At 65.5% G+C, this 223,842-nt stretch carries 219 protein-coding genes, 1 tRNA gene, 5 pseudogenes and 1 other annotated feature (2 of these 226 running past the window's edge); of the genes and pseudogenes, 81 read left to right on the forward strand and 144 right to left on the reverse strand.

The genetic code is table 11. The features are described 5' to 3' along the window. Window positions 1–303 carry the start of an orotidine-5'-phosphate decarboxylase gene (gene pyrF, locus C8D03_RS03845; RefSeq protein ID WP_108045080.1) on the reverse strand. Its footprint begins 402 nt before the window's first position, so the window shows 303 of its 705 coding nt (coding positions 1–303); the start codon lies at window positions 301–303; the stop codon falls past the left edge of the window. A 184-nt stretch (window positions 304–487) separates the two neighbouring features. Between pyrF and C8D03_RS26370 the strand changes: the two genes are divergently transcribed. Beyond that, entirely contained in the window at window positions 488–862 is a 375-nt protein-coding gene (locus tag C8D03_RS26370; RefSeq protein WP_181300646.1) for a type VI secretion system tube protein Hcp, read from the forward strand. 10 nt (window positions 863–872) lie between these two features. Here the strand turns inward: C8D03_RS26370 and C8D03_RS03855 are convergent, their stop codons facing one another. The 3 genes from C8D03_RS03855 to epmA are packed head-to-tail and all read right to left on the reverse strand — an operon-like array spanning window position 873 to window position 3,680. Continuing rightward, window positions 873–1,517, reverse strand: coding sequence for a DsbA family oxidoreductase (locus C8D03_RS03855; RefSeq protein WP_181300648.1), 645 nt, complete (start codon window positions 1,515–1,517; stop codon window positions 873–875). 34 nt (window positions 1,518–1,551) lie between these two features. Then, complete coding sequence (locus tag C8D03_RS03860; protein ID WP_108045083.1) at window positions 1,552–2,619, reverse strand: lysine-2,3-aminomutase-like protein; 1,068 nt, start codon at window positions 2,617–2,619, stop codon at window positions 1,552–1,554. After that, a complete protein-coding gene (gene epmA, locus C8D03_RS03865) occupies window positions 2,616–3,680 on the reverse strand; it encodes an EF-P lysine aminoacylase EpmA (RefSeq protein WP_108045084.1) in 1,065 nt (354 codons plus the stop codon). The genes C8D03_RS03860 and epmA overlap by 4 nt, the downstream gene beginning before the upstream one ends. 114 nt (window positions 3,681–3,794) lie before the next feature. Between epmA and efp the strand changes: the two genes are divergently transcribed. Continuing rightward, window positions 3,795–4,364 carry an elongation factor P gene (gene efp / locus C8D03_RS03870; RefSeq protein WP_108045085.1) on the forward strand — a complete coding sequence of 190 codons (570 nt, stop codon included), beginning with the start codon at window positions 3,795–3,797 and terminating at the stop codon, window positions 4,362–4,364. Window positions 4,365–4,458: 94 nt separating this feature from the next. Beyond that, window positions 4,459–4,974 carry a DUF1993 domain-containing protein gene (locus C8D03_RS03875; protein WP_108045086.1) on the forward strand — a complete coding sequence of 172 codons (516 nt, stop codon included), beginning with the start codon at window positions 4,459–4,461 and terminating at the stop codon, window positions 4,972–4,974. A gap of 276 nt (window positions 4,975–5,250) precedes the next feature. On the opposite strand, the gene C8D03_RS03880 is transcribed toward C8D03_RS03875, so the two are convergent. The 10 genes from C8D03_RS03880 to C8D03_RS03925 all read right to left on the reverse strand — a co-directional run bounded on the left by C8D03_RS03880 (window position 5,251) and on the right by C8D03_RS03925 (window position 14,426). Beyond that, window positions 5,251–5,907 (reverse strand): MBL fold metallo-hydrolase, encoded by a 657-nt coding sequence (locus C8D03_RS03880; protein ID WP_108045087.1) that lies wholly within the window; start codon window positions 5,905–5,907, stop codon window positions 5,251–5,253. A gap of 78 nt (window positions 5,908–5,985) precedes the next feature. Beyond that, entirely contained in the window at window positions 5,986–6,318 is a 333-nt protein-coding gene (locus C8D03_RS03885) for a hypothetical protein (RefSeq protein ID WP_108045088.1), read from the reverse strand. Next, entirely contained in the window at window positions 6,315–7,931 is a 1,617-nt protein-coding gene (locus C8D03_RS03890; RefSeq protein ID WP_108045089.1) for a fumarate hydratase, read from the reverse strand. Before C8D03_RS03890 ends, C8D03_RS03885 begins: the two co-directional genes overlap by 4 nt. Window positions 7,932–8,151: 220 nt before the next feature. Then, window positions 8,152–8,613 (reverse strand): PTS IIA-like nitrogen regulatory protein PtsN, encoded by a 462-nt coding sequence (gene ptsN, locus C8D03_RS03895; protein WP_108051177.1) that lies wholly within the window; start codon window positions 8,611–8,613, stop codon window positions 8,152–8,154. Window positions 8,614–8,698: 85 nt separating this feature from the next. Then, window positions 8,699–9,286 carry a ribosome hibernation-promoting factor, HPF/YfiA family gene (gene hpf / locus C8D03_RS03900; RefSeq protein WP_108045090.1) on the reverse strand — a complete coding sequence of 196 codons (588 nt, stop codon included), beginning with the start codon at window positions 9,284–9,286 and terminating at the stop codon, window positions 8,699–8,701. Between the two features lie 119 nt (window positions 9,287–9,405). Beyond that, complete coding sequence (gene rpoN / locus C8D03_RS03905; protein ID WP_181300651.1) at window positions 9,406–10,935, reverse strand: RNA polymerase factor sigma-54; 1,530 nt, start codon at window positions 10,933–10,935, stop codon at window positions 9,406–9,408. A 268-nt stretch (window positions 10,936–11,203) separates the two neighbouring features. After that, window positions 11,204–12,073, reverse strand: a complete 870-nt coding sequence (lptB, locus tag C8D03_RS03910; protein WP_108051179.1) for an LPS export ABC transporter ATP-binding protein — start codon at window positions 12,071–12,073, stop codon at window positions 11,204–11,206. Between the two features lie 93 nt (window positions 12,074–12,166). Then, window positions 12,167–12,895 (reverse strand): LptA/OstA family protein, encoded by a 729-nt coding sequence (locus tag C8D03_RS03915; RefSeq protein ID WP_108045092.1) that lies wholly within the window; start codon window positions 12,893–12,895, stop codon window positions 12,167–12,169. Window positions 12,896–12,897: 2 nt separating this feature from the next. Then, window positions 12,898–13,635 (reverse strand): LPS export ABC transporter periplasmic protein LptC, encoded by a 738-nt coding sequence (gene lptC, locus C8D03_RS03920; protein ID WP_181300653.1) that lies wholly within the window; start codon window positions 13,633–13,635, stop codon window positions 12,898–12,900. A 176-nt stretch (window positions 13,636–13,811) separates the two neighbouring features. Further along, entirely contained in the window at window positions 13,812–14,426 is a 615-nt protein-coding gene (locus C8D03_RS03925; RefSeq protein WP_108045094.1) for a ribonuclease D, read from the reverse strand. A gap of 237 nt (window positions 14,427–14,663) precedes the next feature. Between C8D03_RS03925 and C8D03_RS03930 the strand changes: the two genes are divergently transcribed. The 3 genes from C8D03_RS03930 to C8D03_RS03940 are packed head-to-tail and all read left to right on the forward strand — an operon-like array spanning window position 14,664 to window position 16,933. Continuing rightward, window positions 14,664–15,143: a DUF805 domain-containing protein gene (locus C8D03_RS03930; protein ID WP_108045095.1), complete on the forward strand. Its 480-nt coding sequence runs from the start codon at window positions 14,664–14,666 to the stop codon at window positions 15,141–15,143. After that, window positions 15,086–16,288, forward strand: a complete 1,203-nt coding sequence (dapE, locus tag C8D03_RS03935; protein WP_108045096.1) for a succinyl-diaminopimelate desuccinylase — start codon at window positions 15,086–15,088, stop codon at window positions 16,286–16,288. The genes C8D03_RS03930 and dapE overlap by 58 nt, the downstream gene beginning before the upstream one ends. A 57-nt stretch (window positions 16,289–16,345) precedes the next feature. Next, window positions 16,346–16,933 carry a hypothetical protein gene (locus C8D03_RS03940; protein WP_146170074.1) on the forward strand — a complete coding sequence of 196 codons (588 nt, stop codon included), beginning with the start codon at window positions 16,346–16,348 and terminating at the stop codon, window positions 16,931–16,933. A 43-nt stretch (window positions 16,934–16,976) separates the two neighbouring features. On the opposite strand, the gene truA is transcribed toward C8D03_RS03940, so the two are convergent. From truA to def, 3 genes are all read right to left on the reverse strand, one after another. Further along, window positions 16,977–17,714, reverse strand: a complete 738-nt coding sequence (gene truA, locus C8D03_RS03945; protein WP_108045098.1) for a tRNA pseudouridine(38-40) synthase TruA — start codon at window positions 17,712–17,714, stop codon at window positions 16,977–16,979. A gap of 53 nt (window positions 17,715–17,767) precedes the next feature. Further along, window positions 17,768–18,697: a methionyl-tRNA formyltransferase gene (gene fmt, locus C8D03_RS03950; RefSeq protein ID WP_108045099.1), complete on the reverse strand. Its 930-nt coding sequence runs from the start codon at window positions 18,695–18,697 to the stop codon at window positions 17,768–17,770. 95 nt (window positions 18,698–18,792) lie between these two features. Next, the gene (def, locus tag C8D03_RS03955) at window positions 18,793–19,371 is read right to left on the reverse strand and encodes a peptide deformylase (protein ID WP_108045100.1); all 579 of its coding nucleotides are present in this window, start codon (window positions 19,369–19,371) and stop codon (window positions 18,793–18,795) included. 118 nt (window positions 19,372–19,489) lie between these two features. On the opposite strand from def, the gene C8D03_RS03960 reads away from it, so the two are divergent. Continuing rightward, a complete protein-coding gene (locus C8D03_RS03960) occupies window positions 19,490–20,674 on the forward strand; it encodes a DNA recombination protein RmuC (protein WP_108045101.1) in 1,185 nt (394 codons plus the stop codon). Here C8D03_RS03960 and C8D03_RS03965 read toward each other — a convergent pair whose 3' ends face one another. The 4 genes from C8D03_RS03965 to C8D03_RS03980 all read right to left on the reverse strand — a co-directional run bounded on the left by C8D03_RS03965 (window position 20,675) and on the right by C8D03_RS03980 (window position 23,906). Beyond that, window positions 20,675–21,184 carry an OsmC family protein gene (locus C8D03_RS03965; protein WP_108045102.1) on the reverse strand — a complete coding sequence of 170 codons (510 nt, stop codon included), beginning with the start codon at window positions 21,182–21,184 and terminating at the stop codon, window positions 20,675–20,677. 93 nt (window positions 21,185–21,277) lie between these two features. Beyond that, window positions 21,278–22,060, reverse strand: coding sequence for an ABC transporter ATP-binding protein (locus C8D03_RS03970; protein ID WP_108045103.1), 783 nt, complete (start codon window positions 22,058–22,060; stop codon window positions 21,278–21,280). Between the two features lie 30 nt (window positions 22,061–22,090). Next, a complete protein-coding gene (locus C8D03_RS03975) occupies window positions 22,091–22,924 on the reverse strand; it encodes an ABC transporter permease (protein ID WP_108045104.1) in 834 nt (277 codons plus the stop codon). 16 nt (window positions 22,925–22,940) lie between these two features. After that, window positions 22,941–23,906, reverse strand: a complete 966-nt coding sequence (locus C8D03_RS03980) for an aliphatic sulfonate ABC transporter substrate-binding protein (protein ID WP_108045105.1) — start codon at window positions 23,904–23,906, stop codon at window positions 22,941–22,943. Between the two features lie 285 nt (window positions 23,907–24,191). On the opposite strand from C8D03_RS03980, the gene C8D03_RS03985 reads away from it, so the two are divergent. From C8D03_RS03985 to C8D03_RS03995, 3 genes are all read left to right on the forward strand, one after another. After that, on the forward strand, window positions 24,192–27,002 hold the full coding sequence (locus tag C8D03_RS03985) for a [protein-PII] uridylyltransferase (protein ID WP_282568553.1): 2,811 nt from the start codon (window positions 24,192–24,194) through the stop codon (window positions 27,000–27,002). Window positions 27,003–27,153: 151 nt separating this feature from the next. Beyond that, entirely contained in the window at window positions 27,154–27,759 is a 606-nt protein-coding gene (gene grpE, locus C8D03_RS03990; protein ID WP_108051181.1) for a nucleotide exchange factor GrpE, read from the forward strand. Window positions 27,760–27,762: 3 nt separating this feature from the next. Then, window positions 27,763–28,383, forward strand: a complete 621-nt coding sequence (locus tag C8D03_RS03995) for a trimeric intracellular cation channel family protein (protein ID WP_210203886.1) — start codon at window positions 27,763–27,765, stop codon at window positions 28,381–28,383. 12 nt (window positions 28,384–28,395) lie between these two features. On the opposite strand, the gene C8D03_RS04000 is transcribed toward C8D03_RS03995, so the two are convergent. From C8D03_RS04000 to C8D03_RS04010, 3 genes are all read right to left on the reverse strand, one after another. After that, window positions 28,396–29,019, reverse strand: a complete 624-nt coding sequence (locus tag C8D03_RS04000) for an alpha-ketoglutarate-dependent dioxygenase AlkB family protein (protein ID WP_108045107.1) — start codon at window positions 29,017–29,019, stop codon at window positions 28,396–28,398. A gap of 9 nt (window positions 29,020–29,028) precedes the next feature. After that, a complete protein-coding gene (gene dapB / locus C8D03_RS04005; RefSeq protein WP_108051183.1) occupies window positions 29,029–29,835 on the reverse strand; it encodes a 4-hydroxy-tetrahydrodipicolinate reductase in 807 nt (268 codons plus the stop codon). Between the two features lie 192 nt (window positions 29,836–30,027). Beyond that, a complete protein-coding gene (locus C8D03_RS04010; protein ID WP_108045108.1) occupies window positions 30,028–31,011 on the reverse strand; it encodes a Tim44 domain-containing protein in 984 nt (327 codons plus the stop codon). Between the two features lie 280 nt (window positions 31,012–31,291). Here C8D03_RS04010 and C8D03_RS04015 point away from each other — a divergent pair, with 280 nt between their 5' ends. Next, a complete protein-coding gene (locus C8D03_RS04015; RefSeq protein ID WP_108045109.1) occupies window positions 31,292–31,546 on the forward strand; it encodes a hypothetical protein in 255 nt (84 codons plus the stop codon). A gap of 362 nt (window positions 31,547–31,908) precedes the next feature. On the opposite strand, the gene C8D03_RS04020 is transcribed toward C8D03_RS04015, so the two are convergent. After that, on the reverse strand, window positions 31,909–33,153 hold the full coding sequence (locus C8D03_RS04020; RefSeq protein WP_108045110.1) for an amidase: 1,245 nt from the start codon (window positions 33,151–33,153) through the stop codon (window positions 31,909–31,911). A 1-nt stretch (window position 33,154) separates the two neighbouring features. Further along, window positions 33,155–33,382: a DUF2798 domain-containing protein gene (locus tag C8D03_RS04025; protein WP_108045111.1), complete on the reverse strand. Its 228-nt coding sequence runs from the start codon at window positions 33,380–33,382 to the stop codon at window positions 33,155–33,157. 192 nt (window positions 33,383–33,574) lie between these two features. On the opposite strand from C8D03_RS04025, the gene C8D03_RS26585 reads away from it, so the two are divergent. Then, window positions 33,575–34,729, forward strand: coding sequence for an extensin-like domain-containing protein (locus C8D03_RS26585; RefSeq protein WP_210203887.1), 1,155 nt, complete (start codon window positions 33,575–33,577; stop codon window positions 34,727–34,729). A 14-nt stretch (window positions 34,730–34,743) separates the two neighbouring features. Here C8D03_RS26585 and mepA read toward each other — a convergent pair whose 3' ends face one another. After that, entirely contained in the window at window positions 34,744–35,694 is a 951-nt protein-coding gene (gene mepA, locus C8D03_RS04035) for a penicillin-insensitive murein endopeptidase (RefSeq protein ID WP_108045112.1), read from the reverse strand. Between the two features lie 143 nt (window positions 35,695–35,837). On the opposite strand from mepA, the gene C8D03_RS04040 reads away from it, so the two are divergent. Beyond that, window positions 35,838–36,821 carry a Bug family tripartite tricarboxylate transporter substrate binding protein gene (locus tag C8D03_RS04040; protein WP_108045113.1) on the forward strand — a complete coding sequence of 328 codons (984 nt, stop codon included), beginning with the start codon at window positions 35,838–35,840 and terminating at the stop codon, window positions 36,819–36,821. Window positions 36,822–36,939: 118 nt separating this feature from the next. Continuing rightward, complete coding sequence (locus C8D03_RS04045) at window positions 36,940–37,113, forward strand: DUF3309 family protein (protein ID WP_108045114.1); 174 nt, start codon at window positions 36,940–36,942, stop codon at window positions 37,111–37,113. Window positions 37,114–37,170: 57 nt separating this feature from the next. Here the strand turns inward: C8D03_RS04045 and lhpI are convergent, their stop codons facing one another. From lhpI to rpsA, 6 genes are all read right to left on the reverse strand, one after another. Next, window positions 37,171–38,121, reverse strand: coding sequence for a bifunctional Delta(1)-pyrroline-2-carboxylate/Delta(1)-piperideine-2-carboxylate reductase (gene lhpI / locus C8D03_RS04050; RefSeq protein ID WP_108045115.1), 951 nt, complete (start codon window positions 38,119–38,121; stop codon window positions 37,171–37,173). Then, window positions 38,121–38,459, reverse strand: a complete 339-nt coding sequence (locus tag C8D03_RS04055) for a LapA family protein (RefSeq protein WP_108045116.1) — start codon at window positions 38,457–38,459, stop codon at window positions 38,121–38,123. Before C8D03_RS04055 ends, lhpI begins: the two co-directional genes overlap by 1 nt. A gap of 157 nt (window positions 38,460–38,616) precedes the next feature. Beyond that, entirely contained in the window at window positions 38,617–38,901 is a 285-nt protein-coding gene (ihfB, locus tag C8D03_RS04060) for an integration host factor subunit beta (RefSeq protein ID WP_108045117.1), read from the reverse strand. A 28-nt stretch (window positions 38,902–38,929) separates the two neighbouring features. After that, on the reverse strand, window positions 38,930–39,898 hold the full coding sequence (sppA, locus tag C8D03_RS04065) for a signal peptide peptidase SppA (protein ID WP_108045118.1): 969 nt from the start codon (window positions 39,896–39,898) through the stop codon (window positions 38,930–38,932). A 130-nt stretch (window positions 39,899–40,028) separates the two neighbouring features. Next, complete coding sequence (locus tag C8D03_RS04070) at window positions 40,029–41,318, reverse strand: Hsp70 family protein (RefSeq protein WP_108045119.1); 1,290 nt, start codon at window positions 41,316–41,318, stop codon at window positions 40,029–40,031. 235 nt (window positions 41,319–41,553) lie between these two features. After that, the gene (gene rpsA / locus C8D03_RS04075; RefSeq protein WP_108045120.1) at window positions 41,554–43,257 is read right to left on the reverse strand and encodes a 30S ribosomal protein S1; all 1,704 of its coding nucleotides are present in this window, start codon (window positions 43,255–43,257) and stop codon (window positions 41,554–41,556) included. A gap of 403 nt (window positions 43,258–43,660) precedes the next feature. On the opposite strand from rpsA, the gene C8D03_RS04080 reads away from it, so the two are divergent. Then, complete coding sequence (locus C8D03_RS04080) at window positions 43,661–44,326, forward strand: sulfite oxidase-like oxidoreductase (protein WP_108051185.1); 666 nt, start codon at window positions 43,661–43,663, stop codon at window positions 44,324–44,326. Between the two features lie 89 nt (window positions 44,327–44,415). Here C8D03_RS04080 and C8D03_RS04085 read toward each other — a convergent pair whose 3' ends face one another. Then, on the reverse strand, window positions 44,416–46,107 hold the full coding sequence (locus C8D03_RS04085; protein WP_108045121.1) for a methyl-accepting chemotaxis protein: 1,692 nt from the start codon (window positions 46,105–46,107) through the stop codon (window positions 44,416–44,418). A gap of 57 nt (window positions 46,108–46,164) precedes the next feature. On the opposite strand from C8D03_RS04085, the gene C8D03_RS04090 reads away from it, so the two are divergent. From C8D03_RS04090 to C8D03_RS04100, 3 genes are all read left to right on the forward strand, one after another. After that, a complete protein-coding gene (locus C8D03_RS04090) occupies window positions 46,165–46,722 on the forward strand; it encodes a LemA family protein (RefSeq protein WP_108045122.1) in 558 nt (185 codons plus the stop codon). A 34-nt stretch (window positions 46,723–46,756) separates the two neighbouring features. Then, on the forward strand, window positions 46,757–47,854 hold the full coding sequence (locus C8D03_RS04095; protein ID WP_108045123.1) for a M48 family metallopeptidase: 1,098 nt from the start codon (window positions 46,757–46,759) through the stop codon (window positions 47,852–47,854). 72 nt (window positions 47,855–47,926) lie between these two features. Further along, window positions 47,927–48,193 (forward strand): hypothetical protein, encoded by a 267-nt coding sequence (locus C8D03_RS04100; protein ID WP_108045124.1) that lies wholly within the window; start codon window positions 47,927–47,929, stop codon window positions 48,191–48,193. Window positions 48,194–48,229: 36 nt separating this feature from the next. Here C8D03_RS04100 and C8D03_RS04105 read toward each other — a convergent pair whose 3' ends face one another. Then, the gene (locus C8D03_RS04105) at window positions 48,230–48,838 is read right to left on the reverse strand and encodes a 2-hydroxychromene-2-carboxylate isomerase (protein WP_108045125.1); all 609 of its coding nucleotides are present in this window, start codon (window positions 48,836–48,838) and stop codon (window positions 48,230–48,232) included. Between the two features lie 253 nt (window positions 48,839–49,091). Here C8D03_RS04105 and C8D03_RS04110 point away from each other — a divergent pair, with 253 nt between their 5' ends. After that, complete coding sequence (locus C8D03_RS04110; RefSeq protein WP_108045126.1) at window positions 49,092–50,324, forward strand: argininosuccinate synthase; 1,233 nt, start codon at window positions 49,092–49,094, stop codon at window positions 50,322–50,324. Window positions 50,325–50,553: 229 nt separating this feature from the next. Continuing rightward, on the forward strand, window positions 50,554–50,919 hold the full coding sequence (locus C8D03_RS04115) for a hypothetical protein (RefSeq protein ID WP_108051187.1): 366 nt from the start codon (window positions 50,554–50,556) through the stop codon (window positions 50,917–50,919). Window positions 50,920–50,941: 22 nt separating this feature from the next. Here the strand turns inward: C8D03_RS04115 and C8D03_RS04120 are convergent, their stop codons facing one another. The 9 genes from C8D03_RS04120 to C8D03_RS04160 form a co-directional block, all read right to left on the reverse strand. Next, the gene (locus C8D03_RS04120) at window positions 50,942–51,187 is read right to left on the reverse strand and encodes a DUF2188 domain-containing protein (RefSeq protein WP_108045127.1); all 246 of its coding nucleotides are present in this window, start codon (window positions 51,185–51,187) and stop codon (window positions 50,942–50,944) included. A gap of 68 nt (window positions 51,188–51,255) precedes the next feature. Then, window positions 51,256–52,089: an enoyl-ACP reductase FabI gene (fabI, locus tag C8D03_RS04125; RefSeq protein WP_108051189.1), complete on the reverse strand. Its 834-nt coding sequence runs from the start codon at window positions 52,087–52,089 to the stop codon at window positions 51,256–51,258. A 16-nt stretch (window positions 52,090–52,105) separates the two neighbouring features. Then, window positions 52,106–52,516, reverse strand: a complete 411-nt coding sequence (locus C8D03_RS04130) for a type II toxin-antitoxin system VapC family toxin (protein ID WP_248308338.1) — start codon at window positions 52,514–52,516, stop codon at window positions 52,106–52,108. Then, a complete protein-coding gene (locus tag C8D03_RS04135) occupies window positions 52,513–52,770 on the reverse strand; it encodes a type II toxin-antitoxin system VapB family antitoxin (RefSeq protein WP_108045128.1) in 258 nt (85 codons plus the stop codon). Before C8D03_RS04135 ends, C8D03_RS04130 begins: the two co-directional genes overlap by 4 nt. Window positions 52,771–52,825: 55 nt before the next feature. Beyond that, entirely contained in the window at window positions 52,826–53,098 is a 273-nt protein-coding gene (locus C8D03_RS04140; RefSeq protein ID WP_108045129.1) for a DUF3303 domain-containing protein, read from the reverse strand. Between the two features lie 10 nt (window positions 53,099–53,108). Then, complete coding sequence (gene fabB / locus C8D03_RS04145; protein ID WP_108045130.1) at window positions 53,109–54,335, reverse strand: beta-ketoacyl-ACP synthase I; 1,227 nt, start codon at window positions 54,333–54,335, stop codon at window positions 53,109–53,111. 234 nt (window positions 54,336–54,569) lie between these two features. Then, entirely contained in the window at window positions 54,570–55,082 is a 513-nt protein-coding gene (gene fabA / locus C8D03_RS04150) for a 3-hydroxyacyl-[acyl-carrier-protein] dehydratase FabA (RefSeq protein ID WP_054144085.1), read from the reverse strand. Window positions 55,083–55,292: 210 nt separating this feature from the next. Continuing rightward, a complete protein-coding gene (locus tag C8D03_RS04155) occupies window positions 55,293–55,595 on the reverse strand; it encodes a hypothetical protein (RefSeq protein WP_108045131.1) in 303 nt (100 codons plus the stop codon). 11 nt (window positions 55,596–55,606) lie between these two features. Next, complete coding sequence (locus C8D03_RS04160) at window positions 55,607–56,725, reverse strand: hypothetical protein (RefSeq protein WP_108045132.1); 1,119 nt, start codon at window positions 56,723–56,725, stop codon at window positions 55,607–55,609. Between the two features lie 202 nt (window positions 56,726–56,927). Here C8D03_RS04160 and irr point away from each other — a divergent pair, with 202 nt between their 5' ends. Continuing rightward, the gene (irr, locus tag C8D03_RS04165) at window positions 56,928–57,404 is read left to right on the forward strand and encodes a Fur family transcriptional regulator Irr (protein WP_108045133.1); all 477 of its coding nucleotides are present in this window, start codon (window positions 56,928–56,930) and stop codon (window positions 57,402–57,404) included. Between the two features lie 61 nt (window positions 57,405–57,465). On the opposite strand, the gene C8D03_RS04170 is transcribed toward irr, so the two are convergent. Further along, a complete protein-coding gene (locus tag C8D03_RS04170; protein ID WP_108051193.1) occupies window positions 57,466–58,002 on the reverse strand; it encodes an SH3 domain-containing protein in 537 nt (178 codons plus the stop codon). Window positions 58,003–58,201: 199 nt separating this feature from the next. Here C8D03_RS04170 and C8D03_RS04175 point away from each other — a divergent pair, with 199 nt between their 5' ends. After that, the gene (locus C8D03_RS04175; protein WP_108051195.1) at window positions 58,202–59,197 is read left to right on the forward strand and encodes a 2-hydroxyacid dehydrogenase; all 996 of its coding nucleotides are present in this window, start codon (window positions 58,202–58,204) and stop codon (window positions 59,195–59,197) included. 23 nt (window positions 59,198–59,220) lie between these two features. On the opposite strand, the gene C8D03_RS04180 is transcribed toward C8D03_RS04175, so the two are convergent. Then, window positions 59,221–59,886 carry an HAD family hydrolase gene (locus tag C8D03_RS04180; protein ID WP_108045134.1) on the reverse strand — a complete coding sequence of 222 codons (666 nt, stop codon included), beginning with the start codon at window positions 59,884–59,886 and terminating at the stop codon, window positions 59,221–59,223. Between the two features lie 44 nt (window positions 59,887–59,930). Beyond that, window positions 59,931–60,941, reverse strand: coding sequence for a complex I NDUFA9 subunit family protein (locus C8D03_RS04185; RefSeq protein ID WP_108045135.1), 1,011 nt, complete (start codon window positions 60,939–60,941; stop codon window positions 59,931–59,933). A 290-nt stretch (window positions 60,942–61,231) separates the two neighbouring features. On the opposite strand from C8D03_RS04185, the gene C8D03_RS04190 reads away from it, so the two are divergent. The 6 genes from C8D03_RS04190 (at window position 61,232) to C8D03_RS04215 (ending at window position 68,301) form a co-directional block, all read left to right on the forward strand. Continuing rightward, window positions 61,232–63,190, forward strand: a complete 1,959-nt coding sequence (locus tag C8D03_RS04190; protein WP_108045136.1) for a methyl-accepting chemotaxis protein — start codon at window positions 61,232–61,234, stop codon at window positions 63,188–63,190. Between the two features lie 128 nt (window positions 63,191–63,318). Next, window positions 63,319–63,405: transfer RNA gene (locus C8D03_RS04195), tRNA-Leu, on the forward strand. 94 nt (window positions 63,406–63,499) lie between these two features. Beyond that, window positions 63,500–65,227: a tyrosine-type recombinase/integrase gene (locus C8D03_RS04200; protein WP_181300655.1), complete on the forward strand. Its 1,728-nt coding sequence runs from the start codon at window positions 63,500–63,502 to the stop codon at window positions 65,225–65,227. Between the two features lie 163 nt (window positions 65,228–65,390). Further along, a complete protein-coding gene (locus C8D03_RS04205; protein ID WP_108045138.1) occupies window positions 65,391–66,299 on the forward strand; it encodes an ABC-three component system protein in 909 nt (302 codons plus the stop codon). After that, on the forward strand, window positions 66,296–66,541 hold the full coding sequence (locus C8D03_RS04210) for an ABC-three component system middle component 6 (RefSeq protein ID WP_069053949.1): 246 nt from the start codon (window positions 66,296–66,298) through the stop codon (window positions 66,539–66,541). Before C8D03_RS04205 ends, C8D03_RS04210 begins: the two co-directional genes overlap by 4 nt. Beyond that, complete coding sequence (locus C8D03_RS04215) at window positions 66,538–68,301, forward strand: ABC-three component system protein (RefSeq protein WP_108045139.1); 1,764 nt, start codon at window positions 66,538–66,540, stop codon at window positions 68,299–68,301. The genes C8D03_RS04210 and C8D03_RS04215 overlap by 4 nt, the downstream gene beginning before the upstream one ends. Window positions 68,302–68,500: 199 nt before the next feature. Here the strand turns inward: C8D03_RS04215 and C8D03_RS04220 are convergent, their stop codons facing one another. The 10 genes from C8D03_RS04220 to C8D03_RS04265 form a co-directional block, all read right to left on the reverse strand. Next, window positions 68,501–69,442: a hypothetical protein gene (locus tag C8D03_RS04220; RefSeq protein ID WP_108045140.1), complete on the reverse strand. Its 942-nt coding sequence runs from the start codon at window positions 69,440–69,442 to the stop codon at window positions 68,501–68,503. Between the two features lie 113 nt (window positions 69,443–69,555). Beyond that, entirely contained in the window at window positions 69,556–70,464 is a 909-nt protein-coding gene (locus C8D03_RS04225) for a hypothetical protein (RefSeq protein ID WP_108045141.1), read from the reverse strand. Window positions 70,465–70,536: 72 nt separating this feature from the next. Continuing rightward, complete coding sequence (locus tag C8D03_RS04230) at window positions 70,537–71,391, reverse strand: hypothetical protein (protein ID WP_108045142.1); 855 nt, start codon at window positions 71,389–71,391, stop codon at window positions 70,537–70,539. A 164-nt stretch (window positions 71,392–71,555) separates the two neighbouring features. Further along, the gene (locus C8D03_RS04235; RefSeq protein WP_108045143.1) at window positions 71,556–72,761 is read right to left on the reverse strand and encodes an AAA family ATPase; all 1,206 of its coding nucleotides are present in this window, start codon (window positions 72,759–72,761) and stop codon (window positions 71,556–71,558) included. Window positions 72,762–73,349: 588 nt separating this feature from the next. Beyond that, entirely contained in the window at window positions 73,350–74,246 is an 897-nt protein-coding gene (locus tag C8D03_RS04240) for a hypothetical protein (RefSeq protein ID WP_108045144.1), read from the reverse strand. A gap of 165 nt (window positions 74,247–74,411) precedes the next feature. Then, window positions 74,412–75,833, reverse strand: a complete 1,422-nt coding sequence (locus C8D03_RS04245; protein ID WP_108045145.1) for an exonuclease domain-containing protein — start codon at window positions 75,831–75,833, stop codon at window positions 74,412–74,414. 5 nt (window positions 75,834–75,838) lie between these two features. Continuing rightward, the gene (locus C8D03_RS04250) at window positions 75,839–76,276 is read right to left on the reverse strand and encodes a hypothetical protein (RefSeq protein WP_146170075.1); all 438 of its coding nucleotides are present in this window, start codon (window positions 76,274–76,276) and stop codon (window positions 75,839–75,841) included. 245 nt (window positions 76,277–76,521) lie between these two features. Beyond that, on the reverse strand, window positions 76,522–77,355 hold the full coding sequence (locus tag C8D03_RS04255) for a GIY-YIG nuclease family protein (protein ID WP_108045147.1): 834 nt from the start codon (window positions 77,353–77,355) through the stop codon (window positions 76,522–76,524). Continuing rightward, complete coding sequence (locus tag C8D03_RS04260; RefSeq protein ID WP_108045148.1) at window positions 77,355–78,188, reverse strand: GIY-YIG nuclease family protein; 834 nt, start codon at window positions 78,186–78,188, stop codon at window positions 77,355–77,357. The genes C8D03_RS04255 and C8D03_RS04260 overlap by 1 nt, the downstream gene beginning before the upstream one ends. An 81-nt stretch (window positions 78,189–78,269) precedes the next feature. Continuing rightward, window positions 78,270–80,759, reverse strand: a complete 2,490-nt coding sequence (locus tag C8D03_RS04265) for a MobA/MobL family protein (RefSeq protein ID WP_181300657.1) — start codon at window positions 80,757–80,759, stop codon at window positions 78,270–78,272. 1,448 nt (window positions 80,760–82,207) lie between these two features. Between C8D03_RS04265 and C8D03_RS26725 the strand changes: the two genes are divergently transcribed. From C8D03_RS26725 to C8D03_RS04285, 5 genes are all read left to right on the forward strand, one after another. Beyond that, window positions 82,208–83,056 (forward strand): hypothetical protein, encoded by an 849-nt coding sequence (locus C8D03_RS26725; RefSeq protein WP_248308339.1) that lies wholly within the window; start codon window positions 82,208–82,210, stop codon window positions 83,054–83,056. Then, on the forward strand, window positions 83,014–84,033 hold the full coding sequence (locus tag C8D03_RS26730) for an AAA family ATPase (protein ID WP_248308340.1): 1,020 nt from the start codon (window positions 83,014–83,016) through the stop codon (window positions 84,031–84,033). The genes C8D03_RS26725 and C8D03_RS26730 overlap by 43 nt, the downstream gene beginning before the upstream one ends. Continuing rightward, on the forward strand, window positions 84,030–84,674 hold the full coding sequence (locus tag C8D03_RS04275; protein ID WP_108045150.1) for a 4Fe-4S single cluster domain-containing protein: 645 nt from the start codon (window positions 84,030–84,032) through the stop codon (window positions 84,672–84,674). Before C8D03_RS26730 ends, C8D03_RS04275 begins: the two co-directional genes overlap by 4 nt. 374 nt (window positions 84,675–85,048) lie before the next feature. After that, entirely contained in the window at window positions 85,049–90,931 is a 5,883-nt protein-coding gene (locus C8D03_RS04280) for a protein kinase domain-containing protein (protein ID WP_248308341.1), read from the forward strand. Next, window positions 90,928–92,256 (forward strand): hypothetical protein, encoded by a 1,329-nt coding sequence (locus tag C8D03_RS04285; RefSeq protein WP_108045152.1) that lies wholly within the window; start codon window positions 90,928–90,930, stop codon window positions 92,254–92,256. Before C8D03_RS04280 ends, C8D03_RS04285 begins: the two co-directional genes overlap by 4 nt. 52 nt (window positions 92,257–92,308) lie before the next feature. Here C8D03_RS04285 and C8D03_RS25995 read toward each other — a convergent pair whose 3' ends face one another. Further along, the gene (locus C8D03_RS25995) at window positions 92,309–93,058 is read right to left on the reverse strand and encodes a hypothetical protein (protein ID WP_146170076.1); all 750 of its coding nucleotides are present in this window, start codon (window positions 93,056–93,058) and stop codon (window positions 92,309–92,311) included. 561 nt (window positions 93,059–93,619) lie between these two features. Between C8D03_RS25995 and C8D03_RS04295 the strand changes: the two genes are divergently transcribed. From C8D03_RS04295 to C8D03_RS04305, 3 genes are read left to right on the forward strand one after another with little or no spacing between them, the layout of a single operon-like run. Next, window positions 93,620–93,937, forward strand: a complete 318-nt coding sequence (locus C8D03_RS04295; RefSeq protein ID WP_108045154.1) for an ArsR/SmtB family transcription factor — start codon at window positions 93,620–93,622, stop codon at window positions 93,935–93,937. A 44-nt stretch (window positions 93,938–93,981) separates the two neighbouring features. Then, window positions 93,982–95,388, forward strand: a complete 1,407-nt coding sequence (locus tag C8D03_RS04300) for an NAD(P)-binding domain-containing protein (RefSeq protein ID WP_108045155.1) — start codon at window positions 93,982–93,984, stop codon at window positions 95,386–95,388. Window positions 95,389–95,420: 32 nt separating this feature from the next. Then, window positions 95,421–96,569, forward strand: coding sequence for an MFS transporter (locus C8D03_RS04305; protein ID WP_248308342.1), 1,149 nt, complete (start codon window positions 95,421–95,423; stop codon window positions 96,567–96,569). Between the two features lie 111 nt (window positions 96,570–96,680). Here C8D03_RS04305 and C8D03_RS04310 read toward each other — a convergent pair whose 3' ends face one another. The 7 genes from C8D03_RS04310 to C8D03_RS04340 form a co-directional block, all read right to left on the reverse strand. Then, window positions 96,681–97,733 (reverse strand): ArsO family NAD(P)H-dependent flavin-containing monooxygenase, encoded by a 1,053-nt coding sequence (locus C8D03_RS04310; protein WP_108045157.1) that lies wholly within the window; start codon window positions 97,731–97,733, stop codon window positions 96,681–96,683. A gap of 55 nt (window positions 97,734–97,788) precedes the next feature. Further along, window positions 97,789–99,093, reverse strand: a complete 1,305-nt coding sequence (locus C8D03_RS04315; RefSeq protein WP_108045158.1) for an arsenic transporter — start codon at window positions 99,091–99,093, stop codon at window positions 97,789–97,791. A gap of 73 nt (window positions 99,094–99,166) precedes the next feature. After that, window positions 99,167–99,898, reverse strand: coding sequence for an arsenical resistance protein ArsH (gene arsH / locus C8D03_RS04320; protein ID WP_181300659.1), 732 nt, complete (start codon window positions 99,896–99,898; stop codon window positions 99,167–99,169). After that, window positions 99,895–100,308, reverse strand: a complete 414-nt coding sequence (gene arsC, locus C8D03_RS04325) for an arsenate reductase (glutaredoxin) (protein WP_108045160.1) — start codon at window positions 100,306–100,308, stop codon at window positions 99,895–99,897. Before arsC ends, arsH begins: the two co-directional genes overlap by 4 nt. Window positions 100,309–100,411: 103 nt before the next feature. Then, window positions 100,412–100,759 (reverse strand): ArsR/SmtB family transcription factor, encoded by a 348-nt coding sequence (locus C8D03_RS04330; protein WP_108045161.1) that lies wholly within the window; start codon window positions 100,757–100,759, stop codon window positions 100,412–100,414. Window positions 100,760–100,836: 77 nt separating this feature from the next. Next, window positions 100,837–101,733, reverse strand: a complete 897-nt coding sequence (locus tag C8D03_RS04335; RefSeq protein WP_248308343.1) for an arsenate reductase/protein-tyrosine-phosphatase family protein — start codon at window positions 101,731–101,733, stop codon at window positions 100,837–100,839. Continuing rightward, the gene (locus tag C8D03_RS04340; protein WP_108045162.1) at window positions 101,730–102,248 is read right to left on the reverse strand and encodes an arsenate reductase ArsC; all 519 of its coding nucleotides are present in this window, start codon (window positions 102,246–102,248) and stop codon (window positions 101,730–101,732) included. Before C8D03_RS04340 ends, C8D03_RS04335 begins: the two co-directional genes overlap by 4 nt. Before the next feature lie 134 nt (window positions 102,249–102,382). Between C8D03_RS04340 and C8D03_RS04345 the strand changes: the two genes are divergently transcribed. Both C8D03_RS04345 and arsJ read left to right on the forward strand, forming a co-directional pair. Continuing rightward, complete coding sequence (locus C8D03_RS04345; RefSeq protein ID WP_108045163.1) at window positions 102,383–103,426, forward strand: ArsJ-associated glyceraldehyde-3-phosphate dehydrogenase; 1,044 nt, start codon at window positions 102,383–102,385, stop codon at window positions 103,424–103,426. A gap of 5 nt (window positions 103,427–103,431) precedes the next feature. After that, window positions 103,432–104,682 (forward strand): organoarsenical effux MFS transporter ArsJ, encoded by a 1,251-nt coding sequence (gene arsJ, locus C8D03_RS04350; RefSeq protein ID WP_108045164.1) that lies wholly within the window; start codon window positions 103,432–103,434, stop codon window positions 104,680–104,682. A 132-nt stretch (window positions 104,683–104,814) separates the two neighbouring features. Here the strand turns inward: arsJ and C8D03_RS04355 are convergent, their stop codons facing one another. Then, on the reverse strand, window positions 104,815–105,417 hold the full coding sequence (locus C8D03_RS04355) for a Crp/Fnr family transcriptional regulator (RefSeq protein WP_146170077.1): 603 nt from the start codon (window positions 105,415–105,417) through the stop codon (window positions 104,815–104,817). A gap of 14 nt (window positions 105,418–105,431) precedes the next feature. Here C8D03_RS04355 and C8D03_RS04360 point away from each other — a divergent pair, with 14 nt between their 5' ends. The 6 genes from C8D03_RS04360 (at window position 105,432) to C8D03_RS04385 (ending at window position 110,760) form a co-directional block, all read left to right on the forward strand. Further along, a complete protein-coding gene (locus tag C8D03_RS04360; RefSeq protein ID WP_146170078.1) occupies window positions 105,432–106,013 on the forward strand; it encodes a hypothetical protein in 582 nt (193 codons plus the stop codon). A gap of 122 nt (window positions 106,014–106,135) precedes the next feature. Then, complete coding sequence (locus C8D03_RS04365; RefSeq protein WP_108051197.1) at window positions 106,136–106,462, forward strand: ArsR/SmtB family transcription factor; 327 nt, start codon at window positions 106,136–106,138, stop codon at window positions 106,460–106,462. Next, on the forward strand, window positions 106,459–107,523 hold the full coding sequence (locus C8D03_RS04370) for a permease (RefSeq protein ID WP_108045167.1): 1,065 nt from the start codon (window positions 106,459–106,461) through the stop codon (window positions 107,521–107,523). The genes C8D03_RS04365 and C8D03_RS04370 overlap by 4 nt, the downstream gene beginning before the upstream one ends. Window positions 107,524–107,539: 16 nt before the next feature. Further along, a complete protein-coding gene (locus C8D03_RS04375) occupies window positions 107,540–107,776 on the forward strand; it encodes a thioredoxin family protein (protein ID WP_108045168.1) in 237 nt (78 codons plus the stop codon). Continuing rightward, window positions 107,761–108,183 carry an OsmC family protein gene (locus tag C8D03_RS04380; protein ID WP_068178557.1) on the forward strand — a complete coding sequence of 141 codons (423 nt, stop codon included), beginning with the start codon at window positions 107,761–107,763 and terminating at the stop codon, window positions 108,181–108,183. The genes C8D03_RS04375 and C8D03_RS04380 overlap by 16 nt, the downstream gene beginning before the upstream one ends. A gap of 102 nt (window positions 108,184–108,285) precedes the next feature. Beyond that, entirely contained in the window at window positions 108,286–110,760 is a 2,475-nt protein-coding gene (locus C8D03_RS04385) for a heavy metal translocating P-type ATPase (RefSeq protein ID WP_108051199.1), read from the forward strand. Between the two features lie 17 nt (window positions 110,761–110,777). On the opposite strand, the gene C8D03_RS04390 is transcribed toward C8D03_RS04385, so the two are convergent. The 8 genes from C8D03_RS04390 to C8D03_RS04425 form a co-directional block, all read right to left on the reverse strand. Continuing rightward, window positions 110,778–111,596 carry a class II glutamine amidotransferase gene (locus C8D03_RS04390; protein WP_108045169.1) on the reverse strand — a complete coding sequence of 273 codons (819 nt, stop codon included), beginning with the start codon at window positions 111,594–111,596 and terminating at the stop codon, window positions 110,778–110,780. Window positions 111,597–111,768: 172 nt separating this feature from the next. Further along, the gene (locus tag C8D03_RS04395) at window positions 111,769–112,155 is read right to left on the reverse strand and encodes a c-type cytochrome (protein ID WP_108045170.1); all 387 of its coding nucleotides are present in this window, start codon (window positions 112,153–112,155) and stop codon (window positions 111,769–111,771) included. Between the two features lie 27 nt (window positions 112,156–112,182). Next, window positions 112,183–113,448 carry a molybdopterin molybdotransferase MoeA gene (locus C8D03_RS04400; RefSeq protein WP_248308344.1) on the reverse strand — a complete coding sequence of 422 codons (1,266 nt, stop codon included), beginning with the start codon at window positions 113,446–113,448 and terminating at the stop codon, window positions 112,183–112,185. A gap of 74 nt (window positions 113,449–113,522) precedes the next feature. Continuing rightward, window positions 113,523–115,985 carry an arsenate reductase (azurin) large subunit gene (locus C8D03_RS04405; RefSeq protein ID WP_108045171.1) on the reverse strand — a complete coding sequence of 821 codons (2,463 nt, stop codon included), beginning with the start codon at window positions 115,983–115,985 and terminating at the stop codon, window positions 113,523–113,525. A 14-nt stretch (window positions 115,986–115,999) separates the two neighbouring features. Beyond that, complete coding sequence (locus C8D03_RS04410; protein WP_108045172.1) at window positions 116,000–116,521, reverse strand: arsenate reductase (azurin) small subunit; 522 nt, start codon at window positions 116,519–116,521, stop codon at window positions 116,000–116,002. 166 nt (window positions 116,522–116,687) lie between these two features. Continuing rightward, on the reverse strand, window positions 116,688–118,007 hold the full coding sequence (locus C8D03_RS04415; protein ID WP_108045173.1) for a sigma-54-dependent transcriptional regulator: 1,320 nt from the start codon (window positions 118,005–118,007) through the stop codon (window positions 116,688–116,690). Next, window positions 117,997–119,451, reverse strand: coding sequence for a sensor histidine kinase (locus C8D03_RS04420; protein ID WP_108045174.1), 1,455 nt, complete (start codon window positions 119,449–119,451; stop codon window positions 117,997–117,999). Before C8D03_RS04420 ends, C8D03_RS04415 begins: the two co-directional genes overlap by 11 nt. Beyond that, entirely contained in the window at window positions 119,448–120,272 is an 825-nt protein-coding gene (locus C8D03_RS04425) for a substrate-binding domain-containing protein (RefSeq protein ID WP_108051203.1), read from the reverse strand. The genes C8D03_RS04420 and C8D03_RS04425 overlap by 4 nt, the downstream gene beginning before the upstream one ends. Window positions 120,273–120,673: 401 nt before the next feature. Here C8D03_RS04425 and C8D03_RS04430 point away from each other — a divergent pair, with 401 nt between their 5' ends. After that, the gene (locus tag C8D03_RS04430; RefSeq protein ID WP_108045175.1) at window positions 120,674–122,170 is read left to right on the forward strand and encodes a hypothetical protein; all 1,497 of its coding nucleotides are present in this window, start codon (window positions 120,674–120,676) and stop codon (window positions 122,168–122,170) included. Between the two features lie 67 nt (window positions 122,171–122,237). On the opposite strand, the gene C8D03_RS04435 is transcribed toward C8D03_RS04430, so the two are convergent. Both C8D03_RS04435 and C8D03_RS04440 read right to left on the reverse strand, forming a co-directional pair. Next, window positions 122,238–123,518: a Y-family DNA polymerase gene (locus C8D03_RS04435; protein WP_108045176.1), complete on the reverse strand. Its 1,281-nt coding sequence runs from the start codon at window positions 123,516–123,518 to the stop codon at window positions 122,238–122,240. Next, window positions 123,515–123,931 (reverse strand): LexA family protein, encoded by a 417-nt coding sequence (locus C8D03_RS04440; protein ID WP_348981688.1) that lies wholly within the window; start codon window positions 123,929–123,931, stop codon window positions 123,515–123,517. Before C8D03_RS04440 ends, C8D03_RS04435 begins: the two co-directional genes overlap by 4 nt. A 121-nt stretch (window positions 123,932–124,052) precedes the next feature. Here C8D03_RS04440 and C8D03_RS04445 point away from each other — a divergent pair, with 121 nt between their 5' ends. The 3 genes from C8D03_RS04445 to C8D03_RS04455 are packed head-to-tail and all read left to right on the forward strand — an operon-like array spanning window position 124,053 to window position 125,642. Next, window positions 124,053–124,742, forward strand: coding sequence for a hypothetical protein (locus C8D03_RS04445; RefSeq protein WP_108045178.1), 690 nt, complete (start codon window positions 124,053–124,055; stop codon window positions 124,740–124,742). A 2-nt stretch (window positions 124,743–124,744) separates the two neighbouring features. After that, the gene (locus C8D03_RS04450; protein WP_108045179.1) at window positions 124,745–125,302 is read left to right on the forward strand and encodes a hypothetical protein; all 558 of its coding nucleotides are present in this window, start codon (window positions 124,745–124,747) and stop codon (window positions 125,300–125,302) included. 55 nt (window positions 125,303–125,357) lie between these two features. Next, entirely contained in the window at window positions 125,358–125,642 is a 285-nt protein-coding gene (locus C8D03_RS04455) for a hypothetical protein (RefSeq protein WP_108045180.1), read from the forward strand. Between the two features lie 106 nt (window positions 125,643–125,748). On the opposite strand, the gene C8D03_RS04460 is transcribed toward C8D03_RS04455, so the two are convergent. The 6 genes from C8D03_RS04460 to C8D03_RS04485 all read right to left on the reverse strand — a co-directional run bounded on the left by C8D03_RS04460 (window position 125,749) and on the right by C8D03_RS04485 (window position 134,409). Beyond that, on the reverse strand, window positions 125,749–128,106 hold the full coding sequence (locus C8D03_RS04460; RefSeq protein ID WP_108045181.1) for a heavy metal translocating P-type ATPase: 2,358 nt from the start codon (window positions 128,104–128,106) through the stop codon (window positions 125,749–125,751). Window positions 128,107–128,231: 125 nt separating this feature from the next. Next, window positions 128,232–128,681 carry a CopM family metallochaperone gene (gene copM, locus C8D03_RS04465; protein WP_108045182.1) on the reverse strand — a complete coding sequence of 150 codons (450 nt, stop codon included), beginning with the start codon at window positions 128,679–128,681 and terminating at the stop codon, window positions 128,232–128,234. 22 nt (window positions 128,682–128,703) lie between these two features. After that, on the reverse strand, window positions 128,704–129,078 hold the full coding sequence (locus C8D03_RS04470; RefSeq protein WP_108045183.1) for a hypothetical protein: 375 nt from the start codon (window positions 129,076–129,078) through the stop codon (window positions 128,704–128,706). A gap of 19 nt (window positions 129,079–129,097) precedes the next feature. Continuing rightward, the gene (locus C8D03_RS04475; protein WP_108045184.1) at window positions 129,098–132,223 is read right to left on the reverse strand and encodes an efflux RND transporter permease subunit; all 3,126 of its coding nucleotides are present in this window, start codon (window positions 132,221–132,223) and stop codon (window positions 129,098–129,100) included. An 11-nt stretch (window positions 132,224–132,234) separates the two neighbouring features. After that, complete coding sequence (locus C8D03_RS04480) at window positions 132,235–133,923, reverse strand: efflux RND transporter periplasmic adaptor subunit (protein WP_108045185.1); 1,689 nt, start codon at window positions 133,921–133,923, stop codon at window positions 132,235–132,237. 63 nt (window positions 133,924–133,986) lie between these two features. Then, window positions 133,987–134,409, reverse strand: a complete 423-nt coding sequence (locus C8D03_RS04485) for a hypothetical protein (protein WP_146170079.1) — start codon at window positions 134,407–134,409, stop codon at window positions 133,987–133,989. A 173-nt stretch (window positions 134,410–134,582) separates the two neighbouring features. Here C8D03_RS04485 and C8D03_RS04490 point away from each other — a divergent pair, with 173 nt between their 5' ends. Further along, window positions 134,583–136,391: a chloride channel protein gene (locus C8D03_RS04490; RefSeq protein ID WP_108045187.1), complete on the forward strand. Its 1,809-nt coding sequence runs from the start codon at window positions 134,583–134,585 to the stop codon at window positions 136,389–136,391. Between the two features lie 74 nt (window positions 136,392–136,465). Here the strand turns inward: C8D03_RS04490 and C8D03_RS04495 are convergent, their stop codons facing one another. The 5 genes from C8D03_RS04495 to C8D03_RS04515 all read right to left on the reverse strand — a co-directional run bounded on the left by C8D03_RS04495 (window position 136,466) and on the right by C8D03_RS04515 (window position 139,844). Then, a complete protein-coding gene (locus C8D03_RS04495) occupies window positions 136,466–137,260 on the reverse strand; it encodes a nucleoside phosphorylase (protein ID WP_108045188.1) in 795 nt (264 codons plus the stop codon). Further along, a complete protein-coding gene (locus tag C8D03_RS04500) occupies window positions 137,257–137,901 on the reverse strand; it encodes a class I SAM-dependent methyltransferase (RefSeq protein ID WP_108045189.1) in 645 nt (214 codons plus the stop codon). The genes C8D03_RS04495 and C8D03_RS04500 overlap by 4 nt, the downstream gene beginning before the upstream one ends. Before the next feature lie 79 nt (window positions 137,902–137,980). Further along, a complete protein-coding gene (locus C8D03_RS04505) occupies window positions 137,981–138,661 on the reverse strand; it encodes a transmembrane anchor protein (RefSeq protein ID WP_108045190.1) in 681 nt (226 codons plus the stop codon). 14 nt (window positions 138,662–138,675) lie between these two features. Continuing rightward, window positions 138,676–139,404: a HupE/UreJ family protein gene (locus C8D03_RS04510; protein WP_108045191.1), complete on the reverse strand. Its 729-nt coding sequence runs from the start codon at window positions 139,402–139,404 to the stop codon at window positions 138,676–138,678. Between the two features lie 50 nt (window positions 139,405–139,454). Next, on the reverse strand, window positions 139,455–139,844 hold the full coding sequence (locus C8D03_RS04515) for a hypothetical protein (protein ID WP_108045192.1): 390 nt from the start codon (window positions 139,842–139,844) through the stop codon (window positions 139,455–139,457). Between the two features lie 108 nt (window positions 139,845–139,952). On the opposite strand from C8D03_RS04515, the gene C8D03_RS04520 reads away from it, so the two are divergent. Both C8D03_RS04520 and C8D03_RS04525 read left to right on the forward strand, forming a co-directional pair. Beyond that, window positions 139,953–140,231: a metal-sensing transcriptional repressor gene (locus C8D03_RS04520; RefSeq protein WP_108045193.1), complete on the forward strand. Its 279-nt coding sequence runs from the start codon at window positions 139,953–139,955 to the stop codon at window positions 140,229–140,231. A gap of 10 nt (window positions 140,232–140,241) precedes the next feature. Beyond that, a complete protein-coding gene (locus C8D03_RS04525) occupies window positions 140,242–141,558 on the forward strand; it encodes an MFS transporter (RefSeq protein ID WP_108045194.1) in 1,317 nt (438 codons plus the stop codon). A gap of 126 nt (window positions 141,559–141,684) precedes the next feature. Here C8D03_RS04525 and C8D03_RS04530 read toward each other — a convergent pair whose 3' ends face one another. Genes C8D03_RS04530 through C8D03_RS04540 form a run of 3 tightly spaced genes read right to left on the reverse strand, consistent with a single transcriptional unit; the run spans window position 141,685 to window position 143,282 of the window. After that, window positions 141,685–142,380 carry a VIT1/CCC1 transporter family protein gene (locus C8D03_RS04530; RefSeq protein WP_108045195.1) on the reverse strand — a complete coding sequence of 232 codons (696 nt, stop codon included), beginning with the start codon at window positions 142,378–142,380 and terminating at the stop codon, window positions 141,685–141,687. 30 nt (window positions 142,381–142,410) lie between these two features. Beyond that, window positions 142,411–142,968, reverse strand: coding sequence for a cytochrome b (locus tag C8D03_RS04535; protein ID WP_108045196.1), 558 nt, complete (start codon window positions 142,966–142,968; stop codon window positions 142,411–142,413). A gap of 38 nt (window positions 142,969–143,006) precedes the next feature. Beyond that, entirely contained in the window at window positions 143,007–143,282 is a 276-nt protein-coding gene (locus C8D03_RS04540) for a PepSY domain-containing protein (RefSeq protein ID WP_108045197.1), read from the reverse strand. Window positions 143,283–143,425: 143 nt separating this feature from the next. On the opposite strand from C8D03_RS04540, the gene C8D03_RS04545 reads away from it, so the two are divergent. The 5 genes from C8D03_RS04545 to C8D03_RS04565 all read left to right on the forward strand — a co-directional run bounded on the left by C8D03_RS04545 (window position 143,426) and on the right by C8D03_RS04565 (window position 149,200). Beyond that, complete coding sequence (locus tag C8D03_RS04545; protein WP_108045198.1) at window positions 143,426–144,115, forward strand: response regulator; 690 nt, start codon at window positions 143,426–143,428, stop codon at window positions 144,113–144,115. After that, window positions 144,115–145,470, forward strand: coding sequence for an ATP-binding protein (locus tag C8D03_RS04550; protein ID WP_108045199.1), 1,356 nt, complete (start codon window positions 144,115–144,117; stop codon window positions 145,468–145,470). Before C8D03_RS04545 ends, C8D03_RS04550 begins: the two co-directional genes overlap by 1 nt. 98 nt (window positions 145,471–145,568) lie before the next feature. Further along, complete coding sequence (locus tag C8D03_RS04555; protein ID WP_108051205.1) at window positions 145,569–146,048, forward strand: DUF2271 domain-containing protein; 480 nt, start codon at window positions 145,569–145,571, stop codon at window positions 146,046–146,048. A gap of 19 nt (window positions 146,049–146,067) precedes the next feature. After that, complete coding sequence (locus tag C8D03_RS04560) at window positions 146,068–148,281, forward strand: PepSY domain-containing protein (protein ID WP_108045200.1); 2,214 nt, start codon at window positions 146,068–146,070, stop codon at window positions 148,279–148,281. Continuing rightward, window positions 148,271–149,200, forward strand: coding sequence for an FAD:protein FMN transferase (locus tag C8D03_RS04565; protein WP_108045201.1), 930 nt, complete (start codon window positions 148,271–148,273; stop codon window positions 149,198–149,200). Before C8D03_RS04560 ends, C8D03_RS04565 begins: the two co-directional genes overlap by 11 nt. A 26-nt stretch (window positions 149,201–149,226) precedes the next feature. Here C8D03_RS04565 and C8D03_RS04570 read toward each other — a convergent pair whose 3' ends face one another. The 9 genes and pseudogenes from C8D03_RS04570 to C8D03_RS04610 all read right to left on the reverse strand — a co-directional run bounded on the left by C8D03_RS04570 (window position 149,227) and on the right by C8D03_RS04610 (window position 157,754). After that, entirely contained in the window at window positions 149,227–150,474 is a 1,248-nt protein-coding gene (locus tag C8D03_RS04570; RefSeq protein ID WP_248308345.1) for an APC family permease, read from the reverse strand. 185 nt (window positions 150,475–150,659) lie between these two features. After that, entirely contained in the window at window positions 150,660–152,711 is a 2,052-nt protein-coding gene (locus C8D03_RS04575) for a heavy metal translocating P-type ATPase (protein WP_108045203.1), read from the reverse strand. A gap of 128 nt (window positions 152,712–152,839) precedes the next feature. Continuing rightward, entirely contained in the window at window positions 152,840–153,622 is a 783-nt protein-coding gene (locus C8D03_RS04580; protein WP_108045204.1) for a sulfite exporter TauE/SafE family protein, read from the reverse strand. Next, window positions 153,619–154,074 carry a YeeE/YedE family protein gene (locus C8D03_RS04585; protein WP_108045205.1) on the reverse strand — a complete coding sequence of 152 codons (456 nt, stop codon included), beginning with the start codon at window positions 154,072–154,074 and terminating at the stop codon, window positions 153,619–153,621. The genes C8D03_RS04580 and C8D03_RS04585 overlap by 4 nt, the downstream gene beginning before the upstream one ends. Continuing rightward, entirely contained in the window at window positions 154,071–154,481 is a 411-nt protein-coding gene (locus C8D03_RS04590; protein WP_108045206.1) for a YeeE/YedE family protein, read from the reverse strand. Before C8D03_RS04590 ends, C8D03_RS04585 begins: the two co-directional genes overlap by 4 nt. Continuing rightward, window positions 154,478–154,810, reverse strand: a complete 333-nt coding sequence (gene bigR, locus C8D03_RS04595) for a sulfite-sensing transcriptional repressor BigR (RefSeq protein WP_181300664.1) — start codon at window positions 154,808–154,810, stop codon at window positions 154,478–154,480. The genes C8D03_RS04590 and bigR overlap by 4 nt, the downstream gene beginning before the upstream one ends. Next, a complete protein-coding gene (blh, locus tag C8D03_RS04600; RefSeq protein WP_108045208.1) occupies window positions 154,807–156,114 on the reverse strand; it encodes a bifunctional sulfur transferase/dioxygenase Blh in 1,308 nt (435 codons plus the stop codon). Before blh ends, bigR begins: the two co-directional genes overlap by 4 nt. A gap of 339 nt (window positions 156,115–156,453) precedes the next feature. Further along, window positions 156,454–157,107: pseudogene (locus C8D03_RS04605) on the reverse strand (L,D-transpeptidase); the annotation flags it as partial. A 26-nt stretch (window positions 157,108–157,133) separates the two neighbouring features. After that, on the reverse strand, window positions 157,134–157,754 hold the full coding sequence (locus tag C8D03_RS04610; protein ID WP_108045209.1) for a DsbA family protein: 621 nt from the start codon (window positions 157,752–157,754) through the stop codon (window positions 157,134–157,136). Between the two features lie 122 nt (window positions 157,755–157,876). On the opposite strand from C8D03_RS04610, the gene C8D03_RS04615 reads away from it, so the two are divergent. The 4 genes from C8D03_RS04615 (at window position 157,877) to C8D03_RS26000 (ending at window position 163,537) form a co-directional block, all read left to right on the forward strand. Next, window positions 157,877–158,539 carry a response regulator gene (locus tag C8D03_RS04615; RefSeq protein ID WP_108045210.1) on the forward strand — a complete coding sequence of 221 codons (663 nt, stop codon included), beginning with the start codon at window positions 157,877–157,879 and terminating at the stop codon, window positions 158,537–158,539. Then, complete coding sequence (locus C8D03_RS04620; protein ID WP_108045211.1) at window positions 158,536–159,876, forward strand: histidine kinase dimerization/phospho-acceptor domain-containing protein; 1,341 nt, start codon at window positions 158,536–158,538, stop codon at window positions 159,874–159,876. The genes C8D03_RS04615 and C8D03_RS04620 overlap by 4 nt, the downstream gene beginning before the upstream one ends. A gap of 249 nt (window positions 159,877–160,125) precedes the next feature. Beyond that, window positions 160,126–161,844 (forward strand): tyrosine-type recombinase/integrase, encoded by a 1,719-nt coding sequence (locus C8D03_RS04625; protein WP_181300666.1) that lies wholly within the window; start codon window positions 160,126–160,128, stop codon window positions 161,842–161,844. 175 nt (window positions 161,845–162,019) lie between these two features. After that, window positions 162,020–163,537 (forward strand): hypothetical protein, encoded by a 1,518-nt coding sequence (locus C8D03_RS26000; RefSeq protein WP_146170080.1) that lies wholly within the window; start codon window positions 162,020–162,022, stop codon window positions 163,535–163,537. A 439-nt stretch (window positions 163,538–163,976) separates the two neighbouring features. Here the strand turns inward: C8D03_RS26000 and C8D03_RS04635 are convergent, their stop codons facing one another. The 7 genes from C8D03_RS04635 to C8D03_RS04665 all read right to left on the reverse strand — a co-directional run bounded on the left by C8D03_RS04635 (window position 163,977) and on the right by C8D03_RS04665 (window position 171,765). Continuing rightward, on the reverse strand, window positions 163,977–164,918 hold the full coding sequence (locus C8D03_RS04635; RefSeq protein WP_108045214.1) for a hypothetical protein: 942 nt from the start codon (window positions 164,916–164,918) through the stop codon (window positions 163,977–163,979). A gap of 111 nt (window positions 164,919–165,029) precedes the next feature. Next, window positions 165,030–165,935: a hypothetical protein gene (locus C8D03_RS04640; RefSeq protein ID WP_108045215.1), complete on the reverse strand. Its 906-nt coding sequence runs from the start codon at window positions 165,933–165,935 to the stop codon at window positions 165,030–165,032. A 95-nt stretch (window positions 165,936–166,030) separates the two neighbouring features. Then, window positions 166,031–166,891 (reverse strand): hypothetical protein, encoded by an 861-nt coding sequence (locus tag C8D03_RS04645; RefSeq protein ID WP_146170081.1) that lies wholly within the window; start codon window positions 166,889–166,891, stop codon window positions 166,031–166,033. A 156-nt stretch (window positions 166,892–167,047) separates the two neighbouring features. Continuing rightward, window positions 167,048–168,436, reverse strand: coding sequence for an AAA family ATPase (locus tag C8D03_RS04650; RefSeq protein WP_108045217.1), 1,389 nt, complete (start codon window positions 168,434–168,436; stop codon window positions 167,048–167,050). Window positions 168,437–168,840: 404 nt separating this feature from the next. Beyond that, window positions 168,841–169,737 carry a hypothetical protein gene (locus C8D03_RS04655; protein WP_108045218.1) on the reverse strand — a complete coding sequence of 299 codons (897 nt, stop codon included), beginning with the start codon at window positions 169,735–169,737 and terminating at the stop codon, window positions 168,841–168,843. Window positions 169,738–169,900: 163 nt separating this feature from the next. Continuing rightward, window positions 169,901–171,322, reverse strand: coding sequence for an exonuclease domain-containing protein (locus C8D03_RS04660; protein ID WP_108045219.1), 1,422 nt, complete (start codon window positions 171,320–171,322; stop codon window positions 169,901–169,903). A 5-nt stretch (window positions 171,323–171,327) separates the two neighbouring features. Then, complete coding sequence (locus C8D03_RS04665) at window positions 171,328–171,765, reverse strand: hypothetical protein (RefSeq protein WP_146170082.1); 438 nt, start codon at window positions 171,763–171,765, stop codon at window positions 171,328–171,330. A 301-nt stretch (window positions 171,766–172,066) separates the two neighbouring features. On the opposite strand from C8D03_RS04665, the gene C8D03_RS04670 reads away from it, so the two are divergent. Next, window positions 172,067–172,399, forward strand: a complete 333-nt coding sequence (locus C8D03_RS04670) for a hypothetical protein (RefSeq protein ID WP_146170083.1) — start codon at window positions 172,067–172,069, stop codon at window positions 172,397–172,399. Window positions 172,400–172,427: 28 nt separating this feature from the next. After that, complete coding sequence (locus C8D03_RS04675) at window positions 172,428–173,621, forward strand: M14 family metallopeptidase (protein ID WP_108045222.1); 1,194 nt, start codon at window positions 172,428–172,430, stop codon at window positions 173,619–173,621. Window positions 173,622–174,008: 387 nt separating this feature from the next. Here C8D03_RS04675 and treY read toward each other — a convergent pair whose 3' ends face one another. The 4 genes from treY to C8D03_RS04690 form a co-directional block, all read right to left on the reverse strand. After that, window positions 174,009–176,618, reverse strand: a complete 2,610-nt coding sequence (treY, locus tag C8D03_RS04680; RefSeq protein ID WP_108045223.1) for a malto-oligosyltrehalose synthase — start codon at window positions 176,616–176,618, stop codon at window positions 174,009–174,011. Between the two features lie 7 nt (window positions 176,619–176,625). Next, complete coding sequence (locus C8D03_RS04685; RefSeq protein ID WP_108045224.1) at window positions 176,626–176,952, reverse strand: hypothetical protein; 327 nt, start codon at window positions 176,950–176,952, stop codon at window positions 176,626–176,628. Between the two features lie 210 nt (window positions 176,953–177,162). Then, window positions 177,163–177,666, reverse strand: a complete 504-nt coding sequence (locus C8D03_RS26005) for a hypothetical protein (protein ID WP_146170084.1) — start codon at window positions 177,664–177,666, stop codon at window positions 177,163–177,165. A gap of 91 nt (window positions 177,667–177,757) precedes the next feature. Beyond that, entirely contained in the window at window positions 177,758–178,021 is a 264-nt protein-coding gene (locus tag C8D03_RS04690; protein WP_146170085.1) for a hypothetical protein, read from the reverse strand. Between the two features lie 100 nt (window positions 178,022–178,121). On the opposite strand from C8D03_RS04690, the gene C8D03_RS04695 reads away from it, so the two are divergent. Then, entirely contained in the window at window positions 178,122–178,376 is a 255-nt protein-coding gene (locus C8D03_RS04695) for a hypothetical protein (RefSeq protein ID WP_108045226.1), read from the forward strand. Window positions 178,377–178,713: 337 nt separating this feature from the next. After that, entirely contained in the window at window positions 178,714–178,878 is a 165-nt protein-coding gene (locus tag C8D03_RS26375; protein WP_181300668.1) for a hypothetical protein, read from the forward strand. Between the two features lie 381 nt (window positions 178,879–179,259). On the opposite strand, the gene C8D03_RS26010 is transcribed toward C8D03_RS26375, so the two are convergent. Next, window positions 179,260–179,475 carry a hypothetical protein gene (locus C8D03_RS26010; protein WP_146170086.1) on the reverse strand — a complete coding sequence of 72 codons (216 nt, stop codon included), beginning with the start codon at window positions 179,473–179,475 and terminating at the stop codon, window positions 179,260–179,262. On the opposite strand from C8D03_RS26010, the gene C8D03_RS04710 reads away from it, so the two are divergent. The 3 genes from C8D03_RS04710 to C8D03_RS04720 all read left to right on the forward strand — a co-directional run bounded on the left by C8D03_RS04710 (window position 179,474) and on the right by C8D03_RS04720 (window position 181,814). Then, a complete protein-coding gene (locus tag C8D03_RS04710) occupies window positions 179,474–180,676 on the forward strand; it encodes an alpha/beta hydrolase family protein (protein ID WP_108045229.1) in 1,203 nt (400 codons plus the stop codon). The two genes, C8D03_RS26010 and C8D03_RS04710, sit on opposite strands and share 2 nt — an antisense overlap. Before the next feature lie 120 nt (window positions 180,677–180,796). Next, window positions 180,797–181,027 carry a hypothetical protein gene (locus C8D03_RS04715; protein ID WP_108045230.1) on the forward strand — a complete coding sequence of 77 codons (231 nt, stop codon included), beginning with the start codon at window positions 180,797–180,799 and terminating at the stop codon, window positions 181,025–181,027. A 481-nt stretch (window positions 181,028–181,508) separates the two neighbouring features. Next, window positions 181,509–181,814: a DUF982 domain-containing protein gene (locus C8D03_RS04720; RefSeq protein WP_108045231.1), complete on the forward strand. Its 306-nt coding sequence runs from the start codon at window positions 181,509–181,511 to the stop codon at window positions 181,812–181,814. A 589-nt stretch (window positions 181,815–182,403) separates the two neighbouring features. On the opposite strand, the gene C8D03_RS26015 is transcribed toward C8D03_RS04720, so the two are convergent. Together C8D03_RS26015 and C8D03_RS26020 are read right to left on the reverse strand one after the other, a co-directional pair. Then, window positions 182,404–182,625 (reverse strand): hypothetical protein, encoded by a 222-nt coding sequence (locus C8D03_RS26015; protein ID WP_146170087.1) that lies wholly within the window; start codon window positions 182,623–182,625, stop codon window positions 182,404–182,406. 42 nt (window positions 182,626–182,667) lie between these two features. Beyond that, complete coding sequence (locus tag C8D03_RS26020; protein ID WP_146170088.1) at window positions 182,668–182,901, reverse strand: hypothetical protein; 234 nt, start codon at window positions 182,899–182,901, stop codon at window positions 182,668–182,670. Window positions 182,902–183,159: 258 nt separating this feature from the next. Here C8D03_RS26020 and C8D03_RS04730 point away from each other — a divergent pair. Further along, window positions 183,160–184,288, forward strand: a pseudogene (locus C8D03_RS04730) (IS3 family transposase). A 365-nt stretch (window positions 184,289–184,653) separates the two neighbouring features. On the opposite strand, the gene C8D03_RS27085 reads toward C8D03_RS04730, so the two are convergent. From C8D03_RS27085 to C8D03_RS04765, 5 genes and pseudogenes are all read right to left on the reverse strand, one after another. Then, window positions 184,654–184,896 carry a DUF6894 family protein gene (locus C8D03_RS27085; protein ID WP_465246426.1) on the reverse strand — a complete coding sequence of 81 codons (243 nt, stop codon included), beginning with the start codon at window positions 184,894–184,896 and terminating at the stop codon, window positions 184,654–184,656. A gap of 420 nt (window positions 184,897–185,316) precedes the next feature. Further along, window positions 185,317–185,811 carry a hypothetical protein gene (locus tag C8D03_RS04750; RefSeq protein WP_108045235.1) on the reverse strand — a complete coding sequence of 165 codons (495 nt, stop codon included), beginning with the start codon at window positions 185,809–185,811 and terminating at the stop codon, window positions 185,317–185,319. Further along, a pseudogene (locus C8D03_RS04755) lies at window positions 185,808–186,537 on the reverse strand (SOS response-associated peptidase). Before C8D03_RS04755 ends, C8D03_RS04750 begins: the two are co-directional and overlap by 4 nt. Before the next feature lie 437 nt (window positions 186,538–186,974). Next, window positions 186,975–187,229 carry a hypothetical protein gene (locus C8D03_RS04760; protein ID WP_108045236.1) on the reverse strand — a complete coding sequence of 85 codons (255 nt, stop codon included), beginning with the start codon at window positions 187,227–187,229 and terminating at the stop codon, window positions 186,975–186,977. Continuing rightward, window positions 187,229–187,441, reverse strand: coding sequence for a hypothetical protein (locus C8D03_RS04765; RefSeq protein ID WP_108045237.1), 213 nt, complete (start codon window positions 187,439–187,441; stop codon window positions 187,229–187,231). The genes C8D03_RS04760 and C8D03_RS04765 overlap by 1 nt, the downstream gene beginning before the upstream one ends. Window positions 187,442–187,620: 179 nt before the next feature. Here C8D03_RS04765 and C8D03_RS04770 point away from each other — a divergent pair, with 179 nt between their 5' ends. Both C8D03_RS04770 and C8D03_RS04775 read left to right on the forward strand, forming a co-directional pair. Then, window positions 187,621–187,821 (forward strand): transcriptional regulator, encoded by a 201-nt coding sequence (locus tag C8D03_RS04770; protein ID WP_108045238.1) that lies wholly within the window; start codon window positions 187,621–187,623, stop codon window positions 187,819–187,821. A 36-nt stretch (window positions 187,822–187,857) separates the two neighbouring features. Further along, on the forward strand, window positions 187,858–188,127 hold the full coding sequence (locus C8D03_RS04775) for a DUF7696 family protein (protein WP_108045239.1): 270 nt from the start codon (window positions 187,858–187,860) through the stop codon (window positions 188,125–188,127). A 216-nt stretch (window positions 188,128–188,343) separates the two neighbouring features. Here the strand turns inward: C8D03_RS04775 and C8D03_RS04780 are convergent, their stop codons facing one another. After that, entirely contained in the window at window positions 188,344–188,640 is a 297-nt protein-coding gene (locus C8D03_RS04780; protein ID WP_146170089.1) for a hypothetical protein, read from the reverse strand. 231 nt (window positions 188,641–188,871) lie between these two features. Here C8D03_RS04780 and C8D03_RS27090 point away from each other — a divergent pair, with 231 nt between their 5' ends. Continuing rightward, window positions 188,872–189,150, forward strand: coding sequence for a DUF7696 family protein (locus C8D03_RS27090; protein ID WP_465246463.1), 279 nt, complete (start codon window positions 188,872–188,874; stop codon window positions 189,148–189,150). After that, window positions 189,147–189,296 carry a hypothetical protein gene (locus tag C8D03_RS26380; RefSeq protein ID WP_181300670.1) on the forward strand — a complete coding sequence of 50 codons (150 nt, stop codon included), beginning with the start codon at window positions 189,147–189,149 and terminating at the stop codon, window positions 189,294–189,296. Before C8D03_RS27090 ends, C8D03_RS26380 begins: the two co-directional genes overlap by 4 nt. Window positions 189,297–189,602: 306 nt before the next feature. Here C8D03_RS26380 and C8D03_RS04785 read toward each other — a convergent pair whose 3' ends face one another. Further along, window positions 189,603–189,926 (reverse strand): hypothetical protein, encoded by a 324-nt coding sequence (locus tag C8D03_RS04785; protein WP_108045241.1) that lies wholly within the window; start codon window positions 189,924–189,926, stop codon window positions 189,603–189,605. Between the two features lie 358 nt (window positions 189,927–190,284). Here C8D03_RS04785 and C8D03_RS04790 point away from each other — a divergent pair, with 358 nt between their 5' ends. Next, on the forward strand, window positions 190,285–190,767 hold the full coding sequence (locus C8D03_RS04790) for a hypothetical protein (RefSeq protein ID WP_108045242.1): 483 nt from the start codon (window positions 190,285–190,287) through the stop codon (window positions 190,765–190,767). 3 nt (window positions 190,768–190,770) lie between these two features. Here the strand turns inward: C8D03_RS04790 and C8D03_RS04795 are convergent, their stop codons facing one another. The 7 genes and pseudogenes from C8D03_RS04795 to C8D03_RS04820 all read right to left on the reverse strand — a co-directional run bounded on the left by C8D03_RS04795 (window position 190,771) and on the right by C8D03_RS04820 (window position 198,052). After that, entirely contained in the window at window positions 190,771–192,534 is a 1,764-nt protein-coding gene (locus C8D03_RS04795) for a caspase family protein (protein ID WP_181300672.1), read from the reverse strand. A gap of 664 nt (window positions 192,535–193,198) precedes the next feature. Further along, window positions 193,199–193,764: pseudogene (locus tag C8D03_RS04800) on the reverse strand (transposase); the annotation flags it as partial. Further along, window positions 193,364–193,480, reverse strand: a sequence feature (AL1L pseudoknot). Its footprint overlaps the pseudogene before it by 117 nt. 47 nt (window positions 193,765–193,811) lie before the next feature. After that, window positions 193,812–193,988, reverse strand: a complete 177-nt coding sequence (locus tag C8D03_RS26385) for a hypothetical protein (protein WP_181300674.1) — start codon at window positions 193,986–193,988, stop codon at window positions 193,812–193,814. Between the two features lie 34 nt (window positions 193,989–194,022). Next, on the reverse strand, window positions 194,023–194,829 hold the full coding sequence (locus tag C8D03_RS04805; RefSeq protein ID WP_108045244.1) for an oxidoreductase: 807 nt from the start codon (window positions 194,827–194,829) through the stop codon (window positions 194,023–194,025). A 46-nt stretch (window positions 194,830–194,875) separates the two neighbouring features. Continuing rightward, window positions 194,876–196,150, reverse strand: coding sequence for a beta-ketoacyl-ACP synthase II (gene fabF, locus C8D03_RS04810; protein WP_108045245.1), 1,275 nt, complete (start codon window positions 196,148–196,150; stop codon window positions 194,876–194,878). Beyond that, window positions 196,143–197,447, reverse strand: a complete 1,305-nt coding sequence (locus C8D03_RS04815) for a multidrug effflux MFS transporter (protein WP_108045246.1) — start codon at window positions 197,445–197,447, stop codon at window positions 196,143–196,145. Before C8D03_RS04815 ends, fabF begins: the two co-directional genes overlap by 8 nt. Beyond that, window positions 197,444–198,052 (reverse strand): TetR/AcrR family transcriptional regulator, encoded by a 609-nt coding sequence (locus tag C8D03_RS04820; protein WP_108045247.1) that lies wholly within the window; start codon window positions 198,050–198,052, stop codon window positions 197,444–197,446. The genes C8D03_RS04815 and C8D03_RS04820 overlap by 4 nt, the downstream gene beginning before the upstream one ends. Before the next feature lie 78 nt (window positions 198,053–198,130). Here C8D03_RS04820 and C8D03_RS04825 point away from each other — a divergent pair, with 78 nt between their 5' ends. Genes C8D03_RS04825 through C8D03_RS04835 form a run of 3 tightly spaced genes read left to right on the forward strand, consistent with a single transcriptional unit; the run spans window position 198,131 to window position 203,073 of the window. Beyond that, window positions 198,131–199,255, forward strand: coding sequence for an efflux RND transporter periplasmic adaptor subunit (locus C8D03_RS04825; RefSeq protein ID WP_248308346.1), 1,125 nt, complete (start codon window positions 198,131–198,133; stop codon window positions 199,253–199,255). After that, window positions 199,252–202,434: an efflux RND transporter permease subunit gene (locus C8D03_RS04830; protein WP_108045248.1), complete on the forward strand. Its 3,183-nt coding sequence runs from the start codon at window positions 199,252–199,254 to the stop codon at window positions 202,432–202,434. The genes C8D03_RS04825 and C8D03_RS04830 overlap by 4 nt, the downstream gene beginning before the upstream one ends. Window positions 202,435–202,446: 12 nt before the next feature. Next, complete coding sequence (locus C8D03_RS04835; RefSeq protein ID WP_108045249.1) at window positions 202,447–203,073, forward strand: tyrosine-type recombinase/integrase; 627 nt, start codon at window positions 202,447–202,449, stop codon at window positions 203,071–203,073. A 187-nt stretch (window positions 203,074–203,260) separates the two neighbouring features. Here C8D03_RS04835 and C8D03_RS04840 read toward each other — a convergent pair whose 3' ends face one another. The 5 genes from C8D03_RS04840 to C8D03_RS04860 form a co-directional block, all read right to left on the reverse strand. After that, entirely contained in the window at window positions 203,261–204,472 is a 1,212-nt protein-coding gene (locus tag C8D03_RS04840; protein WP_108045250.1) for a Gfo/Idh/MocA family protein, read from the reverse strand. 67 nt (window positions 204,473–204,539) lie between these two features. After that, window positions 204,540–205,505 (reverse strand): substrate-binding domain-containing protein, encoded by a 966-nt coding sequence (locus C8D03_RS04845; protein ID WP_181300676.1) that lies wholly within the window; start codon window positions 205,503–205,505, stop codon window positions 204,540–204,542. A gap of 24 nt (window positions 205,506–205,529) precedes the next feature. Beyond that, on the reverse strand, window positions 205,530–206,546 hold the full coding sequence (locus C8D03_RS04850; RefSeq protein WP_108045252.1) for an ABC transporter permease: 1,017 nt from the start codon (window positions 206,544–206,546) through the stop codon (window positions 205,530–205,532). Further along, a complete protein-coding gene (locus tag C8D03_RS04855) occupies window positions 206,533–208,044 on the reverse strand; it encodes a sugar ABC transporter ATP-binding protein (RefSeq protein WP_108045253.1) in 1,512 nt (503 codons plus the stop codon). The genes C8D03_RS04850 and C8D03_RS04855 overlap by 14 nt, the downstream gene beginning before the upstream one ends. Next, complete coding sequence (locus tag C8D03_RS04860; protein ID WP_108045254.1) at window positions 208,041–209,282, reverse strand: ROK family protein; 1,242 nt, start codon at window positions 209,280–209,282, stop codon at window positions 208,041–208,043. Before C8D03_RS04860 ends, C8D03_RS04855 begins: the two co-directional genes overlap by 4 nt. A gap of 208 nt (window positions 209,283–209,490) precedes the next feature. On the opposite strand from C8D03_RS04860, the gene C8D03_RS04865 reads away from it, so the two are divergent. Next, entirely contained in the window at window positions 209,491–210,549 is a 1,059-nt protein-coding gene (locus C8D03_RS04865; protein ID WP_108045255.1) for a sugar phosphate isomerase/epimerase family protein, read from the forward strand. 168 nt (window positions 210,550–210,717) lie between these two features. Further along, window positions 210,718–211,191 (forward strand): annotated as a pseudogene (locus tag C8D03_RS04870) (VOC family protein). Window positions 211,192–211,676: 485 nt separating this feature from the next. Here the strand turns inward: C8D03_RS04870 and C8D03_RS04875 are convergent. Together C8D03_RS04875 and C8D03_RS04880 are read right to left on the reverse strand one after the other, a co-directional pair. Continuing rightward, complete coding sequence (locus tag C8D03_RS04875) at window positions 211,677–212,672, reverse strand: aldo/keto reductase (RefSeq protein WP_108051211.1); 996 nt, start codon at window positions 212,670–212,672, stop codon at window positions 211,677–211,679. A 54-nt stretch (window positions 212,673–212,726) separates the two neighbouring features. Continuing rightward, a complete protein-coding gene (locus C8D03_RS04880) occupies window positions 212,727–213,317 on the reverse strand; it encodes a flavodoxin (RefSeq protein ID WP_181300677.1) in 591 nt (196 codons plus the stop codon). Window positions 213,318–213,424: 107 nt separating this feature from the next. Between C8D03_RS04880 and C8D03_RS04885 the strand changes: the two genes are divergently transcribed. Next, on the forward strand, window positions 213,425–214,318 hold the full coding sequence (locus C8D03_RS04885) for a LysR family transcriptional regulator (RefSeq protein ID WP_108045256.1): 894 nt from the start codon (window positions 213,425–213,427) through the stop codon (window positions 214,316–214,318). Here C8D03_RS04885 and C8D03_RS26735 read toward each other — a convergent pair. Then, complete coding sequence (locus C8D03_RS26735; protein ID WP_248308347.1) at window positions 214,306–214,833, reverse strand: alpha/beta hydrolase; 528 nt, start codon at window positions 214,831–214,833, stop codon at window positions 214,306–214,308. The two genes, C8D03_RS04885 and C8D03_RS26735, sit on opposite strands and share 13 nt — an antisense overlap. Here C8D03_RS26735 and C8D03_RS26740 point away from each other — a divergent pair. Continuing rightward, entirely contained in the window at window positions 214,828–215,139 is a 312-nt protein-coding gene (locus C8D03_RS26740) for a hypothetical protein (RefSeq protein ID WP_248308348.1), read from the forward strand. The two genes, C8D03_RS26735 and C8D03_RS26740, sit on opposite strands and share 6 nt — an antisense overlap. 181 nt (window positions 215,140–215,320) lie before the next feature. Here C8D03_RS26740 and C8D03_RS04895 read toward each other — a convergent pair whose 3' ends face one another. From C8D03_RS04895 to C8D03_RS04920, 6 genes are all read right to left on the reverse strand, one after another. Continuing rightward, complete coding sequence (locus tag C8D03_RS04895; RefSeq protein ID WP_108045257.1) at window positions 215,321–216,061, reverse strand: DUF4405 domain-containing protein; 741 nt, start codon at window positions 216,059–216,061, stop codon at window positions 215,321–215,323. Window positions 216,062–216,078: 17 nt separating this feature from the next. Next, window positions 216,079–216,561 carry a cytochrome P460 family protein gene (locus C8D03_RS04900; RefSeq protein ID WP_108045258.1) on the reverse strand — a complete coding sequence of 161 codons (483 nt, stop codon included), beginning with the start codon at window positions 216,559–216,561 and terminating at the stop codon, window positions 216,079–216,081. A 13-nt stretch (window positions 216,562–216,574) separates the two neighbouring features. After that, window positions 216,575–217,009, reverse strand: a complete 435-nt coding sequence (locus C8D03_RS04905; protein ID WP_465246464.1) for a (R)-mandelonitrile lyase — start codon at window positions 217,007–217,009, stop codon at window positions 216,575–216,577. A gap of 44 nt (window positions 217,010–217,053) precedes the next feature. Continuing rightward, on the reverse strand, window positions 217,054–217,422 hold the full coding sequence (locus C8D03_RS04910) for a carboxymuconolactone decarboxylase family protein (protein WP_248308349.1): 369 nt from the start codon (window positions 217,420–217,422) through the stop codon (window positions 217,054–217,056). 87 nt (window positions 217,423–217,509) lie between these two features. After that, window positions 217,510–218,583: an alpha/beta hydrolase gene (locus tag C8D03_RS04915; protein WP_108045260.1), complete on the reverse strand. Its 1,074-nt coding sequence runs from the start codon at window positions 218,581–218,583 to the stop codon at window positions 217,510–217,512. Between the two features lie 54 nt (window positions 218,584–218,637). After that, window positions 218,638–219,672 carry an alpha/beta hydrolase gene (locus C8D03_RS04920; protein ID WP_108045261.1) on the reverse strand — a complete coding sequence of 345 codons (1,035 nt, stop codon included), beginning with the start codon at window positions 219,670–219,672 and terminating at the stop codon, window positions 218,638–218,640. A 293-nt stretch (window positions 219,673–219,965) separates the two neighbouring features. On the opposite strand from C8D03_RS04920, the gene C8D03_RS04925 reads away from it, so the two are divergent. Further along, window positions 219,966–221,351, forward strand: a complete 1,386-nt coding sequence (locus C8D03_RS04925; protein WP_108045262.1) for an IS1182 family transposase — start codon at window positions 219,966–219,968, stop codon at window positions 221,349–221,351. Between the two features lie 142 nt (window positions 221,352–221,493). On the opposite strand, the gene C8D03_RS04930 is transcribed toward C8D03_RS04925, so the two are convergent. The 3 genes in view from C8D03_RS04930 to C8D03_RS04940 are tightly spaced (at most 26 nt apart) and all read right to left on the reverse strand, a layout consistent with a single transcriptional unit that may run on beyond the window. Further along, window positions 221,494–222,171, reverse strand: coding sequence for an RraA family protein (locus tag C8D03_RS04930; RefSeq protein WP_210203890.1), 678 nt, complete (start codon window positions 222,169–222,171; stop codon window positions 221,494–221,496). 21 nt (window positions 222,172–222,192) lie between these two features. After that, a complete protein-coding gene (locus tag C8D03_RS04935; RefSeq protein ID WP_108045263.1) occupies window positions 222,193–223,215 on the reverse strand; it encodes a C-terminal binding protein in 1,023 nt (340 codons plus the stop codon). Window positions 223,216–223,241: 26 nt separating this feature from the next. Then, window positions 223,242–223,842, reverse strand: the 3' portion of a protein-coding gene (locus C8D03_RS04940) for an amino acid ABC transporter ATP-binding protein (RefSeq protein ID WP_108045264.1). 155 nt of this gene lie beyond the right edge of the window; only the last 601 of its 756 coding nucleotides appear in the window; its start codon lies beyond the right edge, outside the window — the gene reads right to left on this strand; the stop codon is at window positions 223,242–223,244.

The following is a 223,842-nucleotide window of genomic DNA, read 5'->3' on the forward strand; positions in this document are numbered from 1 at the left end:
ACCGCGCATGGTCTGGGGATAGGCATGAACGGTCAGGAAGGTGACGCCGAGCTTGGTCAGCGACTCGACGCCCTCGGTCACGGTGTTGCCGATGTCGTGCAGCTTCAGATCGAGGAAGACCTTCTTGCCCTCGGCGACGAGCTGGCGGGCGAGATCGAGTCCGCCGGCGAAGGCCAGACGGTAGCCGATCTTGTAGAAGGTCGCGCCGTCACCGAGCGTCGAGACGATCGTGTAGGCGTCCCAGATCGTCGGCACATCCAGCGCGACGATCAGGCGGTCGCGTATGTCGTTGATCTTCTGCATCCTCGCAGCCTTCCTCGCCTGGTCCGGACTGCGGCGAGGAAGGGCCACGATTCGGACCCGGATGCAAGTTCGCGGACCATCCATGGCAGCGTCCGGCGTTCCCCCATGTTGGCGCGCGTCCGCTTGTCAGGAAGAACGTTTGCACTATCGTCAGGCCTGTCGCCGCCGATGGTGGAGTCTCGCCATGTCGATCTGGATCGAATTCAGCAGCCCCATCGGCAAATGGTGCGAAGCGGAGTCGGTTTCAACCGGCATGTCGTCCCGGGCCGCGGCGGGCGGCCCGCCGCGCAAGGCTCAGTCCAGCGACGTTTCGGTGTCGAAGGCGACCGACGATTTGTCGAGCACATTGTGGCTTCACGCCGCCAAGGGAACCCTGTTCGCGCTGGTGACCATCGAATTCTACAAGACGCAGAGCGACATCCTCTATCTCTCCTATGCGCTGAAGGATGTCCTGATCACCTCGATGTCCAGCAGCGGTGGCGGACGCAGCCGCCCCATGGAGAGCCTGAGCCTGTCGGCAGGGGCCATCTCCTGGCAGTATTTCAAGAGCGACGACTGACAGCAGTCCTTCAGGCCGAGTCCTGCAAGACCTGCGCGAAGACCTCGGCCCAGACATCGGGCGTCTGCGCGCCGGAGACCGCGAGCTTGCCGTCGACGATGAAGAACGGCACGCCGGTGACGCCGACCTGCTGGGCATGGGCTTCGAGCCCGATGATGGTCTCGCGCAGCTCGCCATTGGCGAGTTCGTCGCGAGCCGCCTGCTCGTCGAAGCCCTGCTCCACCGCGATCTGGACCAGGGTCTCGACATCGCCGATGTCGCGGCCATCCTGCCAATAAGCCTTGAACAGCGCCGCCTTCATGTCGCCACCGCGCTGGACGGTCGAGGCGGCTGCGACCAGCATGTGGGCCATGCGCGTGTTGACGCTCTTCGTGACGCGGGCCCAGTTGAAGGTGACGCCGCTTTCGAGCGCTGCCTCCGACAAGCGCAGTTCGATTTCACGGCGCTTGCCGGCACCGAATTTCGCGTCGAGATACTGCGTGCGATCCATGCCCTCGGCCGGCATGTCCGGGTTGAGCTCGTAGGGCAGCCAGGTGACGGCGACGCGCTCGGTCAGGCCATGGCGGGCGAGCGCGGTCTCGAACCTGGCCTTGCCGATGAAGCACCAGGGGCAGGCGAGATCGGAGACGATCGCGATCGGCAGTTTCTCTTGCATGGTCATGTCCTTCGGAGTTCGCCGACAGCCGCGTTCAACCGGGCGGATAGCGGTGCTGCTCGCCATGGCGGTCTTCGGCGAAGGCCTCGGCGCCCGGAGCCCCGCAGGCCGACAGGAAGGCGGGTCCGACGGGAATCTTTCCCGCCCCCCCGGGAATGTCGAGGATATAGGTCGGCTGGCACAGGCCGGAAAGATGACCTCGCAGGCTTTTGACGAGGGCCTGCCCCTCCTCCAGCGAGAGGCGGAACCGCGCGGTGCCAGGCGCGAGATCGGGATGATGCAGGTAATAGGGCTTCACCCGGTTCTCGACGAAGGCGCGCATCAGTGCGGACAGCGTCGCGACATCGGCATTGACGCCCTTGAGGAGCACGCTCTGGCTGATCAGGACATGGCCGGCATCGGCCAGTCGTGCCAGGGCCGCCCGGGCCTCGTCGGTGAACTCGCGCGGATGGTTGGCATGGATCGCGATGTAGCTCGCCTTGCCCGGCACACGCAGCGCCCGGGCATAGTCGACGGTGATCCGGCCGGGGTCGACGATCGGCACGCGCGTATGCCAGCGCGCGACCTTGATATGCGGGATCGCGGCGAGGCGCCTCGCGATCTCGTGCACGCGGCGCGCCGAGAGGATCAGCGGGTCGCCACCCGTCATGATGACCTCCCAGATCTCCTTGTGCTCCGCGAGATAGGCCAGCGCCGCGTCGAGCCTGTCGCCGGTCAATGCCTCGCCACCGGGACCGACCATTTCGCGCCGGAAGCAGAAGCGGCAATAGACCGGGCAGGCATGGACCAGCTTGAGCAAGGCGCGGTCCGGGTAGCGATGGACCACGCCCTCGACCGGCGAATGCGCCTCGTCGCCGATCGGATCGGCGATCTCCTGCGGCAGGGTGACGAGCTCGGCGGGATCGGGGATGAACTGGCGTGCGATCGGATCGGCCGCATTGGCCGGGTCGATCAGCGCGGCCATGGCCGGAGTCACCGAAACCGCATAGCGCCCGGCAACGGCCTCGAGCGACGCGCGCCGCTCAGGTGCGACGACGCCGGCGTCAATGAGCGCGCTGACGCTGCGCAGCGGCTGGCCTCCGGGGGGCTGGTGGACTGTCATGCCCCTCCCCTGCCCGGTTCCGCGACCGGCGTCCAGAGCACGTCCTCGATCCGGCGGGCGCCGGTGCAGAGCATGACCAGCCGGTCGAAACCGAGCGCGATGCCGCTTGCCTGCGGCATCGCGGCGAGAGCGGTAAGGAAATCCTCGTCGATCGGATAGCGCTCGCCATAGATGCGCGCCTTCTCGTCCATGTCGGCCTCGAAGCGGCGGCGCTGCTCGGCCGGGTCGGTCAGTTCGCCGAAGGCGTTGGCGAGTTCGACACCGCAGGCATACAGCTCGAAACGTTCGGCCACGCGCGGGTCGCCGGGCTTCGGGCGCGCCAGCGCGGCCTCCGAGATCGGGTATTCGCAGAGGATGGTGGCGTGGCCCCGGCCCAGATGCGGCTCGATCTTCTCGGACAGCACGCGACTAAAGATGTCAGACCAGGTATCATCGTCGGCAACGCGGATGCCGGCTTCCAACGCATCGGCGGCGAGCCCGCCCCGGTCGACATCGTGGTCGGCCGTCACGGTCCGGAGCAGATCGATGCCGGCATGTCGCTTGAAAGCCTCCTGCAGGGTCAGGCGCTCGGGCTCGGCCAAAGGATCGGCCTCGATGCCGCGCCAGCGCAGCATGGTCGCACCGGCGGCCCGCGCCGCCTCCGCCAGAAGGGCCGCACTGTCTGCCATCAGCGTCTCGTAGTCCTCCCCGGCGCGATACCATTCCAGCATCGTGAATTCGGGGTGATGCAAAGCGGTGCGCTCGCGATTGCGGAAGACACGGGCGAAGTCGAAGATGCGCGCCTCGCCGGCCGCCAGCAGCTTCTTGGCAGCGAATTCGGGCGAGGTGTGCAGGTAATAGGGATGGCTTTGGCCGGCATCGTCGATCAGCGTCGTGCCGAAGCCGTGCAGATGCGTCTCGTTGCCGGGCGAAAGTTGCAGGATCGCCGCCTCGACCTCGACGAAGTCGCGCGCCTCGAACCAGCGCCGGAACGCCGCCTTGATGCGGCCCCGCGCCAGCAGCGCCGGGCGACGGTCGGCGTGGATGTCGGGCCGCCAGAAGGGCGGCATGTCATTTTTCATCGTCTCAAGGTCGGAACGTCTGCAAGCTTCCGTTTCGCCTGCGAATGCGGTAGTTGCGCGGCAACGAATTCGCACAAGGCGCGCAGGCGCAGCGCAAGCTTAAGGACAAGCCACGTGGTCAAGGTCATCGCATCCTCCGTTCGCAAGGGCAATGTGCTCGAGCTCGACGGTCATCTCTGCTCGGTTCTCTCGGCCGAAAGCTTCTTCCCCGGCAAGGGCACACCGACGACGCAGATCGACATGCGCCGCATCCATGACGGCACCAAGATGACGCAGCGCTACAAGACGACCGAACAGGTCGAGCGCGCCTATGTCGAGGATCGCGACTTCACCTATCTCTACCAGGACGGCGAGCAGTACATCTTCATGAACCCCGAGACCTTCGACCAGATCAATGTCGACGGCGACGTGGTTGGCAACATGTCTCCCTATCTGCAGGAAGGCATGAAGGTCTCCCTCTCGGTGTTCGAGGACAAGGCCGTAGCGATCGAGCTGCCGCAGCGCGTCGTCTGCGAGGTCGCCGAGACCGAGCCGGTGACCAAGGGCCAGACCGCCTCTTCGTCCTACAAGCCGGCGATCCTGACCAATGGCGTGCGCACCGCAGTGCCGCCGCATATCGGGCCTGGCGTGCGCATCGTCGTGATGACGGAAGACGGCTCCTATGTGGAGCGCGCCAAGGATTGACGGCCGGCCGCTGGTGTAAACGCCGGCGGGGCTTGTTATATGCGCGACGCGACGGGCCCTTTCCGGGCCCGTTTTCGTTTCGAGGACAAGCCCCATGACACTCACCACCCGCGCCGTTCTCTCCGGTGTCACGCAGACGCTTCAGGCGCTCGACGCCATTCTGGACAAGGCCGTCGAGCAAGCCACGGAACGCAAGATCGACCCGGCCGTGCTTTTGTCCTCGCGGCTGGCGCCGGACATGCTGCCATTCACCCGGCAGATTCAGCTCGCCTGCGACTTCGCCAAGAACGCGGTCGCCCGCGTCGGCGGCGGCGAGAATCCGAAATTCCCCGATGAGGAAACCACCGTCCCCGAACTCAAGGCGCGCATCGCCAAGGTGCTGGCCTTCGTCGCGGCGGCCGATGACGCAGCGCTCGATGCCGGCCTCGCCAAGGACGTGACCTTCCCGCGCGGCGCCTCGGCCACGGTGACGATGACGGGGCTGAATTACCTGACCCGCTTTGCCCTGCCGAACTTCTATTTCCACGCGGCGACCGCCCACGGCATCCTGCGCGAGAACGGTATCCAGATCGGCAAGGGCGATTTCCTCAAGGGCGTTTTCGACATCTGAGCGGGTCGCCCTTGAAACCGCCGCATTGCTCCCCCATATGAGCGGCATGGCGATGTCGAGGGCGTTCCACTGTCCTCCAGCGCCGCAGAAGACGGCCATGAGCCGAACGTTTGACGCCGGATGTACGCGCACCCGTTCAGGACATGGCCGTTGGTTCTTCCAGGGCCCGTAGCGGATTTCCGCTGCGGGTCTTTTCGTATCCGCCTCGCAAGGCGTGGATGCTCGGCACAAAGCTGACCATAGCGGGACGCGTTGTGCGTTCGGGCCGTCCGATGCTCAGGCCGTCAGGAACGGATTGTTCAGCCGTTCCTCGCCAAGCGTACCGGCCGGGCCGTGGCCGGGCAGGAACTGCACATCGTCGCCGAGCGGCAACAGCTTGGCCTTGATGCCCGCGATCAGCGTCTCATGGCTACCATAGGGAAAATCGCTCCGGCCGACCGAGCTGGCGAAGACCGTGTCGCCGGCGAGCAGGAAACGCAGGTCCCTCTGGAAGAAAGTGACGTGGCCCGGCGTATGGCCCGGCACATGCAGCACCGAGAAGCCGACATCGCCGATGGCGACCTCGTCGCCCTCAGCGAGCCAGCGCGTCGGCGTGACCGCGCGCATGTCGCGGATGTCGAAGCGCAGCCCCGCCGTCGGCAGATCGTCGAGCAGGAATTTGTCCGCTTCATGTGGTCCGATGATCGGGATCGACAGCGCCTCGGCAAGTTCGGTCGCCCCGCCGGCATGGTCGAGATGGCCGTGGGTCAGCCAGATCGCGGCCGGCGTGACGCCGATCTCCGTCAGCGCGCCCCGGATCAGCGGCACGTCGCCGCCGGGATCGACGATCGCGGCCTGCTTCGTCCTCGTGCACCAGATGATCGAGCAATTCTGCTGGAAGGGCGTCACCGGCACGATGGCGACGCCGAGAGGGGACTGGGGCTGTTCGGTCATGGCGTCTGTCTTTCTCTCGTGGATTCCGGCCGCGTGTTGCCACGCTTGCAATGAAGGCTTCTGCCCTCGGCGCTTGCCTCAGCGCTTGCCGCAGCGGCTGGCGAGCAGTGTGCGGTAATCCGCCAGTTCGGAATCCATCATGGCGACGTTCTGCTCGCGCTGTGCGCCGCTCTGGCAGGTCGCGAAGACGGACCGCGAACTCTGCAGGAAGCCGACATGCTCGCGCCAGGTCCGGCACTGCGTCGCCAGATCGGCATTGGCGGCAGCGGTAAGGCGTGTCTGCTGGCGACGCAACGCCCCCTCGTTCTGGAAGAGGTCGCGGGAGCAGGTCGCGGGCCGGCCCTGGGCCGGCGCCGGCTGCGGCGTCGCGAGCAGCACCAGTGCGAGACCGGCGAGGGCAAGCGTCCTCATCCGAGGTTCAACTCCTTGAAGAAGTCGTTGCCCTTGTCGTCGATGACGATGAAGGCCGGGAAATCCTCGACCTCGATGCGCCAGACCGCTTCCATGCCGAGTTCGGGATATTCCAGCACCTCGACTTTCCTGATGCAGTCCTGTGCCAGCCGCGCCGCCGGGCCGCCGATCGAGCCGAGATAGAAGCCACCATGCCTTTTGCACGCTTCCCTTACACTTGCAGAACGGTTGCCCTTGGCGAGCATCACCATCGAGCCCCCGAAGGACTGGAACTGGTCGACGAAGGAATCCATGCGCCCGGCCGTGGTCGGGCCGAAGGAGCCCGAGGCCATGCCGTCGGGCGTCTTGGCGGGGCCGGCATAATAGACCGGGTGGTTCTTGAGATAGTCGGGCATGCCCTGCTGGCTTTCGAGGCGCTCGCGGATCTTGGCATGGGCGGAATCGCGGGCGACGATGATGGTGCCGGTCAGCGAAAGCCGCGTCTTGACCGGATATTTCGTCAGCGTCGCGAGAATCTCGCTCATCGGCCGGTTGAGATCGACCTTGACGACATCGCCGCCGAGCGAGGCATCCTCGACCTCGGGCAGGTATTTCGACGGGTCCGTCTCCAGCGCCTCGAGGAAGATGCCGTCCTTGGTGATCTTGCCCTTGGCCTGTCGGTCGGCCGAGCAGGAGACGCCCAGCCCGATCGGCAGCGAGGCGCCATGGCGCGGCAGGCGGACGACGCGCACGTCATGGCAGAAATACTTGCCGCCGAACTGCGCACCGACGCCGAGCGCCTGCGTCATTCTGTGGACCTCCTCCTCCATCTCGATATCGCGGAAGGCATGGCCGGAGGCCGAGCCCTCGGTCGGCAGCGCGTCGAGATATTTCGTCGAAGCGAGCTTGACCGTCTTCAGGTTCTGCTCGGCCGAGGTGCCGCCGATGACGATGGCGAGGTGATAGGGCGGGCAGGCGGCGGTGCCCAGCGTCAGTATCTTCTCCTTCAGGAAGGCCATCATGCGATCCTTCGTCAGCAGCGAAGGCGTCGCCTGGAACAGGAAGGTCTTGTTGGCTGAGCCGCCGCCCTTGGCGACGAAGAGAAATTTGTAGGCATCCTCCCCCTCGGCATAGATGTCGATCTGCGCCGGGAGGTTGGTCGCGGTGTTCTTCTCCTCGAACATCGAGAGCGGTGCGACCTGCGAATAGCGCAGGTTGCGCTTGAAATAGGCGTCCGCGACGCCCTCGCCCAAGGCCTGCTCATCCTGCCCTTCGGTCCAGACCATGCGGCCCTTCTTGCCCATGATGATGGCGGTGCCGGTGTCCTGGCACATGGGCAGCACGCCGCCGGCGGCGATATTGGCGTTCTTGAGCAGGTCGTAGGCGACGAACTTGTCGTTCGATGTCGCCTCGGGGTCGTCGAGGATCTTCGAGAGCTGGGCGAGATGGCCGGGCCGCAGCAGATGGTTGATGTCGATGAAGGCCTGTTCGCTGAGGCGGCGGATCGCCTCGCGGGAGACGCTCAGGACCTCGCGATCGCCCAGCTTCTCGACCGAGACACCTTCGCTCCCGAGCTTGCGATAGGGCGTGTTGTCCTCACCGAGGGGAAAGAGATCGACATGGGTATAGGCCATCGGCGGCACTCCGGCATTGAACGGCCTCCTCCGGACCGGCGGGAAGAAGGATCGCCGGATCGAATAGACGATGTTGCGATCTGGTCAAATGCGAGAGATGGCCGCGGAGACCCGACCTCCATCACAGAGCCGGCAGTGCCTTGCGATGGATTGCGGGTCGGCGTGGCCCCGTCGCTCATCCCGGATGACGGCGCCGATGCGGGACGCCCCCCCGCGAGGCCTAGGCCGCCTTTGCCGCCGATTCCGCCAGGACGGCGTAGATTGCGGCCGGGTCTCGGATGCTGCGGACCTGTTCGAGCACGGCCTGATTGCGCAGCACGCGGGCGACGCGCGCCAGCGCCTTGAGATGGTCGGCGCCAGCACCTTCGGGCGCGATCAAAACGAAGATGATGTCGACCGGTTGCCCGTCGAGCGCATCGAAATCGATGGGCTTGTCGGCCCGGGCGAAAAGCCCGACGAGACGGTCGATGCCCGGCATACGGCCATGCGGAATCGCGATGCCGTCGCCGATGCCGGTCGAGCCCAGGCGTTCACGCTGGAGCAGCGACTCGTAGAGATCGCGCTCGGGCAGGCCGGTGACCTGGGCCGCGTGCTGGGCCAGTTCGTGCAGCGCCTGCTTCTTGCCATGGGCCCGCAGCGGGGAGATCACCGCTGCGGGGGTCAGGAGATCGATCAGCGTCATGCGCCAGTCCATGCATGTCCCATGCCGCTCTCGAAGAGCCTTGCGGCAGGGGCAGGTTCGGGGGCCGCGCGGTCGCCCGCCAGACCTACGACAATGCGGACGGCGGATCGATCCAGCCGATATTGCCGTCGCGGCGGCGGTATACGACGTTCGTCCGGCCATTGCCAGCATGGCGGAAGATCACCACCGGCGCTCCCGTCAGGTCGAGCTCCGCCACCGCGTCGCCAACCGTCATCACATGCAGGGATTTGGTCGATTCGGCGACGATCACCGGGTTGTCGCCGGCCCCTTCGAGCTCGAACTCCTCGATTTCCTCATCGGGAGCGGCAATCACATAGCTGGGGATTTCGACCGGCGGTTCGCGGCCGTTCGCAGAGGCCGAGCGGTCCTTGAGACGGCGCTTGTAGCGGCGCAGCCGCTTTTCGATGCGCTCCGCCATCTTGTCGAGGCTGGCATAGGCGTCATGCGCCGTTCCCGAGGCCTCGAGCGTGATTCCGGACGACAGATGCAGCACGCCATCCGTCTTGAAGGCCGTTCCGTCCTTTCCGACGGTGACATGACCCTGATAGCCGCCCTCGTAATATTTGCCGAGAGCGGCGGCGACCCGTGCCTCGGCCTGGCCGCGCAGGGCCTCGCCGACATCGAGATTCTTGCCGGAGATTCGCAAGCTCATGGAGTGCTTCCCCTTCTTTTAGCCATGGCCAGGAGATCGGCCATCCATAGGAGCTAAGAACTGGCTACCGGGTATGTCAATGACATGGGCCAAAGCTTCATGGCTGCCGTGCGCCAGGCTCAGCGACTGCCCATCGCCATGGCGACCTTCTCGCGCCGGCGCTCCATGGAGGATGGAATCCGCAGGGATTCCCGGTATTTCGCCACGGTACGGCGGGCGATATCGATGCCGCCGGCCTTGAGCCGCGCGACGATCGCATCGTCGGAGAGGACATCGGCCGGGGCCTCGTCATCGATCATCTGCCTGATGCGGAAGCGCACCGCCTCGGCCGAGTGCGCCTCGCCATAGCCCGTGGCGGCGATCGCGGCCGAGAAGAAGTACTTCATCTCGAAGACGCCGCGAGAGCAGATCAGGTACTTGTTCGAGGTCACGCGCGAGACGGTCGATTCATGCATGCCGATCGCATCCGCCACGGTCTTCAGGTTCAGCGGGCGCAGATGCTCGACGCCATGGGCGAAGAAGCCGTCCTGCTGGCGGACGATTTCGCTCGCCACCTTCAGGATGGTGCGGGCGCGCTGCTCCAGCGAGCGCGTCAGCCAGTTCGCCGTCTGCAGGCATTCGGCGATGAAGGCCTTGTCCTCGTCGTTGCGCGCCGCCTTGGAGACGCGGGCATGATAGGTCTGGTTGATCAGCACGCGCGGCAGCGTGTCGGGGTTGAGGTCGACCAGCCAGGAGCCATCCGGTGCGGCGCGGATGAAGACGTCCGGCACCACGGTCTCGGCGGTCGAGCCGCCGAAGCCGCGGCCGGGCTTCGGATCGAGCCGCCGGATCTCGGCGACCATGTCGGCGATATCCTCGTCATCGACGCCGCAGAGCCGCTTCAGCGCGACGAAATCGCGCTTGGCGACCAGGTGAAGATTGGCGACGAGCGCCTGCATCGCCGGGTCGAAACGGTCGCGATCGCGAAGCTGGATCGACAGGCATTCGCAGACGTCGCGCGCCGCCACGCCGGAGGGGTCGAAGCCCTGGACGATGCGGAGCACGCCCTCGACCCGGGCGACCGGGACGCCGAGCCGCTCCGCGATGCCGGAAATGGGCTCGCCGAGATAACCGGAATCGTCGACCGCATCGATGAGGTGGCGGCCGATCAGGCGGTCGGCCGGCTCATGGACCGCGAGGTCGAGCTGCGTGCTGAGATGGTCGTGCAGCGAGGCTTCCACCGTCAGGCTGCTCTCGAAGCCCTCCGGCCCCTCCTCGAAGGAGCCGCCCGAACCGCCATAGGCGCCGCCGATGATCGGCAGGCTGTCGGCGCCGCGCGTATCGAGCCGCGCCACGCTCGGCTGCTCGCCCTGGAAGACGTTGTCGAGCCCGGTGCCGAGGCGGGTCTCCATGCCCTCCTGGCTGTTCAGACTCTCGGCGCGGGCATAGGTCTCGGGGTCGGCGGCATGGGCATCGTCGCCGCCATTGGCTTGAAACGGGCCGTCCGAGGCGTCGTCGCGCTCCAGCAGCGGGTTGCGCTCAAGTTCGCCCTCGACGAAATTCTGCAATTCGAGATGCGACAATTGCAGAAGCTTGATCGCCTGCAGCAGCTGCGGCGTCATCACCAGGGACTGGCCCTGGCGCAGCTCCATGCGTGGCATCATCGCCATTGCGGCATCGATCCTTTCATGTCAGCGCGCCATTTCGGCACACTTCTTGCTTGGACGACAGACTAGCGCCGTCCGACGGGCGCGTCAAAGCCTTGCCTCATCATTGTGCAGGGAAATTAATGCACCGCAACATGAGCAGGATGCAGGCAGCCGGATTTCGGCGCCGGCAGCGGCGCATGCGGGCTTTCCATGAGGATCCGGCCAGGACGCCACGCGGCGAAGAGCCGCGCCTGCGGGCGTGGCTCCGGAGAGCCGCGAAATTCCGACGCTAAAGCCGGAAATCCTCGCCGAGATAGACGCGGCGGACATCGGCATTGGCGATGATCTCGGCCGGGGAGCCCTCGGTCAGCACGCGGCCCGAATGGATGATATAGGCGCGGTCGACGAGCCCGAGCGTCTCGCGGACATTGTGGTCCGTGATCAGAACGCCGATGCCGCGATCGGTGAGCTGGCGCACCAGTGCCTGGATGTCACCCACGGCGATGGGGTCGATGCCCGCGAAGGGCTCGTCGAGCAGGATGAAGGAGGGCTTACCGGCGAGCGCCCGCGCGATCTCGCAGCGGCGCCGCTCGCCGCCCGAAAGGGCGATCGAGGGCGCCTTGCGCAAGCGGGCGATGTTGAATTCCTCGAGCAGGGTGTCGAGCTGGCGCTCGCGGCTCTTGCGATTGGGCTCCACCACCTCGAGCACCGCACGGATATTGTCCTCGACGCTGAGACCGCGAAAGATCGAGGCCTCCTGCGGCAGGTAGCCGATGCCGAGGCGGGCGCGCTGGTACATCGGCAACTGCGTGATGTCGTTGCCCTCGAGCGAGATCGTGCCGAGATCGGCCGCGACCAGGCCGGTGATCATGTAGAAGATCGTGGTCTTGCCGGCGCCGTTGGGGCCAAGCAGCCCGACGGCCTCGCCCTGGCGAAGATAGAGGCTCGCATCGGTGACGACCGTGCGGTCGCCATAGCTCTTGCGCAGGCCCCTGACGGCCAGGACGCCGGGGCCGCCGATCGCAGCGGCTTCCGAGGCGCTGGACGCATCGCTGCTGTCGCCGCCACCGAAACGGCCGAACAGGCGGGCGAACGCGCCTGCGCCGCGCTGCTGGGTCGGCGCCGGCGCGCGGCTGGGCTCCGTGTCGGATTGCGGCATGTCGGAGATCGTCACTGCGGTGAACTGCGCCTGGTCTGGAGTTGCTGTCGGCCGTCGCCGTGAACCGCGCCGGAGAGACGCGACCCGGGCCGGCTAGTTGGTCGGCGTCGCCGGCTTGGCAGGTGTGGCGCCCGCGGCGGGCTTCGCCCCCGGCTTGTTGGCGTCGGCGGAGTTCGGCACGAAGAAGCCCTGGACGCGACCGCCCTTGTTGGTCTCGACATTGGCGATGCCGGTGACGGTGTTGTAGGTCAGCTTCTCGCCGCGCGTGATGTTGGGGCCGTCGTTCAGCGCGACATTGCCCGTCATGATCACCTGATTATTGGCGCGGTCGAAGACGGCATTGTCAGAGGTCGCGGCCTGCGTCTTTGAGACGACGGTGACCGGCCCCTTGCATTCGATGCGCTTGATCGAGCTGTCGTTCGACTGGCCGGGCGCCGCCGCGGCAGCCGGCGCGGCCGGCGCAGCGGCCGCGGGCTTTGCTCCCGCGCCGGTCTGCCCGCCGCGTCCTTCGTAGAACACGGTCATGATCGAGCAGCGGACCGTGGTCTCGCCCTGGACGGCAACGACATTGCCGCTGAACACGGCGCGGTTGTCCTTGTCGAGCACGTCGAGCTTGTCCGCGTCGATCTTGATCGGCTCCTTGCTGTCGCCGCCGAGGCCTCCGAGCGGGGAGTTCGCGCCACCGCCACGGCCACGCCCCTGCGCGAAGCCATCCTGCGGCAGAAAGACTAGCAGGGCGGCCGCGACGGCCGCTAGCGCGGCGGCCTGCCGGGAGACGGCGCCGAAACGCGCGAGGCTCAAAGGGCGAATGGCTGGCTGCATTGTCACTCTATGACCCCGTTCGGCTGGCTGCCCGTCGACGACGCCTCGCCGGATAGCGGAGAGCGCCCAGGCGCGAGCAGTTCTGGCGCAGGCGTACTGCCTTCACGCTCCGGGCCTGCGATCACGCCGGCGGGCGCATTCGGAATATAGGCGCGGACACGGCCCTGGAAAACGATCAGTGCGCCATTGTCCTTCACGTCGAGCGAGTCGGCATCGACCGTGGTGGTACCGAGGATGACCTTCACCGGCTCCTTCGAGACCACCGTCCCGCCCTTGAAATCGACGTCGGCGGTCCGCATGCGAATATCGTAGCCGCCTTCGGTCTTGACCCGGACATCGTCGACGAGACGCAGCTTCTCCTTCTGCGTGTCGAAGAGGCCTGTCTTGGCGTTCACCGTGACCCAGCCCTCGCGCTCCATCTGCAGCCGGGCCGTCAGCGTCTGCAGTTCGATCTGCGTCGGATTTCGGATCTCCTGAAGCGCCGCCTCGGCGGTGACCTCATAGGGACGGTTGTCCTTGCGGTAGCCCGAGAGGCGCGGCGTATCCATCTTCACCTTGCCGCCGGAGATGCCGACAGCGCCGAGCGACAGGTTGGCGACGCCGCGCAGCGGATTGAGGAAGGGCGCCACGATCAGCACAAGCACCGCAACGGCGGCACTGATCGGGATCGCGCGACGCAGAAAGCGCACCAGCATCGTGTGCCGGCGCGCGGAACCGAAGGCCGCCTGCCGGCGTGCCATGGGCCCATCGGGGCGGGCGGCCCAGTCATTCGATGTCATCGCCACAGTCATGTCCCGCGCAATGGCAGTCGCTAACGGTTTTTTCGTGTCTTCCGACGCGCGCCCCCGCGCCGGCTACCCACCGTCAGACCGACGCAAGAAGGCCTGCTGACAGACGCAAGAAGGCCTGGAATTTGTCAAGTGTGAGCAAAAATGTCGTTCTCGGGCCAGCCTGCCAGATCGAGCTCGGCGCGGAAGGGCAGGAAGTCGAAACAGGCCCTGGCGAGATCGGTGCGGCCCTCGCGGGTGAGCATCATCTCGAGCCGTGCATGCAACGCGTGCAGGTGCAGCACATCCGATGCCGCATAGGTGAGCTGGGCATCGCTCAGTGCGTCGGCGCCCCAATCGGAGGATTGCTGCTGCTTCGAGAGCTCGATGCCGAGCAGTTCGCGTACCAGATCCTTGAGCCCATGCCGGTCGGTATAGGTGCGGGTCAGCTTCGACGCGATCTTGGTGCAGTAGACCGGGCCGGTGACGACACCGAAGGCCTTGCGCAGCACCGCAATATCGAATCGCGCGAAATGGAACAGCTTGAGGACCGCCGGGTCTTCCAGAAGCCGGATCAGATTAGCCGGACGCTCGGCGCCCTTCGGGATCTGCACGACATCGGCTGTGCCGTCGCCGCGGGAAAGCTGAACCACGCAGAGGCGGTCCCGGTGCGGGTTGAGCCCGAGCGTCTCGGTGTCGATCGCGACGCTTGCGCCGGCGTCGAAGCCGTCGGGCAGGTCGCCGCGATGGAAACGGATGGTCATGTCGCAAACCTCGCTCGGGCGCTTGCACGCCCCTCAAACCGGATGCAGCCACGGCCGCACCACGTCTCAGACCCGTCTGCGGAATGCCGACATCTGCCGCCGCAGCTAGCGGCGCGGGCCGCGGCGTTCAAGCCTTTTCTGCGGCGCAAGGCGCCGGGTGCATGTTAACCCTTTATTCACCATATCCTTCCAGCGCCGGCCGCGGCATGCGAGACAAGGGACATCGGAGCCTGACCCATGTCCTTCATCCGCCTTTTTGCCGACTTCGACGGACGCATCGGCCTCGGCCGCTTCTGGCTGGGGAGCGCGACGGTGGCGCTCGCTTTGCTCGCAATCCAGCATGTCGCCCCGGCCCTGTTCTTCTTCCAGGCAGAGAAGGTCGTCGCCTTCGCCAGCGCTTTCGCTCTGTTTCCCTGGGCGGCCCTCGCGGCCAAGCGCGCCACGGATCGCGGCAGCGCGCCGCTCTACGGCATTGTCCTGATCTGCGCGATCGTCCTGCCCGACCAGGTCAAGCCCTGGCTGCCCTACGCCTGGGCGCCCTCGCTCGACACAGTCTCGCTGATCGCCTGGCTGTTCGCGCTGGTCGATCTCGGCCTGATGCCTTCGGCGCGCGGCCTGCAGCCGCTTGCGGCGGACGGCACCGATGCTAAAGCGGACGCATGGACACAGCCTCGCTCCCACGCCCCGACCTCGATCCCCTCGACCCCGTCGCCCTGACGCAGGCACTGATCCGCTGCCCCTCGGTAACGCCGCATGATGGCGGCGCGCTGGCCCTGCTCGGCGCCGTGCTTTCGCGCGAAGGCTACAGCGTCGAGCGGCCCGTCTTCAGCGCGCCCGGCATGCCCGACATCGAAAACCTCTATGCGCGCATCGGCACGGAAGGCCCGGTCTTCGTCATAGCAGGTCATACCGATGTCGTGCCGGTCGGCGATGCGGCGGCCTGGACGCGTGACCCCTTCGGCGGAGCCGTCGCCGACGGCATGCTCCATGGGCGCGGCGCCTGCGACATGAAGGGCGGGCTCGCCGCGATGATGGCGGCCGCCCTGCGCTTCCGCCGCGAGAACCCGGACGCACCCGGCTCGATCGCCTTCCTCGTCACCGGCGATGAGGAAGGCCCCGCCGTGAACGGCACGGTCAAGCTGCTCGACTGGGCGCATGAACGCGGCGAACGCTTCGATCATTGCCTGCTCGGCGAGCCGACCAACCCGGCCTCGATGAGCGACATGATCAAGATCGGCCGGCGCGGTTCGCTGACCGGCCGCCTGACCGTCAACGGCAAGCAGGGCCATGTCGGCTATCCCCATCTCGCCGACAATCCGATCCGCGGCATGGTCCGCTTGCTGGCGGCGCTGGACGCGACGCCGCTCGACCGGGGTACCGCCCATTTCGACCCGAGCAATCTCGAGGTCACGACGCTCGATGTCGGCAATCCGGCGACGAATGTCGTGCCCGCCCAGGCCAAGGCGGTGTTCAACATCCGCTTCAACGATGTCTGGACACCCGACACGCTCGCGGCCGAGATCGAGCGGCGGCTGCACGAGGCCGCGGGGAATTTCGTGCGTTACGAAATCAGCGTCGACCCGACCAATTCGGTCGCCTTCCTGACCCAGCCCGGCCCCTTCGTCGCGATGGTCGCCGATGCGGTCGAGGCCGAGACGGGCAAGCGGCCGGCGCTCTCGACCACCGGCGGCACCTCGGATGCGCGCTTCATCAAGAGCTACTGTCCGGTGGTCGAATACGGCGTCGTCGGCCAGACCATGCATCAGGTGAACGAATGCGTCGCGGTGGCGGATCTGCTGACGCTGGAGCGGATTACGCATCGGCTGTTGCGCAGTTATTTTGCAGTGCAGCATAGCCCTTGACGCCCGCGCCTGACGGGCCGATAGTCGCCTTAGACGAAAGTCTAAGGAGCTTGGCTCATGAGGCTTGCCGCTGAGGATGTGACGCGATCGTTGCGCGGGGCATGGCGCCTGATGACGCGCGGCTCCGAAGCACTGCAGGAACTCGACCTGTCGCGCGACGGCTTCTGGCGCTCTTTCCTCGCCTTCGCGCTGATGCTGCCGGCGACCGTCGCGATTCTGGCGGCCGTGCGCATCCTGGCCGGCCTGCCCAACACCGCGGGACTGTTCGCATCACCGCAACTGGTGATGGTGGTGATCGGCGCGGAATTTCTGGCTATTCTCGCGGTCCCTGCCCTGCTGATCGGGCTGGCTCCCGGCCTCGCCCACGCGCCGCGCTTCACCAGCTTCGTCATCGCCTGGAACTGGGCCGGCATCGTCTCGGCCAGCCTGATGGCCGTGCCGGCTGCCGTCTTCGCCATCGGCTGGTCGAATCCGGGCCTCGCCGGCGTTCAGGCACTGGCCTTCGGCCTGATCGTGCTCAGGCTGCGCTATTGCGTGGCCCGCGCCGCCTTCGGCGCGGAGAGCCGGATCGCCGCCCCGATCGTGCTCGCGAGCGTGGTCGCGGATTACGGCGTGGTGCGGCTCTTCGGGCTGCTGCCGCTCTGAAGCGTCCGCGTTCGCGCGACTGGTCTCACCCCGGACGCCTGCCTCAGTAATCCACCCCGGCCAGATACAGACCGCAGGGCGGCGCGAGCGCGGCACATTGCGAACGGTCGCGCGCGGCCAGAACCTTGCCCAGCCTGTTCTCCGGCCAGCGCCCCGCCCCGACCATCTTCAGGCAGCCGACGATCGAACGGACCTGATGATGGAGGAAGGAGCGGGCATGGACATAGACCACGATCTCGTCGCCCTCGCGGCGGACATCGAGCCGGTCCAGCGTCCGCATCGGGCTGTTGGCCTGGCATTCGGCCGCGCGGAAGGTGGTGAAGTCGTGATGGCCGAGCAAAGCCTTGGCCGAACGGTCCATCGCCTCGTGATCGAGTTTCACCGGAACGTGCCAGAGCCGGTCGCGATCGAGCGCCGGCTGCGCGCGCCGGTCGATGATGCGGTAGATGTAATAGCGCCGCTTTGCCGAGATGCGCGCGTCGAAATCGTCAGGCACCGCCTCGGCACTGACGACGGCCACCGGCAGGCGCTTGAGACGGGCGTTGCTGGCATCGCGCACCACATCGCTGCGCCACTCCTTGTCGAGATCGACATGGGCGACCTGATGCGTGGCATGGACGCCGGCATCGGTGCGCCCAGCGCAGTGCAGCCGCACGGCATGGCCGCAGAAGGCTTCAACCGCCTCCTCGACGCTCTGCTGCACGGAGGGCCCGTTGAGCTGGCGCTGCCAGCCCGAGAAGGGCGTACCGTCATATTCGATGACGAGCTTGTAGCGCGGCATCAGAGCCTGCCGCCGGAAAATGGGACGCGGTTTTCGGACAACGGCATGTTCCGCTAGAGCCTGCCGCCGGCGCCAAGCCTCGCACCGCGGAGGAACTCGGCCCCGCTGACCGGCCTGCCGCCAGCGCGCTGAACCTGGAGGAGCTTCACGGCGCCTTCGGCGCAGGCGACGGTGCCCTCGTCGTCGAGCAGCATGCCGGGTTCGGCCGCGCCGCCGGCAAGCGCCGTGCGCAGGATCTTGAGGCGCTCGGGACCCTTGCCCAGATCAACCTCGGCAAAGGCGCCCGGAAACGGGGCGAGCCCCCGCACCAGATCATGCACCTGCCTGGCCGGCCTGGCCCAGTTCAGCCTGGCCTCGGCATTGCCGATCTTGGCCGCATAAGTCACGCCCTCCTCCGGCTGCGGCGTGAAGCGCAAGGCCCCGCGCCCGAGCGCCGCCAGAGCGCGCACCATCAGATCAGCGCCAAGCGGGGCCAATTGGTCATGCAGGTCGCCCGCCGTCATGTCCGGGCCGATCTCCAGCCGCTCGACCATGGCGACGGGGCCAGTATCGAGCCCGGCTTCCATCTTCATGACGCAGACGCCGCTTTCGGCATCGCCCGCCATGACGGCGCGCTGGATCGGCGCCGCGCCGCGCCAGCGGGGCAGCAGCGAGGCATGCAGGTTGAGGCAGCCGAGTTCCGGCAGATCTAGGATCCCCTGGGGCAGGATCATGCCAAAGGCGACGACGACGGCGACGTCGGCCTCCTGGGAGGCGATCTGCGCGGCGACCTCGGCCGTCTTCAGCGTCGATGGCGTAAAGACCGGAATGCCGAAACGCTCGGCCGCCTTCTGCACCGGCGAGGGCTTGAGTTCCAGCCCGCGCCCGGCCTGGGCCGGCGCGCGCGTATAGCAGCTCACGACCTCGTAGCCCTGGCCGATGATCTCGGTGAGGGTCGGCACCGCGAAGTCGGGCGTACCCATGAAGATGACGCGCAAACTCATACGCTCGATGTTACCTCAAAATGCGTCGCCCCGGGCGACCGCAGGGAAACCCGGGCCCGCGTGCAAAAAGATGACCGCGCGCAAAACAGAAAAAGCTAGCCGTCGCGCCTGGCCTGTTTGGCGAAGCGCTTGGTGACGCGCTCGCGCTTGAGGCGCGAGAGATGGTCGATGAACAGCACGCCGTTGAGATGATCGATCTCGTGCTGCAGGCAGGTCGCGAGCAGCCCGTCGGCCGCGATCTCCTGCTGCTTGCCGTCGAGGTCGAGATAGCTGACCCTGACGGACGCCGGACGCTCGACCTCCTCGTAATATTCCGGAATCGAGAGGCAGCCTTCCTCGTAGATGCTGCGCTCCTCAGAGGACCAGGTGATCTGCGGGTTGATGAAAGCCATCGGATTGCGCGGCCGCGCATCGCGCTTCTCCTGGTCGGCCTCGACGCTCTCCTCGCCCTCGCTCTCCGCCTTGTCGCCCTCGGGAGCCTTGGCAACGTCGAGCGTCACCACGCGCCAGGGCACGCCGATCTGGATGGCCGCCAGGCCGATGCCCGGCGCGTCATACATCGTCTCGAACATGTCGGAGACGAGCGTGCGGATCTCGGGCGTGATCTCCTCGACCTGGGTCGAGACGAGGCGAAGCTGTGCATCGGGCAGGATGACGAGAGGGCGGATGGCCATGAAAGGGTTTCTGCGCAGGTTTTCGTGATGACCCGGCGACATAAGCCCTTGTGCGCAGCCGGTCAAACTGTTCCGCTTTCGTTCGAATTGATTCACCCGAATCGGTTAGGGTCTCGCCATGAAAGAGATCGCCTTCATCCTGCTCGACCGTCCGGTGACCTGGGCCGAGGCAGCCTTCGGCTTCGCGGGCCTCAGCGTCGCCCTGCTCATTCTTGTCGCCCTAAGTTCATGGCGCGGCAGCCGCAATCGCGCATTGGAGGCGGCGATCGCCGCCGAGCGGGCCCGCGAGATGGACGACAAGGTCGCCGAGATGAACCGGCTCCAGGCCGAGCTGACCGGGCGGATGCAGTCCATGGCCGAGATCCTCTCGACGCGGCAGGGCGACCTCGCGCGGCTGGTCGCCGACCGGATGGATGGCCTGCGCCAGCAGGTCGGCCAGGGTCTCGAACAGAATGTCCGCCAGACCTCCGAGAGCCTGGGCAAGCTGCAGGAGCGGCTGGCGGTGATCGATTCCGCCCAGAAGAACCTGACCAGCCTGACCTCGGAGGTCGTGACGCTTCGGGATGTGCTCTCCAACAAGCAGGCGCGCGGCGCCTATGGCCAGGGCCGGATGGAGGCGATCATCCGCGACGGGCTGCCGAGCGCGTTCTTTTCCTTCCAACCCCAGCTCTCCAATGGCAGGCGGCCCGACTGCATGGTGACCCTGCCCGGCGACGGGCGCGGCCTCGTGATCGACGCCAAGTTCCCGCTGGAGAGCTTCACGCAGCTTCGCGAGGCGCGAAGCGACGAGGCGCGCAAGGCTGCCGGGGCGCGCGTGCGCAATGATGTCGGCGTGCATGTGAAGGACATTGCCGAGCGCTATTTCCTGCCCGGCGAGACGCAGGACATGGCGCTGCTCTTCGTGCCCTCGGAATCGATCTATGCCGATCTGCACGAGCATTTCGACGACGTGATCCAGAAGGCGCACCGGGCCCGGATCATGATCGTCTCGCCCTCGCTGCTGGCGCTGGCGATCCAGCTCATGCAGTCGCTGGTGCGCGATGCCCGGATGCGCGAGGAGGCGCAGGTCATCCAGAGCGAGGTCGGCAAATTGCTGGCCGATGTCAGGCGGCTCGGCGAGCGGGCCGAGAAGCTCGAGCAGCATTTCCGCCAGGCGCAGGACGACGTCGCCGGCATCCGCACCTCTTCGGCCAAGATCGCCAGCCGCGGCGAGCGGATCGTGGCGCTCGACTTCGACGATGCGAAGGCCGAGCCGACACTGCCTTTCGCGCAGGGGCTGGCGTTGAAGAACGCAGCGGAGTGATCAGCCGACCGTGAGAGCCGCCGACAGCTCCGGCTTCACATTCAGCGTCTGGAAGACGACGCAGTAGCGCTCGGTGAGCTTCAGCAGGGTGTCGAGCTTCTCCTGCGGCGCGTCCGTCTCGACCTCGAAGGAGAGCCGGATCGCCTTGAAGCCTACGGCCGCATCCTTGGCGACGCCGAGCGTGCCGCGAAAATCGAGATCGCCCTCGGCGCGAACGATGCCCTTCTTCAGCTCGATCTCAAGCGCCGTCGCGACCGCCTTCAGGGTGACGCCGGCGCATGCGACCAGCGCCTCCAGCAGCATGTCGCCCGAGCACAGCTCGGCGCCGCTGCCGCCTGTCGCGGGATGCAGGCCGGCCAGCGCAATGGCGCGGCCGGTTTCGACCTTGCAGGCGATATGCTGGTCGTCCAGCTCGCCATGAGCCTTCAGCGTGACGATCGCCGCCTCGGGATCGGTGCGATAGGCATCCTTGAGGGGAGCCTGCAAGGCGCGGAGAGCTGTGACGTCCATGATCTTACCTCGATGTCGGATGGGCCGGTCAGGATCGCTGATAGAGCGTCGGGCGCCGGCAGGCCATCGCAAAGCGACGATAGCCTGCCGCCGTCACCACCACATGCCCGCCGTCTCGGCCGTCTTCTGCTGATGCGGGGCTTCGTCGCGCAGCGAACGGTCGAGGCTGCGCAGCACCTCGCGCTTGGCCGCCTCGAAGGCCGGCGAGAGCCGGTCGCGCGGGCGGGCCAGCGGGTTGTCGAACTCGTCGAAGATACGGCCGGGCTTGGGCTGCATCACCACGATGCGGTCGGCCAGCGTCACGGCCTCCTCGACGTCATGGGTGACCATCACCATGGTCGGCCGGCTTTCGGCCCAGAGCGCCAGCAGATGGCCGTGCAGGCTCGCGCGGGTCGTCGCATCCAGCGCCGAGAAGGGCTCGTCCATCAGGAGCAGCTTCGGCCGTGTCACCAGCGCACGCGCGATCGCGACGCGTTGCTGCTGACCACCGGAGAGTTCGCGCGGCCAGCGGCCCTGATGGCCGGCGAGACCGACGCGAACAAGCGCATTCGTCACCAGCCCCTCGCGCTCGAAGGCCGAGAGATGCGACAGGCCGAAACCGACATTCTCGGCAACCGAGAGCCAGGGAAACAGGCGTGGCTCCTGGAAGATGACGCCGACATCGGCGCGTGGCTCGGTGATCTGCTCACCGTTCAGCAGGATGCGCCCGGCACTCGGCCGGTCGAGCCCGGCGATCAACCGCAGCAAGGTCGTTTTGCCGCAGCCGGAGCCGCCGACCAGCGCCAGTATCTCGCCGGCGGCGACGTCGATGGTGACGGCCGACAGCGCCTGGGTGCCGTCGGCATAGGTTTTCGACAGGGTCTCGAAGCTCAGCATCGAGGGGGCTTTCTAAAGCGAGGGGACTTGCTAAAGCTTGTCGCGCGCCGTGTCCTGCCAGGCGAGAACCGGCCGCGTCAGAGCGACGAGCAGCCCGTCAGCCAGCTTGCCGAGCACGGCGAAGCTGATGATGGCCGCGATGATGGTGTCGGGGCGGCCGAGCTGCTGGCCGTCCACCAGGAGATAGCCGAGGCCTTCGCTCGCCCCCATGATCTCGGCCGCGACCACGAACATGAAGCCCAAGCCCAGCCCCGAGCGCAGCGCCGTGATCCAGGCCGGCAGGATCGCCGGCAGAAGCACGCGGCGCGCCATCGCCAGCCGGCGCAAACGAAAGACGCGGCCGACCTCGACGATCTTGCGGTCGATGCCCTGAATCGCGGCGGCGACGCCGAGATAGACGGGAAAGAACACGCCGACCGCGATGAGTGCGACCTTGGACGCCTCGAAGATCCCGAGCCAGAGGATGAAGAGCGGCACCCAGGCGATCGAGGGGATGGCGCGCAACGCCTGCAAGGTCGGGTCGAGGAGACCGCGCGCCCGAGGCAGGGCGCCGGTGACCGCACCGAGCAGCGTGCCTGCCGCGGCACCGAGACCAAAGCCGGCAGCGACCCGCCCGAGTGTCGCCGCTGCGTGGGTCAGCAGCTCGCCCGAGGCGGCAAGGCCCCAGAGGGTCTTGGCCACGACGCTGGGCGGCGGCATCAAGCGGCCATTGGCGAGGCCGGTCCTGACTGCGAACTCCCACAGGATCGCCAGGAAAACCGGCAAGGCGAAGCCGGCGAGCGCGAGGATCCGTCGGGGCGGTCGCGAGCGGGGGGGACCACCCTGCTCGCCGGCACCGGCCGTCTCGATGCCGAGCGCGCTCATCTCAGCCCTGCCGCCGTCAGTTGGTGGCGGCGAAGCGCCGGTCGAGCAGATCGTCAACGACGGCCTTCACATCCGTGGTCGCGGGCAGTACCCCGGCTTCCTTGAGGGCAAGGCCGGCGGCCAGGATCGTCTCGGCCTGGGCCTGGCCGATGGTCGAATGGGTCAGTTCCGTGCGGGTGAGCTGGCGCTCGATCACGGCGTCCGACAGCTTGGTGTAGGCGATCAGCGTCTTCTTCAGCTCGACCGGGTTGGCCAGCGAATAGGCCCGTGCCTCCTCATAGGCCGCCAGCACCTTGCGGACGAGGGCGGGATTGTCCTTGGCGAAGGCCTCGCGGACATTCAGCACGCCCCAGGTGTTGTCGGCCGCCTTGCGGTGGAACAGCCTGGCGCCGCTCTCGACTTCGGCGGCGGCCATCAGCGGGTCGAGCCCGGCCCAGGCCTCGACATCGCCGCGCTCCAGCGCGAGACGCCCATCGGCATGCTGCAGCAGGACGAGCTTGACGTCCTTCTCGGTCAGCTTGGCCTCGGCCAGCGCGCGGACGAGGAAGATATGCGGATCGGTGCCGCGGGTCACGGCGACGCGCTTGCCCTTGAGGTCGGCGACCTTGGTGATCTCGCTCTTGGCGCCGGTGACGAGCGCCGTCCATTCCGGCCGCGAATAGACGTAGATCGACTTGATCGGGTTGCCGTTGATCTTGCCGATCAGCGCCGCGGCACCCGCCGTCGAACCGAAATCGAGCGAGCCGGCATTGAGGAATTCGAGCGCCTTGTTCGACCCGGCGGACTGGACCCAGCGTACGGTGATGCCGTCCGCCGCCAGCGCCTTCTCCAGGATGCCGCTGTCCTTCAGCACGAGGCTGACGGGATTATAGGTCGCGTAATCGACCCGAATCTCCTTCGGAGCCTGGGCGAAGGCCTGCCCGGCGACAAAAGACAGCGAAGCGGCGAGGCTGGCGACGGCGAGGCGGCGGGAAATGGTCATCGTTGGTCCCTTTCGATGCGCGAAGGGACCCAGGCGACAGGCTGTCACCCATGCCCCACGCTTTAGCTGCACTTGTTTCGCGCCCGCAAGCTGGTGGCTCAAATCGGCGCGTATCCGCCTTGTAGGTCCATCCGTTCTGTATGTCAAACACTACGCCACAGAATGTTGAATTCATCATTTCACGCCTTCTGATGTTAAATGAAAGCGCTTTGCGAATCCCTCTCGCATGCTAACCAGCGACGATGGCGCCCGCGCCGAACGACACAGCAATCGAGGTCAGGCCTGGTGTCATCTGTTGCCGATCAGCCGGTGCTTCACCTCGCCTCCGTGCTGGAAAGCCCCCGGCACGCCGTGACCCATCTGCTCGAGAGCGCCCGCGCCGGCGGCAACGCCGATATCCGCAGCCTGCTCGTCGCCGGGCTGCGCGAGGTCCTCGACCAGGGCCATGAGTCCGCTCGCGAACTGCTGAAACGCCCTCGTCACGGCCTGGCCTGCGCACAGCATCTTTCGGCGGTGATGGATGCGGTGGTCGGCAGTCTCCATGTCGCGGCGACGGAGCATTTTTATCCAGCGCTCAACCCGTCCCAATCGGAACGCATCGCCGTGATCGCGGTCGGCGGCTATGGCCGCGGAACGCTGGCGCCGGGCTCGGATGTCGACCTGCTCTTCCTGTTCCCGCACAAGCAGACAGCCTGGGGCGAGAGCGTCGTCGAGGCCATGCTCTATCCGTTGTGGGATCTGAAGCTGAAGGTCGGCCATTCGGTGCGCTCGGTCGATGACTGCGTGCGCGAGGCGCGCGCCGACATGACGATCCGCACGGCGCTGCTGGAGGCCCGCTTCATCGCCGGCGACGTGCTTTTGTTCCACGACATGGTGCGCCGCTTCGGCGCCGAGGTGGTCGAGGGCACGGCACCGGCCTTCACCGAAGCCAAGCTGCAGGAGCGCGAGACCCGGGTTCGGCGCGCCGGCACGTCGCGCTATCTGGTCGAGCCCAACGTCAAGGATGGAAAGGGCGGCCTGCGCGATCTCAACACGCTGTTCTGGATCGCGAAATACGCCTATCGCGTCAACGATGTGCGCGAACTCGTCGCCGCCGGCCTGTTCGATCGCAAGGAACTGTTGATGTTCCAGCGCTCGGAGGAGTTCCTCTGGCGTGTGCGCTGCTGGCTGCATTTCATCACCGGACGGGCCGAGGAACGGCTCTCCTTCGATCTGCAAAGACAGGTGGCAGCCGCAATCGGCTATGCCGGGCGCAGCGGACAGGCGCCGGTCGAGCGCTTCATGAAGGCCTATTTCCTCGTGGCCAAGGATGTCGGGGACCTGACCGCGATCGTCTGCGCCGCGCTGGAAGCGCGTCAGCAGAAGCCGCGCGCCTCGCTCTCGCGGCTGCTCGGTTCCTTTGCCAAGCGCAAGCGCGTGCGAGCGCTCGGCCATCCCGACTTCACGCTGAAGAGCCAGCGGCTGAACGTCATCGATGCCGATGCGTTCCGGCGCGATCCGGTCAACCTGCTGCGGCTTTACGAGATCGCCAGCCGCGACGATCTCGCGATCCATCCCGATGCCAGCCGGCTGGTGACGCAGTCGCTGCGGCTGGTGACGCCGCAGCTGCGCAACGACCCCGACGCCAACCGGATCTTCCTCGAAATCCTGACAGCGCGGCGCTCGCCGGAGGCGGTGCTGCGGCGGATGAACGAGTCCGGGCTGCTCGGCAAGTTCGTGCCCGATTTCGGGCGCGTCGTCGCGATGATGCAGTTCAACATGTATCATCACTACACGGTGGACGAGCACCTGATCCGGGCCATCGGCGTGCTGGCCGAGATCGATGCCGGCGTGCTCGAAACCGAGCATCCGCTCGCCAACGAGATCATGCCGACGATCACCAATCGCCGCGCACTCTACGTCGCGCTGCTCCTGCACGACATCGCCAAGGGGCGGATCGAAGATCATTCGGTCGCGGGCGCCCGCATCGCACGCAAGCTCGCACCGCGGCTCGGCCTCACCGAAGGCCAGACCGAGACCGCAGCCTGGCTGGTCGAGCACCATCTCGACATGTCGACCGTCGCCCAGAGCCGCGATCTCGGCGACCCCAAGACGATCGAGAGCTTCGCCGCAACCGTGCAGACGCTGGAGCGGCTGAAGCTCCTGCTGGTTCTGACCGTCGCCGACATCAAGGCGGTCGGCCCCGGCGTCTGGAACGGCTGGAAGGGTCAGCTCCTGCGAACGCTCTATTACGAGACCGAGATCGTGCTCGCCGGCGGCCATTCGGTGATCGAGCGCAAGGCCCGGGTCGAGAAGAAGCAGGATGGCCTGAAGGCGCGCCTCGCCGATTGGGACGAGGCCGCCCGCGACGCCTATCTCTCCCGGCATTATCCAGCCTACTGGATCAAGGTGGACGTCGCCGAGCAGGAAAAGCATGCGCGCTTCCTGCGCCGGGCGGAAGCGGAGGGCCGCACCACGGCGACGCTGGTCGAGACCGACCAGTTTCGCGGCGTGACGGCTCTGACCATCCTCGCTCCCGACCATCCCCGCCTGCTCGCGATCATCACCGGCGCCTGCGCTGCGGCCGGCGGCAACATCGTCGATGCGCAGATCTTCACGACGACGGACGGGCTCGTGCTCGACACGATCTCGGTCTCGCGCGCCTTCGACCGCGACGACGATGAATTGCGCCGGGCCGAGCGGATCGCGGCCGCGATCGAGCGTGCGCTGAAGGGCGAGATCAAGATCGCCGATCTCGTCGCCCAGCGCCGTGCGCCGCCAGCGCGCGGCCAGACCTTCCAGGTCGCGCCCGAGGTCATCATCGATAATGTGCTGTCGGCCCGCCACACCGTTCTGGAGGTCGCCGGGCTCGACCGGCCGGGGTTGCTCTACGATCTCACCACCGCGATCGGAAAGCTCAACCTCAACATCGCCTCTGCGCATATCGCGACCTTCGGCGAGAAGGCGGTCGACGTGTTCTACGTCACTGACCTGACCAATGCGAAGATCGTCTCGACCGCGCGCCAGTTGACGATCCGCAAGGCCCTGCTCGACGTCTTCGGTCCCGATGCGGAGAAGACGCATGCACCCAAGGCCAAGGTCGCCGCGCGTGCTTGATTTAAGCCCGCATAAGCCCGATATCGGCCGGGAACGCGGTCGCGCGCCGATGTCGCGACCAGGTCTTTGATAGAAGCTGAGAGGCTTGCCTTTGGCGAAAGCGGGTCGACCCGTTTTCGCGCAAGACTCCCGATATGGATTGGATGATGCGATGACGCAGAAGCCTGCGACGGAAAACCCGAACGCCGAGCCCGCGGTCGACGAGGCCGCGCCCCAGTCCCCCGAAGAGATCATCCAGGCCAATTTCGCCAGGATCGAGGCCGAGCGTGACGACCTCAAGGACAAACTCCTGCGCACGCTCGCCGACATGGAAAACCTGCGCCGGCGCACCGAGCGCGAGATCGGCGACGCCAAGGCCTATGCCGTGACGAGCTTCGCCCGCGACATGCTGGGCTCGGCCGACAATCTGCGCCGGGCGCTGGAAAGCCTGCCCGAGAGCGCCCGTGCTGCCGAGGAGCCCGCGCTCAAGGCCCTGATCGAGGGCGTCGAGCTGACCGAGCGCGATCTGGTCAAGACGCTGGAGCGCCATGGCGTGCGGAAGATCGACCCTCAGGGCGAGAAATTCGACCCCAACATGCATCAGGCGATGTTCGAGGCACCCGATGCGGAGATCGGCAAGGGGCTCGTCTCCAAGGTCGTGCAGTCCGGCTACAAGATCGGCGAGCGCGTACTGCGTCCGGCTCTCGTCGGCGTTTCGGCCGGCGCGCCGAAGCCGCAGGCGGCTGACGGCGGAGACGCTGCCCCGAGCGGCCACTGAGCCGTGCTTGAGGCCGCCGGCGTCGCCATCTTCGCGCTGACCGGCGCCCTCGTCGCCGCGCGCAAGGGCATGGACCCGTTCGGGTTCATTCTGCTCGCGACCACAACCGGTACCGGGGGCGGCACCATGCGCGACCTGGCGCTGGGCCGGCCCGTCGGCTGGGTCGAAGCGCCTCTGAATGTCCTGATCTGCGCCAGCGTGGCGCTCGTCGCCTGGCTCATCGCCTATCTGCGGCCGGGCCAGCTCGAAGGCTGGAGCGCCAAGCGCGTGCTCCTCTGGGCGGATGCGTCGGGAATGGCGCTCTTTGCGGTCTCCGGCACGCAGATCGCACTGGCGGCCGACGTTCCGCTGCTTTCGGCGATCGCGCTCGGCGCCGTCACCGCCTCTTTCGGCGGGATCCTCCGTGACATCCTCGCCGGTGACCGCGCCATGGTGCTGTGGAGCCGCGATTTCTATGTCACCGCCGCCACCGCCGGCGCGAGCGCGACGGCGCTCCTGACCTATTTCGGCTTCGCCCCCGTCGTCGTCCTGCTCGGCGGCCTTGCGGCGGGCTTCGGGCTTCGGGCCGGCTCGATCCTGTTCGGCTGGTCGTTCCCGCATCTCCCTGGCAACGACCCGCGCTGAACGCGTTCCGGTTCAGGCGGCAGGCTTCGTCACGCGCCGCAAGGTCAGGTTGATCCGCCCGCCCTGCGGCAGCAGCGCCGAGGAGCCGGCGAGGATGCGGTCGATGCCGTGATAGGCCAGCCGCGCCTCGCCACCGAAGAGCAGTGCGTCGCCCGAGGCGAGCTTCAGCGAGACCGTCTTGCCGCCGCGCTGGGTGCCGCCGATCCTGAAGACCGCCGTATCACCGAGCGACAGCGACAGCACCGGCGCGTCGAACGCCTGCTCGTCGCGGTCCTGATGCAGCCCCATCTTCGCGCTCGCCTCATAGAAATTGACCAGGCAGGCCTCCGGAGGATGCGGATAGCCCGCAAGCTCCCGCCAGGCCTGCGACAGCACCGCAGGCATCGGCGGCCAGGGTTCGCCCGTCGCCGGATGCAGCGGCTGGTAACGGTAGCCGGCCTCGTCGGAGACCCAGCCGAGCGAACCGCAATTGGTCATCCGGACCGAGAAGGGCTTTCCGGTCCTGGGCATGCGCGGCTGGAAGAACGGCGCGAACCGCGCGACCTCGCGCAGATCGTCGACCAGCGCGGCCTGTGCCTGCGGCGCAAGATAGCCCGGCCAGTGGACGACGCCGGGCGCGACGACGAGCCGGGTCATGGCGTGACCCTACAGCGTATCGAGGCCGAGCACGTCGGCCATGGAATACAGGCCCGGCTTGCGCCCCCTGCCCCAGAGCGCCGCCTTGATCGCTCCTTGCGCGAAGAGGCTGCGATCCTCGGCGATATGGGAGAGTTCGAGCCGCTCGCCAGTGCCTGCGAAAATGACCTTGTGATCGCCGACGACCGTGCCGCCGCGGAGCGTCGCGAAGCCGATCGTACCCGGCACGCGCGCGCCGGTATGGCCGTCGCGCACGGCGACACGCTGCTTTGCCAGATCGACTGCCCGTCCCTCGGCCGCCGCCTCGCCCAGCAGGACGGCGGTGCCCGAAGGGGCATCGACCTTCATGCGGTGATGCATCTCAGCGATCTCGATGTCCCAGTCGGTGCCGAGCGTCGCCGCAACCTTGCGGACGAGCGCGGCCAGCAGATTGACGCCGAGGCTCATATTGCCGGAGCGGATGATGGCCGTTTCCTGCGCCGACCCTTCCAGCTTCGCCAGATGCTGCGGCTCCAGCCCGGTGGTGCCGACGATGTGGGCGATGCGCGCCCGGGCAGCGAGCGCGGCGAAGGCGACGGTCGAATCGGGCGTCGTGAAATCCAGCACGCCCTCGGCTGCGGCGAACGCCGCCGGCGCATCCTCGCCGACCAGCACGCCGCTCGCCGGCAGGCCGGCCAGCACGCCGGCATCCTGGCCCAGCATGGCCGAGCCGGGCCGCTCGATCGCAGCCGACAGGATACAGCCCGGAGCCTCGTGGATCGCCTTGATCAGCATCCGGCCCATGCGGCCGGCGGCACCGACGACGACGAGACGCATATCGGACATGAAAGCAGACTCCGGTGGTCGGGGACATGGGCGCGAGGTCGCGCCGTCCGCCCCTGCCGACAACGCGATATCCGCCTATAGGACGGATCGGGACGGCGTGACACCCGAAACCGCGCAACGAAAAACGGCCGGGTTGCCCCGGCCGTTCTCGATCGTTCCTGGATACGTCGCGCGGTCGCCGGATCAGGCGGCCTGCTGGATGCCCGAGAGCTTCCAGGCGCCGCCGCGCGGACGCAGGAAGGTCCAGTGCTCGGTGACCTCCTGCGGGACGGTCGCATTGCCATCGACGACCTTGCCGGTGGCGCGCTCATAGAGCGCGTTGATCAGGCTGAAGCGCATCGCAACGGTCGCGTAGTCGAGGTCGCCCTCGCGCCAGGCTTCCGACAGGTCGCCCTGCACCAGCTTGACGTCCGAGACCCGGTCGACCAGGCCCTTGCGGGCATTGCCCGAGAGATCCTCGTCGAAATAGCCGAACATCTCGGGCGTGACGCGGTCGCGCAGACCCTTCTCGTCCTCGTTCGAATAGGCCGTGTTGATCTCGCCGAGCAGGCGCTCGAAGGTGCTGAAATCCTCACCCGAAAGCTCGATCGGCGCGGTCTGCGGCGTGGCAGCCGGACGGCCCGCCCCACCACCCATGGCGCCCATGCGGGCGTCGGGCTGCGGCTGGTACATCTCGCGCGGCATCGGCGCACCGGCACCGGCCAGCTGCGGCTCGGCCCGGCGGCGGAAGAAGCGCAGCGCCAGCCAGATCGCGCCGCCGATGAGGGCGAGCTGCAGCAGGAAGCCGAACATGCCGGCCAGCGAGGCGAGCCCGCTGAAGAAACCGGCGCCCGAGAGCATACCGAACAGGCCAGCGCCCAGCAGACCCGCGCCGAGGCCCATCATCAGGTTGCGCGCCATCGACGGCCGCGCGGCCTGCGCGGCGGCGGCAGCGCCGGCAGCCGGAGCAGCCTGCGTCGGCGAAGGCGTCGCGCTGCGCTGGAAGGGCTGCGCGCCATTCGGGGCAGTATTGGTGCGGGCCGGCGCCGACTCGGTGCGCGAACCGCGGCTGCCGAACCCGCCCTTGCCGCCACCGGGCCTGGCCTCGGCGAGCACAGGGACGAGAAGCAGAGCGCCAGCGAGCACAGCGACGACACGACCACGGCGGGCGAGCGAAATCAGAGACATGGTTCCTCCCGGAGCCCCCCTTGGGCTCTCTTTGCAGCAATATGGCCCATGACAGCCCCCTTCGCAAGGTCACGCCAACTAAGCGTCTGCGATATAACAATAATCTGAAAATATAGCGACGCTGGGCGAATATGACGCCTTGTGCTAGACTGAAGACCTCGTCGCTGCACATGAGCTTTTGGCTGCGCGGGAGTGAGCCATGACCGCAAAAGCGCCCGGGCTTCGTGAGACAAGACGCAAGCGGCAGCGGCCTGCCCAAGCGTTACGGCGCGCCTTGTCGATGGCGTTGCTGGGCATCGCCCTGCTCACGTTCACCGCCGATGCGCATGCGGGCGAGGCCGCCGTCGCGCTGGAACCGCCCCGGCTGGCCCAGGCCCCCGAGCCGCTCTGCTTCTGCTGGAACGAGGGCCGCAAGATCGCCGAGGGCGCCGCCGCCTGCATCCGCACCTCGCAGGGCCGCCGTCTCGCGGAATGCGGGCGCGTCATCAACATGATGTCCTGGCAGGTCACCGAGACGCCCTGCCCGGAGAGTTGAGCCGGTCGGCGCCAGCGCGCCTCTGTCCGAACAGGCCGGGGCCGAATGCCGGAAAAGCAAACGCCGCCGGAATGATTTCCCGGCGGCGCCTTAAGGCTCCAGTGGTCCCTGCGACTCGAGACTGACGTCCGTCAGAACGCTCCCAGAACGATCAACATCATGAAAACGAATGCCGCACCCATGATCAATCGGTCGAGACGTAGCGTGAGGCTCATCACACCCTCCTTTGTCATTGACCTGGCACAACGCTAGCAGAACTGGCAGCGGCTGCAAGGGGGCAACAGCGTGGCGCGAACGCGGCGGAGCCAAGAGTATGCTTAAACATGAGTTAAAGCATTGAAGAGTTTTGGGGATAAGCTCGGCTAGGCGCCTGCCTCGACACGCTTTTCCAAGGCCTTCGCCACGGCGATGACATGTTCGTCGCTGCCGAACCCGGCAATGATCTGGACGGTCGCCGGAAGACCGCGCGGGCCGCGCGCCAGCGGCACCGTCACGCAGGGCACGCCGAGCAGGGTCCAGAGGCGGTTGAAGCGGGAATCGCCGGTGGATTCGAGCGTATCCGGCGCCTCGCCGGGAGCGGCGTAGCTCACCACGACATCGACCTCGCCGAAGAAGTCCCGAGCCGCATCGCGGCCTCGGCGCGAGAGCCGGCGCGCCTCGTCATATTGCTCGGGCGTGGTCGCGCGGGCAGCGTCGAGATAGGCGCGCAGCTTCGGCGGCAAGGCGTCGCGATGATGCGCGTATTCCCAGGCCAGCGCCTGCGTCGCCTCATAGTCCTGCAGCGGGCCGTGAGCGTGGAAAGCCTCGGCCAGCGCCGCCGGGCCGTCATGGGGGACGAGCACCGCGCCAGCGTCGGCGGCAAGCTCCCGGAAGCGCTGCAGCGCGGCCGCCGAGGCCGGCTCGGGTGCGCCGGCATAGGCCTGCTCGTGGATGCCGATGCGCAGCCCGGCCAGACTCGCGGCCGGGGCGTCGAGGCTTGGGCGGCCGGCGATCGCCGCCAGCGCGGCACCGACATCGTCTGCGCTCGCGGCCATCAGGCCCAGCGTATCGAGCGACCAGGAGAAGGGCTTCACCCCGACGGTCGGCAGCAGCGCATAGGAGGGCTTGATCGCGGCGACGCCGCAATAAGCGGCGGGCCGGATCACCGATCCGCCGGTCTGGGTGCCGATGGCGAGCGGGATCATGCCGGCAGCGACGGCGGCGGCCGAGCCGGCCGAAGACCCGCCGGGGCTCGCCGTCAGGTCGTGCGGGTTGCGGGTCGGTGCCGGATCGAGAAAGGCGAAGGCGGTCGTATGGGTCTTGCCCGCGACGGTCGCCCCCGCCGCCTTCAACGCCATGACGATCGGCGCATCGGCGCGCGGCTGCCAGCCGTCATAGATGGCTGAGCCCATTCGCGTCGGCAGATCGGCGATGTCGATAATATCCTTGACGCCACAGGCGATGCCGGCGAGCGGCCCTTCGCCGGGCAGGAGCGCGTCCGGGCGGCTGGCGAAGGCCTGGATCTGCGGTTCAAGCTCCGCGATGCGCGCGGCCGTGGCGGCAAGCGCATCGGCGGGTGTGGCCTCGCCGCGCTCGATGCGGCTCAGGATCTTGCGCAGGCTCTGCATCTCACTCTCCGATGACGCGGACGATCAGACCCGTCGCGCGGCGCGCGATCGGAATGGCGATGAAGGCCGTACCGGCGGCGCAGGGCCAGGCGACGGCAAAGGCCGCCAGCCAGTGCCGAACGAAATCGGGCGGCAGCCCGAGATTGAGCCAGGTCACCAGCGCGGTCATCAGGAAGGCCATGATGCCCGCCATCAGAACCGGAAAAATGAAGCGTGCCTTGCCCGTCATACCGTCATTCTCCTGAACACCCGACGCCTCTCTGGCATGGCCTGCCGGGCGCGAAAAGGCGGCCGGGCGGTTAACAGGGCTGCGCCACCATTAGCCTCGCATTAACCGCCGCGCCAAAGTTAATCACGCTGTGTCGTCGCGGGCTCACCCGGTTGAGAAACCGTTCACGAAACGGGTCCCATTTGATCGGTCATGCGACGCGTTCACCTCGCCCTCATCGCGCTCGGCTTGCTCGGCTCCGGCCTTGCCGGCTGCGGCAAATTCCAGAAACCGCAGCGCGCCGCCTGGCGCGACCAGGCGGAAGCCGCCTGCCTGTCCTCGCGCCAGGTGCAGCTCTCTTCCTATGTCAGCCTGCGCGACAAGCCGATCGACGGCCCCGGCACATGCGGCATGGAAAAGCCGCTGAAGGTCTCAGCCTTCGCCAATGGCGGTGTCGGCCTGACCAGCAGCGCCACCCTGTCATGCCCGGTGGTCGCGACCACCGACACATGGCTGGCGCAGGTGGTGCAGCCGGCCGCGCAGAACGTGCTCGGCGCCCAGGTCATCGAGATCAGGGCCGGCTCCTATTCCTGCCGGGCCATGAACAACGGCTCCGGCACCAGCCGGACCTCGGAGCACGCCTATGGCAATGCCGTCGACGTGTTCTCCTTCCGCCTGAACGACGGGCGCAACATCACCGTCAAGGATGGCTGGCGCGGCTCGCCCGAGGAGCAGAACTTCCTGCGCGAGGTCTTCGTCGGCGCCTGCGAGCACTTCTCGACCGTGCTCGGGCCCGGCGCGGACATGTTCCACTACGACCATTTCCACATCGACCTGGCGCGCCACTCGAAGGGCCGGCACATCTGCAAGCCAGTGATCAAGTACACGCCGAACTACAACCTGCCGCCGCCGGACCCGGCACGCCCCTATTCCATGGCACAGCCGAGATTGCGTGACAGCGCACCGGCGCTGGTGGCGGGCGGCGGCGGGCTGCTGCGCCAGCCGAGCGGCGGCATGCGTCCGCCGGGTGCGGTCGCGAACGCCGGAGCCTATCCGGTCGCGGCCCATGGCGGACAGGGGCTGGAGAGCCAGCGCCGCTTCCTCGAGGAGTATGACAACAAGCCGCTCAACCCGCCGCGCGCCAGCCGGCCCGCAGGCGGCTCCTACCAGCCGCAGGCACTGCCGAGCGAGCAGCGCGGGCCTTTGATGCTGCCGGGCTCCGTGCCGCCGACCGAGGAGATGATCCTCGGCGACGACGAGGGCACCGGCGTCATGGATCAGGAAGGCTACGACCAGGCCCAGCCCGCGATCAGCCCCGACCGGGACCCGTTCGCCTACAGTGCAGGGCGCGCTCCGCCACGGCGCTAACGACGGAAGGTCGGCTAGCGCGACACCAGCACCTGCCGGCATTCGGCCGGCAGCGCATCGAGCGACATCGGCGGCTTGGGCTTCGGCGGCGGCCCCGTGCGGGGCGGCTTCGGTGGGGCGAAGATCGCGGCGCGCTGACGCTCGATCCAGCCCGAAAGCTCCTCGCCGCAACCATCGCCGAAATTCGGCGGTTCCTGGCCGCTGCAGCTCGCCATCCCGGCCGGGCAGCTCATGCGGATATGGAAATGGTAGTTGTGGCCCCAGATCGGCCGGACCTTGTTCAGCCATGAGCGGTCCGCGCCAGCCTCGCGGCAGAGCGCGACCTTCAGGGCCGGATTGACGAAGATGCGCTCGACCCGGGGCTCGCTCGCCGCCGTCCTGATCAGCTTCGTATGGGCCGGCGTCCAGTTCTTCGGATCGACGTCGCGCCAGTCGGCGCGGGCCATGTTGACGGCCGGCATGTTCTCGCGGGCCTCGCCGTCGAGACGGGTGCGCGGCATCGGCGTCAGCCAGAGATCAGCGTCGAGGCCGATCTGGTGGGAGGCGTGGCCGGTCAGCATCGGCCCGCCGCGCGGCTGCGAGATGTCGCCGACGAGGAGGCCGGGCCAGCCATTGATCTTCGGCACGTCGCGGGCAAGGTCCTCGAGGTAGTCGATCAGGACTGGGTGCCCCCAGTTGCGGTTACGGGCGAGCCGCATCACCTGCCAGCTCGGCCCGTCGATGGGCAGCGCGGTCGCGCCGGCAAGGCAGCCGCGGGCATAGGAGCCGATGGCGCGCGCCTGCATGCCGGCCGGCGCCGTCTTCTGGCCGAAGAGGGCGCGGGCAGCCTCCGGAAAGGCCGCGATGTTGGCTGCGCGGCGCCTGGCCTCCTCATCGGCGGTCGATTGAGCCTGCCCCGTCACGGGCGCGAGCGCCGCGATCAGGAGCACGGAGGCGGCGAGGATTCGGCGATTCAGGGCGTGCATACCCAAGAATCGGCTCGATATGCGACAAAGGTCAAGCGCGGGACTGTCGATTTGGCGATGGACAAGGCACCTGCGAGGCGGCAGCCTCCGAAACGACAGCCGGACGATCAAGATCCGGACCGATCGGGGAAGGACAACGCAGCATGACGGATTTCAGGATCGACCGACGGGCCCTGCTCGGCGGCCTCGGCGCAACGATGGCCGTGCCGGCAACGGGCTTCGCGCAGGCGCCCTGGCCTCAGGGCCGCACACTCAAGCTGGTGGTGCCCTTCCCTCCCGCCGGGGCGACCGACGTGCTCGGCCGACTCGTGGCCGACAAACTCGGCCAGGCATGGGGCATCAACCTCGTCGTCGAGAACCGTGCCGGCGCGGGCGGCAATATCGGCACCGACGTCGTCGCCAAGGCCGAACCGAATGGTGAGACGCTGCTGATCGTCTCGGTCGGCATGGCCACCAACCAGTATCTCTACGCCAGGCTCAATTATGATCCGGTCAAGGATCTGGCGCCCGTCACCATGGTCGCACTCGTGCCGAACCTGCTCGTGGTCAATAAAGACCTTCCGTTCAATTCGGTCGCCGAGCTGGTCGCCTATGCCAAAGCGAACCCTGGCAAGCTGACCTACGGCTCGTCGGGTGTCGGCACCTCGGTGCATCTCTCCGGCGAGTATTTCCAGAAGCTGACCGGCACGAAGATGGTGCATGTGCCCTATCGCGGCACGGCACAGGCGACGCAGGACCTGATCGGCGGGCGCATCGACCTGATCTTCGACAACATCACACAGGCGCTGCCGCATGTGCGGGCGGGCTCGATCCGGGGCCTCGGCATCACCACGGCCAGGCGCTCCGCCACGGCGCCGGAATTCGCGCCGATCGCGGAGACGGTGCCGGGCTTCGACGTCTCGTCCTGGTTCGCGCTGTTTGCGCCCGCCAGGACGCCTCAGGCCATCATCGACAAGATCCAGGCCGACACCAAGGCCGGGCTTGCCGATCCGGGCCTGCGCGCCAAGATGGACCTGCTCGCGGCCGAGCCAGTGGGCGGCACACCGGCCGAACTCGGAGCCTTCCTGCAGACCGAGATGAAGAAATGGGGCGACCTGATCAAGGAGATCGGCGTGAAGGCGGAATAGCGCAGGGCCGGGCACCCGGCGTCATGGCCCGGAGACCGGAACCTGCCGCGCGTTCCCGGCGTTCCCTTCTGCATCCTGTCGCGTCGCACCGCGATGCAGAGTTCAAAGGGTTTCCGCCATGTCCACGCTCGTCATCGTCATCCTGCTCGTGCTGCTGCTCGGTGGCGGCGGCTATTACGGCCATCGCTCCTATGGCGCGACCGGCCTCGGCGGCGTGCTGGGGCTCGTCCTCGTCATCGTCCTGGTGCTGTGGCTGCTGGGTGCGATCGGTGGCGCGCCTGTCCGGATCTGAGCGCCATCAGAGCAACGACGCCGGACGTTTCCGCCCGGAGGGTCGCGACCGCCGCCCTCAGGCGCGGGCGCGGCTTTCCCAGACGGCAATCGCCGCTGCAAGATCCTCGAGCGAGACGCCCACGGATTTGAACAGCGTGATCTCGCCTTCCTCGGCACGGCCGACGATCCTGCCATGGCACAGGTCGGTCAGCGTCCCGGCGATCTTCTCGGCCGTGTAATTGCCCTCGTCGATGCCGATGGCAATGTCGCCGCCCTCGTCGATCGCCTTCTCGGAATCGACGACGACGCGGGCGCGCTCGAGCGCGTCGGCATCGGCCTCGCGCATCTGCATGGTGAAGGCGCCGACGAGATCGAGATGCGCGTCGCGCTTGAGCCAGCGGCCATGGATCAGCGGCTGCGTCGCATTGGTGGCGCAGGAGATGATGTCGGCGGTGCGCGCCTCTCCTTCCAGATCGACCACGGCCCTCGCCTCGATGCCATCCCGTGCCAGTTCGGCGACGACGGCTTCGGCCGCCTCCGGCCGGCGGGCCCAGATTGCGATGTCGGTCAGCGGCCGCACCGCGCGGTGCGCCTTGATCAGGAAGGGCGCGAGGCCGCCCGCACCGACCATCAGCATGCTGGAGGCTTCGGGGTTCGACAGGTAGCGCGAGGCCAGCGCCGATGCGGCTGCCGTGCGCCACAGCGTCAGGCGGTTTCCGTCCATCACGGCGAGGGGCTCGCCGGTGCGGCCGTTCATCAGCAGATAGGCGCCCATGACGCCCGGCAGGTTGCGTGTGCCGTTGGCGAAGAAGACCGAGACGATCTTGGTGCCGAGATAGGCAGTCTCACTGTCAGGCGCGCTCCAGGCCGGCATGATCAGGAGAACAGCCTCCTCGCCCGGTCGCGCGATCTGATGGTGCGTGCGGGGCGGAACCACCGCCTCGCCGCGAAAGGCCTCGGCGAGCGTATCGATCAGCCCGGGAAAGGTCAGTGCCGCATCGATCTCGTCAGGTCCGAAAAGCTTCATCAGCCACGTCCATTGGTGAGAGCCGGCAGGGCCGAGTCCGGCACGGCCGCGCGCAGCATCTGTGTCTCCGAGCGGAGGGTCTCCGCTTCGCGCCGGTTGCGGCGGGCCGCCCTGCGGTGCTTGCCCTGCGCCAGCCAGGAGGCGAGACCGCCGATCAGCACACCGACGGCGAGCGCCGCTAGGACGACGGCGAAGAGGGGCAGATCGAAGGCAAAGACCGGCGCGTCGCGGCTGATCGGATCGAAAGAGACGCGGACAGGTGCCCGGTTCGCGACCGAGAACAGCACGATCGCCAGCGCGATCGGCACCAGGACGAGGGCCTTGAAGAAGGATTTCATCGGGTTTCCTTTGCGCGATCGCTCGATCCGGGGCGGCACGGGGATGCTGCCACCACGCGATCTTTCAGGGCTTCGGCGTCATTCCGGAGAGACGGCGGCGCCATCGAGTCCCGAAATGACGGGCGCGTTTCCGGCGAAAGCCTCTTTCAGAACGTCGTCACGCCTTCCCGTTGAGCCGAAGCCTGAGCTCCTTGCCCGTCTTGAAGACGGGGACGAACTTCTCCTCGACCTCGACCGCATCGCCCGTACGGGGGTTGCGACCGACGCGGGCGGAGCGCGCCTTGCGCGAGAAGGCGCCGAAGCCCCGCAGCTCGACCCTGTCGCCGCGCGAGAGCGCCTTGACGACCTCGTCGAGGATCGCCGTGACGATATTCTCGATATCGCGCTGATAGAGATGGCCGTTACGTTCGGCGATGCGTTGAACGAGTTCTGATTTTATCATCGTTGCAATATAACCGCTTGTATCAACATCACTTTTCGACTGCAGGCTGCCAGAGCGCCAGAGGCGCGTCAAGCCGCAAACCGAGCGGTTGATCGGCCGCACGGGCCAGGATCGCGGCCAGCGTGTCGAGGCCCGCCGCGCGGGCCATCGCCTCGCCCGCGCTCCACAGCCCAAGCGACGAGGTTTCGCTCCGGCGGCGCCAGTCGCGGACGCGCAATCCCTTGGCGACCCCCTTCTCACGCTCCAGCCAGGCGATCGCTTCCGGTTCGCCACCGATCTCGTCGACCAGCTTCAGCGCGGCAGCCTGCCGGCCGGTGTGGACGCGCCCGTCGGAGACGACCGCGACCTCGGGCTCCGCCAACCGGCGACGCTCGCGGACCAGGCGCTTGAACCAGTCGTAATTGTCGTCGACGACGCGCTGGAGGGCCGCGCGCGCCTCCGGCGAAGTCGGCTCGAAGCCGCTGGGCGCGGCCTTGAGCGGGCTCGACTTGATGGACTCGACCTTGACACCGATGGTGTCCAGCAATTGCGCGACGTTCGGGAGCTGGAACAGAACGCCGATCGAGCCGACGAGCGAGGTCTGGCGCGCCACGATCCGGTCGGAGCCGATCGCCGCAATGTAGCCACCCGAGGCCGCGAGGCCGTCGACGACCGCGACCATCGGTTTCTTCGCCGCGAGCTGGCGCAGCGCATCATAGAGCGCCTCGGAGCCGCTGACCGTGCCGCCGGGGCTGTCGATCCTGACCAGAACGGCCGCGGCGCGGCTGTTCTCGAGCGACTTGACGAGCTCCAGCGTGCGCCTGTCGCCCGAGATGAAGCCCGAGATCGTGACTCGGGCGATATGAGCCTGGCTGAGCGAGCCGGGGGTCCGCCCCGTCCAGGCGAGGCCGGCAACGACGGCCGCGCCGAGAACGCCGACGACGGCGAGAAGGCGCCACAGCGTCACCTTGCGGCGCAGACTGCGACGGTCGGCGAGCAGATCAGCATCGGACGACATCAAGGCGCTCCTGTCGGCTCAGAGCCAAAGATCATGACGAGGCCCGAAAACGGTTCTCATTCTCGGCATTATGCTCTGGGGTCCGTGGTGTAGCCTCGCACCGGAGCGGGAGCAAGGCGAAGCACGAGCCTCAGGCTGCGACCGGCGCGCGCGTCCGGTCGAGCGCCAGCAAAGCGAGCCCGCTCGCGACCGAGCGGAAGGCATCGCCGACATGGATCCGCCCGGCGCCGAAGCGGCGGTCGAACAGCGCGCGCACGGCCGGCACATGCGAGGTGCCGCCGGTCATGAAGACGGCCTCGATCGCACCGGAGGCAACATTCGCCTCGGCCAGAGCCTTGTCGAGCGCAGCCTCGATCGCACCGACATCCGCGGCGATCCAGCCGTCGAAATCGGCGCGCGTGATGGTGCGCTCGATCGCGACGCCCATCTGTTCGAAGTGCAGCACGGTCTCATTCGCGGCCGAGAGCGCGATCTTGGCGGCCGAGACGGCGCGGTAGAGTTCGTAGCCGAGATCGTATTCGATCACGGTCAGCAAATCCTCGAGCTTGCCCGGCTCGACCGCATCGCGGATCAGCGCCTTGAGTTCGGCCATGGTCTCGCGGCTCTTCATCAGCGAAAGCCGATGCCATTGCGCGAAGGCGGCATGGTAATGCGCCGGGATCGGCAGCAGCTTCTCGAAAGAGCGATAGTCGCTGCCCTTGCCGAGGCGCGGCGAAACCGCATGCTCGATAATGCGGTAGTCGAAGGTGTCGCCGGCAACGCCGACGCCGGCATGGGAGAGCGGGATGGCATCTAGCCGCCCGGCCCCGCCGGGCTCGAAGCGCATCACCGAGAAATCGCTGGTGCCGCCGCCGAAATCGGCGACCAGCATGGTCTGCGGCTTCGCCAGATCACGGGCATACCAATAGGCGGCACCGAGCGGCTCATAGGCGAAGTCGACCTGCGGCATGCCGGCCTTGGCATAGGACGCCCTGAGCCGGCCGAGCGCGAGATCCTCATCCGGGCGCTCGCCAGCGAAGACGACGGGGCGGCCGGAGACCAGGGGCGTCTCGGCGACGCCGTCGAGGCCGGCCGAGAGATCCGACAGGAAGACGCCGATCAGATCCTCCAGCTTGAAGAGCTTGCCGAACAGCCGCGTCTCCTGAAAGGCGCGGCTGGAAAGATGGGTCTTTAGCGATTGCAGGAAGCGGTGCTCAGTCGTCATGCCCAACGCCATGTCGAGCGCGTCGGGCCCGCTGACATGGGCGATCGAGCTCTGCGGCGGGCGGCCCTCGCGCCAGAACATCAGGGCCGAACGGTAGGCATCGACCGCGCCCTGCTTCGTGGCGAAGGAGCGCGTCGTCACCGAGCCGTCGGCGCGAGCCAGGGCCACCACGCTGTTGGTGGTGCCGAAATCGATGCCGATGGCGGCGAGGGGCATGGTGCTCTCCTTGTCAGCAGGTACGGCGTCATCCCGGACAAGCGGCGCAGCCGCGCCGATCCGGGATCCACTCCGGAGCGCGGATCGGGGAGGCTCAGGAATGAATCCCGGGTCTCCGCTTCGCTACGCCCGGGATGACGGCGAGGATGTTCCCGCCGACAGCCGAAACAAAAGCCCGCGCGGATTTCTCCGCGCGGGCTGATCGAATGATCCGGCCGCCGAGGCGGCCGGAACCTCACTTCTTGTCGGTCGTCGCCTTCTTGAGGGCGGCGCCCAGGATGTCGCCGAGCGAGGCGCCGGAGTCGGCGGAGCCGTACTGCGCCATCGCCTCCTTCTCCTCGGCCATTTCCAGGGCCTTGATCGAGACCTGGATCTTGCGGGCCTTCTTGTCGAACAGGATGACGCGAGCGTCGACCTTTTCGCCAGCCGCGAAGCGCTCGGGGCGCTGCTCGGCGCGATCGCGGGCGATCTCGGCGCGCTTGATGAAGGTGGTCATGTCGGTGCCGGCGATCTTGACGTCGAGACCGGCTTCCTTGACCTCGATCACCTCACAGGTGACGACCTGGCCCTTCTTGAACTCGCCAGCATCCACGAAGGGATCGCCGCCGAGCTGCTTCAGGCCGAGCGAGATGCGCTCCTTCTCGACGTCCACATCGAGAACGACAGCCTGCAGCATGTCGCCCTTCTTGTATTCCTCGATGACCTGCTCGCCCGGACGGTTCCAGTCGAGATCGGAGAGATGGATCATGCCGTCGATATCGCCTTCGAGACCCAGGAACAGGCCGAATTCGGTCTTGTTCTTGACCTCGCCCTCGACCGTCGAACCGGCCGGATGCTGCTCGGCGAAGACCTCCCACGGATTGCGGAGGGTCTGCTTGAGACCGAGCGAGATGCGGCGCTTGACCTGATCGACCTCGAGGATCGCGACGTCGACTTCCTGAGAGGTCGAGACGATCTTGCCGGGGTGGACGTTCTTCTTGGTCCAGGACATCTCGGAGACGTGGATGAGGCCTTCGATGCCCGGCTCCACTTCGACGAAGGCGCCGTAGTCCGTGATGTTGGTGACGCGACCCTTGAGGCGCGCACCGACGGGGTAACGGGCTGCAATGCCATCCCACGGATCGGCAAGCAGCTGCTTGATGCCGAGCGAGATGCGGTGCGTGTCCTGGTTGATCTTGATGATCTTGACCTTGACCGTCTGGCCGATGGTCACGACCTCGGACGGATGGTTGACGCGACGCCAGGCCATGTCGGTGACATGGAGCAGGCCGTCGATGCCGCCGAGGTCAACGAACGCACCGTATTCGGTGATGTTCTTGACGACGCCGTCGATGACCTGGCCCTCTTCGAGTGAAGCCACAAGCTCGGAGCGAGCCTCGGCGCGGGTCTCTTCGAGGACGGTGCGGCGCGACACGACGATGTTGCCGCGGCGGCGATCCATCTTGAGGATCTCGAAGGGCTGCGGCTGGCCCATCAGCGGGCCGACGTCGCGGATCGGACGGATGTCGACCTGCGAACGCGGCAGGAAGGCGACAGCGCCGTCGAGGTCGACGGTGTAGCCGCCCTTGACGGTGTTGAAGATGACGCCCGAAACCTTCTCGCGAGCCTCGAAGGCCTTCTCGAGCTTGACCCAGCTCTCCTCGCGGCGAGCCTTGTCGCGCGAGATGACGGCTTCGCCGAGCGCGTTTTCGATCCGGTCCAGATAGACCTCGACCTCGTCGCCGACCTTGATGTCCTGGTCACGGCCGGGGCCGTTGAATTCCTTGAGCGCGACGCGCCCTTCCGTCTTCAAGCCGACATCGATGATCGCCATGTCCTTTTCGATGGCGACGACGATGCCCTTGATGACGGAACCTTCGAGGGCTTCGTTCTGACCGAAGGATTCCTCGAGAAGGGCGGCGAAATCCTCGCGGCCCGAAAAGCTTTCTACGGCTGACATGCATTCTCCTGACGCCGGCCGCGTATCCCGCGGATGTCCGGCAAGCGCCCGATTGGGTTGGTGTTGCAGGCCGGATGCTCCCGTCGGCGCCTCCTGAGAGGCTGGTCCACCGGCCCGCGCATCGCAGCGCCGGGACGAAGGACGGCGCAAGGCCGCCGGTTTTACATCCGCATCCGAACGATCCGTTCCAAACACCAAACGGGAGCCGGCCTCAAAGGCCGCCCCCGGCGGTGATCGATCACGGCCCTTCGGACAGGCGCGATGTAATGGAAAGCAGGGCAGAGGGCAAGCGGGACGGCGCAGATCAGAGTCTTGCGCGGCCGTGCGGTGACGGCGATCTTTCCATGACCTGATGGACTGCAGCGAGCAGCCTTGCGATGGTCCAGGTGGCATGGAGCGGATCATGACCGACGACCCCGAAACGCCGTCCGACAGCAAGCTCACCCGGACCAAGCAGGCTTGGGCGCAAGCCGGCAAGTTCCTAACCGGACGCATCGCCCGGCCGGAGAGCGAACGACTGCCGCCGGGGCAGCATCTGGTCAAGGACTGGCCGGTGCTCGATCTCGGCCTGCAGCCGGAGATTTCGCTGGCGAACTGGACGCTCGACATCGATGGCGCGGTCGAGAACCCGCAGCATTGGCGCTGGACGGATCTCCTCGCGCAGGAACAGGCGAGCGAAGTCTCCGACATCCACTGCGTCACAACCTGGTCGCGCTACGACAACCGCTGGGAGGGCGTTTCGACGCGCACGCTGCTCGACCTCGCCCGGCCGAGGCCGGAGGCGGGCTTCGTCGTGCTGCATGCCCAGGACGGCTACACCACCAATCTGACACTCGCGGATTTCGCCAGCGAGGACGCCATCCTGGCCCATTCCTGGGAGGGCCGGCCGCTGACCGCCGAGCATGGCGGACCGCTCCGGCTCGTGCTGCCGAAGCTGTATTTCTGGAAGAGCGCGAAATGGCTGAAGCGGGTCGAATTCACGACCGCCAACCAGCCCGGCTTCTGGGAGGTCCGCGGCTATCACGACCGCGGCGACCCGTGGACGGAGGAACGCTACAGCGGCGATTGAGGCGGTTCCCCTCGGAAACAGAGTTGCCCCTTCAGGCGCCGGGCCCGCATACCCGGCCGCCCTGCTTGGCTCCCCGGCAGCCGCCAGGCTCAGAATTCGGACCAGCCGCTCGCGGCCCCGCCGGCGGCGCGGCGCTGCAACGGCCGGGGCGCGAGGTGGGGCGCGACATGGGCCGCCCCGGCGCGGGCCGGCGGCAGATGCGGTGCGGCCTGCTTGAGTTCGGCGATGACGCTCGCCTCCAGACTGCGAACGGGGCTCCCCGCGATCTTGAAGTTCTCGACCATCTGCCGGAGCGAGCCCGTCGCACGCTGAAGCTCGCGCGCGACGCCGGCGCTCTGCTCGGCCATGGAGGAATTGCGCTGGGTCATGTCGTCCATATGGGCAACGACCTTGGCGACCTCCTCGATGCCGTTGGCCTGCTCGTTGGACGCGCTGGAGATGTCGGCGAGGGCGGCCGCGACGCTTGTCGAGGAACCGACGATCTCCGAAAGGGCGGTGCCGGCATCCTTGACCAGACGGACGCCGGTGGATACCTGCTGCGTCGAGTTCGAGATCAGTGTCTTGATGTCGTTGGCAGCCTCGCTGGAGCGCTGCGCCAGAGCGCGAACCTCCGAGGCGACGACAGCGAAGCCCTTGCCGGCATCGCCGGCACGGGCCGCCTCGACGGCGGCATTCAAAGCCAGCAGATTGGTCTGGAAGGCGATGTTGTCGATCACCGTGATGATCTCGGCAATGTCGGCCGAGGCCTTCTCGATCCGCTCCATGGCCAGCACCGCATCGCCGACGATGGTGCCGCCACGATTGGCGATGCCGTTGGCCGTATCGCCGAGGCTGGTCGCCTCGCGCGCACGCTCGGCGCTCTGCTTGACCGAAGCTGCAAGCTCCTCCGTCGTCGCCGCCGTCTCCTCGAGGCTGCTCGCCTGTTCTTCGGTCCGCTGGGCCAGATCGTGGCTGCCCTCGCCGATCCGGTCGGCGCCGGTGGTGATCTGCTGCGAGATCGTCGCGACCGTCCGGATCACCTCGGCGAAGGAATCGACCAGCTCGTTGACGCCCCCGCAAAGCTCGGCGATCTCGCCGCTCTTGCCCTGAATCGCGACGCGCTGGGTCAGATCCCGCGCCATGGCGGCGTTGACCACGCCGCGGGTGTCGGCGACGGCAGCGCGCAGCGCGTCCTGCGCAAGCTTGCTGGCGGTGATGTCGGTGGCGCATTTCACGACCTTGAAGGGCTTGCCCAGCGCATCGAAGATCGGATTGTAGCTGGCCTGCAGCCAGATCTCCTTGCCGCCCCTTCCGACCCGGCGATACTGGCCCTCGTCATACTCGCCGCGCCCGAGTTTCTCCCAGAACAGGCGGTAGGAGTCGGCGGCGTGCTCGGCGGGGTCGACGAACATGCGGTGATGCTTGCCCTTGATCTCCGCCAGGGTGTAGCCGACCGCCCCGAGGAACTTGTCGTTGGCGTCGAGGATGGTGCCGGACAGGTCAAATTCGATGACCGCCTGGGATTTGCGGATCGCGGCGATCTGGCCTTCGAGATTTGCCACGGCGTCCTTGTCGGCAGAAATGTCGGTGGCGAACTTGATAACCTTCACCGGCTTGCCGAAGGCATTGAGGATCGGCGTATAGGTCGCCTGCAGCCAGACCCGCTTGCCACCCTTGGCAATCCGCAGGAACTGCGCCTCAATCGCCTGGCCTTCGTTCAGGCGCGTCTTGACCAGCCCTACGCCGCGCGGGCCTGCACGCAGGTGTTGCCGCAGTAGCCGGCAACCGCGCCGCTTCCCCAACGTCGTCCTTCATGCGAGGTTGCAGGCCGGATTTCGCCTGCGCTTGAGGAGCATGCCATGGGCTGGGTTGTCTTGGGGCTGATCGCAGCGATCGCCGTCTACCTGATCATGACGTATAACGGCCTCGTCGCGATGCGGCAGCGGGTCAACCAGGCCTTCGCCGACATCGACGTGCAGCTCAAGCAGCGCCACGACCTCATTCCCAATTTGGTCGAGACGGTGAAGGGCTACGCGACCCATGAGAAGAGCACGCTCGATGCGGTGATCGCCGCGCGCAACGCCGCGCAGGGCGCCGGCAGCGTGCATGACAAGGCCGCCGCCGAACAGCAGCTCTCCGGCGCGGTCGGGCGCCTGCTGGCTCTCGGCGAGGCCTATCCCGACCTCAAGGCGAGCGCGAATTTCCAACAGCTCCAGGTCGATCTCGGCAATGTCGAGGACAAGCTCGCGGCGGCGCGCCGCTTCTTCAACAATGCGGTCAGCGAGTTCAACGCCGCGATCCAGGCCTTCCCGGCTGTACTGTTCGCGCCGCAGATGGGCTTCACCCAGCGCGAATTCTTCGATGTCGGCGAGACCGTGCGCGAACAGATCGAGGTCGCGCCGAGCGTGAAGTTCTGACAGCCGACGACAACCGGCGGACGGGGCGGCGGCGATGCTGGGCCAGGCCTTCGGGCTCTACAGCCATATGCGCAGCAACCGGATCAGGTCGGGTTTCCTGATCGCGGGACTGTTCGCACTGGTCTATCTGACGGTCTGGGGCCTGCTGCTCGTCGGCTACGGCTATGGCGGCGTGCCGCGAGGGCGCACCGTCTTCGGCGAGGCGGGACGACAGTTCTGGGCCTGGCTGCCTTTCACCACACTTGCCGCCGGCGCCTGGGTCTTCATCGGCTTTCGCATCAACGTCAGCCTGATCGGCGCCGTCTCCGGCGCGCAGGGGTTGTCGCGCGACGACAATCCCAAGCTCTACCGCATGCTGGAGAACCTCTGCATTTCGCGCGGCCTGACCGTGCCCAAGCTCGCCATCGTCGAGAGCGAGGCGCTCAACGCCTTCGCCAGCGGCGTCAACGACAAGCAGTTCACGGTGACGGTGACGAGCGGCCTGCTCGCGCAACTGAACGATGCCGAGGTCGAGGCCGTGCTCGCCCATGAACTGACCCATATCCGCAATGGCGATGTCCGCCTGATGATCATCGCGGTGGTCATCGCCGGCATCATCTCGCTGGTCGGCGAAATCTTGTTCCGGGGCATGGCGCGCAGCCGCATTCGCGTCTCGTCCGACGATTCGAAGAAGGGCAGCGGCGTCGCGATCCTGATCGGTTTCGCCGTGATCGCCGTGGCCTGGTTCCTGGCGGTCGTGATCCGGCTCTCGCTGTCACGCTCGCGCGAATATCTCGCCGATGCGGGCGCTGTCGAGCTGACCAAGAACCCGGACGCGATGATCTCGGCCCTGCTCAAGATCGCCGGCCGCGCCGACATCGAGGGCGTGCCGTCGGGCGTGATGGACATGTGCTTCGAGAACGACCCGGACGATTTCGCCGATCTGTTCTCGACCCACCCCTCCGTCACCAAGCGCGTGCAGGCGCTGGTCCAGACGGCGGGCGGCCGGATGCCGGCGATGCCGCCTCATCCGCCGCGCATCGCCGATCGGCAGGACCTGCAGACGATGGTCGAGGAATCGGCCGCGCATATCGACCCTGCCGCGCGCGGCCCCTGGGCGCGACCGCCGGGAGGCGGCGGCGCCAGCCCCTGAGCAGGCACGGCACATGGTGGACCAGGTCGCAACATCGCATTAACCTTCCCAAAGGGAAGAGGGAGGTTAGTCATGAAAACCGTGACCGCGCTCGTGCTTGGCTTCATCGTCCTTGCAGCCACGCTGCACCCCGCCACTGCGCAGGACGGTTGCAAGGCCGCGCAGAGTTCCTGCTCGCAGATAAACGCGAGTTGCGAACAGAAATGTCAGGCTGCCGGCAACAATCCGAGCGGCTGCATTGCCCGGCTGTGTTCGGCGACGTTCAGCACCTGCAAGGCCAACGGCGTATGGAAGGCGCCCGGCAGCGCCGGATGCTGGAAAACGAACAACCGGACCTGAAGCCCCGGACGCCAGGCTTCACGCTTTCGATACGGTTCAGCGGCCGTGTCGCGACCAGTCCAGCGCTTCCTCGAGCCGGTCGTCGCCCCAGAACAATTCGCCATCCTCGGTGACGAAGGTCGGTCCGCCGAAGATGCCGATCGACTTGGCATATTCGATCTCGGCGCGCAGCCGACCCTTGACCTCCTCGCTGCGCGAGGCGGGAAAGGCGACGCCGGGATCGGCGCCGGCCTGCTTCAGGGCCGCGCTCAGGACCGCCTCCTCGGCGATGTTGCGGCCCTCAGCAAAGGCGGACCGAAACAGCGCCTTCGAGAAGCTGGGCAGCCAGCCCGCCTCACGCCCCGCCAGAGCGAGCCGCGCCGCGATCAGCGAGTTCTGCGGGAAGGTCTCGGGCTTGACGAGGCCCAGGCCGTTGCGGCCGGCGCGGCGCTCGACGTCGCGCCACATATACCGCCCCTTGCTCGGATAGAGCGCAAAGGGCGAGGTCGACCAGCCCTGGGCTGCGAAGATCGGCCCCAGCAGAAAGGGCCGCCAGCGCAAATTGACCCCGGCAGCCTCGGCCAGCGGTTCGATCCTCAGCGCGCTCAGGAACGAATAGGGTGATGCGAACTCATACCAGAAGTCCAGAACAGGACGATTCGGCATTCAGCCTCCGAGTCGGTCGTCTAGGTTTCAAGTCGCGCATCCGGAGCCTGAGCCTCCCGAGGCGCGACCGCAAGGTGCGGAGGGTGTCCACGCGTCGTCAGACCGGCGTCATCAACACCGATCCATCACACGAAGACGCGGCATCGATCAGAAGGTTCCGATTGCGTCGCCCACGGGGCTGGGATAGTGCGCCATTGCGTTCGAAAAGCGGCCCGCGACGCCGGATTGGCGCAGCAGCAGGAAGATGATCAAGATGACCGACAAAACCGTGAAAAAGGTCGTGCTCGCCTATTCTGGCGGCCTGGATACCTCGATCATCCTGAAGTGGCTGCAGATCACCTATAACTGCGAGGTCGTGACCTTCACCGCCGATCTCGGCCAGGGCGAGGAACTCGGGCCGGCCCGCGACAAGGCCCTGCTGCTCGGCATCAAGCCGGAGAACATCTTCATCGAGGACCTGCGCGAGGAATTCGTGCGGGACTACGTCTTCCCGATGTTCCGCGCGAATGCCGCCTATGAGGGCGTCTACCTGCTCGGCACCTCGATCGCGCGGCCGCTGATCGGCAAGAAGCTGATCGAGATCGCGGAGCGGGTCGGCGCCGACGCCGTCTCCCATGGCGCGACCGGCAAGGGCAACGACCAGGTCCGCTTCGAGCTGACCGCCTATGCGCTCAAGCCCGACGTCGTGGTGATCGCGCCCTGGCGCGAATGGGATTTGCGCTCGCGCGAGCAGCTCATCGCCTTCGCCGAGCAGCACCAGATCCCGATCGCCAAGGACAAGCGCGGCGAGGCACCGTTCTCCGTCGACGCGAACCTGCTGCACGCCTCCTCCGAGGGCAAGGTGCTGGAAGACCCGGCGCAGGAGGTGCCGGACTACGTCTATTCACGCACGATCTCGCCCGAGGAGGCGCCCGACAAGCCGACCTACATCACGATCGATTTCGAGACCGGCGACGCGACCGCCATCGATGGCGTGAAGATGTCGCCCGCGACCCTGCTGGCGAAGCTCAACGATCTCGGCCGCGACAACGGCATCGGCCGGCTCGACCTCGTCGAGAACCGCTTCGTCGGCATGAAGTCGCGCGGCATGTACGAGACTCCCGGCGGCACGATCCTACACACCGCCCATCGCGCCATCGAGTCGATCACGCTCGACCGCGGCGCGGCCCATCTCAAGGACCAGATCATGCCGCAATATGCGGAGCTGATCTATAACGGCTTCTGGTTCTCGCCGGAGCGCGAGATGCTGCAGGCGCTGATCGACAAGAGCCAGGAGTTCGTCGCCGGCCAGGTCCGCCTCAAGCTCTACAAGGGCGGCGTGCATGTCGTCGGCCGCTCCAGCCCCTATTCGCTGTACGATCAGGATCTCGTGACATTCGAGGAAGGCGCCGTCGCCTATGATCACCGCGACGCCGCCGGCTTCATCAAGCTCAACGCGCTGCGCCTGCGCACGCTCGGCCAGCGGAAAAAGAAGCTGGGTCTCTGAAGCGGCTCTGGCCGGGAAGACCCGACTTTCCCGTCATGCCCGTCATGCTCACCCTTGTGGTGGGCATTGACGTCCTGAGCATGGCGCTCGACCGGCGCAGATTTGGATGGTCGGGTCGAACCCGACCATGACGGCAAGGTCCGATGCGCGCGCCGACGTGCATCGGGCGAGCGGCGGCAACCTTTGTTCGCGTGAAGCGTTCAGCACTCACCGCAATCCGAGTGCCACCATGTCCCGCTTCACCGGCCCTGCCCTGCTGATCGCAACCCTGCTCGCCGCCCCTGCCCTCGCGCAGACGGCCGGGCCGACCTCGGGCGCACCGTCTGAGAAGCCTGCCTCGCCAGAGATCGCCTCCTGCAAGACTGCCGCACTGCACACGATCTCGGCCCGCGAGCCGGAGATCAAGGATATCTATATCGACGAAGACGGGGCGACCGTCGCGGTCGCCGAGACCAAGGTCGAGGATACGCCGATCACGCGCATCGTCATGGGCGAGGCCTATCTGCGGACCGACCGCTCGGACAAGCCGCGGCGCTTTCTCTGCCTGATCGGCGAGAAGGGGAAAGTGCTGCTGACCTTCTTCACGGCCCGATAGACCGGAAACGGCATGGTCGCCGTCAGGGCTGGTCGATGACCCGCGTCGCCGGCCGGTCGCGGCCATCGGCCAGTTCCTCGTGCCACTGGCCCTTCTCGTCCTGATAGACGATGCCGTCCGTGGTGCCGGCGATCCTCTGGCGCGCCGCGGCGCTCGTCGCGGCCTTCAGAGCGGCGTCATGCGACCCGAACGTCTCCGAGAGGGCATCGCCGACCTTGTAGGCCCAGCCGCCATCGTGCTCGACGATTTCATACCTGACCGTGACCATATCCGTCTCCTTGCTGGAAGAAGGAAAACCCGCCGGCCCGAGCGTAGTTCCCTGGTCCGCGCTTGTCCCTAGTCCGCGCTTGCCTCGTCCGCCGCCCGCAGCCCGTCGAGCGCCGGCATCGAGGTAATGTGATAGCCGGCATCGACATGGTGGATATCGCCGGTGACGCCGCCCGACAGGTCGGAGAGGTAATACAACGCCGAGCCGCCGATCTCGTCCAGCGAAACCGACTTGCGCAGCGGCGAATTGGCGCGCTGCCAGGAATACATCGCGCGCGCATCCGAGATGCCGGCGCCGGCCAGCGTCCGCACCGGCCCGGGCGAGAGCGCGTTGACGCGGATGCCGCGCGGACCGTAGTCGCCGGCGAGATAACGCACGCTCGCCTCCAGCGCCGCCTTGGCGACGCCCATGACGTTGTAGTTCGGCATGATCCGGGTCGAGCCGCCATAGGTCAGCGTGATCATGCTGCCGCCCTTCGGCATGCGCTCGGCCGCGCGCTTCGCCGCCTCGGTGAAGGAGAAGCAGGATATCACCATGGTGCGAGAGAAGTTGTCGCGGCTGGTGTCGGCGTAGAGGCCCTTGAGCTCGTTCTTGTCGGAAAAGCCGATGGCATGAACGATGAAATCCAGCGTGTTGCGCTCAGGATCGCCGCCCCAGGCCTCGTCGATCGCAGCGAAGGCGGCATCGACCGTCGCGATGTCCTCGACATCGCAGGGCAGGACCAGCTTCGAGCCGATGCTTTCGGCGAGCGGCTTGACGCGCTTGCCGAGCGCGTCACCCTGATAGGTGAAGGCCATCTCGGCGCCATGGGCATGCAGCGTACGGGCAATGCCCCAGGCGATCGAGTTCTGGTTGGCGACGCCCATGACGAGGCCGCGCTTGTTGTGCATGAGGGAGAGCATGGGGACGGCCTTCAAGTCAGGGATTGGCGAGCGCGTCGCGAAGATCGGTTCGGCTGAAATCGTTGCCGACGAACAGGATCGCGGCATCGCGTGTCTTGGCGGAGGCATAAGCGAAACAATCGCCCATGTTCAATCCTGCAGGATGCCGGCCTTTGCCAAAGCGCGAGAAGGCGGCGAGCGCCTCGGCAGCCTGTGCATCGTCGACAGCCTCGATCATGATTCCCGCGCGTGCCAGGAAGTCGCGCACCTCGGTCAACGCCTCCGCGATCGAGTAGTTCGCGCTTCGTGCGACGGCAACTGCGGTTTCATAGACCGCAACGGGCGAAGTGAAAAAAATCGAGTCGCTCTCCAGGCAATCCAGGACACGATCGGACATCGGCTCGGCGCCGATGACGGCGGTCAACGCGGAGGCATCGACGAAGATCATTCGTCGCCGGAGAGCCAGTCGAAGAACGCCTTGTCGGCCTTCAAGCCCGTCTTGCCGCGGTCCGCAACGCGCTCCTGAATATCACGAATCTGCTCGCGCAAGGGCCGCTTGTCCGCGCGCTCCAGAACGCGTTCAACCCGCGCCAGCTTTTCCGCGGCGGCCTCTCGCACGGCGTCGGTGAGCGAGGCGCCCGTCTTTGACGCCAGCTCCCGCACGATGCGATCGGTTTCGGGGTCGCGAATATGGAACGCCATGCCCGCCTCCTTCGTCTAGACAACCCCTATACTCGTCTAGACGACACCCGTCACGCTACAAGTGCCGCTTCACAGCCGCGGCGGTGTCCTTGGACGAGGCTAGCGGCACGATTTCGAAGCGGGCGAGATCGCCCCAGGCCAGCACCCATTCCTGCAGCTTGGTGACGTCATCGCATTGCATCACCTGGAAGCAGCGGCCGAGATCGGCCGAAATCCAGCTGTCGAGATAGACCAGGCCCTCGGGCGCCATCCGGCCCTTCTCGTGGAAGCGGGCGTAGATCTCCTTCACCCGCGCCTGGTCGAAATGCTCGATCACCATGAACAGCATGTGCGCGCCCTCAGGCTTCGAGCTTCTTCATCACGATGGTGGCGTTGGTGCCGCCGAAGCCGAAGGAGTTGGAGAGCACGCAACCCAGCCCGGCATTGTCGATGCGCTTGCGCACGATCGGCATGTCGGCAAAGGCCGGATCGAGCTCGTCGATATGGGCGCTCTCGCAGATGAAGTCGTTGTTCAGCATCAGCAGCGAGTAGATCGCCTCCTGCACGCCGGTGGCGCCAAGCGAATGGCCGGTGAGCGACTTGGTCGCCGAGATCGGCGGGGCCTTGTCGCCGGCGCCGAAGACCTCGCGGATCGCCTCGATCTCCTTGGCGTCGCCGACCGGGGTCGAGGTGCCATGCGGGTTGATGTAGTCGACCTTCGCCTTGACGCCCTCCAGCGCCATCCTCATGCAGCGCACGGCACCCTCGCCGGAGGGGGCGACCATGTCGTAGCCATCGGAGGTCGCGCCGTAGCCGACGATCTCGCCGTAGATTCTGGCGCCGCGCGCCCTGGCGTGCTCGAGTTCCTCCAGCACGACGACGCCGGCGCCACCGGCGATGACGAAGCCGTCGCGGTTGACATCATAGGCGCGCGAGGCGCGGGCAGCGGTCTCGTTGTAGTCGGTCGACATCGCGCCCATCGCGTCGAACAGCACCGACAGCGTCCAGTCCAGCTCCTCGCAGCCACCGGCGAAGATCATGTCCTGCTTGCCCCACTGGATCAGCTCATAGGCGTTGCCGATGCAGTGGTTCGAGGTCGCGCAGGCCGAGGAGATCGAATAATTCACGCCCTTGATCTTGAACCAGGTCGCGAGGGTCGCCGAGGCCGTCGAGGACATGCCCTTGGGCACGGCGAAGGGGCCGACCTTCTTGGAGGAGCCGCTCTCGCGCGCCTTGTCGTAGGCGTCGATCAGGGCGCGCGTCGAGGGACCGCCGGAGCCCATGATGATGCCGGTGCGCTCATTGCTGATCTCGGCGGGTTCGAGGCCGGCATCGAGGATCGCCTGCTCCATCGCGACCTGGTTCCAGGCCGAGCCGCCGCCATGGAAGCGCATGGCGCGACGGTCCAGAACGGTCGACGGATCGAGGGTCGGAACGCCGGCGACGCGGCTGCGGAAACCGTGTTCGGCGAAATCGGGCATGAAGGAGATGCCGGATTTCGCCTCGTGCAGGGAGGACAGCACTTCCTGCGTATTGTTGCCGATGGATGAGACGATGCCCATCCCGGTGACCACCACGCGTCTCATGCATTTGACTCCGGCTGCTATTGGGCACCGGCGGACCTCTTACAGTTCCGGCGCCTCGATGTCGTTCCCGCGCAGATGGACCGAGCGGGCTACCGGCGCAAGGTCGCGCCTGCGCTTTTCCTAGAGCATCGCGCGGAAAAGTGGGACCCGGCTTTCCGCGGACGCGATGCTCCGATCTTCAAATCGTCGGTCTCGTTTTTTCGCATCGGGCGGGTTTTCCCGATGCGGCGTGACCTACGCCGCTTCGGGCTTGAACAGGCCGACGCGCATGTCGCTGACCGTATAGATGCGCTTACCGTCGGCCTCGAGCCAGCCATCGGCGATGCCCAGCACCAGCTTCGATTTGAAGACGCGCTTGAACTCGACGCCGTAGACGACCTGCTTGACGCTCGGCAGAACCTGGTCGGCGAACTTGACCTCGCCGACGCCAAGCGCCCGGCCACGGCCAGGCAGGCCGAGCCAGCCAAGGAAGAAGCCGGTGAGCTGCCAGAGCGCGTCGAGGCCGAGGCAGCCCGGCATCACCGGATCGCCCTTGAAGTGGCAATCGAAGAACCAGAGGTCCGGCTTGATATCGAATTCGGCGCGGACGAAGCCCTTGCCGTTCGGCCCACCATCTTCCGCGATCTCGCTGATGCGGTCGAACATCAGCATGGGCGGTAGCGGCAACTGTGCATTCCCCGGCCCGAACAGCTCCCCGCGGCCACAGGCGAGGATCTCCTCGTAGCTGAAAGACGATTGCCGCTGCATACCCACTCCGCTCCGTTCCGGCCGCCGGCCGGCGGCGATCTCCAGACAGTGCCTAACACGCTGCCACGGCGGAACGAAAGCCGCGGCGGAACAACTTCTCGATGCAGAATGGGGAATCAGGGAGCGGGAGACGACAGGACCGACGCAAAAAGCGGGCGCCGCTACCGATCAAGATGTATCTCTGCCGCGGGCGCGGTGCGCTTCTCGATATCAGTTCCGGCGTTGCAACTGCATCTCGGGGCGAAGGTCCTTGAGCAAATTCGGGCTGACACGTTGCGTGCCGATGCCGCCGGTCCCCCCGCCGGAGCCGATCCCGCCACCGCCTCCGCCTCCGCCGGGATTGCCGCACAGGAGGCTGCAGCGGGCATTGTCCCTGCAGTTGCAGGGGTCGGGACCGTCGCCCGACGCCGGATGCGGCGTGACGATGGACGGCGTCGCCGGCTGGGCATTGGCGGGCTGGACATGGGCGGCCTGGGCCCAATAGAACGCAGCCAGGACGGCGAACCGCCTCATCGTGCTTCTCCTCATCTGGCGACCTTCCAGCGGATTGTGCGGAAGCCGATCGCGACGGGGCGCTCCAGTGTCTCGATGATCGAAACGCTCGACGCATCGCCACGCTGAACCGTCGTCGAGATTCCGGGCCGATTTCCGGTCAGCGGCAGGGCCGCTGCAGCCAGGGCTCGTTCCTCGGCGGTCGCCCACCCTGCCGGAATTGCGGGCGGCGGTGCATCGGGATCGGCTTTTGGCGCCGCCGCCTGCGCGCCTGTCCCGTTCTCGGAGCTAGAGGAGTCGTCGTCGCCGATCTTCGCGGCGAAGCCACCCCGACGCTCGACGATGGTTTCGATCGACCGGATCAGAAAGACGCGGTTGACCAGTCCGAGTTCGACGCTGAAGCGTGGGCGCCTTGCACCGTCCGAACCGGGTGGCATTTCCTCGTAGATCTCCTGCCCCACCAGCATGGAGAGTTGCTTGCGCAGCCCCGAATCCGTGCAGACCGGCCGGGTGTCGGGCGCGGCACAGAAATCGGCGAGTTTCCATTCCGCGGGAAGGGCGGGGACACCATATGTCTCGGCTCCTTCCACCTTCACGCTCATCATAGAACTGCTGCCTGACCGCAGGCCGAGCCGCGTCGCGACGCCGGACAGGCCTCCGGACCCAAGATTCGCAGATTTAACGATGGCAACTGTGAAATTTGGCAGGAGGACGAGCGGCAACTCCTTTCGATGCTCCGGCTTCTCGAAGATTGCTCCCGTGGCGGCTGCGTGTCGCCACACCTGTCCGCGTGCCGGCCGATCCGTGGTGCTCGGAAAGCGGTAGATCGCGCGATAGGCGTCTTTGAGTTCTTCGGTGAGATCGATGTGAAAGAGCTTCAGAGCGCGGAGCGGGAGCGGGTCCGAGCTCACGTCGCGTTTCGCATCGCCGGAAATGAAGGCGAAGACATCGCCGACCGCGAGATCCTCCTGCGGCGGATAGGCCGCTTCGATGCCGAACTGGGAAATCGCCTCGATCCACTGCTGCGATACGGGCGCCGAGGGCCGGGCGTCGGGCGTGCTGGCCCACAGGGTCACGAAGACCACGGTCACTGCTGCGGCCGCGAGCGCGAGCGCCCGGTAAACCCATCCGCGCACATCAACCCATGTCATTGGCCGTGCCCCGTCGACGATGGGCGAGCCTATCGCAAGCAAGCCATATCCGTATAGGTGCATTAAACGACTTTATGCACGCTTTGCGTGCTTTCGGTCGATGAGCTTGCGGCGGGCAGATCGAAGCCTTACATCAAATCTAATCTGGCTCGGGCGCAGGTCGCCCGCGCAGTCACACCGAAGCGAGGACTGGCCGGAAGCGATGAGCGATCTGATTTCCCAGCATCAGGGCTTTGGATCGACCGCGCGGAAAGGCTGCCCGTTCCACGACATCCGCGAGCGGCTGCGTCGCGTCGGCCTGCGTCCGACGCGACAGCGCGTCTCGCTCGGCTGGGTGCTGTTCGCCCGGGGCGACCGGCACATCAGCGCCGAGATGCTCTACGAAGAGGCGATGAAGGAGAAGATCCCGGTCTCACTCGCCACGATCTACAACACGCTGCACCAGTTCACCCAGGCCGGTCTGCTGCGTGAACTCGCGATCGACGGCGCCAAGACCTTCTTCGACACCGACAGCAGCGAGCATCATCATTTCGTCGTCGATGGCGAGAACACGGTGATCGACATCCCCGCGGAAGCCGTTGACGTCGCGGCGCTGCCGGAGCCGCCCGAGGGCTACGAGATCGCGCGCGTCGATGTGGTGGTGCGGCTGCGCAAGATCGACGCCGCGCAGGCCGAGTGAACAGCCTGCAAAGACGTGAACAGCCTGCAAAGTCGCTCCCGCGCCGGCCCCTGACCTCGCCTCAATCGACCTTTTCGTTGGGATAGACACCCCAGAGCCGGTCCTGGCGGAGATAGCCTTCGGTATTGCCGACGCTGATCCGGCACCAGGAATTGGCGCAGGATGCGACGCTGGCGATGACGCCCGCCTGCAGCCTGGCCACCACGGCGGAGCCCTCCTCTGCCGCCTTGCGCAGCGTGAAGGTCTCATCCTTGACCTTGGACCAGGGCGCGATCAGCGCCGTGCGCCGTCCCGAGAGCAGGCTGTGCAGCACCCAGCCTTCGGAGCCGTCGGCATCGCGCACGCGCCGCCATGTCTCGAATTCGGCGACGATTTCGACCGGCAGACCGGCGCGCTGGTAGACCCAGCGGGTGCGGTGTTCCTTGGACGGCCCTTCGCGCAGGTTCACGCGGTCGGTCTTCAGGCTGACATAGCGCGGCACGGGCAGCCCGGTGACGGAGCCCGCCTGGAGGTCCTGAGCCTGTGCAGCCGGGCCGGCCGCCAGCGCCGCCATCAGCGCAAGCCCGCTCAGAACGCCACGCCTCGACAAACCTGCCATCCGTCCGATCTCCATTCCGCCACCGCCGCCACGCCGAGCCACCCCCGGCGAAGGGTCATGTTGTCATCCGCCGCCCCGCCACTTAGAGAACGGGCGAAGCCGAGCGATCATGCCGACCTCATTCCTGATGCCCTGCGGTTAATGGGGGGTTGAGGCCAAAAGGCGGCAGCCGCGACGGCCTGTGGAGGAGGAGCCGTCCATGTCGAAAAAGAAGCCGCTGGTCGTCGTCACGCGCAAGCTGCCCGCCGTGGTCGAGACGCGCATGCGCGAGCTGTTCGACGCCCGCCTCAACATCGACGACACGCCGATGAGCCAGGCCGCGCTGGTCGAGGCCGTGAAGACCGCCGATGTCCTCGTCCCGACGGTGACCGACCGGATCGACGCCGCCTTGATCGCCCAGGCCGGCGAGCAGTTGCGGCTGATCGCCAATTTCGGCAACGGCGTCGACAATATCGACGTCGCGAGCGCAGTGCAGCGCGGAATCACCGTGACCAACACACCCGGCGTGCTGACCGAAGACACCGCCGACATGACGATCGCGCTGATCCTCGCCGTGGCGCGGCGCATCGCCGAGGGCGCGCGCGTCATCCCCGACGACGAATGGGCCGGCTGGTCGCCGACCTGGATGCTCGGCCGCCGCATCACCGGCAAGAGGCTCGGCATCGTCGGCATGGGCCGCATCGGCCAGGCCGTGGCGCGCCGCGCCGCCGCCTTCGGCCTCTCGATCCACTACCACAACCGCCGCCGTCTCGATTCGCGGATCGAGGAGAAGCTCGACGCGACCTATTGGGATTCGCTCGACCAGATGCTGGCGCGGATGGACATCGTCTCGGTCAACTGCCCGCATACGCCCGCGACCTATCACCTGCTCTCGGCCCGCCGGCTGAAGCTGATGAAGCCCGACGCCATCCTGGTGAACACGGCGCGCGGCGAGGTCGTCGACGAGACGGCCCTGGCGCGGATGCTGGAAGCGGGCGAACTCGCGGGAGCCGGGCTCGACGTGTTCGAGAGCGAGCCCGCGGTCAATCCGCGCCTGCTCAAGCTCGCGCGCCAGCACAAGGTCGTGGTGCTGCCGCATATGGGCTCGGCCACGCATGAAGGCCGGGCCGATATGGGCGAGAAGGTCATCGTCAACATCAAGACCTTCATGGACGGCCACAAGCCGCCGGACCGGGTGCTGCCGAGCATGCTCTGACGGCAGCGGCGAGACGCCCGAACCTAGGCGCGCAGCCCCGCCACCAGCGCCGGCCACTGGCCGAAATCGTCGATGACCGCGAGCGCCCCGGCTTCCGTCAGGCGAACGGTGCTGCGCGACTTGTCATGCGAGACGCCGGTGAAGCCGACGACCGCCATGCCGGCCGCGCGCGCCGCCGGCACGCCCGGCACGGAATCCTCGATGACGAGGCAATCTCGCGGCTGCGCGCCCATCTCGGCGGCGGCGTGAAGGAAGACGTCGGGATGGGGTTTGCCGCGCGGGACCTGCGAGGCGGAGAAGATATGCGGATCGAAGAGATCGATCAGTCCGGTGATCGCGAGATTGCGGCGCAGCGGCGCCACGCTGGTCGATGAGGCGACGCAGCGACGGCCGCCGATGGCGTTGAGCGCCTCGCGCACCCCCGGCAGGGCGCGCAGTTCGGATTCGAGCCGGAGCGCCACCGCATCCTCGATCCGCTGCTCGAAATCCGCCGGCAGCGCGCGGCCATGAGCCGCCTCAATGATCTTGACGCCGTCGGACCAGGGGATGCCGACGATGCTGTCGACGTAGTGGTCGATGGTCCACTCGGTCAGCCCGAGCGCATGGCAGGCCGCGAGGCTGACCTCGCCATACAGCGTCTCGGTGTCGATCAGCGTGCCGTCGCAATCATAGATGACGAGGTCCGGCATCGTCCCGAATGTCCTCGCTCCGAATGTGCCCGCCGCGCAGCCGGTCAACCGGCGCGAGCCGTGTCGAACTGACCGGTCTTGCGGAAGCGCCAGAGATAGGACGGCACGACCGCCTCCGCCGAGACCGGGGCGATGCCGAGAGCCTCGAAGCTGCGGCCTTCGGCCACGGCCGCCTCGGAGACGATATTGTCGCTCTCGAGCAGCGCCACCTGATCGCGGGTCAGCATCAGCGCATCGGGCATCAGCCCGAGCGTCAGCATGTCGACGATCTCGAGGATCCGCGCCTTGATCCGTGCCAGCGGGAAGGGCAGCGAGACCAGCAGCGGCTTGCGGTCGGTGACCTCGCAGATATAGCCGACGAGGTCGCGGAAGCTCTTCACCTCCGGTCCGCCGAGCTCATAGACGCGGCCGCCCGCCACGCTGCCATCGACCGCACGCGCGACGGCTTCCGCCACGTCGCCGACGAAGACCGGCTGGAACTTCGTCTCGCCGCCGCCGATCAGCGGCAGGATCGGCAGCATGCGCGCCAGAAAAGCGAAGCGATTGAAGAAATCATCCTCCGGCCCGAAGACGATGGACGGCCGCAGCACGATGGCGTCCGGCACGGCCGCCTGCACGGCAGCCTCGCCTTCCGCCTTGCTGCGGGCATAGAGCGAGCGCGAATCGCGCGCCGCGCCGATGGCGGAGACGTGCACCACGCGGCCGATGCCGGCGGCTGCACAAGCCTGGGCCACGGCGCGGGCGCCGTTGGCCTGCACGCCCGTGAAGGTCTGCCGGCCGCCCTCCTGCAGGATGCCGACCAGGTTGACCACCGCATCGGCCCCCTTGACCGCGGCGGCGACCGAGGCGGGATAGCGCAGATTGGCCTGGACGGCGTGAATCTGGCCGACGACGCCGAGGGGCTGCAGGAAGCCGGCGAGATCGGGCCGGCGCACCGCGACCCGGACGCGATAGCCGCGCTTGACGAGCGCCCGCACGACATGGCGGCCGACGAAGCCGGAGCCGCCGAACACCGTGACGAGTTGCCGGCTCGGAGGGGACAGATCATTCGCCATTGTCGGCTAGCCTCGCGCGCACTGAATCTGGAACGCTCCTAAAGCATTTCACCCCGCTCTGGAAAGGCGTTTGGCGCAGGGCCGGCAGGAACCGCCGGCTTGGGGCGAACGGGTGGCCGTCGCGGGCGCCGACTGACGCAGCGGCAGGTATCGAGGCAGCCGGGACGCGCCCGCAATTTCGGCAAACCGGGGCAATGTTCTTGATTTGTCCGGAGAAAATTTAACTTCACCTTCAGCTACAATCACTAAATTCCCCGAAATCGATCGATACGACATGCCGAGGGCGCGCGATGAAATCAATTCGGGACAAAATCCTCGGGCTGATCGGCATTGTCGCCATCGGCGCGGTGATCGCGCTGGCGAGCGCCCTGGTCGGCATCTCCTGGCTGGAAACGATGAACCAGCGCGTCGCCTCGCAAGACGACATGGCTCTGGCGACCGAACGCCTCAACGTCGCCGTCAACCAGCTCAGCGAAGATTCCCGCCTCGCCTATATGGCGCGCAACCCCAACGAGGCGAAGAACGCCGCCACCGCGATCGAGAAAGGCCTGAGCCGGGTCGATGAACGGCTGAAGGTCTTCCTGGCAAAGGTTCCCGAGAGCGAGCGCGAGCGGACCGACAAGATCAGCAAGCTGGTCGCGGATTTTGCGGCGACCCGTGCGGAAACCGCCCGATTGGCGACAGAAGTATCCGGACGCGCCGCCGATGCCTGGGGCAACAGCGAAGCCAGCCGGCGCAATCGGACCGCGCTTGTCGACGAGCTGTCGGGCTTCAGCCGCATCAACGAGGAGGCCGGCGAGGCGTTCGGAGCCGAGGCGGCCGCCTTCGCCGGCAAGATGCGCGTGATGCTGCCGGTCGCCCTGCTGGTGCTGCTCGGTCTCTCGATCGCGGCGGCGGTGGTGTTTTCCAGGCGCGCGATCATCAAGCCACTTCTCGACCTCGGGGTCGTGATGGACCGGCTCACCGCCGGCGACAACGGCGTCGATGTGCCGCACACGAAGCGCAGCGACGAGATCGGCGCGATGGCGCGGGCTGTCTCGGTGCTGCGCGAGAGCAGCGAACAGGTCGCGCTGCTGCAGCAGAAGGAACAGGCCGCCGCGGCGGCGCGCCTGGCGCGGGCGCAGTCGATGGAGGCCGTGGTCTCCGATGTCGGCGAGGTCGTGGCAGCGGCTGCGGCCGGCGACTTCTCGGCCAGGCTCCAGATCGACCAGGCCGACGAGCAGATGCAGAAGCTCGTCGCCGGCATCAACGAGATCAACGCGGTTGTTGATTCGGCGACGAGCGAGTTCGCGCGGACGCTGTCGGCCGTGGCGGGCGGCGACCTGACGGTGCGGGTCGATGCGGCCTATCGCGGCAAGTTCGCCGAACTCAAGGGCGCGATCAACGAGACGGTGGACCGCCTGTCCTCGACGGTGCGCACGATCCAGGTGACCTCGGCCGATGTCGGGCTGGCGGCGCGCGAGATCAACATGGGCGCCGACGATCTGTCGAAGCGCACCGAGGAGCAGGCCTCCTCGCTGGAGGAGACCGCCGCCACCACCGAGGAGCTCGCAGCCTCGGTCAAGGCCTCGGCCCAGGCCTCGCGGGATGCCGCCGCGATCGCCAATGATGCGATGCAGGCGGCCCAGTCGGGTGGCGCCATCGCCGGCCAGGCGGTCGACGCCATGGCCCGCATCGAGACCGCCTCGCAGAAGATCTCCGACATCATCCGGGTGATCGACGACATCGCCTTCCAGACCAATCTGCTGGCGCTGAACGCCGCCGTCGAGGCAGCCCGGGCCGGCGATGCCGGCAAGGGCTTCGCCGTCGTCGCCTCGGAGGTGCGCACCCTGGCGCAGCGCTCCAGCGCCGCCGCCAAGGACATCTCCGGCCTGATCTCGTCGTCCAACATGGAGGTCGGCGAGGGCGTCAAGCTGGTGCGCCAGGCCGGCGACCAGCTCAGCCAGATCCTCAGCCACTCGCAGAAGGTCGCCGCCACCATCGCCGACATCTCGGCCGCCTCCGGCGAACAGGCCAACGGCATCGACGAGATGAGCCAGGCCGTCGCCCATCTCGACGAGATGACCCAGCAGAACGCAGCCCTCGCCGAACAGAGCGCCGCATCCGCCGGCTCGCTCTCGGGACGCATCGGACAGCTCAACGACCTCGTCGCAGCCTTCAGGACAGGGCCGGAGAGCGAGGGCGCCCTGGCCGGCGCGGTGCGCCAGCCTTCCTCTTCCCAGCATGGCGGCACGCGCCGGGCGGCCTGAACACCCCGCCGCGGCACCGGCTGCCGCGGCGACTGATCCGCCCCTCGCGGTGAAAATTGGACAATCTCCAACTATTCTCTCCGGAGGCGTTGACAGTCCCGCGGCGCCTCCGTAAACGAACCGCCGTTGCCCAGGTGGCGGAATTGGTAGACGCACCAGCTTCAGGTGCTGGCGCTCGCAAGGGCGTGGAGGTTCGAGTCCTCTCCTGGGCACCACTTTTCTTCCTGTTTGATCGCAGGGAGTTAAGTGAAAACAAGGGTTTCCGTGAGATCAACTCTCACTCAGGAAGCTCACTCAATGGCTCTACGAATGGCCAGACCGATCAAGCGGGGAACCAGCGCCAACTGGCTCCTCAAAGTCCGCGTTCCATCCGACATCATCGACAAGGTCCAGGGACATGTCGTCCTGCCCATTGGTGGCAGGCGCACGCCGGTCGCCATAAGCGCCGGCTACGTCGAAGTCAGCCTGCGCACGTCCGATCCCGACGAAGCGGCTCTGCGCTATGCGGAAGCCCACGATGCCCTCCTTCAGCATTGGAAGGCCGTAAAGACCGGCCCCAAGCCGGTTTCGAAGCGCCAAGCCGTCGCTTTATCCGCCGACGCCTACCGTGAACGAATCAGCGAGATCGACGACGCGTCGATGGTCGCCGAGCGGGAGGCCATGAATGCCGAATTCGACGAATTCATCGTCCGACGCGCAGAGACCGAATCAGAGGAGCGCGACCAACTCGTCCTGGGTTGGTTCGAAGACGTCATCGCCGAACAGGGCGTCGATTTCATCGCGGTCATCGCGGCGCTCCTCCCTGGCTCCTTCCCCGCCGACCAGGAGGATCTTGCCCTCGAGAGCCGCTATGGCGCCCGCGTCGATGCGGCGCTGGCTTTGAGAGGCGCCCAGTGCGACGACGCCAGCCGCCCTTCCCTCCTCAAGGAGTTCCGCCGGGCGGAGCTTGCCGGAAGCAAAGCGCTCGGCCGCATGCTCGAGGGCGATTTCAGCGACGAGGAGAAGCCGGCCTACTTTCCCCCATTCGAGCCGCCTCAGCCCCCGGTCGCAGCATCCGCTCGGGTGCAGGCGCCAGCCTCAGAAGGCGGCGACGGCATGAGCATCGCGCAGCTCTTCAAGGCCATGCGCGAAGCCATGCTCGAGTTCGTCAAGCCTTCGACACTCCGTCGCTACCAGTCGACGATCGAGAAGCTGTCGGCGTTCACCGACCACGCCGATTTCCGCACGCTGACCCGAGAACGCGTCAAGGAGTGGATCAAGCACCGGACGACCGAGGAGGGCATCAGCAAGAAGACGGTCAGGAACAACGACCTCGTCGCCGTCCAATCGGTGTTGAATTTTGCGACCACGGATGAGGGCGGCGAACGGCTCAAGAAGAACCCGATCCAGGGCCTGACGATCAAACTGCCGAGGGCCTCCAAAACGAAGCACGAAAGACGCCTTTATCATGAGGAGATCGTCTCGATCCTCAAGGCCGCTAATGCGGTCGAGATCGGCGGTCGCTATCCGAAGTCCTCTGCGGGTAACCGTTGGACGCCCTGGCTCGCGGCCTATTCCGGCGCCCGCATCCAGGAACTTGTCAGCCTCGAGGCCGAGCATATTCGCAACGAGGGTGGCGCGTGGGTCATGGACCTCACGAAGACCAAGATGGATGAAGACCGCACGGTCCCTCTGCACGAGCACGTCATCGCGATCGGCTTCCTCGATTACGTCCGAAGCGTCGGCAAGGGCCCGCTCTTCATCGATCCGCCTGAGGTCTCCGGTCGGACCGAGGCCGCGTCACGGGACGCATCCGAGGTTCGCGCATCCGGCGTCGCCGTCTTTATGCGCAGCAAGGCCAAGCTACGGAAGAATGTCGACCCGAACCACGGCTGGCGCGGCACCTGGAAGTCGATCGCGGCGAGCTTGGGCATCGAGGAGCGGTACCGCGACGCGATCACCGGGCACACGCCCGGCTCGGTCGGGCGCAAGTATGAAGCGCCCACGACCGCAGAGCTGGTCGAGGTCATGCAAAAGTTTCGCCGCTACGCCGTTTAGGATAGCGGTTTGGTGGGGATATCCAACAGCTCCTGCCTCATGGCGTCGAGGCAGGTGATATAGCGTTCGGGGTGCGGCAGGACCACGCGTGGCCCCGCTCATGCCGGAGCGCTGAAGGCGTGTCATAACCGCATTCTGATGCCGATTCTGGGCGGAATTTGATTTGGACGAGACGCAGACCAGCTTCTACGGCATGAGGTTCGAAATTGCCTTCCTTCGCGAGAAGGGCAAGGCATTCGAGGGCGTTTTTGCACGTATAATGGGCCACGCGTTTCCAGGCGACTTCGAGCCCGTGCGGCCTTATGGCTCCAAGGGCGACTTGAAGTGCGACGGCTACCGCGGAAGCGATGGAACGGTCTTCCAGTGCTACGCTCCTGACGCCATGAACCTGGCCCAGCTTCTCGCGAAGATCGATGAGGACTTTCACGGTGCTCTCGCGCACTGGGGTTCCCGCATGCATCGCTGGTGCTTCGTGCACAACGACGGGCGGGGGCTGCCGGCACAGGCCACCCAGAAGCTGGTGGATCTTCGCGCAGCGAACCCCAGCCTTGCCATCGACGTGATGGGCGATCCGGAGTTGCGTCAGATTGCCATGGGACTGGCGCTGCACCAGCTTCAGGATCTGTTCGGCGATGTTCCCTCTCAGCGCACGATGGAAAAGCTCGACTTCGCTGCGCTAAGCCCCGTCTTGGCTGCCATCCAGCGGCGCGAGCCCGAAGCAGAACCACCCTTGACTGCGCCGTCGCCGGAGAAGCTCGAAGCCAACGCCTTGTCGACCGACGCCGCTGGCATGCTGCGTCAGGGTCGACGGCGCGAGAAGCTGGTCGAGGATTTTTTCGTGGCATGGCCCGACCCGGACTTCGGCGAGGCGATCGCAGAGGCTTTCAGGCAGCACTACGCGAAGCTCAAGGCAGTTGGACTTGGCCCAGACGATATTTTCGGCGAACTACAGCTTTTCGCCGGCGGCATGAGCGGCCCCCCATCACGTCAGGCTGCGGTTCTGGCCGTGATGTCCTACTTCTTCGAGCGGTGCGACATCTTTGAGGATGCCGTTTCAGGCACGCCGGCATGATCCTCCCCACCAAGCATCTCCGGCCCGAGCGAGCCCTCCTGACCGTTGGCGGCGAGCTCCTGGGCTGCCTGCGGGAGCCTATGACGGTGTCACGGCTCTGGGACGAGCTGCGCCGTCGGCGCGGCGACGCCGGCGAGCCGGCGTCGATCAACTACGACTGGTTCATCTTGGCCTTGGATCTGCTATTCCTCGTCGGCGCCATCGATCTGGAGCGTGGACTGATACGGAAGGCCGCGACATGATCCACGGTGTCAGCAGCGACCTCCCCAGCTTCAAGTCCCTCACCTTCGGCCCGGGCCTCAACATCGTATTGGCGGACAAGAGCGCAGGCGCGACGGATCGCCAGTCACGCAACGGTGCCGGCAAGACCAGCCTGCTCGAGCTCATCCATTTCGTGTTTGGCGCCAACGCCGATCCCGACAGTATCTTCCGATCGCCGGAGCTGATGCCCTGGACCTTCGAGGCTCGCGTCGACATCGGTGGCGGCGTCGTGGACGTCGGGAGATCCGGCAAGAAGCCCTCGCGCATCATGCTTCAGGGCGACACCTCGTCATGGCCCATTCAGCCGTCACTTGATGCGAAGTCGGGCGACCAGATCCTCTCCAACGAGCGTTGGCGCGCTCTCCTTGGCGCGGTCCTTTTTGGGTTGCCTGTAGACGCTGACGAAGAGCGTCTTCGCTTTTCCCCGACGTTCAGGTCGCTATTTTCCTATTTTGCCCGGCGCCAGAACAGCGGGGGGCTGCTGGCGCCGACTCAACAAGCCGACAAGCAGCCACCTTGGGACCAACAGGTGGCGATTTCTTATCTGCTGGGCCTTGATTCCAGCATTCCGCGCGAACTCCAGGAGGTGCGGACGCAGGAGAAGGCGATGACCGAATTGCGCAAGGCCGCCAAGGAAGGCGGGCTTGGGCGCTACTTCGGAACGGCAGCCGACATCCGCACCCGCCTCACGATCGCCGAGGCCAGAGCGAAGCGCCTTCGCGAACAGATCGCGGTCTTCAACGTCGTTCCGGAATATGCCGAGATGGAACGCGAGGCGTCCATCATCACGCGACAGATATCCGGCCTGAACGATGAGAACACGATCGACCGAGAGCTCATCCTCCAGCTCCAGAACGCGCTGGCCAGCGAGCAGGCGCCGGCGATCGCGAACCTGGACCGCCTCTACAAGGAGGCCGGGGTGGTATTGCCTGGCTCCGTGGGGCGCCGGTTCGAAGAAGTGGCCGAATTCCATGACGCCGTGGTCCAGAACCGCCGATCTCATCTTTCCTCCGAGCTTCAGTCGGCGGAGGATCGCATTGCTCGCCGCGGCCTCGAACGTGCTCGGCTCGATGAACGCCGTCGCCAGCTCATGGGCATCCTGCAGTCCGGTGGCGCGCTCGACCACTATGCCCAGTTGCAAGAGGAGACAGGACGGGCCGAAGCCGACGCCGAGGGCTTGCGTCAACGGCTTATCACTGCGGAACGGATCGAGAGCACCAAAGCCGAACTCGACATCGATCGGGCGCGCTTGTTGAAAGCTCTGCAGACTGACCTGCATGAACGCGAGGGCGTCGTCACCGAAGCGATTCTGGTTTTCGAAGAACTTTCGAACGCGCTGTATGAGAAGGCCGGGAGCCTGACGATCAGCGCGACGTCGAATGGGCCGACCGTTGACGTCCGCATCGATGCCCAGCGTAGCAAGGGCATCACCAACATGCAGATCTTCTGCTTCGATCTGATGCTCGCCGATCTGGCGACACGCCGTGGCCTCGGCCCGGGGTTCCTGGTCCACGACAGCCATCTCTTCGATGGCGTCGACGAGCGACAGGTCGCCAAGGCACTTCAACTTGGGGCTGATCACGCCGCTGCGGTCGGATTCCAGTACATCGTGACCATGAATTCCGACGCACTTCCGCGCGATGGCTTTCGCCCAGACTTCGACGTCGACGCCTTCGTATGCCCTACGAAGCTGACCGATGCCACCGAGACGGGCGGGCTGTTCGGTTTACGTTTTAACTAGGCCTACGCGGCGCTCTCTATGCGACTGAGGGGGAGCACAATAGCGCCGCCCCTCTTACCGGCCTTACACGCAGTCCCTGGCCGCCTTGAAGGCCTGCCAGACGCGGGCTTGCCGGCATTGATCTCGCAGCCATCCACTGCCCTGATGCGCATGTGCGCCGGCAGAGACGCCGACGCGCGATACGAGATGCCCGAGCTTGCTATACGTTCCCTGCCCACTCACCCAACTGGGCCTCGACGAACAGATGCGATGCGCCCCGGGAGACGGTTCCGGTAAAGGTGAATCCATGCCGGATCGCCGCTTGCATGTGCAGCGGATCGGCCGTCTTGGCGCGCCCGTTGACGAGTTCCTGAACGGCGAGCTTAGCATCGCGGTCGCCGGTCCCGCGTCGCGCGGGCCAGACGGCGATCTGGGCACATGCGAGGTAGGCAGCGATCAGCGCGCCCTCGGCCGCGAGCCGCGTCCGATGCATCGCTGGGCTGGGACGAAGCGCTTCCGCGAACAGGCGATCGGCGGCGGCGAAATAGTCCCGCGCTTTCTCCAGCACAGCCCTCATGTCGAGCCCCTCAGCCGCGAAGGCAGCCAGAACGGGGAGTTGCTCGGGCGTGTAGATCTGACGGGTGGGAAGGTTTTCTACCTCGGCGTCGAGGTCGAACCCGTTGACGGGCCAAGGGTAGAGGGCACTCTCCCGTTCGCTGACGTCTGGCCGCGGCGGTACAGCGAGTTGGCCCGGATTGAAGGCCGCGTGGACGATGCGGCCTCGAACGAAGTCACCGGTGCCCTGCCAGCTTTCAAGCCATTTTCGGGTCGGCTGCATGGCAACCTTGGCGTCAACGTCGTCCAGATTCCCTACAGGGAAGATCGCGACGATCATGGCATGTGCCCCGGAGATGGTGAGCAGGGCGATCCGTTCGAGCGCACCGACGCCATCCTGGCTGACGCTCCAGCCGTAAGCGTTGCGATGGGCCTCGGCCTTGACGGCGGCATCGCGCAAATCCGGCCTCGACTGACGCAGCGCCACCATGTCGGCGATCGCGGGGTCGTCATGAAGCCGGGCGAGGATCGCCATGATCGGATCGGCGTGCTCGCGGACCTCGCGATCGTCTGACGGGCCAGGCTGGAACTCGAGTTTGTTGATCATGTGGAAAAGTCCTGTTTTTGGGGGTGAAAACCAGTTGGCCTCATCGCCTCCCTCTCAAGACAAAGGGCGCCCCACAGCGGGACGCCCCTTCCTCTCGTGGCTCTTGCGGCTGCTCAGGCGAGCGGGTGCGCCGCGAGCATGTCGCGCAGGGATTCGCGCATCTTCGCGGCCAGCGTCAGCGTCGCGGCGAACTTTGGCGTCGGGTGTGGGATGACCTCGCCGGCGAGCCTCCACCAGCGCTCGATCTCCATGTGGGCTGGAGCGACGGCGATGCGCAGGAGCGCGATCCGTATCTGGAGCTGCGCGCCCTCGAGCGCCATGGCGATGTCGTCGTGCTGCTGGCGCGCGAGGTCGCCCTCGACGAGCATCGCCGCCAGCCGCGTGGCCGCCCGGGCATGGACATCGACGTCGCGATAGAGGGCCTCGAAGTCCGGGACCTGCACGACGAAGGCGCGCAGCGATGCCGCGTCCTCGACGCGATGCACGGTCGCCGCGCTTTGGGCCGAGGCCAACTCGCGATAGCGCGACACGGCGTGGGCGAGCGCGTTCGTGGCGACGGCCCCGGCTGTGGTCGCTGAGAGGGTCTCGATCCCGAACGCCGCCCGGGCGTTCGGTTCAAGCGTCGGGTCATCGAGTTCCTGGACCGCGCGGAGGAGGGCAAAGCCATGCTCACGCTGCGCGTGCCGGTCTGCTGCCGTGCGCGCCGGCAGCAGCGCGAGCGCGAGCGTCGCCTCCTCGTTCAGGATGGCCAGGGCATGGGGCGTCGCGACGTGATTGCGGACGAGGTAGGGAGCGGACACTTGCGCGAGTTCGATGAAGCGCTCGAGTTCCGAGGTGCGCTGGGTGCAGCGCGCCGCGATGGCGACGAGCGAGGGGCTGTCCCGGATGAACCCGGCATAGTCGCGGTCGGTCGGGTTTGAGAGGCTCACAGCGGCGAGCTCACCGACCACGGGACGGATCGTGTCGTCGAACGCGATGTGGTGCAGGGAGATCGGGCTGAAATGGCTGCTGGCGGTGGTCATGTCTGTCTCTGGATCGATGATGGATGAGGATGCGAGGAGGAGCCGGGCGCGGCGAGCGCCCGACGTGAGCGATCAGGCCACGGCCGTCTGCGGGCCTGCGGATGTGTGATGCCGCAGCGCATGCTGGCTCGGGCTCGCCCAGCTCTGGCAGGCGGCGGGCGCGATGCCGGTGACGTGCTCAAAGAGGATCTGCTCGATGATGGCGAGCAGGCGATCGGCGTCCTCGCCACGCGGGCGGAAGATGTAGAGCTCGTCGGCGGGCGAGATCCGCGTCGCGCGTCCGAAGCGGTAGACCGTGGCGCGATGCAGGTCCTGCGGCGCAAGGCCGAGCAGCGCGCAGTGTGCCGTTCCCGCTGGCGAGATCAGCCACCCGTTCAGGCTGGCGTTCTCCATGGCGGCGTGGAGCCGCTTGTCGAACGCGCGGGCCGAGAGGTCGTGCGGGAGAACGACAGAGATCGCGCGCGGCTGCAGCTCGATCGGCGCACCGTCCTTGGGTGCGCGGGTTGGAAGGATCTGCTGCAGCATCCAGGCGTTGAAGCCGAGGTCGTTGACCGGGCCCGTGGACGTCTCGCGATACGATCCGTAGCGGTCGGCGTTCATCGCCCTGAGACGATCACGGGGATCGGCGCACTGGGTCGAGGACACTTTGTAGATCGGCAGCTGGAGATCGCGCGCGACGCCGAGGAGACCGGTGCGGACACCCGGGTTTGCGTAGCTCTCGCCGCAGGCTCCGACGTAGACGTTCACGACGTAGCCCGCCTGGTAGGCTTCGGCGAAGCGCGACTGGCTAAACGCGTCGGCCGGGAGATCGGCGATGTCGTCGCCGCCGATGTGCTCCCAGTCGGTCGGGTACCACTTCGTAACGGCGGCGGCGGAATGGGTGGGCTGGATCGGACGGCCGATCCGGGCCGAGGTCTTCTTGGTCATGGTCTTTGATCTTTTCTGCTTGGGATGTCGGGTAAGGCTTTTCGGGGGTTCTTTGGTCCGATGCCTCGATCTCCAGGCTCGTCTTGACCTCTTTGCGGCGCAGCCGCCCCGGCTTGGACGAGCCGCTCCCGATCGACCGGAGGTCGCCAGGGCCTCCTCTCTCATCACGGCAGCAGTTCCGGACCACGGTCGCGAGCACCCGCCAGGAAGCCGATCGGTCGCGGCTGATCCGATCCGGCAGCCAGCCCCTCGGCTGCGACGACATCGGCAATGATCAATGCGTCGCGGCCGTCCGCAGCGGCAAAGCCAAAGGCCAGGCGCAGCAGCTTGCCGATGCGGCGCGGATTGTACCGCGCCGCCCGGCGCAGGACGTGGTCAGTGGGCATGGCGACGCCACCGCGAAGCTCGGCGACGATGTCGGCAGCGATCAGGCCGGCGATGGCCAGAAGCTGCTCGTCGCGAGGGCGGGCGATGGTGAAGACCGTCAGCCGGTCGATGATGAAGTCCGGGAGCGCGACCGCGTCATTGGCAGTGGCGATGAAGATGACGCCGGACAGGTCGAACGGGACCCGGAGGAACTCATCCAGGAGCGCGCGGCTGTTCTCGCGTTCGAGGATGGTCAAGAGGGTGTGGTACGGTTTCTCTGACCAGTGGGTCACGAGCTTGTCGATCTCGTCGAGTAGGATGACGGGCTGCGCTGTCGCGCCCATTGCGATCGCTTCGGTCAACTGTCCCATCCGCGCGCCCCTCCAGGTCGTCGGATGGCCGACCACCAACGCCTGGGCGTCGCTGTTGGTGGCGCAATTGATCGCGTGGATTTCTCTGCCGAGCGCGCGCGCGATATGCTGGCTCGCATGGGTCTTGCCGGTGCCAGGAAGCCCGAGCAGCAGGATCGGCGGCACGAAGATCGGCGTGCCGGTGCGCCGGGACAGGATCGTGGCGCGGATGATCAGGTCGATGACCGCCTCGAAGCCGGGGCAGTTGAGGCGCGCCTGCGTCAGGGCGCTGACCATACCATCCGTCCCGAACAGCAGCGGTCGGCGCCCCTCATGGGTGTCGTTGGAGAGCGCAACCAGGCGGTCGAAGCGGAGCTGGTCGGATTCGCTGAAGCCCGGCAGGGGGGAGCCGAGATACTCTTCGCGGTCGCCGTACCAGGGGCGACCGATCATCAGCTCAATTTGGCGGATGACAGCCGCGTGGTCGAAGACGGGGATGCTCGGGCCGATGTCGATAACGGGCTCGAGCATGGCGGTTTCAGCGGGCGGCTCGATCGTAACGGGCGGCTCTTCCGCTGCGAGCACGCGGTCCTCCACGTCAGCCGGTTCATATACATGGTGTTCCGGTGAGCCCTTGCGGCGATGGCTGGTCATGTCTGGTCGCGTCCGAGGTGCCGCGGCGGGAACGTCCTGCTGCGGGGTGGCCGGTCCGGCCCTCCACGCGCGCGGCTCTAACGGAAACAGGCGACGCCTTGCGGCGCCGCCTGTGGTCGGGTTTCGAACGATGTTCGTTTTCCGAACGAACTCCCGCCGAACGTTGTTCGCTGACCGTAGAACATTGTTCGGAGAGCCAATTTCGTTGTCGAACGCCGTTCGGGCCGTCTGGATGTGACCAGCCTAGCGCCATACGAAGAAGGCAGGATTCAGGGGCATGAATGTCCCTGCGCGACGCCAACGCGCTTCCACGGGCAAGCCCCGGCCTTCCCACGGGCCTGTGGACCAGACGCCGCAGGGACCGGCGAGGGAGACCGTCCTTGTTTGGCTTCCACGGGCAAGCCACGGCCTTCCCACGGGCCTCTGGACCAGACGGCGCTGGGAGCGGCCAGGGAGTCCGTCCTTCTTTGGCTTCCACGGGCAAGCCACGGCCTTCCCACGGATTTTGTGGTGGGACGCCGTAGGGAGAGGCTAGGGAGACGGTTGGTGTCTTCGAGGCCTCCGCTTTGGCTATGGCCAGCCGTCGTGCTAGACGCGAGGCGGGTGGGCCGCGGCCATGTCTCGGAGCCGACTGCCAACGGAGATCGCCAGGATGAGGGTTGCCGCCACCTGCGGCGGCGCATCGTTGATCGCCGCGTAGACGTGATCGAGGGCGGTATCGCGGTCGGGCAGGTGCGCGGCGAGGGCCAGCCTCGCCAGCGCGATGCGCTGCTGCAGCGTCGCCCCCTCCGCCGCCGCACCCGTCAGCCCCCTGTCCTCCGGCGACAGGTCACGACGGCGCAGGCTTGTCCTGAAGCGGTCGGCCATCTCGCCATGATGCTGCGCCTCGCGAACCAGCGCGTCGATATCCGGCTGGGCCTCATGATAGGCCAGCAGCGTGCCGCGCTCCTCCAGCCGGTGGGTGGTGGCCGGGCTCTCGGCGCCCGTCCCCAGCAGACGGGTGATGTAGGAGAGAATGTCCGAAGTGACTTCTTCGGCGTCGATGTCGCCGAGCTCGAAGGCGATCTCGATCACCTCACGAAGATCGTTGGTTTCCGGCTCCTCGAGCCGGTGCAGCATGGCGTGGCCCTGCTCGCGGCGGGCATGCCGGTCTGCACCGCTCCGGGCCGGGATCAGCGCCACCGCGATGCTGGCGACGGAGTTCAGCCGGACGACAGCGTGGAGCTGGCCGACATTCCGGAAGAAGATGTCGGGATCGCTGCCGTCGGTCAGCGCGATGAAGCGCTCGTGCTCCCGGGCGTGCTGGAATGCGCGCGTGGTCATCGCGACGATGGCCGGCGGATGGGAGAAGAATCCGGCATAGTCGCGCAGCGTCGGCGCGCTCAGCGTTACGGCGGCGAGCTCGTCGATGACGGGACGCAGGGTCCTGTCGATCCTGAGGTCGCGCAGGGTCGCTGGCGCTCGGCCACGATGGGATTTTGTCATGATATGATCGTCCTGGAATGTCGGCCTGAGTTCCCCGGGGTGTGGTCCCCTTCGCCTCGCCACTTCCTCGTCTCGCCTGCTCAAGCCGGTCCCGTGCCCCGTCATGAGAAAAGGGCGCGGACCTCGCGGCCGCGCCCTTCCGTCGTCGTCATCTGCGGAAGACCCTCAGGAAGCTGCCAGGGCGGGTACTTCCTCCAACTCTTGCGGCAGCGCGTCGCGGCGCTGCAGGAGCCAGGCCCTGATCTGATCGAGCGCAGCCCCCGAGCCAGGTTCGATCGTCGCGGCCAGTTCGTCGCAGCGCGCCAACGCCTTGGGGATGGTCAACCACGGCACCTCATCCTCGGTCGCGAGGCGGTGCCGCATCCAGTCCTGGCCCCGGCGCCGAGCCTCGGGCGAGAGCGCCTCCGGCGCGTTCAGGAAGATCTGCCGGAGCGCCAGGCTGCGCAGCCGTGGATCTCTGATGTGCCAGGCGGTGAAGTTCTCGCGGAACTTCCACTCGATCTCGTGGAAGCGCTGGCAAGCAGCGACATCGGCGTCCGAGACGAAGCCGCCCGAATAAAGCTGCGCTTCGGGCCAGGGCGATGCCTCGCGATCGGCATACTGGTCCTTGAGCGCGAGGGCGAGCTGACGAAGGAATGTCGGGTGAGCCCATAGTGCCCGGGCCCGATCGCGATAGACATGATCGGGTTCGGGATCGACCAGGGCATGGGCGGCCTGGTGCCAGGCGAACAGGATGGGCATGGCGTTCGTCTTCACCTGTCGCACCGGCGACCTGCTCGACCGGATCCGCGCGAGCAGGTCCTGTGCGGCCAGGTCGATGAACCCGGCTGGGTCCAGACTGAGGTCGATGCAAACCCGGGCGTTGGGATTGGTTGGCGAACCAATCATGGGCAGCACCGGCGTCAGGCGCGACGTTCCGCCCAGGATTAGCGGCTCTCCTGGTTCCATCAGAGCGATCGGGCCTGATTTCTTGGCGTGACCGAGCATCGTCGCCATTGTCATCGGCGCCCGGTCGAGCAACAGCATGAACAGCTCGCGGGTCGCCCGGACGTCGGCGAGCGCGTCATGGGCGTCGTTCTCGCTGAGCGCTATTCCATTCGCCCTGCACACCGCGCCGAGCTTGAGCACGGCCTTGCCGGCGGCGTCGCGCGGGATCACGACGGCCTCCGGTTCGGCCATCACGATCGCGCGCAGGCTCGTCAGCACGTCCAGTCGGCCGTGACCGGTCATCGAGGCTGCGTAGGGCGGCAGTAGTGTCTGAAACAGGGATGCCCTAAGCATTTCGTCGTCATAGCGGATAGAATTGTAGCCGACTAACATAGTTGGCTTGCAATCGGCGAGGATGCGGGCGATCTGCGCCATCATCTCAAGATGGCTCAGCGGCTGGTGTTCCAGCATCGCCGGCGTGACGCCGGTGGTGAGCAGCGCATCCGGCGACGGCACGACATGCGCGGGAACGCGACAACGGAGCACCAGTTCGCGCTGAAGGCGGTGGTCCGCGTCGGTCTGCAGAAAGGCAGCCTGCAGTGGCACGTCCCAGCAAGGGGCGAGACCCGAGGTCTCCAGATCATAGAAGAGGAATCCCATGGCGGTCACTGCGTCCGGCCGAAGGGCTGGTCGAGCGGCATGAGCACGATGCCCAGACGCTCCGCGTCGGCCTTCATCGCCGCCTCCAGCATGATCACGGCATGGGAACGGGCCACCTCGCCCTCGAGCTGACCCATGGCTTCATAAGCATGGACCTTCAGGGCCAGAACCTCGCGGAGTGGGGTGGGTGTCTCGCCCATCAGCAGCGCCATCCGGCGCGCCGCGATCCTCGCGCCCTCGGCCAGCTGCCGGCCGTTGAGGCCATGGTCGCTGAAGACGCGCTCGGGCGACGCTTCCAGGAGCATCGCATGCGCATGGGCCCCCTCCCATTTGAGAAAGAGGGCATCGGCACTTTGCGGGGACGCATAGGCCCGAGCATACAGCCTCATCTCGGTGTCTTCTGGCAGCGCCTCGTCGCCGCCGGCAAAATTCTTGGTCGTCATCTCGTCGTCCATCGGAGCGCGGACCCGGGGGCCCGCTCCATGGGCTCTACTTCTCCGGGGGTGACCCCTGAGGGGTTCCGCTTTCCGACTTTCTCGCTGTCCTTTACGCAAACGGCGCTCCGGTGGGCACGAACGGGACGGTTGTGACGGATTGGTCATAGCTGTGGCTACTGGCTATCGCGCCGCTCTCCTCCTGCTCCGGTTCGACTGGTGATCAGGTGAATTTGGCTCCGATCCCGGACCGCCTAATTTGAACGCGCATTCAGCAGGATGCGGTTGGGGTCCAGCACACGGGCCTGCACGACGTCGCCCGGCTTGAAGTGCTGCTGAAACCAATCGGCTATCTGCCGGTTTCGGCCGACGATCCGGACGGACCCACTCGCGTTGGCTTTTCGGTTGATGCTCGACATGACGGGCTCTGCGCCGTCGTCGAACGAAACCTGGATAGGCTCGCCGTCCTCGCCGAGATGATGGCTGGCCGCGACACCCGGGTTGATGAAGCCCTGGTGATAGTAGGCCTGCCCGAGGGTGATCTCGAATGGGAAGGCAGGCCCTTGGTGGAATGAGAGCTTTGCCTGCTCCGCCGCCGTTGGCGCTTCCACCTCTTCCTCCGCCTTCTCGCGCTCGGCTTCCTCGGTGACCGGCTTGCCCTTGTCGCGGCCGTTCCACGGCGGGTCGAACGCCTTGATCAGAGCGTCCTCTAGACCGGCTGCAAGGTTGATGTCGTAGTCGCCGTAGCGGAGGTCCGGGATAGGTGTGAAGACCAGGATGCGGACCTCGTCGCCCGCCGCCAGGACCTCCCTGATTTTGGCGTTGCAGCGAAGGTTCGTGCGCTGCCCCTGGCCGGGATTGCGATATCCGGCGAACCGCTTCCGCAGGCTCTGCGTGGTCTTCCCTATATATTGAACCACATCGCCCCGAACGAAGGCGTAGAGTGCGTTGGGGGTGTCGACGAGGACATCGTTGACCGTCGCCTTCTCGCCGTCGAGCTTGACGGCGATGGTTTGCCTGGAAGTCAGCCAGGCACCCACGTCGGCGAAGCCGATCAGTGTTAGGTTCTCTTTTGTCAGAGAGGTCATTAGTTCTTGTTCAATCCCATCTCGCGGCTCTGCAGCTTCCGCTTCCAAAGGGTCTCCATGGCAAGGATCTCGTCGATCGTCGCGGCCGAGCCAGCGACCTCCAGAATGGAGACCTGGTAGTCACTCGGGTCACGGCTCTTGAGTCCGACATTCCCGCCGTGGCCGTCCCGGACGTAAGACATCCACCTACCATGGAAGCTTTCAGCGCCGGTCGCCGAGCCCACATATTGCTCGCGCGTCTTCGGGCAGGTCAGGAGGTAGATGCCCCTGGACGCTCGGAGGACGGCGATCCACGCGACCGGCAGACCCTCGATCTTCGACAGGGGCGAGATGAAGCGCGCGAAACCGGGGAAGTCCGGTTCCCGGAATCCCTGCCGCACCTCGAGGACGACCTTGTCCTGGTTGTCGGCGCGTTGAATCCAGGATCGCTCGCCGTCGCCCCACGCGATCACCAGACGCCCCGCGAGGTCGTTGAGACGCTCATCCAGCGTCAGGGCGTAGATATCGCATGTGCCGGCCGGATCGAACCCTACTGCGTGCGGCCATTGCCGGTCGGTCTCGTTGATGCCGTCGTGTCGTGCCGCATAGAAGCCGGCCAGAAGCGTCTCGCCTGCCGGCGTCACGACGAAAGACGCCCAATAGCCCGCGTTCAGCTTGGCCCGGTTCGCGAAGCTCTGGACCTCTTGATAAAACTCGAACGCGGGTCGGTCGTCACGCCATAACTCGTACGGCGTCTTGCCTTTGGCAGCGCGACTGTCCTGGTGCCGCAGGAGCCGGACATCGCGAGAAGCGATGCCGGCCTGGCCAAGCAAAGAGTTGAAGCGAATAGGCACAGCGACCCTCAGAGCTCGATCTTCCAGTAGGCTATGGCCTCGCGGGCTGCTTTGGGCTTAGGCCAAAGCAAAGGCGTTGTCCTATCGTTCCCATGACCGGTCTCGCCCACGCTGCGCCAGGATCGCCCTCTGGCGCTTCTTGCCCCGGTCTCGCTTGTTGCGCTTTGGCGCGGGCGCGGGCGCGTCCTCGTCGACGTCGGTCGGCGGCTCGGTGGCGATGACCGGCTCGGGAAGCCTGACTGGGCTTATCCTCATCGGTGCCGTCTCCCCTGGAGCCTGGATCAACGCGACCGGCGCGCGCTCGAGCGGCGTCAGCTCCAGCGGGTAGGGCTTGACCTCGCCGGGCTGCGGCTTGGGCATGCGGGCGCGCTGCTTGAAGGCCGGTTCCGGTGGCCCCTCTTGTTGGGCGGCTGCGGCCGGCGCTGGGCGCCAGGGCGGCGGCGCGCCGGGCTGGGGCACCTCGCGGCCGTCTTGGTAGGACATGATCAGCTCCTCGGCCTTGAGCGGATGCTGCTTGACGGCGGCGATCAGCTTGTCGGCCAGGTCCTGGGGTGTCCGGCCGGGCACGTTGGGATCGGCGTTGTCGAGGATGAACTGGCCGTACCGCTTCGTGGTGTTCCACATGAACTTCTGGAAGCCGGTCTTGAACACCGTGTCGACCAGGTCGTCGTAGGACGCCCACATCGGGTGCTCGATCTGGGGCTTTCGCTTGAGCTCGACCGGCTTCTGCGGCGCGATGCTGATCGCCATTCCGCCCGTCCTGATTGCGGCCGGCGCGGCCGTCGGCGTCAGGTCGGGCCGAGCGCCGAGCGCGGCTGCGCGCCAGTCGCGCAGTGCCTGACGGACCTTGGCCATGCGGACAAGGCCGCTACGCTCGTGGCGCGCGGCGAGGATCTCGACCTCCTTGAGGGCAACCTGGTTGAGGAGCTTGGCGTGGGCCGTCTTGGGGACGGTCTCCATCTCCTTCTTCAGGCGGGCGACCTCTTTAGCGTTTCCGCTAGAGCGCGCCTTGACGAGGCTCTCGGCCAGGCGCCCGCGCAGCTTGGCGATAACCTCCGGCTTGGTCGCCTCGATGATGCGCTCGACTGAGCGAATCTCCTGGTCGGCCTCGATCGAGCGCACGATGTGGAGTGCGCGGGTGCGGGCATAGTCGAGCGCCTTGCGCTTGACCAAGGACTTCACCGCGTGGGCGCTGCGCCGCAGGATCGGCGTCTTCTTGAGGAAGGAGCCCTCCTTCTCCAGCGCGCGCAGCTCACGGTCGCCAGCCCGCACCGCGGCGCGGACCTTCGAGACCTCGGAGAACTCGGGCGCCCGCTCGCGGGCGAGGCGCTGCACCTCGGCCTCAATGTCGCGTTTGGTGCGGTCCTCGTCGAGGACGACGCGCTTGTTGGCCCTGGCCTTGTCGGTAATGATCCGTGAGATCGAGCGCATCGCCTCGACCTCGAGGCCCATGGCCTTGTAGCTGCGCGCGTCGTAGCGGAGCGGATTGCCGGCCTCTTGCATGACGTCGTTGACGATCTGGGCGAGGCGCTTGCGCTCGTCAGGAATGAAATTCTTCTCGCGTGTGTCGGGATCGACATTCTTTCGATGAGGGTATGTTCGCCTGCGATGTTTGCTCCCGTCCGGGAGGTAGGCAACAGCGGCGAAGTCCCAGACTAGTCCTTGGGGCTTGGAGGTTCCGTCGTCCAGGCCATCAAAGGCGAAGGGCACCTTCTTTGCAGGGCGCGCCATATAGATGACGTGAGCGTGGAAGTTGCGCGGGTCGTTCTTGTCAGTCGGGGCGTGCAGGGCAGCGTGGAAGCGCAGTCCGCGCTTCTCCAGTCCGGCGGTGTAGCGTTTGACGATCTCGTGGCGCTGCGCCGGCGTCGACTCGACCGGCAGTTCCAGGATGATGCGGCTTTGCAGGCGCGCGTTGCCGCGCTCGGGATGGGCCTCGACCAGCTCCCAGAACGCCCTGCGCTCCTCCTTAGTGTGGCCGATGTTGCCGAAGGAGAAGGCGAGAGGCACGGGCGCTTGGCCCGGTGCGACCGCTTTGGCAGCCTCGACCTTCGCGGCGTCCTCGATGTAGGCCTGCATCCGGTCGGCCGGGTCGCGGCCGAAGGCCTCTTCGTCGATCTCATGGGATGAGAGCGTCAGGTCCACGCCTTCCTCCAGCATCGCCTGCTCGACGGCCGAGTCGCGATCGATGTAGCTCATGTGAGCGGCCGTCGTGCCGGTCTTGTGGGCCGACGCCCCCTCGGTGGCGTTGACGGTGGTGTGCGAGAAGTGGAAGGGGCGGCCGCCGGTGTCGGGCGCCGTCATCCTGATCGACGGCCGCGGGCCGGAGTTGTTGGCGTGGAAGTTGAGCGCCCCCTTGAGGGCGTTGGTGAGAGCCTTCTCAATGCCGCCCACCCGGGCGTTGGCGTGCCGGGAGAAGGGGTTGCGCCCGGCGTTCTTCCACTTGCGCTTAGCGTCCTTGGTGGCCTGGTCGGCGGCCTTCTTCAGCAGGCGCTCGACCTGCTTCTGATTGCCGCCGCCAAGGATTGACTTGCCCTCTACGAGATTGACGCTCTTGTCTGGTGCCTTCGCCACGCAGCTCACGCCCCGCCGTAACCGCATCGGTTCCATTCCAGAAGGAAACGGTGCTTGCCTTCGAATTCGAGGGGCCTAGGTGCGTAAGCCGCAGGCAGATTAGGACTGGTGGCCACGTCGATGGCCTCCTGGCCCGAATCAGCACGTCAATCCCATTGTCGCAATCGTCCACAGACTTCGCCAGATGACTCTCTTGGCCATGGTTTACGGCTGGGAGGTGGTTCTACTGTCGGCATGACCGGGTGTCGCCCGGATCAGCCGACGCTCCTCGAAGGTCCCGCAGCCGCCCTATCAGGGCGGCGCGATCCATGCCAATGGAGCGCGCGGGACAAGGCCGATCAGGCCGGTTTCGAGGGCCTGATGACGGCCTCCGAGAGCGCGGCCGGAACCCGTCGGGAGACCCCTCGGAGAGCACAAGTGAGGAGCAACAGCGATGCGCGCCAAAAGTGTGCGTGAGTTGCGTTGCAACTAGCGCCACTTTTGAGGTAGCGTGCCCTCTCTTCTCCCTCCTTGCTGGGCCTCTATCCCCTTCGATCGTACCCAATCGAGGCCCAATAGCTAACCCATTGAAATGGCACGTTGTAGTGCCTTGGCGAAGCCCGATTTCATGGGTTTTGAGGGATATTTCCACGGCTCGTCGTTGAGCCGCCCCTGGCCGTCGTAGGCCTCTCTTGCGATCAGCAAGAATCGCCGTTTTTGCAGATTCAGGCCGTCCGTTGAGGACGATTTTCGTGATTCACCGTAAACTCTGGATCCTGCTGATTCACGTAGCATTTGGGGCAAGGAATCTGCAAATTCTGCAAAAATGGCGATTCAACCCGCCGATGTTGGCTTCGCGTCGTGCTTATGACGATGGCTGTCCAACGCTTGAGCGGGGCGCCTTCCGCTAGGACTTTCCCAAGGCTCGCATAGAGCCGCCTCTGGCCGTCGTATGCCACTATGGCGTAGCCATAATGGCCGCATTTTAGAGAATCTTTCGCAGCGACCCGGTGATTTAAAAAATCACCGGGAAATCGTGAAAATCCAGAGAATCTTTGCCTCTCGACGGCAAAGATTCTCTGGTTTCCCGCCTCTTCGGGAGAATCCGTCAGACAAAAGATTCGTCGCGTTCGGATTGGACCTGCTTATCTCATTCAGACGCGCCCTTGAGCTTGACTGCGGTCTCCGTACGACGGCCACTTCAAGCAGCAGGAAAAGAACCCAATCGTGGGATTCACGTAGCGAGAATGCACCGTTCTGGATGAATCCCACCAATCTGGCGAACGCTGGTAGTAGGCCGCCTTTTGGCGCGGCGAATCCCAGCCTGTTGATCGGCCTGGGATTCAATCTTCGGGCTCGATCGACGGGATATCGGCTGGACCTAAAATCTGAAGGACTTGTACCTCCGGTTGTGCCTTTGTAGATTTGCCATCGCCCACTCCGGGGCCGAGGCGGGACCGCTCGATCTCATGTTTGGCGAAGATGATCGACCGCGGTGGGTGCGCGACCTTGTTCGCTTTCTTCCTCTGAAAAGCCAGTTCGTCCTTACTGGAAACGTCAGAGATCTCCAGATCCGTAGGCTCGGCGAGCACGTCATTGCGCAGCCGATGACGGCGGTTCTAACGGCGACCTTGGTCGAGGCGGGTTACGGCCACGTCATAGGATATGACCCGCTCGCGGGCTTCTCAGTGTTATCGCAATTCAATGACCGTTCAGATGATGCCGATGCCATCTTGACGAGGTTGGGGCTGACTGCAGCAGGAGGGCGTGCTCCGGCTGGTCCCGACCTCTTTGGAATCACGCTTGAGCGACTGGTCGGGCTCGAGGGTTCACCCGTCGCGCTTGTGGTCGATTTCGCCGCTCGCCTAACGATCCGGCCCGAGGCGCTTTCGGCAGCGGAGCATCAACTTTTTACCCGCGCCTTGGTTCTGGGCCAAACGGCGAGCGCCAGACCGTTAGGGCCTGACCGCGCTCCCCGGTTCAACGCCGTGATCTGGCTTGCCGACAAGGAGGGAGACCTTCCGGATTGGCTGACGATCGGAAATCCTCGGCTGCGGCACATATCGGTCGCTCCTCCAGACCGCGCTGCCAGGCGAGCCGTTGCGCCCTCGCTCGTCCGTGGACTTCCGGGCGCCAAGGACGCCACGTCAGAAGCCATCGGCGAGGCCGAGGACGACATCGTCGATGCGACAGAGGGGATGCTCCTCAGCGACCTCAGCGCCGTCATCCAATTGGCGCGAACCGAGGTGTTGCGGTTGCCGAGGTTTCGGAGGCCGTGCGCCGGTACAAGGTCGGCGTCACGGAGGATGCCTGGCTGAAGATCGAGACCGATCGGATCCGCAACGGCGCAGATGCCCTGTCCCGGCGCGTGATGGGCCAGGACCACGCGGTCGTCCACATGCTCGACATCGTCAAGCGCGCTGCCACGGGGATCGGTGGCCGCCGCGGTTCAGGAAGGCCCCGGGGTATCGCGTTCCTCGCCGGCCCGACAGGGGTAGGCAAGACCGAGCTTGCCAAGTCGGTGACGGAGCTCCTCTTCGGCGACGAGAGCGCCTACATCCGTTTCGACATGTCCGAGTTCAGCACGGAGCACGCGGACCAGCGTCTCGTCGGTGCACCGCCCGGATACGTCGGCTATGACGTCGGCGGGGAACTGACCAACGCAATCCGTGAGAAGCCGTTCAGTGTTGTCCTGTTCGACGAAATCGAAAAGGCGCACCCTCGAATCTTGGACAAGTTCCTCCAGATCCTCGACGACGGGGTTCTGACGTCGGGTCGGGGCGAACGCGTGTATTTTTCCGAGGCCCTGATCGTTTTCACGTCGAATCTCGGCATCTACTCCACGACGCCTGACGGGGCGCGAGTCGCCAACGTGCTGCCCGAACAGCCGTACGACGAGGTGCGCTCGCGCGTGCGCGTCGAGATCGCCAACCACTTCAAACTCGTGCTCAACCGGCCGGAGATCCTGAATCGGTTTGGCGAAAACGTGATCGTCTTCGACTTCATCCGTCCCGCCGTCGCCGAGCGGATCTTCGCGTCGATGATAGACGCCGTCCTCCGCGATGCTGCCGCGGCCGGCCACGTCGTGTCGATTGATGACGGGCCCCTTGATGCGCTTCGGCAGCTCTGCACGTCCGACCTTTCGAACGGCGGGCGGGGTATCCGCAATCAGATCGAGGCCCATCTGCTCAACCCGCTCGCCCGCGCCCTCTTCGACAGAGGCGGCCGAGGTTCGGTCCAAGTAACCGCCATCCGGCCTGGCGCCGTCACCGAGCTGGAGCTCGCCGACGCGTGAAAGTGGCCGTTTCGCGATTGCACTTTCCGGTGACTGCCCTGGGACCGGGCCGGCGCGTCGGCCTTTGGTTCCAGGGCTGTTCGATCCGTTGCCCAGGCTGCATCTCCGTTGACACATGGGATGCCGGGATCGGCGAGACTGCAGTCGCCAACTTGTTGGATGCCATCGACACATTGGCGGCAGACGCGGACGGGCTCACGGTCTCTGGTGGGGAGCCCTTCGGGCAGCCGGAAGCGCTCGCCGAGGTGCTGCGGTTCTGGCGGCGACGCTATACCGGGTCCGTCCTCGTCTACACCGGCCACGAGTTGGGTGACGTTGAGCCTTGGCTCGGCGAGAACCAGGGCCTCATCGACGGGCTCATGACCGGGCCATTCCGAGCGGACTTAAGCCAAACCATGGCGCTGCGAGGCAGCGACAATCAGCGCCTTCACGTCCTCTCGCCCCTAGGTCGCGAGTTCGCGCCTTTCGACAGGCCGGCGGGAAAGAAGGACCGCACCCTGGACGTGATGTTCGATGACCAGGGTCGGGCGTGGCTTGCCGGTATTCCCGCGCGCGGAGATCTCGCGCACCTCCGCCGCGCCCTCTCGGCCGCCGGCCATGAGGTTCAGATGTCGGACTCGATCCGGAACTTGCCACGATGATGCGCTACTGCCCGAATTGCGAGTCCGAGCGTCCGGTCACGGAACTCCTCTGCGAAGGCGAAGTCGATGGCGTCGCATGCGGCTGGGACCTGTCCGGACAGCCCGTACGCCCGGAGGGGTGGAGGCCCGGAGCAGCACCGATCCCGGCCACGCCTGCACGGACTTACGTCTGTGAGAATGGCCATGCCGTTGATGCTGGTGACCTGATTTGCCCGGAGTGTGGAGGCGACGTCGGCCTCGCAGCGCCGTCGCCTACGGCGATATTGGTCGCAAGCGAAGGAGCCGGTGGCCTCGCCGGATCTGACGCCGTTGATGATGCACCACTCCCTCCCGACGGGTGGCGCATCATCAGTAGGCTACCTCTGGTGGGCCGCGTGCGGGAGAGCTTCGTCGCCGAGCGCTCGGTCGACGGCCGCAAGGGCATGTACTCGCTCTACGCCGCCGGCAGCGATCCTGATCCGGAGGTGTACCAGGCGCTGCGGGCTATTTCAGTCGGACACGTGCCGGAGATCCTGGAAACGGGCCGGTTGGATGATCGGGCGTACGAGGTCACTGAGTACGTAGATGGTGGGACCCTCGCAGACGTCGGTCTTCCGATCGGCGACCTGGGGCACCTGCGCGAAGTTCTGGCAGAAGTCGGCTCCGCTCTGGCTGCCTTGGCAGAATGCGGGCTGCGCCATCGTGACCTGCGGCCAGACGCGATCCTGGTCCGGACGCGACGGCCACTCGACCTGGTCATCGCCGACTTCGGCTCGGCGCGGCTCTCGGACTACGACCTCGACGTGGTGTCGCCCCTGGAGACGACCCGATACACCGCTCCTGAAGCTCTCGCCGGCGGCGTCGCCGCGGCCAGCGACTGGTGGTCCCTTGGGATCATCCTGCTGGAGCTGATGACGGGGGGCGAGTGCTTCGGCGGGGCCGACGACCAGTCGTTTCTGATCAACGTGTTGACCAACGGCGCGCCGATCCCCGAAGGCCTGCCGCCCGACGTCGAGGTCCTCTTGCGGGGCCTGCTCTCGCTCGACCGTCGCACGCGGTGGGCGTGGCCGGAGGCCCAAAGGTGGATCGCTGGCGACATCCCAGATGCGCCGGCCGCCACGCGCGTTTCGGAAGCGACGGACGCTCGACGGGCGATCGTGTTGGGTGGGGTCAGGCACGCCGGCCCGAGGGCGTTCGCCTTGGCCGCAGCCGAGGCGCAGCGGTGGGAGGAGGCGAAGGCCCTGCTCGAGCGTGGGGAATTGTCGACCTGGGCGGAGGAGGCTGGACTCGACGCAGCGTTGCGTCGGTCTCTGCGCGCGATCATCGCCCTTGAAGACGTCTCGCCCGACATTCGTCTCGCCCTGGCGCTGAAGGCGATGAACCCGCTGATGCCGCTCGTCGTCCGCGGAGAGATCGTCACCCCAGGATGGCTGCTCGAACACCTCGACGAGGGCTACGCGCTGATCACGGGGCCGGTACCCGAGAGGCTCGAGCGCGAGGGGAGCGAGGGATGGCTGGGGCGCCTACAGCGCAGGGAGGCCCGCGTGCGCGAAAGGGCACGCCAACTCGACGTCGAGCTCGACGAGGCGGAGTTGCGCGTCGCTGCGCTCTCAACGTCCCGCAGCAGGCTGGCTGCGGTCTGGGAGGATAGGCGCCGCATCCTGCCAGACACCGACCACCCCGGTTTGCTGGCCCTGATCGAACGCCGCGTGACCGAGGAGGAGGACCTGATCCTGCTCCTCAGCGCCGCGATCGGCCAGTTCCGGGCAGCTGATGCCATCGTCGACGAGGCCGCGACGACGGCGGAGCGCGCCGGCGTGAGCACCTTCAACCGGGAGGAGGCGCTCGCGCAGATCGCTAGGCCCCGCCGGGACATCCACGCGGAGATCGAGCTCAGGCTCGAGGGCTTTGCCCGATGTGGCCTCGACCGGGTCGACGAATGGGCCGATCAGTTCCGCCTGGAGCGGCGCCTACCGCTGAGCCGGTCGCTTGCGCTCCTTGCCGTCCCGGCAGAAGCTTGGACACCGCCCCCGCGCCAGACCTACGTCGCGGCCCTGCTCGATTTCTTCGCCAAGCGCATCACCGGCGCGATCATGCGCGGTCCGCTGACCCGCATGGTCATCGGCAAGGCCGCGGCGAGGATAGACCTGCCGGAGCTCGACAGCGAGAGGCGCCCTGCTGCTGGCATCCTCGACCACCTGCTCCTGCGCAACGACCAGCCCATCGACATCGACCCTGCCGTGTTCGCCGCCAATCCGCAGATCGAGCGCAGGATCCGGACGCTGCATTCCCACGCCACCCTGTACAGGCGCGACACGGGCATCGACGGGCTCTACATGGCCTTCCCGTTCCTGGTCATGCAGGAGGCGCGCGCCACGACGCGCCCGCGGATCGCGCCGGTCATACTCTGGCCGGTGCGGATCACGCCCGAGGTCGGCGCGCGCGGCCGCATCTCGGTGTCATTCGACCGGGACCGGGAAGAGGTGCGCGTGAACCCTGCCCTCGAGGCGCTCCTCGGCATCGACGCGGCCCGGCGCTGGCAGGACGTCTGCGACGACCTCCTGCGGCGAGCGACGGTTACGGCAGCGGAAGTCGTCGACGCGTTCGCGGACCTGGCCAAAGTCGGCAGCGACGCCCTCAGACCCCTTCCGCCCACGGACCTGCGCGTCACGCCCGGGGAGGATCGGGTCGAGGCATGCGCTGCCTTGTTTCACCTCGGCTTCATGGGGCAGGCGGTCATGGAGGACCTCCGCCAGCTCAAGTCGCGGCCGCCGGAGGGCACCAGCCTCGAAACGGCGCTGAGGATGAGCGAAGTCGGACCTGCGGACGAAACCCCATCCGAGCACGTGCCGGAGAGGCTGCGGTACTTCACGTCCGAGAGCGACCCTTCTCAGGAAGCCGCTGTCCTTGAAGCCCGCTCGGGTAAGGGACTGGTCGTCGAGGGCCCGCCGGGGACCGGCAAGAGCCAGACGATTGTCAACATGGTCGCCGACGCCATCGGCACCGGCCGGACGCTGCTCGTCGTCTGCCAGAAGCAGGCCGCGCTTGAGGTCGTGAACAAGCGCCTTGAGGCCGCCGGCCTCGGCGGGCGCGTGGTCATGGTCAACGACGTCAACAAGGACAGGGAGCCCGTACTGCGGGCCGTCCGAGAACAACTCGAAGAACTCTTGCAGAGGCCGCGCGGCCCCACGGGATGGCAGCAGCAAAGGGAGCAGGCCGCGGCCCGCGTCGAGACACTCGAGCGCAACCTCGATGATCATCACCGCGCGCTCCATGCTCTCGATGACCAGACAGGCCTCTCGTACCGATTGATGCTGGGGGACCTGATCGATCTCGCGCGCGACGGCGATACGCCCTCGCTCCCGTCCCTTCGCCAGTTGCTCGCCGGACTGGATACTGGCGGCCTCGCGATGCTCCAGGAGGACTGCGCGCCGACTGCACGCCTATGGTTGTCCGCTCGCTACGAGAACAACCCGCTCGCCGAGACCAAGGCGTTCGCCACCGACCCCGGCACGGTCGAGGTCTTCTCCACGGCTCTTCGCGAATTTGCCCAAGCCGAGAAGGAGCGCCTCGCTGTCGTCGAGCGGACGCCTGGTGCCCTCGCGATCGACGACCCCGAGCCCTACCGGACCTTCGCCACGAACCACGGCGCTGTCTTGCGGGAACTCGACGACGAGGCGCGAACCTCGTTGGCCAAGTGGCTCGACCTCTTGGCCGGCGCGGCGGATCGGGGCCTCGGCAAAACGCCGGTACAGGTCGAGTTGGGGGCCTTGCAGCGAGCTCTTGGAGAGCTGCCCCCCGACAACGCCCCTGAGGACGCCGTCGCCTTCGTCCAGTCGCTCGATGACGTCGCCCTGGCGCGATGGCTGGCAACGTCCGATCGCCTCCTCGCGCGTCCGACCTTCGTCCAGAAGCTATCACCGGGACGCTGGCTCGCAGTCTGGCGCCGCCGTTCTCTGATGAAGGCCGCCGACCTCAGAGATGTGGCGGCGCTGGGAATGGCTTTGCATCGGGAGGGCTCGCTCCGCCCGCTCCGGAGCCGAATCAAGGCAGCCCAGGCGACCATCGGCGAACCCGATGGCGACTTGGCCAAGCGCCGCGTGCCGCACCTACTCCAGGCTACGCAGAGCGTCTCGGCGCGCCTATCAGCGAGCGAGACGCTCGTGGCGCGCTTGGAGGACTATCCGTCGAAGGACGCGGCTTACGCCGTCGCCCGCACGGCCACAGCTGCTGCGGTCGACGACCTGCTCCTTTCGATTGGCCGGGGTCTCATGCGCCACATTGCACGTGAGAAGAGCCGTGCGGCGCTGGCGGACCTACAGCCCTGGATGGCCGACGATTGGACTGAGAGCTGCTCTTCCGCGATCGCAGGCGACATCTCGAACATGGCCAAGATCGACGCCATCCTCGGGGCCCTCCCGCAGACCGCCGCGTACCAGCGCTTCCGGGCCCGCGCGTCCCAACTCGGGCAAGGGACCATGGTGGTCTTCGCCCGGCTGGCATCAATCAGGACCCTCTTAGAGTCGCTCACCCCCGAAGCTCTGGAGTCGACGGTCAGACGGATCATCGGCACCGAGGCCAGGCTGGCTTGGAAAGCGAGGATCGAGCAGGCCCATCCCGCGCTTCTCCTCGACGCGGGCGAACTCGAGAGCAAGGCGCAGTTGCTGGCTTCGGCGGACCGGGACATGCGCGCCTTCAACAAGCGCCTACTGGTCGATGGGATCGACGTCGCGAAGCTGCGCCCCTTGCGGGAATGGGAAGACATCACCCGGCTGCGCGGGGCCCGGGCGAGGCGGATGCGCGAGTTCGTCGAGCGCGGAGCCGATCTCGGCCTCATGACCCTGCGTCCGGTGTGGCTCGTCAATCCTGACGTGGCAAGCCGCCTGCTGCCGCTCCGCAAAGGCTTCTTCGACACCGTCATCTTCGACGAGGCTTCCCAGATGCCGATCGAGTACGCGCTCGCGGCGCTCTACCGAGGCAAGACGATGATCGTCAGCGGCGACGAGAAGCAGATGCCACCGACCGCCTTCTTCTCGAGCAGGGTCGAGAACGACGAGGCCGGCATCTTCGAGGGAGCCGCGGCCGAGGAGGACCTCGGCGAGGACGAGCGCGAGGCGGCCCAGGAGACGTGGAATCGGCGCGAGATCAAGGATTGCCCGGACCTGCTGCAACTTGCCAAGATCGTCCTGCCCTCGCGCACCCTCGAGATCCACTACCGCTCGGCCTATAGGGAGCTCATCGCTTTCAGCAACGCGTCGTTCTACGCCGGGCGGCTGAACGTGCCGGCGCGGCATCCTGGGGACGAGATCCGACGCATCCAGCCTATCGAGGTCGTGCGGGTTGACGGGACCTATGCCGACCAGACCAATCCGGCCGAGGCCGAGCGGGTGGTCGACATCGTGCGCGACGTCTGGCTTGATGGGTCCGGCGTGCCTCCGACGCTGGGCGTGGTGAGCTTCAACCGCAAGCAGGCGGATCTGATCGAAGAGGCCCTCGAGGCGCGCGCCGAGATCGACCAGGCCTTCCGCCTCGCCCTGGCGCGCGAGCGCGACCGCGTCGAGGGCGGCGAGGACATGGGGTTCTTCGTCAAGAACGTCGAGAACGTCCAAGGTGACGAGCGCGACATCATCGTGTTCTCGTCGACCTTCGGCCGGAATGCGCAAGGGACGTTCCGGCGGTCGTTCGGCGTCCTGGGGCAGGTCGGCGGTCAGCGGCGCCTGAACGTCGCGGTGACCCGCGCCAAGAAGAAGGTCGTCCTCGTCACGTCCATGCCGATCCCCCTGATCTCGGACTTCCTGTCGACGCGCAGGCAGGCGGCGAGCGCCCGCGACTTCCTTCAGGCGTATTTCGAATATGCCAGCCTCGTCTCCAGCGGCGACCTCGATAGCGCTGGTTCGCTCCTTTCCAGACTCTCGCCGGAACGGTCCCGCTCGAGCAAATACGATGGCGCCGCCGACGGATTGGAGGCGGCCGTCTCGGATGAACTGAAGGCGCTGGGGTGGGAACCGGCCACGGTCTCGGAGGACGGCGCGTTCGGCATCGACCTTGCGGTCGAGGATCCCCGTACGGGACTTTTCGGAATCGGCATCGAGTGTGACGCTCCTCGCCATCCCCTCCTCGATCGCGCCAAGGCGAGGGAGGTCTGGCGCCCGCAGGTGCTCCAACGGTCCGTGAAGGTCATGCACCGGGTCTCGTCTCATCGCTGGTATCATGAGCCGGAGGTCGAGAGGACGAGGCTTCGCGACGCGGTTGCGCGAGCACTTGGAGAACGCTTGTGAGCGGACCGAAAGTCGTCAGGATCGTCACCCGCGAGGAGAGCGAGGCCATCTGCCGCGGGCTGCTGGCGCGCATCGACGCAGCTTTGGAGCAATGGACGCGGGCGGGGCGCCTGCACGATTGCATCGACGACGCCGCGATCGCCGCCGCCGAACGCCGTCGCGACAGCCTCTCGGCGCTGGTGAGCCAAGGTCGGTTCGCAGACATGCAGACCCAGGCACCGGCCGAAGTGTCATTTCTTCGAGCGGACATGACCACGAGGCTGGCGAAGGTGGTCGCGGCGAAGGCGGTCGCCCGGACCCATGCCCGGCGCCGCGTCGAGGCGGCCACGACCTTGCTGCGAGCCCTCCGGGAGGCTGGCATCGACGTTGGAGCGGAGACGGTGCGCGGCCTTGAGCAAGGTGATCAGGGAGCGCTCGCCGAGGGCTTTCGCGCGCTCGCCGGTAACCGCGCGCCATCCGAGACCAGCAGCGCCCTTGCTCACAAGTTGCGGCTCGGCGAGACGCCCGCGTCATTCGCTGACTGGCTCGCAGGCCAGCCTGCGCCGGAGGTTGATCCCGGGATCGCAAGGATCGAGGCGCGACTGGACGAGCTGGCGACCCTAGAGGTCGCCACTCCCATCGAAGGCCTCCACGCTCGCCTCGAAGAAGCCCGACGTGCGCAACCGTCTCGACGGTCGCTCATTCTCGACGGCTTGGAGGTCGAGACAGGACGGGTCCTAGCCGACGCGCGCAGGGTGGCCCAGCTGCTTTCGGAGCTGCGTCTACGGGTAGCCGAGCTGAAAGAAGTGGGCCTGCCTTGCGACGCCTTTGACGAGGCGGGCGCAGCCACGCCGTCGGAGGCGTTAGAGCGGGCCCTAGCGGCGGCGGATATGGCTCTGGCAGAGCACAGCGCCAAGGCGGCGGCCGACTCGCGCCGGGCCGCCGTGATGAAGGGACTAGCAGGCCTGGGTTACGAGGTCCGAGAGGGAATGACGACGACGTTCGCTCGAAGTGGCAAGCTCGTAGTCGCCGACTCCGCCAGGCCGGGCTACGGCGTCGAACTGAGCGGGGCCGCAGACGCCCGCCAGCTGCAGATGCGCCCCGTCGCGCTCGAAAGGGCCGGGCAGGCCTCGGACCCATCGCGAGACCGCGACGCAGAGACCATTTGGTGTGGCCAGGTTACCCAGCTTGCGAAGGCGCTTGCCGATGCGGGCGGTGGGCTCGAGATCATCAGATCGTTGCCCATAGGCGCCACGCCTCTCAAGCGGATCACCGAGGCGGCCTCGAAGGAAAACGAACGCGTCGAAACTGAGAAAATGGTCGAACGCAAGCTTCGGTCGACGTGACGTCCCGCTACGGTGTTCTCCCGCTGATTTGCATGAGAGAACGGAACGGGTTCTAACTGGTGCGCGCCCGAGCCTCTAGGCGGTCTGCAGCAATGTCCCCGCCCCACTTCCTGAGGAATGCAATCGCTTGCTGTGTAAGGCTGGGAGCCATAGCGCGTCTCGCTGCCCGCAGGGTCGCCGACTGCGCAGGGACGATATCAAGCTTCCGCATCGACGGACTGTGCCAATTGCCAAGGTCAAAAATGAAGCTCAGCGATATAAGGACGAATACCGTATCATCATCCAAAGGACAGAAATGCGATTCACCATCAATAGAATGATCTGCTACAACCGATATGTTTTTATATCCAGCGTAGCCGGCATCAGAAATATACAACGAAAACTCAGAGTCTGCCGGAATTTTGATATAATTTGAATCTTCTGCAATAACGCATTCAACGATCGATGTGATTTCCTGATTATCGAAATTAGAAAATCTCGCCGCAATATATTCATCAATACACATCGACATGCGTGGCCCGATTTGCCATTCGACCGTCGTATCAGGAGGAATATAATAAGTTTCTTCCCATTCAGTATTAATATTAATGCGCAAATTTGAAAGCCAGTTTTGTGTATTGTTATTCTCAATTCCCGTCGAAAAATAAAACACTGACCTCATAGCTTCGAGCGCAGCTGTTGAAGCAGCCTCTCGCGACGAAGTAACGCCTACCCAGATGAAGACAGGCTCGACGGAGCCATCTTTTATTATGACCACTTTTCTCGTGGTCGATATCAACAAACTCTCGTGCGTCGATGACATGAGCGATCTCCCGCAATGAATAGGGTGAGATCGCGCCAGGTCGAACATCGCCTGTCGTACGGCTGTATTGTGCTCCGGGCGCCCGGTCTAAGCCACCTCGATAGTGGCGCACTCACCGCGTCTGGCCAGGGCTCTGATCCCGCATACCCTGTTGCCTGCACCATCGGCTTGATGCAGTTGCCACCTGTTGGGAGGCAAGAAAGCCGGCCCCGAATCAACATCAACCCATTGTCTCGCTCGAATCTGAGCTTGGCAACCACCCACAGCGAACGCCGCCAGAGACAGCATACTATGGGTTAATCGGTTTGAACTGTTGAATGGTGCTTGAAGGGCCACTCCCCGAGATCTTGGCGCACTCATTCAAGCAGCCCATGCCGTCCTCCTTGTTGCATCCGCGTACCGGTTCCTCGAAATGACGTCTCATCGCCTCGCGCCTTCCTGGCCCGCAACTGAGCCTCCGTGCTCGGGCACCATATCCAAACATTCAGGCCTGACCGTCCAAATTCCATAAAACCAGAAATATGGCTTGACGAGTCTGGGAACCTCGTTCAGCATACCCTCATGGATACGAACGAGGTAGCTTCACAACTTGAGGCGCTGGGGAGCCCGACCCGGCTTTTGCTCTATCGGACTTTGGTCAGAGCCGGGCATGGCGGACTCTCGGTCGGCGAGTGTCAGCAGCGCCTCGCCATAGCGGGATCGACTCTTTCGTTTCATTTGAAGGCGCTAATCCATGCAGGGCTGGTCACGCAGGAACGACAGAGCCGAACTCTGATCTGCCGAGCCAACTACGATGTCATGAACGCGCTGGTTGGTTTCCTCGTCGCCGAATGCTGTGTCGATGAACGGTGCCATGCGGCGGAGCCAAACGCCGCCTAATTTTTGCCAGTAATTTCGATAATTCCGGAAAGACGGAGAGTGAGATGGCCTATACCAAGACGATCGCGATCATCGGTGCCGGGCCCGTAGGTCTGGCCGCAGCCGCCCATGCCGTCGAGCGTGGCTTAACACCTATCGTTTTCGAGCGAGGTCCGACCGTCGGCCATGCCGTGCGGCAGTGGTCCCATGTACCGATGTTCTCGCCGTGGGCCTATGACGTCGATGCAGCAGCCGAACGACTGCTCATGGCCACCGGCTGGAACCGTCCATCCCCGGACGCATATCCGACCGGCGGCGACCTCCTCGACCAGTATCTCATCCCATTGGCGGAAAGGACGCCTCTGCGGGACGCCATCCATGTGAACATCAGTGTCCTCGCGGTTTCGCGCCTGGGGTTCGACAAGGTGAAGTCGGCCGGCCGGGAACATGCGCCGTTTGCCGTGCGCTATCGCAACGGCGCCGGCGACAAGACGGTTTTGGCAGATGCCGTCATCGACACTTCTGGGACTTGGTTCTCGCCCAATCCGGCCGGCGCAGGTGGGCTGCCGGCCATCGGCGAGACGGAGGCAGCCGAGCGGATCAGCTACGGCATGCCCGATATCCTCGGCGATGACCGTATGCGCTATGCCGGCCGCAGCATCGCCGTCCTGGGCGGCGGGCACTCCGCGATCGGCACGCTGACTGCCCTGACCGAACTGCAGGACGAAGCACCCGGCACGACGATCACATGGCTCTATCGCGGGCCGGATGTCGCCAAGGCGTTCGGCGGAGGGGCCGCCGACCAGCTCTCGGCGCGAGGCGAGCTGGGCATGCGGATCGCAAATCTCGTCCAAAAGGGGCGCATCGCCGTCACCACGGCATTCAGTCTCGACCGGATCGAGACGAGTGAGAGCGGTTTGCGCCTGATCGCCGATGATGGTCGCTCCATCCCCGCGGATGAACTCGTCGTCGCTACCGGCTTCCGACCGGAGCTCGGCTTCCTGCGGGAGCTGCGCGTCCAGCTCGATCCGGCGCTCGAATGCACACCGGCGCTGGCCCCGCTGATCGACCCGAACGAGCATTCCTGCGGCACCGTCCGCCCGCATGGCGCGGCCGAGCTCGCCCATCCTGAGCCCGGCTTCTACATCGCCGGGATGAAGTCCTATGGGCGGGCGCCGACTTTCCTGCTCGCGACCGGACACGAACAGGTTCGCTCGATCGTTGCGGAGATTGCCGGGGATCATGAAGCGGCCCGACGCGTCGAGCTGGTCCTGCCGGAGACCGGCGTCTGCAGTGCGACGCCGGGCGGCACTAAAACGACCGCGTCGAGCTGCTGCGGCGGCCCGGCTCCGGCAGCGACGGATGCCTGCTGTGCCGACGACGCCCGGGCCAAGGAGGCTGGCCATTCGGGCTGCGGCTGCAGCACCAAGGTCGAGCCGGTGGAACCAGCATCGGCGCGCTGCTGCGCATGAGCTTGCCTGGCCGACCGACGACCGCGATCGTAATGTCCCTGGGCACGGCGCAGACCGTGTCCTGGGCTTCGACCTACTACCTGCCCGCCGTGCTGGCGACGCCGATGGCGTCCGATCTCGGCATCAGCCCAGTCATGGTCTTCGCCGCGTTCTCAGCGGCGATGGTCGTCTCTGCGATCGTCGGCCCCTGGGCCGGCATGATGATCGACCGCCATGGCGGCCGAGGCATCTTGATCGCGTCCAACCTGATCTTCGCCACCGGGCTCGCCTGCATGGCACTGGCGCAGGGATCTCTTCTGCTCTGGCTCGGCTGGCTCATCGTCGGGCTCGGGATGGGTATCGGGCTGTACGAGGCGGCCTTCGCCACTTTGGCCTGCATCTATGGGCGCGAGGCACGGTCTCCGATCACGGGGATCACGCTGATCGCCGGCTTCGCCAGCACCGTCGGCTGGCCGCTCTCGGCGCTGATGGAAGCCCGCTATGGCTGGCGCGTCGCCTGTTTCGGATGGGCAGGCCTTCACCTTTTTCTGGCCCTGCCGCTCAACGCTTGGCTTCCGGCTGGGAACCTCGCCGTGCCGACTGCTTCCGTGACCAAGGCAGATGCGGGCGAAGCCGTGCCCGCCCGCGCGCGGCTCACCATGGTGCTGCTCGCCTTCGTCTTCGCAGTGACCTGGTTCAGCAGCACGGCGATGGCGGCTCATCTTCCAAGGCTGCTCGAAGCGGCGGGAGCAACGACGGCCGTCGCGGTCGGCGCTGGCGCACTGATCGGGCCTGCCCAGGTCGCGGCGCGCATTTTGGAATTCACGTTGCTGCGGCGTTTCCATCCGCTGGTCTCGACGCGGCTTGCGACGTTGACGCACCCGATTGGTGCTGCCGTCCTTCTCTGGCTGGGGGCGCCCGGCGCCTACGCCTTCGCCTTTCTGCACGGGGCCGGAAACGGCGTGCTGACCATCGCGAAGGGGACGCTCCCGCTCGCCCTGTTTGGGCCCGTGGGATATGGGCTGACGCAAGGCCTCATTGGAGGGCCCGGGCGTGCCCTCCAGGCGGCAGCCCCGCTGATCTTCGGCTTCGCCCTCGATCGCTATGGCGTCCACGCCATCTGGCTCACCAGTGGGCTCGGAATCCTTGCGCTGATTGCTCTCCTCTGCGTTCACGCCCGAGAGCGCGAGCCACGGCCTTAGGCTTCTCTAACGATCGCCGCTCTTTCCCCATCGCGGCAGGTCTGCTGACAAGACAGCGCATCCCCGATGCCAGGTTGCCTGACATCGCAGTTCCACGAGCCCGGTATGGCGTTAGGCCAAGGCCTCTACGATCTCGGCCACCGTCGTCCGGGCGGTCCGCATCACGCCGATCAATGTGGCGGAGGCGGCACCGGTCCAGTCTCCATAGCCGACGAGCCAGAGCAACGGCTCGTCCACCGATCGTGTGCCGTTTGTCGTGACGCTGCCATTGTCCTGAGCCAATGCGAGTGGCGTCAGATGCGCAAGCGCAGGGCGGAATCCCGTGCACCAGATCACGGCATCGACATGGGACCGGCTGCCATCGCGCCACACCACGCCATCTTCTACGAACCGAGCAAAGGGCGAGACGGAGTGCAGAATTCCTCTCGCCCGGGCTTCCTTGACGGGGGGCACCATCACGATGTCGCCGAACCCGCCGGCTGGTACATCGATCGAACGGCCTTCCTGTGCCGCCCGCCAACGCGCAGTTGCGCGTTCGAACAGGACGCGGCCGTCCACGTCGTCGGCCAGGAACGAAGGTGGCGTCGGCGTCACCCACGTGACGTCAGCGACCAGTGACAGCTCGGCCAGGATCTGGGCCCCGGAGTTGCCGCCGCCCACGACGAGCACGCGCTGGCCTGCGAATTCGCCTGGAGACCGGTACTGCGCCGAATGAAGCTGACGACCCTGGAAGAGATGTTGGTCCGGGTAGGCCGGCCGAAACGGATGCCTCCACGTGCCGGTGGCACTGATCACGGCGCGCGCCTGCCGCAGTCCCCTGTTGGTCGCGAGCGTGAACCGGCCGCCATCTCGCGTGACACCTTCCACTTCGACCGGGCGTTCTACGGCCAGGCCATAGCGATCCTCGTATCGGCTGAGATAATCGATGACCGCATCGCGTGTGGGATAGCCGTCCTCGGTCGCCGGCATCGGCCAGCCGGGCAGAGAGCTCCATTGTGCCGGTGAGAAGAGGCGCAGCGAATCCCAGGCATGGAGCCAAGCGCCGCCCGCTCTCTGCTCGCCATCCAGGATGGTGAAGCCGAGACCGGCCCTCCGCAGGAAATAGGCACAGGCGAGCCCAGCCTGTCCGCCCCCGATGACGGCCACGTCGAGCACGTCGCTCATAGGTGTCCATTACCTGTACGGACGCGGAATTCGTTCCCTCGCGCTCTCGCCGCCATCACGAGATGACCGGCAGCCAGAGCCAGAGCGCCACGAGCGTGACGAGCAGGACTGGCGGCGTGATGACGAGGCCGACCTTCATGTACTGGCCCCAGGTGATGGTCTGGCCCTTGCCCGCAAGGACATGGAGCCACAGCAGCGTTGCGAGCGAGCCGATGGGCGTGAACTTCGGCCCGAGGTCGTTGCCGATGACGTTGGCGTAGACCATCAGTTCCTGGGTCAAGGGGGCGACGTCGGCCCGGTCGATGGCGAGGGCGCCGACCAGGGTGGCGGGCATATTGTTCATCACCGAGGCCAGCAGGGCGACGACGAACCCGGTCCCGACCGTCGCGACAAAGGTGCCCTTGTCGGCGAGCCAAACCAGCACGCCCGCCGCGATGTCAGTCAGGCCGGCGTTCCCGAGGCCGTAGACCACGAGATACATCCCGATCGAGAACAGGACGATCTGCCACGGAGCCTCGCGCACGACCTTCGGCACCGAGACGATGGCACCTTCCCCCCCAGTGAACCAGCGCCCTGCGATGGCGACGAGGACCAGCGCGGCCGCGCCTGTCACGAATGCGATCGGGATGCCCAGCGGCGCGGTCGCGAAATACGCGCCGAGCAGGATCCCGAGCAGCGGGAAGGCCGCGCGGAAGACGGCCTTGTCCTTGATCGCGGCGCTGGGCTCTTCGAGATCACCGACCGCATACGACGTCGGGATGTCGTGGCCATAGTAGATCCACAGCACGACGAGCGTGGCCGCAAGCGACACCAGATTGACCGGCACCATAACCGCCGCGTAGCGGGCAAAGGAGATCTGAAAGTAGTTGGCTGTGACGATGTTGACGAGGTTAGAGATGACCAGTGGCAGCGAGGTCGTGTCCGCGACGAAGCCGCAGGCGACGATGAAGGCCATCGCGCCCGCTGGCGGAAAATCCAGGCGCAGCAAGATGGCGAGGACGATCGGGGTAAGCAGAAGGGCCGCGCCGTCATTGGCGAAGAAGGCCGCGATTGCGGCGCCGAGCAGAACGACGAGCGGGAAGAGTCGCCGCCCATTGCCGCCGCCCCAGCGCGCGACATGCAATGCCGCCCAGGCAAAGAAGCCGGCCTCGTCGAGGATGAGTGAGATGACGATCAGCGCGACGAAGGTGAAAGTCGCGTCCCAGACGATGTGCCAGACCGTGCCGAGATCGGCCCAGCCGACGACACCGGCGAGCATGGCAACCCCTGCGCCGCCGAGTGCCGACCAGCCGATGCCGAGACCTTTAGGCTGCCAAATGACAAGGATGAGCGTGGCCACGAAGATGGCGAGAGCAAGCATGGAGATATCCGACTGAAACTGCGCCGCAAAGCCGACGCATGAGGAGGCTCACCGGTCCGGTGTGAGGCGTGTGTCAGATCGCTCGCTGATTGACCCGCCTCATGAGCGCTTCCGCGCTCTCGACGCGCTCAGAGTAGCGATCCGTGAGATAGCTGGAACGCCCCCGTGTCAGATGGGTGAACTTCACCAGCTCTTCGCAGACATCGACGATGCGGTCGTAGAGCGGCGACGCCTTCATGCGGCCGGCCTCGTCGAATTCGAGAAACGCCTTCGGCACGGAGGACTGGTTGGGTATGGTGATCATCCGCATCCAGCGGCCGAGGATGCGCATCTGGTTGACAGCGTTGAAGCTCTGCGAGCCGCCGCTGACCTGAATGAGAGCCAGCGTCTTGCCCTGCGTCGGGCGTTTGGCGCCGAGGCTGAGAGGAATCCAGTCGATCTGTGCCTTCATGATCGCCGTCATGGCGCCATGGCGCTCAGGGCTGACCCAGACCATACCCTCAGCCCAGTCGGCGAGATCGCGCAGCTCCGCGACTTTGGGATGATCGGGCTCGGCGCCGTCGGGGAGCGGCAGGCCTCGGGGGTCGAATGTCCTGACCTCGCAGCCGAACCAGTGCAGCAGGCGCCCGGCTTCCTCCGCGGCAAGGCGCGAATAGGAGCGCTCCCGGATCGAGCCACAGAGCACCAGGATGCGTGGCGGGTGATCGGTGGCATCGTCGCCGGCAAGCGTCGGCACATCGATCGGCTTCAGTTGACAGACGGCAACGTTCGGAAGGTCGTTCCCGTTTGGGATCATCGCGGTCATGGCCTCCTGCCCGCTGAGCCGACGACCTGGCCGTCTTCCTTTGTGAAGCTTGCAACGGGCCGAACGAGCAGGTCGAGCACCAGCTCGGAGGGGCGGCAGAGCCTGACGCCCTTGTCTGTCACGACGATAGGCCGGTTGATCAGGATTGGGTGCGCCATCATCGCATCCAGGAGCGCATCGTCGCTCAGAGACAGGTCATCGAGGCCAAGCTCGGCATAGGGTGTGCCCTTTTCGCGCAGAATGTCGCGGGGCTTGAGCTTCATTGCCGCCAACAGCGCGACCAGGGTTTCCCGGGTCGGCGGCGTCTTCAGGTACTCGATCACCCAAGGCTCCTCACCGGAATGCCGGATCATCGCCAACGTGTTGCGCGAGGTCCCGCAGGCGGGGTTGTGGTAGACCGTGATCGTCATGACGAACCTTTGTAGTCAGGAAGGTGCACGCGCGGGCGGGGGCGATAGCGCCTCGGTCGGATGGCTGGAGGGGGCTGCTCCGAATAGGTCGCCCCAGGACCAGTCAGCTCCTCGCCGGACTGCAGGACGGGCTGGCGAGAGAGACAAGATCCCCGCAGAAGGCCGCGTCACCACCGCAGCAGTCCTCGGTGATGAAGCTGAGGAGCTTCCGCATGTCATTGTAGCTTGCGGCGTAGAGAACCCTGCGGCCGTCGCGACGTGACGCCACGAGCCCCGATCGCTCCAGCGTCGCAAGATGGAAGCTCATGCGGGTCGGCGGAATGGCAAGGCGTTCTGCGATCTCGCCGGAAGGCAGCCCTTCCGGGCCCGCCTTCACCATCAGGCGAAAAGCGGCCAGGCGGTCGACATGGGCTAGCGCAGAGAGAGAGGCTACAGCCTGATCATCGTTCATACGATCAATACTACAAATATAATTGTAGGATACAAGTATTTTTATCGGTGCCATTCGGCGGCCTTCCCGGGACGGGCTCAGGCCGCCTGATCGAGCGACTTTTCCGTCGCACCGTCCATCCGGCCGATGGCCGACAGTACCGGCTGGAGTTCCCCCAGAGACATCTCCTCGAAGGGGAGGTTCACGAAAGCGGTGACGCGCGCTGTCAGGTCGCGATAGCTCTGCAAGAAGGCGGCACGCTTGGCCGATGCCGGTCCCGATGCGGCAGCCGGATCGTCCAGCCCCCAGTGCACCCGCATCGGCACACCCGGGAAGGAAGGACACTCCGCCTCCGCCGCGTCGTCGCAGACCGTGATAACGAGATCGAGTTCGATCGCCTCCGGCCCAAGGAACTCGTCCCACGACTTTGAGCGCATAGCCGAGACGTCGTAGCCGAGCTCTTCCAGCAGGCCGAGCGCAAGCGGATGCGGTGCCTCCTGTGGGCGGCTTCCCGCCGAGAAGGCATGGATCCGACCGAGGCCTTCTCGGTTGAGGACAGCTTCGGCCATGATCGAACGCGCGGAATTGCCGGTGCAGACGACGAGCACCCGCAAGGGATGATCGCTCGCGACGTATTCTCGACGTGTTGGAATGGCGGCAGCGTCGCCCATGCGTACCGCCGGTCGTTCGGTGCAGCAGGCGTCCGAGAGGAAGGCTACGAGAGCGTCGGCGCGAGGGGCCTGGGCGGCGAAGATGATGTGACGGCCCTCGCGTCGCGACACCAAAAGTCCGACTTGTTCGAGCGCGCCGAGATGCGAGGACAGCGTGTTGTGAGCGACGGCGAGGAGCCGGCCGATGTCGCCGGCGGCGAGGCCATGAGGTCGATACCGCATCAGGAGCCGAAAGATCTCCAGCCGCGTCGGCTGCGCCAACGCAGCGAGCAACCCGACCGCGTCGGTGGAATCGAGCCTCACGGCCTCGGGCCCTAACGTCACGCGGCGTCTTCCTTCTCTGTTGTGTCCTTCCCGATCGCGTCGAGCCTGTGCTGCAAGGCCATGCCCTTGAGAGTTGCCAGCGGCAGACTTGAGAAGATCGAGATGCGGTTGTTGAGCATGCGATAGGCATCCGCGAAGGCAAGGGCCTTCTGGACGTCTTCGCCCTCGAACGCGGCCGGATCGGGCAACGTCCAGAGCGCGGTCATCGGGTTGCCTGGCCAGGACGGAGGAACCGCGTTGGCGGCGGTCTCCGACAACGTGAATACGAAGTCGAGATCCGGCGAGTCGGCCTTAGCGAACTCGTTCCAGCTCTTGGGATGCAGGGTGGTCATGTCGTGGTTCAGGGACTGCAGAAGCCGGACGACGAATGGGCTGATCTCGGGCCGGGGCTGCGAGCCGGCACTGAAGACGGTGAACTTGTCGCCGGCGAGCCGCCGCATGATGGATTCCGCCATGATCGAGCGTGCATGGTTGCCCTTGCAGACGAAGAGAACCTTGAGAGGAGCCGTTTCCATGTTTCTATCTCGTCATGTCGGTTGATGTCGACATAAATGCTGCTCGAATTACATGTCGTCGTCAAGCGACATATTGACATTATGCCCCCGTTCAGGTGATTCACCACTCGGGATCATCGGATGGAGCATGAATCATGCGGGTCGGCATCAACGGCATGGGGCGCATCGGGCGCCTGGCTCTGAGGGCGGCGCTCGGCGCGGCGCAGCGGCAGGGCGATGATCCGCGCGCCGGCAACCGGCTCGATGTCGTGCATCTCAACGAGATCAAGGGCGGTGCGACCGCGACCGCCCATCTGCTCGAATTCGACAGCATGCAGGGGCGCTGGCGTGCCGATATCGGGCCTGAAGGCGAGGCCGCGGTCCGGATCGACGGGCGGCGGATGGGTTTCTCCGCAGAGGCTGCACCGGGCGACATTCCCTGGGGTGATCTCGGCGTCGATGTCGTGCTCGAATGCACCGGCAAATTCCTGACGCCGGCCGTTATCGAAGGCCATCTGAAGCGCGGCGCCAGACGCGTCATCGTGGCCGCGCCGGTGAAGGACGCATCCGTCCTGAACGTCGTCGTCGGGATAAATGAGCACCTTTACGATCCGGCAGCGCACCCGATCGTCACGGCCGCCTCATGTACCACCAACTGCCTGGCGCCCGTGGTGAAGGTCGTGCACGAGAATCTGCGGATCCGGCACGGCCAGATCACCACGATCCATGATCCGACGAACACCAACGTGGTTGTGGACGCACCTCACAAGGATCTGCGCCGGGCGCGCTCGGCGATGCTCTCGCTCCAGCCGACGACGACGGGCAGCGCCACCGCGATCGCGCTGATCTACCCCGAGCTCAAGGGCAAGCTAGATGGCCACGCCGTGCGCGCCCCCGTCCTTAACGCCTCGCTGACCGACTGCGTCTTCGAGCTCGAGCGCGCGACGACGGCCGCCGAGGTCAACGCCCTGTTCGAGGACGCGGCACGGGGACCGCTCGCCGGCATCCTCGGGTTCGAGCCGAGGCCGCTCGTGTCGATCGACTACCAGCGCGACACGCGCTCCTCGATCGTCGACGGGCTCTCGACGCTGGTCACCGACGGGACGATGTTGAAGGTCTACGCCTGGTACGACAACGAGATGGGCTACGCCTGCCGCATGGTCGATCTCGCCTGCCATCTCGAACAGGTCGGGATCTGACGCGTATGACCGAGGGCTCGCGCAACTATGCCATCGTCACCGCGGCCTATTGGGGCTTCACCCTAACCGACGGCGCGTTGCGCATGCTCGTGCTGCTGCACTTCTTCCGGCTCGGCTACTCGCCCTTCACGCTGGCCTTGCTCTTCCTGCTCTACGAGGCGGCGGGCATCGCCGCCAACCTGATCGGCGGCTGGCTCGCGGCGCGCTACGGCATCACGCGCATGCTGGCGGTCGGATTGACCACGCAGATCCTCGGCTTCCTCCTGCTCTCGGGCCTATCTCCCGAATGGACGGCGGCGGCCTCGGTCGCCTGGGTGGTGATGGCGCAAGGCATCTGTGGCGTCGCCAAGGACCTGACCAAGACGGCCTCGAAATCGGCAATCAAGGTGGCCGAGGCCAACGCGAAGGCGGAGGAAGCCGAAGGCCGGCTGTTCCGATGGGTCGCCTGGTTCACCGGCTCGAAGAACGCGATGAAGGGCATCGGCTTCTTCCTCGGCGGGCTGTTGCTGGAAGCGCTGGGGTTCAGGGGCGCACTCTGGGCGATGGCGGTCATGCTTGCGCTGATCCTATTCGGCGTCGTCACCTCTCTGCCGGCGATGTTGGGCAAGGCCAAGGCAAGCAAGAGCGCGCGCGAGCTGTTCGCCAAGAACCGCAGCGTCAACCTGCTGGCTCTCGCACGCGTCGCGCTGTTCGGCGCGCGGGATGTCTGGTTCGTCGTGGGTGTCCCGGTGTTCCTCTACGCCTCGGGCTGGACCTTCACGATGGTCGGCACATTCCTGGCGGTCTGGACGATCGGCTACGGGCTGGTCCAGGCGGCCGCGCCGTCCTTCGTCCGTCGCAGCCGCGACGGCCTGTCGAGCGAGGTCCCGGCCGCGCGGGGCTGGTCGCTCGGATTGGCGCTCATACCCTTCGCCATCGCGGCCCTTCTTGCTTGCGGCACCAGCCTGCGGCCCGACCTCGTCCTGATTTTTGGTTTGGGGCTGTTCGGCTTCGCCTTCGCGGTGAACTCCTCGGTCCACTCCTACCTCATCCTGGCCTATGCCGGCTCGGAGAAGTCGGCCGAGGACGTCGGCTTCTACTACGCCGCCAACGCGCTCGGGCGGTTCAGCGGCACCCTTCTGTCTGGGCTGCTCTACCAGGCGGGCGGGCTCTATGCGTGCCTGCTTGGGTCAGGTCTGATGCTGATGGCCTGCTTCATCGCGACGATGGCCCTGCCTCTGCAGATCAAGCCCAGCGAGGCCGGTGCTTCAAGCTAATCTGCTCCTTGGAGCGTACGAGTGCGCAGCGTCGCTCGTCTTGCGACCAAGATTGCGCCGTCTCTGTTGCTTTGCCTCTCGCTGCTCGCGGTCGCGCCTGGGTGAGAACCGGCTAACAGAGGGCGCGAAACCCTAGCTGTCGCCGGCGGGGTCGGCGGCCCGTCGTTCCCGGGCGATCTCGCGGTAGAACGCCTCCGCGGTCACACCGATTTCGGTCGCGATCATGTGCCATTGCCCCCTGGGCGGCAGAGCGCCGTTCCAGACGATCCAGGCCCTCAGCCGCGCCTTCACCGTCTTGAGCGAGAGTATCTCGGACAGAAGCCGCGCGCGCTGAACCTCATGCGCCAGATGGCTCGCCCAGGCGGAGGCGACCGCGACATCGGTCTCCAGCGCCCGCAACAGGTCCGGCTTGAGCACCATCCCTGTTCTGACGTGCGTCTCGGCACGGGCATCGCAATGGTACCGGGCGGAATAAAGCGACGCCTCGGCGAGGACGGCGCCGGGCCGCGCGCGCTGCAGGATCAGGGCAGCGCCGTCGTCCTGATGGCGGATCAGGTGAGCCGTGCCTTCGCGCATGATGTGCAGGCCAACCACGCTGTCGCCCCGGTGGAACAGGGCCGCCCCGGCCGAAAACTCGCAGTCATGCAGCGGCAGCCGGGCAAGGATCGGGGCGAGCGTGGCGAACATGATCACGATCATGTTGGAGGACGCCGCGACATGCAAAGCGTCTGTCACACAGGGAGATCATCATGATCCGCGCACTTGCTCTCATCGCCTCGCTCGTTCCAGCCGCTGCGTTGGCTCAGTCTCATCCTGGTCATTCTCATGGCGGCCATGCTTCGCCCCCTGCCCAGCAGATGGGTCAACAACATGGCGTCGTAGCCGCCTCACCGGTTCAGCCGGGACAGGGTGCTTTCGCAGCCATTCAGGAGATCGTCGAAATCCTGGAAGCCGATCCGAAGACCGATTGGTCGACGGTCAACATCGAGGCGCTCCGGCAGCATCTCGCGGATATGAGCGCCGTCACGCTTCTCTCCGAGGTCAAGGCCGAGCCCATCGATGGCGGGATGATGTTCACTGTGACAGGCGAGCCACCGGTGAGGGATGCCATTCGCCGCATGGCGCTCGCCCACGCCGCCACGATGAACAACGTCGGTGGCTGGCAGCTTGCTGCGGCTCAAATTGAGGGCGGGGCGACCACGTCGGTCAGGGTTCCAGCCGCGGACCTGGCCAAGCTGAAGGGGCTGGGGTTCATCGGGGTCATGACGCGCGGCATGCACCATCAGGACCATCACCTGATGATCGCACGGGGCGCCCATCCTCATCATTGAGGGCCGCGTTCGTATTCATCCGTCGCGCAGTGACCTCAGGCGAAGAGGCAGGTGGTCTGGGCAGTCTTGTAAACGATCGGGCGCCTTATTAGATGCGCTTAAGCGCATATTCGGATGTCTTCATGATCGACCTCTCGACCTTCATGTCTGCCTTGTCGGAACCAACGCGGCTGAGGGCGATGCGCCTGCTGGCCGATGGGCGCGAGCACTGCGTTTGCGAGCTGATGGAGCTCCTGAGCGCCACGCAGTCGCGCATGTCGCGGCATATGGCGGTACTCAAGGCCGCGGGGGTCGTGACCGACAGGCGCGATGCGCAATGGGTGCGCTACCGGCGCCATCCCGACCTGGCTCCAGAGCTCGATGCGATCCTCGACGCCGTTTTGACGGCGATCAATGCACGAGAGGCCCTGTCGGTGGCATCAGATGCAAAACGAAAGAACGCAACATGACCCCCAATGTCGCCGAGCCGCGCCGGGACACAACCCCGGAACCCAGTGAGCTCGCCTGGGCCGGCGGTGTCCTGGCCTTCGTCGCGCTCTGGTTCCTGGTTTACGGCCAACTCCTCCCGTTTTCGGAATGGGCGGTAACAGAGCTCCCCCTTGCGCCGGGGACCCAGGCTTTTGAGGCCGCCAAGTTCTTTCTCTACGACACGCCGAAGGTGCTGATGCTGCTGACGCTGGTCGTCTTCGGCATGGGCATGGTGCGCAGCTTCTTCTCGCCCGAACGGACGCGCGCGCTGCTGGCCGGGCGTCGCGAGGGAGTCGGTAACGTCGCTGCGGCGACGCTGGGGATCTTCACGCCGTTCTGCTCCTGCTCGGCCGTGCCGCTCTTCGTCGGTTTCGTCTCGGCGGGCGTTCCGCTTGGGATCACCTTCTCCTTCCTGATCGCCGCTCCGATGATCAACGAGGTCGCGCTCGGCCTGCTTTTCGCGCTGCTCGGCTGGAAGGTGGCGCTCACCTATCTCGCCTTCGGGCTTGGCATCGCCATCCTGTCGGGTTGGGTCATCGGTCGGCTACGTCTTGAAGGCTGGTTGGAAGAATGGGTGAGGGACGTGCGCCTGGGCGAGGTCGATCTGCCGATCGACCGGCTGACGATCGTCGACAGGATCAAGGCCGGAATCGAGGCCGTCCGCGAGATCGTCGGCAAGGTCTGGGCCTGGATCATCGCCGGCATCGCGGCCGGCGCGTTTATCCACGGCTATGTGCCGGCCGAGCTGCTGGCGACCATCATGGGCAGGGATGCTTGGTGGTCGGTTCCTGCCGCCGTCCTCCTCGGCGTGCCGATGTATTCCAATGCCGCAGGGATCATCCCGGTCGTCGAGGCGTTGCTAGGCAAGGGCGCGGCGCTGGGAACGGTGCTCGCCTTCATGATGAGCGTGATCGCGCTGTCGCTGCCGGAAATGATCATCCTGCGAAAGGTGCTCAGCCTAAAGCTGATCGCGGTCTTCGTCGGCGTCGTCGCCACCGGCATCCTCGCCGTGGGCTTACTCTTCAACCTCCTCTTCACCTGACCGAAGGCTCAACACCATGAAGCAAGTCAAAGTGCTCGGCCCCGGCTGCAAGCGCTGCCAGGCGACCGAAGAAATGGTGACGGCCGAAGCCGCCCGCCAAGGTGTGGCCGTCTCGGTCGAGAAGGTGACCGACTACGCCGCGATCGCCGGCTACGGCATCATGTCGACGCCGGGTATCGTGATCGACGGCAAGGTCGTCCATGCCGGCGGCCTGCCCAAGGCGGAGGATCTCGCGAAATGGCTGTCGGCATAAACCTGGAGTACCGCGTCGAGGCGCGACGCGTCGACGCGCATGGCGGCGTCGCGTCGACGAAGCAGGCCGAGATGGTGCTCGACACCGATCTGGCCGGGCGACCGGACGCGTTCAACCCAGCGGAACTGCTGCTTGCGGCCGTCGCGGCCTGCATGCTCAAAGGCATCGAGCGGGTGACGCCGATGATCCAGTTCGCGCTGCGCGGCGTTGAGGTGAAGCTGCACGGCGTCCGCCAGGACAGCCCGCCGAAGATCGTCAGCATCGACTATGAGCTCGTCGTCGATACCGACGAAACCGATCAGCGCCTCGAACTGCTGCATAAGAACGTCCGCAAATACGGGACGATCTCCAATACGATCGCGCAAGCCGTGCGGCTGCAGGGTCTGATCCGCAGGTCGACGATATAGCTGACCATAAGAATGGCTCCAGACGGCCCAGGATGTCTTGGACCGGGCATGGTGGCGCCTTCGCCCCGAGCCGGGAAAGATACCAACGATTTGACCCCATCCATCTTTGAACGGCTTCGACTGGACCTGCCCGTCCTTCTTCCCGAACTGCCCGACGAGAAGGATGCCTGCGTCGGCCGCCTCGTCGAGGAACTGGCCGGCCGGCAGGGCGTGTTAGACGTCCATGTCATCCCGATGTCCGGCGACGATCCGGCCAGGCTCTGTCTGCATTATGATCCCGACGCCTTGAGCGTCAGCCGCATCCGGGAGATCGCAGAGGCGGCTGGCGCGCGCCTGACGAAGCGCTTTGGTCATCTGCTCCTGAAGACCGACGGGGTGCGTTATGCGACCCGGGCCCGCACCGTTTCGATGAATCTGCAGCGACTGCCCGGTGTCATCGAGGCTGTCGCCACGGTCGGTGGGCCAGTGCGCGTCGAGTTCGACCGTGAACTGACGACCGAGACCGTTATTCGCCAGTCCTTGGCAGACCAGGGCCTTGTGGTTGCTGAGCCTTCGCCACCCGCCGCGAAGCCTGTCTCAGACGATGACCATGGGCATGGGCACGAAGATGACCACGAACACGGACATGGCGGGCCCTTCGGAGAGAACAGCGAGCTGATCTTCGCCATCGCCTGCGGCGTGCTGCTGGCGGGCGGCTTTACCTTCTCTTTCATGTCCGGGCTGCCCGCCTGGCTGCCGCTTGCATTGTATCTCGGCGCCTATGCGACAGGAGGCTATTTTCCATTGCGCGAGGCGATCGACACCCTGCGCGCCGGGCGCTTTGAGATCGACATTCTGATGCTGGTTGCCGCGGCCGGCGCGGCGGCGCTCGACGAGTGGGCCGAAGGGGCGCTGCTGCTATTCCTGTTCAGCATCGGCCATGCGCTGGAACATTATGCGATGGGTCGTGCCAGGCGCGCGATCACGGCTTTGACCGACTTGGCGCCACCGACGGCCGAGGTTCGCCGCGACGGCTCCGTCCGAGAGGTCCCGATTGCCGATCTCGCCATCGGCGAAACGATTGTCATCCGGCCCAACACACGCATTCCCGCCGACGGTTTCGTGACTTGGGGATCCAGCAGCGTCGACCAGGCCCCCGTCACTGGCGAGAGCGTGCCGGTCGACAAGCAACCCGTGGACGATATCGCGCGGGCGGGCCTCAACCCGCAGGGGATACGGCTCGACAGCATTGTCTTCGCCGGCACGATCAATGGCCCTGGCGCATTGGATGTTCAGGTCACGCGCGCTGCCGCCGACAGCACGTTGGCGCGTCTCGTCCGCATGGTCAGCGAAGCCGAAACGCAGAAATCGCCGACCCAGCGGTTTACCGACCGGTTCGAGCGGATCTTCGTTCCTGTGGTCCTTCTCGGTGTGGGTCTTCTTCTCCTGGCCTGGCTCGTGATCGACGAGCCCTTCGCGGCCAGCTTCTACCGCGCCATGGCCGTGCTGGTGGCCGCCAGCCCCTGTGCGCTGGCGATCTCGACCCCCAGCGCCGTTCTCTCAGGGATCGCCCGTGCGGCGCGGGGCGGCGTCCTCGTCAAGGGCGGTGGGCCTTTGGAGAGTCTCGGCAGGATTGCGGCGATTGCCTTCGACAAGACCGGCACCCTCACCGAGGGCAAGCCGCGACTGACGGATGTGATCGCGATGACAGGCGTGACCGAGGCCGAGCTTCTGACCGTGGCCATCGCCGTCGAGGATCTCAGCGATCACCCCCTCGCCGCGGCGGTTGTCAGGGATGGACGCCTGCGCCTGGCGAACGACGCACCCTCTGCAAAGGCGGAAGACCTCCGCAGCATCACCGGACGCGGTCTGGCGGCGCGCATCGGCAGCGATGATGTCTTCGTCGGCAAGGCCGCACTGTTCGACGAGATCGACGGCCCCAGCCTGCCGCCCGATCTCCAGGCCCATGTCAAAGGGCTCGAACAGCAGGGGCGGACCACCATGGTGGTCCGGAGCGGGCAGCGTTATCTCGGCGTGCTGGGCTTGATGGATACGCCCCGTCCGAATGCGGCGGGCGTGATCACGCAACTGCGCGCGCTCGGCATCTCGCGGATGATCATGATCTCCGGGGACAACAAGCAGGTCGCCGACGCCGTCGCCAAGCAGGTCGGGCTCGATGAGGCATGGGGCGATCTCATGCCCGATGGCAAGGTCGAGCTGATCAAACAGCTCCGATCGCAGCAGGACGTCGCGATGGTGGGCGATGGCGTCAATGACGCGCCCGCCATGGCCCATGCATCGGTCGGCATCGCCATGGGCGCCGCTGGCTCCGACGTCGCGCTGGAAACCGCAGATGTCGCACTGATGGGCGACGAGCTCAGCCGCTTGCCCTTCGTTATCGGCCTCAGCCGGCAAGCGACCCGGACGATCAAGCAGAACCTGTGGATCAGCCTCGGCATGGTCGCCGTGCTGGTGCCAGCAACACTCTTCGGCCTGCAACTCGGTGCCGCCGTCGTCTTCCACGAGGGCTCGACGCTTCTTGTGGTGGCGAATGCACTGCGCCTGCTGGCATACCGCGACCGGAGCGCGAAAGCGTGAGAGGCCAGCCAATCTCGTTAAGTGGAGGTAGATGGCAGCCTGACGACTTCGCCCTTCGATAGGGCGATTATCTCCCCTTCAGCGACAATCTCCCATGCGTCGTTGGACAACGGCGTGCTTGCGACCAACGTCACGGCCTGATTGGCGCCACCGATTGAAAGGGCCTGGCCGAGATCAGCCTGGGTGCCTTGCACGCACTCCCGACGCAGGAAAACAAGGCCGGGCGGACTGACCTTCCCGGTGACGGCATTCTTGCGCCTGTCGCCGTGTGCGAAGAGTGTGTCGCCATCAGAGTAGAGGAAATTGGCTGGCCCCAATTGCCTCAGTGCCGCTGCATAAGTTGATATGATCGCCAGCCTGACATCCAGGGGCGGGACTTCACGAGCGCGATCCCAAGCATCCCGCAGACGTTCAAGCAGCGCACAGAACGCCTGTTCGGAGTCGGTTTCACCGATCCGACGGTAGCGGCTGGTCCGAAAGGCCACGGACTCCATGATTCCGGGCAGCCAACCATTGTGGGCAAACAGATGCGTCCGTCCGGCAAGCTCCCGGATAAACGGCTGTGCGTTTGCGTAGGAGCGCTCGCCCATCGTCGCCTTGCGTATATGCGAGACGATGATGTGGCTTCTCAGGTCGTGACCATCGACGAACCGAAGCCATTCGCTGTCATCGACCGCTGCAGAATCCTTGATGAGCCGGACATCAGACCCCTCGTAGAAGCCTACACCCCAGCCATCCCTGATCGAGAACGGCGGGCCGCCATGTTCGGCAAGCTTCCTCAATGACAAGGTCAGCGTTGACGGCAGATTGCTTGACAATCCGAGGAGCTCACACACAGGGCTGTTTGGTTTCTCGCTGGCTGCCGGTCAGGAATCTTGTCAATGAATGGCTTCCAAGGCCAGCTAATCCGCGGACGGAAGAGCCGCCCGGGCGTCATTGGGGCCAATCTGATGATTGTCCCCGTGCAGCAATGCAACGCCGGTTATCGTATATCCGATCCGCGCTCTGTCATGAGCCCTTTTTGCCGTCAGTGGCGAACTGCTTGAGAAAGGCCGTGAGGTCCCTGATCTCCTGCTCGTTCTTGATGCCGGCGAAGACCATCTTCGTGCCCGGGATTTTGGCCCTGGGATCCTTGATGTAATCAGCGAAGATGGCGTCGTCCCAGGTGATGCCGGAGTTTCTGTTGGCGGCCGAGTAGCTGTAACCGTCGACCGCACCGGAGTGGCGGCCGAACAGGCCGTTGAGCTGCGGGCCGACGCCGTTCTTGGCGGTCTCCCCGACTTGGTGGCAAGCGCGGCACTTATTCCAGGATCGCTCTCCGGCCGAGATGTCCTGCGCGACGGCACCTGTCGAAGACAAGGCAAGGAAGGCAAGGGCAGGCCAAACGGATTTCATATCGAAAGATGCTCCTGAAGGGTGGGGTCAGACGACGAAGCCGTCGCGGAAGGGATGGAACAGAACCGTGTCGCCTGGTTGGACGCCGGCGTTCTCCGCCGCGATCTCGGCCAGGCCGTCGGCCTGGACCAGCGGTCTCAACCGGGCCGACCCGCCTCGACCGAGGATCTCGACGCCGCCATCGTCCGCCAACCGCGCCGGGACGAATTCGGCCCGCCCTGGACGCCGATCGAAACGCGAGCGGCTCGTCATCGGGCAACCCAGCCGCTGCCGAGACGGCCGGCCCTCGAGAGCGCTCACCATGGCGTGACCGAGGATGAGCCACGAGACGAGGCTGGAGACCGGATTGCCGGGAAGGCCGAGATAGGCGGCTGCGCCGATCGCGCCGACGACGGCCGGCTTCCCGGGCTTCAGGGCGATCTTGAGCGTTTCTCCTTGGCCCCCCGCCTGTCGGAGCGCGACCAGGGCATGGTCCTCTTCGCCGACCGACGCGCCGCCGCTCGTGATCACGAGGTCGGCGTCGGCAGCGAGTCCCCGCATTCGGGCGGCGAGTCGTCCGGCGTCATCGGGCACCCAGCCGCCATCGATCGCCGTCAAACCGGCTTGGGCGATCAATGCGAGCAACATCGGCCTGTTGGAATCATAGATCGCGGCCGCCTCAAGGCCCAAGCCGGGCTGCCGAAGCTCGTCCCCCGTGGAGATCACCGCAACGCGGGGGCGGATGCGGACATTGACGCGCTCGATCCCTTGGGCGGCGAGCAGAGCGATGTGGCGCGCATCGAGCCGATCCCCGACCTCCAACAGCGGCTCCAGCGGCTCGATGTCCTCGCCACGGTGCCGGATGTTGTCTCCAGCCCGGATGGGCCGACGCAGGATGATTGCGCTTCCCTCGCGCTCGACGTGCTCTTGCATGATGACGGCATCGGCGCCGCCGGGCAGTGGTGCCCCTGTGAAGAGGCGTGACGTCTCGCCGCGCCCCAGCTTTCTTCCGACCGAGCCTGCCGCGATCCGGTCGACGACGTCCAATCGCGAGCCGGGAGGTATCCCTTCGCCGGCCGTAAGCGCGTATCCATCCATGGCCGACTGGGTAAAGGGAGGCATGGCAAGCCTGGCCACGATGGGCTCGGCCAAGGTGCGGCGTGCGGCCTCCAGAACCATGACCGTTTCGCTCGCATGCAGGCGCCTGACATACGTGGTCGCGCGAGCGCACGCTTGGGGGATCGTCAGCAAGATTTTGTCGGCGTCGATGCTGCTTGGCGGCATCGAAGCCTGGGATACGGTCGCCATCGTCATCGAGGTACCTGCCGCGTTGTGAGAGATACGGGAACGACGGCCGCTCGCAAGCGAGCGGCCGTCCAAGGTGCCGACTAGACGGCGTATTCCTGGCTCTTGAACGACAGGTGCTTGGTGCCTTCCGGCGCGTTGGCGATCTTCCGGATGTTGCCCCAGGTCTGCTTGTAGTTCGGGATCACGAACTCGTTGACGCCGGCCGAGACGACGTTCCCCTGCACGCCGGTCGGATATGCGAAGAGCATGAAGGCCTGCTTCCGCTTCGCCGACGGAGTCGGGTACGCCATCGCCTGCGTCGATCCGTTATCGTTGAAGACCTCGACGAGGTCCCCCGGCTTCAAGCCGAGCTCGGCCATATCGTCCGGGTTCAGGTCGATGAACGGGTACGGCAGACGATCCATGACGAAGTCGTCCTGCTTGTCGAGATAGGCGCTCTGCCAGACGAGGTTCGCTCGGCCGTTGTTGATCAGGAACGCGAACTTGTCCTTCTCGGCCTGCTTGCCGGCGGCCTGGAGGCCGCGCCATTGCGTCTCCATGAAGGTCGCCTTGCCATCCTTGCCGCCGAACTTGCCATCGGCGAACAGGCGCTTGGTGCCCACGATCTTGCCATCGGCGAAGCCCGTGGCAGGCTCCTGGAAGCCGTTGGTGCCCATCGCCTTCAGCCTTGCATAGGTGACGTGCTCGCCGCCCTTCTCATGCTTGGCGTAGCCGTCCATGAAGGCGTCTTCTTCGGTCGTCCAGTCGAAGCCTTTGAAGTTGTCGGCGACCTGCGCCATGCCCATCTCGCGATAGACGCGCTCCATATGGTTGGCGATGCGCGCCGCGATCAGGCAGTCCGGCATCGCGCGGCCCGGGGGGTCCATGTAGCGCTCAACGAGGCGCATGCGGCGCTCGCCATTCATAGAGGTCAGGTTCATCTCTCCGGACGTCGCAGCGGGCAGCCAGACATGGGCGGCTTGCCCGATCTGCGTCGGCACGATGTCGACGTCGACCGAGAACAACCCGCCCTTCTTGATGGCCTCGACGATCGCCGTGACCAGCGCGGCGCGGTCGCCGAACGGCACCGAGTCCATCGCCTCCTTCACCATGTCGGTGCGCTTCTTGTAGTTGCGCTTGAACTGATGCGCGTTGAGCGTGGTCTTGTAGTGGTCGCAGGCCCAGATGTGATGGACGCCGCCCTTACCCTCGAGCAGCAGCTTGTCGACATAGGCCGACGGGCGACCGACATGGGCGTCGGAGGGCCGCGAGTAGCCTTCCTGGTGGCCGCCAAGGCGCACGCAGCCCCCACCCGGCCGGCCGATGTTGCCGGTGGCGAGCGCGACATTCACGAGAGCGCCGTTGGTGCGGTAGTTGTCGTTGCCCCAGATCAAGCCCTTCTCATATGCGAACATCGTGCGGCGGCGGGCATTCCCCTCCTTCGGCATCGCGATCCATTCCGCCGACTGGCGGATCTGGTCGACCGTGAGTCCCGTCAGGGTTGCCGCTTGCTGGAGCGTGGTCTTGTTGGCGGCGACCATTTTGTCGAAGCCGTTCGTAGAGGCTGCGATCAGTGCCTTGTCCGTCCAGCCCTTCTCCGCGATGTAGGTCATCCAGGCGTTGAACAGGGCGAGGTCCGTGCCCGAGTTGATCGCGAGGTGCATCACGTTGTCCTTGCCCGCCTCGACCTCGCAGGCATTCACCGTGACGGTGCGGCGCGGATCGACGATGACGATCCGTGCTGCCGCATGGGCCTCATTGGGGAGTTCGGTCTTCTTCTTGTCGATCGAGGTGCCCCGCAGGTTCGGTACCCAGTGGTTGAGGAAGTAGTTGGTCTGGGTCTCCAGCGAGTTCGCGCCGACCATGACGATTGTGTCGGCCAGCTGGGCGTCCTCGTAGCAATTGTTGAGCTCGCCAATGCCCATGTCGCGGGTGGCGTGGACCTCGGAGTTGTAAGCCGGCCGGTTGTGGATCCGGATGTTCTTCACCTTCATGGCGCCGAAGTAGAGCTTCCCGGTGCCCCAGGTGTTCTCGTAGCCGCCGCCGGCGCCGCCATGGTCGAAGGCGGAGACGAACAGGCCGTCCTCTCCTTGCTCCTTCACGACCTGGCAGGTGACGCGGGCGACGAGATCAAGGGCGTCATCCCATGATGTCGGCGACATCGTGCCATAGCGCCAGACCATCGGATCGGTCAGGCGCTGGGCCTGCGTCGAGCGTGCCTCGGAGAAGGAGGTCTCGGCCATCCGGGCCCCGCGGATCGACCCTAATCCCGAGTTCACCGAGCAGCCCTTGTCGGGCATGATCACCAAGTGGACGTCCTTACCGCCCTGCTTGACGATGTTGTACATCGACGGGGAGTACCAGGCGCCGCTGTCGGCGCCCTCCTGCTTCGACAGGTCGGCCTTGAACTTGTTCTGCCGCGGCTCGGTGCCGCCCTGCTTGTTGATGTCCCAGGTGTAGGCCTTGTAGCCGCAGCCGACGATGCAGAAGTGGCAGGTGACGTTGTGTTCCTTGGCGTCCGCTGGGACGATCGGGAGACGGTCGATCTGGCGCTTGTAGGTCATGGTCGATCCTCCCTTCAGAGCACGTTGGACAGGCGGCCGTAGAGGAGCTCGTCGAGCCCCTCTGCGACGATGTCGCCGTTGGCTTCGACGCGTAGCGCGTATTGCGGGAGGTTTTGGGTCGCCTGGCCCCAGATCTGCTGGCCGCCGGCCTCACAGTCGAAGCGCGAGTAGTGACCGGGGCAGTTCAGCGTCTTGTCAGTCGCATTGAAAGCGAGCGGGTAGCCCTTGTGCGGGCACAGCGTCGCGAACCCGACGATGTCGCCATCGGGGCCTACGCCCCCGGGGACGCGCTTGCCGAGCTTGAGCAGGACACCAGGCGCGTCTGCGTCGGGGTACGAGACGTCCTTGGGCTCGTTGACCTTGAGCTCCCCGAGGGTGCCAAGCCGATTCACGGGATAGTCGACCCGGGCGGAGGCAGGCTTGGCATGGGCTGAGCCTGGGACCATCGTGGTCGCCGCGGCCCCTGCCGCGGCGATGCCGGCTCCGGACAGGAAACGGCGACGGCCGATATCAACCATCAGATCGCACTTTTTCATCGCGTGTCCTCCAGACCTGCTTCTTTGAGCTGGAGGGACTGCAGGGGCCGTGCCGAATAAAGCCGGCTTTAGAACTGTTTTAATTTCAGAGACATGGGCCGACTACGGGGGTGGGCCATGTTCGGATTTCCGAACATGTTGCGCCCGCGAAGGTCCGGATATCCGGTCAGGACGACGGCGCCGGGATTCCGTGACGCCTCATCTTCTCCCACAAGGTGGTCCGCGAGACTCCCAGGACCTTTGCGGTTGCCTGCACGGCTCCACCATTCTCGGCCAAGACCCGAACGATGTACCGACGCTCGGCTTCATCTCGTACCCCTTCCAGTCCTTCGCGCATTCCTATTGCCATCATGGGGGCCAGATCAGGGAAAAGGTCCCCTGGCATCAGGAGAGGTCCATCTCCCAGAGAGATCCCTCGCTGCACGCGGTTTCGAAGTTCGCGGACGTTACCAGGCCAACTATGGGCAAGAGCGGCTTCGAGCGCCAAGGCGCTCATCCCCTGGATCCGGTCACCCGACTGCTCCTCGAATTCCGCGAAGAAGCGGTCGATGAGCCAGATGATGTCGTCGCCGCGGTCTCTCAGTGGCGGGAGCGGCACGTTGACGACGTTGATGCGATAAAGGAGATCCTCTCGAAAACTCCCTGCCTTCACCTTCGCGATGAGGTCTGCATTGGTCGCGCAGACGATGCGGGCCTTGAACGACAGGGCTTGCTCGCCCCCGACGCGGGTGAATGTCCTCTCCTCGAGAAGACGCAGTAGCTTGGCCTGGAGCCGAGGCGCCAGGTCACCGATCTCGTCGAGGAAAAGGGTGCCCGTGCCTGCGCGCTCGGCGTAACCGACATGGCGGCCCTGAGCGCCGGTGAATGCTCCTTTCTCGTGACCGAAAAGCTCGCTCTCCATAAGCTCGGCCGGGATCGCCGCGCAGTTCACCGCCATGAACGGGCCGGCTCCATGTCCCCGGGACGCATGCAGAAGACGTGCGCAGACTTCCTTGCCGCTGCCCGTCTCTCCTGTGAGGAGGACGGGCGCGCTGACCGTCGCCAAACGGAGCAGCGTGCGCTCAACGGCGCGGATCGCAGGCGATACACCCAGAACACCCTGCCCATCCCCCTCAAGAGGATCGACCAGCGTCTCGAGGCGCTCCAGGAAGGACGTCATGTCGAACGGCTTGGTGACGTAGTCGCCCGCCCCGCAACGCATGAGCCGGACCGCCTGATCGATTTCGCCATACGCGGTCATGAACAGGAACGGCGGCGAGCCCTCGGACTTCGCGGCTTCGAAGAATATGTCTTCGCCGGTGCCGTCAGGCAGCTTCAGATCGCAGATCACGGCGTGGTGGCGGCGGCGCGCAAGCCCCGTGACGGCCTCTGCCTTAGTTCGCCACCAAGTGACTTCAGCACCCTCTAGAGCGAGCCGCTGGACCAGCGATTCCCCCATGATCGGATCGTCCTCGATGACCCCTATCGACCGGTGCTCAAGCGACATCGCGCATCTCCTCGACAGCCACAAGCGGGATGGTGACGCGTATCAGGGCGCCACCGATGGGAGACGTCTCGACGGCGATGCGGCCGCGGAGATCGTGCACGAGGCGCCGTGTCATCCACAGCCCCAGGCCACTGCCGTAGCCTGAGGAGACTGGCTTGCCGACACCGTCCAGCACCGCCTGGCCTTCTGGGCTAAGGCCAGGGCCCTGATCGTGTACTGACAGCTCGAACTGGTCGCCTGATGCCGAGGCCACGAAGTGTAGCCGAGCGCCCGAGGGTGAGGCCTGCAAGGCGTTCAGCAGCAGGTTCAGGGCGATCTGGCGCACCGCGGAGGCCGGCACGGGCAGGTCGCGCTCGATCGCGTTGCTCCAGTCGAGGGTCAATGCGCGACGCCCCATCTCGGGCCCGAGCAGGAGCTGCAGGTCGTCCAGGTCGGCAGCACTGAGGTTCCGCGGATCACGATCGGCGCGGTAGGTGGCGAGCGTGGCGCGGACGACATCGCGTATGCCCCTCAGTCCGCGTTCGATCAGGTCGAGCGAGGCATTGCGCACCGTAGGCTTTTCGCCGTGTCGCTTGATGGTGTCGATGGCGTTGAAAAGCCCACCAAGCGGGTTGTTGATCTCGTGTGCCATGCCCGACGCGAGACGCCCGAGGCTCGCCAGGCGTTCCTCGTTCGCCAGCTCCTTCGCGATCGCCTCGCGGTCGTTGACAGCGTCTGCCATGACGTTGAACCGCCGGAAGAGGCGACTGAATTCGGAGGTGGCACCCTGGACCTCGGCGGCGGGAATGGGCTGGACGGCACCTGCGACACCCAGATCGAGATGCCGAGAGAGCGTACGCAGGGGCCCGAGCATCCGCCGGATGATCCAGTAGCCGACGGCCGCAAGAAGGACTGCGATCGCCGCGTTGGTCCCGACGAGGGTTCGCAGGACGTCCTCGCGCTCTCGCAGCAGGTGGCGTACGTCGTAGTCGACGTAGATCGCGCCGATGCGCCGATCCTGGTAGATGAGGGCGCGACGGGCGTAAGCCCTCGCATCGGCGACATCCACGATCAACGTGCTCTCGCCCTGGAAAGCATTCTCCCTATCGGCCTGCTGACTCAGCACTGGAGCCCTCTTCGGATCGCTGGCCGCGAGTGTCTGACCATTTGTGTCGACCACGACGATGGTCGCACGGCCGAAGCCGCCTTCGAGACTCGCGCCGCGGTCGATGGTGTCGAAGACCTCCCAGATGTCATCCCTAAGGACATGAGGGATTAGGGCCGCGGCGAGGCCGTTCAGGTAGATCGTCGACATCGCGGTGAGGTGGCGCTCCTGCGTATCGCGCAGGCGGGAAAGAACCGCGTTCGTCATGACGCCGCTGACGACAAGCATGAAGGCAGCCACGAGCAGAGGAGCCTTGAAAGCGAGCGGCCACTGCCGCGGATCGAGGGAAGATGGCTTCATCCCGATGCCCTCACGAGATCGACTCTTCGGGCAATACTGTCGAATAGCGAGGGCTCGCCCTTCGCGAAGCCATCCAGGCGGAGCAGACTGAGGACGTCGCGACCGACGGGGTCGAGCGGCATCGCCAGCAGGGCCCTGCGAAACTTTGCGATCCCTTCGCTTGCGGCGTTGTTGCCAGCGGTCGCGATGGGTGGGAAACCCATCCAGTCCGACCGCCACGCCGGCCTCGTCTGACGGGTAAGCTCGGCCTCCGTCTCGGTCATGACCTCCCAGACGTAGCCGTCGACGCTGCCGGATTGGGCGAGGCCCGCCGCAACGGCTCGCACGACGTTGCGGTGGCCATAGGTGAAGAACGTCCTCCTGAAGAAATCCTTGGGCTTGATTCCCCTCTCCGCCAGGAGTGCTCGCGTCACGAGGTAACCCGAGTTCGAATCCGGATCGGAGAGGGCGTGGATGTCGCCACGCAGATCGTCGACGGCGGAGGCCTCCCGCTCACCTGAGACGATGAGGTAGCTTTGGTAGGTCATCCGTCCCCGCCAGATCGGTACGGCGACGAGTTCGAGTTCGCGGCGGTAGGCGATGAAGGGGAAGCCGCAGATCCAGGCCGCATCGAGAAGCCCGGAGACGAGCTGAGAGGTGATCTCCTGGTAGGTACGCTTGAGGACGAGCTGCACCTCGGTCCCCATCGCAGCGCTCAGATACCTCTGAAGCGTCTCGAGCAATTCCAGATCGGAGCTCAGGAAAACGGGTGTGAGGCCGAACCGGAACGGCTGCGCCGCGCGCAGGACGGATGCTCGCGAAACCGTCAGCGCGACCGTCATCCTCGCCAGCAACGCCCTCCGCGTTGGCGCTCGCGGCGTTGATCTCCCTGGTCGGCGTGGACCGACTTCCACTAGAGATCTCCTCCTACAACTCTGTTTTTGTCGATAATGAGCCCTCCGACGCCGCCGTCAAATTTATCCCGGTCGCTTAGGACTTCCTTTTCCTCGCGCCCATCCTGCGGGCCGCGCATGGATCAGTTGCCTTTAGGAGAGGGGCAGTTGGTAGGCTTAAAAAGTCTCGCGGGAGGGTAATCGTTGTCCCGCTTCATTAAGCATGATCAGGATCGGCAGCGGACCAGCATCAGCCTACGGCCGGCTTATGGCAATATAGCTCAGCGCCGAATCACGATGCCAGACGGACCTAGATGCGACCGCCCCGCCATACACACGTCACGCCCGTGATGTTTCAGGATCTGGAAAAACGGCGTTTTGATGCGCTAGAGCCGGAGCACCTCGCTCGACTCGAGGCAGAGCGAATTGGCCGAAACGACTCGCGGATGCGGTTCTTGGGACGTCTCTTGGCCGAGCAGGGCATGACCGAGCAGGCCGATGAAGTACTGGCCATTCGTAACGACTGCGCGGCAAAAGGCACAGACGCCGGCGGCGACTTGAGAATCCACCGGCTTATCGACGACGCAAAGCACAATCTCATTGACCCAAAACTTCGATTAGCAATCCCCGAGCCTTATATAAACATTGAAGATTTGATTGATCGCCTTAACTGGAACAAATTTCGTTCGCTCTGGGAAGCATGGGAAAATATCGTTTCCATATTGGATCACAGACTAATCGCAATTTGCATCACGGGGCGGCCCGATGGGACAATAGTCGATTTCAAGGGTGAGCTCGATGATCTGCGTGATGAGGTCGTCACCGCGTTGAGGCCTTTCGCGCATTGGTACTCCTGGCATCTCGATGTCAGTGTGCTGCGCGATAATCGTCATCCGCATTACCATTGCCTGTTCGTCGTGCCGGCAACGGCGGATCGCGCCGTGTTTGATGTGGTGGAGGACCTGAGGCAGCGCGCCTTCTGGAACGACGACGGTCTCTACATCCAGTATCGTGATTGGCTGGACGGTGACCGTCGCCGCCGGATGCTCGACGTGGCCGAACGCCAGCGGTCCTGGATCGCCGCCCTGGCCTATGCGACACGGGTCATTTCCTATCGCCCCCTGCCCAAGGCCAAGGTCAAGGCTGTCCCGACGCTCAGCTCGTTCCTCGATGTCGATGACCACGTTGGTCAGGTTCGAAAGGAATGGGATGCGGCCTTGAATGAGGTCCTCAAGCGCAATGACCTCGAAAAGGCACTGGGTGCCCGCCGGATGGCGCTTTTCCTCCGCGAGGAGACAGGCCGACGGGTCGTCAGCTTTCGCCAATCACGGCGATGGAAGGCCCTCGAACCTGCAGTCCGACCGGGAAGGCCGCTTCCTGCGCCACTGCCCAGCCTTTCTGTTGCCGACGACGATGAAGGTGATCCGAACTCCTTGGTCAACACCCTTCACGCTGCGGTTCTCCTGTACGGGGCCGTGGCGCCGGTCGTCACCGACGGCGAGATCGAACGCGGTTCGGAAATGGCGGTGGAAGAATTGGAGCAAAATGATTCTCGACCGGCAGATGAGCCCGTTCCGGATGACGACTCTTTGCCGTCAATTGTTATTGAAAAGGGATTCGAGGAAAACCCGGTGGGGCGCCCCCACCGCGCAATCAGCCACCAAGAACTCATGCTGGCCATCATCAACGGAGGAACGTGCACGGCGGCTGCGGCAATCCTGGAGACTTCCACCAGGAAGGTCCGACAGGAGATGGAGGGCGCCGGTATCGCTCCGTTTCCACGAGGTCGACCGAAGGCCGGAGTCATGCGGGATCTGCCAAGCCGGCCCCGGCTCTTTTCTGCCTAGGATGACGCAGCCGCTCCGGCGCCGCCGCGGCGTTGAGCTTCATTTCGACCATGAATGAACCTTGGCATCACGCCTTCCCGACGACTGGCACCTCATCGATCCGCGTCGTGTAACGCGGCGACCGCATGTCGAATTTTGTGATCCATGCCTTCTTCTGCCGAGCGATGCCCGCCGCCGCAGGGAAGACAACGCCACGTCCGAGCTTCTGGTTGCAGGCGTCGAGGGCTACCATGAGCCGCCCGCTCTTCTCTCGATCGAGCGGGCCGATCAGCGCGCGCTGCGAGAATTCCGGCGCAACCAAGTCGACCGTCATCAGGCCCGCCTTCGAATAGCGGTAGCCGCTCTTCCAGATCCGCCTGGCTCCCCACTTGGCGGATCTGACTAGGACGAGGGTGTCGTTGGTGGCCTCGGGGAAATCCACGGTGGTGGAGACCGAGCGCGACGGCCCGTTGTCGAAGGGGCTGGTATGGAAAAAGACGGTCACGTGATCGGTCGCCAAGCCGTGGTGCCGGAGCTTCTCTCCGAGCCGGGTCGCATGCGCGGCGAGGGCCTCCTGCATCATCTCCAGGCTCTCGACCCTGCCGGCGAAGGATCGGGTCACCGCGCAGCCCTTGCGGGTCGGCGCCACGGTTTCCAGGTCGATGCAGGGCTGGCCGCGAAGCTCATGGACGATCCGCTCGCCAACCACTGTCAGCGTCTTCCTGGCGAGCTTCGGATCGAGCGCGGCAACGTCGGCGGCCGTCTTGCAGCCGAAGGTCCCTAGCTTGGCCTGGCTCGCGCGCCCGATGCCCCAGACGTTCTCCAACGCCAGCAGAGGAAGCCATTCCCGCCGGGCCTCATCGCTGGTCAGGTCGCAGACGCCGCGCAGCTGTGGGGTACTCTTGGCGATCTTGTTGGCGAGCTTGGCCAGGGTTTTTGTCGGGCCAATGCCGACGCAGGTCGGGACGCCCGTCCAGGTCGACACCGTCGAGCGCAGGTCCCGTCCCATCTCCGCGCGCTGACCAGGCGCCACCGGGGTCATGTCGAGGAAGCTCTCGTCGATCGAATAGACCTCGATGTCCGAGGCAAACCGCTCGTAGACCGTGTTCATCCGGCGGCTCATGTCGCCATAGAGCGTGTAGTTCGACGAGAACACGACCACGCCCTCACGCTTGCAGAGCTCGCGGATCGTGAACATCGGCGCCCCCATCTTGATCCCGAGCGCCTTGGCCTCGGCCGTGCGCGCGACCGCGCAGCCGTCATTGTTCGAAAGCACGATCACCGGGCGCCGGCGCAGCCTCGGATCGAAGACCCGCTCGCAGGAGCAGTAGAAGCTGTTCCCATCGATCAGGGCGAAGGACCGCGTCATCGCCGGAAGCGCCGCACCGTGTTGGTGACAACGCCGAAAATCTCGATCTGGGCATCCCTCCCGGGGTCGTAGTCCGGATATCGCCGGTTGCCGAACGCGAGACTTGATCGGCCGCCGGCGATCCGGAAAATCTTGATCGAGCGCTCGCCGTTGACGTCGACCACGACGGCGTCGCCGTCCCGCGGCAACAGGCTGCGGTCGACCGTAATCAGGCTGCCGTCGAAGATCCCGACGTCGATGGCGCTGTCGCCGGCGACGGTCATGACGAAGGTCGCCGGGGCGTTTTGGATCAGGGTCCGTGAAAGGTCGATGGGCGCGTCCAGATAATCGTCCGCCGGCGACGGAAAGCCCGCTCGCACCGCCTTCAGGTAGAACGGCAGGAAGATCGGCGGTCCAAGGACGGCGGGCAACATGTGCATCGGAAAGGGCTCCTATCGAAAGAACAAAATAGGAACATAGCCCCTCATCGAGTCAAGATGCGAGTTGGCAACACCAGGGCCGCGCCGCTAGCCTGCTGATGCTGGGGAGAGACGCATGAGCACCGAAGACGCCGCCGTCGAGGTAAAGGATGGCAGGATCCTGATCGACGGCGTCGATCAAGGTCTGGAGGTCGCCCACCATCAGGGCCTGCGCATGACTGTGACCGGCCTGCGTAAGTCCCGCACAGTCCAAATGCTCGATGGCCGCCGGCTCGACGACACGCGAATTCATGGGATGGGCATCCTGGACGGCACTCTCGGCATCGTCGGGGCGTCCGACAAGGTGAAGGCCGTCGCGGTCGTCGTGCAGTCGGCTCCCACCGGCGAGGAGCGACTGGATTGGCACACCTACGTCGGCTACTCGGCGGACGACGAATTTCCCGATGATACGCCTTGGGCAGTGCAGGCACGCCTGCCGCCGGAGGTCTGGGCGATGCTGATCGCTGAATTCGATGCGGGACGCGTGCAGCGGCTGAGCATGGACGTCGACGGTGGGATGTGGAGTAAGCCGACGCCGTTCTTCCATGACCCGAGGCCGCATTTGATGCTGCCACCGAAAGGAGGTGGTGCAGGTCATGCGATCGCGAAGACAATCTCCATCACCTGGGGAACCGAGATCGTGACCATGCCGGACGAAGCAGCCGCTCCCCTCACGACGTCGGGGGCCGGCAGGGTCCGTCAGCTGCTGACCTGGGGACTGCCGGCGATCGTCGGGCTGCTTGCGATCATCGCGGCGAGAACCTGATCATGGGCCCGCAGAAACACGACGTTCCCGATGAGGCCGAGGACGACGGCTGGGAAGACGACGTCCCATGGGCAAATCCTCAGATCCAGAGCGACTATGAGGCCGCGCTGGGTCGGTTCCTGGTCGCGTTCAATCGGATCGACAACGAGGTCTCACAGCTGATCTCGACGGTGCTGCACCTCTCCGAGCGTGCGGACCTCATCGAGCCCATGACCATCCGAACGGATTTCGCCCGCAAGCTCCAGGTCCTGGACCTGCTGACGCTAGCGAAGCATTCCGGCCAGTTGGGCGACGCCCCCATCGAGGAGATGCGCAAGCTCGCCGGCGAGCGGAACGTCGTCGCCCATGGGCACTTCGATCAGAACCCGTTCGACGGGGAGTATCAGCTGAAAGGCAAGGGTCGCTATTCGGACTATAGCGCCAAGCGCCTCGACGGCCTAACCGAACGCTGCAACAGGGCCTGGCAGAAGCTGCGGTTTGTCGACGCCTGCTTCCACTTTGAAGCCCTCGAAGTTGATGACGACGGCAATATCGTCCCATCGTCGGTGGTCGGCTCTTAAACGTCTGACGGACGGTTCATTTCGCTGGGAATACCTGAATTCACCGAAGCCTGGGTTGTATAATACGGTCGCCCGGCAGCTCGTCGAAATGTTGAAGGTCGTCGTTCAAATCGTGGATTACGCCGAGCACGGCAACGGGTCAGAGGCGTGGGCCAAGGTAGAGACCTTGACCGCAACGAGTTCCATGCATCGGCGGGTTGTGGAAGCGATGGTCGCAGGTGATCGAACGCAGGACATTGGGGGCGACGCTATCGCAACGTGCCTCTCCACCCTCAAGCATCATCAAGCCGACGTCGATCTGAGCGGTTTCAAGACCCAAGAGACCATCGGACACTGGTAGTCGGTGGAGGTTCCCAGTCGTTCTGATCCTCAACGTATGGCGTCTATCTGCTCCGCTTCCGTGTGCTTAGCCGATCGCGCCCTGCCCGGCTAACCGCTTCATACGCTCAGTGTAACGACACGCTACGCAGCCTGAGCGCATTGCCGATCACGCTGACCGAGGAGAGGGCCATGGCGGCGGCAGCGATGATCGGGGACAGCAGGATGCCGAAGAAGGGGTAGAGCAGACCTGCGGCAATGGGCACCCCCGCCGCATTGTAGATGAAGGCGAAGAACAGGTTCTGACGGATGTTGCTCATGGTCGAACGGCTGAGCTGGAGCGCCGTCACGATGCCTTGCAAGTCGCCCTTGAGCAGGGTGACCCCAGCGCTCTCGATGGCGACGTCGGTGCCGGTTCCCATCGCGACGCCGATGTCGGCGGCGGCGAGAGCGGGCGCATCGTTGACGCCGTCGCCTGCCATCGCGACGATCCGACCCTGAGACCGCAACTTGGCGACGACGCCGCTCTTCTCTTCCGGCAGCACCTCGGCCTCGACCTCGGCGATGCCGAGCCGGCGAGCCACGGCCTCGGCGGTCGTCCGGTTGTCTCCCGTGAGCATGACCACTCGGATGCCGGCAGCCTGGAGGGCCTTGATCGCCGCGGGCGTGGTTTGCTTGACGGGATCGGCGATCGCCAGCAGACCAGCGGCCTTACCGTCGATCGCGACCACGATGACGGTCGCGCCATCTCCGCGAAATTCCTCCGCCTCCGCAGCAAAAGCCGCGATGTCGATGCCGGACTCGCTCATGATACGATGGCTGCCGATGACCAGCGCATGGCCTTCGACGATGCCCGTGACGCCCTTGCCCACGGGGCTGTCGAAGTCCTTGGCCTCGGCGAGCGTGAGCCCCCGTTCCTTCGCCGCCTCGACGATCGCCTCGGCGAGCGGGTGCTCGCTGGAGCGTTCCAGGGTGGCGGCAAGGCGAAGCACCTCGTCCTCGCCGAAGCCCTCCGCAACCTTCAGGCTCGTCAGCTTCGGCCGGCCCTCGGTCAGCGTCCCGGTCTTGTCGATGACAAGCGTGTCGATCTTCTCGAAACGTTCCAGCGCCTCGGCGTTCTTGATAAGCACGCCGAGACTGGCACCGCGGCCGACGCCGACCATGATCGACATCGGCGTGGCGAGCCCCAGCGCGCAGGGGCAGGCGATGATCAGAACGGCAACGGCGGCGACGAGCCCGTGGGCGAAGCGTGGCTCAGGCCCCCAAAGCATCCAGGCCCCGAAGGCGATCACCGCGACGCCGATCACCAACGGCACGAACCAGCCGGAGACCTGGTCGGCGAGGCGTTGGATCGGCGCGCGCGAGCGCTGGGCCTGGACGACCATGGCGACGATGCGCGAAAGCATGGTGTCACTGCCGATCTTGCTCGCGCGCATGATGAAGCCGCCGCTGCGGTTCAGGGTGCCGCCGATCAGGGGCGAACCGACCTCCTTCGTGACCGGCATCGACTCGCCCGTCACCATCGCCTCGTCGATCGAGCTGCGGCCCTCGACGAGTTCGCCGTCAACGGGCACGGTCTCGCCGGGACGGACCCGCAGCCGATCCCCGACCACCACCGCATCGAGGCCGATGTCCTCGTCGCCGCCATCGTCGCGCACTCGCCGCGCCGTTTTCGGCACCAGGTCGAGCAAGGCCCGGATGGCGCCACCCGTTTGTTCGCGTGCCCTCAGTTCCAGAACCTGGCCGAGCAGCACCAGCACGGTGATCACCGCCGCCGCCTCGAAATAGACCGCAACCGATCCCTCGACGGATCGGAACGTCGCCGGAAAGATGCCAGGGGCGACGGTCGCGACGACGCTGTAGATCCAGGCCACGCCAATGCCCATCGCGATCAGCGTGAACATATTCAGGCTGCGGTTCACGATCGACTGCCAGCCTCGCTCGAAGAAGGGCCAGCCGGCCCAGAGCACCACGGGCGTCGCCAGGGCGAGCTGTATCCAGTTCGAGGTTTGCGGACCGAGCCACATGTGCAGGTCGAGGAGATGCCCTCCCATCTCCAGGAGGAACACGGGAAGGGCCAGCCCGAGGCCGACCCAGAAGCGGCGCGTCATGCCGCGCAGTTCGGCGCTAGGCCCAGCCTCGCCCGTCGCGATCTCCGGCTCCAGCGCCATGCCGCAGATCGGACAGTTTCCAGGCGTTGGCTGCCTGATCTGAGGATGCATGGGACAGGTGTAGATCGCTCCGGCCGGCGCTGGCTCGGTGGCAGGGTCCTCGCCCTCCGACACGTAGCGCTCCGGCGCCGCCTTGAACTTGGTCTCGCAGCCCGCGGAGCAGAAATGATACGTCTGGCCATCATGGACCGCCTCGTGCTTGGCGGTGGCCGGATCGACCGTCATCCCGCAGACCGGGTCCTTCTCGACTGGGGCTGCCGACGTGGGGCGATGGTCATGACCAGGTTCGCCATGGTGGTGATCGTGATGGGTCATGGGGGCCGGCTTTCTGCTCGATGACGAGCGGCCTGGGGGAACCGGGCCTGTTGGCCCGGCTCGTTGGCGTTTGGGTGGCGTCTCGCCACGCTTCGATGGATCTCCGTCCGCGACGGAGCCTACGATTACTTCGGGGCGTTCTTGGTCAGCCACTCACGCATCTCGGCGATCTCGCGCTCCTGATCCTTGATGATCTGAGCGGCCATAGCCTTCGTCGTCTCGTCCTTGGCATGGGCCAAGGCGACCTTGGCCATGTCGATCGCGCCCTGATGGTGAGGGATCATCTTTGCGCGGAAGTCGACGTCCGGATTGCCGGTGTAGGGCACCGCCATGTCGTGCATCATCTTCATGTCGGCGGCCTTGAAGTCCTTGGTCGAGGCCGCGTCGCCGGCTGCCGGCATCATCGTCTTCATCATGGCCTGCATGGACTCCATGTCCATCATGCCCATGCCCATCTTGCCCATGGGCGTGGCGCCGGCCGCGGGAGCTGCGCCATGTCCCTGATGGGACGATTGCGCCAGGGCGGGCCCAGCGAGGGCCAGGAGGATCAGCGTGGTGGGGATCGAGCGTTTCATCGGTTCGGTTCCTTCTTCGGGGTCAGTCGTGGGTGAAGCGCGCCTGCAGCGCGTGGCCATCGGCGAGCGTGGCGGACACGACGACGCGTGCGCCCTTGCCGAGGGATTGGGCGAGGCTGCCGATGAGCTTGTTGGGTTCGACGGGCGACAGGGCGACGGTCGCGGTCTTGCCGGCATCCTGGACGATGGCGCGGGCCGACTTCGTTCCCGCGGAGGCGAGCGGCTTGTCGGCGGCGTCGGTGAGGTAGAGGACGAACTCGGTCCCCTTCGCCACCATCTCGACGTGGTGGCCCGCGACGTCGACCACGGGCCCGCCGTTGGGACCCTTCGAGACCTCATGGGCCCCGGCGGTCGACGCGAAGCCGACGATGGCCAGGACGGCGATCGATTTGAGCATGTTGGTTCTCCTTGTTCTCTCAGTAGGTTTCGGCAGGCGTCAGTTGCCCGCCTTCCGAGGCGCGGCCAGCCGCGATGCGTTCCAGCGGCTTGCGGCCGAAGGCGAGGAAGAGGAGCGGCGTCAGCACCGTGTCGATGATCGTCGCCGATATCAGGCCCCCGAAGATCGTGACGGCGACCGGATGCAGGATTTCCCGGCCAGGCTGGTCGGCGCCGTAGAGCAGCGGGACCAGTGCCAACCCTGCCGAGAGCGCGGTCATCAGCACCGGCGTCAGGCGTTCCAGGCTGCCGCGGATGACGAGGTCCCGCCCGAAGCTCTCGCCTTCGTGGAGCGCCAGGTTGATGTAGTGCGAGACCTTGAGGATGCCGTTGCGGGCCGAGATGCCGGCGAGCGTGATGAAGCCAACCATCGAGGCGACCGAGAGCGGCTGCCCGGCGAGGTGCAGAGCGACGACGCTGCCGATCAGCGCGAGCGGGATGTTGCCCATGATGATCAGCGCCAGCACCGCCGACTGGTAGCGGGTGAACAGCACCACAAAGATCAGCGCGAGCGATACGAGGCTCAGTAGCCCGATCCGCAGCGTCGCCTCCTCCTGCGCTTGGAAGGTGCCCTCCATGCGGGTGACATAGCCCTGAGGCAGCGGGGTCTGCGCGACGACCCCGCGGATGTCGGCGATGATCGCCGTCATGTCGCGCTGGCCGTCGCCGTTGCCGTAGACCGCGATGCGGCGCTGGCCGTTCTCACGCTGGATCTGGTTGGGGCCATCCGTCTCGGAGACCGAGGCGATCATGCGCAACGGCACGTGGCCGGACGGCGTCGCGATCAGGAGGTCCTCCAGTCCGGTCGTGGATCGATCCTGGTCGGACAGGCGCAGCACCACGTCGTAGCGGCGGTTGCCCTCGACGATCTGCGACACCGTGCGGCCGTTGGAGAGCGTCTCCAGCGCCTGGGTGACGCTGGCCGGCGTCAGGCCGTAGAGCGCCGCCTTCTCATGGTCGACGTCGATGCGCAGCTGAGGGATGCGGACCTGCCGCTCGACCTGGAGATCGACCAGGCCCGGCACGGCGGCAAGGCGCTCGCGCAGGGTCTCGGCCAGGCTGCGGATCGTGTCGAGATCCTCGCCATAGATTTTCAGCGCGATCTGCGCCCGCACGCCCGAGAGCATGTGGTCGAGCCGGTGGCCGATGGGCTGGCCGATGTTGACCGAGACCGGCAGGACGCTCAGCGCCGCCCGAATGTCGGCGTAGATCGCCTCCTTGGGCCGTTCGGAGCGATGCAGGTCGATGTCGACCTCCGAGGAATGGACGCCCTCGGCGTGCTCGTCGAGTTCGGCGCGCCCGGTCCGGCGCCCGATCGACTTCACCTCCGGCACCTTGAGCGCGAGCCGTTCGGCGATCAGCCCGAGGCGATGGCTCTCGGCCAGCGAGATGCCGGGGTTGTACTGCAGAGAGACCACCAGCGTGCCCTCGTTGAAGGGCGGCAGGAAGGTCCGCGGCAGCAGCGTCGCGCCATAGACGGCCAGGGCCACGCCGATGCCTACCATCGACAGGATCAGGCCCCGGGCCCCGAAGGCCCAGCGCAGCAGCGCGGCGTTGCCGCTCTTGAGATGGCGCACGACGAAGGAGTCGCGCTCGTGCCCGCCGGCTGTCCCCGAGAGCAGGTAGTAGGCCATGACCGGCGTCAGCGTGATCGAGACGACCAGCGACGCCAGGATCGAGACGATGTAGGCGACCCCGAGCGGCGCGAAGAGCCGCCCCTCGATGCCCGACAGGGCAAAGAGCGGGATGAAGACCAGGATGATGATGGCCGTTGCGTAGACGATGCCCGACCGCACCTCCTGCGAGGCGGCCGCGATGACCGCCAGCACCGGCTTGGGCATGGCGCTTTCCCGGTTCTGCTTCAGGCGCCGCAGGATGTTCTCCACGTCCACGACCGCGTCGTCGACCAGTTCGCCGATTGCGATCGCCAGACCGCCGAGCGTCATCGTGTTGATCGTCAGGCCGAACAGCTTGAAGACCAGGACCGTCGTCAGGATCGAGACCGGGATCGCGGTCAGGGAGATCAGGGTCGCCCGGACGTTCATCAGGAAGAGCAGCAGGATGACGGCGACCACGCCCGCCGCCTCCAGCAGCACGCGCTCGACATTGGCGATCGAGGTCTCGATGAAGGTGGCCTGCCGGAACTGGACGTTGGTCGCCGAGATGCCGGCGGGCAGCGTCTTCTGGATCTCGGCCAGCGCCGCCTCCACCTGCCTCGTCAGCGAGACGGTGTCGGCGTCGGGCTGCTTCTGGATGCCGATGATCACCGCCGGCTTGCCCTGGTATCCGGCGTCGCCGCGCTTGACCCGCGCGGCGAACTCGACGGCCGCGACCTGGTGCAGCAGAACCGGCTGGCCCTGACGCTGAACGACGACCGTGTTGCGCAGATCCTCCAGCCGGCGTGTCAGCCCGACGTTGCGGATGAGGTACTCCCGGCCCTGCTGGTCGACGAACCCGCCGCCGGTGTTGGTGCCGAAACGCGTGACCGCCGCCTCGACCTGCTCGTGAGTGACGTCCAGCGCCTGCAGAGCCGCGACGTCCGGGGTGATCCGGTACTGCCGGACCTCCCCGCCGATCGGGATGACCTGCGAGACACCGGCGATGTTGAGGAGCTGCGGCCGTATGGTGAAGTCCGCGATCTCGCGCACCTCCATCGGCGAGGCCTTCTCGGCCGTCACCGCCACCAGCATGATCTCGCCCATGATGGAGGAGACTGGGCCCATTTGCGGAGCGACGCCGCGCGGCAACTGCTCGCGAACAAGGGACAGGCGCTCGGCGACGAGCTGGCGCGAGCGGTAGATGTCGGTGCCCCAGTCGAACTCGACATAGGTGATCGAGAGACCGACGCCCGACACTGACCGCACGCGCAACACGCCCGGCATGCCGTTCATCGCCGTCTCCAGCGGGTAGGTGACGAGCTGCTCGACCTCCTGTGGCGCGAGCCCCTCGGCTTCCGTCATCAGGGTGACGGTCGGCCGGTTCAGGTCGGGGAAAACGTCCACGGGCACGCGCGGCAGCACGTAGGAGCCGTAGGCGACGAGGACGAGCGCGGCGGCGATGACGAAGAGCCGGTTGCGCAGGCTGGCCGAGACGAGGAGGTTGAACATCGCGGATTGCCTCAGCGGATCTGGTTGAGGTGTTCGGCGCCGCGGACCACGATCCGGTCTCCCGTCGCGATACCGGCCCGGATCACGACCCGCGTCGCGTCGAACGGCTCGGTGCGGACCGGCTTGGCCTCGAAACGCTCGGGGTCGGTGTGGCGCCAGACCAGCGCCTCGCCGTTGCCGCCTCGCACGACCGCGTCGCGCTGGACGATGATGCCGGCGACGCTGGCTCCGTTCTGGGCCGTCACCCGGACGGGCTGCCCGATCGCCAGCGTGGCCGGCGCGTCCTCGATCGAGAACTGCACCACCGTCGCCTGCTGCTGCAGCGCCCGCCCGAAGCCGCGGAAGGAGAGCGCGAGGGGCTTGCCGCCCGGCAACGTGGCCGAGGCGCCGCCGAGTTGGGACAGGTCGACGTCGCCATACGACAGCGCCTCGACCCACAGCCCGCCGGGATCGAGAACCTGGAACAGGACGTCCTGCGATCCGACGACCTGCCCGGCCACGACCCGGACGGCCGAGACGACGCCGCCCAGCGGCGCGCGCAGCACCTCGGGTTCGACCCGGATGCGACCGACGATCTCGCGCCGCCGCATCAGGCCGGCGAGTTCGATCTCGAAATCGACGACCTGGCTCTGGGGGGCGATGGCCCGCTCGGCCAGGCCGCGCGAGCGCTTGAGCTTCTCCTCGACCATCGCGATCTGTTGCTCGATCTCGCCGACGCGCTCGGCGATGGTGGTGCGGTCGGCCTGCGGCACCGCCTGCTCGACGGTCGCCAGGATATCGCCGCGCCGGACGCGTTGCCCGAGCCACGGCAGCCCGCCGTCGGGCGCGACGATCCGGCCGCCGGTGATGCTCTGGACCTGGCCGGAGCGATTGGGATCGGCGATCACGCGCCCGACCAGGGCGACGGTCCTGCCGGCCTCCTCGGGCTTGGCGACCTGCGTGCGAACGCCAAGGAGCCGCTGGGTCGACTTCGGCGCGAAGACCGCCCCGTCCGCGAGTCGGCGGGGCGTGTCGCCCGCCGGAAGTGCGACCTTCGCGGCCTCGCCATGATCATGGCCTTCATGGGCCGTCGCGATCGCCGTTCCCGCGATCAGCAGCAGCACGACCAGCCCGATCGCCGGTATGACCGGACGGGCGCTGCGCAGGCCGACCCCAAGCAGGAGCCCGAACGCCAGGGCCGCGCCGGTGGCCAGGTGAAGCACCGGCACCTGCTTGCCAACGATGGTGACGCTCGCGGCCCGCTCGGTCGGCGCCGACGCGGCTGGCACGGCTGAAGCCGCCGGCCGGTCCAGCGTTCCGATCAGGAGATCGTCGCCACCGGGGTGGGTGATCGCGACGACGAGCTCCAGCGGGCCCGCGCCCGCAAGCTGATCGGACGCCAGGACGTAGGTGCCATCCGGCGTCGGCGTCGCCACGACCTCGGCGCCCGCTCCGATCGTCACCGCGATGCGCGCGTCGAGAACCGGTTCGTTTCCGGCATAGCGGTCGAGGAACAGCGTCAGCCGGCCCGCGCGCAAGACCCCGACTAGCTCATAGGCGTCGGAGTGAAGTGCCAGGCGGGGCGTCCCGGCAGCCGACACCGCAGCGGCGGGGGCGCCATGGTCGTGGCCCTCATGGGCAGCGGCGGGAATCGACAGGAGAGAGGCGAGCGCCAACGGCGCGATAAGGCAGCGAGCGACGCTGCGGCATAGGGATAACATGAGGAGGAACCCACTGACATCGGCACGGCATTCCCGGCGGCGCGGCGGGATGCCGGCCGTCGATCAGGCGATGTCGAGGGTTCGTGGCGGCTTGGCGTGGAGGCCCGGGGATCTCGCGAGCGAGAGCGCCTCCGGCTGCGGGGCGAGCCGGATGCCGTGCGGGGTTCGCAGGGGCAAAGGCGCCAGACCGCGTTCGACGAGGGCAACCGTGCACATCGTTCCGCAACAGGCCCGGCCCGTGCTGCCGTCGCGTTGACGGTCATCCGGCGCGGTCCAGGCATGAGCCTGCTTAAACCCGCACACTTCGGCCGGCTCGACCATGGGTACGTCGACCGAGGCCCGCTGGGGATTGAGCGGGGACGTGACGGCGATGGCCTTCGATGTCTGGCTGTGCCCGGAGTGTGCGGCGGCGGGCATGGCCCAGGCAAGCGCAAGTAGGACGACGAGAACGGCCGCCTTCAGTCCGCTTGCAAGCGCGTCGACCAACCTCACGTCATTCCCACCGAAGCTTAATGTCCAGAGGACAGATGGGCCTTCCCCCATGGGAAGGTCAAGGGTGACGTTGAGATGCTTTTGAAGGGAGGAGAGCTTTGGAAGGAAATCGATTGAGACGATGTCCGCGCTATGGCAACGGAGGCTGAATCAGGGTCGACCAAGCGATGACTGACCTATCCGAGCCTCCGAGCCTACCGATCGCGCGAGGCCGCCTGGAGCGGCTGCGCCGAACGGGCCGTGTCCGGTATCTGCGCTTCCGGCGCAGTTTCCCGCGCTTGATCCGCACCGACGAGGTCTGGCTGGTCCTGCTCGCCGGTGTCGTGGGAATCGGTGCCGGCCTGATCGTGGCCACGATGATCGCGATCTCGCGGATCCTGCATCTCCTGCTGTTTGCGACCTATAGCGGCGATGTCAGCGGCGCGGCCTATGTCGACCCGCTCCGCATCGTGGCAGTGCCGGTGATTGGCGGCGCCATCATCGGCCTGCTCGGCGTCGTGCTGTCGCGCAGGCGCCGGACGGCGATCGTCGATCCGGTCGAGGCCAACGCCCTCCATGGCGGTCGGCTGTCCATCAAGGACAGCCTCATCCTGATCGTGCAGACGCTGATCTCGAACGGCTTCGGCGCCTCTGTGGGCCTCGAAGCGGGCTACACGCAAGGCGGCGCAGCCTTCGCGTCTGGCCTGGCTCGCGCCTTGCGGATCCGCCGGGCGGACATGCGGACGCTGGTCGGATGCGGTGCAGCCGGTGCGATCGCGGCGGCCTTCAACGCGCCGCTCACGGGCGCCTTCTACGCCTTCGAGCTGATCATCGCCTCCTACACGATCAGCGCGCTCGCGCCCGTGATCGTCGCCTCGATCTGCGCCGTCGCCGTCGCCCGTGTACTGACGACGCCGCTGTCGTTCGAGATCGGGTTCGCCGGCTCGCTGAGTGCGAGCAACTACGTGCTCGTGATCGTCATCGGCATTGCCGCCGCGGGGCTGGGCATCCTGATCATGCGCGGCGTCGCCTTCACCGAGACGTTGTTTCGCGCCAGCCGGATCCCGACCTGGCTTCGGCCGGCGATCGGTGGCGCCCTCGTCGGCATCATGGGTCTGATCACGCCGACGGTCCTGTCGTCGGGACACTCGGCGCTCCATGTCGGGCTCGATGCGACATTCCCGCCGCTTATCCTGCTGATGATGATCGTCCTGAAGTCGCTGGCCTCGGCGGTTTCGATCGGATCGGGATTCCGCGGCGGCCTGTTCTTCGCGTCGCTGTTCCTCGGGGCTATGCTCGGCAAGCTGGTGGCATGGGTCTGGGTGGTCAGCTTCGGACTGCAGACACCGCCGCTCATCATCGCGGTCATCGGCATGAGCGCGCTGGCGACCGCCGTTCTTGGAGGGCCCCTGACCATGTCGTTCCTCGCGCTTGAGACGACGGGCAGCCTGCCCTTGACCATCGCGGTGCTGACGGCCTCCGTCGTCTCGTCGATCACGGTGCGGCGGCTCTTCGGCTATTCCTTCACTACCTGGCGCTTCCACCTTCGCGGCGAGGCGATCCGCAGTGCCGCCGACATCGGCTGGATCCGGGAGCTCAGCGTGGGCCGGATGATGCGCCGCGAAGTCCGCACCGCGCCAAGCAACCTGACGCTCGCCGAATTCAGGCGGAAGTTTCCGCTCGGCAGCAATCAGCGAGTGGTCCTGGTCGATGAGACCGGCCGCTATGCGGGCATCGTTCTGGTCGCTCACGCTCACGGCCCCGAGATCGACGTCGAGACCGTTGCGGACTTGGCTTTGAACCCCAAGGATGTCCTGTTACCGCAGATGAACATCAAGCAGGCTGCGAGCCTCTTCGAAACCTCTAGGAGCGAGGAACTCGCCGTCGTTGACGATCGCGACAAGCTCAGGGTTCTAGGCATTTTGACCGAGCAGTACGCACTCCGGTGCTATAATGCGGAACTCGATAGCCGTAGTCGAGATTCAGCGGAAGTTTAGCATTCGGATCGGCGGCATGGACTCCTGACACACCGTGCTGACGCTTCAGGCGATCCCAGCGATCTATGGGTTGGTCAGCCCAGACGCCGCGCGGCCGCGACGATGACGGCCAGCGCATCGACGGTGCCGTCGGCCTCGCCCTTCTCGAAATCGCCTTCCTGGCCCATCTGGTTGGTGACATGGGCGAAGCAGACGACGCGATTGCCGCAGGCCTGTGCGAAGGCATAGAGCGCAGCCGCCTCCATCTCGACGGCGAGCAGGCCGCGTGCGGTCATCGCTGCGATGGAGCGCTCGGTCTCGCGGAAGGGAGCGTCGGTCGTCCACGTCGCGCCGCGTAGCACCGGCTCGCGAAGCCCGTCGAAGGCGCCCTCGAGAGCCGCTATGACGCCCGCGTTGGCCTGGGCGAAGTCCGAGGGCGGCAGGTAGTGGTAGCTCGTGCCCTCGTCGCGCAGGGCCTGTTCGATCAGGATGAAGTAGGGCGGCGGCCGCACCGGCTGCAGTTGCCCTGACGAGGTCATGCTGATGAGGAGCCTGCAGCCGGCGGCGAAGAGCTGCTCCGCCACCAGCACGGCATAGGAGGCGCCGACGACGCAGCCCACGATTCCGAATTCGACGTCGCCTTCGACGAAGCGATCGAGCTCGCTGTGATAGCAGGCCCAGTCTCGGTCAGCCGTCGCGCGTCCGTCCTGGCGAAGCCGCCGGACGAGATCGCCGTCGGGGTCGAGCACGCAGATCGCCGGCACGTCGCGCATGGCCAGACCTTTCTGGCGACGCGCTTCGCGCAGCAGGTTTCCCGGCTGGAAGGCGGATTCTTCGGCGTAGTGCTTGTTGGCCAGAATGGGCGAAGACCTGTCGCGGTTTTCGTTCATGGTTCCGCTGCCGCCGACGTCGGGGTCTTCCTGAACAGGCACCAGATGAAGTTCTGATGGTTCCCGGCTGGCGTCATATGGGTCTGCCGCTGCTGCTCGATCAGGTGATAGGCCGGTCCAAGCTCCGCCTGAAGCATGTCCGCCGAATAGCGCCTGACGGGGAGCCCGCTGCATCGCTCAGGGCCGCTGAGCGCGAAGGGCGCGAGGATGACGAAGCCACTGGCCCTGACGCCTTGGTCGAGCGCGCTCCGATAGGCCAGCCGGTCGGCCTCATCGACGAGGAAGTGGAACACGGCCCGGTCATGCCAGATCGAGAAGGCGTCCTGCGGAGGCTGCCAGACTGTGACGTCCTGCGCGATCCACGTCACACGCCCGGCGCGCGCGCCGAGGCGCTGCTGCGCAACGGCTAGGCCGGCTAGGGCGATGTCGAGCACGGTCATGGCGGAATGGCCGGCATCCAGCAATCGATCGATCAGCATCGAGGCGCCGCCGCCGATGTCGACGATGGGGTCGCCCGTGCCCAGACCGGTCTGCGCGATCATATCGAGCGACGGCGTCGGATCGTCCTGAAACCAGCTGACCGTGTCGGCCGGCTTGGTCGTGTAGACGTCGTCCCAGTGGCTGCGTCGTGGGCTGGTCATCGCCGGCTCCTTGTCTTGCGGAGACCATAAGGCGGCCAGCCGGGCAAATCGATCCGGCTGACCGTTTCGCAACCTGCCGTCAGCTCATGCGCTTGATCTCGGCATAGGCGCCCTTGGTCCGTAGGATGATGGTGACGGGCTTCGTGCCCCGGTTGCGCCAGAACCAGCCGTGGCCGCCATCGAACTCAGCGGTAAGCACGCCCGTATCGCCTGCCACCGCGCGTCCTGTCTTGTAGCTCTTCTCCTTGGCGCCGGGGCCGGGCGTGCCGTGCATGTCGTAGTTCACGACGCCGTCCTTGACGCTCCAGTCGAACGTGACCTGCGCGCCCTTGACCATGGTCAGCTTGTATTCGACGCCCTTGGTCGGCTCCAGCGTGATCACCGTCTCGTCAGTCTTCTCAGCTTGGGCGAGAACGACCCGTTCGCCGGCCTGTGCAGGCGAGACGAGGAGCCCGGCCAGCGTGGTCAGCAGGCTTGAACGCTGGTCCGGCGAAGGCGTCGCTGGGGCCGGCTGAGCCGGCGTGGTCGAACCGTCCTTCAGGCGGTCTGCCTCGGCTTCCGCAGCGAGCTGGGTCTTGATCTCGCCCATCTCCGTCAGCTTCAGCATGCGGCCGATTCCGGTCGGGTCGATGGCGTATTCGGCCGGCAGGACGATCGTCACAAGAATGCCGGCGGCCGCGACGATGGCAATGGCCGTGGAGCGCAGGAGCTGCGCCGAGGTCGGCAGTTCGGCGCGCGTGGGTATGTCGGAGTTATACATGGTGTGGGTGCCTTTCAGGTTGCGGAGACGAAAAAGCCGGTGAGTTGGTAGCCGATCAGCACGAACCCGGCGGTCATCATGACGGTGTTGGCGGTGTAGGCGTGGCGAAGGAAGCTGGGCGTGCGCCGCCAGAAGCCCATCGCGATCAGGATCGCGGTCAAGGCCAGGATCTGACCGATCTCGACACCGACATTGAACGCCAGGAGGTTGGGCACGAGGCCGTCCGGCGCGACGTTGTAGTCGAGGATCTTGGTCGAGAGGCCGAAGCCATGGAACAGGCCGAAAATCAGCGTCGCAGCCTTGGTGTTGGGCTGAACGCCGAACCAGCGCTGGTAGGCGCCCATGTTGTCGAGCGCCTTGTAGACCACCGAGAGCCCGATGATGGCGTCGATGATGTAGGCGTTCACGCCGATGTTGAAATACACCCCCAGTAGCATCGTAGTGGAGTGCCCGAGCGCGAACAGGCTGACATAGATGGCGACGTGCTTCATCCGGTAGAGGAAGAAGACCACCCCGAAGAGGAAGAGCAGGTGGTCGTAGCCCGTCATCATGTGCTTGGCGCCAAGATAGACGAAGGGCATCAGGTTGATGCCGCTGATCTCCTGGATGTAGCCCTTGTCGCCTTCGGCGACGCCGTGGGCGATGGCGGGCGCTAAGCTTGCCAGGAGCAGGATAAGAGGCAGCGATGCGTGCGAGGCAGCAAGACGCAGCCCGCACCGCCCTCCGATGGAAGGTCGTTGCATGAAAGTTCCAATGGTTCGTCGGTGATGGATGGCCGCCGAGACGGCCGCACTCATGCTGCGGCGACGGTTCTCGGGGGGCGCTCCAGCCCGTTAGGATGGCCGGGATCGGCCATGAACGGGTCGTGAGTCAGGCTGGTGCGCGCGAAGCCCGGCATTACGAGCGCGAGGACGCTGAGCGTGTCGGCGGTTTCATGCAGGTGATCGGCCGCGTTATGGCCGTGGACATGGCCCGGTATCTGCTCTGACGGCTCGCCCTCGTCATGCGAGTGCCCGTGCTCGGCGATCGTCGCGGCGAGCTCGGCATGGCGGACGGCTTCGGCCTGCGCGGTTGCGAAGGCATTGTGGCCCGCCGCCATGTGAACCGACGTAAGCAGCACGCCGAGCGCCATCGCGAAGGCGATGACGAAGCTGAACCCGGCTCTGAGGCTGCGTTGCGACATGGGGAGGTGGTAGAGCCTTCATTCTTGGCGAGAGTTGGACCAAGCCCCCGGGATCGACGAATCGCCAAGCTTCATTGACGTATCCTACCCGGGGGGATACGGAAAGTCATGTCAGAGCCTCACATTCACGAAACTCACCCTGCCATCGTCAAGCGGTTGAAGCGGGCCGACGGTCATCTGCGCAAGGTCATCGAGATGATCGAGGCCGGGCGCCCCTGCCTCGACATCGCCCAGCAGCTGCAGGCGGTCGAGAGCGCGATCGGGCAGGCCAAGAAGACGCTGATCCAGGACCATCTCGACCACTGCCTCGACGAGGTCGCAGGCCCGCTGCCGCGCGAGCAGCGTGAGGTCGTCGACGCCTTCAAGGCCATCGCGAGATACCTTTAGGACTAAGCCAATGCTGGCCATCCTCGGCAACCGGACCTATCGCCATCTCTTCCTCGCGCAGGTCATCGCCCTGATCGGCACGGGCCTCGCCACCGTCGCGCTCGGCTTATTAGCCTATGATCTCGCAGGCCCCGAAGCCGGCATCGTGCTGGGCACGGCGCTCGCGATCAAGATGATTGCCTATGTCGGCGTCGCGCCGATCGCAGCAGCCCTCGCCGACCGCCTGCCGCGCCGGGCCATGCTGGTCGGGCTCGATCTGGTTCGCGCGGCTGTCGCGTTGCTGCTGCCCTTCGTCACGGAGATATGGCAGGTCTATCTGCTGATCTTCGTGTTGCAGTCGGCATCGGCCGCCTTCACGCCGACCTTCCAGGCGACGATCCCCGACATCCTGCCCGATGAGAAGGACTACACCCAGGCGCTCTCGCTCTCGCGGCTGGCCTATGACCTGGAGAGCCTGCTGAGCCCGGCGCTGGCGGCGCTGCTCCTGACAGTCATCAGCTTCCACAACCTCTTTGCCGGCACGGTCATCGGCTTCATCGCCTCCGCCGCGCTGGTCGTGTCGGTGACTCTGCCGAGCCAAAAGCCCGGCGAGCCGCGCGGCATCTACGACCGCACCACGCGGGGCTTGCGGATCTACTTGGCGACGCCGCGCCTGCGCGGCCTGCTGGCGCTTAGCCTGGCCGTCTCGGCCGCGGGATCCATGGTGATCGTCAACACGGTCGTTCTGGTTCAGGCGACCTATGGCATGACGCAGCAGGCGACGGCGCTGGCGCTGGCGCTGTTCGGTGCGGGCTCGATGACGGCGGCCTTCGCGCTACCGCGCCTGCTCGACCGGCTTGACGACCGCAGACTGATGCTCGCGGCCGGTGCTGCCTTGCCGGCGCTTCTTCTGCTCGGCACACTCGTTCCGGGCTATACCGCCCTGCTGCCGCTCTGGTTTGCGCTCGGCTTCGCTTACAGCCTGACGCAGACGCCATCGGGGCGCCTGCTGCGCCGCTCGGCCCATGCGGAAGACCGGCCCGCTCTTTTTGCCGCCCAGTTCGCGCTGTCGCATGCCTGCTGGCTGGTCACTTACCCGGCCGCCGGCTGGCTCGGCGCGACGCTCGGCTTGCCCGCGACTTTCGCGGTGATGGCAGCCATAGGCGTGCTGGCGCTCGTTCTGGCGCTCCGCTTCTGGCCGGCGGGCGATCCCGACGAGATCGAGCATGAGCATCTCGCTCTGGCGCCCGATCACCCGCATCTGGCTGGAGCTGGCCGACGGCATCGCCATGCTTTCGTGATCGACCGGGAGCACTCGGCCTGGCCCAACCCCGGCCGCGCGGGCTAGCCGATGGGCTTGCACGACGAGATCGATCCGGTCATCCCGGCGCCTTGTCGCTGGAGAGACGCTGTCCGGAGCTCGCAAGTTCTGCAGCATCAAGATTGTGCGCGACACCATCTGCTACGTAGATGGCTAAACAGCATGCCCGACGAGTGCGCCGATCCCCCAGGTCGCAGCCATGGCGAAGGCACCCCAGAACGTGACGCGGATCGTCGGCTTGGCCACGTCAGCGCCGCCGATGCGGGCGCCGAGCGCACCAAGCAAGGCCAGGCAGACCAGCGAGCCGCCCGAGACCGCCCAGCTGATCGAGCCGACGGGAGCCATGACGGCGATCGCCAGGGGGATGGCAGCGCCACCCGCAAAGGTTGCGGCCGAGGTCAGGGCCGCCTGGACGGGCCGCGCGATGGTGTGACCGGCGAGTCCCAGCTCGTCGCGCGCATGCGCCGCGAAGGCGTCCTTCGCCGTCATCTGCTCGGCGACTTGCCGGGCCAGCCCCGGCTCAACTCCGCGCGCGACATAGATCTGCGTCAGCTCGGCCAACTCCGCCTCAGGCTGCTCTGCGAGCTCGCGGCGCTCGCGGGCCATGTCCGCCTGTTCAGTGTCCGACTGCGAGCTGACGGAAACGTACTCTCCCGCCGCCATCGACATGGCGCCCGCGACAAGACCGGCAATGCCCGCGACTAGGACCTCGTCGGCACTTTTCGCCGCTGCTGCGACGCCGACGACGAGGCTCGCCGTCGAGATGATGCCGTCATTGGCGCCGAGAACGGCAGCTCTGAGCCAACCGATCCGTTCGACGAGGTGATTTTCGCGATGAAGCGGATGCATGGCGTTGGTCTTTCGGGGTTGTCTTGAGCATCACGCGCGCAGGTTGGAGCGTCTGGCTGTCACGAAGGGTAACATCCGCGCGAGGGTCGCGTCCCGGAGGACAAGGTGATGCCCAATCGCCGCCAGCGCATGCACGCCGGCCAGGATCATGAAAGCATGAGCGGCAACGCCATGCGCATCCTCGAGGATCTTCGCTAGATGGGCATCAAGCGAAACGGGCGAAGGGATGACGATCAAGGAAAACACGCCGACCACGCGGCCCTTCGTCCAAGCGGCAAAGAGGCCGATTATGGGTATCGCGAACATCGCGCTGTAAAGCCCAAGGTGGACTAGTTTCGCAGCGACGGAAGCAATTGGCGTCGTCGGGATTGCTGTCGGGGCAGGCGTTATCATGTGCCATCCGACGCGCACGACCGTCAAGGCGATCACCAGCAGACCAAGGGACATGTGAAGCGTGAGCAGCCAGGCGCGAAAATCGCCTTTGGGAAGCTCTTCGCGCACGAGGCCGATCCCATAGGCTGCGAACACCGCAAGGGCGACGATCCAGTGCAGGCTCATGGCGATGGGATCGTAACGCGTCGTTTGCATGACACCGGACCTTTCAGAAAGCAGGGGTGTTGAAGGGTTCAATCGTCGTCGCCGTCGCGCGCGACACGTTCCAGCGTGGCGGGATCGAATTTCGCCTTGACGCGTCGCCCTTCGGCGTCGGTCGCGCGGACCTTGTAGCAGCCGTCGTCGGTCTTGATCCGGCGGATGGTCCAGCCTTCGGCGCGCAGCTTTTCAACCAGTGCCTCGCGGGGCTTCCATTCCGCCATTGGAGCCGAACAGCGCTGGCTGGCGACAGCGGGAGCGGCGATGCCGATCAGAACCGTCAAGGCCACGATGGACAGGATGGGCTTCATGGGATGTCTCCTCCCCGAAGGACGCGATAATCCCTTCGATCACGCCAAGCTGACGCTCACCTGAACAGCCGGGCCAATTCCGTTCAGCCCGCTGTCAGCTTCGTGCCATAAGCGGGAGATCCGTCCCGGAGGCTGCCCCCGACATGCGTGTGCTACTCGTCGAGGATGACCCGATCTTGGGATCTGCCGTGCGCGACCAGGTCGCCGCGGACGGGCATGGCGTCGACTGGGCGAAGCGGCTGGCGGACGCTGGCGAGTTTGTCAGGCTGGCGCATTACGACCTGATCCTGCTCGATTTGATGCTGCCCGATGGCCGCGGCCTTGATTTTCTGCGCGGCCGCCGACAGGCCGGCGACACGACCGCCGTGATCATCCTGACGGCGCGCGACCAGGTCTCCGACCGGATCGCCGGACTCAACGCCGGTGCCGACGACTATCTGGTCAAGCCCTTCGATCTGGCGGAACTGTCGGCGCGACTGAGCGCGGTCGCGCGCCGCTATGGCGGCAACCCCAACCCGCTGCTGCAGATAGGGAAGCTGACGCTGGATCTGGCGGCGCGCAGCATCGTCCGCGACGGCCGCTCGATCTCCCTGACCGCGCGCGAATGGGCCCTGTTCGACGCCTTCATCCAGCGCCCGACCATGCTGCTCTCCAAGGCGCAGCTCGAAGAGCGGCTCTACACCTTCGATAGCGAGGTCGAGAGCAACACGATCGAGGTCTATGTCGGTCGCTTGCGCAAGAAGCTCGGCGCGGAGGTGATCGAGACCGTGCGCGGAATGGGGTACCGGCTGGGCGCCGCCACCCTGGCCGGAACGGGAAAGAGCCCGCCGTGATGCGCATCGCCTGGCCGCCCAAGGGCAGCCTGCAGCGTCGGCTCGCGCTGGCGCTGACGGGCGGGGTCATGGCGCTGTGGCTCCTGGCGACGGTGGCCGCAGGCCTGCTTCTTCGCCATGAGATCGACGAGGTCTTCGACAGCGCCTTGCAGGAGGTGGTGCAGCGGGTCTTGCCGTTGGCCTATACGGAGATACTGGCTCGCGAGGCGGATGCTGGGCCCGATCCGCAACAGGTCGCATCGGTCGGCGCGCATCGCGAGTACATCACGTACATCGTACGCGACGCGGAGGGCCGTAGCCTGCTCCAGTCCCATGACGCGAACCTCTCGCAGTTTCCTCCAAACCCGGCGCATGGCTTCAGCGATGGGCCGAGCTCGCGGCTCTACACAGAGGTGGCCGTAAGCGGCACGCTCATCGTCACCGCCGCCGAGCGCCCCGGCCATCGCCAGAAGGCCGTGCGCGACGCCATCAAGGTCCTCGCCTGGCCGCTGATCCTGCTGCTGCCGCTCGGCATCGCTGGGACCTGGGTTCTGGTCGCCGTCACCTTGCGTCCGGTCGTCGCCTTCCGCCACGAGATCGAGGCGCGCAGCAGCGGTCATCTCGCACCGGTGTCCGTCACCCATCTCCCGTCGGAGATCGCGCCGGTGGCGGAGGCGGTTAACGCCCTGATGGCACGGGTGCGCCGGGCGCTGGACGCCGAGCGCAGCTTCACCGCCAACAGCGCTCATGAACTGCGCACGCCGGTGGCGGCCGCCCTGGCACAGACGCAGCGTCTTAGGGCCGAGCTGCCAGAGGGGCCTGCCCTTGCCCGGACGGTAGAGATCGAAAGCGCGCTCAAGCGGCTGGCGCGCCTGTCGGAAAAGCTGCTCCAGCTCGCCCGGGCCGAGGGCGCCAGCCTGATCGGTGAGGCGCCGCAAGACCTCGTGCCGGCGCTGCGCCTCGTCCTCGACGACCTGTCGATCGAAGGCGCGGTCGAGGTCGCGCTGCCGGAGGCGGGCCGCTTCGTCTCGACGCTGGATATGGACGCCTTCGCAATCCTGGCGCGCAACCTGATCGAGAACGCAGTCAAGCATGGCGATGCCAGCCAGCCGGTACGCGTGGCGCTGACGGATGACGGGCGTTTCAGCGTCGTAAGCCCCGGGCCGGTTCTGGAGCCGGAGCTCATCGCGTCCATGACGCAGCGCTTCGTGCGCGGCGCGACCACGGCCGATGGGGTCGGGCTGGGTCTCTCGATCGTCATGGCGATCATGCGAGGGGTCGGCGGCGAGATTGCCTTCGCCTCGCCCGCCTCGGGACAGGAAGACGGTCTGGAGGTCACGGTGGAACTTCCTGCTGCCAAGCTGACGGCCGGCTGAACGTCTTTCGCCGCCGTCTTCAGGTCGCTGTCAGCTTGGCGGCGCATCTCTCCTCGCATCGCTTCCGCAACCGGGAGAGCTGCCATGAGGAGAACTGCATGAGACATCTCGCACGCGCCCTGGCGCTCGCCCTTCCGCTCGGCTTGGCCGGCGTCCTCGCGCAGAACGCCGTCGCCGAGGCGCGGCCCATCCGCATCACCACGACATTGAAGCCCTACGGCGGTGACGGCGCCTATCTGGCGCTCTACATCACCGACCCGCAGGGCAAGCTCGCCAAGACGGTCAGGATCGCCGGCAGCAAGGCCAAGTATCACAAGCATCTCAGCGCCTGGAACCGGCTGTCGGGCGGCGAAATCGACGGCACGACCGGCGCAAGCGTCGGTAGCGGACAATCGCTCACGGTCAGTGTGGAGATCGCCGATGCGCTCATCGACGCCGGCTACCAGATCCGCGTCGACAGCGCCGTTGAAAACGAAAACGACGTCCCCGGCGATGCTGTTTCGCCGCTGGCGACGGCGGGCGCGGGCAAGCCCGTCGCCGGCCGTGGCTATGTGAAGTCCCTGACCTTCGACATGTGATCGGGAGGGGATTTTCGCCATGCTGCGCCAGATCCACTCGCTGCCCGGACTGATCGCCGCGCTGCTCGTCGCCATGTTGGCCCTGACCGGCGCGATCCTCTCCGTCCAGCCCGCGCTGGAGCGCTTTGCAGCGCCTTCGGTCGTCATGGGAACGATCAGCGTCGCGGCTCTGGCCGAGGCCGCCAGGGCACAGCATGCCGAGATCGACAAGATCACGAAGACGGCTTCCGGCTCGGTCGTCGTCAGCTATTTCGACAACGACAAAGCCGGTGCCGACCTACTCGATCCAGCCACTGGCCGGGTTATCGGGCCAGTGGCGCCGTCAGCCACCATCCGCTTCATCACCAACTTGCACCGTTCGCTGCTGCTGGGAACAGCTGGCCGCGTTGCAGCAGGCCTCGGTGCCCTAGCGATGGTCGTCCTCACCATCACCGGCGCGATGATGCTGGCTGCCCGCATGGGCGGCTGGACTGGGCTGCTGAAGCCGATCCGTGGCAACGCCCGCCAGCGCTGGCATGCACAGGCCGGGCGCCTCGCCATCGTCGGCCTGCTGCTGACAGCGCTGACGGGGTGTTTCCTGTCGCTGACCAGTTTCGAGTTGATCCCCGACGGATCGGCTGATCCCGTGGCGACAGCGTCCGGCCGCGGCGGCGAGCGCGCCTCAGTCGGCAGCCTCGCGGCGCTGAAGGCGATCGATCTCGCTGACCTTCGCGAACTCGCTTTTCCTTACGCGGCCGACCCGACCGACACCTTTCGGCTGACGACCGCGGCCGGCGTCACACAGATCGATGCGGCCACCGGCGAGGCGCTGTCCTTCCAGCCCCATTCGACCGCCAGGCAGATCTACGAGATGATCTACATGCTCCACACGGGCCAGGGCCTGTGGCCGCTGGGCCTGCTGCTGGGGCTTTCCGCCTTGGCAGCACCGATCTTTGCGGTCACCGGCGCGATGATCTGGTGGCAGCGCCGCCGCTCGCGGCCCCGCATCGCCGACAACCGTCCAGCCTCTGCGGCCGGCACGATCATCCTGGTCGGCAGCGAGGGCAATAGCACCTGGGGTTTTGCCAGGACGCTCCATGCCGCGCTGACGCAGGCCGGACACAAGGTCCACGTGGCCCCGATGAACGCGCTGGCGCCCGCCTATCCGAAAGCCGTGCGGATGCTGATCCTGACCGCGACCTATGGCGACGGCACCGCGCCCGCGAGCGCCAGCGGCTTTTTGGCGAGGCTCGACCGCAGTGCATTGAAGCTGCCCGTCGCGGTGCTCGGCTTCGGCGACCGCAGCTTCCCGAGATTCTGCCGCTTCGCCGAGGATGTCGGCACTGCCCTGGCCGAGAAGGGCTGGCCGGCCCTGATCGAGATCGACCGCATCGACCGCCAGTCGGCGCAGTCCTTCGCGCTCTGGGGCGAGAGGTTGGGGATCGCGCTCGGGCACGCCCTCGCGCTCGCCCATGTCGCGGAACGGCCGCCAACCACGGCGCTCGAACTGGTGAAGCGCGTGGATTACGGCGCCGATGTCCAGGCGCCGACCGCCATCCTGACCTTCCGCCTGCCGGGAGCCGGGGCCGGGCGTCCCCTTTGGGAGCGGCTGTTCTCGGCCTCGTTGCCGCCGTTCGAGGCCGGCGATCTCGTCGGCATCCTCCCACCCGGCAGCACCGTGCCGCGCTATTATTCGCTCGCCTCCTCGGCGCGCGAGGGCATCGTCGAGATCTGCGTGCGCAAGCAGCCGGGCGGGCTCTGCTCGGGCTTTCTCAACGACCTGCCGCTCGGCGGCCGGATCGACGGCTTCATAAAGGCCAACCCGGCCTTCCGGCCCAATGCCAAGGCTACGCCGCTGATCCTGATCGGCGCCGGGGCCGGCATCGCGCCGCTTATGGGATTCCTGCGCGCCAACCGGTCGCATCGCGAGGCGCATCTTTATTGGGGCGGACGTTCGCCTCAATCCGACTTTCTGTACCGCGAGGATCTCGCCATCTGCATGGCCGACGGGCGCCTGACCGCGTTGAACGCCGCCTTCTCCCGCGCCCCGCACGGAGGCTATGTGCAGGACAGGCTGACGACAGATGAGCAGCACCTAGCCGCGCTCCTGCAGCGCGGCGCCCAAATCATGGTTTGCGGTGGGCGTGACATGGCCGGCGGCGTCTCCCAGGCGATCGACGCGATCCTGGCTCCGATGGGATTGAGCACATTCGCCCTCAAGGCGAGCGGACTCTACCTCGAAGATGTCTACTGAGCTAACGGCGGCGGAGCGCCGCAGCCTCAACGGGACGACGATGGGTACGCGCTATTCGGCGGTCTTCTTCGCACCCGCTGGCCTCGACGAGACGAAGCTCGCGGCCGCCCTGCAGGCAACGCTGGATCGGGTCGATCGCCAGATGTCGACCTGGAAGCCTGAATCGGACCTCAATCGCCTCAATGGCGCGGCCGTCAGGGTTTGGGTGCCGGTTCCCGCCGAACTCATGTTTGTCCTGCAGGCCTCCCTGCGGATCCGCCGGCAGTCGCAGTGCGCCTTCGACATCGGCGTTGGCGACCTCGTCGCCGCCTGGGGCTTCGGTGCTCACGCAGCGCCTCCTGGCCATGTACCGACGGATCCCGTCGTTCCGCAGGCGGCGATCACCTCCGAGGCTCTCGAACTCGATCCGCACCTGCATCGGGCGCGCAAGCACGCCCCCGTCGCGCTCGACCTTTCGGGCATAGCCAAGGGCTTTGGCGTAGACGAAATGGCGCGCGTCATGCGGGAGTTCTCGATCCGCACCTGGCTGGTCGGCATCGACGGCGAGATGCGCGCCGGCGGGGCCAAGCCCGATGGAACGCCATGGGTCGTCGCCCATGAGCGCCCGGTACGGGGCGTGCGCGAGGCGATGGGCGTCATCGAACTCGAGGACCGCGCGGTCGCAACCTCAGGCAACTACCGCCATTATCGCGACATCGGTGCGCGGACGATCTCTCACACGATGGATCCTAGGCGCGGCCTGCCGTTAGTGAACGGACTGACGTCCGTCACGGTGACGGCGGACACCTGCATGGAGGCCGACGCCTGGGCTACAGCCTTCCTGGTCATGGGTGAGACGGCAGGTCCACGGCTGGCGAAAGCGATGGGTTTGGACGTCATCTTTGTCCGCGCCGACGGGACCGTCCTGGATTGGGCTTAGGGCTGGGTCCATCGTGCTGACGGGCTTCAGCGGACCATCAGGTCCAACAACAGGAGCAGCAGGCTCGTTGCCAGACCGGCAAACGGAACCCAGCCCGGGCACAGGAAGACATTTGGCGGAGGCTCGGCTTCCTGGCTCCTGATCCGGATCAGGGCGATGTTGACGATGGCAAAGATGATCAGTGTGAACCGCGAGGTGAAATCGGCAAGCCCCGCCAGCGGGACCGCGAGCGACAGAGCGAGGATGGCCACGACGCCGAGCGCTGTCGCCAGGAGCGGCGTGCCGGTGGTGGCGTTCAGTTTCGTCAGAGCGCGTGGAAGATTGCCCTGTTCGGCCATGCCGTAGAGTACCCGCGCGATCATGATCATGTGGACGATGATACCGTTCAAGGTGGCGATCACAGCGATGGCGCTCATGGTCACCAGCGGCAACCCGGTCTGACGCTCGAAGACGAGGGCCAGCGGTGCCGTGGAGCGTGCCAGTTCCTCCGGCGGGACGGCGACGAGAGCGATCCAGACCACAACCGCATAGATCAGCGCCGTCAGGCCGAGCGTTAGGAACAGGGCGGGCGGCAGTGTGTGTCGCGGGTCCTTCATCTCCTCGGCAACATTGACGAGATGCTCGAAGCCGATGAAGGCGAACACGGCGATCAATGTCGTGCTCGATAGACCGATCCAGGCAGAACGGTCTGCGAAGACGGGCCAGACCTCTGGCAACCGCGTCAGCAAGGCGCTTCCCGAGCCGAAGCCCGCGATGATGACCATGGTGAGGCCGCCCACCTCGATCAGGGTCATGAGTCCGGCGAAGGTGACCGATTGGACGGTTGGGAGGCAGGCGACTACGCCCATCGCGAGAACGACGCCGGTGATGATCCATGGGGCGGGCCAGTCCAGGAAAACAGCGACGTAGCCTGCGCTCCCGACGCTGATCGTCGCTGCAGAGATCGTGGCGGTGGCGACGACGAGCAGTCCGACGGCGAGGCTGAGCCAGCGCCGCTTGAACGCCCTGTCGACATAGGCGGCCTCGCTCGCGCTCACGGGCATCCGGGTGCCGAGCTCGGCAAAAGTGGCTGCGGTGAAGGCCATCACGAGCGCCGCGCCCAGGAAGGCAAGCGGGGCATGCATTCCGCTTCGGCCAGCCGCCGTGCCGACGAGGACATAGATCCCGGCGCCGATGGTGACGCCAAGGCCATAGAGAACCGCATGCGTGAGTGTCAGCGTTCGGAGCAGGCCGCGTGGCTGAGCGGAGCCGCCCTGCATGTTGTCGCTTGGCAAGACTCTGTTCCTCGTGGCGGGATTTGAGGTAGTTTGCTCAGTCACCACCTGGAGGCGAACCATCAATCAGGGATGGTGGAACAGCCGGCACGTGACAACCGCGCCTGCAGGCTTGGGCCTCAAGAGACCGCGCTGCAAGCGAGCCCATTCGCGGCAGGCGCTTGATGGCCTGTGACGCGGAGCCATCAACCCAGGATTTTCGTCTGCATCGACTCAGCCGGCTCAGCACGCGTACCCCTCCTGGACGATTTCATCCTATCGGCGGCCGGGAGTAGACGAGCCGAGTTTGAGATGAAGATCAGCTCCGATGAAACGTGAATGAAGGCCGCGAAGAGAGGGTTGAGGAATCCGAACGCCGCCAGTGCAATGCCGAGCGCGTCGACGGCGATCGTGCCGGTGAAATTCTGCCAGATCACGCCACGTGTGCGCCTTGCGATCGCGATGGTCTCAACGAGTCGGTCAAGATCGTTGGCGAGCAGCACGATGTCGGCGCTTTCCTTGGCGACATCGGTGCCCGATCCCATCGCGATACCGACGCTGGCGGCGGTCAGGGCAGGGGCGTCGTTGATGCCGTCCCCCAGCATGGCGACCTTTGCACCCGAGGCCACCAGCGCCCGCACGCGCTCCAGCTTCTGCTCCGGCAGCATCCCGGCCTCGACCGCGCCGATCCCGAGGCTCGCGCCGACGCTCTCGGCCACCTTCGCGTTGTCGCCGGTCAGCAGCAGGGTCTTGATCCCCATCGCGTGCAAAGCCCGGATGGCGTTGGCGGCCTCCGGCCTGACCTCGTCGGCGACGGCGAAGGCGCCGGCATAGGTCCCGTTGACGGCGACGCAGATTTCCGACGAGACGCCGTTGCCGTCCCGATCGGCGGGAACCGTGACGCCGTCAGCCTGGAGCAGCTTGACGCTGCCGATCAGGATGCGATCGCTGCCGATCACGGCGGTGACGCCGCGTCCGAGCGTGTAGTCGAAACTGTTGGGTTCCGGCACGACGAGGTCCCGGGCCCGGGCCTCGGCTACGATGGCTTTGGCCAGCGGATGCTCCGAGCGCAGTTCGGCCGAGGCGGCAAGCCGCAGTAGGTCGGCCTCCGCGCGGCCTGCCGCCGGGTGGATCGCTGTCACCCGCGGCTCGCCGAAGGTCAGTGTGCCGGTCTTGTCGAGCACGATGGTGTCGATCTTGCCCAGCGCCTCCAGATGCATGCCGCCCTTGATGATCGCGCCGTTGCGCGCGGCGCGGCCGATCCCGCCAAGCACCGCCAGCGGCGTCCCCGCCGCAACACCGCAGGCACCCGCCACGATGATCACCGAGATCGTGTCGCGGATGTTCCCCGTCAGCCAATAGGTGAGGATGGCCGCCGCGAAGGAGAAATAGACCAGGTAACCGGCGAGCTGGTCGGCCAGCCGCTGGACCGGCGCACGCGACTGCTCGGCATTCTCGATCGCGTCGATGATCCGCCCGAAGCTGGTGTCGCGGCCTATCCGGTCGACCTGGATGTCGAGTGCGCCCGACTGGTTGATGGAGCCGGCGAAGACGGTGTCGCCCTCACTACGCTTGATCGGCATCGACTCCCCGGTGATGCGGGCCTGGTCGACATATGAGAGGCCAGATTTGACCACGCCATCGACCGGGATGTTCTCGCCGGGCGCGACAAGCACATGGTCGCCGATGACGATCGTGTCGAGCGGCACCACGGCGATGACGCCGTCCCTGCGCACAGTCGCCTCATGAGGCATCACGTCGATCAGGTCGGCGATGGCCGCCCGCCCGCGATCGACGGTCAGATGCTCGAGCTCCTCGGCGACGAGTACGAAGAACGTCACGACGAGCGCGGTGAAGAATTCGGATATCGCGGCGGCCGCCAGAATGGCGATCGACATGGACAGCTCCATGGTCATGCGCCGCTCTTTGATATTCTCGAACGCCTCGCGCAGGATTGGCCAGGCGCCGAACAGCAGACCTGCGGCCCCGACGAGATCGACGCCCGCGACCGTGCGGGTCAGCCCGAACCAGACCAACGCGGCTGAGACGGCGACGACCGCGACCCGCAAGACCTCGACGGTCTCGACGTCGTGCCCGAACAGGCTGAGCGCGCGCGGGATACGGTCCCCCAGCCAGCCCGGAGAGCGCTTGGCCTGCTCGGCCGCGCTCGCCGAACAGCTGCGCTCGAACGGCCTGAAGCAGGTGCAGGGCTGTGCGCTGGCAGGACATAGCGGTGCGGCGGCAGCTAACGTCGTCATGGCGATTTCATCCCGATCGGACAGATGCCGAGTTGGCCATGCCTATCTAGTTTAGAATTATTCTAATTACAATGACTGCTTCCCCTTGGCACGGCTTTTCTCATCCTCTGGCGCCGCCTGAACTGAGATCATTGGGACAAGTAGGTGCTGCCGCTGCGATAGAGCACGTAGGTTGCGACCACGAAGATCAGAGCTGCGAAGATGCGATTGAGTGTGTCCTTTTGCCCCGAGAGTCGCGTCGCCAACAGCATGCCCAACGCGCCGCCGATGATGCCTCCGCCGATGAACTCGGCAGCAACCAGCCAGTCGATCATGCCTGATGCGGAATAATTGAGCGCCGTCGCCAGTCCGAAGGTCCCGACGGCGAGTAGAGACGAGCCTACCGCGTCGATGGTTCGCATACCTGTCGCCAGGATCAGACCCGGGACGATCAGGAACCCGCCTCCGATCCCGAAGAAGCCGGATGCTGCTCCTGCCACGATCGCCACCGAACCCGTCAGCAGGCACATCCGTAGATCGACCGGCTTGGGCACGGCAGGCGCGGTTTTGCGCGGTCGCAACATCAACGCCCCGACGACGAGCATCAGCAAGCCGAACAGGAACAACAGGCGCTGCCCGTCCATCGCCTTGCCGAGCGTCGAGCCAATCAGGGCTCCGATCGATCCCACCAGCGCGAAGACGATCGCGCATGTCCACTGCACATGGCCCTTGCGGGCATGCCCGATCAGATTGGCATAGGCGTTGACCGATACCGCAAGGGCACCCGTTCCAATCGCGACATGAGGTTGGCCGATGCCGACGGCATACAGCAGCAAGGGCGTCGCTAGGATTGAGCCGCCGCCGCCGACGAGGCCGAGCGTGAAGCCGACGAGGCTTCCCGAGCCGACCGCGGTGAGAATCTGAGCGGTCATGATGCGCCGACGACCGGAGTTGGTGTCATCGGCTTGGGAACGAGCCGGTCGTAGACGACCATGCCCGCCAGCATGGTGCCGACGAAGAGCACAACCGGCGCAAGCCCGAGCGAAAGCGAGGCCAGCGCCGGGCCGGGGCACAGGCCAGCCATCCCCCAGCCGACCCCGAAGATGGCGGAGCCGAGGATAAGGCGGGTGTCGATCGGTGTCGTCGCCGGCAGGTTGAAGCTGTCATCGAAGGCCGGGTGCCGCAGTCGCCGACGCACGGCCATTCCCGCAAAGGCGACCATCACGGCGCCTCCGAGGACGAAGGCGAGGCTAGGATCCCAGGCGCCGCCCACATCCAGGAAGCCGCGCACGCGGGTGGGATCGAGCATGCCCGACAGCGACAGGCCGAGCCCGAAGATGGCGCCACTGGTGAGCGCGGTCAGGATCTGCATCATTCGGTTCATGGCGAGACGAGCCTCATCAGCGTGACTGTTGCGATCCCCGCGCCCAGGAAGGTGACCACGGCCGCGATCGAGCGCGGCGACAGCCGGGCGAGGCCGACGATGCCGTGGCCGCTGGTGCAGCCCGACCCCATGCGCGTGCCGAAGCCGACCAGCAGCCCGGCCAGGGCGATGACCGGCAGCGATGCCGTGATGATCACGGCCGGCCAGGTTCCAGCGACGGCGCGATACAGCAGCGGGCCTAGGACCAACCCGATCACGAAGGCCGCATTTGTCGGGATTTGCGCGCCCTGCGCGAGCCTGCCGAGAATGCCGCTAATGCCGGCGACGCGACCGTTGAGGAGCAGGAGCATTGTGGCTGAGAGGCCGATCAGCATGCCTCCCAGGAGCGAAGGCCAATAGGGGGTCATGGCGCGGGGTCCTCTGCGCAGAAGATGGCGTGGAGCGCCTCGACGAGATGGGCGGCCTTTTGCTCCGTCAGGCGATAGAAGATCTGCTTGGCCTCGCGCCGCGTTGCGACGATCCCCGCCTCGCGCAGGATGGTGAGTTGCTGCGAGAGCGTCGGCTGCCGGATGCCGAGTTCCTCCTCGATCTGGCCGACGGCGTACTCGCCCTCGACCAGCGTGCAGACGATCATCAGCCGGTTGCGGTTTGCGAGAGTCTTGAGCAGGCTCGCGACCTCGGTCGCCCGGCCCGAAAGCTCCGCCCGGGTCATGAACGGCCTCGGTGACTGCGTCATGCCGCATCGTCCCAGGCAGCACCGCCCAGCGCATCGAGCGGAATCTTCAGATAGCGCCGGCCGTTCGATTCAGGCTCTGGCAGGCGCCCGCCGCGAATGTTCACCTGCAGCGCATGCAGGATCAGCTTGGGCATCGACAGCGTCTTGTCGCGGGCCTCTCGGAGGGCGACGAAGGCGGCCTCGTCATGTCCGACGATGTGAGCATTCGACTGCTTCTGCTGGCCGACCGTGCTTTCCCAGCGCGGAGCCCGGCCACCGGGCTGATAGTCGTGGCCGGTGAACAGGCGCGTCTCATCGGGCAGCGCCAGGATTGCCTGAATCGAAGCCCAGAGCGCCTTGGCGCTGCCGCCGGGGAAATCGGCCCGGGCCGTGCCGCCATCCGGCATGAACAGCGTATCGTGGACGAAGCCGGCGTCGCCGATCACATAGGTTATCGAGGCCATCGTGTGGCCGGGCGAGAAGAGCACCGAGCCATCGAGCGAGCCGATTTTGAATCGCTCGCCATGGGCAAAAAGCCGGTCCCACTGTGAGCCGTCCGTGGCGAGTTGCGGCCAGTTGTAGAGGCCCTTCCATAGCTTCTGAACCGCGACCACCTGCTCGCCGATGGCGGTCTGCGCGCCAGTCTGCGCTTTGAGATATTGCGCGGCCGAGAAGTGGTCGGCATGGGGATGGGTGTCGAGGATCCATTCGACGGTAAGCCCCTGCTCGCCGACATAGGCGAGGATGGCGTCGGCCTGGGTCGTCGCGGTCGCGCCCGACTTCTCGTCGAAGTCCAGAACGGGATCGATGATGGCGCAGCGCTTCGTGGCCGGGTCGGTCACGACATACTGGATGCTGAAGGTCCGGGGATCGTAGAAGCCCTTGACCTGCGGCTTTTGGGTCGCGCGTCGCTCGAGCCAGGCCTTTGCACCGGCAAGATCGAAACCGTGCCGGCTGCCGAATGAGACGACGTCGTCGGCTTCCATGTGGCCGTCGAGCACTTCGCCGAGCGCATGGAGCGTCAGGGCGCGCATACCGGTCTTGCAATGGGCAAAAACCGGCCCTGCTGCCTGCCTGAGGCCGCTCTTGAACGCAAAGACGTCTGCGTCCGTGATCGCAGCACCCGTCACCGGGACGAAGGCGTACGCCATCCCGGCCTTCTCAGCGGCCGTCTGTTCGGTAGCAGAGCCCGGCTGTGCGGCGTCCTCGGCATCGGGTCGGGCGTTAATGACCATCTTGAAGCCCTGCGACGCCAGGAGAGCGAACTCCCCCTCCGTCGGCTGGGCGCCGATAGACAGCTTCTCGGAAATTCTGATCGGTTGCATCGCCGGCCTCCAAGGCTGGATGAGAATTCAATATACAGTTATATAAAGTGTATATTGACCGCTACAAGCCCCTAGCGTGGTCGGCTTCATATCCGTCGGGATTGATCTGCAGAGCTCGATCGCATCCGCGTTCGGCATGCAGGTGCTGGCGGCCACAGCCCTAGGCCGGCAAGGGTCGCCAACTACCGCTCCGCCCGCAGCAAGGGGCGTAGGCCGTGACCGAGGCCCGTGACAGCCTCGGCAACTACTCAGATCGGACTCAACTTCCGTCGGGACATATCCTCGGAAGGGATCATCGCGGGCCTCCGCCCATCAGTATGGTCCTGAGATTCAGGCCGGCAGCACCACGACCTTCGATCCCCTCGGGATGCGGTTGTAGAGGTCGATGACGTCTTGGTTCATCATGCGGATGCAGCCTGAAGACACCGCCTCGCCGATGGTGTCGGGCTCGTTCGTGCCGTGGATCCGGTAGAGCGTGTCCCTGCCGTCCTTGAACAGGTAAAGCGCACGCGCCCCAAGCGGGTTGGCGTCGCCGCCCTTCATGCCGCCGGCCCATTTCGCATAGCGGGTGGGCTCGCGCTTGATCATGTCCTGCGTCGGTGTCCAGCGCGGCCACTGCGCCTTGCGCTCGACTGTCGCAGAGCCGGTGAACTCCAGACCTTCTCGCCCGACACCGACGCCATAGCGCAGCGCCTTGCCGTGCTCTTGAACGAGAAAGAGGAACCGGTTGGCGGGATCGACGATCAGCGTGCCGGGCTGATGCGGCGTCGGGTAATCGACGAGCTGGCGCAGATTGCGTGGCTGCAGGTCTTCGAGCGAGACGGCGGGGACATGGAACGGCTCGCCGCCGACCTCGCCATAGCGCCTTAGATCGAGGGCGCTGAACTGCGGCGCGGTAGGCGTCGCCGGAACCGGCTGTTGCGCGATGGTCGTACAGCCGGCCGCAGTCAGGGCGATCATGAGGCCAGCCAGACGGCGCGTCGGTCTGGAGATGTTGGTCATGGGAGATTTGAGGCCGATCACTGCGACGCCTGCTTCTTGCGCGCGTCGGCGACGACCTGCTTGAAACCGGCGTAATCCTGGGTGGAGGTCCGGAACGGGCCGATAAGGTAAGTGGGGGTGCCCTGCAGCCCGAGCGACTCCGCCTGAGCCATGTTGCGCCTGAGCAGCGCGGTGATCTGGGCGGCCTTGCCGTTTACATCCGCCTCGAGCCGGGCCATGTCGAGGGCCGCGCCCTTGATGGCTGCGGCGATCTGCTCGCGGCCGAGCCGCCCCTTGGTCGCCATCAACGCATCATGGGCTTTGGCATAGGCGCCCTGATAGGCGGCGGCGAGCGCAAGCTGCGCGGCATAGACCGAGGTCTCGGCGATCACCGGCCAGTCCTTGTAGACGAGCCTGATCTGGCCGTCCTCGCGGACGAGGCGGGCGAGATCGGGGGCTGCTTTCTTGCAGAAGGGGCAGTTGTAATCGAGAAAGGCGACGATCGTGACGTCGCCTTTCGGGTTGCCGGAGACCGGCGCCTCGGGATCGTTGAGGATGGCCTCGGCAACGGGGTCGCGTCCCTGGGCCAGCGCAGATCCGGGCGTGGCGGCGAGAAGCAAGGTCAGGCCTTTGATGATCGTCCGGCGATCCTGCTGCATCGGTCTGGTCCTTGTCGGCTGTCGAGGGCGGCGGCTGGTCGGGCCGTGATGGAGGCCAACGGCGCCTCCCAGCTTAAGCCAGCCTTAAGCCGCCCAGGGATCCTGCCCGTCATGGAGAAACGATGCGTGTTCTGATCGTCGAGGACGACCCCATTCTGGCCGACGGCCTCGCCGTCGGGCTGAAGCTCCACGGCGTCAGCGCCGAGGTCGTCGGCAGCTGCGCCGACGGCCGGCATGCGCTCGCGGCAGGCGCCTTCGACGCGATCGTCCTCGACATCATGCTACCGGACGGCTCGGGGCTCGATCTGCTGGCCAGCCTGCGCCAGGCGGGCGACGAGAGCCCGATCCTGCTCCTGACGGCGCTCGACGAGACGCGCGACCGCATCGCCGGGCTCGACCGCGGTGCCGACGACTATCTCGGCAAGCCCTTCGACCTCGACGAACTCGCCGCCCGCCTGCGGGCCGTGGTGCGGCGGCGCGATGGCCGGGCGACGGCGACCATCGAGGTGGCAGGTCTCGTCCTGAACCCGGCGAACCATTCGGTTTCGCGCGACGGCCTCGTCATCGAGGTCACGCGACGGGAATTCGCCATCCTGCGCGCGCTCGCCGAGCGGGCCGGCATGATCCGCTCGCGCATCGCGCTGGAGGAACGGCTCTATGGCTGGCAGGAAGACATCGAGAGCAACGCCATCGAGGTCCACATCCACAATCTCCGGCAGAAGATCGGACGCGAGCTGATCGAGACCGTCCGCGGCCTGGGCTACAGGTTGAGGGCGACGCCATGACCTCGCTGCGCACGCGACTGTTCGTAATCCTCGTCGCCACTACCGGCCTGATCTGGCTGGCTGCGACCGCCTGGATCTATCTCGGCACCAAGGCCGAACTCGAACGCGTCCTCGATACGCGCCTGCAGGAGGCGGCGCGCATGGTCTCCTCGCTCGTCCGGGATGCCGGCGCATCGGCGCCAGCCGCGATCGCCGCGACGCCGCAGGTCACCACGAGCGAGCCCGGCGGCTATGAGCGCCAGCTCTCCTGCCAGATCTGGTCGCTGGGGGGACGGCTCGTCGCGGCTTCGACGGCCGCACCCGCCGAGCGACTGGCCGGCCATGCCGCCGGCTTCAGCGACAGCCTGATCGACGGCGAGCTGTGGCGCGTCTACGCCATCGAAGACGCCGCCAAGGATGTCCGGGTTCTGGTCGGCGATCGGCTCGGCTTGCGGGATCGCCTCGTCAACGACCTGGTCATGGGCCTCGTCGCACCGACGCTGCTGATGTTGCCGCTGTTTGCGGCGCTGATATGGATGAGCGTCGGGCGCGGTCTGTCGCCCTTGCGCGGGATCGCCGCCGATCTGCAGCAGCGCGCGGCCGATGATCTTGCTCCGCTCCACGCCAGGGTGATCGACGAGATCCGGCCCGTAACCGATGCGCTCAACGGCCTGTTTGTGCGCCTGGACGCCGCACGCCGGCACGAGCGCGAGTTTACCGCCTTCGCCGCGCACGAGTTGCGCACCCCGCTCGCGGGCATCCGAACCCAGGCCCAGATCGCCATGGCTGCCGACTCGACCGAGATGCGGACGGCCGCACTGGACCACATCATGCAGGGCGTAGACCGCACGGCACGCCTGATCAGTCAGTTGCTCGCGCTGGCGAGGCTGGAGTCGGACGCCGAGCCGAGCCGGCGCGAGCCGGTCAATCTCGGGCAGCTGCTCCGAGACATCGACGGCGAAGGCCCGAGGCGGCCGTCGATCGTCGTCGAGATCGATGCCGCCCTTGACGCAATGACGGTGGAAGGGGATCCCGACCACCTGAAGCTGGCCCTGCGCAACCTCCACGACAACGCCTGTGGCCATAGCCCGCCAGGCGGTCGCGTCAGGTGGCTCAGGACCGGAGACGCCGCGCTGGCTGTCGATGACGAAGGCCCCGGTGTTCCCGCAGACGAAATGGCCCTCGTCAGGCAGCGGTTCTATCGCGGACGCACGAGCCGACATGCCGGAAGCGGGCTGGGGCTCGCGATTGTCGACGTAGCCCTGCACAGTGCGAAAGCGGAGCTCGGCTTGGGCACGCCGCCAAACGGGCGGGGCCTGAGAGCGGCCGTGTATTTCGATCGGCGCGGTAGAGCGTGAGCTCAGACGCTTGCCAGATGCTGCAAGTCCGCTATCATAAAGCTGCACAATCCCACTCAGTACTCCCCCACAGAGCGGGAATTGGCGGCGGAATTTCCCTTGTTTTTCAAGGAATACAGGACTGGCCGGTAGGTTCGAGTCCTCTCCTGGGCACCACTCTTTCTCGCTTTCGCGTCAAAGAGTTAAGCATTGATAACGAGTTACATGGTATCCGCTTTGACACTGCGGTTTGACACCATGGCTCTTGCAATGTCCCGACCCTTCGCTACCAAGCAGGGTTCCTACTACCTGAACGTGAAGGTGCCACTGGCGCTTCGCCCGCTCGCCAAAGGCCAGCGGGTGAGCCTTCCCGTGGACGGCGAACACCACACGGTGGTCGTCAGCGACAAGGTCGTCCTGTCGCTTCGGACCAAAGAGGCAAAGGTCGCCAAGGAGCGTTTTCCCCTCGCGCTGAATGCCCTCAATGCCTTCTTCGAGACCCTCGGCCAACCGCCCCAATCGTTGAGCCGGGTGCAGGCGCGGGCTCTCGCCGGCGAGATCTACAAGGAGGCCGTGAGCGACCTCGATCACGACGACGCCGTCGCCGATCAGGTCGAGGCGCATCGTGATGCATTCCAGGCCGCCGCCGATCACTACCAAGGCCAGGGAGCCAACGAGAAGCTCGCCGAACTCGAAGCCGCCATCGAGATGTATGATGAGCGCGCCATGCTGGCCTGGGGGCTGAAGCACGGCGATCCGCTCCTGTCCCGCGAGGAGCTGCTGGAAGGCTATTTCGGACCGATGCTCGACGAGAAGCTGGCGCAGTATCACCTGCGGATCGATGCCGGGTCGCGTCAGAAGCTGTTGAATGCCGCGGATCGCATGGGCCAAGAGTTCATCGACACGGCGGAACGCCGGCTGAAGGCGAACGACTATCGCGATCCGGTCGCCGCAGAGCTGCCGGCCTTCACGCCGCCGCCGCGGCAGGCCACTCCCTCTCCTCGTCCTGCGCCGCGCCGCTCTGCGGCCAACACGGTCGAAGTCGTCTTCGAGCGCTGGAAGGAGGCGCACGCCAAGAAGCGCAAACCGTCCACCTTCCGGCGCTACGGGCCCTCGCTGGCGTCATTTCACGCGTTCTGGGGCGAGCGTGACGTAGGCCTCCTGAGCCAGGACGATGTCTGGCAATGGGCTCTAGAGCGCGAGAAGGAAGTCGGCATCACCGCCAGGACGATCAACAAGAACGATTTGGTGGCGATTTCCTCTGTGTTGGGCTGGGCGTCGACGTATCCAGGCAAGAGGCTCCTGGTGACAAATCCCGCAAAGGGCGTCAGCCTCGAAGTCGAATCCAAGACCGAAAAGCGGGAAAAGGCATTCCGCGATGATGAGGTCGCCGCGATCCTCAAGGCTGCCCGTAAGGCCCGCGGCAACCCGGAGTTTCCAAGAGCCGCCGCCTCCAGGCGATGGACAGCCTGGATCTGCGCTTACACCGGCGCCCGCATCCAGGAGGTCTGCTGGCTCAAGCGCGAGGACATCAAGCGCCAGGATGGCATGTGGGTCATCCACTTTTCTCAGACGAAAACCGACGTGGCGCGGACGATCCCCATGCATGCCGCCCTGATCGAGGAAGGCCTGCTCGCCTTTCACGAAAAGGCCCCCGAGGGCTTCCTGTTCGCCGGCGATAAGGCCCAGCAGGAAGGATCGACGCGCACGCCGCAGGAGCAGCGTGCGAGCGAACTTGCCGAGTGGGTCCGCAAGCAGGTCACGCTGGATAAAGGCCTCAGCCCCAACCATGGCTGGCGCCACACCTTCATTACGCGGGCCGAAGAGGCTGGCATTCAAAAGCGCTTCGCCAATGCCATTACCGGCCACAATCACAAGAAGGATGTGTCGGACGGCTATTTTTCGGCAAGGCCCAAGGCGCTGAAATCCAAGATCGACGCGTATCCGCGCTACGAACTCGACACGAAGGAGGATTCACTCGAACCATAAGCGCTACTAGATGGCGAACTTGATCCATAGCGTCGACCCTGGCACTCGCGATCTGGCCTCGCCAACGTCACCAGACGTTAGGTATGAGCCTAAACGGGTCGTTTGGTCATTTCGTCGTAAGGGGGCTTGCCGCCACATTGGCGCAGACGATCCACAGGCCTTTCGGAGACCCGCAGTGGCGAGCGTGAAGCCCAAACTCCCGCCGACAGATCTCGAGATCCTTCGCGAACTGGTCGATCCGCAGCGCAACTTCATCAAATTGTTTTCTTGGCAGGGAGAGGGCTTCGCTTCCGTATCGGTTGGTGCGGGCCGAGAAGCCTTTCCCATTGCATCGCAAGGATTCAGGTCCTGGCTGCGGCAACAATTTCGAGTAGCAAATGAAAATCGCCATCCTTCGCCATATGCCTTGCGCACAGCGATCAATGAAGTTGAAGATCAGGCGTCCGACGAGCCAGAACTAAGAACTTTCCGCCGGCTCGGAACTCATAGAGATGGCGCTTGGTTTATTGACCTAGGCACTGACTCTAGAGAAATGGCGATGGTGATTCCCGGTTACTGGAAGCGCATGCATGATAAGGATATCAGCTTCGTCAGAAGCCGATCGATGCGCCCATATCCCAAGCTTAAAGCCGAGGGAGCCCTCGAATCTAACGGCGAACTCGAATTTGCCACTCGTGCGGCTCACCGTCAAACGTTCAAGGAATTTGCTGCTCTTTTGAATTTAGACACACAACGGGATTTCCAGCTGATCATGGCCTGGTGCGTATGTGCGCTAACGCCTGATGGGCCTTATCCAATCCTAACTGTCTGCGGCGATCAGGGATCTGCGAAATCTACACTCGTGCGATTGATACATGAACTCATCGACCCTAGTCACGCGCCGCTTCGATCTATGCCAAAATCGGAAAAGGAATTGTTCATATCGGCCAGCAACTCTCATGTACTGTCTTTTGATAATGTCTCGTCGATTTCGCCGGATCTGAGCGACAATCTATGCAAAATCTCGACCGGCAGCGCTGTTGCATTGCGTCGTGCGGGAACTTTTACGGACGAATATTACGTCGAGTTCAAAAATCCTATTATCTTGAACGGAATTGGCGATCTCGTTCTGAGACCGGATCTGGCGGACCGCACGCTCATGATCAACACGAGTGCAATTCCTTCAGAATCGCGGCGCGATACGGCATCAATCAGCGCAGCATTCCAGGCGCTTCTGCCAAAGCTCACAGAAGCTCTTTTTGATCTCCTTGCCCTTTGCCGCCACAAGCTGATGTGTATGGCTTGCGGCTTGGCGGAAGTGCCGAACAAACTGCCTCGAATGGCTGAATTCGCAAAGATCGGAACCGCTATCGAGAGCGTTTTCGACGGGCCGGGCAGCTTCATGGCTGCCTATGACAAGAACCGTGCCGTGGTAACGAACGACCTCGTCGAGCGCGATCCCATCCTTCTGGCGATTCTCGAATTGTGGGACGACAAGGGCGACTGGAAGGGAACGATGCAGGATCTTCAGGTCGAAATCGCCAAGCGTCTGAAGGCATCGGGGGCAGCTAAACCGGTTCCATCGGGGCTCGCGCAGATTTCGGCCCATCTCAAGCGGATCAAGCCCATTCTCAACGAACACGATATCATCGTGCACATCGGTCGGGCGAAAACATCCGATCGGAGAAGCACCGTGAATCTATTTAGACTCTAGCTGTCGGTCCCGCTTCCTGTCTTATACAAGCCGTGCGGAGGCTGCAGCAACCGCGGATACGAGGGTAGGTCCGAGCACCCTCCGCAGGGCGCCAGCCGGGCGACAAGTCAGCCGGATCGTCTACGACGGCCAAACCCCATTTAAATGACGGAAGTGTCGGTTAATCTGGCTATCGGAATACTCCGGAGAGTACTTGGCAGCTCATCTTCAAGGCATGGCTGCTGTAAACCTCAAATCCCCAGCAGAACGGCAATGACTTAATAACCAAGCGGGGCGCTGCGGAGGCTGCGGAAGCTGTCCGCAGCTGGTGTTTTGGGGTATCGACCGGCGGACGATGGGTGTTGACACATTCTCGGCGCGAGCTTGCCGAGTATGGGCATCAAGCACTGGTGGCGGGCTGAGAGGGCTGAAGCGCCCCTACGAGCCGCCGGAGCGGTTGTTAAATGTTTTCCATCCACTCCCCTAAGCGCACCTCCACAAACACATGCGGCGCGCCCCGCAACACGGTCGACGTAAAGGTGAAGCCATGCCGGATCGCCGCTTGCATGTGCAGGGGATCGGCTGTCCTGGCGCGCCCGTTGATGAGTTCCTGCACCGCGAGCTTGGCATCGCGATCCCCAGTCCCGCGCCGTGCGGGCCAGACGGCGATCTGGGCACAAGAAAGATAGCCAGCGATGAGCGCGCCCTCCGCCGCGAGCCGCGTCCGATGCATCGCCGGGCTCGGACGAAGTGCTTCGGCGAACAGGCGATCCGCGGCCGCGAAATAGTCCCGCGCTTTCGCGAGCACAGCCCTCATGTCGAGCCCCTCAGCCGCGAAAGCAGCCAGAACGGGAAGCTGCTCGGGCGTGTAGATCCCGCGGCTCGGCAAGCTCTCGACCTCGGCGTCGAGGTCGAACCCATTGACGGGCCAGGGGTACACGGCACTCTCCCGTTCCGAGACGTCGGGCTGCGGCGGCACGGCGAGCTGCCCCGGGCTGAAGGCTGCCTGTGCGATGCGCCCGCGGACGTAGTCGCCGCTGCCTTGCCAATTGGCCAGCCAGTCGCGGCTGGGCTGCATGGCGACTTTGGCGTCCACATCGTCCAGATTCCCGACAGGGAAGATCGCGACGATCATCGCATGCGCCCCGGCGATGGTGAGCAGGGCGATCCGTTCGAGCGCACCGACGCCGTCCTGGCTGACGCTCCAGCCGTAAGCATTGCGATGAGCCTCGGCCTTGACGGCGGCATCGCGCAGATCCGGCCTCGACAGACGAAGCGCGACCATGTCGGCGATCGCGGGGTCGTCATGAAGCCGGGCGAGGATCGCCATGATGGGATCGGCGTGCTCGCGGATCTCGCGATCGTCTGACGGTCCAGGCTGGAACTCGAGTTTGTTGGTCATGTGGAAAAGTCCTGTTTTGGGGGCGAAAACCAGTCGGCTTCATTGCCTCCCTCTCAAGACAAAGGGCGCCCCCAGCGGGACGCCCCTTCCTGTCGTGGCTCTGACGGTCGTTCAGTCGAGCGGGTGCGCCGCGAGCATGTCGCGCAAGGATTCTCCCATCTTCGTGGCCAGTGACAGGATGGCGGTGAGCCCCGGCGTCGGGTGGGGGATGACCTCGTTGGCGAGCCGGGACCAGGGCTCGAACTGGTTTTGGACCGGAGCCACTGCGATGCGCAGGAGCGCGATCCGGGCCTGGAGCTGCGCGCCCTTGAGCGCCATGGCGATGTCGTCATGCTGCTGGCGCGCAAGATCGCCCTCGATGAGCATAGCGGCCAGCCGCGCGGCCGCCCGGGCGTGCCGCTCGACGTCGCGGTAGAGGGCCTCGAAGTCCGGGACCTGCAACAGGAAGGCGCGCAAAGACGCCGCGTCCTCGACGCGATGCACAGTCGCAAGGCTCCGGGCCGCGGCGAGTTCGCGGAAACGCGACACGGCATGGGCGAGAGCGTTCGTGGCGACGTCGCCGGCCGTCGCCACTGAGAGCGTCTCGATCCCGAACGCCGCCCGGGCGATCGGCTCAAGCGTCGGGTCATCGAGTTCCTGGAGCGCGCGGAGGAGGGCAAAGCCATGTTCTCGTTGCGCGTGCCGATCAGCTGCGGTTCTCGCCGGCAGCAGCGCGAGCGCGAGCGTCGCCTCCTCGTTCAGGATGGCGAAGGCATGCGGCGTGGCGACGTGCTGGCGCACCAGGAACGGAGCCGACACTTGCGCGAGCTCGATGAAGCGCTCGAGCTCGGAGGTGCGCTGGGCGCAGCGAGCCGCGATCGCGACGAGCGAAGGGCTGTTGCGGATGAACCCGGCATAGTCGCTGTCGGTCGGGTTCGTGAGGCTCACGGCGGCGAGTTCGCCGATGACGGCGTGGATCGTGTCGTCGAAGGCGATGTGGTGCAGGGAGAGCGGGCTGGAATCGGTGCTGGCGGTCATGTCTGTCTCGGGATCGGTTGAGCAAGGGCCCGGATGGGCGTCGGTTGTCGGGGAAGAGAGGAAGAGCCGGGCGCTCCTGCGCCCGGCCTGTGTGATCAGGCCGCGCCGGGCTGCGGGTTGGTGGCCTTCGGCTGATGCGTGAGGGTGCGCTGGCTCGGGCTCGACCAGGACGCGCTGGCGGCTGGTGCGACGCCCGTGACGTGCTGGAAGATGATCTGCTCGACGATACTGAGCAGACGCTCGGCGTCCTCACCGCGGGGGCGGAACAGGTAGAGCTCGTCCGCCGGCGAGACGCGCACCCCGGTGCCGAACCGGTAGACGGTGAAGCGCTGAAGATCGCACGGCGCGCGGCCGAGCAGGGCGCAGTGCGCCATGCCCTCCGGCGAGACCAGCCAGGCGTTGAGGCTGGCGTTCGCCAGGGAGTCGTGGAGACGCTTCTCGAAGGCGCGGGCAGAGAGGCCGTGCGGGAGAACGACCGAGATCACGCGCGGCTGCAGCTCGATCGGCGCGCCGGGTTTCGGCTGCCGCATGGGCCTGATCTGCTGCAACGTCCAACGGTCGAAGCCGAGATCGGTGACGTCGCCCGAGATCGTCCGACGGTGGGCCGCATAGCGGTCGGCGTTCAGCGCATCCATGCGGTCGCGCGGATCGGCACATTCGGTGGCGGCCACCTTGTAGACGGGCGCCAAGAGGTCGCGCGCGGCGCCGAGCAGGCCGGTCTGGACGCCCGGCATGCTGTAGCTCTGACCACAGGCGGCGACGTAGACGTTGACACGCCGCCCAGGCTCGTAAGCCTCCTCGAAGGCGGGCTTGGTGAAGGCGTCGCGCGGGAGTTTGGCGATGGCATTGCCACCGACCCGCGGCCAGTCGGTCGGCACATAGCGGTCGACCGCGGCGGCGGAGTGGGCGGGCTTGATCGAGCGGCCGATGCAGGCCGGGATGGTCTTCTTCGTCATGATCTTCAGTCTTTTCTGCATGGATGTTGGCGGGCTTTTCGGGGGTCTGTGTTCCGATGCCTCACGCTTCAGGCTCGTCTTGACCTTCGCGGCGAAGCCGCCCCGGCTTGAACGAGCCACTCCCGATCGACCGGAGGTCGCTCGGGTCCTCTTTCATCAGGGGAGCTGCTCTGGACCGCGGCCACGCGGGCCGGCGAGGAAGCCAATCGGCCGGGTCTGCTCCGGACCGGTGACCAACCGTTCTGCTGCTACGATGTCGGCGACCGTGAGATCCTCGCGCCCATCAGCGGCGGCAAAGCCGAAGGCCAGACGCAGCAGCTTGCCGATGCGGCGCGGATTGTGCCGTGCGGCCCGGGTCAGGACGTCGTCAGCGGGCAGGGCGACGCTGCCGCGCAGCTCGGCGACGATGCCGGCTGCGATCAGGCCCGCGATGGCCAGAAGCTGCTCGTCGCGGGGGCGGGCGATGGTGAAGACCGTCAGCCGGTCGATGATGAAGTCCGGGAGCGCGACCGCGTCATTGGCCGTGGCGATGAAGACGACGCCGGACAGATCGAATGGGACCCGGAGGAACTCGTCGAGAAGCGCGCGGCTGTTCTCGCGTTCGAGGATGGTCAAGAGGGTGTGGTAGGGCTTCTCGGACCAGTGCGTCTGCAGCTTGTCGATCTCGTCGAGCAGGATGACAGGCTGCGCTGTCGCGCCCATTGCGATCGCTTCTGTCAACTGTCCCATCCGTGCGCCCCTCCAGGTCGTCGGATGGCCGACCACCAATGCTTGGGCGTCACTGTTCGTGGCGCAATTGATCGCTTGGATCTCGGTCCCGAGCGCGCGGGCGATCTGCTGGCTCGCATGGGTCTTGCCGGTACCGGGAGGCCCGAGCAGCAGGATCGGCGGCACGAAGATCGGCGTGCCTGTGCGCCGGGACAGGATCGTGGCGCGGATGATCAGGTCGATGACCGTCTCGAAGCCGGGGCAGGTGCGGCGCGCCTGCGTCAGGGCGCTGGCCATCCCGTCGGTGCCAAACAACAGGGGCCGGCGACCCTCCTGGGAATCGTTGGAGAGTGCGACCAAGCGGTCGAAGCGGAGCTGGTCGGACTCAGAGAAGCTCGGCAGCGACGAGCCGAGATACTCTTCGCGGTCGCCATACCAAGGGCGGCCAATCATCAGCTCGATCTGGCGGATGACAGCCGCGTGGTCGAAGACGGGGATGCTCGGGCCGATGTCGATAGCGGGCTCGAGCATGGCGGTTTCAGCGGGCGGCTCGATCGCAACGGGCGGCTCTTCCGCGGCCAGCACGCGGTCCTCCACGTCAGCCGGTTCATAAACATGGTGTTCCGGTGAGCCCTTGCGGCGATGGCTGGTCATGTCTGGTCGCGTCCGAGGTGCCGCGGCGGGAACGTCCTGCTGCGGGGTGGCCGGTCCGGCCCTCCACGCCCGCGCCTCGAACGGAAAACAGGCGACGCATTGCGGCGCCGCCTGTCGGGTTTCGAACGATGTTCGTTTTTCGAGCGCACTCCTGCCGAACATTGTTCGCTGACCGTAGAACATTGTTCGGAGAGCCGATTTCGATTTCGAACACCGTTCGGGCAGTCTGGGTGTGACCAGCCTGGCTCCATACGCAGAAGGCAGGATCCAGGGGGCTTGAATGGGACACAGCGACGCCAGCGCGCTTCCACGGGCAAGCCCTGGTCTTCCCACGGGCCTCTGGACCAGACGCCGCAGGGACAGGCCAGGGAGACCGGCCTTGTTTGGCTTCCCCGGGCAAGCCCCGGTCTTCCCACCGGCCTCTGGACCAGACGGCGCAGGGAGAGGCTAGGGAGCCCGTCCTTCTTCGCCTTCCCCGGGCAAGCCCCGGCCTTCCCACGGGTTTTGTGGTGGGACGTCGCAGGGAGAGGCCAGGGAGACGGTTGGTGTCTTCGAGGCCGCCTTATTAGCGATGGCCAGCCATCTCGCTAGACGCGAGGCGGGTGGGCCGCAGCCATGTCGCGCAGCCGATCGCCAACGGAGATCGCCAGGATGAGGGTTGCCGCCACCTGTCGCGGCGCCTCGTTAATCACCGCGTAGACGTGATCGAGGGCGGCATCGCGATCGGGCAGGTGCGAGGCGAGGGCCAGCCTCGCAAGCGCGATGCGCTGCTGCAGGGTCGCCCCCTCCACCGCCGCATCCGTCCGCCCCCTGTCCTCCGGGGACAGGTCACGACGGCGCAGGCTGGTCCTGAAGCGATCGGCCATGGCGCCATGATGCTGCGCCTCGCGAACCAGCGCGTCGATATCCGGCTGGGCCTCGAGATAGGCCAGCAGGGTACCGTGCTCCTCCAGCCGGTGAATGGTGGCCGGGCTCTCGGCGCCCGTCCCCAGCAGACGGGTGATGTAGGAGAGAATGTCCCACGTGACTTCTTCGGCGTCGATGTCGCCGAGCCCGAAGGCGATCTCGATCACCTCACGAAGATCGTTGGTTTCCGGCTCCTCGAGCCGGCGCAGCATGGCGTGGCCCTGCTCACGCCTGGCATGGCGGTCTGCGCCACTCCGGGCGGGGATCAGGGCGACCGCGATGCTGGCGACCGAGTTGAGCCGGACCACCGCGTGGAGCTGGCCGACATTCCGGAAGAAGATGTCGGGATCGCTGCCATCGGTCAGTGCGATGAAGCGCTCGTGCTCCTGGGCGTGCTGGAATGCGCGCGTGGTCATCGCGACGATGGCCGGCGGATGGGAGAAGAACGCGGCGTAGTCGCGCAGCGTCGGCGCGCTGAGCGTCACAGCGGCAAGTTCGTCGACGACGGGACGCAGGGTCCTGTCGATCCTGAGGTCGCGCAGGGTTGCTGGCGCCCGCCCGCGATGGGATTTGGTCATGATGTGATCGTCCTGGAATGTCGGCCTGAGATCCCGGGGGTGTGGTCCCCTTCGCCTCGCCATTTCCTCGTCTCGTCATGCTCAGGCGTTGCCGTGCCTTGCCATGAGAAAAAGGGCGCGGACCTCGCGGCCGCGCCCTTCCTGTCGTCATCATCCGCAGCTCTCAGGAAGCCGCCATGGTGGATACTTCCTCCAACCTTTGCGGCAGCGCGTCGCGGCGCTGCATGAGCCAGGCCCTGATCTGATCGAGCGCGGCTAGCGAGCCGGGCTCGATCGTCGCGGCCAGTTCGTCGCAGCGTGCCAGCGCCTTGGGGACGGTCAGCCATGGGACCTCGTCCTCGGTTGCGAGGCGGTGCCGCAGCCAGTCCAGGCCCCGGCGCCGAGCCTCGGGCGAGAGCGCTTCGGGCGCGTTCAGGAAGATCTGGCGGACGGCCAGGCTGCGCAGCCTCGGGTCGCGGATATGCCAAGCGGCGTGATGCTCCCGGAACTTCCACTCGATCTCGTGCCAGCGCCGGCAGGCGACGACATCGGCGTCCGAGACGAAGCCACCCGAATAGAGCTGCTGCTCTGGCCAGGGTGATACCTCGCGATCGGCGTACTGGTCCTTGAGCGCGAGGGCGAGCTGACGAAGGAATGTCGGGTGCGCCCACAGCGCCCTGGCCCGATCGCGATAGACCGCGTCCGGCTCCGGCTCGACCAGCGCATGCGCAGCCTGACCCCAGGCGAACAGGATCGGCATGGCGTTGGTCTTGACCTGGCGCACCGGTGACCGGCTGGACCGGATCCGCGCGAGGAGATCGAGTGCCGGAAGATCGATGAATCCCGCCGGATCCTGACTGAGGTCGACGCAGACCCGCGCCGCCGGGTTCGTCGGCGACGCGACCATCGGCAGCACCGGTGTTAGGCGCGAGGTGCCGCCCAGGATCACCGGCTCGCCCGCCTCCATCAGGGCGATCGGCCCGGATTTTTTCGCATGGCCGAGCATGGTCGCCATCGTCGTCGGCGCGCGCTCTTGCAGGAGCATGAACAGCTCGCGGGTTGCGCGAACGTCGGCGAGCGCATCATGCGCATCGGCTTCGCTCAGCCCGATCCCGTTGGCGCGGCAGACGTCGCCGAGCTTCATCACCGGCTTGCCGGTGGCGTCATGGGGGATGATGATCGCCTGAGGCTCGACAAGGGTGACGGCCCGAAGCATGGAAAGCACATCGCCCCTGCCGTGGCCGGTCATCGAGCCGGCGTAGGGCGGCAGCAGGGTCTGATACCAAGCCTGACGCAAGCACTCATCGTCGAACCGCAGGTTATTGAAGCCCAGGATCAGGCTGGGCCTGGAATCGGAGACGATCCGGGCGATCTGCGCCATCATCTCCAGATGGGACAGAGGCTGATCTTCCAACATCTCCGGTGTGAGGCCGGTGACCAGGAGCGCGTCCGGGGACGGCACGATGTGGCCAGGCAGTGCGCAGCGGAGCGTCAGCTCGCGCTGGATCTGCAGGTCAGCGTCGGTCTGGACGAACGCCGCTTGCAGGGGGGCATCGAACGATGAACTGAGTCCGCTCGTTTCGAGATCTAGGAATAAAAACCCCATCTCTATCACTGCCTCGGGCCGAAGGGCTGGTCGAGCGGCAGGAGCACGACGTTCAGGTGCTCGGCGTCCGCCTTCATCGCCGCCTCCAGCATGATCACGGCATGCGAACGGGCGACCTCGCCCTCGAGCTGCCCCATCGTCTCGTAGATGTGCACCTTGAGGGCCAGAACCTCGCGCAGCGTCGTGGGCGCCTCAGCCATCAGCAGCGCCATCCGGCGCGCTGCGATGCGAGCGCCCTCGGCCAGCTGTCGGCCGTTGAGGCCATGGTCGCTGAAGACGCACTCGGGCAACTCGTCCAGGAGCATCGCATGCGCATGGGCGGTTTCCCATTTGAGGAAGAGGGCATCGGCACTCTGCGAGGAAGCATAGGCCCTCGCGTAAAGCCTCATCTCGCTATCCTCCGGCAGCGCCTCGTTCCCGCCGGCAAAATTCTTGGTCGTCATCTCGTCGTCCATCGGAGCGCGGACCCGGGCGCCCGCTCCATGGGCTCTCATCCTCGGGGGTGCCTAGTTTTAAGTTCCGCGTCCGCCTTCCTGCCTCCTTCATGGCCTCGGCGTGACTAGGGTTCTTGTCGACGGTTCTCCACGATGCTTCCCATAGAGAGCCTACGGGCAAAGGTGGCCCATAGTGGACTTTGCCAAGGTCCGGTTGTGGGCAGTGCCTGTCAGCATTAGGGGGCTCGCACCGGCTTCAGCGAACATTGTCGCCGCCAAAATATGGCCCGCTAGGCCGGGCGCTGCGAACTTGGCTGTTCTCAGCCTAGAGGGAGGCAAGATCCTGGACCTTGAAGCTTGGTGCCTGCGCGAGGCCGATGCCGGTCTCGTTGGGACTGGCCTCAAGGTCGATGAGGCCAGTCGAGTGAAATACGCCAAGGCCATCGGAGTGGCCATCCAGATTGCCAGCTTGACCCTCGCCGAACTCGCGAAGGGCTATCCGAGCCAAAGACCGGCCCTATTCCGCCCCCTTTCGCGGCGGCCGAAGCACGGACCAATTCGCGCCTGGACCGAACAATGGCAGGCCGGCCAGCTTTCGAATGACACGGAGCTTGCGGAGCAACTCTGCAAAATCGCAAACTGATAAGAGTTAGACGAGAAGGATTTGCGTCATGTCACATGACCCGGAAGAGAGCCTTGATCGCCGCCACTTTTTGATCGGATCGATTGCAACGGCCGGCGCAACCTCTGCTCTCGCTACCGCCGCTGGAAAGGCGAATGCTCAGAATTCAGCACCAAGCTCTTCCAGATCAACATTGGGAACCGTCTACACTGGCGAGGCGATCCAAGGGAAAAGGGTCGTCAGCGCTCTCGATGTCAACGACTTAGAGCCCGGCAGGAAACATCTGTTTTATTTTCAGGGCGTACAGATGCCGACCGGCCAGCACTGGTACGTGTCCGTGACGGTCGCCAAAGGAGTGAAGCCGGGCAAGCGCGTTGTTCTGGTCAGCGGCGTGCATGGCGACGAGATGAGTTCCATCCATACCGTCCAGAGTGTGATGAACCAGCTTGATCCGGCAGAGATGTCGGGCACGGTGATGGCGGTCACGGACGTCTCCCGGCCAGCTATCGAAGGCATGCAGCGCCGGTGGCCCAACTCGGGCAGAGGCAATGACCTGATCGATATGAACCGAGAATGGCCTGGGAACGAGAACGGCCTCAGCGCACCTAGTCGACACGCTGGCCTACTGTTTAACCGGTTGCTGCGACCAAATGCCGACGCCGCGATCGACTTCCATACCGGCACAACGGGATTTGACGTCACCGCATTTAATATCGGCGGCATGGACGTGCCGGAGGTCAAGGCGATGCTCGAACTCTATCCGGTGGGCCAGATCTTCGACAATCACGTCTATCCTGGCGTTCTGCATAACGCGTTCATGGATGTGGGCATCCCCGCCTTTACGCCGGAGATCGGCGCCGCACGCGTGTTAGACCTCGAGATGATCTCGCTGTTCGTTGAAGGCACGCTGAATGTTCTCAAGCATCACGGCATCCTGGCACGGCCTATGGGACGCACAGGCAAGGATGTCAGCGTTTTCATCGGCAACAGCGCGCTCCCGATCCTCGCGACGCAAGGAGGACTCGTAGAGCATCTGGTCAAGCTGAACGACAAGGTAGAAGCCGGACAGAAAGTCGCCGTTCAGCGCAACAGTTTTGGCGAAGTGGTCGCGGAATATGCGACCACTGTCTCGGGAGAGATAACCGGCCAGCGCAGTGATGCAATGTCCGAACCTGGTAACCCGCTGATGTTCATTCTCTTCCGTAGAGCGGAAAAGGGTGATGTTGAGGCTTATCCCGAGTGAAGCGCTTGGCATGGCGCTGCATGCTGCGCTCGCTCTTGCCGGTAGCAGAGGCCGTCTCAGATGCAACGACAGGTTGTCGTTTGCATTCCCGCGGGCGGACGGGCCAACTTTCCCGGAGGCCGTCTCGGGATGGATTTGCAGATAGCTCGCCTTGCGCCGCGTGATCGGGGGGCTCAACTCGGCGCGGCAGAGGTTCGCATCGATCATCGCCAGTTCGAAACGGCAAGTGGGTTACAAAACCGCTGCACGGTAGAGTACTCCCTTCACACGGGAGTGGTCTTAGGCTTGACCGCTGCGGCTCGGGAGAGATGATGACCGCCAACTCGACCGGGAAGGAGTGAGGTGAACGCCCGGCAGTTCGATGCGTGCATTGGATGGAAGAAAGCCTCAACCCCGATCAAACATCCAGACGCCTACCGGCACGAACGACAGCGCATCCCGCAGAACGAACTCTCCCAAGCCAAGCTCGGGACCGATCAGCGCATCCACCGGTCTTAGTCCAGCCGGCACGATAACGCGCGTATTACCCCACCAATCTGCGTTCGGTACCAGCCCATCGCTTAGAGCCATTCCCTCGGCACAGCAGCGCGCCGCAACAACTAGCAAGGCGGTCTTGCCAAGCTGGCGAAGGAAGCCGATCGCGTGTCCGGCCCTCTCGCCGGTGACCTGTAATGGCTGGTATTTGCCCTTCGCGAATAGGGCCGGCTCGCTCTGACGCAAACGCAAGAGTTTGCTCAGCAAGGCCTGCTTGATCCGACCGTCGCGCCAGTTCTCCACCAACATATCGAGTGAGAGGTGCTGCGCCAGCGCAATCTTGCGGGTAGCGAAATCAACCGGCTGGCGGTTGTCGGGATCGACCAGGCTGAAATCCCAATACTCCGTGCCTTGATAGATATCGGGCACGCCAGGCGCAGTGCAACGAAGAGCAAGCTGCACGAGTCCGTTGAGCGCCCCGGTGCGCTGGATCCGCGCGACGAAGAGAGCAACATCGTGTAACAGCGCCGCGCTCCTCGCCGGATTGAGCGCATCGGCGACGAAGCGCAGGACCGCGTCTTCATAGGCCAAGTTCGGCGCCGCCCAGCCAGACCGCAGCTTGGCCTCGCGCAGGGCCTTCCGACACCAGTCGCCGATGCGGCCGGCGAAATGGTCGAGCCCGGCCGCATCGGCGGGGCCGAGGCAGAGCGGCCAGGCGCCGACGAGCATTTGCTGGAACATATATTCATCCGCCGGATCAAGGATTTCGGGCCGGATCGCATCCGCGAGCCCTCGCCAGCGCCCCGTAGCTGCGATCCAATCCTGCGGCATCTCGCTCAGCACCGCGAGCCGCGCACGCAAATCCTCGCCGCGCTTGTGGTCATGCGTCGCCGTCGCCAGCATCGCCCGCGGTGCCAGCTCGGCGCGCTGGCCCATAAGCTCATGGAACGTATCGGCCTCGATACCGAGCATAGCGGCATTGAAGCCGACATCGTTGCGCGAGAGCAGCCGGCCATAGCGGTAGAACGCCGTATCCTCGACGGCTTTGGCTGCCAGCGGGGCCGCAAGCTGGTTGAAGCGCCGAATCGCCGTGATCCGGGCGGGACGCCGGGCCTCCTCGCCCTCGCCAACGATGACCGAGGCGACGAAGCGCAGCGCCGGCGGGTCGCTCAGGGGGGCCGCCAACGCGGCACGCAGCGCCGCTTGTACGTGCTCGCCCGCCCCCACTCCGTCATCGCGGCCGGTTGCGTAGCTGCGGTAGGCACGAAGCTTCGCGATCAGGCTGGTCGCGGCGCGCCGCAGCGCCGCCCGCGTCAGTCCCTCGCCGTCGCGATGCCCGGCACCGGCCTGCTCCAGCGCGTCGACCAGCCGTTCGCGTTGGCCGTCGAAGCTGTGGGAGAGAATCTCCTGCCGTGCCAGTTCCTCCTCACCATGGAAATCACGCGGCCGCCCGCTCAGTACGGCCCAATGCGCTGAAAGAGCCGCGGACGCGGCGCTCTGGTGTTGGAGGGCTGAGACCTGGTCCATGAAGTCGTAGCCGGTCGAGCCATCGACGTCCCACTCCCGCGGAATGTGCTCGCCCGATGCCAGGATCTTCTCCACGAAGAGCCAGGCCCTGCTCTCCCTAAAACCGGCCGGTCGCTGTCGTTGGAGCGTGTCGAGATGCCGGCGAAGTTCATGGCAATAGCCGGCCGGATCGGAGAGGCCATCGACATGGTCGATGCGCAAGCCGTCTATGAGCCCATCGCGGTAGAGCCTCAGCGCCACCGCATGCTTGGCAGCAAAAGCCTCGGGCTCCTCCATCCGCACAGCCGCGAGTTGGGTTATGTCGAAGAAGCGCCGCCAATTGATCCGGTCTCCTGCATTGCGCCACCAGTCGAGCACGAAGTTCTGCCGCGAGAGCAGCGCGTCGAGCGCTGCCATGTCGCGGAAAGCCTCGATACCCACCGCCGCGATATCCGCCTGGTCCTCCGGTCGGATCGGAAAGACGTGCTCACCATAGACGACGGCATACCCGCCATCTTGGATCGCAAGCGAAAGCGCGCCGGAGTTCAGCACGGCGCGATAGGGCTCGCCCAGGAAGGGGGCATGCACTTTGCCGGCGATGCCGGGATCGGGGCAGTCGAAATCGACGTCGAACCAGCTCGCATAGATGCTGCCACGCCCATGTTTCAACAGGTCGAGCCAGAGCCGGTTATCGGCTCCGCCGACCGCCATGTGGTTCGGCACGATGTCGAGGATGATGCCAATGCCTTGCGACCGCAGCGCCGCTGCCATCACAGTGAAGCCCTCTTCGCCGCCGAGCTCAGGGTTGATCCTGTCGTAGTCAACGACGTCGTAGCCATGCGTCGAACCGGCCCGTGCCGTCAGGATCGGCGAAGCATATACGTGACTAATACCGAGATTAGCGAGATAAGCGGCCAAATCGCGACCGGCGGAGAATGGAAATCGTTTGTGGAATTGAAGACGATACGTTGCTCTGAGACCGGATTTAAACAAGCCGTTTTGAACGGTGGCAGTCATTATTTGTCTACCTTGTTTGGACGCCTCGTCGCGCCAAACTCAAACTTGATAGACAGACGCCGGTTCCACTCGCCACCTCAGCAACACACCATATTTTTAGCATGTCGGAGCTGTTCTTCATCCTATGCAGATTCTTCTGCGCCGGCCCTTTGCGCTTCAGCGCCTCTTGCTGACGCAGGAGGTCGTTCAGGCGCTCCTGCTGTTCTGCGAGCCTTGCTGCGACCCGCTTCTCCAAGGCAGCACCGGACACGCCAGCGCCCTGCTCCGTCAAATCCGCGATATTGCGACGTGCGAGGGCGATCCGATCTTCAAGGTTGTCGATTGCGTCGGGCATTGTCAGGTATCCCGTCCCTCTTAACCACCACGCGCGACGGTGGTCAGCGCGCCGTCGGGTAGAGGACGCTGAAGTGCGCGGGCTTGTTCCCATAGGACCGGCCACGAATATCTGAATCTTCGCCGATTCTGTTACTGTCGCCGACGATGTCGTAGCGCGGATCGCGCCCAACACCGAGGCTGGAGCCTCTTCAACCTTCTGGCGGTAGGATCAACGGCCTGCTAGAATGTTTCCCTTCACGACACGACAACTTTGTCCCAGCTCGTCTGCAGAAGGCGTGAACCGGCTGGCGCTTCTTTCGATGGTCACGCGGCAGGCAAAACCACCGCCCGACCGTGAGATCGCGATGGAGTGTCTGATGTGTATCCCTCTTGGGGTTGTAAATTCACGGACAATCCCGTCGTTGACCCAACGGAATTTCGCTTCACGGCCGTCGCCCTGCCCCTCCGTATCACTGATGCTCTCACTCTGCCTTTCGAAATCGGGCCGTGAACTCCGCCGATGACTACGATGAAAAATCCGCCCCTTGGTCGAGAAATAAACCTGCTCGCGCCAGACCAACCGGAAGCCTCCAGCTCGCCCCGTCATCACCTCCTCTTTGTATTCGGCCGAGATTGAGTGACCCTCAAGCCCTGCGAATGTGCTGGTTTGAGACCAGGCTGCTCCAGAAGCCAGAAGCGTAGCCGCGCAGATCATAAAAAGGCTGGTCCGCATGGAGCTATCCTAAGCTGAGGTTTCCTGCGCCGGCGCTCGACCGGCGCCGGCTCGGCCGGGAGCATGTCGCCCTTGCCGCCATCGATCAAGGTCACGCCGTCGTGGACGGCGGCAGATCAGGCGGGCGGCCAGAGTTGAGATCGGGGAGATAGGCCCCGCAGCGCATGCCGTATTTTTGCGGCTTCCGCGCCGGGCTCAGCGGGTCCCAGGGACAGCCCGAGACGAAGATGCGAAGCAGGCCACCGATCAGCGCGCCGGGCCCGTACTTGCGCTCCAGAACCGCCAGCCGTGCATCGCCGCCGCGTTCGCAGACATGGCAGCGAAACCTGACCACGACATAGGGATACTCGCGCATCGACGTGTTTTCGTTCGGCTTCGACGGCCCGGCTGGTGACATGGTCTCGGCTCTCGGATATGAGAACAAAATAAGAACAAACCGGATCGGGAGTCAAGCCATGACCGCCATCGAGACCTACTTCATCCAGCCCTTCCGAACACAACGCAAGCGCCTGGTGCTGGGACCGCCCGTGCTGGCGAAGACGAAGCATCACGCCCTGCGCGACGGCGAGCGCATGGGTCTGACGGCCGAGGGATTGGCCGTCATCCATGTTACCGCGGACGACGAGACCGGCGAGGTCAGCGCGTTCGATGTCCTCGCCCGGCACGGCCTGATCCCAGAGGAATTCGAAGAGCAGATTCGCGCGCTGTGAAACGGAATCCCCGGCGCGCCTACAACGCGGACGGGTCGAAAATCCGACCGGCAATGGTCGGCGGCGAGCGCGCCAACGGCCATCGACGGGCCGAAATCTGGTGCAACGAGTGCCTTCGGCACGGCGAGGTCAGCACCGATGATTTGCCTGTCCCCGACGTCTGCCTGCGCTATTACTGCTCTCGCTGCGGCAGCAAGAACCTTCAATCGCGACGAAGCATCGAGGAATTCTATGAGCGGCTTGAGGAGCGAACCGGGATGAGCCACGGCAACGGCAAGCCGATACACGGAGGAACCGGGACGCGTCGCGACGGTTGATCCGGCCGGAGGACGACACAATGATTATCACCACGGTGGACGAATACGAGGCAGCAACTCATCGCGCTCGCCAGCTCGCGGATCATCCGGAGGGAACTCCCGAATCGACAGAGCTGGCGGAGATCATTGCCGCGATCACGATCTGGGACGCGCCCCATGATGACGCGAGTGCCTGGAACGACTGATTCATGCCGCGCATGACGATTGACAGCGATGAGCAGCTTCAATCCATTCTAAGGCGCATCGCCGAACTTGCTGGTGCGTCGAAGGGTCGACTGAAGAGCGCGAACTGGTTCAGCTTATTCTGGCTGTCGAGGCATGGGAAACGAGGCAAGGGCGTGACTGAGAAATCAGATGATGCGGATCGGGCTCCCCTGGACGTTCTGGCGCTTGACATTGTCAGTATTTCGGTAAGCCCTGATGGAAGGCAGGTTGCCAACATACTGCTTCAACTAGACAACGCGAACATTTGCGGGTTCTTCTGCCGCCTGGATCACTGGCCAAGCTGGAAGGCATGTCAGCTCAGGCGGCCATCGAACAGGCCAAGCAACAGCCCCGGCAATAGCTCACTCGATCTCGTAGATCTCGCCAACATCGGAGTCGTCTCTCACGCCCTTGAACGACGCATGGCGCAGCCTGCCGTCATCCGTCCAGGCGCGAAAGGCAATCGGCTGGTGACAGCCGTCGCAGCGTGGGCTGGCAAAGTCGCACATGGCGCGTGCCGCCATCGAATGTTTACCTGACGCGCAGAGAATGGCTGACCTCCAATCGAGATCTGTCATGCTTTTGCTCCGTCTCATCGGCTTCCTCGCGAGCTTTCTCGGCCTCTTATCGGTCTCGATCGCCCAGCCCAGCGGCCCTGTCCCGGTCGCGTCCGGCGTAACTTACGAATTGATTGCGCGCTGGGATGCCGACAAGCTCAACCGCATTCTATCGACGGACACGCCGGCATTCTTCGGCATTCCCGTCAGCTACACCCCCGCGCGCAATGCGGTGAAGCTCTATCGTGTGACCTATTCCTCGGTCGTTCCTGAACGCGGCAACCGGCCGATCGCGACAAGTGGGCTGGTCGCCGTGCCCGACACGGCCGAGACCGACTTCCCGCTGGTCTCCTACCAGCACGGCACAGTTTACGGGAAGGAGCAGGTGCCTTCCTTCCCCGACCAGTCGGCCGAGACGCAGCTGATGGTCGCCCAGTTCGCAGGCCAGGGCTATGTGCTGATCGGGGCTGATTATTTCGGCATGGGCGCCTCAAAGGAGCCCGAAGGCTATCTCGTCAAGGCCAGCCACCAGCAGGCCACGGCCGACATGGTCGTCGCTGGCCGCGCCGTGCTCGCCGACCTGAAGCTCAAGGACACCAAACTCTTCCTCGCCGGTTGGTCACAGGGCGGCTACGTCACCATGGCAATGCTGGAAAAGCTTGAGGCCGACGGTGTTCCAGTCAAAGCGGCGGTGACCGCCAGTGCGCCGAGCGACGCCTTCGCCGCCTTCTATGGCTTCCTCGGGTTTCCGCGGAAAATCGACGCTGCCTGGATACCGACGATCTTCATCCTCGCCGCATTCTCCTATGAGAACTATTACGGCGTGCCCGGGCTGGCCAAGGCGCTCCTGACCGAGGACACCTACGAGAATGCGCGCAAGGCCTATCTGCGCGAACAATTCGACGCTGCTGCGATTCCCACCGATCTGCGAAAGCTGATCAAGCCGGATTATTTCGACGCGCGCTTCTTCACCGAATCCGCTTTCGGCAAGCTGTTCGCCAAGAACCACGCCTATCGCTGGGTCGTAACGACGCCCGTCCGCAACTATTACGGCCTCACAGACGAAGCTATCCGCATCGAGATCGGCCGCCTGCCGATGACCTGGCAGCAGGCCCTCGGCAATGTAGGTAAGGTTGAGGCCGTGCCGACGGGCGACACCAGCCATCGCGGCACCTTTGCGGCTGCCGTGCCGCAATGGAAGAGCTGGTTTGACGCGCAGTGAATCGCGGTCCGCGGGGCCAACTCGCAGAACCAGACGTGCACACATTAGCGCGACATTAGCGCGACTCCAACTCGGGCGACGGACCGGCCGCCGGCTACGGTAGGAAGTCAACTTCCTGTCATGGGCATCATCGGCTTCATCAGCAGCCGGATCCGATGGGGGCATCTTGAAAGCCTGTGTTTCGACAAGCGGGATCTTCAGCCAAGGCCCGGATGCCTCAAGTCCATGCGCTTCGGCACCCTCGATCACGGCCGTGACCATCGCGTCGGCTTCTTCCGCGATCATATCGATGCTGGCGTTGACCTTCGCCGCATCCTGCTCGTCGGGATGATCGTTCTGAATCGACGATAGCTCCACGACCTGCGCGGCGAACCGCGCCGCCATCTCGGCAATCGGTTCGGGCTTGCTGTTGCGGCCATGCCCGATGTCGCGCACGCGGTCGATCGGATATTCAATGGCCGTGGGCAAGCCGGCGCGAGCTAACCGTGAGACAAGCTGCGCATTTTCATAGGCCAGCCGAAAGATCATCCGCTCCGCGTCGGTTGCGGCCGGTTCAAGGTCGAGAAGGCCCTGGCGGGCGTCCTGGGGGCGATCCTGCGGGCCCTTGATGGTTTCGGCCGGCTGGCTGGAGCGCAGCATTCGCTGATCAGATATCACGCAACTCCGACTGGATTTGGAGTCGCAACGGCCGCCTCGGCAAATCGTTCCGGCCGGGCCGCCAGTACCGAGAACAGGACACATGGCACCATCTTGACGATGAAACATCGCGCGCCAAATTACGTGTCGGCCGCGTTTGGTCGCGGTCCTGAACCCATGTTGCTTCTAGGAGGATATGGCTTTGGCATACTCATCCGATCAATACGAACGTCCCGTTGTCATCCTGAATCGCTTCGGCGTCCCAACCGCGGTCTCGTCGGCGATGGAAGCTTATATGTTCCTCACCGACTGGCCGATCTCGCGTCGTGATGCGGCGCATGCGATTGTTATGAAAGGCTGCCTGGCAGCGCTACGGGACGAGGTCGAGATTGATACCGCTCGTGGGCTCTTTGCCTCATGGGCAGAGCTGCACGATATCCTCGCGCCGGATGTCGCGGCGTTCGTGACGAGCCAGCGCGGCTCATCGCACGGCGCTCGGTAACGAAAAGGCTCGGCGCACGCGTCAACGCGCCGAGCCTTGTAACCGTCGTCGCCCTGTCTGCGAACGGTCGCTACTGCGAGCGCAAGGCGGCCTCTGTCGGCAGGATCAAGCAACACCGGGCGAAACGCAACGGCGCAACTGGTTGCGAGCGTTGGGCGCTCGCGTGTCTGATCAGCCACTCACGCAACCTGCAGCCCCGGCTTGCGCCGCTCATTCCTTGGCCGGGCGTCCCGGATCAATTGGACTCGATGCACTCGACGGCGCGTTTTCGCCGGACGTAGCGGGAGGCGCTTTAGCCGGCGATGATCCGGCGGGCTGCTTTGTCGACGGGGCGCCCGACCCTGGTCGAGGCTGACTATCACTCGCTCGACGCGGCTGACCCACGGTATCGTCCTTTTTAGTGGTCGTTGGCTGGTCTCGTCTGCAGACCATCCGACCCGGAGCTGCCGTTACATCCGCGGCGAGCATCCTAGTCGGCTGTCGAAACACGCGGCAATGCCGGTCTTTGGGAGGGATATGGCACGCCGCATGGCGCCCGATAATTGGCGCATTATCCCAACGGCATCAGCACTGCTTGGTTCCCGCAAAGTCACTCCAGCACGGCGGCGAGTTTTTCAAATCGGATGCGGGCAACGTCACGCCGCGTATCGCTTTCTTTTTGCATCGCCGAACGAATCGAACGGCGAGCAGCCGACGCTGCTTCCAAAACGGCCGCGCTTGCGGGGGCGCGCTGGACCGCCTCTGCCACATCCATCATCGCGGGCAAGTCGGAAGCTGCAAGGGCTCGGGCTTCGAGTTTCTGATCTGACATGCGGGGAAACGTTCGCCTTTCGGGCCTGTTGCGGGCACGAACCTAAGTGACGTGAACGGCCGTCCGCTGCCTGAAATGATGCAGAACGTTTTCTCGCAGGTCGTCTTCATCGAGGGCGAGCGGCGCCAAATCGGCGACCAGATATGCGAGATCGAGGCGTGCATTCTCGCGTTGCGCCTCGGGTACGCTATTCTTGATTTCGCGCCAGGCAGCTTCCAACGCCGCATAAGCACGCGCCAGGTCTGACGGGTCTCTCAACGACGAAAATGGCATCATCTTCCTCCCCTACTACGGCAGACGGAGAACCAGATAGTTTTACCGGATCGGTTCGCAAGACCCCATAATGTCCGCCGTCAGCGCTTTTGAGACAGTTTAGGGGTTTTCGGGAAGGGAGGATTTCTGGATCATCGCAGCCATTCAGGAGTGCAGATGAGACAGAAATCGGGGCCGGAGAAAGCACCGGCAGAGCAGGTCTTGAATAGCCCCTAGCTTCGTGGACGCCATCTTCCCTAATTTTGAGGCAAGGAGGCGACGATGGCGACTGGCAGTTTCAGTGAGGATTTCAAGCGCGATGCGGTGGCGCAGATCACCGAGCGGGGTTACCCGGTCGCCGAGGTCTCGCAGCGCCTTGGCGTGAACCCGCACTCGCTTTATGCGTGGAAGAAGAAGTTCGCGAAGCCTTCGGGCTCGGGCGAGGCGGATCAGGCCGGGGAGATCCGGCGGTTGAAGAAGGAGCTGGCTCGCGTCACCGAGGAGCGCGACATCCCAAAAAAAGCCACCGCGTATTTCGCCAGGGATGCAAAGTGAGATAAGCGTTCGTCGCCGAGCATCGTCCGTTGTTCTCGATCCGGGCGATGTGTCGCTGCCTGCGCATCCAAGTCAGCGGCTTCTATGCCTGGCTCAAGGCCCCCTTGAGCCAACGGGCGCGATAAGATGCGCGTCAGACCGAACTTCTGCGGAAAGCCTGGACGGACAGCGACAGGGTCTACGGCTATCGCTAGCTGCATGATGATCTTCTGGATCAGGGAGAGACGAGCTGCCCGAACCGGGTCGCTCGCCTTTCAAGGCTTGCCGGCATCAAGGCCTAGATTGGCTACAAACGCCGGCCAGGCAGCCATGGCGGCAAACCGTCTGTCGTGGTCGATAATACGCTGGCCCGGCAGTTCGATGTCGCCGCGCCGGACAAGGCGTGGGTGACCGATATCACCTATATCGGACCAGGGAGGGCTTTGCCTATCTGACCGTCGTGATCGACCTGTTCTCACGGCGCGTCATCGGCTGGTCGCTGCAGAGCCGCCAGACGACCGACGTCGTGTTGCAGGCGCTGCTCATGGCGGTCTGGCGAAGGAAGCCACAGGCCAGGGTCCTGGTTCACTCCGATCAGGGCTCGCAATTCACGAGCATGGACTGGGCTGCGTTCCTCAGGCACCACAATCTTGAGCACTCGATGAGCCGGCGTGGAAACTGCCGCGACAATGCCGTCGCGGAGAGCTTCTTCAATCTGCTCAAGCGCGAACGGATACGCCGGAAAACCTACAGAACCCGTGATGAAGCACGACAGGACGTGTTCGAATATATCGAGATGTTCTACAACCCGAAGCGCAAGCACGTCCGAAACGGGATGCTGTCGCCCGTCGAGTTCGAACGGCAGCAGAAAATCTGAACCGAGGGCGTCTACGAAACCCGGGGCTATTCATCCCGAGCGGAATCAAGAGCTTTTTGGTAGGTCGATAGGCGGAACGGAAAGGAGCGCGGGAAGTTGGCCATGTAGGCTGCGACGGAGGGGCGACCGATGGGCCAAATCCTGACCGTCTGCCGCATCGAACGAGACTGGGCCGTTCGAGATGTAACGGGCAACCTGAATGGCAGAACGACCGATCTCGCGGAGGCGAGGAGGACCGCCGAGCGAATGTCCAAGCGGTGGGGAGCAGTCGTCTCTCTCAGTGACGAAGCGCTTGCGCAGCTCGTACTCCGCAAGCCCTGACTGACTGCCCGTGGGAGACCGTGGAACATCGGCGCCCGCCATGACTATCTCGGCTTTTTCCAGCCCCCCATGAGCGCGAGCGTCGCCGCATAGATGACCTCGCGCTGGGCGTTGCGAACACTGATTCCAAATGTACGATGGTCGCTATGAGCAATTCTATCGCGGGCCACGTCCGGAAGGGTGTCCAAGCCAGCCCAGGGGGCGGCCTCGTCGTCGGGTAGCTCCCGGCCCACATGGTCAACGCGCGGATCGGCGCCGTTGTCGGTGTCGAAAAAATATAGGGGCATGGCTGCCCTCCGACCCGCGCGTCCGAGACGGACGTGCAACTGACCGCGCGCAGGTTCGAGCAGATGTTTCAAGTGGTGGCGCTCACCACGGCCGCCAGCCGCCCAGCCATGACCAAGTGAAGATCGCGAAGGCCAGCATGCCGCCCGCGGCGGTGAGCAGCGCGCGATAGTCAGGCGGATCGTGTTCGGGATCGTCCATTGTCAGCGCTTGCCAAGCACCGCGGCTCGATCATCTTCCGTCGGGGGGCGAGGCCTCATCTTTCTTCACGCCCCGCGCGACCTCGACCAGCGCGCCGTCCTGTAAGGGCCGCTGCAGCGCCTTCGCTTGCTCCCATGGCGCCCCGTCATCCAAAAGTTTCGCACGCCCGCGCGCACGCGTGCTTTCTGAGCGTCCCTCCGGCGCCCGGTTGTGCATGCCGTTCAACTTGAGTGGATGTTGCCCCGGACAATCCGGCAGCTTTCCCGGATCTGATGCGTTTGGACGCCCGCCCCGAAGCGCTCGATCAAAGCACGGCAAGTAAAGCCGGATCTAGTTCGGTTGATGAAGATCGCGTATCGAATCCTGGTCCTGCTGTAGAACCATTCTCGAACGATCCCGCCATCTGCCCATCGAAATTTGCCTGTAGCATTGACATCGGCGCCGACCGCTTCCGAGACCGTCTCCTTGTTGTAATCGCTCGTGCGGACTGCGCTCTGCTGCCTGCTCGTATGAAACAATCGCCCCTTCGTGGATATGTAGATTTTATCCTTCCAGACATACGGGACTGATGCTGTTCCGTTCAGCGATAGGCCTTCGATATACTCGATCGAGATCGAATGCCCCTCAAGGTCGACAGGGTTTAAAGCCTGCGCCGAAGCGGCCGTCGTCATGGAAACGATGACCACTAGACCCACGGCGGCGGCGCTTGATGTCATGGCTCGCTCCCATCCTTCTTCCCGCCCCGCGCAACGATCGTCAGCGAACCGTCCGGTAGCGGCCGCTGCAGCGCCTTCGCCTGATCCCATGGCGCCGTCAGTCAGCCAGACCTCGATCTCATCCGGCTCGGTGAGGATCACCGGCATCGCTTTGGGATGAATGGCGCCGACCTCGCGGTTCGGCTCGGTCGTCAGGAAGGCAAAAAGCTCGGTGGTTTCTATCCCGGTCTTGATCTTGCGAACACCGGTCCATTGCGGTGTCCAGATGCCGGCGAAGAATGCCAGTGGCCGATCCAGCGCGAGCGCGAACCACACATCCTGCTTCGCGCCGTGGTCGAACTCAGAAAACGAGGTCAGCGGCACGACGCTCCGGCTCCCTATGCCGAGCCATGGCCTCCAATGAGATGACGACGTGTTCCGGACGTTAGTCGTGCCACCATCCGGCTCCATCCTGAGCAACTCGTCGAAATCGACCGGCTTGCCCTTGGCTTCAAGCTTGCCGGCCCTGACCTTTGCCCTCTCGAAGATTGCCCGTCTGGACGAGGGCATGCCCCATCGCACCATGGCGAGTTCGCGGACACCATCCGGCGCGTTGCGGACGATCGGCGCCGGGTAGTCCGGGAAGATACCCGGCAGCGGAGGCAGATTGCCCGTTGTGTCCCGCATCGCCCGCGCCATCGCGACAATGGCCGCCTGGCCCTTGGTCAGGCTGTAGAGATTACACATCGGAGGTAAGCCTAACCGTTATGATGAATTCCGGGATGTAATTGATCGGCCCTCTGGCGTTGATACAAGCAAAGGATGCTCAGTCTATCCTCCCGGATACTTGCCAGAAAACGGGCATGGCAGCGCTCAGTATCGCTATCCGCCAGCATGCTGATGCGTGACCACGGTCAGGGTGCATACTTTGCCGCGAAAAGACTGAGCCGCCAAGCTTGCGCCACGGACAACGAAAAGGCCTCCCGCTTCTGGACGGCGGTTGAGCGTGAAATCCAAGGCAGGACCACGCCAGACGCGTGAATGCATCGGTCGTCTCAAACATCGTCTGTTTCGCCCACCCGGCCCCGATGCTCGATCGAAACTCGACGGGCTGGGAGCATATCCGCCACGCCTCGCGGTCTCAATCAAAGGCGAGGCAACCCGTAGTCGAATCCGAATGCGCGTCATTCCTCTCCTGCGTCGACGTCCATCCTATACATCGCGTGGAACTTGTCGGGCTCGTTGCTGCCCGCCGCCACGTTGAGCTGGCTGTTGGCGAGGTTCAGCGCAAAGTTCAGCACGTCTAGGGCGATGTAGATCTGGCTGCTGATGGGTATCTCTCCGCACCATCGCCTGACGGTCAGATGAAAATCGCGGGTCACGGCCTGCATCTCGCGCGCCCTGCCCGGCGACATGCTGCGCTTGGATCGCTGGACCATCAGTCGTGCTCCTCCCGCCGCGCTCCATGTGAGAACACCCCACGGAGATAGCCGCGCGACACCGACCGGTCCGCATCTGCGAGCAAGACGGTCATGTCGTGGAGCAGAGCCCGGATCGCGGCCCGCTCGCTGCCATGCTCGGCGATGAGATCGTCAATCTCGCACTCGACCTCGGTTGCCAAATCGGTGTCTTCAAGCCTCTCCGCTGCCATGTCCGTGCGTCCTTCGGAATTGAGAACGTACTGAGAACAAACCTCGGCGGGGAGTCAACCCGTTGCGCGACGGGGCCTAGGCGAGATTCCTACTCCGACGACGGTATTCAGCGCGCGTCATTGAGCGGCTGGGGAACCGTGCCGCCGGGCGTGCTGTTGATGCGCAGGAGGTCTACGCCATGCCCAAGACCGTCAAAACCATCAAGCCGATCGAGACAGTCGAAGAATACGAAGACGCCAGGCAGCGCATCGTGGTGCTCGACACAGCTATGCCCGGCTCGCCCGGCGAGGAAGAGTTGAAGGCGCTTATCGTCGCGGTGGAAAAGTGGAAACGCGACCACGGATCGATGCCCAAGGCGATCCGGCCGATCGGCAACTGAGCTAATCAGATCTTCTGACCGTCAGGAGATTCGACCGTGCCCGCCCGTCGTGCCGACCAGCCCGTAGCCTATTCTCACCTCGTCGGCCGCGAGGTTTCGATCTCGTCAGAAGCGTGGAAGCACGAGTGCGAGATCGCGGCGATCACCGCCATGCCAATCGCGAAGCGGAACACCTTCCTCGATGGCGTGCAGGGCTCGACCGATCGGGAGGAGCGTGGCGTGAAGGGGGTTCGCGGCGAGGCCGCCGTCGCAGCCCTACGCGCCGAGGTCGAGCGATATGCGGATATCCTGCGACGCCTGCCCTGAGACGCAGGCCGGCGCTGTGCTTCCACATTGCAGGAACCATCCCGCACCTATCTGTTGAACGTTCGGCGTCGGAGACGGCGCCTGCCTTCTCTCCATTGGATCGCGTCGCCACGGCTGGCTGCAGCCAATCGGAAGGCTAGGAGGTCATGCTTAGCGCGAGCATGATGATAAGAAGCGAGCCGCCTGTGAGAGCGCACCACACAAACCAGAACGTTCTCACTGCGTAAAATATTGCTCTAGATAGGCCGGGACAAAATAGCCTGCGCCGCCAAACACCGCGAGAACAGCCAGCAGGATCGCTGCGGCCCGAATGCGGCTGACGATGGAGCGGGACGAGTCGGCTTCGACGATCAGCTTCAGAAAACCACGCAGCGGCCTGAAGCGCGAGCGGGCGGGAGTGTCCCCATTAGCGGGCGCCGATGCTTTATCAACGGTAGTCCCAAGAAGGGGCACAGCAAGTTCGCCGGGCTGAGGCAGAATTTCTTGCTGCATTCGATGTACTGCTTCATCCATGGTGGAACGGCTTCGCGCACAGCGAATGCCCTGGTTAGGCAATAACGGCGGGCGGACCCGTTCGTTCCGCCGCGCCGCGCACGTAGGCCGGCGCTCGCTACGGCTGTTCAGGACGCATCGGCCTTCACGAATACGGCCAAGCGGCGGCCGCCATGGTCGGTGTTGCGCAGGGAACAGAGATCAACGCCATCGGTTGATCGGGCGACCCCGAGGATCCTGATGACAACGCCAATGCTCGACCGGAACGGACACAAGCTGGTTCGTTCAGAATTCTCCGAACAACTGGTCCCGATCTCTAGTGAGGCATGGCGCCATGAGTGCGAGGTCGCATTCCTGCTCGGTCTGCCGATCGCAATGCAGGAGCAGATGCTCGACGGTCCGCCTCACAACAGTGATCAGGGTGACCGCGGGGTCGATGCTGTCCGAGGAAACGGGGTCGCCGCGATGTTGCGTAGCGAAATGGAACGGCTGGGTGCGATAAGGCGTCGGCGGAATCGAAACGTGCCATGATCATCATGACTGAGGCTGAATACGCGGCGGTGAAGGCGTGTATCGCGGTGCTGTCCGCGTCGCTTCTGGACGCCGCCGGCGAGAAGGAACTGTTTCAGTTGCAACAGGCTGCGAAGCTTTGGGAAACGAGGCTGGAATTGGATTGAGAGCAAGCGGAATCGGTGAGATTGCCCGCTAGCTTGGCAGAAGCCCCCCAAAATGCTCGGAAACCCGCGCATCGATCAATCCCAGCCTTGGCTTGAGCGGCCCGCCGAGTGCGCTCGGATCTGGTCGGGCCGGCGGGGCCGACGCCGCCGGACAAACCAGCAGGCAAGCCTTAGCAGACGTTTAACCAATCGGGGCCAACTTGAACTGCGCTTGTTATCGCGGCGCAGGACGCCGGACCGCCCCGTTGCCCCCCAGCTGTACGGACCGGCGTCCTCGCCTCGCGCAATCCAACCCAAATCTCCTGATTATGGCTCAGGCAATCTCAGCCCAGCCAGAAACGCAGCCGAACTCAGGGAATGATCCGGCAGTGCCGTGCAATGGCGCTCGACTGCTGTCACGATGACACTGTCATCAATATGAGACAGCTTCGAGGGTGAGCTTTGCCTAAGGATATCGACCATCCATCGGCCGATTGCTGAGTGAATTTCGGTCGCTGATGTTCGGTGATGCTTCATCCACATTTCGCAGGTGATGTAGTCCTGCAGGAAATCAGCCTTGCGGCGCTCGGCGCCATGCGTGGTCACGGAGCCCGCGGCCAAGAAGGTCGTCATGACCAGCCAAAGGCGCATCTTTCCTCCTCTCGTATCGCCATTCGATGAGCGGCCTGCTTTGAGCTGGCGCTCATTGGGCACGCCGGCCGCAGAATGGCGGTCGTGTCGGATCCAATCAAGGTCAGAGCGCCTGGCATAGGCGTTCCCGCGATGCTTTGTGCCGAGATCGAACGGCCGGTAGAGGTCAGACGTCGCCGGGCGAGTTCTTCGCGAAAATCGCCGATTGTCTTGCAAGCCCCTACGGGATCCGGAAGTGGCTGTTCGCGAAAATTCGGCCCGACGAACAATCGAGGGGCTTTCCAGTTGACGCTCCTGCACGTAGGCCTCGATATATCCAATGGCTCTAGTGTGGGGCGAGCTTTTGGGAGCATTGCTGATGACAAGAGCCCGACTGACCCATTCGATCGTTCTGGCTGCTGTGCTTGGCGCGCCAGCGGCGGTCGCGGTGGCGGTGGAAGCACAGGCCGTCGAGCCGATTCAACTCATCACCAAGTACGAGGCGGGCTTTCCTCCTCCAGCGGCATCAAGCAGCCAGGAACGCAATTTGACCCGCGGCCCGAGCGTCGATCGGCTGGCACCTCCTGCAATTGGCATGGCGGGTGATGCATTCCGTTTTGCGGTGAAGTTCAAGCCACGCAACGGCGTGCCGATCGATCCGGCTAGCGTGCGTGTGACCTATCGCCGTGCACTCGATGTCGATCTGACCGCCCGCATCAAGCCCTTCATCACTGCGGACGGAATCGATGCTTCAGCGGTGATCGTGCCACCGGGGCAACACCTCATCGTGATTGAAGCGACCGACAAGGAAGGCCGCCTTGGCAGGGGCCAGATTACCCTGACGGTTGAGGCTCCGAAATAGCCCTCATCGCTTTGGCGCGGGAGGTAGTAGAGCCACCGCCGGGGCGGTTCCGTAAGCGGCCGGAACCTGCTTACCCTCTGTCCGTTCGGATACGCGCTTCGTAGTATCCCTGACGACCACGTCGATTTGCCGGCCGGGCGTCGACAGGGTTTCCAAAAACGCGCGAACGAAGGGGCTGTCGAGCCCGTCGCCGTCAAGTGCAGTTTTGCCCGGCTGTGTCGAGTGAAGGACGATCCCGTTCTGCGCGGCCGGTGTGGGCGCAAGGCCCGCGTGCAGCCGGTCAGGAATGGCACCGCTCGATCGCCCTCCGGAACCTCTCGAGCGAGCCACCGCACGGGCCTCGACGAAGGGGTCGTCGCGGCAGGCGTCGATGATGACAAGTGCGCCGCGCCTTGCCTTGGCGGCGGCGGCTGAGAGATCGGCGAGCGCCAGCGCGTCATTGCGCAGATTGTCGTCACTGTCGGGTACCGCATCAGCCGGGATGAGATAATTGGCACCGCCAGTCTCAACACCATGCCCGGCATAAAACATCAGCACAACATCAGCCTGCGCTGCCTTCTCGGCGACAATCGCGGGGATCTTGCGCAGATCGTCCCTCTTGAGATTCTCCGCGAATTCCACGCTGTCGAAGCCGAGCTCGGCCAGCGCATTGGCCATCACGGCCGCGTCGCGGCGGGCATTGGGCAAGCTTGCCAACTCGGTATAATCACTGATGCCGACAATGAAGGCGACGCGCCGGAGGCCGTCCGGCGAGCCCTTGCCGCCATAGACGCCGATGTCGGCAGCGTTCCGGAATATCCCCCGCATCTCGCGCAGCAGCGGCTCGGTCAGCACCTTGAGGAAGATGACGGCCATGCGCCGCTCATAGAGATGAGGCGTCGCTTTCGTCGCCGCGATGATACGCTTGTAGATCGCGATCGCCTTGGGCTTGTCGCCGAGGCTCTCTGCGACGCGTGCAAGCCCGAGTGCCGGACTCCACTGCTTCGGCGTCAGCTTCTGCGCATCGAGGAAAAGTTTCTCAGCGACTTCTGGTTCCTTCAGCTTGTCGAGAGCGAGATTGCCAGCCTGGATCAGAAGCGTCGCGCGGGCATCCGCGGCTTCCGCCTTCGGCATGTCGTTAGGCTCGCGTGTCGCCGCGATTATGTCGTCATAGGCAGCCCTGAGATCGCCAGCGCGCAGCTCCAGCTCCGATTTGCTGGTCAGCGCCAGACCGCGGAAGGGCGCGCCGAGCGCGATAGTCGCAGCCAGATCACTACGAGCACGGTCGAGTACGCCCAAGCGGCGCAGAAGCTCGCCGCGTGCATAAAGTGCTGCGGCCGTCTTCGGATCGATCTGCAGAGCGCGGTCGAGATCGGCGAGCGCCGCGTTGAGGTCGCCATCCCGCTCATGCTGGAGCGCGCGCTGGACATACGGCGAGGCAGTCTGCTTTGGCTGTTGCATCGCCTGACCAATGTCGGCAGCCGCCTCAGAGGTGCGGCCGATCACTTGGTTGATGGCGACGCGAAACGACAGCGCCTCGGCCTTGAGCGGCCCCTCGATGCTGAGCGCGGTGTCAATGTCGGCGAGAGCATCGCGCACCTGTGCAAGGGTTGGTGGGGCATAAGCGACCGAGCCGTCGCGCTTCTGGATGTTTGCGGCGCCCTTGGTCACCACCTGGAGGAAGCGCATCACGCTGCGGTAGAAGGCGGCCTTCTGACGGTCAACATCGCTTGGGGTCCCCGCCAGCACTCGCCCGCAAGCGGCCTCGGCAGCGGCCATAGCCGTCATGGGCAAGACGCTTGTCTTAGTCCGATCATCCGCACAAGTAGCAAGATCGCTGGCACTTTGTGACCATGCGGAGGTGACCAGCGCTGTGACCAACAGCAGCGCGGCGGGGCTGATTATTACACGTCGCATCGCAGGCTTCCCGAGCACAAAGGCATGCTTGCACTATCGGCAAATGCGTCTCTGAGACGCAACCTATTGAAAGGCATATGCCGCTACTCGCGGACCGCGCGCTTGAATGTAGCGGCGTCCATTTCCTCGCTCGCCTCTTTGATTAAATTCAGCGGAGGGCCGGCAGCGGGCTTGGCTTTGGTTTCCAATCAAACGGTGGCGGGCTGGCGGTCGCGCCCGATTAAATTCCGCTATGTTGAGAATGCCAGCGGGGACGGGGCCCCGTTGATTTCTCGTCCCCGGCTTGAAAACCGCGACGCGCGATTTCAACGGGGGCGGCTAATCAAGTTTTTTCAGACGGGCCCCAGCCAAAAAAACTCCATGAGTGCAACCCCATGCGGTGGCGGGCCCTTCGCGATCCAATCCTCGAACCTCCCCCCTCCCATCAGTGCGCGCTGGAGCTCGGCGCGTCGGGCTCGGCAGCGATGCGCTCCGACATCGCCACGATGTCGTCGACGATCGTCTGTCGGTGCGCGATGGTCCGGGCAATCCAGACGAAGCGTTCTCGCACCATCTGCCGCCAAACCTTCCTCACGCCGTAAACCTCGAAGTTCTCGGCGAAGACGCGGGCGATCTCGGGCTGCAGGGCGATATCCCGCTTTGCCCTCACTGACAGCTTCTCGGGATCGGCGCGCTTGGCGACATAGGCATGATAGGTCGAGGGGGCGATCGGCAGCACTTTGCAGATCGGCTCGACCCCATGGACCTGGCGGTGATCGTCGATGAACGCGATCATCGCCTGAACAGGCGGTCGAGCTCCGCCTGGGCAAAATACGCCGACGCCTTGCGCAGGATCTCATTGGCCTGCCGAAGCTCTCGGTTCTCGCGCTCCAGCGTCTTGAGCTTGGCCGCCATGTCCGTCGTCAAACCGGGCTTCCGTCCACTGTCGACCTCGGCCTTCTTTACCCACTCGTTCAGCGTCTGCGCCGTGCAGCCGATCTTGCCGGAAATCGACATGATCGCCGCCCAGCGGGACGGATGCTCGCCCTCGTGGTCCAGCAGCATCCGAACCGCACGGGTCCGCACCTCAGGCGAAAACTTGTTCGTCGTCTTGCTCGTCATGGCTCCACCTTCTCAGGCGTTGGAGCCTCCGACAAACCCGGCGCGGTTCACAGGTGCGGTTTGGGCCGCATCGCAGTGACGCATGCGTTCAACGTGGCCAGTTCGTCTTCGATGCGGCGCAGTCGAGCTTGGTCGATGCCTGCACCCTCATGCCCCAGAGCGGCCAGTGCCTCGCCATAGGCCTTCAGTTCCGCGACGAGGCGCGTCCAAAGCGTATCTATCATCGGCAGCCTCCTTTACTGGGAACGAAATATCGGCTCACAGGCCGCTCTGCTTGCGCAGGCTTTTGTCGAAAGCCTCCGCCGGAACGTATCGGCGCAGAAGAGCGACGCGTCCCGCCAGGGACCCCACGGTATAACGCCGGCGCGGCCGTTCCGCCTCGGCCGCCTTGACGATACTGTCGGCCACGACCGATGCGTCGTCTCCGGCTTCGTTCGCCTTGCGCACTGCGGCTCCGACCCGGGCGCGCATGTCGTCATAGGAGGAGATCATGCCGGACGCTTGCGCGCTGCTGGCGTTGAAGGATGTCCGCGTATAAGCGGGCTCAACAAGTACGACGCGAATCCCGAGCGACCGCACTTCATGGTCGAGCGACTCAGAATAGCCTTCGACGGCATGTTTCGACGCGGCGTAGAGCGCGGTGAACGGCGCCGGTATCAGCCCAAGTATCGAGCTGACGTTGACGATCCTACCCGAGTGCTGTCGCCGCATGGCGGGCAGGACTGCATTTGTGACGCGGAGCAGACCGAAGAAATTCGCCTCGAACAGCTGCTGCGCCTGCGCCATCGACGCCTCCTCCGCCGCCCCGAACAGCCCGCTGCCGGCATTGTTGACGAGAAGGTCGATCCTCCCGGCCTCCTTCAGAACCTGAGCGACACAAGCCTCGACGGACACCTGATCGGTCACATCGCAGGTCAGCATCCTGACGTCGCCCCTGTCGGCAGGAGCGGCATTGCGGGTCGTGCCGTAGACACGATAGCCGGCGCGCGAGAGCGCTTCGGCCGTGATGCGACCAATGCCAGAGGATGCGCCGGTGACGAGGGCGACCTTCGGGGTGAAGCTCATGAATGGACGACCTTCAAGAAGACAGAGTTGAAACTGCGGAGCTTGATCAGTGGACGTCGCGCCACCGGCGAAACAGCACGCTCGCGTTGACCCCGCCAAAGCCGAAGCCGTTCGCCATCGCCAGTGCCATCGGGGTCGCGCGCGCCCTGCCCGCCACGATGTCGATGCCGGCGCTGGCCGGATCCGGCGTCGTCTGGTTCAGGGTCGGCGGCGCGACCTGATCCCTCAGGGCCAGGGCGGCGAAGATCGCGCCCAGCCCTCCAGCGGCACCCAGAAGGTGACCGGTGGCGGATTTTGTGGCGCTCACGGAAAGACGAGGGTTCGCGCCGAACAGCGTCTTGATGGCGGCGATCTCGCCGAGGTCTCCGATCGGCGTCGAGGTCGCATGGGCGTTGAGGTGGTCGACCTCGGCCGGCGAAACTCCCGCCTGGGCGATAGCGATGTCCATGGCACGCAGCGCGCCGCTGCCGTCCTCCGGGCCCGAAGTGATGTGATGGGCGTCGGCGGTCGTACCGTAACCGACCAATTCCGCGATCGGCGTGGCGCCCCGACGGAGCGCATGGTCGAGCGCCTCCAGGACGAGCAGGCCCGCGCCCTCGCCCATGACGAAGCCGTCTCGCTCCGCGTCGAAGGGACGCGACGCCTCGGTCGGCCTGTCGTTGAAGCCGGTGGAGAGAGAGCGGGCCGCGGCGAAGCCACCGAGACTGACCAGGTTGATGCAGGCCTCGGTGCCGCCGCAGAGGGCGACGTCCGCCTCCCCCGCACGGATCAGCCGGGCCGCGTCGCCGATCGCCTGGATGCCGGCGGCGCAAGCGGTGACGGGAGCGCCGATGGGTCCCTTGAAGCCGTGGCGGATCGAGACCTGCCCAGCGGCGAGGTTGACGAGAAAAGACGGCACCGTGAACGGAGACAGACGCCGCACGCCACGCGTATCGACCGTGCGAACCGCCTCTGTGATGGCGGGGAAGCCCCCGATTCCGGAGGCGATCACCGTCGCCGTCCGCGACTTCTGCATCTCGTCCTGCGGGGTCCAGCCCGCCATGGCGATGGCCTCGTCGGCGGCCGCGACGGCGAACAGGATGAAGCGGTCGATCTTGCGCTGGTCCTTGGCGGTGAGGACCCGGTCGGGGTCGAATCCGCCGACGGGGTCGTCGTCCAGCGAAGGCACGACGCCGGCGACTTTGGCCGGCAGGTCCCCGACGATCGCATCAGGGAGACGGCGCAAACCGGATTGGCCGGCGAGCAGGCGTTCCCAGGAGCGGCTCACCCCGGAGCCGAGCGGGGTGACGGCCCCCATGCCCGTAACGACGATCCTACGCATCGGTCGCGACCTCCGCATTGGTGACGGCGGGGGACGGGCGGACGCGCTCCGGACGCTCACGGAAGGCTGGCGCGAAAGCCAGGAGAGCCAGCACGGCGGCGACCGTCATCACGATGGCCAGCGAGGTCGCGGCCGGGAACGGCAGAACGCTCGCCACAGTCGAGCCGATCGCGGCGCTGCTCATCTGCAGGAAACCGAGAAGAGCCGAAGCTGATCCAGCCCGGCGGCCGAAGGGTTGCAGGGCGACTGCGGTCCCGAGCGGATTGATCAGCCCCATCCCGAACAGCACGATCGAGATGGCCGCCGTGAAGGTGAGGTAGCTCGGCTGCCAGGCGACGGCGACCATGGTCAGCGAGCCGCCGGCGAAGACGATCAGCCCGAAGAGCCCGATCTCACGGTCGCCATGCCGTTGCGCCAGCCGGGGCGCCATCAGGCCTGCAGCAAAGACGATCAGAACCGTCCCGGCAAACGTCAGACCCAGCTGGAACGGGGTCAGTCCGAGCTGGTCCATCAGCACCCCGGGCGCAGCCGCGAAGAAGCTGAACAGGCCGCCCAGCACCATGCTGACGGCCAGCGCCGGCCGCAGAAAGCGCCGATCGACGACGAGCGAACGATAGGTCGAGGCGACGCTGCGCATCGCAAGTTCGCTGCGCGCACCGACCGGATGGGTCTCGCCGACCCGCAGCAGATAGAGAACAGCGAGCGCCGCGGCGCAGAAGCCGACGAACAGGAAACTCATGCGCCAGCCGGACAGCTCGACCAGGAGGCTTCCGAGCAGCGGGGAAAAACCGGGTGCGACGGCACTAGCGATCATGGTGAGCGACAGCACCCTGCCCAGCGCTTCACCCTGGAAGAGGTCGCGCGCGATGGCGCGGGCGAGCACGGAGGCGGCACAGGCGCCCATGGCCTGGATGACGCGCGCCAGCAGCAGTACCCACAGGCTGCCTGCGAGGGCTGCGACCAGACTTCCCGCGACGAAGGTGGCCAGCCCCCCGAGAACGAGGCTGCGCCTGCCAAAACGATCCGAAAGCGGCCCGACGACCAACTGGCCCAGCGCGAAGGTTATGAAAAAGCTGCTCAGCAGCAGGCCGAGCTGAGCGCCGGTCAGACCCAGCTCGGCGCCCATCCGCGGAAAGGCCGGCAGGATGATGTTCGTGGCGAGCGTCCCGACTGCGGCCAGACCGGCGAGAAGCAGGACGACCCCGCCGCTGACCTCACCAGCTACGCTGGGAGCGACAGCTTCGCCCATGACGGCAAAAGGACCGGCGGTCCGAAGATCGGCAGGGTCCGCGCTCATTGCACCCGCTCCGGCCGGTCATCGGTCTCGTCGCCCTGATGCCCCACATTCCTGCCGGTGACGCTGGCGGCAGCCGTCTCCAGAAAGCGCCGTCCCAGGGTTTCGTCATTCACGATCCTCGACAGGAGAAGCGCGCCGACCATCGTCGACAGCACGACCATGGCATCGTCTTCACGCCCCTCGCCGAGCCACCCGGTCACACTGTCGAGATAGCCGCGCATGCCGGCCTCGAAGACGGCCTTGACTTCAGGACCCTGCCGCGCCGCGTCGGAGCCGAGCGCCACGATCGGGCAGCCATCGGCGCGTTCGGCGGAATGGCCCCGGCTCAGATAGAACTCGCATACCGCCCGCAGGCTGTCGTCCGGCCGCGCCGTTGCCGCCGTCGACCAGCGCTCGGCGACGCTCTCCAGCGCCCGACGCGTCGCCACGGCGACCAGCTCGTCCTTCGACTCGAACTGCTTGTAGAAGCCGCCCTGGGTCAGGCCGGCTCCCGCCATCAGGTCCTTCAGGCCGATGCCGTCGAAGCCGTTCTCGCGAAACAGCCGGCTGGCCGTCTCGATCACCCGCTTCCTGTTCTCCGCCGCCTGTTGCCGAGACACCCGCATATTGGACCTCAAAATTAGATTGCGTTCGAACTCTATAAGCGACATAGATGTCGAACGCAATCCATTTCGGTGTCATCCATGTCTCGAAAGACCAAGATCGCTTTGGCCGCAGCCGCCCTGACCCTCGCGGCCGCGGGTGCCGGCGGCGCCATCATGCTGTCCGGGGCGCGATCATCGGCCTCCGTGAAGGTCGATCTGCGCCAGGATGCGCCGACGGTGCTCGTCTCGCTCGCAAGCCCTGTCGTCCGTGCGGAGAGACGCTTCACCGGCGTCATCGCGGCGCGGGTGCAGAGCAATCTCGGATTCCGCGTTCCCGGCAAGATCGTCGAGCGGCTGGTCAACATTGGGCAGGCCGTGAAAGCCGGGCAGCCCCTCCTGCGTATTGACGAGACCGATCTGCGATGGGCGCTGACCGCAAAGCGGAATGCCGCTGTGGCCGCCCGCGCCGTCCTGACCCAGGCTACCGCAGACGAGATGCGCTATGCGGTTTTGGTCAAGAACGGCTTCGCAGCCAGTCCTCAGCGATACGAACAGGCCAAGGCGGCATTGGATACAGCGACCGCTCAAGCCGCAGCGACCGAGGCAGAGGCGAAGGTTGCGGAAAACGAACTCGGCTACGCCGTGCTCGTCGCCGATGCGGATGGCGTCGTCGTGGACACGTCCGGCGAGCCGGGCCAAGTTGTCGCCGCCGGGCAGGTCGTAACCCGGCTCGCCCAGGCCGGGCCGCGGGAGGCGGTCGTAGCGTTGCCCGAGACGATCAGGCCCGCGATCGGTTCAGCCGCGCAGGCGACGCTCTACGGATCCTCCGGACGGAGCGTCCCGGCCAGGCTGCGGCAATTGTCGGATTCCGCCGATCCGCAAACCCGGACCTATGAGGCCCGCTATGTCCTCGACGGCGATGCCGCCGCGGCGCCGCTCGGCGGGACCGTGACGATCGGCATCGCGGCGACCGGGCCGGCGGCCGATATGGAGGTGCCTCTCGGGGCAGTCCTCGACGACGGCAGCAGGACCGGCGTCTGGCGCCTGGACGAAACGGGGTCGCTCGTCACCTTCCAGCCGGTGCGTCTGGTCCGCGTGACCAGCGAGACGGCCATCGTCTCCGGTCTCGAGGCCGGACTTCGAATCGTCTCGCTCGGTGCGCATCTGCTGCGCGAAGGCCAGCCGGTCAGGCCTTCCACCACGGTCGAGGCGGTCGCGCGATGAGCCTCAATCTTTCAGCCATCGCCGTCCGCGAGCGGGCGGTGACCCTGTTCACGATCATGCTGCTGGTGGCAGTCGGCGCTTATGCTTTCGTCAAGCTCGGCCGCGCGGAAGACCCGAACTTCACGATCAAGATCCTGACCATCACCTCCGTCTGGCCGGGTGCGACGGCGCGCGAGATGCAGGATCTGGTCGCAGAACCTTTGGAGAAGCGGCTCCAGGAAATGGCTTGGTACGACCGTGTCGAGACGACGACGCGACCGGGCTTCGCGTACCTCACCGTCAACCTGAAGGATTCCACTCCGCCCGGGCGCGTGCAGGAGGAGTTCTATCAGGCCCGCAAGAAGCTCTCCGACGAGGCGCGGAACCTGCCGCCGGGCGTGCTCGGGCCCTTCGTCAACGACGAATACGCCGATGTCAGTTTCGCCCTCTACGCCCTCAAGGCGAAAGGCCTGCCGATGCGGGATCTGGCCCGGCAGGCGGAACTCATCCGGCAGGATCTCCTCCACGTCCCCGGCGTCAAGAAGGTCAACATTCTCGGCGAGCGTCCCGAGCAGATCTTCGTCGAGTTCTCCCATGAGCGGCTGGCGACGCTGGGCGTCGCAGCCCAGGACATCGTCACGGCACTCCAGCGTCAGAACACGGTGACGCCGGCGGGCGCCGTCGAGACGAGGGGGCCGCGCGTCTTCATCCGCGTCGATGGTGCCTATGACGGCGTCCGAGCCATCGCCGAGACGCCCATCGTCGCCGGCGGGCGCACGCTGAAGCTGTCCGACATCGCCGATGTCCGGCGCGGCTACGAGGACCCGCCCGGCTTTGTGATCCGCCACAAGGGGGAGCCGAGCCTGATGCTCGCCGCCGTCATGCAGGACGGCTGGAATGGCCTCTCGCTGGGCCGGGCGCTGGAGGCCAGGACGGCCGCCATCGGCCAGGCGCTGCCGCTCGGCATCTCGCTGGAAAAGGTGACCGACCAAGCGGTCAACATCGCCTCGGCCGTCGACGAGTTTATGATGAAGTTCGCGATGGCGCTCGGCGTGGTGCTTCTCGTCAGCCTGCTCAGCCTCGGCTGGCGCGTCGGCATCGTCGTGGCGGCGGCGATCCCGCTGACGCTGGCCGTGGTGTTCTTCATCATGCTGGAAACCGGCCGCTTCTTCGACCGGATCACGCTCGGCGCGCTCATCCTCGCGCTCGGGCTCCTCGTCGACGACGCGATCATCGCCATCGAGGTGATGGTCGTGAAGATGGAAGAAGGCATGGATCGCATCAAGGCGGCGGCCTATGCCTGGAGCCACACCGCAGCCCCGATGCTCTCGGGCACGCTGGTGACGATCGCCGGGTTCCTGCCGGTCGGATTCGCCTCCTCGACGGCCGGCGAATATGCCGGCAACATTTTCTGGGTCGTCGGCTTCGCCCTGATCGTCTCATGGATCGCCGCGGTCGTCTTCACGCCCTATCTCGGCGTCAAGATGTTGCCGGAGATCAAGCCCGTCCCCGGTGGACACGCGGCGATCTATGACACTCCGAACTACCGTCGCCTGCGCAAGCTCATCACCTTTGCGGTCGATCACAAGGTTCTGACCTGTGTGATCGTCGGCGTTGCCTTCGCCCTTTCCGGCATCGGAATGGGCGGCCTGAAGCAGCAGTTCTTTCCGACCTCGGACCGACCCGAGGTGCTCGTCGAGGTCCGTCTTCCGGAAGGCAGCAGCATCGAGACGACGACGGCCGCGGTCGCGAAGATCGAGCGCTGGCTCGACGGGCAACCCGAAGCCCAGATCGTGACGAGCTATGTCGGCCAAGGCGCGCCGCGGTTTTTCCTGGCGCTTTCGCCGGAACTGCCCGACCCGGCCTTTGCGAAGATCGTCGTGCTGACGCCGGATGCCGGGACGCGCGAGGCGCTGAAGCTGCGCCTTCGCCAAGCCATCGCGCAGGGGCTGGCGCCCGAGGCCTATGTCCGCGCGACGCAGTTCGTCTTCGGTCCCCCGTCGGTGTTCCCGGTCGAGTTTCGTGTGAAGGGTCCCGATCCGGCGCAGCTCTATGCGATCTCGGGGCGGGTTCTGGAGATCATGCGCGGCGTGCCCGACGTCCGGGAAGCCAATCGCGACTGGGGCAACCGCACGCCCGTCCTGCGCTTCGTGCCGGATCAGGACAGGCTCAACCTCATCGGGCTCTCGCCGGCACAAGTCGGCCAGCAGCTTCAGTTCCTGCTCAGCGGTGTGACCGTCACTCAGGTCCGCGAGGACATCCGCAACGTTCCCGTCGTCGCGCGCAGCGCCGGCCCCGAGCGCCTCGACCCGACGCGGCTCGCGGATTTCTCCCTGATCAGCCGCGACGGGCGCCAGGTTCCACTCGATCAGGTCGGACACTCGGAAATCCGCTTCGAGGAGCCTCTCCTGAAGCGCCGCGATCGCGTGCCCACGATCACGGTGCGCTCGGAGATCAACGAGACGACCCAGCCGCCCGAAGTCTCCAAGCAGGTCCTTACCGCGCTCCAGCCGCTGATCGCCTCGCTTCCAGCGGGCTACAGCATCGACATGGGCGGGTCGATCGAAGAGGCGGCCAAGGCCAACGACGCGCTGGCGCAGATCTTCCCGCTCATGATCGCCATCACCCTGATCGTGGTCATGCTCCAGGTGCGCTCGTTCTCGATGATGGCGATGGTGCTGTTCACGGCTCCGCTCGGCCTGATCGGCGTCGTTCCGACGCTGCTCGCCTTCGGCCAACCCTTCGGGTTCAACGCGATCCTCGGCCTCATCGGTCTGGCCGGCATCCTCATGCGCAACACGCTGATCCTCACCGACCAGATCAAGGAGAACAGGGAAGCAGGGCTGGACGACTACCACGCGGTCATCGAGGCGACGGTGCAGCGGACGCGGCCCGTCATCCTCACCGCGCTGGCGGCAGTCCTCGCCTTCATTCCGCTGACCCACTCGGTGTTCTGGGGCTCGATGGCCTACACCCTGATCGGCGGGACCGCCGTCGGCACCGTGCTGATCCTGCTGTTCCTGCCGGCGCTGTACTCCGCCTGGTTTAGGATCTCTCCGACCCCGGCCAACCGGAGTCATGCGGCACTGTCAGGCCTCGAACCGTCGCCCGCAGCGGTGCATGGCACGTCGCTCGAACGACCCGCCGACCATGCAGGAGCAACAAGCGATGGTATGATGCGGCTGGATGCGGCCTCCTGAGGAGGATGCACGATGCCGATAAAGCAGCAGAACGTCACTCAACGTCCCGCTTGGAACACGGGACGCCTGATTGGTCCCAAGCCTCCGCTGAAGCCGCGTCACATCTGGGCAATCCGAACGCGGCTTCAGCACGATCATCGCGTACGCGATCTCGCCATGTTCAACCTAGCGATCGACAGTAAGCTTCGCGGCTGCGATCTCGTTCGCCTTCGGATCAGCGACGTCGTCCTTGGCGGCACGGTGAGACTACGGACTTCGATCATTCAGCAGAAGACGGGCCGACCAGTGCCCTTCGAACTGACAGATCCGACGCGCGAGGCGCTGACCGCTTGGCTCCGGCGTCGACCGTCCATCGATGCCGACTGGCTGTTTCCAAGCCGCAGCCATAAAGGCGAGCACGTTACAACGCGCCAGTATGGACGCCTGCTTGATGATTGGGTTTCGCTGATCGGCCTCGATCCCGCTCTCTACGGCACGCACAGTCTGAGGCGGACCAAGGTCGCGCTGATCTACAAGCGCACCGGAAATCTGCGCGCCTGCCAGCTCCTGCTCGGCCATGCCAAGTTGGAGAGCACAGTCCGCTACCTCGGAATCGAGGTCGATGACGCTCTGATCTTGTCTGAACAGACGGATATCTGATCCAAGCGGCGCGGCGGCTCCCGCTGCGCCCTAGTGACCAAAAACCGTGGAACTCTAGCACGACTTGGGCCTGCGGGCCTCGCGCTGCGCTCGAACGTCCGCTTCATGGCAGAGCCCCAATGTCGGCAAGCTGGCGCATCTCTTGTGACAAAGCGGCCGGATAACCGGAAGCCGTTCACGAGATCAATCAGCCAAAGTTTGGCGACACAATCGGCAGCTTGGCCAACGACTCGTCGAAGGCAAAGCGCTGCCAGCATCGCGCGGTCGATGACGCCACGGCGCGTTCGATGAAACACACGCCACGTGCGCCGTCAGCCACCGTGGGGTAGTCCGCATCCAGCGGATCGGCGCAGGTGCCAGCGCGACGCGCGCCGATCTCGGCGAACACGCCACGATAGACATTGGCGAAGGCCTCGATGAAGCCTTCAGGGTGGCCCGGCGGAATCCTGCCGGCCCGGCGAGCCGCTTCGAACAGCCAGGGCGAGCCCCGCGTCAGGATCTGCGTCGGCCCGTCGACGCGATGGTGGACGAGCCGGTTCGGCTCCTCCTGCCGCCATTCTAGCGTGCCTTGCTCGCCGGAGACGCGCAGGCGCAGGTCGTTTTCAAGCCCCGCATTGATCTGCGACGCCACGAGCACACCCCGCGCGCCACCGGCATAACGCAGCAGAATGCTGGCATCGTCGTCTAGCGCCCGGCCCGGAACCAGCGCACCGAGATCGGCGATGAGTTCCTCGATCGCAAGGCCGGTCACTGTCGAAACCAGGTTCTCCGCATGCGAGCCGATATCGCCGAGCGCGCCTGCGATGCCGCTGCGCGCGGGATCGGTCCGCCAGCCCGCTTGCTTGTTGCCGGTCGCCTCCAGCGCGGTGGCGAGCCAGCCCTGATTATACTCGACCACGACCTTGCGGATCGAGCCGAGCGCACCGGATCGCACCATCTCGCGCGCCTGTCGGATCATCGGATAGCCGGTGTAGTTGTAGGTCACGCCGAAGACGGTGCCGCGCTTGGCGACCGTCGCGACGAGTGTACCCGCCTGTTCGCTCGTATGCACCAGAGGCTTGTCGCAGACCACGTGGAAGCCGGCATCCGCGAAGGCCTGCGCGATCGGGAAATGGCCGTCGGTCGGGGTGACGATGACCACAGCATCGACACGCTCATCCGCCGGGCGCTTCAGTTCGGCGTCGAGCAGGCCTTGCCAGCTTGCGTGGTTGTGCGCGGCCGACACCCCAAGGCTGCGCCCGGAGGCCAGTGCCCGCTCCGGCGTCGAGGAGAACGCGCCCGCGGCGAGCTCCGCCAGCCCGTCGAGCGCTATGGCATGGCGATGCACGGCGCCGATGAAGGCGCCCTGCCCGCCGCCGATCATGGCGTAGCGCAGCCGGCGCGGGGTTTGGTCAGTCATCCGGCCTCTCCGTGAAGCAATGCAGGCGGCCGCCCCGGCGAGGGGCGGCCACGCTCGTTCGTTCGCCTCAGAACGGCGAGTCGGGGAAGTAGAAGTCTTTGGCGTTGGCCTTGTCGATTAGCACCGAGGGGATGATCGTTGTCGCCGGCAGCTTCTCGCCCTTGAGGCGCGCCTCCGCCGTCAGCTTCACCGCGTCGTAGATAAACTTGGGCGAATAGCTGACATTGGCCTGGATGCGCGGATCCTTGCCGTCGATGATCAGCTTGACCATGTCCTTGGCGCCGGCGCCGCCGAAGATCACCTTGATGTCCTTGCGGCCGGCCTGCTCGATCGCGCGGATGGCGCCGAAGGCCATGTCGTCATCGGCCGCCCAGATCGCGTCGATCTCCTTGAACCGGGTCAGGAAGTCCTGCGTCACCTTGTAGGCGTCATCGCGGTTCCAGTTGGCGAATTTCGCGTCGAGCAGCTTGACGTCCGGATGGGCCTTCAGCACGGCGTTGAAGGCATCCATGCGCTCGGTGTCGAGCGTGGTCGGGATGCCGCGCAGCGCCACGACATTGCCCTTCCCGCCCAACGTCTTGACAATGTACTCACCAGGAATCTTGCCGAAGGCGGTGTTGTCGCCGGCGACATAGGCATCCTGTGCCGAAGTGTCGGTCAGCCCGCGATCGACCACGGTCACATAGGCGCCCTTGGCCTTCACATTCGCCACCGGCCGCGTCAGCGCCGCCGACTCGAAGGGGAAGACGACGAGCGCGTTGATCTTGTTGACCGTGCTCAGATCCTGAAGCTGGTTGGCCTGCTCGGTCGCATTGGCGGCGGTGCGGATCGTAATCTTGAGATCCTTGTGCTGGGCCTCGAGATCCTTCTTGGCCTGGTTGGCCCAGTAGTTGATGCCGCCCATGAAGCTGTGCGTCGCAGCCGGGATGGAGACACCGAGATTGACCGGCTCGGCCGCCGCGCCCGTCACTGCGAAGGCAACGCCCGCGGCGGTAGCGGCGAGGATGATGGAACGTCTGGTATGCATGGACATCGTTCTCTCCCTTGACTGGCTGCCCTAGCGGCGGCCTTTCTGCAAAAACGCGACGATGATGATCACGAAGCCCTGCACGGCGGCGTTGAGGTAGACGCTGATCAGGCTCGTCAGATTGAGGATGTTGCTGATCACCGAGAGCAGGATCGCGCCAACAACCGTGCCGATGATGCTGCCCTGGCCGCCCTTGAGCGCGGCTCCGCCGACGATGACAGCCGCGATTGCCTCGAGCTCCCAGAGCAGGCCCGTGGTCGGCGAGGCCGAGGCCAGCCGTGGCACGTAGAACAGCGTGGCGATGCCGACGCAGATGCCCAGCAGCATATAGGTCAGGATCTTGACGCCCTCGACGTTGACTGCCGCATAGCGCGCGACGGTCTCATTGGAGCCGATCGCCTGGACATGCCGGCCATAGGCGGTCTTGTTCAGGATCGCGGCGCCGATCAATGCGACGACGAGAAAGGCGACGACCGGGATCGGCACGCCCAGCACGCTGCCGTAATAAACTGGCGCATAGAGGTCGGCGAGGCTGTTCTGCAGCGTCAGCGCGCCGCCATCGGCGAAATAGGTGAGGTAAGCCCGGTAGATGCCGAGCGTGCCCAGGGTCACGATGAAGGGCTCGATCCTGCCCTTCGCGATCAGCGCGCCATGGGCGAGCCCGAAGACCGCCCCCAGCAGCACCGCCAGAGCGGCGCCCGACACCACCGCGAGCAGAGGCGAGACGCCCGAGCCCGCCGCCCAATTAATGAACATGATCACGCAGCCGGCGATCAGCGCCGCCATCGACCCGACCGAAAGGTCGATCCCGCCCAGGACGATGACGAAGCACATGCCCACCGCGATGATGCCGATGAAGGCGGTGCGGGTCAGCACGTTCAGCGCGTTGTCGAGCGTGGCGAAATCGCCGTTCAGCGCCGCCCCGACGAGGCAGAGCACTACGAGCCCGAGCACGGGGCCGATGCCGGCGAGCCGTTCCGCCCAGGGCGTACCGGTCGGGCGGCGCAGATCGGCGGCGGCGCCGCCTGCGGTTTCAGGCTGCGACATCGCGCGTCCCCGTGGCATGAGCGATCATCTCGACCTCCGTCATGTCGCCGCCCGCGACAGTGGCGACCAGCCGGCCGCCGCGCATGATCGCGACGCGATGCGCCAGCCCGATCAGCTCGATCAGCTCCGACGAGATCACGACGACCGCTAGCCCCTGCCGGGCGAGTTTCTGGATCAGGAAATAGATCTCGCGCTTGGCCCCAACATCGACGCCGCGCGTCGGCTCGTCGAGCACGACTACCTTCGGCTCGGGATGCAGCACCTTGGCGAGGGCGAGCTTCTGCTGGTTGCCACCCGACAGCGAAGCCGCACGCATCGATAGCGAGCCAGCGCGGATGCCGAAGGCCTCGACGGCGTGTTCCATGGCCCGGCGTTCGGCACCGTAGTCGAGCCAGGGCCGGGCATAGCGCTCCAGCGCCATCAGGGTCAGGTTGGGCACGAGCGGGAAGTCGACATGCAGCCCCTTGCCCTTGCGATCCTCGCTCAGATAGCTCAGCCCGTGCCGTGTCGCGTGCTGGAGCGTCCGCAGCGTCACCGGCCGGCCGGCCACCTCGATGTCGCCCGTGCCCGGCCTCAAGCCGAGAATCCCCTCGAACAGCTCGGTCCGGCCCGCACCGACCAGACCGGCGAAGCCGAGGATCTCGCCCGGGCGCACCACGAAGGAGACGCCCTGCGCCCAGCCGGTCACGGTGAAGCCCTCGACCTTGAGCACCGGTGCGGCGGTCTCGTCGAACGGCTCCTTCTCTGGGAACAGGTCGGCGATTTCGCGGCCGACCATCATCGTCGCCATGTCGTGGCGGGACAAAGATGCGGTCAGCGCCCGGCCGACGAGGTTCCCGTCCCGCATCACGATCACCTCGTCGGTGATGCGCTCGACCTCGTCGAGCTTGTGCGAGATGTAGACGATGGTGACGCCATCGGCGCGCATCCGCTCTATCAGGGCGAAGAGCCTCGCGACCTCGGATGGCGTCAGCGTCGCCGTCGGCTCGTCCATGATCAGCAGGCGGGCCTTGCGCGACATCGCCTTGGCGATCTCGACGAGCTGCTTCTCAGCAACGATCAGCCGCCGCACCAGCGTATCTGCCGCCCGCGCCAGGCCGACCTGGGCGAGCGCGGCATCAGCGTCCTGCCGCATGGCGGCCTCGTCGAGGAACCAGCCCTTGCGACGCTCATGGCCGAGGAAGATGTTACCGGCGATCGTCAGATCATCGGCGAGGTTGAATTCCTGATGGATCAGGACGATGCCGTGCGCTTCGGCGTCGCGCGAGCCGGAGAAGGTGACCTGTTCTCCCTCGACCAGCAGGCGGCCCTCGCTCGGCTGCTCATAGCCGCCGAGGATCTTCATCAGCGTTGATTTGCCGGCGCCGTTTTCGCCAAGCAGCCCATAGACGCGGCCGGGCTCCAGAGAAAACGAGACCCCATGCAGCACCTCGACCGCGCCGAAGCGCTTGACGATACCGTCGAAAGCGACGGACAGGCCGCGACCATCAGCTCTCATCGCAGGCCTCCGCTGATCGATATCTGGCTGCGCAACGTTCGTCTGGGCAGCGTCTGGCCACGCATGGCCTCGCGCATCGCCAGCACGCCCGCGCCGATCAGCCCGGTTTCCGGCCCCATCGGGGCCGAGGTGATCTCGAGATGGCGGGTAGAGAGCGCCAGCGAGCGCTGGTTTACGCTCTGGCGGATCGCGGCGAGGAACATCGGCCCTATCTGCGAGACGCCGCCGCCGATGAAGATATGCGACGGGTTGTAGAAGTTCACCAGCGCCGCCAGAACCTGCCCGATCAGCCGGCCGGAGCGGCGCACGATCGCGTCGGCCTCGGCGTCGCCGGCACGGCAGGCGGCGCCGATGTCGCTGGCCTCGAGCCGCCCGGTCTCGGCGATATGCTGCGCCAGAGCCACGCTGCGCCCGCTCTCCGCCGCCTCGCGTCCCATCGCGACGATCGCGGGCGCAGCCGCCATCGCCTCGACGCAGCCGCGATTGCCGCAGCGGCAGAGGGCCCCCTCAGGATCGACGCAGATATGGCCGACATCGCCGGCCGAGCCGCTGGCGCCGCGATAGAGTTCGCCATGGCAGACGATCCCGCATCCGATGCCGGTGCCGACCTTGATGACGAGGAAATTCTCGATCTGCCGGCGCTGGCTCCAGAGCACGCCGAGCGCCATCAGGTTCACGTCGTTGTCGACGAAGACCGGCGCCTCGGTGATTTCGCGCAGATCGTCGCGGATGGCATAGCTGTCCCAGCCCGGCATCAGCGGCGGATTGACCAGCTGCCCGGCGGCGAAATTGACCGGGCCGGGCACGCCGATGCCCACCGCCAGCACCCGGTCGCGCGCGATCCCGTTCTCCGCCAGCATGGCAGGCAGAAGGCTGCGCAGTCGCGCCATGATCGGCCCCGGGCCGGCCTCGACGTCGGCCTCCTGCGAATGCCGCGCGATAACGCTGAGATCGGGCCGCAGCAGCGCCACGTCGAGGCTGGTCGCGCCGATATCGACGCCGACGAGGACGCCGATGCGGCCATGCACGCGCAAGGTCTCGGGGCGTCGCCCGCCGGTCGAATGCTGGACGCCGGCCTCGTCGAGCAGGCCCTGGTCGAGCAGACCGGCCGCGAGCGAGTTGGTCTTGCTGCGCGAGAACTGCAGCGTATCGGAGAGGGCGTGGCGCGCGATCCCGCCGGCCCAGAACGCCGCTTCCAGCAGCGCGAGCTCGTCGGGACTCAAAGCGTGCCAGGGCAAGGCGATGGCGGCCTCCTGCGCTTCCTCGATCGGCCTTGTGGCGGCCGTTGCCCGAAAGCTAGGAGCGAACCGCCCGGCCCCTCAAGACCGAACTTCGGCCTAAGTCAGGCAGATGTCTGGATGAAGGCGGCTATGCGGCGGTGCCTGTCCGCTCTGGACCGGGCGCATCGTCCCGCGCCATCTTGAGCCAAACGAAAAGGGACGAGCAATGCCGGCGACGATGAAGGGCCCTGCGATTTTCCTGGCGCAGTTTGCGGGCGACTCAGCGCCATTCAACAGTTGGGCATCCATCACCGCCTGGGCGGCCGGCCTCGGCTATCGCGGCGTGCAACTGCCATCCTGGGACGCCCGCTTCATCGATCTCGCCCGCGCGGCTGAGTCGCAGGCCTATTGCGACCAGATCGCGGGCATCGCGGCCGAGAACGGCGTGGCGATCACCGAGCTCTCGACGCATCTGCAAGGCCAGCTCGTCGCGGTGAATCCGGCCTATGACGCCGCCTTCGATGCCTTCGCGCCGGCCGCCCTGTATGGTCGCCCGGTCGAACGTCAGGCCTGGGCGGTGGAGCAGCTCAAGCTCGCGGCCAAGGCCTCGCGACGGCTCGGGCTCGCCGGTTCGGTGAGCTTCACCGGCGCGCTCGCCTGGCCCTTCGTCTATCCCTGGCCGCAGCGGCCCGCCGGCCTCGTCCAGGAGAGCTTCGGCGAATTGGCAAAGCGCTGGCGGCCGATCCTCGACGTCTATGAGGAGAACGGCGTCGATGTCGGCTTCGAGATCCATCCGGGCGAGGACGTCTTCGACGGCGCCACCTTCGAGCTGTTCCTGGAGCGCCTCGACGGGCATCCGCGCTGCCGGATCAACTACGACCCCTCGCATTTCCTGCTGCAGCAGCTCGACTATCTCGCCTTCATCGACATCTATCACGAGCGCATCAGCGCCTTCCATGTGAAGGATGCCGAGTTCCGGCCCAATGGCCGCCAGGGCGTCTATTCCGGCTTTGCGCACTGGGTCGAGCGGGCCGGGCGCTTCCGCTCGCTCGGCGACGGCCAGGTCGATTTCAGGGCGATCTTCTCCAAGCTCGCGCAGTACGGCTTCGCGGGCTGGCCGGTGCTGGAGTGGGAATGCGCGCTGAAGCACCCCGAGGACGGCGCCCGCGAGGGCGCACCCTTCATCGCCGAGCACATCATCCGCGTTACCGAGAAGCCCTTCGACGATTTTGCCGGCAGCGGCGATGCCAGGCTGGGGCGGCGAATGCTCGGTCTCGATCCGTAAGTTCCTGAGGCCATCGCTCGGGAGCGGATTTTTAGCATGTCTATCTTCGACTCGGGCTCGTCGGTTGGTAGAAACTCCTCAACGGCGCATCTGGGGGTCCGCCCGTTTTCAGCTCAACGTTTTAACCGGCTATCATCATGCGCCTTGTTTACGATGAAGGGATCGACGATGGCGAAGAACACGATCTGCGTTTGGTACGACAAGGACGCCGAAGCTGCGGCCCGCTTCTATGCCGCAACGTTCCCAGACAGCACGATAACGGCCGTACACAAGGCGCCCGGCGACTACCCCTCCGGGAAGGAAGGCGATGTCCTCACGGTTGAATTCACCGTCGCCGGGGTTTCGTGATTGGGCCTCAACGGGGGAACTACATTCAAGCACACCGAAGCCTTCTCCTTCCAGATCGCGACGGAAGATCAGGAGGAGACCGATCGTTACTGGAATGCGATCGTCGGGAATGGTGGCCAGGAAAGCGAATGTGGTTGGTGCAAGGACCGCTGGGGCATCTCATGGCAAATCACACCGCGCATTTTGACTGAGGCCATTGCGGCCGGGGGTGACGAGGCGAAGCGCGCATTCGCCGCGATGATGACGATGGGTAAAATCGATGTTGCGCAAATAGAAGCCGCGCGAAGAGGTTGAGCCCCGAAAACGAAAGGGCCGGCGTTATGCCATCGCCGCTATGATCACGGCTGAAGGGTAGGTCGCCTTCGCTGCAAGAGCTTGGCAAAAGCGCTCGGGCTCAGGCCAAATCACAAAGCGCGGCTATTCATGCCGACGGTGACCCGCCAAGAGACTGCTGAATGAGAATGCCCAGCGTCACCCAAGGTGGCCGCCAGGCCTCTGACCCTCGTAGCGAAGGCCGCTGCCGAATCTCTAGAGCTCGATCTGAGCCACCATTACATCCACGGCTCACCGCGACATCCGCCCGCTTCGAACCTTGCCAACAGACCCTGTGCAATCAGCCTCACTGGCTTCCGACGCGGTCTGATGTCCAAATCCGGCTAATCCAAATTAGCGTGGCGGGAGCGCACCGCGTGTCCTATCCGCGCATCGGGGAATGTCAGGTTTTGGGCATGGCCTAAAGGTCAGCTAGTGGCGCTGGCTGCGCGCTCGTCCAGACAAGATCAAAGCCCGGTCATTTTGAGCGCAGCCTCCGGCAGTCTTTCACCCTGGATTTCGACCTTGGATGCCTCGCCGTCGATGTCGGCCAAGTCGGACTGGGAAAGCTGGAGATCGACGGCGCCGAGGTTTTCTTCGAGACGGTGCAGTCTGGTGGTGCCGGGGATCGGCACGATCCATGGCTTCTGCGCCAGCAGCCAAGCCAGCGCGACCTGCGCCGGCGTTGTGCCCTTGCGGTCAGCCACGGTGTTGATAACCCCCACAAGCGCCATGTTCGCCTTGCGCGCCTCGACGGAGAAGCGCGGCAGCACATTCCGGAAGTCTCCGGTTTCGAAGGTCGTCTGCTCGTCGATCTTGCCGGTGAGGAAACCGGCGCCGAGGGGGCTGAAGGGCACGAAGCCGATCTGAAGCTCTTCCAGGGTGGGCAGGATTTCGATTTCCGGACCGCGCCAGAAGAGCGAATACTCGCTCTGAACGACGCTCACGGGCTGGACGGCATGGGCGCGGCGGATCGTGGCGACGGCGGCCTCCGACAGCCCGAAATGCTTGACCTTGCCGGCGGCGATCAACTCCTTCACCGCGCCCGCGACGTCCTCGATCGGGACCAGTGGATCGACGCGGTGCTGGTAGAAGATGTCGATGCGATCGGTGCCCAGGCGCCTGAGGCAGGCATCGGCGACACGCTTGATGTGTTCGGGCCGGCTGTTGGTGCCGCCGCGGCGCTCGCCCGTTGCCTGGTCGATGTCGAAGCCGAACTTGGTGGCGATCACGACCTCGTCGCGAATGGGCGCAAGTGCCTCGCCGACCAGTTCCTCATTGGCGAAGGGGCCGTAGGCTTCGGCCGTATCGAATAGAGTGATGCCACGCTGATGGGCGGAGCGGATCAGGGTGATCATCGCCTGCCTGTCTGCAGGCGGACCGTAGAGCCCGGTCATGCCCATGCAGCCGAGCCCGAGCGCCGAGACTTCAAGGCCGGACGCCCCGAGTTTGCGTATGGTCATCATGGTGATCTCCAGAATGTGGTGTTTGATGCGGGTGTGGCGGGACCGCGAGGGTCATGCGGCGCCGAGCCAGTCGGTGACGCGGGACAGCGTCCGGCGTTCCTGGTCGGCCTCGATCGCGAAGGGCGGCGCGCGCCGGGCGCTTCTGGAATGGGATGCCAGCACGGCCATGCTCGTGCCAAGGCCGTAGCCGCCATGGGTGACGAAGGGCCGGATCGTCTTGCCGGCCCACGCATGGGCCTTGAGGAAGGAGCGGATCGCCGGTGGCGCGGTCTGTCCCCAGATCGGGAAGCCGAGGAAGACGGTGCAGTAGCGGGCGATGTCGAGGGCGTCGGTCACAAGAGCAGGCTCGAAGCTGGCTTCCGTCTCGCGCCGCGCCTGCTCGACCGTCTTTTCGTAATCCTCGGGATAGGGCTCGACCGTGCGGATCTCGAAGAGGTCAGCGCCACGGGCGCGCCGTATCTGACCGGCGATGACACGTGTGTTGCCCGTCCGCGAATAGAAGGCGACGAGCGTATCGCTCGCAGGCCTTGGCCCTGCGAGCGCCGAGCCGGAGGATGTGCCGCCCACGACCGCGGGAAGGACGAGCGGAGCCGCCAAGATCACCCTGCGCGAAGGGCTGGTCAGTTCATGGGATGTCGTCATAGGCCGCCTCGCGATCCGCCGGGTCATTCGATGAGGGGTATCTAACGCTGGCGCGTTGTGTTGATTAGGCGCTGCAGTCGGCAAGGGCCCATAAGGCGGTCTAATCAATGGCGCATCCGAATTTCAACGATCTCGCCGCCTTCGCGATGGTGGCGCGGGAACGAAGCTTCACCAAAGCCGGTGCCAAGCTCGGCGTGTCGCAATCGGCGCTGAGCCAGACGATCAAGGGGCTGGAAGAGCGCCTCAAACTGCGCCTGCTCACCCGCACGACGCGCAGCGTCGCCCCGACCGAGGCCGGCTTGAGGTTGCTTGAGACAGTCGGGCCGCGCTTCGAGGAGATCGAGGCCGAGATCGCAGCGCTGGGCGAATTGCGCGGGAAGGCGGCGGGTACGATCCGGATCACCGCCGGCGAGCACCCGGCGATCTCGGTGCTGCAGCCGGCGCTCAAGCGGTTCCTGCCGGACCATCCCGATATCAAGGTCGAGATCATCGTCGACTATGGCCTCGTCGACATCGTGGCCGCGGGCTACGACGCCGGCGTGCGCATGGGCGAGCAGGTCGCCAAGGACATGATCGCGGTGCGCATCGGCCCCGAGATGCGCATGGCCGTGGTCGGCTCACCTGCCTACTTCGAGCGGCATGTCGTGCCCGCGACACCGCAGGATCTGACGGCTCATAACTGCATCGCCACCCGGATGCCGACCCATGGCGGACTCTTCCCCTGGGGGCTGGAGAAGGACGGCCACGAGATCAAGGTCCGCTCGGACGGGCAGCTTGTCTTCAACAACCTCGCCATGCGGCTGAACTCGGCGCTGGACGGGCTCGGCCTCGCCTATATGCCGGAGGATCATGCCATGCCGCATGTCCGAGACGGGCGGCTGGTGCGGGTGCTCGAGGACTGGTGCGCGCCGTTCCCGGGCTATCACCTGTACTATCCCAGCCGCCGGCACTCCTCGTCCGCGTTGTCGGTGCTGATCGACGCGCTGCGCTACCGGGACTGATGGCGCGTCCAGAAGCGGATCGCGTCGCTGATCCAGCCTTCGGCGCTCGTCCCGATGCCGAGGCCGAAACCATGGCCGACGCCGGGATACTCGCGATAATCGACCTCGGTCCCGAGGCGGCGCAGGGCGGCGACGCGCTGCCGCATCGCGGCGGGCGGTGCGATGCCATCCTGACTTCCGACGAGCGCGAAGGTCGGCGGCTCGGCGGTCGCATGGTCGGAGTGGGCCGTGTAGGCCATGACGACCGTCGATGGCTTGGGAAGCTCGGGACCGGCATAGGCCGCGACGCCATGGCTACCGATCGCCGCCGCCATGCGGGCGCCGGCCGAGCTGCCCCAAAGCGAATAGCCGTGCGTATCCACGCCGAGTGTCGCTGCATTGCGGAAGATGAAGCCGATGGCGGCGGCGAGATCCTGCGTCGCCACGGTGCCGCCCTTGCCGGCGCGATACTTAATCACAAAGGCGTTCAGCCCTGCGTCGCTGATCGCGGCGGCATAGGGGAAGCCTTCATGCACGGAGCCGACATAGGCGAAGCCGCCGCCGGGCGCGATGATGGCAAAGGGCGCGTTCGGCTTGCCGCGCAGGAGGAAGAGCCCGGCATGGGTCTTGGCTGGCTCTGCGCGCCTCTCTGCCTCGGAATAGACCTCGAAGAAGACCTGCCGGCCCTGTTCGGCATCCTCGATCAGGCGGTTCAGCGCAGCGACTGTCGAGGGGATGTCGACATGGCTGTGATAGGGCAGCAGGGTCCCGATTGTGTCGAGCCTGGCCTGAAGATCCTAGTCCCGGTCGTCCCAGGGCAGGATGCGGCGCGCGAAGCCTGAAAACGCCGGGTGAGAGAGCAGGTCTCCGATCGTGCTGTGGGCCGTCAGGCGACCATGGGGATCGTCCGCGCCCGGACGGTGCTGTGCCCCGGCGCCCTGGGCCCCGATCGCGAGAAGCGTCAGGGCGAGGCAGGCCCGCCGGGATGCGAACGGGCCTGGCCGGACGCCATGCTTTCGCCTGTCATCCATCGCGTCGTAATCCCTGCGCCGCCGATTGCGGACGCCCGTCAGCCGGTGTCGTCCGGCTTGTCGATGCCTGGGTTCGCTGGACCAGCTTCAGGCCGTAATAGGTCACGACCATCACCAGCCCGGCGATCGCAGCGCTGTGGGCGAAGAAGCCGGCCACCGATTCCTCGAAGTTCCACCAGTCCAGCGTCATCTGCATGGAAAGCTTGCCGCCGAGGCCAAGGACCGTGCAGCTCCAGACGCCGTGCAGCGCGATCCCCAGCGCGATGACGCGAAGTGCGAGCGTCCGCAGCGCGGACGGTGTCCCGATCCCGAACAGGTTGCGCGCGACGCCCATCAGCATCGGCCAGCGCAGTCCGAGATGGATCGCGACGATGATCAGGACCCAATACGCCGCGAGCGTGTGGATCTGGCGCACGGTGAATCCGCCCCAGGGCGGCAGGACCGGCGACAGCGCATTCGAGATCAGCACACTCGTGATCAGCAGCGCGAGCATGGCGCCGAGCAGGGCGAAGGTCACCCCGACATTGAACAGGCTGCGCGGCTCGCGCCGTGTCTTCGGAATGCCGCCCCACCAGCGCCGATTGAAGACATTGTGGGCGATGAGCAGGAGGAACATCGCGGTCCCGGCAACCTCGTGGACGAGGTTGCCCAGCCACCAATAGGCGAAGCCGAGCAGCAGCAGCCCGGCCGTCAGACCATCGAGCCAGAGCCGGGAGAGGAACAGGCGGTTCACGTCGCGACCTCCTGCGCCTATTCGATCGGCGTGCCGTTGAAGCGGGGAATGCGCGAGCCGGTGAAGAGATGCTCGGCACCCGACTGGCTCTGGTGGCAGGACTGGCAGCGGGCGGTGTTCTCGGCTGTGTTGATCGACTTGTCGGGCCAGAACCACTGGAACTGCCAGTCGCCCGTGCGGCGGCGCTCGTCGTAATCGGCGCCCCAGCCCTGGCCCTTTTCCATTACGAAGTAGCGGAAGACCTTGCCCTCGCGGTAGTCGACCAGCACGAAATGCGTACCTGCCGGGATCGGCTGGCGGTTCTTCACCGCATCGATCGCCGCCGGCGTGGTCATGATGTGCTCGGTGACGTTGCCGCGCTTGACGGTGGTGTAGTGCACCAGCTTGTCGAGCTCGGGGAAGGTGGTGCGGGTGGGCTCGGCTTGGACCTGCCAGCCGACTGCGAGAACGGCGGTCATCGACAGTCCAGCGACCACGATCTGGAGCTTGGGGGTTCTCATAAACGCGGCGTTCCTAGCGCTTGTATTGTTCGTCGGAGACATGCTCCAGCCAGTCCACGGTCTTGCCGTCGAGCGCCTCGGAGATCGCGATATGGGTCATGCCGCTGGTTGCGGACGCGCCATGCCAGTGCTTTACGCCCGGCGGAATCCAGACGGTGTCGCCCGGCTTGATCTCCTGGATCGGCCCGCCCCAGTGCTGCACGAGACCGACGCCAGCGGTGACAATCAGGGTCTGGCCAAGCGGATGAGTGTGCCAGGCCGTCCGCGCGCCAGGCTCGAAGGTGACCGTGCCGCCGCTGATCCGCGCGGGCGCGCTGCCCTGGAAACGACCATCGACACGGACCGCGCCAGTGAAGTTCTGCGCGGCGCCCACGCTCGGCGGCTGCGAGCCGGCACGCTGGACGGTGACGGGCCGCGACGTCTGGGCGAGCGCTTCCGCCGCCGGCATCAGGCCGGCGACGACGGCGAGGATCCTGGCTGACATCACGGTTCTCATTTGGGCTTGAAGACGTCGCGGGCGACGTTGATCGCGGCGATGGCGTTGGGCCAGCCGGCATAGAAGGCGAGTTGCGTGATTGCCTCGACGATCTCCTCCTCCTTGACGCCATTGGTGCGCGCGAGCGCCATGTGCGAGCGCAGCTGCTCGGGGCGGTTCAGGGCGATTAGGGCCGCGACCGTGATCAGGCTGCGGTCGCGCTTGGCGAGGCCGGGACGCTCCCAGATGTCGCCGAACAGGACGTTGTCGGTCAGCTCCGCCATCTTGGGGGCGATGTCGCCCATCAACTGCTGGGCGCGGGACGGCGGCTTCGCCGTTGCCGGCTGAGCCGCGGCGGGCGTCTGGGCTTGGGCGAACGCCGGCATGGGGGCTCCTAGCAGCAGGACAGCGATAGCTGCGTCACGGATTGATCGCATGAGAGACTCCTCGGATTCTGGATCGTGGCCGACAGGTCAGGTGCGACCGGCGACGAGGGTGCGGGCGAAGAACGGAGCCAGCTTGGCCATGGCGACATCGACGTATTGGGGTACCCAATAGGTCTCGATGTGGGTGGCGCCCTCGATCTCGAAGAGCTCCTTGTCCCTGGTGCCGGTGGCCTTGGGGAAGGCGTCACTGGTCATGTAGAGGCTGTCGGCCTTGCTACCGGCGATCATCAGGAGCGGCTGGTCGATTAGCTCCATCTGCTCGGTCGCATCCCAGCGCATCAGATCCAGCAGGCTGCTGGTCGTATATCTGAACGTCGAGTTCGGGTGAGCCTGCGTCTTCCAGTAGTACTCGTAACCCTGCCGATACATCTCGAAGGGCAGCTTCGCGATCTGGGCGTCGCTCAGATTGGCGTCGCCTGAGTAGAGGATCGCGCCGCCGGCCGCTTCCTGGGCACGAGCCTGCGACACCTGCTGGAGGCGCTCTTGGACGGTCTTCAGCTGAGAATCGGCGAAGCCGTTGCGGCGGACACGTCCGGAGTTGAACATGCTGAGCGTCGCGATCGACCTGAACCGCTTGTCGACCTTCGCCGCGGCCAGGGAATAGCCACCGCCGCCGCAGATTCCGAGAAGGCCGACACGCCCGGCATCGACGCCAGCGAAGCGGGTGATGAAGTCGGCCATGCCATGGACGTCTTCGGTCCGGAACTGAGGCTTGTCGACGTTGCGGGGCTGGCCACCGCTGCCACCCTGATACGCGGCATCGGCCGTCATCGCGATATAGCCCTCGCCGGCCAGCCGCTGGGCATAGAGCCCCGCGACCTGTTCCTTCACGCCGCCGTTAGGGTGGGCGACGACGATCGCCGGATAGCTCTTGTCTGCGGCGTAGCCGGCCGGGGTGTAGACGTTGGCGGCGATGTCCAGTCCGTTGAGCTTGTAGTTCACCGGATGGATATTGACCTTGCCTGGCTCGTTTTTGGTGATGGCGCCCTCATAGGCGAGGCCGAACGCGTTCTGCTTGTAGTCTGCGGCATTCGCCTTGCGAGCAACGAACCCTGCCGCTGCCGTTACGGCGGCGGCCTTGAGGATGGTTCGGCGGTTCATGGTGATAGCCTTTCGAATCGAAAATCGGGAATGACGGGCGCCAGGTGGCCAGCGTCAGTCCAGCTTCTTCTCGGCGAGGAACTTCGAGACCAGATCGGCGATCTCGACATTGTTCAGGTCCGAGAACGGGAAGTGCGTGTTGCCCTTGATGCCGATCTCGGGGAGATGCACGAGGCGCGCGTCACCGCCGTGCTTGTTGATGGCGCCGACCCAGAGCTTGGCCATGGCCAGCCGCACCCGCCAGTTGTCCTGCCCACGCTCCGTCGTCGGCTCGACGGGAAAATTGTCGCCGTAATAGATGACGATCGGAATGCGGGTGAGCTTCTGGAAATCCGCCGACGGCACGGCCTCGGGCGACAGGGTGCCGGCTGCGCTCGGCATGGCCGGGGGCAGTTCGCCTTCCGGGAAGATGAAGCCGCTTCCCGGTTCGAACGCAACGATCGCCTTGACGTTCGCGTTCTTGATCGCCGTCAGCCAGCCGGGGCCGCCGCCTTGGGAATGCGTGAACAGGATCGCCGGACCGGTCTTGGCGAACAGCGCCGCCATCGCGTTGGAAATAACGCCGGCATCGTAAAGCCCGGTGTTTGGCGTAACCGAGCGGAAGAACTGGTCCAGCGTCTCGGGCTTGCGGTCGAACTGGACGCTATCGAAGAAGTTCGGCCATTTCCCGAGCCGGAACTGATCGAAGAAGAGCTGATCATAGGGTGTGGGCTCGATCGTCGTCGCGACGGTGCTGTTGCCGGCGCGCCCGCGGCGCGGCTGGTCGACGAGATAGACCGGGAAACCGCGGCGCAGGAACAGGGTCTGGAAGCCCTCGCGCCCGTCCGAGGTGGTCTCCCAACTCCGCGCCGACTGGAAGGCGCCGTGCAGCATGACGATGGGGAGTGCCTTGGGGCTCCGGGGAACCTGATAGAAGGCGTAGAGGTGATCGCCGTGAAGCGACTGCCCTGCGGCAGTCGGCTTGTCGTTATCGTAGGTGCCGGGGGTGCGCACCACCGTCCCGCCAACAGCGAAGCTGCCTTGATCCTGGATCGCGAGGGGCTCGGCACGATTGGTCTGCTGCGCGAGCGCGGGCAAAGAGGCCAGCATGGCAGCGCCGATCAGCAGCGCCAGTCCTGGAGTGCGGGTGGTGGTTACAGGCATTGGTCCCTCGGTCGCTAACAGCGTCCGATGAACCTAATGGCCCGTGCAGTCTTCGATTAGGCGCCTTAACCCACTAGGACCAATTAGCGGATCTAATGAATCGCCGGTTAGCCGCTCCAACGAACGTCGGCTTAGCGCCGCTCGCTCAACGGCGGCTATTGGCGGATACCGTTGAAAAAGTCGGCATTGCTGGGGACGTGAAGTCCTGATTCAGTTGTCCTTGGTCGGAGGGCGGCGCGATGATGGGCGAACGGCGGGTGGCGCAAGAGGCTCTGTTCTACGAGTTCAGCCTTGAGCGTCATGTGCCAGCCGGTCACTGGGTGCGCGCCATCGATCGCTTCGTTGATCTCTCGGATATCCGCGCGCATCTGCGACCGTTCTACAGCGAGATGGGGCGGCCCTCGATCGATCCGGAGCTGATGATCCGGATGCTGCTCATCGGCTATTGCTTCGGCATCCGCTCGGAGCGGCGACTTTGCGAGGAAGTGCATCTCAATCTGGCCTATCGCTGGTTCTGTCGGCTCGGGCTCGACGGCGACGTGCCTGATCACTCGACCTTCTCGAAGAACCGGCATGGTCGCTTCCGTGAGAGCGATCTCTTGAGGGAGCTGTTCGAGACGACGGTTCGGCGCTGCATCGAGGAAGGCCTCGTCGGCGGCGAAGGCTTCGCGGTCGATGCCAGCCTGATCAAGGCCGACGCGAACAAGCAACGCTCGGCCGAAGCGTCCGAGCCGGTCGATTGGGACGATCTCGCCCGGACACGGCGCTCGGTGCGCGAGTATCTCGACACGCTCGACAATGCCGCCTGGGGCGCAGCCAGTGAGGCAAAGCCGAAGTTCGTCTCGCGCTCTGATCCGGCGGCGCAATGGACCGGAGCCCTGAAGGGCCACGCCTTCTTCGCTTACGCCACCAACTATCTGATCGACCTCGATCACGCTGTCATCGTCGATGTCGAGGCCAGCCGTGCCATCCGCCAGGCCGAGGTCGGCTCGACCCGCATCATGCTCGATCGAACGCAAGAACGCTTCGGCCTCTGGCCCGAGAGGCTCGCCGCCGACAGCGCCTACGGCTCGGCCGAGAACCTCGCCTGGCTGGTGCACGAGCGCGGGATCGAGCCGCATATCCCGGTCTTCGACAAATCCCAGCGCAGCGACGGCACCTTCAGCCGCTCCGACTTCGGCTATGACCACGACCGCGATCTCTACATCTGCCCGGGCGGGAAGGAGCTGAGGCAGCGCCAGAAGGTCTATCGAACCGAGCGCCCGCTCGTCGATGAGAACGGGCTGATGCGCTACCACGCCAGCAAATTTGCCTGCGACGCCTGCTCGCTGAAGCCGCAGTGCTGCCCCAACACGCCGGCCCGCAAAATCCTGCGCTCGATCCACGAGGGCGCCCGCGACATGGCCAGGGACATCGCGCAGACCGACGCCTATGTCGTCTCGCGGCGAGAGCGGAAGAAGGTCGAGATGCTCTTCGCCCATCTCAAGCGCATCCTGAGGCTCGACCGGCTGCGCCTACGCGGACCCAACGGCGCCAGAGACGAGTTCCATCTCGCCGCAGCAGCCCAGAACCTCAGGAAGCTCGCCAAGCTCCTGCAAAACGGGCCGCAGATCAGGCCCGCATAAGAGAGCGAGCTTCGATCAGCCAAATCTGGAACGAGGCAACAACCCGATCCAAGCCGACTTTTTCAACGGTATCGGCGCATAATACTCGTCGCCTGCCAGTGACAGTCAACTCTCCATGACCTTCTCGCCTGGCAACCTAGACTCAACTCGCTGTCGGAAGAGCAAACATTTCGGGGATGGAGATGCCGCGGCGGATGGCGGAGACCCAGCCTTCCTCTTTGATCAGATGGGCCTGTGCCGCGGCTAGCACGGCTGCAGCCTGGTCCAGGGGAACCACCACGACGCCGTCATCGTCGCCCAGAACGATATCACCGCTCCGGACTGGGACGCCGGCGACTGCGACCGTTCCGTCGATGTCGCCACCGAATCCATGATGCGGCCCGCGCGGCACAATCGAGCTGCAGAACATCGCGAAGCCGGACCTGCGCATGTCCGCCACGTCGCGCACGGCACCATCGATGACCGCTCCGCCAAGATTGCGGTGCACAGCCTCCTCGGTCATCACTCCGCCCCAGACAGCGGTGTCTGCGACCCCCCCGGCATCCACCACCAAAACCTCTCCGGGGCGTGTGATGCTAATCAGGGAGCAGATCGGCCCGCAATCGCCCGCCATTACTGTGACCGTGCGCGCCTGTCCGCAAATTCTGAGGCCAGGTGAAATTGGCTTGATGGCCGCTCTCATAACCTGCGTCCGATTCATACAATCGGATGCGACGGCGGGGGGGATCGCTCGCCACGCGTCGAGTTCGGCAGTGTCGAGAGGCCTAAATTCGACGTGGTTTTGCTTAAAAGCCATCTTCTTCGCCTTGTTGCGATTCATACTCAGGGAAAGTCGGAAAGATCAGGCCGCCTTTGCGTCCCAACCAGGATTGACATTGTTTCGCAGGCGCCCGTGGAACAGGAATTCCAGCAGGATCTCGGCCGAGAAGGTTCGCATGTCGAGATAGCCGGCCTCCGAGTAGAAGGCGGCATGGGGGCTGGCGACGAAGCGGCCAGCGAGCCATGGTGCCTCAGCGCGCCAGGCTTCGAGCAGAGCCGGCGCCGGCACGGGCGGCTCCTTGGGGAAGACGTCGAGCCCGGCCGCGGCGAGATGGCCGCTCTTCAGGGCGTCGTGCAGCGCATCGACATCGACCAGACCGCCGCGCGCGACGTTGATCAGGATCGAGCCCGGCTTCATCTGCGCCAGTTCGGGCGCTCCGATGATGTTGCGCGTCGCATCGGAAAGCGGAACGTGCAGGCTGACGATGTCGGAGCGTTGGAGCAGTTCCGCCTGCGTGCGCACGCGCTCGATGCCGAGCCCGAGTTCGTGCCCCTCGGGCAGAGATGGATCGACATAGATCACCCTCATGTCGAAGCCGGCCGCACGGCGCGCGATCGCCGTGCCGATGCGGCCCATGCCGATCGCCCCGAAGGTCGCGCCGCGGATGCGCCGGACGACAGGTGCGTCCTCGGCCAGGAAGCCGGTCACGAGATCGGCCTTGAGCCGCTTTTCATAGGTGCCGAGCCCGCGCGTCAGATAGAGCAGCATCGCCAGCGCGTGGTCGGCGACCTCGGTGGTACCGTAGTTAGGCACGTTGGAGAGCGGGATCCCCTTCTTCCTGCAGGCGGCCCCGTCGACGTTGTCGTAGCCGACGCCGACCCGCACGATCAGGCGGCAGCGCTCGAGCTTGGCCACCACATCGGCGGTGATCTTCATCCGGTGCCAGACGAGCAGTGCATCGCAGGAGCGCCAGTTCTCGTCGGGGATCGCGGCAGGGTCGGTCTCGTCGTAGACGATGTAGTCGAGCCGGTGGCCGGAGACGCCGCGCTCGACGTCGAGGTCGCGCAGATGGGCGTCGGGCACCAGGATCTTCAAAGGCGTCATTGCAGTCTGTCCTTGGGAAATGCCGGTCACAACACCTTCTCCAGAAAGCCCTTCAACCGCGCATCGGCAGGGGCGTGGAACAGTTGCTTAGGCGGGCCGTGTTCGACGATGACGCCGCGATCGGTGAAGAAGACCTCGTCGGCGACTTCCTCGGCGAAGCGCATCTCATGGGTCACGAGCACGCAGGTCATGCCGTCGCGCGCGAGATCGCGGATCACGCCCAACACCTCGCTGACCATTTCCGGATCAAGCGCGGCGGTGACCTCGTCGAACAGGATCACGCTCGGCTGCATGGCCAGAGCCCGCGCGATCGCGACCCGCTGCTGCTGGCCGCCCGAGAGTTCGCCGGGATAGGCGCCCTCCTTGCCGGTGAGCCGCACCTTGGCGAGCAGCGCGAGCGCGCGCTCTCTTACGGGTGCCGGCTTCTCGCCGAGCACCTGCACCGGCGCCATGCAGAGGTTTTCCAGGACGGTGCGGTGGGGAAAGAGATTATACTGCTGGAACACCATCGAGACCCGGCGGCGCAGCGGAATCAGCGCCTTGTCGCTCTTCAGCGTCTCCACCGCGAACTCGCCGACGCGGATCGTGCCGGCATTGATCGGCGTCAGGCCGTTAATACAGCGCAGG

This window comes from Bosea sp. 124, from assembly GCF_003046175.1.
Classification (GTDB): domain Bacteria; phylum Pseudomonadota; class Alphaproteobacteria; order Rhizobiales; family Beijerinckiaceae; genus Allobosea.

Bases quoted from the DNA above. Each gene is read 5' to 3' on its own strand.
- C8D03_RS26370 (WP_181300646.1), top strand. From the start codon at position 488: ATGTCGATCTGGATCGAATTCAGCAGCCCCATCGGCAAATGGTGCGAA.
- C8D03_RS03855 (WP_181300648.1), bottom strand. From the start codon at position 1,517: ATGCAAGAGAAACTGCCGATCGCGATCGTCTCCGATCTCGCCTGCCCC.
- C8D03_RS03860 (WP_108045083.1), bottom strand. From the start codon at position 2,619: ATGACAGTCCACCAGCCCCCCGGAGGCCAGCCGCTGCGCAGCGTCAGC.
- epmA (WP_108045084.1), bottom strand. From the start codon at position 3,680: ATGAAAAATGACATGCCGCCCTTCTGGCGGCCCGACATCCACGCCGAC.
- C8D03_RS03875 (WP_108045086.1), top strand. From the start codon at position 4,459: ATGACACTCACCACCCGCGCCGTTCTCTCCGGTGTCACGCAGACGCTT.
- C8D03_RS03880 (WP_108045087.1), bottom strand. From the start codon at position 5,907: ATGACCGAACAGCCCCAGTCCCCTCTCGGCGTCGCCATCGTGCCGGTG.
- C8D03_RS03885 (WP_108045088.1), bottom strand. From the start codon at position 6,318: ATGAGGACGCTTGCCCTCGCCGGTCTCGCACTGGTGCTGCTCGCGACG.
- C8D03_RS03890 (WP_108045089.1), bottom strand. From the start codon at position 7,931: ATGGCCTATACCCATGTCGATCTCTTTCCCCTCGGTGAGGACAACACG.
- ptsN (WP_108051177.1), bottom strand. From the start codon at position 8,613: ATGACGCTGATCGATCTCCTGACCCCCGCAGCGGTGATCTCCCCGCTG.
- hpf (WP_108045090.1), bottom strand. From the start codon at position 9,286: ATGAGCTTGCGAATCTCCGGCAAGAATCTCGATGTCGGCGAGGCCCTG.
- rpoN (WP_181300651.1), bottom strand. From the start codon at position 10,935: ATGGCGATGATGCCACGCATGGAGCTGCGCCAGGGCCAGTCCCTGGTG.
- lptB (WP_108051179.1), bottom strand. From the start codon at position 12,073: ATGCCGCAATCCGACACGGAGCCCAGCCGCGCGCCGGCGCCGACCCAG.
- C8D03_RS03915 (WP_108045092.1), bottom strand. From the start codon at position 12,895: ATGCAGCCAGCCATTCGCCCTTTGAGCCTCGCGCGTTTCGGCGCCGTC.
- lptC (WP_181300653.1), bottom strand. From the start codon at position 13,635: ATGGCACGCCGGCAGGCGGCCTTCGGTTCCGCGCGCCGGCACACGATG.
- C8D03_RS03925 (WP_108045094.1), bottom strand. From the start codon at position 14,426: ATGACCATCCGTTTCCATCGCGGCGACCTGCCCGACGGCTTCGACGCC.
- C8D03_RS03930 (WP_108045095.1), top strand. From the start codon at position 14,664: ATGTCCTTCATCCGCCTTTTTGCCGACTTCGACGGACGCATCGGCCTC.
- dapE (WP_108045096.1), top strand. From the start codon at position 15,086: ATGGACACAGCCTCGCTCCCACGCCCCGACCTCGATCCCCTCGACCCC.
- C8D03_RS03940 (WP_146170074.1), top strand. From the start codon at position 16,346: ATGAGGCTTGCCGCTGAGGATGTGACGCGATCGTTGCGCGGGGCATGG.
- truA (WP_108045098.1), bottom strand. From the start codon at position 17,714: ATGCCGCGCTACAAGCTCGTCATCGAATATGACGGTACGCCCTTCTCG.
- fmt (WP_108045099.1), bottom strand. From the start codon at position 18,697: ATGAGTTTGCGCGTCATCTTCATGGGTACGCCCGACTTCGCGGTGCCG.
- def (WP_108045100.1), bottom strand. From the start codon at position 19,371: ATGGCCATCCGCCCTCTCGTCATCCTGCCCGATGCACAGCTTCGCCTC.
- C8D03_RS03960 (WP_108045101.1), top strand. From the start codon at position 19,490: ATGAAAGAGATCGCCTTCATCCTGCTCGACCGTCCGGTGACCTGGGCC.
- C8D03_RS03965 (WP_108045102.1), bottom strand. From the start codon at position 21,184: ATGGACGTCACAGCTCTCCGCGCCTTGCAGGCTCCCCTCAAGGATGCC.
- C8D03_RS03970 (WP_108045103.1), bottom strand. From the start codon at position 22,060: ATGCTGAGCTTCGAGACCCTGTCGAAAACCTATGCCGACGGCACCCAG.
- C8D03_RS03975 (WP_108045104.1), bottom strand. From the start codon at position 22,924: ATGAGCGCGCTCGGCATCGAGACGGCCGGTGCCGGCGAGCAGGGTGGT.
- C8D03_RS03980 (WP_108045105.1), bottom strand. From the start codon at position 23,906: ATGACCATTTCCCGCCGCCTCGCCGTCGCCAGCCTCGCCGCTTCGCTG.
- grpE (WP_108051181.1), top strand. From the start codon at position 27,154: ATGACGCAGAAGCCTGCGACGGAAAACCCGAACGCCGAGCCCGCGGTC.
- C8D03_RS04000 (WP_108045107.1), bottom strand. From the start codon at position 29,019: ATGACCCGGCTCGTCGTCGCGCCCGGCGTCGTCCACTGGCCGGGCTAT.
- dapB (WP_108051183.1), bottom strand. From the start codon at position 29,835: ATGCGTCTCGTCGTCGTCGGTGCCGCCGGCCGCATGGGCCGGATGCTG.
- C8D03_RS04010 (WP_108045108.1), bottom strand. From the start codon at position 31,011: ATGTCTCTGATTTCGCTCGCCCGCCGTGGTCGTGTCGTCGCTGTGCTC.
- C8D03_RS04015 (WP_108045109.1), top strand. From the start codon at position 31,292: ATGGCGTTGCTGGGCATCGCCCTGCTCACGTTCACCGCCGATGCGCAT.
- C8D03_RS04020 (WP_108045110.1), bottom strand. From the start codon at position 33,153: ATGCAGAGCCTGCGCAAGATCCTGAGCCGCATCGAGCGCGGCGAGGCC.
- C8D03_RS04025 (WP_108045111.1), bottom strand. From the start codon at position 33,382: ATGACGGGCAAGGCACGCTTCATTTTTCCGGTTCTGATGGCGGGCATC.
- C8D03_RS26585 (WP_210203887.1), top strand. From the start codon at position 33,575: ATGCGACGCGTTCACCTCGCCCTCATCGCGCTCGGCTTGCTCGGCTCC.
- mepA (WP_108045112.1), bottom strand. From the start codon at position 35,694: ATGCACGCCCTGAATCGCCGAATCCTCGCCGCCTCCGTGCTCCTGATC.
- C8D03_RS04040 (WP_108045113.1), top strand. From the start codon at position 35,838: ATGACGGATTTCAGGATCGACCGACGGGCCCTGCTCGGCGGCCTCGGC.
- C8D03_RS04045 (WP_108045114.1), top strand. From the start codon at position 36,940: ATGTCCACGCTCGTCATCGTCATCCTGCTCGTGCTGCTGCTCGGTGGC.
- lhpI (WP_108045115.1), bottom strand. From the start codon at position 38,121: ATGAAGCTTTTCGGACCTGACGAGATCGATGCGGCACTGACCTTTCCC.
- C8D03_RS04055 (WP_108045116.1), bottom strand. From the start codon at position 38,459: ATGAAATCCTTCTTCAAGGCCCTCGTCCTGGTGCCGATCGCGCTGGCG.
- ihfB (WP_108045117.1), bottom strand. From the start codon at position 38,901: ATGATAAAATCAGAACTCGTTCAACGCATCGCCGAACGTAACGGCCAT.
- sppA (WP_108045118.1), bottom strand. From the start codon at position 39,898: ATGTCGTCCGATGCTGATCTGCTCGCCGACCGTCGCAGTCTGCGCCGC.
- C8D03_RS04070 (WP_108045119.1), bottom strand. From the start codon at position 41,318: ATGCCCCTCGCCGCCATCGGCATCGATTTCGGCACCACCAACAGCGTG.
- rpsA (WP_108045120.1), bottom strand. From the start codon at position 43,257: ATGTCAGCCGTAGAAAGCTTTTCGGGCCGCGAGGATTTCGCCGCCCTT.
- C8D03_RS04080 (WP_108051185.1), top strand. From the start codon at position 43,661: ATGACCGACGACCCCGAAACGCCGTCCGACAGCAAGCTCACCCGGACC.
- C8D03_RS04090 (WP_108045122.1), top strand. From the start codon at position 46,165: ATGGGCTGGGTTGTCTTGGGGCTGATCGCAGCGATCGCCGTCTACCTG.
- C8D03_RS04095 (WP_108045123.1), top strand. From the start codon at position 46,757: ATGCTGGGCCAGGCCTTCGGGCTCTACAGCCATATGCGCAGCAACCGG.
- C8D03_RS04100 (WP_108045124.1), top strand. From the start codon at position 47,927: ATGAAAACCGTGACCGCGCTCGTGCTTGGCTTCATCGTCCTTGCAGCC.
- C8D03_RS04105 (WP_108045125.1), bottom strand. From the start codon at position 48,838: ATGCCGAATCGTCCTGTTCTGGACTTCTGGTATGAGTTCGCATCACCC.
- C8D03_RS04110 (WP_108045126.1), top strand. From the start codon at position 49,092: ATGACCGACAAAACCGTGAAAAAGGTCGTGCTCGCCTATTCTGGCGGC.
- C8D03_RS04115 (WP_108051187.1), top strand. From the start codon at position 50,554: ATGTCCCGCTTCACCGGCCCTGCCCTGCTGATCGCAACCCTGCTCGCC.
- C8D03_RS04120 (WP_108045127.1), bottom strand. From the start codon at position 51,187: ATGGTCACGGTCAGGTATGAAATCGTCGAGCACGATGGCGGCTGGGCC.
- fabI (WP_108051189.1), bottom strand. From the start codon at position 52,089: ATGCTCTCCCTCATGCACAACAAGCGCGGCCTCGTCATGGGCGTCGCC.
- C8D03_RS04130 (WP_248308338.1), bottom strand. From the start codon at position 52,516: ATGATCTTCGTCGATGCCTCCGCGTTGACCGCCGTCATCGGCGCCGAG.
- C8D03_RS04135 (WP_108045128.1), bottom strand. From the start codon at position 52,770: ATGGCGTTCCATATTCGCGACCCCGAAACCGATCGCATCGTGCGGGAG.
- C8D03_RS04140 (WP_108045129.1), bottom strand. From the start codon at position 53,098: ATGCTGTTCATGGTGATCGAGCATTTCGACCAGGCGCGGGTGAAGGAG.
- fabB (WP_108045130.1), bottom strand. From the start codon at position 54,335: ATGAGACGCGTGGTGGTCACCGGGATGGGCATCGTCTCATCCATCGGC.
- fabA (WP_054144085.1), bottom strand. From the start codon at position 55,082: ATGCAGCGGCAATCGTCTTTCAGCTACGAGGAGATCCTCGCCTGTGGC.
- C8D03_RS04155 (WP_108045131.1), bottom strand. From the start codon at position 55,595: ATGAGGCGGTTCGCCGTCCTGGCTGCGTTCTATTGGGCCCAGGCCGCC.
- C8D03_RS04160 (WP_108045132.1), bottom strand. From the start codon at position 56,725: ATGACATGGGTTGATGTGCGCGGATGGGTTTACCGGGCGCTCGCGCTC.
- irr (WP_108045133.1), top strand. From the start codon at position 56,928: ATGAGCGATCTGATTTCCCAGCATCAGGGCTTTGGATCGACCGCGCGG.
- C8D03_RS04170 (WP_108051193.1), bottom strand. From the start codon at position 58,002: ATGGCAGGTTTGTCGAGGCGTGGCGTTCTGAGCGGGCTTGCGCTGATG.
- C8D03_RS04175 (WP_108051195.1), top strand. From the start codon at position 58,202: ATGTCGAAAAAGAAGCCGCTGGTCGTCGTCACGCGCAAGCTGCCCGCC.
- C8D03_RS04180 (WP_108045134.1), bottom strand. From the start codon at position 59,886: ATGCCGGACCTCGTCATCTATGATTGCGACGGCACGCTGATCGACACC.
- C8D03_RS04185 (WP_108045135.1), bottom strand. From the start codon at position 60,941: ATGGCGAATGATCTGTCCCCTCCGAGCCGGCAACTCGTCACGGTGTTC.
- C8D03_RS04190 (WP_108045136.1), top strand. From the start codon at position 61,232: ATGAAATCAATTCGGGACAAAATCCTCGGGCTGATCGGCATTGTCGCC.
- C8D03_RS04200 (WP_181300655.1), top strand. From the start codon at position 63,500: ATGGCCAGACCGATCAAGCGGGGAACCAGCGCCAACTGGCTCCTCAAA.
- C8D03_RS04210 (WP_069053949.1), top strand. From the start codon at position 66,296: ATGATCCTCCCCACCAAGCATCTCCGGCCCGAGCGAGCCCTCCTGACC.
- C8D03_RS04215 (WP_108045139.1), top strand. From the start codon at position 66,538: ATGATCCACGGTGTCAGCAGCGACCTCCCCAGCTTCAAGTCCCTCACC.
- C8D03_RS04220 (WP_108045140.1), bottom strand. From the start codon at position 69,442: ATGATCAACAAACTCGAGTTCCAGCCTGGCCCGTCAGACGATCGCGAG.
- C8D03_RS04225 (WP_108045141.1), bottom strand. From the start codon at position 70,464: ATGACCACCGCCAGCAGCCATTTCAGCCCGATCTCCCTGCACCACATC.
- C8D03_RS04230 (WP_108045142.1), bottom strand. From the start codon at position 71,391: ATGACCAAGAAGACCTCGGCCCGGATCGGCCGTCCGATCCAGCCCACC.
- C8D03_RS04235 (WP_108045143.1), bottom strand. From the start codon at position 72,761: ATGACCAGCCATCGCCGCAAGGGCTCACCGGAACACCATGTATATGAA.
- C8D03_RS04240 (WP_108045144.1), bottom strand. From the start codon at position 74,246: ATGACAAAATCCCATCGTGGCCGAGCGCCAGCGACCCTGCGCGACCTC.
- C8D03_RS04245 (WP_108045145.1), bottom strand. From the start codon at position 75,833: ATGGGATTCCTCTTCTATGATCTGGAGACCTCGGGTCTCGCCCCTTGC.
- C8D03_RS04250 (WP_146170075.1), bottom strand. From the start codon at position 76,276: ATGACGACCAAGAATTTTGCCGGCGGCGACGAGGCGCTGCCAGAAGAC.
- C8D03_RS04255 (WP_108045147.1), bottom strand. From the start codon at position 77,355: ATGACCTCTCTGACAAAAGAGAACCTAACACTGATCGGCTTCGCCGAC.
- C8D03_RS26725 (WP_248308339.1), top strand. From the start codon at position 82,208: ATGTTTGGCGAAGATGATCGACCGCGGTGGGTGCGCGACCTTGTTCGC.
- C8D03_RS25995 (WP_146170076.1), bottom strand. From the start codon at position 93,058: ATGTCATCGACGCACGAGAGTTTGTTGATATCGACCACGAGAAAAGTG.
- C8D03_RS04295 (WP_108045154.1), top strand. From the start codon at position 93,620: ATGGATACGAACGAGGTAGCTTCACAACTTGAGGCGCTGGGGAGCCCG.
- C8D03_RS04300 (WP_108045155.1), top strand. From the start codon at position 93,982: ATGGCCTATACCAAGACGATCGCGATCATCGGTGCCGGGCCCGTAGGT.
- C8D03_RS04305 (WP_248308342.1), top strand. From the start codon at position 95,421: ATGTCCCTGGGCACGGCGCAGACCGTGTCCTGGGCTTCGACCTACTAC.
- C8D03_RS04310 (WP_108045157.1), bottom strand. From the start codon at position 97,733: ATGAGCGACGTGCTCGACGTGGCCGTCATCGGGGGCGGACAGGCTGGG.
- C8D03_RS04315 (WP_108045158.1), bottom strand. From the start codon at position 99,093: ATGCTTGCTCTCGCCATCTTCGTGGCCACGCTCATCCTTGTCATTTGG.
- arsH (WP_181300659.1), bottom strand. From the start codon at position 99,898: ATGACCGCGATGATCCCAAACGGGAACGACCTTCCGAACGTTGCCGTC.
- arsC (WP_108045160.1), bottom strand. From the start codon at position 100,308: ATGACGATCACGGTCTACCACAACCCCGCCTGCGGGACCTCGCGCAAC.
- C8D03_RS04330 (WP_108045161.1), bottom strand. From the start codon at position 100,759: ATGAACGATGATCAGGCTGTAGCCTCTCTCTCTGCGCTAGCCCATGTC.
- C8D03_RS04340 (WP_108045162.1), bottom strand. From the start codon at position 102,248: ATGGAAACGGCTCCTCTCAAGGTTCTCTTCGTCTGCAAGGGCAACCAT.
- C8D03_RS04345 (WP_108045163.1), top strand. From the start codon at position 102,383: ATGCGGGTCGGCATCAACGGCATGGGGCGCATCGGGCGCCTGGCTCTG.
- arsJ (WP_108045164.1), top strand. From the start codon at position 103,432: ATGACCGAGGGCTCGCGCAACTATGCCATCGTCACCGCGGCCTATTGG.
- C8D03_RS04360 (WP_146170078.1), top strand. From the start codon at position 105,432: ATGATCCGCGCACTTGCTCTCATCGCCTCGCTCGTTCCAGCCGCTGCG.
- C8D03_RS04365 (WP_108051197.1), top strand. From the start codon at position 106,136: ATGATCGACCTCTCGACCTTCATGTCTGCCTTGTCGGAACCAACGCGG.
- C8D03_RS04370 (WP_108045167.1), top strand. From the start codon at position 106,459: ATGACCCCCAATGTCGCCGAGCCGCGCCGGGACACAACCCCGGAACCC.
- C8D03_RS04375 (WP_108045168.1), top strand. From the start codon at position 107,540: ATGAAGCAAGTCAAAGTGCTCGGCCCCGGCTGCAAGCGCTGCCAGGCG.
- C8D03_RS04380 (WP_068178557.1), top strand. From the start codon at position 107,761: ATGGCTGTCGGCATAAACCTGGAGTACCGCGTCGAGGCGCGACGCGTC.
- C8D03_RS04395 (WP_108045170.1), bottom strand. From the start codon at position 112,155: ATGAAATCCGTTTGGCCTGCCCTTGCCTTCCTTGCCTTGTCTTCGACA.
- C8D03_RS04400 (WP_248308344.1), bottom strand. From the start codon at position 113,448: ATGACGATGGCGACCGTATCCCAGGCTTCGATGCCGCCAAGCAGCATC.
- C8D03_RS04405 (WP_108045171.1), bottom strand. From the start codon at position 115,985: ATGACCTACAAGCGCCAGATCGACCGTCTCCCGATCGTCCCAGCGGAC.
- C8D03_RS04410 (WP_108045172.1), bottom strand. From the start codon at position 116,521: ATGAAAAAGTGCGATCTGATGGTTGATATCGGCCGTCGCCGTTTCCTG.
- C8D03_RS04415 (WP_108045173.1), bottom strand. From the start codon at position 118,007: ATGTCGCTTGAGCACCGGTCGATAGGGGTCATCGAGGACGATCCGATC.
- C8D03_RS04420 (WP_108045174.1), bottom strand. From the start codon at position 119,451: ATGAAGCCATCTTCCCTCGATCCGCGGCAGTGGCCGCTCGCTTTCAAG.
- C8D03_RS04425 (WP_108051203.1), bottom strand. From the start codon at position 120,272: ATGACGGTCGCGCTGACGGTTTCGCGAGCATCCGTCCTGCGCGCGGCG.
- C8D03_RS04430 (WP_108045175.1), top strand. From the start codon at position 120,674: ATGTTTCAGGATCTGGAAAAACGGCGTTTTGATGCGCTAGAGCCGGAG.
- C8D03_RS04435 (WP_108045176.1), bottom strand. From the start codon at position 123,518: ATGACGCGGTCCTTCGCCCTGATCGATGGGAACAGCTTCTACTGCTCC.
- C8D03_RS04440 (WP_348981688.1), bottom strand. From the start codon at position 123,931: ATGTTGCCCGCCGTCCTTGGACCGCCGATCTTCCTGCCGTTCTACCTG.
- C8D03_RS04445 (WP_108045178.1), top strand. From the start codon at position 124,053: ATGAGCACCGAAGACGCCGCCGTCGAGGTAAAGGATGGCAGGATCCTG.
- C8D03_RS04450 (WP_108045179.1), top strand. From the start codon at position 124,745: ATGGGCCCGCAGAAACACGACGTTCCCGATGAGGCCGAGGACGACGGC.
- C8D03_RS04460 (WP_108045181.1), bottom strand. From the start codon at position 128,106: ATGACCCATCACGATCACCACCATGGCGAACCTGGTCATGACCATCGC.
- copM (WP_108045182.1), bottom strand. From the start codon at position 128,681: ATGAAACGCTCGATCCCCACCACGCTGATCCTCCTGGCCCTCGCTGGG.
- C8D03_RS04470 (WP_108045183.1), bottom strand. From the start codon at position 129,078: ATGCTCAAATCGATCGCCGTCCTGGCCATCGTCGGCTTCGCGTCGACC.
- C8D03_RS04475 (WP_108045184.1), bottom strand. From the start codon at position 132,223: ATGTTCAACCTCCTCGTCTCGGCCAGCCTGCGCAACCGGCTCTTCGTC.
- C8D03_RS04480 (WP_108045185.1), bottom strand. From the start codon at position 133,923: ATGTTATCCCTATGCCGCAGCGTCGCTCGCTGCCTTATCGCGCCGTTG.
- C8D03_RS04490 (WP_108045187.1), top strand. From the start codon at position 134,583: ATGACTGACCTATCCGAGCCTCCGAGCCTACCGATCGCGCGAGGCCGC.
- C8D03_RS04495 (WP_108045188.1), bottom strand. From the start codon at position 137,260: ATGAACGAAAACCGCGACAGGTCTTCGCCCATTCTGGCCAACAAGCAC.
- C8D03_RS04500 (WP_108045189.1), bottom strand. From the start codon at position 137,901: ATGACCAGCCCACGACGCAGCCACTGGGACGACGTCTACACGACCAAG.
- C8D03_RS04505 (WP_108045190.1), bottom strand. From the start codon at position 138,661: ATGTATAACTCCGACATACCCACGCGCGCCGAACTGCCGACCTCGGCG.
- C8D03_RS04510 (WP_108045191.1), bottom strand. From the start codon at position 139,404: ATGCAACGACCTTCCATCGGAGGGCGGTGCGGGCTGCGTCTTGCTGCC.
- C8D03_RS04515 (WP_108045192.1), bottom strand. From the start codon at position 139,844: ATGTCGCAACGCAGCCTCAGAGCCGGGTTCAGCTTCGTCATCGCCTTC.
- C8D03_RS04520 (WP_108045193.1), top strand. From the start codon at position 139,953: ATGTCAGAGCCTCACATTCACGAAACTCACCCTGCCATCGTCAAGCGG.
- C8D03_RS04525 (WP_108045194.1), top strand. From the start codon at position 140,242: ATGCTGGCCATCCTCGGCAACCGGACCTATCGCCATCTCTTCCTCGCG.
- C8D03_RS04530 (WP_108045195.1), bottom strand. From the start codon at position 142,380: ATGCATCCGCTTCATCGCGAAAATCACCTCGTCGAACGGATCGGTTGG.
- C8D03_RS04535 (WP_108045196.1), bottom strand. From the start codon at position 142,968: ATGCAAACGACGCGTTACGATCCCATCGCCATGAGCCTGCACTGGATC.
- C8D03_RS04540 (WP_108045197.1), bottom strand. From the start codon at position 143,282: ATGAAGCCCATCCTGTCCATCGTGGCCTTGACGGTTCTGATCGGCATC.
- C8D03_RS04545 (WP_108045198.1), top strand. From the start codon at position 143,426: ATGCGTGTGCTACTCGTCGAGGATGACCCGATCTTGGGATCTGCCGTG.
- C8D03_RS04550 (WP_108045199.1), top strand. From the start codon at position 144,115: ATGCGCATCGCCTGGCCGCCCAAGGGCAGCCTGCAGCGTCGGCTCGCG.
- C8D03_RS04555 (WP_108051205.1), top strand. From the start codon at position 145,569: ATGAGACATCTCGCACGCGCCCTGGCGCTCGCCCTTCCGCTCGGCTTG.
- C8D03_RS04560 (WP_108045200.1), top strand. From the start codon at position 146,068: ATGCTGCGCCAGATCCACTCGCTGCCCGGACTGATCGCCGCGCTGCTC.
- C8D03_RS04565 (WP_108045201.1), top strand. From the start codon at position 148,271: ATGTCTACTGAGCTAACGGCGGCGGAGCGCCGCAGCCTCAACGGGACG.
- C8D03_RS04575 (WP_108045203.1), bottom strand. From the start codon at position 152,711: ATGACGACGTTAGCTGCCGCCGCACCGCTATGTCCTGCCAGCGCACAG.
- C8D03_RS04580 (WP_108045204.1), bottom strand. From the start codon at position 153,622: ATGACCGCTCAGATTCTCACCGCGGTCGGCTCGGGAAGCCTCGTCGGC.
- C8D03_RS04585 (WP_108045205.1), bottom strand. From the start codon at position 154,074: ATGAACCGAATGATGCAGATCCTGACCGCGCTCACCAGTGGCGCCATC.
- C8D03_RS04590 (WP_108045206.1), bottom strand. From the start codon at position 154,481: ATGACCCCCTATTGGCCTTCGCTCCTGGGAGGCATGCTGATCGGCCTC.
- bigR (WP_181300664.1), bottom strand. From the start codon at position 154,810: ATGACGCAGTCACCGAGGCCGTTCATGACCCGGGCGGAGCTTTCGGGC.
- blh (WP_108045208.1), bottom strand. From the start codon at position 156,114: ATGCAACCGATCAGAATTTCCGAGAAGCTGTCTATCGGCGCCCAGCCG.
- C8D03_RS04610 (WP_108045209.1), bottom strand. From the start codon at position 157,754: ATGCAGCAGGATCGCCGGACGATCATCAAAGGCCTGACCTTGCTTCTC.
- C8D03_RS04615 (WP_108045210.1), top strand. From the start codon at position 157,877: ATGCGTGTTCTGATCGTCGAGGACGACCCCATTCTGGCCGACGGCCTC.
- C8D03_RS04620 (WP_108045211.1), top strand. From the start codon at position 158,536: ATGACCTCGCTGCGCACGCGACTGTTCGTAATCCTCGTCGCCACTACC.
- C8D03_RS04625 (WP_181300666.1), top strand. From the start codon at position 160,126: ATGTCCCGACCCTTCGCTACCAAGCAGGGTTCCTACTACCTGAACGTG.
- C8D03_RS04635 (WP_108045214.1), bottom strand. From the start codon at position 164,918: ATGACCAACAAACTCGAGTTCCAGCCTGGACCGTCAGACGATCGCGAG.
- C8D03_RS04640 (WP_108045215.1), bottom strand. From the start codon at position 165,935: ATGACCGCCAGCACCGATTCCAGCCCGCTCTCCCTGCACCACATCGCC.
- C8D03_RS04645 (WP_146170081.1), bottom strand. From the start codon at position 166,891: ATGACGAAGAAGACCATCCCGGCCTGCATCGGCCGCTCGATCAAGCCC.
- C8D03_RS04650 (WP_108045217.1), bottom strand. From the start codon at position 168,436: ATGTTCTACGGTCAGCGAACAATGTTCGGCAGGAGTGCGCTCGAAAAA.
- C8D03_RS04655 (WP_108045218.1), bottom strand. From the start codon at position 169,737: ATGACCAAATCCCATCGCGGGCGGGCGCCAGCAACCCTGCGCGACCTC.
- C8D03_RS04660 (WP_108045219.1), bottom strand. From the start codon at position 171,322: ATGGGGTTTTTATTCCTAGATCTCGAAACGAGCGGACTCAGTTCATCG.
- C8D03_RS04665 (WP_146170082.1), bottom strand. From the start codon at position 171,765: ATGACGACCAAGAATTTTGCCGGCGGGAACGAGGCGCTGCCGGAGGAT.
- C8D03_RS04675 (WP_108045222.1), top strand. From the start codon at position 172,428: ATGTCACATGACCCGGAAGAGAGCCTTGATCGCCGCCACTTTTTGATC.
- treY (WP_108045223.1), bottom strand. From the start codon at position 176,618: ATGACTGCCACCGTTCAAAACGGCTTGTTTAAATCCGGTCTCAGAGCA.
- C8D03_RS04685 (WP_108045224.1), bottom strand. From the start codon at position 176,952: ATGCCCGACGCAATCGACAACCTTGAAGATCGGATCGCCCTCGCACGT.
- C8D03_RS26005 (WP_146170084.1), bottom strand. From the start codon at position 177,666: ATGCGGACCAGCCTTTTTATGATCTGCGCGGCTACGCTTCTGGCTTCT.
- C8D03_RS04690 (WP_146170085.1), bottom strand. From the start codon at position 178,021: ATGCGCGAGTATCCCTATGTCGTGGTCAGGTTTCGCTGCCATGTCTGC.
- C8D03_RS04695 (WP_108045226.1), top strand. From the start codon at position 178,122: ATGACCGCCATCGAGACCTACTTCATCCAGCCCTTCCGAACACAACGC.
- C8D03_RS26375 (WP_181300668.1), top strand. From the start codon at position 178,714: ATGATTATCACCACGGTGGACGAATACGAGGCAGCAACTCATCGCGCT.
- C8D03_RS04710 (WP_108045229.1), top strand. From the start codon at position 179,474: ATGCTTTTGCTCCGTCTCATCGGCTTCCTCGCGAGCTTTCTCGGCCTC.
- C8D03_RS26010 (WP_146170086.1), bottom strand. From the start codon at position 179,475: ATGACAGATCTCGATTGGAGGTCAGCCATTCTCTGCGCGTCAGGTAAA.
- C8D03_RS04715 (WP_108045230.1), top strand. From the start codon at position 180,797: ATGGGCATCATCGGCTTCATCAGCAGCCGGATCCGATGGGGGCATCTT.
- C8D03_RS04720 (WP_108045231.1), top strand. From the start codon at position 181,509: ATGGCTTTGGCATACTCATCCGATCAATACGAACGTCCCGTTGTCATC.
- C8D03_RS26015 (WP_146170087.1), bottom strand. From the start codon at position 182,625: ATGTCAGATCAGAAACTCGAAGCCCGAGCCCTTGCAGCTTCCGACTTG.
- C8D03_RS26020 (WP_146170088.1), bottom strand. From the start codon at position 182,901: ATGATGCCATTTTCGTCGTTGAGAGACCCGTCAGACCTGGCGCGTGCT.
- C8D03_RS27085 (WP_465246426.1), bottom strand. From the start codon at position 184,896: ATGCCCCTATATTTTTTCGACACCGACAACGGCGCCGATCCGCGCGTT.
- C8D03_RS04750 (WP_108045235.1), bottom strand. From the start codon at position 185,811: ATGACATCAAGCGCCGCCGCCGTGGGTCTAGTGGTCATCGTTTCCATG.
- C8D03_RS04760 (WP_108045236.1), bottom strand. From the start codon at position 187,229: ATGGTCCAGCGATCCAAGCGCAGCATGTCGCCGGGCAGGGCGCGCGAG.
- C8D03_RS04765 (WP_108045237.1), bottom strand. From the start codon at position 187,441: ATGGCAGCGGAGAGGCTTGAAGACACCGATTTGGCAACCGAGGTCGAG.
- C8D03_RS04770 (WP_108045238.1), top strand. From the start codon at position 187,621: ATGCCCAAGACCGTCAAAACCATCAAGCCGATCGAGACAGTCGAAGAA.
- C8D03_RS04780 (WP_146170089.1), bottom strand. From the start codon at position 188,640: ATGGATGAAGCAGTACATCGAATGCAGCAAGAAATTCTGCCTCAGCCC.
- C8D03_RS27090 (WP_465246463.1), top strand. From the start codon at position 188,872: ATGCTCGACCGGAACGGACACAAGCTGGTTCGTTCAGAATTCTCCGAA.
- C8D03_RS26380 (WP_181300670.1), top strand. From the start codon at position 189,147: ATGATCATCATGACTGAGGCTGAATACGCGGCGGTGAAGGCGTGTATC.
- C8D03_RS04785 (WP_108045241.1), bottom strand. From the start codon at position 189,926: ATGCGCCTTTGGCTGGTCATGACGACCTTCTTGGCCGCGGGCTCCGTG.
- C8D03_RS04790 (WP_108045242.1), top strand. From the start codon at position 190,285: ATGACAAGAGCCCGACTGACCCATTCGATCGTTCTGGCTGCTGTGCTT.
- C8D03_RS04795 (WP_181300672.1), bottom strand. From the start codon at position 192,534: ATGACGGCTATGGCCGCTGCCGAGGCCGCTTGCGGGCGAGTGCTGGCG.
- C8D03_RS26385 (WP_181300674.1), bottom strand. From the start codon at position 193,988: ATGATAGATACGCTTTGGACGCGCCTCGTCGCGGAACTGAAGGCCTAT.
- C8D03_RS04805 (WP_108045244.1), bottom strand. From the start codon at position 194,829: ATGAGCTTCACCCCGAAGGTCGCCCTCGTCACCGGCGCATCCTCTGGC.
- fabF (WP_108045245.1), bottom strand. From the start codon at position 196,150: ATGCGTAGGATCGTCGTTACGGGCATGGGGGCCGTCACCCCGCTCGGC.
- C8D03_RS04815 (WP_108045246.1), bottom strand. From the start codon at position 197,447: ATGAGCGCGGACCCTGCCGATCTTCGGACCGCCGGTCCTTTTGCCGTC.
- C8D03_RS04820 (WP_108045247.1), bottom strand. From the start codon at position 198,052: ATGCGGGTGTCTCGGCAACAGGCGGCGGAGAACAGGAAGCGGGTGATC.
- C8D03_RS04825 (WP_248308346.1), top strand. From the start codon at position 198,131: ATGTCTCGAAAGACCAAGATCGCTTTGGCCGCAGCCGCCCTGACCCTC.
- C8D03_RS04830 (WP_108045248.1), top strand. From the start codon at position 199,252: ATGAGCCTCAATCTTTCAGCCATCGCCGTCCGCGAGCGGGCGGTGACC.
- C8D03_RS04835 (WP_108045249.1), top strand. From the start codon at position 202,447: ATGCCGATAAAGCAGCAGAACGTCACTCAACGTCCCGCTTGGAACACG.
- C8D03_RS04840 (WP_108045250.1), bottom strand. From the start codon at position 204,472: ATGACTGACCAAACCCCGCGCCGGCTGCGCTACGCCATGATCGGCGGC.
- C8D03_RS04845 (WP_181300676.1), bottom strand. From the start codon at position 205,505: ATGTCCATGCATACCAGACGTTCCATCATCCTCGCCGCTACCGCCGCG.
- C8D03_RS04850 (WP_108045252.1), bottom strand. From the start codon at position 206,546: ATGTCGCAGCCTGAAACCGCAGGCGGCGCCGCCGCCGATCTGCGCCGC.
- C8D03_RS04855 (WP_108045253.1), bottom strand. From the start codon at position 208,044: ATGAGAGCTGATGGTCGCGGCCTGTCCGTCGCTTTCGACGGTATCGTC.
- C8D03_RS04865 (WP_108045255.1), top strand. From the start codon at position 209,491: ATGCCGGCGACGATGAAGGGCCCTGCGATTTTCCTGGCGCAGTTTGCG.
- C8D03_RS04875 (WP_108051211.1), bottom strand. From the start codon at position 212,672: ATGACCATACGCAAACTCGGGGCGTCCGGCCTTGAAGTCTCGGCGCTC.
- C8D03_RS04880 (WP_181300677.1), bottom strand. From the start codon at position 213,317: ATGACGACATCCCATGAACTGACCAGCCCTTCGCGCAGGGTGATCTTG.
- C8D03_RS04885 (WP_108045256.1), top strand. From the start codon at position 213,425: ATGGCGCATCCGAATTTCAACGATCTCGCCGCCTTCGCGATGGTGGCG.
- C8D03_RS26740 (WP_248308348.1), top strand. From the start codon at position 214,828: ATGCACGGAGCCGACATAGGCGAAGCCGCCGCCGGGCGCGATGATGGC.
- C8D03_RS04900 (WP_108045258.1), bottom strand. From the start codon at position 216,561: ATGAGAACCCCCAAGCTCCAGATCGTGGTCGCTGGACTGTCGATGACC.
- C8D03_RS04905 (WP_465246464.1), bottom strand. From the start codon at position 217,009: ATGCCGGCGGCGGAAGCGCTCGCCCAGACGTCGCGGCCCGTCACCGTC.
- C8D03_RS04910 (WP_248308349.1), bottom strand. From the start codon at position 217,422: ATGCCGGCGTTCGCCCAAGCCCAGACGCCCGCCGCGGCTCAGCCGGCA.
- C8D03_RS04915 (WP_108045260.1), bottom strand. From the start codon at position 218,583: ATGAACCGCCGAACCATCCTCAAGGCCGCCGCCGTAACGGCAGCGGCA.
- C8D03_RS04920 (WP_108045261.1), bottom strand. From the start codon at position 219,672: ATGCTGGCCTCTTTGCCCGCGCTCGCGCAGCAGACCAATCGTGCCGAG.
- C8D03_RS04925 (WP_108045262.1), top strand. From the start codon at position 219,966: ATGATGGGCGAACGGCGGGTGGCGCAAGAGGCTCTGTTCTACGAGTTC.
- C8D03_RS04930 (WP_210203890.1), bottom strand. From the start codon at position 222,171: ATGAATCGCAACAAGGCGAAGAAGATGGCTTTTAAGCAAAACCACGTC.
- C8D03_RS04935 (WP_108045263.1), bottom strand. From the start codon at position 223,215: ATGACGCCTTTGAAGATCCTGGTGCCCGACGCCCATCTGCGCGACCTC.